Source organism: Undibacterium sp. GW821-FHT11H02 (assembly GCF_058808015.1).
Map to the genome: position 1 here is coordinate 115344 of NZ_JBXARG010000001.1, position 230686 is coordinate 346029.

Genomic DNA, 230686 nt, shown 5'->3' on the forward strand with positions numbered 1-230686 from the left:
CCTGAAGGTATTGAGGGACGTGTCCCCTATAAAGGCAGTGTGCTCGCGATTTTGTATCAAATGGTCGGTGGCGTTCGTTCCTCTATGGGTTATTGCGGATGTGCGTCGATACAAGATTTGCACGATAAAGCTGAATTTGTTGAAATTACTTCGGCTGGTATGCGTGAATCTCATGTTCACGACGTTCAAATCACGAAAGAAGCCCCTAACTATCGCGCCGATTAAATGTAGGTTTGTTCACGAAATTTAGAAGTGTTTCAACTACGGAGCCGATAAATGGTGACACCCTTAGAACGTGCTAGTCGTATGGATTTGTTTTTGGATGGCATGGGTAATACTCGTGTCGATCCAGATAAATATGAAGCGAAAGTCGCCAGATTTGAACGTTTGGGCGTGCGTTTGTTTGGGGTTGCGAACTGTATTGTCAGTTTCGGGAAGCTGTTGGAACGCTTCGATCGAGGTGAACAATCGATGGTGGGCATAGAAGCGAGTTTCTGCGAGCAGCTGGGCTTTTGCGAAGAAATCCGGGTTTATAACAATCTGAATTTCGAGGAAGAGTTTGCAAAGCACCCATTTGTGGCGGGTGAACCTCGTATTGTTTTTTGTGCCCAACACCCCTTATTTGATGAAAATAACAGCGTGATCGGTTGTATTTATTTAATCGATTATGCTGAACACGAATTCGATGACGAGTCGCGATTGTTGTTTGCAGATTTGGCAGTGATGGTGGAGCGCGAGTTGGTCATAGGCGCTTTGAAATTACAGCAATTGGATCTGATAAAACAAATTCGCAATTTGAAGCGCGACGCCTTACTCGATCCCGTGTTGGGAATGTGGAATCGCTCGGCAATCTCACGTTCTTTAGGAATTGAATTAGAACGTTGCTTAAAAGCCGAGAAACCGGTGTCTTTGCTTTTTATTAGCGTCAATCAATACCAAAATATTCGTGAACGGCTCGGTGTCAGTATCGGCGATTCCTTCCTGTTAAAAGTAGCAAGTCGGATTCGTTCTTGTATACGTCCATTTGATGCCTTGGGGCGATTTGAAGCTGATGTATTTTTGATTGTGTTGCCAGGCGCCTCAAATTTAGTTGCGTCGGCTGTAGCAGAGCGGATCCGGCTTTCAGTGATCACGCATCCTGAAGCCATTGATGATGAGGCTTTAGACATCAATATCAGCATAGGCATAGCATCAACCAGTGTGTTCCCTGATGTTGCGCCAGAAATTTTCATTAATTACGCCGAAAAAGCCCTACTTGCCGCACGGCGATTAGAACATAACACGATTATTCAGGCGGAGTCTGAATAAATCGATATTCCTCTTTGAATATTTAATAGAATCATGCACTCAAAAATCCTTATCCTCGACTTTGGTTCCCAAGTCACTCAATTAATCGCACGCCGTGTTCGTGATGCTGGTGTGTTCTCAGAAGTTTATCCTTATGATGTTAGCGATGAATTTATTCGCAACTACGGCGCAGCTGGAATTATTTTGTCAGGCGGGCCAAGTAGTGTGACGGAAGGTGATACACCACGTGCGCCGCTGGCTGTGTATGACGCTGGCGTGCCAGTTTTAGGGATTTGTTATGGCATGCAAACCATGGCGGAGCAACTTGGTGGCAAAGTCGAAAACGGAAAAGTAAGAGAATTTGGTTATGCAGAAGTTCGTGCGCGTAGTCATACCAAATTATTAGAAGGTATCAATGACTTCGTGACCCCTGAAGGTCACGGCATGCTCAAGGTTTGGATGAGCCACGGCGATAAAGTCAATGAAATGCCAGCAGGATTTAAATTAATGGCATCGACCGACAATTGCCCAATCGCCGCAATGGCGGATGAAGATCGTCGTTTTTATGCAGTGCAATTCCATCCAGAAGTGACGCACACGATTCAAGGTGAAGCAATCATTGGTCGCTTTGTGCATGATATCTGTGGCTGCAAATCTGACTGGAATATGCCAGATTACATCTCAGAAGCGGTTGCCTCGATTCGCGCTCAAGTGGGTGACGACGAAGTGATCCTCGGTTTGTCTGGCGGTGTGGATAGTAGCGTCGCAGCAGCATTAATTCATCGTGCGATCGGTGATAAATTAACTTGCGTATTTGTCGATCACGGCCTGTTGCGCCTCGATGAAGGCAAAATGGTCATGGAAATGTTTGCGGAAAATCTGGGTGTGAAGGTCATTCATGTAGATGCCACAGCGCAGTTCATGGGACATCTGGCTGGCGTGACTGATCCAGAAGCAAAACGCAAAATTATCGGTCGTGAATTTGTCGAAGTATTCCAAGTTGAATCTGGCAAGCTCAAAAATGCAAAATGGCTGGCGCAAGGAACCATTTATCCAGACGTGATTGAGAGTGCTGGCAAAGGCAAAAAAGGTTCACACACCATTAAGAGTCATCATAATGTTGGTGGTTTGCCAGATACGCTGAATCTGAAATTATTAGAACCATTACGTGAATTGTTTAAAGACGAAGTGCGTAAACTTGGCGTCGCTTTAGGTTTGCCACACAGCATGGTGTACCGTCATCCTTTCCCAGGTCCAGGTTTGGGCGTACGCATCTTGGGTGAAGTGAAGAAAGATTTCGCCGATTTGCTGCGCCGTGCGGATGCGATTTTTATCGAAGAGTTACGTAATACTTACGTTGATCCAAACGCCGAAAAACCACAAACTTGGTATGACGCGACTAGCCAAGCATTTGCAGTGTTCTTGCCCGTAAAATCCGTTGGCGTGATGGGCGATGGTCGTACTTATGAGTATGTGGTTGCTTTGCGGGCAGTTCAAACGCAAGACTTCATGACAGCGCATTGGGCACATTTGCCACATGAGTTGTTGGGTAAAGTGTCAAATCGCATCATTAATGAAGTGCGTGGGATTAATCGTGTGGTGTACGATATTTCTGGAAAGCCGCCAGCAACAATAGAATGGGAATAAATTTGTCGCACCGCCAAACCGCATAAGCGAGCGCATTGCGTCGTTGCGAAGCCTCGCAATATCGACATATTGCTACGTTTCGCGCCTAGCACTGCATCTCGCTTAATCGGTTTTTCGGCACACCAATTTCCCCAATAGGATCAATATCTTGAGCTACAGCATTAAAGAAATTTTTTACACTTTGCAGGGCGAAGGCACACATTCTGGGCGGCCTGCTGTGTTTTGTCGTTTTGCTGGTTGTAATTTGTGGACGGGGCGCGAGGAAGATCGTAGCTCCGCAGTTTGCCAGTTTTGCGATACGGATTTCGTTGGTGCCGATGGTGATGGCGGTGGTAAATTCAAGACACCTCAAGCTATTGCTGCGCGTATTAGTGCTTTGTGGCCAGACACGCATGAAGCAAGTAAGTTTGTAGTCTTCACAGGTGGCGAACCTTTGCTGCAATTAGATGAAGCTTTAATCGATGCGATGCATGATGTCGGTTTTGAAATTGCGATAGAAACCAATGGCACGATAGAAGTACCGAACGGTGTGGATTGGATTTGTGTAAGCCCAAAAATGGGTTCACAACTCGTGGTGCGTAAAGGCGACGAGTTGAAAGTTGTGATTCCGCAGCTGGGACAAGATTTGAAGTCTTACGAAGCGCTCGATTTTACCCATCATTATCTGCAAGCGATGGATGGCCCTTTATTGCAGGATAATCTGCACAAGGCAATCGATTATTGCAAAGCCAATCCGAAATGGAAGTTAAGTTTGCAGACGCATAAGTTACTGCAAATTCCTTAAATAGATTTTTATTAGTTGTCGACATTGCGTGATTTTCACACTCTGTCCGACCTTATGTACACAGGCAATACATGTTAACCATTACCAGAAAAGTTGAATTCGATACCGGACATCGGATTCCCGATCACAATAGCCAATGCCGCAATTTGCATGGGCATCGCTATACCTTGCTGATTACCTTGACTGGTGATGTCGTCGAAAAAGACGGTGAATCTGACAATGGCATGATCATGGACTTTGGCGATATCAAAGCGCTAGCCAACAAACATCTGGTCGATCTGTGGGATCACGCGTTTATCGTCTATGAAAAAGATACCGCCGTGCGTCAATTCTTAGAGAGTATGCCCGGGCATAAAACGGTAGTAATTGATCGAGTGCCTACGGTAGAAAACCTGGCGAAGATCGCGTTTGATATGCTGAAAGACGTCTATCACGATCGCTATGGTCGACATTTGTCTCTGACAAAAATCACTTTGTACGAAACGCCTAATTGCTGGGCGGAGATTGACGGTTAATTAATCATGTCGATTGAGTCTGACTCTGCGCTGAGCTCTACGAATCGAGATGAGTCTTTCATGCGCGAAGCCCTCGTGCAAGCCAAACTCGCATGGCAAGCGGGTGAAGTTCCGGTTGGTGCGGTAGTCGTCAAAGATGGTGCGATCATCGCCCGTGGCTTTAATCAACCGATAGCTACACACGATCCGACAGCCCATGCCGAAGTCATTGCCATGCGTGCGGCAGCTGAGGTGCTTGGCAATTATCGCCTTCCTGGTTGTGAACTCTATGTGACATTAGAACCCTGTGTCATGTGTTCCGGAGCGTTGATGCATGCTCGGTTTTCTCGCATAGTCTTTGGCGCACATGACTTCAAGACGGGCGCATGTGGCTCTATCGTCGATTTATTCAAAGAAGAAAAATTGAACCACCACGCTGAAGTGGTTTCTGGCGTATTGGCGGAGGAATGTGTGCAGCTACTCAAGGATTTCTTTGCTGAGCGTCGTCGTGCCGCGGTAGAATCGCGTATTCCATCAGACAACCTAGGCGAGTGATAGCCGATATCGATCGCTGATTACTGAATATGAGTCATTAGCGATGCACATTTCTTTTCCCAAAATACTACCTGAACATCCTTGCATTGCCATCGTTGCTCCCAGCGGTGCTGCTTTAGATGACACTAATCTTGAAGCAGGAATTCAGACACTCAGAAATGCTGGTTTTAAGGTCATCAACCACTACCAACATGCGGATCGTTTCGAGCGATTTGGTGCGACCGATCAAGAGCGTTTAATTCAACTGCATACGGCGATAAACGATCCCGAAATCGATATTGTGATGGGACTGCGAGGTAGCTATGGTTTGTCACGCATTTTGCCTAGCATCGATTTACAAAAAATTGCAGATAGCGGCAAATGGTTTGTCGGTTATAGCGACTTCAATGCTTTGCAGTTGGCGATGTTAGCCAAGACTGGCACAGCTAGTCTGTGTGGCCCTATGCTATGCAACGACTTCACCCGCGATGACTTGCGTCCTTTTACACAAGGTCAATTTCTGCAAGCACTACATAAAAGGAAAACGCATCTCGAATTTGAATCGGATCAAAGTGCGAACTTGGATCTTGAAGGCACTTTATGGGGCGGCAATTTAGCAATGGTTTGTCATTTACTCGGCACCGAATACTTCCCCGAAATCGAAGGCGGGATTTTATTTGTCGAAGATATTGCTGAACATCCATATCGCGTCGAGCGCATGCTGTTACAACTCCACATGGCTGGTGTCATAGCAAAGCAAAAGGCGATCATCTTGGGAAATTTTTCTGCATACCGTTTAGCGCCGCAAGACAACGGCTATGATTTTGCCGCGATGTTGAAGTTTTTACGCGGGACTTTCGCGACACCAATTATTACAGGGCTACCATTTGGTCACTGCGACGATAAAGCGAGTCTGATGCAAGGTTCAAATGCAAGGCTACAAGTGATGGATACGCATGTGATCCTGACCGCAGAATACTAATTCATACAAAAAAATACGGATACAATATGACAGATGCAGTGATCGTGGCGGCAGCGCGCACCGGATTAGCAAAGTCTTGGAAAGGTGCATTTAACATGACGCATGGGGCGAGTATGGCAGGGCCGGCACTCGCAGCAGTTATTCAGAGAGCCAATCTAGATGCCGCTGAAATCGAAGATGTGATGGTCGGTTGCGCATTTCCCGAAGGTGCGAATGGTCGTAATATTGCACGTCAGATCGCCCTGCGTGCCGGTTGTCCCGTCACCGTGCCTGGAATTACAATTAATCGTTATTGCTCATCAGGATTGCAATCCATCGCGCTAGCCGCGCAACGCGTGATGTCAGGCGAAGTCGATATCATCGCAGCAGGTGGTGTTGAGTCTATCTCTTGTGTACAAAACGAGATGAATAAGCACATGCTGAATGATCCGTGGCTGCAACAACATATTCCGCAGGTTTATATGCCTATGCTCGAAACTGCGGAGGTCGTTGCCAAGCGCTATCAGATTTCACGCGAACGCCAGGATGAATATGGCGTACGCAGTCAGCAACGCGCTAGCGCAGCCTTAGCAGCCGGTTTATTTAATGCTGAAATTATTCCTGTAACGACGACCATGCGCGTCACCGACAAAGAAACCGGCGAGCATCATTTGCGCGAAGTGACGATTGCAGCCGATGAAGGCATACGAGCTGGAACGACCTTAGAGGCGGTTGCGCAGATCAAAACGGCGTTGCCCAATGGCGTTATTACGGCAGGAAATGCCAGTCAATTTTCCGATGGTGCGGCGATGACCATCGTTATGAATGCCCAAGTCGCTGAACGTAAAGGCTTGCAGCCATTGGGCGTGTTTCGTGGCTTCGCTGTGGCGGGTTGTGAACCTGATGAAATGGGTATCGGCCCCGTATTTGCGATTCCTAAGTTACTCAAGCGCGCTGGTTTAAGCGTAGACGATATCGGCCTATGGGAACTCAATGAAGCGTTTGCGGTGCAAGTCTTGTATTGCGCCGACAAGCTCGGAATCCCGATGGAGCGCTTGAATGTGAATGGTGGTGCGATTGCCGTTGGTCATCCGTATGGTGTTTCGGGGGCACGCCTAACAGGACACGCACTTTTGGAAGGCAAACGCCGGGGCGTCAAGTTTGTGGTGATCACTATGTGCATCGGTGGTGGTCAGGGCGCTGCTGGTTTGTTTGAGGTTTTATAAACACGTTTTTAGGTTTACCAATTTATTTTGATGATTAAAAAGATGTCTGATTCGCCCCAAAATTCTAGTCTGATTTCGCAAATCGAAAATCCCTTCCTCGACTATCTCGGCATCGCTTCAGGCGAGATGAAAGAGGGCAAAGCTAATTTGTATTTAGATCTGCACCATCACCACATGAATAGCTGGCAGATTACCCATGGTGGGGTACTAATGACTTTGCTCGACGTGGTCATGGCAATGGCAGGACGCTCTTTGCATGACGATCAAAAGGGCGTTGTTACGGTAGAGATGAAAACCACTTTCTTGCAACCAGGTGGTGTAGTAGGCGGTCGACTTGAAGCGCGCAGCGTCGCCTTTCATCAATCGACTACTATGTGCTTTTGCGACGGTGAAATTTGGAGTGGTGACAAATTAGTCGCGAAAGCGATGGGGACGTATAAGTATTTGCGTAGCCTGAAATCCAAAGCTGGATTAGTGAAGATGGGCGGCAGTGATTAAGCTTGAAAGTATTTGGTAATTTCGTAGGGCGGGTGTAAGCCGCGCCGCACATAAATCGGTCTCGCTTACATTGCATTCTGGCGGCGCAGGTTGCACCCGCCCTATAAGTGATTAATTCCTCTCCTGAAAATGTAAAAGGCGAGAAAAACTGGAGAATATTTAAAATGTCTAATCACTTCCAACGCATCGTTTTAGCTTCGCGTCCCATTGGCGTGGTCACACCAGAAAATTTTCGTCTTGAGACTGTGCCAGTGCCAACTATCGCAGACGGTCAAGTCTTAATTCGCAATCATTTTCTTTCACTCGATCCTTATATGCGCGTACGCATGGACGATGCCAAGAATTATGCAGCACCACAAGCCTTAAATGAAACGATGATAGGCGGCACGGTAGGTGAAATTGTCGCTAGCAAAAATCCACAATTTCAAATTGGTGACAAAGTCATAGGCATGATGGGGTGGGCGGAAATGGGTGTCTCTGATGGAACGCTATTACGCAAACTCGATACGACACATATTCCACTATCCGCCTATCTTGGTGCAGTAGGTATGCCAGGCATGACAGCTTGGTATGGTCTGACCCAAATTATGCAAGCAAAAGAAGGCGAAACCATCGTCGTCTCGGCAGCCAGCGGTGCGGTAGGTAGTGTGGTTGGACAATTAGCCAAATTGCGCGGTTGTCGCGCGGTCGGTATCGCTGGAGGATTAGAAAAATGTACTTACGTGGTCAATGAGTTGGGCTTTGATGCTTGTATCGACTACAAAGCGGGAAACTTAGAAGAACAACTCGTAGCGGCAACGCCAAATGGCATCGATGCGATTTTTGAAAACGTCGGCGGCGCGAGTTTTGACGCTTGTTTGGCGCGTGTGAATCCGTTTGCGCGGATAGCGCTGTGCGGCATGATTGCAGGCTATGACGGTGGCGACATGGCAATACATAACGCGCGCATTTTGCTCAGTATGCGCGTGACTCTACGTGGCTTTATTATTTCTGAACATCTAGATTTATGGCCACAAGGCTTAAAGGAATTAGGCATGCTGGTCGCACAAGGCAAGTTGAAATTCAGAGAAAGTATTGCACCGAATTTAGCTGCGGCACCTGAGGCATTTATCGGTTTATTAAAAGGTAAAAATCTCGGAAAACAATTGGTGCGCTTGATTCCGTGAGCGTTTTATCACAGAGATAAGGAGTGAGAATTTACATGAGTCCCGAAATACAAATTAAGTTAGGTGAATGGTCAGAGTTACAGTCAGACGCACAAGCTGTGCGTACCGCGGTATTCGTTGAGGAACAAAAAATTCCCGCAGAACTGGAATGGGATGTGATGGACGCGCAGTGCTTGCATGCGGTTGCTTACGATGCACAAGGCAATGCGATAGGCACAGGCCGTTTATTGCCAGATGGGCATATCGGTCGCATGGCTGTGTTAAGTTCGGCGCGTAACTGCGGCGTGGGCGCAGAAATCTTGCGTCAATTGATGGCACAAGCAAAAATTCGCGGTATGTACGCGGTGCAATTGAATGCGCAAATTTCGGCGGAACCCTTTTATAAACGCGAAGGATTTAGTCGCGAAGGTGATCTATTTATGGAGGCCGGCATTCAGCACGTACACATGAACAAAACTCTCTAAGTATTTTTGGGGCGAAGCAATAGTTTGTTGCCGAATATTCCCTAACAAAAAAATAAGCCAATTCCAAAGCCAATTACTTTAGAATTGGCTTTTTTGCTAATGGACGCACTCGCGAGCCTTTCCTGATATGAGCCAACACAGCCAGTTCACTCTATTAAAAGAACGCCGCTTTGCGCCGTTTTTCTGGACGCAATTTTTTGGGGCATTTAACGACAATGTTTTCAAAACAGCTTTACTCACCGTCTTGACTTACGATGCTTTAACTTGGACGACGATGGATGTTGGCTTATTGAATAATTTGATTCCCGGTTTATTCATTTTGCCCTTCGTCTTGTTTTCAGCAACGTCCGGGCAGCTCGCTGACAAGTTTGAGAAAGGAAAAGTAGCGCGCTACGTAAAGTTACTTGAAATCGGCATCATGGTAATCGCCGCTTTTGGTTGGATGACGCATAACATTTGGGTACTGGTTGCTGCAGTTGCGGGGATGGGGATCCACTCCACTTTATTTGGCCCAGTAAAATACGCTTATCTGCCACAACATTTGCATGCGGATGAATTGGTCGGTGGAAATGGTGTGATTGAAATGGGAACCTTTGTCGGCATATTGTTAGGTGAAATTTTAGGCGCGATGTTGGTCGTACATAAGCCTTGGGGTGTCGAATTGGTCGCTGGTGGATGTATTTTGATTGCGGTATTAGGTTGGCTATTTAGCTTACGCATTCCTGCTTCACCAGCACCTGTACCTGAATTGAAGATCAATTGGAATGCCGCCACAGAAACAGTACGTAATCTCAGTTTTAGTAAAAAAAATCGTCCAGTTTTTCTGTCCTTGTTAGCGAACTCTTGGTTCTGGTTTTATGGCGCTATTTTGCTTGCACAATTTCCACTCTACGCTAAAGATTATTTGCATGGTAATCATGGTGTCTTCGTTTTGTTACTAACGATATTCTCGTTCGGGATTGGTGCTGGTTCTTTGTTATGCGAACGTTTGTCGGGACACAAAGTTGAAATTGGTTTGGTTCCTTTCGGCGCCATCGGCTTGTCGATCTTCGGATTTGATCTCTATTTGTCGAGTTTGATGTACACCAATACAGCAACAGTGACCGCAATGACTTTTATCGATCAAATCGGTAGTCACAAAATTCTATTTGATATTTTTATGATTGGTATTTTTGGCGGCTTGTATATCGTGCCTTTGTTCGCTCTGATCCAAACCCGTTGTGATCCTAAACATCTATCGCGCACGATTGCCGGTATGAATATCATGAATGCCTTGTTCATGGTCGTCGCGGCTTTGGCAGCGATGCTAATGTTGAAGCAGGGGTTTACCATTCCACAGATTTTTATGGCAACGGCGATTCTGAACGCCTTAGTGGCGCTCTATATCTTCAGCGTTGTTCCCGAATTCCTAATGCGTTTTGTAGCGTGGATATTGATACATACTGTACATCGCGTGAAAGGAATTAATATCGACAAAATTCCGGAGCAAGGTGCTGCGGTCTTGGTCTGTAATCACGTCAGCTATATGGATGCGATCGTCATCATGGCATATAGCCCACGACCCATTCGTTTCGTGATGGATCACGGCATATTCAAAATCCCTTTTTTGTCTTGGATTTTCCGCACTGCAAAGGCGATACCGATCGCATCGGCTAAAGATGATCCTTGGTTGATGGAGAAGTCTTTTGTCGATATTGCACAGGCACTGCATGAGGGCGATTTAGTTTGTATTTTCCCTGAAGGAAAATTGACTCGCGATGGTGAGATCAATGAGTTCAAAGGTGGGGTAATGAAAATTGTTGAACGTAGTCCAGTACCAGTGATCCCTATGGCATTACGTGGACTCTGGGGCAGCCTACTCTCGCGCGACAAAGGTAATCCATTTCATCGATCATTCCGTCGTGGTCCCTTTTCGCGTTTGGAATTGATTGTCGGTGAGCCACAAGACCCTGCGTCGGTGACACCACAAAATCTGCAGCAACAGGTGCAAATACTCAGAGGTGAATGGAAATAATTAAGTGAGCGCTACTTTGCTCGTGATGGTGAATTCTATTGTTAATCTTGCTTGAAAATGCGTATTAGTATTTTTATTTTGAAAATTTCTTGACTTCTTTTTCAAACAAAAATACAGTGGGTACGAAAATTTCTTTTGGCTGTAATTGAAGTAGATAAAGAAGTTTCGTTAATTATCAATTTGAGATTGATCGTTCAAATCACTTTTTTTTGGGGCAAGTATGAAGAAAATTTTCTTGAGTCTGTTGTTATTGAACTGTTTTTCTGGCTGTGCAAGTGTTGATAACAATGAAGTGGCAGAAGCGAAAGGCCCAGTTGAGCGTCGTTATACAACCGGCAGTATGATTCCTCAAAAGCGTGATGTACGTTCTACCACTGATGTGAAAACTGTTAACTCAGATGATTTGATCACGATGCCCAGAGCTGCTACCCCTAACGATCCTTTAGGGAAGAAATAACTAGACATTAAAACTGATTTCTAAATTTCCCCAACAAAAAAGTCTTCAAGATAATCATCCTGAAGACTTTTTTTATTGGAGTGCTTAATCTAACCGAGATTTTCTATTAGGCGCGCCGCAGGCGCATTTTTTTGGTCATTTTTGTTGCTCTTCGTTGCCAACAGCTCGCTATTGTCGCCTCATTCGCAGCCAAAACTACCTCGAAAAGTGCATCCCTGGTCATCTCCAATCCGAATCGAAATTCGCGGTTTAATTCTTAACTTCAGAGGCTTGTTCAGTGCTGCCACAGAGCCAAGCCGCCAGCGATGTGCCAAGCATTTTCATAGCCCAGACGACGCAGACATTGTACTGCTTGCGAGCTGCGGCCACCGGTACGACAGAAAAACAATATCGGCGTGGTTTTCGCTTCGTTTTGCTTTAACCAGCGTTCCACACCATTTGCCAGTCGAGTCAAGGGAACATGTATAACTTCACTTCCTTCTGGAACATCAAAGTGGCTCAACTGTTGTTCATACGGCTCCCGTACATCGACCAAAATAGTTCCTGGATGTGTCGTAATAAACTCCTGCAGATCGGCCGAAGGCACAGTAACTGATTCGAGGCAGCACTCGGTATCATGATCAAACATGGTCACTAAGCGTTTTTCAAAATCGTGAGCCGCACACAATAAAGTATTTGGGGCAATGAAGGATTTTAATTCTGACTTAATGGCAGCAATTTCTTGCTGACTTGGTGGTGTGGTGCTCTCCGTTTGATTCTTAGCGTCGAGTAAATCGCCGCAGAAAGCGAAGCTGGTTTTGGCTGCGGCATCTTGAGTGTCTCTTGTGCGTTCGCCGAATAAGAATACAGGTTTGTTTTGCGCGGTGGATAGATTGAGTTGCGCAAAAAATTTCTCACCCAAAGTGATTCCATTGATAATCAGAGCCGGTGATAACTGCAATGTTGATACGGTTTTATGCTTGGTGATAGATGCCTCTAAGTCGCCGGTATAAGCGTCTGCTAACAAAGTCGCCAATGCCTGATTGTGTTGGTTTTGTTGTGGGTGACTGCCTGTCCCAACAATGGCGGCTACCGTGTAAGTCTGGCAACGTACATATTTTGCAATACGCTCGATCAATTCAGGTAAAGCATCAATGACGACGCATTGCTTGCTGGCAGAGTCAGCAACTATCCAAGTGCATGCTGCGCCAAAACTCAACTGAATCACGCCTTCGGCTGGCAGAGGTTCAATATCGCCGGTAACCATGCAGGTTTTTCGCAACGCCTCGCCACAAACACGAATCCTGCGACATGCTTCTTCTATATATTCAGCCGTCACCGCTGGGCCAAATGACATACGCACCGCGCTCGCGGCCTGCCATTCGGGTAAAGCCATTGCTTGTAATACGAAGCTAGGTTGGGCTTTTGCGGCGCTGCAGGCGGAACCGGCGCTAACACGAACGTCGGCCGCATCAAATAGATCTAATAACTCTTTACTGGTTAAGCCAGGAACTGAGAAATTTAGAGTGGTTGGTAGACTTTGCTCTAACGGGGCATTCAAGATCAAACCTGGAAAGGCTTCTTTGACAGCGTCTAATAATTGCAGACGGAATTTTTCCAAAGTTGCGTGTTCACGGAAAGTATGTCCATCACTCAGAGCCTCAAGCACCGCACCTAGTGCTGCAATTCCCGAAACGTTTTCGGTACCGGAACGTAAACTACCTTCTTGCCCACCTCCGGCTAATAAAGCGGTGAATGGTGCATCTTTGTGTACGTACAATAAGCCTATACCTTTGGGCGCATAGAGCTTGTGGCCCGAGAACAAAGAATAATCTATGCGATGCTGATTTAGCTTGAGCGGCAATTTACCTAGAGCTTGTACACCATCAACCAACCAGTAGGCTGGATGGCCTTTGAGCAAGGCTTCTATGCCTTCTAAGTCGGTAATAATGCCTGTTTCATTGTTCGCCGCCATGGTGCAGACTAAACCTGCTGTGGCAAGATGAGCCTTCAGAAAGGCCAAATCATGACGACCAGCGTGATCGACTGGGATAGCGATAATATTGAAATTCAAGCCTAATACCTGATTCCAGTGCTGCAGGGATTCGGGGACGGCTTTATGTTCAGTCGCTCCATACAAGAGATCAGTACCAACTTTTTCACCTTTGGCTAACTTGTCGCGCAGTGCTAGCAGAGCCGAGAAGACAGCGGTTTGTATGCCCTCAGTTGCACCGCTGACAAATAAGAGTTTGCCATTTTCGCTGCCCAATAATTCACAAGCGGTTTTACGCGCGTGTTCCATAACGGCTTTTGCCTGAATCCCGCTACTATGTACGCTACTTGGATTGCCGTAATCATCCTCCATAACGGCACGAGCAGCCTCTAGCGCTAGTGGCATGACAGGTGTGGTGGCATTGGAGTCGAGGTAGATTACGCGGGAAGAAATAGACATGGTGGCCAATCGCTAAAATGAGTGCAAATTTGACCAACAAGCCATATACATTAAAGCATTGTATAGTCAGTAAGAAAGCAATTTTAGCAGAATGCGAGCTATACAAAATATGGAAATCGCTAGCTTCAGAGGGATTTCCTTTGCTTACGGATATTTGCGACGGAGGACACTCTGTATTTCATATTTCTTAACTAGGGTCTGTTGATCTACATTTTAGGCGAGCGAATGCGCGCAAATGAGCACAGGGCTAGGCGCAAGCTGCGACGTAGTGCAAGCACTATAAGCAGATTGCAACAACGCCGTGTGCTCATTTGAGCCATTCCCGAAGGGTTTCAATCAAAACGCACGATGGACAGCGTTGCATCTCTTGCTGGGGCGCCCAGCCGCAGCGGCGAGATGCGCCTTGCCATCCTGCGTTTTGATTGAAACGCTTGCCTAAAATGTAGGTCAACAGACCCTAGGCTGTTTTACTAAAAATTGACGTCGCAAGAAACGAATAAAGCCGCCGATCAGGGGCATTTTTTGCCATAGTTCTTCTGCAGGATCCCAATAATCTCTGTGGTCTATGATTTTGCCGGATTTGTCGTAACGTAGATGTGATCCGCCCATGACTTCGTAGGATTTGCCACCTAAATCAAAATGAAATGTCCAGCTTAAGAAGCATTGTTTGTCTTGCTCAATCACATCGATGAAAACGAAACGCGGATTCTGGGTGGTGGCGAACATGTGTTCAAATATCACCTTAATCGCCTTGCTACCAAGCACTTCATTAAAGGGATCTTTGAACCGTGCGTCAGGTGCATAATACTGGTCGATTTTGGTCAAGGAATCAGGCGTAAGAGTGGCGTACCACAACATCAGTTGGGCGCTTAAAGATGTCGTCATTTCTTTGGTTACTCCTGTCGTGTGATGAAAGAAAATAGGTTTTGTTGCTACTCATTGGCTAAACGACGCAATAAAATGAAACGCAAGCGGTAGGGTAAGCATTGCAGAAATTTCAAAAAATAAGTGAAGCGTTTTGGAAAATGGATTTCAAATTTACCGTGTAGCATGCCTAGTAGTATGGCGTCTGCAGCTTGGGTCGGTGTCTGGATTGCGGGCATAAAGAAAGCATTTTTTGCAGTTAAAGGCGTACTCACGAAGCCAGGATTGATCAAATACACGTTGATACCTTTAGGCTGTAAGTCGGCATACATTATTTCAGCCAAGTTAATCAATGCCGCCTTACTTGGTCCATAAACACTGGCATTGGGTAGACCAATATAGCCAGCGACACTAGCGATCACGGCGATTCCACCTTGTCGTCTTTGTAGCATATCAGGTAACACGCTTTGTAAGCCGTGGTAGATACTCAAGAGATTTGTATTTAAAGTAAGTTGGGCGTCGAGCGAATCTAGTTCCCAAGTTCGTTCTGGTTGATATCTTGCGGCACAAAAAATGATTAAATCAATGCGGTCTAATTCCTGAAGAACTTGTTGATGTATTTCTGTCCATGAACGCTTATCGCTCGCATCAAACGCCTTTATCAGTGCATTAGGGTGCGCGTTCGCGATACTAGTTAATTGCTCGATGCGGCGAGCCGACAAGACAACTTTGGCACCTTGATTCAGCAGGCGTTGGGCTAAAGCTGCACCGATACCACTAGATGCACCCACTAACCAAACGGTTTTCCCGCTCCAATTGTCTATTGGGTGATTAAGTGTGCCAAATAGCTCTGACGAAAACTTAGTAAGCCAATTCAACTTGGGCATTATGATCTCCGACGAAAGAATAGCGTCACTTCACCAACATCAATGCCGAATTTGCTCATGCGCGCACGATTTATCATCGTTTGCTCGTCAATCATATACATCCAGTCATCCATTTGCATAGCGTAGGTGGTGCCATCGACGGGCAACAATAATGTGTATTGCCACTTAAATGCATTGCCAGCGGTTTCACCGATGGCATCGCCTTGCACATCGCTGGCATTTCCTATCCAGCGCCCGTCCGTACTTTTTTTGAGTTTCCAGATACGTTGTTGCTTAGTGCCGTCATCGTAGACAAATTGCTCATCGAGTATCAGTTCGTCAGCAACGCGCTTACCTTCGATTACTACATGGAAGCGCTTAATTACCGCGCCATTGCGTTGCTGGAACATGCCCCAAGCGTCGGTGGTACCACTAAAGTATTTCTCTAAGTCGAATTGTGGTTTGACGTCTTTATAGTGATTGACATCTGTAATAGCACAGGCACTTAGTAAAAACGCGATAAACATCAACAGACATTTCTTAATCATGATGTGGACTTTCTAAGGAGTTGAAATGCAATGAGTTTGCAAAAACATGGAATCAATGCATAAGTGATGACCAGACTCAATTGCGGTTGGATATGCGGATTTAGGTTGGCTGATTGAAAACCGATTAAATGTAATAAAGGCAGACTTAAGCCCGCTAATGCCAAGCTCAATTTGCTGATCAGAGACCAGATGCCGTAGTAGCTACCTAAACTACTTTTGTCCGTCACACTTTCCGCTAACAAGACCGGAGGTAAAGCCAGATCTGCACCGAGGACTAAGCCAGAGACGATGCAGACGATAAGAAAAGCAGTGCTATCACCAGCACCTAAAAATGCAGCACCAATGAAACTACAAATTGCTAACAACATACTGACTTGCCAGGCAAATCGTGTGCTATGTTTTCGTGCAAACTGAATCCATAAAGGTAAGCCGCATGCGCCAGCAATGAAGTACCCACCAAGAAATAGCCCGGTTTTTTCTGGCGTGCGGATCTGGTCGTTGATGAAAAATAACAGCAGGGTCGCAGGTATCGCAACTGACAAAGAATTAAAAAAGTAAACCGTCACCAAGCGGCGAAACATTGGCGTGCTTACTATCTGTCGCCAATAAATTTTGGCATGTAGTTGGTGACGCGCCGGTTTAGGTGATGCGTTCATTAGCATCGCAATCGCAAACATTAAGATCAAACCAAAACCTAAGCTGTATTGCCAAAGATAGTCTAGTCTGAGATCTGCCGGTGTTTGTAAAATCCAGGCTGGTAAGATACTGGCCAAAATAACGCCGATTAGACCAAAACCTTCGCGCCACGCGGCTGCGCCTAATAAGAAAGAATTTTTCTCTTCCAAATTTGTTTCGGGTGTCAACTTTGCAAGCCCAGCACCCCAAGTCAGGTAGGCAATGTTCAACATACTATGTGCGGTGTAAGCAAGAATAAGCATCAATCCTAGCCACAACAGCAAACGAAATTCATGCTGGCGTATGTAATCAGGTGGTAGCCATAAACCAAAAAACGCCGCACACAATAAGAAGCCTGAAGCTAGCAGCCAATAAGGATTATCCGATCTGATTTTGTCGATCACTCTTCCTAAAAAGGGATCTTGCACGGTATCGATTAGACGTGCAAAAAAGAGCATAAGCCCCGTGCCAGCCAATGGCAAACCCAATTGCGTTGTATAGTAATTAGGAATTTGAACATAGACTGGCAGGGCGGCCATTGCTAGCGGCAGTCCCAATAAGCCATAGCATAGTAGGGCGGAGATCTTCACTTATCTTGTTCCATCACGCTGTCCCATCAATTTGGCTCTGAGTTGACTGTCTTTGCTGCGAGGGTCTAACCAGATTGAGAAGAAAGCGTTTGAAAATTTTTCGTCAGGGATTTCAGCCAAAAGTTTTGAATGGCTATAAAAACGACATCCGAATTGCGGTATGTGGACGCCAATTAACTGATCGCCGCTTTTCACATCGGTGAATGCTTTAGTCATATAGCTGCGCCACTGTTGCATTAGTTCTTGGTTGAAATTCTCACCATGAAGTCGTCTTATTTCCTCTATGCTGGTGTCGACAAAACGTTCCCGACTGATCGTCTTATGGTAGGTGATTTCTAGTGCGAAGCTTTGTTGTGGATTGAAGATAGTAGAGCTGCCAACTGCAGCTGGCTCTTGCCACAGCTTGGCCGAATAAATAGACAAACCCCACCAACTAAATTCTCCGCTACCGACGAGTTTAGCCTGCGGCATATCTTTGCGCCAAACATCGGCGTGCACAGGAACAGCTAAACCGAGAATCACCACAATAGCGATAGACTGAACTAACTTGATGAATAGTTTCATGGTTGTATTTGCCTGATCTACACTTCTTTTTGTAATAGAAACTGATAGACGTCGGTGCGTCCTTCATCAAATCCCGCTTCACAATAAGAGAAGTAAAGCTGCCAGATGCGCTGGAAGGCAGTGCCAAATCCCAATTGTTGGATACTCTCTTTGCGCTCTTCAAAATCCTTATTCCAGCGACGTAAGGTCTCTGCATAGTCTTTGCCGAAAGCAAATTGATCTAGGGTCTGTAAACCATACATTTCTGCCAGTCGCATGAAACGTGGCGGACTTGGGAGCATGCCGCCGGGGAAAATATATTGCTGAATAAAGTCCGTGCCAGCGCGGTAGCGTTCAAATCGAGACTCGTCAATAGTGATTGTTTGAACTAATGCTTTGGCTTTTGGCTTTAGGCGTGACTGCAGGCAGGAAAAATAAGCAGGCCAGTACTCTTCACCTACGGCTTCAAACATTTCTATGGACACGATGGCATCGTAAGTGCCGGTCAGATCGCGATAGTCACAAAGTTCGAGCTGGACTAAATTCTGCAGGTTCTTTTCTTGAATTCTTTGTTTGGCGATCTCTAGTTGCGCCGTGGAGATGGTAATACCGTGCACAAAGATGCCGCACATTGCTGCATGCTCTGCAAAACCGCCCCAGCCACATCCGACCTCAAGCACACGATCGCCCGCTTTGAGACCGAGTGCGTCGATGATGCGTTGATATTTGCGATATTGTGCTTCTTGCAGGCTGATCTGATAATCACCAAAAAACACCGCACTGGAATAAGTCCAGCTAGGATCTAGCCACAACTGATAAAACGGATTGCCAATGTCATAGTGGGCATGAATGTTCTTGCGACTACCTTTACGCGTATTGGGACGCATCAGGTGCTTTAATTTGTACCACAGACCCATTAGCTTTCCGCCGAAGATGGCTTTGTCCAAAGCTGCTTCGTTCTTAATTGCTAAACGAAGAAGAGCGGTCAAGTCGCTGGTGCTCAGCCATCCCGCTTCAAAGCTTTCGGCAAAACCTATGTCTCCGCCTTGCAGAATTTTTTTGCAGGCTTGCCAATCATGTAGGTGCAAACTGACCGCTTGTGCCAAATGCTGATCGCCATATTTATGCACGGCACCTGAGGGGGTAATTAAGTGCAAATTACCGTGTTTGATTTTTGCCAGCATGCGCATAAATAGCTGAGCACTAGCCGGTATCGAAGTGGACCTTCCTTGCTCATTTGAGCGTATTGTAGTTGCCATGTCGGGAATAGAACTCACTTTGTTTGCTCCTGTTCGCTAGAGGTACCGATGGTTAGTTGAGAAGTTGATGCAGGCGGCTGCCGATAAAACGGCACACGTTTTCGCCACAGAATGAAGGCTTGCCAATGGATGCGAAACAATACGCCCAAGCCTAAAAATGGTTGCTTAATTAGTGCAGACAATAAATTGGTATTGGTTAAAGCCAGCTTGCGACCAACAATGGCCGTATGAATCAAACTCGATTTGTATGCCGTACTGTCGGCATCATCGTGATAGTCGATTTTTACGGATAGTCTGTTGAGCGATTCTTTGAAGTTGAATTGATAATGACCCTTGCGCTCACAAAACGGTGAGACATGCATCATTTTTTTGCTAGTTAAGACGGTATCCGACTCAATTACCTGATGATTTCTTGCGTGCAAAAGATAAAAGTGATGCTCGCCGAAGGTATTGTTTACTTCGGCCAAGATGGCTTTTAGTGCTCGCTGTTCATCATAGCAATACCACAGGCTAATTGGATTGAAGGCATAGCCGAACACACGCGGGAAACTTTGTAGCTCAATTTCCGTGATGTCAAGAATGGATTCAGAACCCAATTTTTGCTGTACCCATGTAATCAGATTGCTGCCATCACGCGGACCATAATCTTTGAAATAAATTGAAAGTGGTCGCCATTTATTTAGGCCTAGCATGAAACTTGTGAAGGGTACTTTGGCGCTATATGCTTCATTCAAATTAATTCTGAGCATAAACACGGGATAGACAAAACGATGCCAGACTGGCCTCAGTCGCAGGTGCATTACATTCGCTTTGATCAAAAGTGATTTCATATTAAGGTACCGTGGACCAGGAAGGCGCTGCATCAAAGTCGCGTAATACCCGCAATGCTGATTTCAGACCATCTTCGTGGAAGCCATAACCGGTCCAAGCACCTGCAAACCAGGTGCGCTGTTGCCCCTGTATGGCGGGCAATTCATTTTGTGTATCAATTGCATGTTGATCAAATATGGGGTGATCGTACTCAAAACGAGCTAATTGTTTTTCTGCTGCCGGTGGTTGAGGTGGATTGAGCGTCACCATGACGGGTGTTTGTATTTGTAAATCCTGTAATTGATTGAGTAAATAGCTGACGCAAACTCCTTGTAAGTCTGGGGTACTTTGTGATCCGGTACTGAGGTAATTCCACGCAGACCAAACTTTTCGATTGCGAGGCATTAAATTTTGATCAGTATGCAGGTAGGCTGTATTGGCCTGATAGCGTACTTGTGAAAGTAGGCGGCGCTCTTCCGCACTAGCATCCATTAACATGTGCAAGGTATCCGGTGCATGTGTAGCAAAGATGACCGCATCGAAGCTTTCATCGCCTTGCATGCTATTGATGATTACAGATTGATCTTTGCGTTTTACAGAATGAACAGGACAATTGAGCCTCACATCTTTGAGTGTCGCCGCAATTTTTCTGACATAGTTTCGCGCTCCACCTGAGACAGTGCGCCATTGAGGGCGGTCATTCACTTGCAATAGTGAGTGATTTATACAAAAGCGTAAGAAAGTGCTGGCGGGGAATTGCAAAATATCCTTAGGCGAACTCGACCAAATCGCGGCCGCCATTGGGACCAAATATTGATCGCGGAATGCTTGCTTATACTGATGCGCGTCGAGCAATGCACCTAAGCTGATTTTGCTACGTTCACTCTCCAGCAGGTTGTTCTCTGCATCGCGGTTAAAGCGAAGTATGTCTTTGAGCATAAGTAAAAAGCTTAAAGACACGATGTTTTTTCTTTGTGCAAATACAGTGTCTAAATTTGTGCCTGCCCACTCAAGGCGACCATGATCTAATGAAACGCCAAATGACATGTCTGTGGCGTAACTAGCCACATCCAGTTCCTTGAACAGTGCGATCAGATTTGGATAGGTTTTATGATTAAAGACCAGAAACCCAGTATCGACAGCCTGTTGTTTACCTTCGAGCTCAATATCAACGGTATTGGTGTGTCCACCCAGATAACTATTAGCTTCAAATAGGCTTACTTGATATTTTTTCTGCAAAAAATAGGCGCTCGCCAAGCCGGAGATACCCGATCCAATCACTGCAATTTTTTTGACTTGTTGCGTCATACCGTCTACTTTCTGAGGCGCTGATTTTGCGTCTATGCTTAATAAATCAACTGAATTAATTGTCCTTGTCGACCTTCAGTGTTAATATTAATACCGATCCGACAAAAACGCTACTAATTAGTAGATATTAATACTTATGAGTATCTTTAGCAAATTAAATTTTAAAGATCAGGCCTTCCGCCTGAGAGAAGACGCCATTCTTGACGCGACAACAAACGTGCTCGCTAGCAAGGGTTTCGACTTAATGACCATGGATGATGTGGCTAATTTAATTGGCATTTCCAAACCTAGCTTGTATAAACACTTTAAATCTAAGGAAGATTTGGTGGGGGCGGCGATGATCAGATTATTGGAAGGCGCAACGACGCAATTGGAGTCCTTTCCTGCGGATTATTCTGCTAAGGAAAAGCTCTCGGCCTTGCTAGAATGGGCTTTGAGAGTGCGTTTGGATGGTGGTTTGCCATTTTTGCCTTCAACCAGTAATGCGGTACGCGAGATGCTAATGCGGAATCTAAAATACGTCGGTAAGGTGATTAAACTGAATTCGCAATTGGAAAAGTTGGTGATTACTGCTCAGAAGGAGGGGGCCTTAAGCAATAAATTAAGTTCCGATGTGATTTTATTTAGCTATTACGCTCGCAGTTGTGATCCCGCCGTGGAGTATTTGCTGCGGTTTAGCAAGATGGACAAAGACATGATTGTGGAAAACATGTTACGTGTGTGTTTTCAGGGATTGGAAGACTAGTATCGAGCTAGGAGCGAGTCACATCAAATGCGGCTAGCCAATGCGTGAGTTCGGTTTTGGTCTGTGGCTTGGCATAAAAAAATCCTTGCGCATAATCACAACCAAATGACATTAAGAGATCAGCTTGTTCTTGCGTCTCAACACCTTCAGCAATCACATCTATTTTTAAACTTTGACTCAATTGCACGATCATCTTCGCAATACTCGCATCGTTATTGCTCATTTGATTTACAAAAGCGCGATCAATTTTTAATTTATCCACTTTGAGTTTTTGCAAATGACTTAAGGAGGAAAAGCCGGTACCAAAATCATCAATTGATACACGCACGCCCATGGCTTTTAGCTTGGAAATGCTGGTAATCAAGGCTTCTGGATCAGTCATTGCCATAGACTCTGTGATCTCCAGCTCCAGGCAATGGGGAGAGATTTCTGAATCGCTGACTGCACGTTCTACGCTTTGTAAAAAGAGCGGATGCGAGAACTGCGCTTGCGACACGTTGACGGCAATACGAAAATCCTTATTGCCGTGTTCACATAGCTGTTTCCATTCGAAACATGCACTGCGTAACACCCATTCGCCGATATTAACAATTAAACCCGAATATTCCGCAATAGGGATAAATTGGTCGGGCGGGATAAAAGTGCCTTCCTCCGTTTTCCATCGCAAAAGCGCTTCGGCACCCACCGTTTTTCCTGTTTGCATGTTAACTTGCGGTTGATAGACGATGAAGAGACGGTCCTTTTCGAATGCCGCACGTAGTGCATGCATCATCCTTACCCGTTCACGAATTTCTACGCCAAGGTCACGTGTGAAATAGGTATAGCCAGAGCGGTTGTGAATTTTTGCGCGTTTTAAAGCAATATTTGCGTCTTTTAATGCATCAGGAGCGGCCAGTTCGTAATCGGATAGTTTAATTAATCCCAGACTCACCGAAATTTGCAATTTTTGTCTGTCTACGGTGAATGGCTTGGAGAATATGCTCAAAATCATTTCTGGAGAAATCATTTCTTCATGGCCAAGCATGCCAAAAATATCATTGCCGATTCGTGCGATTTGGCAAGCATCGCCAAAATGGTCGACCAAGCGTCGACCTACTGCGCACAATAAGAAATCACCAAATTGATGGCCGAGTGCATCATTTGTTTCGGAAAAATGATCGATATCGACTAAGACCAACACGCTGTCGTATTTTTTGTGCGATTGTAGGCTAGCGCCCAGAGACTGCAACAATTGCAAACGATTTGATAGCCCTGTCAGAGGATCAAAGAATGCCAGGTTATGCATGCGCGAACTTAATGCCACGTTTTCAAGACAGACAGATGCGTTGCTACAAAACATATCAAGCAATCGCACCTGACTTGTGTTGTTATGCACGCCCCAGTCGAAATACATGGCCATGCTGACGCCATCGTGATTGCTGAAATACAAGACGGTCGCATCAGTCTGATAGATATGATTGCGTTCAAATAGGGATTTTTGCACCAAGACTTGTTGATGGCGCTCGGCAACTTGTACAAAGGGATGGTTATTCCAATCCAGATATCGTCCTTTGCTGGCGATGACGTGAGCACCATTGCTTAGGTCTTCTCCCGATATCGACAGGTCGCTCAGATTGATGGCGCAAATAAAGGCATCTACATCATGCGTTACTAAATCCATCACTTGTTCTATGATGGTTTCTGCAAATTCTTGAATATCACTCAATGCCATTAATCTGGCACTGGCTTTAATGATCGCTTCTAAGCCAGATTTATTGGCAGAAATCATGCAGATCTGTTCATAAGAACGGATGGCGGAAGTCACAGCGGTAAATAACTTTGCCTGCGTTAATTCTGTTTTACTCTTGTAATCATTAATCTCGTAATCACGAATTGCTTCCATTTCTGGCGCGTATCCGGCTTGTCCTGTTCTTAAGATGATGCGTACATCTTTCATTAACAGTGTGTGACGTATGTAGCTGACTAATTGCAAACCTGCATCGTCATCGTCCATGACGACATCTAACAAGATGACTGCGATGTCTTTGCTGTGTAGGAGTATGCGACGCGCTTCCGTAGTCGAGTAGGCATGGAAGTAGCGGAGTGGACGATTTTGAATTTTGAGACCATGTAATGCGAACATGGTGGCAGAGTGTACATCCGGATCATCATCGATGATCAAGATATTCCAAGTCAGCAAATTACCCTCATCGCTGGCGTCATTTTCTATCGTGTCGTCTTCGATAAAGAAAAGCGCATCATCGTGATTGGTATTGTCGTTCATTGCTACTTTGCATGTTGGTTATTTTTAATGTGGTAGATGAGCTAAATTTCGTCTATTTCCTTAATCAATCTTATCCCTCAGTGCTAAGCACTGTTAATTGGGGAGACGATTGAATGAGGGAATGCTCAAAAAACGCTCATTTATCAGCGCGCATTTCAACACTCATTTTCATCACTCATTTGCATCACTTAATTGTAAAGTTTATTTCCTCACATAAACTAATTTGATGAAAATAAAGGCGCTTAAAGCGCCTTTATGTTGTTTAATGTCAGCTAGAGAATTTCGCTGGCATGATCGGCAAGTCGAGATCGTTCTCCTCTTGCTAAAGTCACATGTCCGCTATGTGACCAGCCTTTGAACCTGTCCACTACATAAGTTAAGCCGCTGGAGCCTTCAGTTAAATACGGCGTGTCGATTTGAGCGATGTTACCCAGGCAAATAATTTTGGTACCAGGCCCAGCTCGGGTGACTAAAGTTTTGACTTGTTTCGGCGTGAGATTTTGGGCTTCATCAATAATTAAGAACTTATTCACGAAGGTGCGCCCACGCATGAAGTTGAGTGATTTAATTTTTATTTTGGAACGGATTAAATCTTGGGTCGCCGCACGCCCCCAATCCCCCGCATCATTGTCGGATTTGTTCAGTACTTCAAGGTTGTCGTCAAAAGCCCCCATCCAAGGCGACATTTTTTCCTCTTCTGTACCAGGCAGGAACCCAATATCTTCACCGACCGGCACGGTGACACGGGTAACAATGATTTCATTGTAAGTCTTGGTCTCTAAGACTTGTGCCAAGCCTGCTGCCAAGGCTAACAAGGTCTTGCCAGTACCGGCCTGACCTAACAAAGTTACGAAATCACATTCAGGATCCATCAATAGATTCAGCGCGAAATTCTGTTCACGATTACGTGAAGTGACGCCCCATACACTGTGTTTGGAGTGTCCATAATCACGTAAGGTTTGCAGCACTGCAGTTTTGCCGTTGATCTGCCGGACTTGCCCGTAAAATGAAGCTTCGCCGTTATTCGGCTCCATATACACAAACTGATTCACTAATAAACTAGGAATCAGCGGGCCGGTAATGCGATAAAAAGTGGTGCTGATGCCATTCCGGTTCTCTTGCCAGGTTTCTATACCTTTGCCGTGTTTACTCCAGAAGTCATTGGGCAATTGCACGATACCTGTGTAAAGTAAATCGGAATCTTCCAGTACATGATCGTTAAAGTAATCTTCCGCAGGTAAGCCCAAAGCGCGGGCTTTGATACGCATATTAATGTCTTTTGACACTAGAACGATAGGGCGGCCCGGAAATTCAGCCTCCAATGCGCGTACGACACCGAGAATCTGATTATCGGCTTTACCTTGTGGCAGGCCTTGAGGCAGGGTGCCGCCTTGCAATTTGGTTTGGAAGAATAAACGACCTCTGGCATCTTTATTGCCAAGCTTGGACAGCTCTATGCCTTTTTCAATATCGTCGTTCTGAATGTCGCCTACTAAGGCATCTAAGGAACGTGAAATCTGACGCGCATTGCGGGCGACTTCTGACATGCCTTTCTTGTGATCATCCAGTTCTTCCAAGGTGATCATAGGAAGATATACATCATGCTCTTCGAAACGGAATAAGGATGTCGGATCATGCATTAAGACATTGGTATCTAAAACAAAGAGTTTGGTAATCCCTTTCTTGTCTGCGGCCTTGCTGACGGGTGATTTTGCAGGATTGTGCTTTGATTTGTCCGCGACCACTGCTTTTTGTACCGTCTTTTCTAGCGTTGCTGCAACGACTCTCGCCACTTCTTTAGCAGGAGATGGGTTTGGTCTTGCAGTCGGTACCGGTACAGTCTTAGCGACCACATTTGCTTTAGACTTATTATTCGTTGCCGTTTTTAATTCAGATTCAGTGGTTTTTTTATGAGTCCCCTGACTTGCCTTTGGATAATCTTTAGGAGAAAGCAGGGCCGCTGGTTTAGTCGGCAATTTGGGTAAAGGCATTCGAACCTCTTAATAAAGTTGAATTACGAAGTAAAAAAAGACGGAAGTAAAATAACAAAAATAAAAGCCGCTTAAGAAGACCGGCTAGTCTTCTGAAACGGCTTTCGTTTGATTTTGATTGATATTGACGTGGTTTCAATTAGGTTCGGCTACTCACAAAATCTAATACAGCTTGAGCGTGGTCGGCGACCTTCACTCCACGCCATTCTTTCACTAATTTGCCAGACTCGTCAATAACAAACGTGCTGCGTTCTATGCCACGTACTTGTTTACCGTACATGTTTTTCATTTTCATCACATTAAACATCAGACAGAGTGTTTCATCTGGATCGGAAATGAGTTCAAACGGTAATTCCAATTTACTTTTGAACCCTTCATGTGAACGCAAGCTATCGCGGCTAATACCAAAAATCACAGCATTGTTTGCCAGCAACTGAGCATGAATATCGCGGAAGGCAATACTTTCTGTGGTGCAGCCCGGCGTATTATCTTTCGGATAAAAATAAAGAATAATTTTTTTGCCCGCATGAGCGCTTAACTGAAACTCTGTGGCACCCGTCATCGCTGCGGAAAACTGCGGAACCTCACAACCCAAAGCACTGATGGCTTCATTGTTGATGTTATTGTGGATGCTGAGATTTTCTGACACAAGGTTCTCCTAGAAAATGATTTGTGGAGAAATCTATACGGCTAGTCGCTTATTTGGCATCTAGTGCGAGTAATTCTCCTGAGCGTCCGGGGAGCTCAGCCCATGTCAATGGATGAACCGGTAATTCTTGTTCACGGATATTGGCAAAAAATTGCCCCATCGAGATACATAGATAACCTTGTTCGCTCCAGCCATTGAGCAATTCGATTAATATGGGGGCAAGTTTTTGGCCTTCAAGCTCTGCATGCATAGTAAATACATGATTTTTCGGTTCAGCCGTCAAACCTAAAATAACCGAGGCAATGTTGGACTCGGTGACCACCGTGCCATTAATTTCTACGCCCAGTAATTCATCCAAGGTTGGTAGGGTGGTTGGCAATTGTACGCAGTCAAATACCTGATCGCCATGGCTGAGACGATATGGTCCGGCTGCGGGGTTCGCTAGTGAGCCGTCTTCCTTTAGCATCGCCCGCGTATCGGATGAATACTGCATACCAAATTGGTCCAATTGTGCAAACGCATGGGGATTCATTTGCCATCCTGCAGCGCCATAGGTCTTAGGTGGCGCACCAAAAATTTCATTGTAACGTTCGTAGGCAGCCAGCATTTGCTTCTGCGTCCATGCTTCTCCACGTCGACGTACATTATCTTGCCAGACTACGTGATCCCAGCAGTGAATGCCGCACTCAAAACCAGCACGCTTAGTTGCCCGCATTTCTTCCACACATTCTTTGCCTATATCTGGTGCAGGCAAAAATACGCCATACATCAAAGTCTTAGGGCCGTAATGTTCTAGTACCGAAGTCCGTGAGACTTTTTTAAAAAAACCAGGTCGAAATGCACGGCGCAAAGCCCATCCCGTGTGATCCTTACCTAAGGAAAACAAGAATGTGGCATTGGCTTGATGTTGCTTGAGGATGCGCACCAAGTTTGGCACTCCCTCGCGGGTGCCTCGGTAGGTGTCCACATCAATCTTTAATACGATAGTGGGCATCAGTGACTTTTTTGTTTAAAGCAATATTCAGATACGGAAAGTGTCAGGACTCGCACAAGGTGTCAGTCCTGACAAAGGCGGACTCTTAGTCCATCAAAGCACGTGCTTGAGCTACTTGACTACGGTAAGCATCAAAAATATGACGCATAGAATCAGCCATCGTGGTGGTTGGTGCCCAGCCTAATTCCTCACAAGTATTAGTGATTTTTGGTACGCGGTTTTGTACGTCTTGATAACCACCACCGTAATAGGCGGAAGACGTGGTTTCAGTCAATTGCACTTTTTTCGCGGACTCTGCGTACTCTGGATATTCAGCGGCCAGTTCCAACATCATGTGCGCTAATTCACGGATAGAGTGATTGTTGGTAGGGTTTCCGATATTGTAAATTTTGCCCGAAGCGACGCCATCTTTATTCGCGATAATGCGTACCAAGGCATCGATACCGTCATCAATATAAGTAAAAGCGCGTTTTTGCGCGCCACCATCAACCAGAGAAATATTTTCACCTCGGACAATGTGACCGAAAAATTGTGTTACTACGCGTGAAGAACCTTCTTTCGGGGTGTGGATAGAATCTAAACCTGCACCGATCCAGTTAAACGGACGGAAGAGGGTGAAGTTCAAACCTTCCATGCCATAACCCCAGATGACGCGATCCATCAATTGCTTGGCACAGGAATAAATCCAACGTGGTTTATTGATAGGGCCACAAATCAATTCAGAATTTTCCGGATCAAATTCATCATCGTGGCACATGCCATACACTTCAGATGTAGATGGGAACACCAGATGTTTGCCGTATTTCGCTGCAGAACGCACGATAGGCAAATTCGCTTCGAAGTCGAGTTCGAACACGCGCAAAGGTTGTTTTACATAAGTCGATGGTGTTGCAATCGCGACCAAAGGCAAGATCACATCGCACTTCTTGACATGGTATTCAACCCATTCTTTATTGATGGTGATATCGCCTTCAAAGAAATGCATACGTGGATGTTTGAGCAAATCACCCAGACGTTCTGTTTGCATATCCATACCATAAACTTCCCAATCCGTCGTTTCGAGAATACGTTTGGAAAGGTGATGACCGATAAAACCATTCACGCCAAGGATGAGGACTTTTTTCATAGTAGTTTCTCTGAGAAATTATTTATAGTAGATTCGGATATAGGATTCGGCTAGCGTCACTCTAGACAAACGACCTTACTCTGAGTTGCAAAAGACTTGAGCCTTAAGGAAACAGGTGCGTCAATGCCGCTTTGTCCAGCGTTCTACCTTCGTGTTGCAAGGCTAAAATCTCAATTGCCTTGCCGTCACCACAGACGCCAAAAACGACATTATCCACTACAGATAGTCCTTGCGGCAAATTTGCAGGGAGTTTTGTGGTGGAATGATTAATTAGACGTGCTTTTTCTATAATGAATCGCAGGCCATTGATCTCGGTAAACGCGCCAGGGTAGGGCGGTGCTACCGCTCGATGCAGGTTATAGACTTCTTGTGCGGATTTGGTCCAGTCTATGTGGCCATCTTCAGGTTTTCGTCCACCAAAGTAACTTCCCTTGCTTAAATCATTCGGTATGCGTGGGGCATTTCCCGCGATTAGTGCTGGCAAGGCATTCCACAAAGTTTGCTCAGCCGCAACGGTTAATTTGCCAAATACTTCAAACGCCGTATCGTCGGGTAAGATCGGAACCGCTGTTTGCCCTATGATGGCACCAGCATCTGGTTTGACCGTCATTTCATGCAGTGTTGCGCCGGTTTCGGTTTCTCCATGCAGCACTGCCCAATTTACCGGAACACGACCACGGTACTTCGGCAATAAAGAACCGTGCAAGTTGTAGGCTCCGCGTAATGCCAGCGTTAAAATATCGTTGGACAACATATTGCGATAATAAAAGCTGAAGATGAAATCTGGCTGTAACGCAGCGATTTGCGCAATCACTTCTGGCGTATTCGGATTGTCCGGCGTAATGCGTGCAATGCCATGTTCTTCACAAAGCACTGCGACCGATTCAAACCAAATGGTCTCGGTCGGACTGTCTTCATGACTGACGACCAGTTTGATATCGATACCGCGTGCCAGCAAGGTTTTGATGCTGCGCACGCCAACGCTGTGATAGGCAAATACGACTGCAGACGGCTGAGCCGTATTGGAGGGTTCGCTCATCTTAAACTTGATCCCCAGATTTTTCTTCCAAGATCGTTTGCACCACAAAGCGCGGGCGGCCTTGTACTTGCTGGTAAATACGTCCAACATATTCACCCAGCAAACCGATACCAAACAAGATCACGCCCATCATGAAGAAGGCAATCGCAAACAAAGTGAACAAGCCTTCCGCTTCAGCACCGAGGAAAAAGCGACGAATTAAGAGCAATACGACCAAGCCGCCCGACAATCCCGACAAAACCATACCCATCATAGAAAACAACTGCAAAGGCATGATGGAAAAGCCAGTCATCAAGTCAAAATTCAAACGAATCAGACTATAGAACGAATACTTGGATTCGCCCGCAGTGCGTTCCTCGTGCTCCACGACAATTTCAGTCGGTTTGCGCGCAAAGGTGTAGGCTAGAGCCGGTACAAAAGTATTCACTTCAGAACATTGATTGATCAAATTAATCACATTGCGGCCGTAAGCACGCAACATATTGCCTTGATCAGTAATCTTTATACGGGTGATTTTTTCGCGAATGCGATTCATCGCCTTAGACAAATAGGTACGCCACGCCGCATCTTGACGTTTGCGACGAATAGAGCCTACGTAGTCATAACCCTCGCGCATTTTGTCGACTAAGGCGCCAATTTCCTCAGGAGGATTTTGCAAATCGGCATCGAGCGTCACCACGATGTCGCCGCGCGTTGCCTGAAAACCCGCTAAGATCGCCATATGTTGCCCGTAATTACCGTTAAATAACACTACGCGTGTTACATCAGGACGCAAACGATATTGATCAGCTAAGATTTCAGCAGAACGGTCACGACTACCATCGTTCACAAACACGATCTCGTAGGTGACACCACGTTCTGCGAGCTTATCTAAAGCGGGATATAGCCGGGCATACAGCTTGGCGAGACCAGCTTCTTCGTTATATACGGGAATGACAACGGAAAGTTCAGGATGCATAATGTTTTTCTGCCAAGAAATTATTGTAGGCAGGATTTTACCGCAGACACCACACGTTCGACATCATTTTCGGTCATTGTTGGGAAAAGTGGCAAGGTCACAATTTGCTTACCAACGCGTTCCGCAATCGGGAACATGCCATCCGTAAAGCCACGTTCACGATAGAGCGTGAACAAGTGAATCGCGCGATAGTGATATCCAAGTCCTACACCCAGATCCAGCATCTTTTGCATAAATTCGGCGCGATTGACGTGTTCGGGCAAGACAATATGGAACATATGCCAGTTTGAATTCGTAAAATCAGCGACCGGTAATTCAGCACCAGTTAGAGTTTCAAACTCGATACCGAAGCTCGAGAAATAATGAAGCGCGAGAGCTTTACGTTTGGCATTAAATTCCTCCAAACGTTTCATTTGTCCCAAGCCGATCACGGCAGAAATATCCGTCATATTGTATTTACCACCTAAGACATCGACATCGATGCCATCGAGTCCCGTGCGCGAAACACCTTGCAAGCGATATTTTTCAGCCAGTTTTGCTTCTTCTTCGTTGCTCAGCACCAGACAGCCACCCTCAGCCGTCATCACGTTCTTATTCACTTGAAAACTGAAAGAGACGAAATCGCCAAAAGCGCCTATGCGTTGACCTTTCCAGGTTGAACCTATGGCTTGCGCGGCATCTTCGACCACGCGTAAATTATGCTTCTTAGCAATCGCATACAACTGATCCATATCGCAAGGAAGACCGCACATATGCACTGGAATAATGCCTTTGGTACGCGGGGTAATCGCGGCCTCAACTTTATTTAAATCGATATTGTGAGTTTTCGGATCAATATCCACGAATACTGGTGTTGCACCGACTTCAATGATCACATTGGCGGTTGCAACCCAAGAATTCGGCGTGGTAATCACCTCATCGCCAGCACCTATACCTGCGATGCGTAAAGCGATCTCCATTGTGCAAGTACCGGAATTAAAAGTGCGTACCGGACGCCCCCCAAAATAAGATGAGAGTTGCGCTTCCAAGGCTTTTACATTGGGGCCACTCGTCAGCCAGCCTGAGCGCAATACCTCTGCGACCGCACTGATCGTTTCTTCGTCTATCGTTGGCTTAGTAAAAGGAAGAAAAGCTTGGTTGTTGCTCATAGTGTTCTTTCGTAAAACAAATAGTGTTAATCAGTGCGGACCTGAATGACAGCTAGAATTAAGGAATTGCGACGATAATCCGCTTAGGATCTTCTCCGATCAGCTTCATAGGAATAGCTTCATCTTGCATGGCTTTGTAAACCGTGGGGTTTAAAAACGCGACGGCCTTTTCGCCTTTGGCATGCATCTCGCGCCATTTTTTGAAAAAATTAGCACGTTTCGGTATCCACAATTCTGGCTGAATTCCAACCCCAAATTGCATTTCGTCGGGATGCTCTACCAGAATCGTGGTGCGGCGCAAGTAAAAGGGCAGAGATTGTTCGTAGCGACCCACCGCGAAAATTGGTGTGTCAGCTTTCAATTCAGCTTGAATGGCAGGCAGATGATAAACACCAGCACTATACTTACCCCATTGATCATGACCAATAAAAACTACCTGACCACCGAGGTAACCGCCTATCGCCATGGCAAGTACAGCGATATCTTTATTACGTTTTGCAAACACAACACCAACTAAGCCACCCACCAAGGCAATCGCGGCCGCGGCGTACGCCCAAGGAATCATCGCTTCGTAAAATGGTAATTCGTAAGCGCTCTTAGCAATGTCCGCGATCTTGGGAGTGAACACCAATGAGACCACACCAATTAAAGTCAACAGAATTGCATTGATGCGCAAACTCATTACGGATATTTTTTCTAATTCACAAGCAATTAAAATCGCTAAGGCCGGGAAGATAGGCAAAATATACGAAGGCAGTTTTGAACCTGAAATGCTAAAGAAAAAGAAAATAAAGACCGCCCAGATCACCAACATTTTCTTGGCTTGAAATTGACTTGGTTCTTTACGTATGGTGGCAAGTAAGCTTTGCAATAACAATCCTAGCCAAGGCACGATGCCAATGATCAGCAAAGGGAAGAAGTAATACCAAGCGCCCCCGCGTTTATGTACGGTGCTGGTGAAGCGTTGGAAATGTTCATGGATAAAGAAGAACTGTGGATGTTCAGGATTGGCTTGCCAAACTAAAATAAACCACGGCACAGTAATCGCAAAAAAAAGCAGCAAGCCTTTGCCCATATGCAAGCGCAGCCACAAACCAAGATCGCGCGTCCAAATAGTGTACAAAACCAATACTGCACCCGGCAAGACAAAGCCTATTAATCCTTTAGACATGGTCGCTAAGGCCATGCCGGCCCAGCATAACAACATACCGTTTCTTCGCTCTTTATCGCTGGCACCATCACGTTGTGCCAATAACAAACCGCATAAAGCCAGAGTCATCATGCCAGACAAGCCCATATCCAACGTATTGATATGTCCCATCGCCGCCCAGTAGAAGCTGGAGCCCAAAATTAAAGCAGTACTGATCGCCACACGACGACCATAGATTTTGAATGCCGTATAAGTGGATGCCCAGATGCCGATCAATCCACATAGTCCCGTCCACAAACGAGCCTGCCAGTCGCCCAAACCAAATAGGCTGAAGGTCAGTGCGTTCATCCAATTTTGTAGTGGTGGCTTTTCGAAGTACTTAATGCCGTTTAAACGCAGCGTAATCCAGTCGCCCGTCGCCACCATTTCACGCGCCATTTCTGCATAACGGCCTTCGTCGGTAGGAACCAGAGTACGAGCTCCTAGCATATAAAACCATACGACTAAAAAACCGATCAGCACCGTCCATAATGTACGCGGTGAATCGTAAACCGACTTCAAATAGGATGGACTCATACTTTCTCCAAAATCAGAGCAAGTGCAACTTTTCGGCCCTCGGCCATCAAGATATTGTAGGTGCGGCAGGCTGCCTGGTTGTCCATGCACTCCACGCCTTTGTGTTTGGCACTAAGCGCAGTGATCAATTTAGGGTGAATGAATTTTTGTTTTTTGCCCGTGCCTAAGATGACAACATCCGGTTCGGTAGCCGCAATTTGCTCAAAATTTGCAGCTGTCAAGGCTTCGAAACTCGCTACATCCCAGGCTACTGGTATCACTTCAGGCAAAACGATGAGACTGTGATCGTAGCGAATCGCATTAAATTCGACGCCAGCGTCGTCGTAGGCGGTAACAGTTTGATATTGTTGGGTATTGGTCGCGTGGAGCTTCATGAGTATCGTCGAGTTATAGGTATTTGTTCGGGCGTATGCCGTGCTTGCAAAGGCTGCGGCATTGTAACGTTTTTCATGGGATTGCTCAAAGATACCTAACTCATCTTCACTCGGTTCGATAAGGTCTTGGTTTGACTCATCTCAATTGCCTTCCTCGAAAAATAAGAATCATGAAATGTTTGTTTGCCATGTCTAATTGAGAGTTAAAGATGCTATGAACGCGTTGTCGTCATCTGCCAATGTTGTAAGTGCACATTGTGGAAGCACTTTATTGTGCCGAGATTGACATGTTCTTCAAAAATTAAGTTTATGATGAATCTATCTCTCGTCCCAAAAAACATCTGTCTTAAAGGATAAAACATGAATGTCGCGGTACAGATGTTGCAACAGTTGCGAACGAATTATTTAAATGAATTGCCGACTCGCCTAAATGATATCGAACTCGCCATCATGGCAATGGAAAAAACTGGCTTCATAGCAGAAAATTTTAATTCACTGTTTCGGTTGGTGCACAGTTTAAAAGGTAGTGGCGGTACCTATGGTATCTATGAAATTACTAATATTTGCCATCCGCTCGAAGATAATTTAAGCGAAATTCTCGAACATCCTGGTAAGTTGACAAAAGCTTTTATCGATATTGCTTTAGCCTACATCGACTTAGTAAGAGATGTCGTGGATGACTATAGTTTTAATGATGAATGTCGAATCGATATAGATAGGCGACTACAAGAATTGCGTCATAAAGCTTTTCCGACCATGCGTTCGGCATTAATTGTTGAGCGTTCTAATGTGATTGTTGTTTTGCTGCGAGACTGTTTAAAAGATCATCATGTTCGAGCAGAAGTTGTAAATGATGGTTATGTTGCTCTGGGGCGTGCTTTAACCGAGTCCTTTGATTTTGTGATTAGCAGCATGGAGGTTCATCATCTTAATGGTGCATCAATCATTGCTGCACTTGCTTTAACCAAAGGGAGTCACGCCCACACAAAAACAATTCTGCTCACTAGCAACAAAGCGAGTGTCCCCACGGTCGTCAAGCCTGATTTCACTGTGGTGAAAGATGCGCAATTGCATCGTAACATCAGCAAAATATTACAAATAGATACCCGTGTTAGTGCCTATTAATGTGATAAGAAGCGGGCATTTCTCAGGATGTTTTTTTACCTTCATTAGCTCATTTATTTGGGGGGAGCAAAAATTCTCTTGGATGAGTCCTAAAACGCCGTGCTATTGCAGTTAATAATTTTATGCGTTGGGTAAAATCCACACCACGCGCTCGTAAGGCAACCGACAATGCGAGATAAAAACTGACACCAAGGTTGACAATGCCTATGCCTAAAAAACCGAGTGCCGTGGTGACCACCATTTGCCAAGGGAGTTGAAAATCCAAAGCAAACAGGGAATAGCCCCACATGGCGGATGAAAGGGTAGTGTGACGTACGTCTAGTGGTAAGCCTAGCAATGCCCCAATGCCAGCTGCACCACCCAGTAAAAATCCCAAGAAAAAATTGCCAGCTAAGACGCCTAGATTATTGCGTATGTATTCGCTGACGCGTTCCCAACGCGCTTTGCCGAATAATTTTTGCGCCCATTGCAGACGGTTTAGGCGCTCAGGAATCCTGCTGTAGCTGCAAAGATTGTCGTAGTAGCCTGCGATCAAGCCCGCTAAAAAAAGGCAAACGCCTGCTACACCAGCAAAAATTAGCGTTCCAGCACTAAACAGATCTATATCATGCAATAAGTGCTTGGCCTTTTCAGGCGTGACGAAATGGGTGCCACTAAAATGTTGAACTAAGTAGGCGATTAACAATGCAACGGGAATAGCGAGTCCAATATTGCCTGCAATGGCGGCTAATTGTGTACGCAGAGTGCGGGCGATTAGGGTGACTAGAGGCTCCAAGTCTCGCTGTCGTTCACGCGTATTGCCTTGTATTTCGCCTATGGCTGCGGCAATGGCATTGGCTGTCATTGCCGGCTGTTTAGTCGCGACTGAGAAATGGAGTAGATGTATCAATACAAAACCCAGACCATAGTTGAGGCAATTAGCTAGTACTTCGGCGAGTGGTGCCAAGCCACGAGCGCCGATATTGATTTTAATTGCCGCCACCAAGGCAACGGCAAGGCCGCCACCAGCCGCTGCTTTTAGCATGGCGAAATAATCACTGCGCGTTTCTGTAATATAGTGTTCGCCGCTTCGACCTGCGTTTTCTGTCACGCGCAAGGCAACTAGCTCCGCGTTTTGGCGCCAAAATTGACGAATATTGTTTTGGCGGCATTCGGCAATTGCCAGCTCACACCACAAATCGGCAATTTGTGTACTGATTTCGGCTTCATCTTGACTGATGTAAGCGGCCAGTAATGCGGTTAGTCTATCCAGCCTATCCAAATGCTGCTGCAAGCGGCGCAGGCGGAAGGTCAAATAGAAACTGGCGCCTTGATGCTGTGCGCGGCGCCGTACACGGTCTATGGTAGCGCTGGCCTGATCGATCAAAACGTCAAGGTGGCGAGCATCAATGTGTTGCATATCTGAGTTATTGCCAGCACTGATGTGATTTTCAATTTCTCTGCTGAGTTGCAGTGCTTCTTCACAAACGCCCAGAAATGGTGATGCGTGATTCTCCAGGCTGGGATCTAGTCTTAGCATTTCTGGTTCTAAGCCCGCTGCGGCTATCCTATGGGCGACCACGCGTAAGGCCTCCAAAATGTCGGCGAGCAGCGGTTTGCTGGTGCTGACTATGGGAATTTCTGTCCGTTCTTGAGCGAAATTCAGAAGCTTGAGTAAAGTTATCCAGTCTTGCAAATCACTGCTTGCGAGCCAGGCTGCATCACTGACTTTGAGCATTTCGCGCAAGGCGTCTTTCAACTGATTGCTGTCGTCGACTTCCGGTAAGAGTTTGTGGGAAAGCCGACGTAGTGTTTCGGCGAAAACACCGGTTGCAGGATAGATTCCAGAAGTTGCTAAGAGTAATACAGCATGACGTTGAGCTAGAAGTTGCAGAATATGCGCGCGCAGCCCCTTCGTTAGTTCAGGTTCAGCTTGCAATAAAGTTATTAATGCAGGCAGTTGAGAAGCTGAGGTGGTAGATCTTGGTCGAATCGCGTCAAACAAGTGAATTAAATTCGGTAATGGGTCGAAGTTGCCGTCCTGGGGCGCTTGCAGTTGCAATAATGATGCTCTCAGCATGTAAGTGTCCTGGTTTGTGTGTTTGATGCGTATCGATGTAGCTAGGTGCATACAGTTTAACAAAAATGCAAATATCTGTGATGCATCGCGGCAGACATTCCCAAATTTGATTCATGCCTCGAATCTTGCCTCATTTATCAAAGGCGTAGTCGCTAGTGGGTAATGGTGTTAAACAATAACGTGAAAATTCTTATTTCCTGTGGAGAATTGTCAAAAATCGTTCATTTAATTGTGCTCAGAGAGAAAGAAACAAGACTTAATTAAATATTTCGCCAAAACACATTGATAAAATAGGGCGCTTTGGGCAGAATGGTTCATTCGGCAGTGCAGCATTTTTTAATTCCCTTTTTGAAAGCAGTCTCGTGCGCCCCATCCAAAAATCCCAAAAACTTGCAGACGTTTGTTATGACATCCGCGGCCCAGTCTTAGAGAAGGCCAAGCAGATGGAAGAAGAAGGTCAGAAAATCATCAAGTTGAATATCGGCAATCTGGCCGTGTTTAACTTTGGTCCACCGGATGAAATCGTCCAGGATATGATTTTGAACATGCAAGGTGCCGCGGGCTATACCGACTCTAAAGGCATGTTTGCACCGCGCAAAGCCATCATGCACTACACCCAGGAAAAGAAAATCCACGGTGTGACCATGGACGATATTTATATCGGTAATGGTGCATCTGAGTTAATCGTGATGGGTATGAATGCTTTGCTCAATCCCGGTGATGAAGTTTTGGTTCCTGCACCCGATTACCCTTTGTGGACTGCTGCCGTCAGCCTCTCAGGTGGCAAGCCCGTACATTACATTTGCGATGAAAGCGCAGATTGGATGCCGGATATCGAGGATATCAAGCGCAAAATTACGCCGAGTACCAAAGCGATCGTGGTCATCAATCCTAATAATCCGACTGGCGCTTTGTATCCGGTTGAGATCCTGCAAAAGATTGTCGATATCGCACGCGAGAAACAATTAATCGTCTTTGCCGACGAAATCTACGATAAGACTTTATACGATGAAGCGGAACATACGTCTATCGCGTCCTTGGCCGATGATGTTTTATTCCTGACCTTAAACGGCATCTCCAAAAATTATCGTTCGTGTGGCTATCGCGCAGGCTGGATGGTGATTTCTGGCGAAAAACGTCATGCCAAAGATTACATCGAAGGCTTGAACATGTTGGCTTCAATGCGCTTGTGTTCAAATGCGCCCGGACAATTCGCGATTCAGACCGCATTAGGTGGCTATCAAAGTATTAAAGATTTAGTCGGTCCAGGTGGTCGACTTTTGAAACAGCGCGATCTCGCATACAAATTATTAACCGCTATACCCGGGGTTACTTGCGTCAAGCCAAAAGCGGCACTGTATATGTTCCCCAAACTTGATCCGGCTATTTATCCAATAGAAGATGATCAGGCCTTCATCCAAGATCTCTTGGTTGAGCAACGTGTTTTATTAGTGCAGGGCACGGGTTTTAACTGGATCGCACCGGATCACTTCCGCGTCGTTTTCCTTCCTAATACGGATGATCTGGCTGATGCCATTGGCCGTATCGCGCGCTTCCTTGAAGGCTATCGCCGCCGTCATGGCACGGGCGAATTTGCACCCAAGCACGCAAATGAATAATCTATAATCAATCTTTTTTAAAATTTATTTAAATATATATGAAACCCATCAAAGTAGGCCTATTAGGATTAGGCACAGTCGGCTCCGGCACCTTCAATGTTCTCAAGCGCAATCAAGAAGAGATTATGCGCCGTGCAGGTCGTGCGATTGAAATTACGATGGTGGCAGTACGTAATGTAGAGCGCGCCCAAGCAATCGTGAAAGGCGAAGTTGAAATCGTCACTGACGGCAATCTGGTGGTCAATCATCCTGACATCGACATCGTAGTCGAATTGATCGGTGGAAATGACATTGCAAAAGACTTGGTACTAAAAGCCATTGCCAATGGCAAGCATGTGGTGACGGCGAATAAAGCTTTAATTGCTAAACACGGCAATGAGGTTTTTAAAGCCGCAGAAGACAAAGGTGTGATGGTGGCATTTGAAGCCGCAGTAGCTGGCGGTATTCCTATCATCAAAGCTTTGCGCGAAGGTTTGACCGCCAATCGCATTCAATGGATAGCAGGCATCATCAACGGCACCACGAATTTCATCTTGTCCGAAATGCGCGACAAGGGCTTGGACTTTGCTACGGTTTTAAAACAAGCCCAAGCGCTTGGGTATGCAGAAGCAGATCCCACTTTTGATATAGAAGGAATTGATGCCGCTCATAAATTGACCATCATGGCATCAATCGCATTCGGCATTCCGACTCAATTCGACAAAGCCTACATAGAAGGCATCACGAAATTAGAAGCGACCGATATTGAATATGCAGAACAACTCGGTTATCGCATCAAGCTCTTGGGCATTACTAAGCGTAGCGATGCAGGCATAGAGTTGCGCGTGCATCCAACCTTGATTCCAGAAAAACGTTTGATCGCAAACGTCGAAGGCGCAATGAATGCAGTCTTGGTACAAGGCGATGCCGTTGGTGCTACTTTGTATTACGGGAAAGGTGCTGGCTCAGAACCAACAGCTTCTTCTGTGATCGCAGACGTCGTCGATATCACGCGCTTGGCGACAGCCGATCCTGAACATCGCGTTCCTTATCTGGCCTTCCAGCCAAATGCTTTGAGCGATTTGAAGGTATTGCCAATTTCTGAAGTGTTCACCAGCTACTACTTACGTATGCGTGTAGAAGACAAGCCTGGCGTATTAGCTGACGTAACAAAGATACTCGCTGAGTTTTCGATTTCTATCGATGCGATGTTACAAAAAGAGCCAGCAGAAGGAGAATCACGTACGGACATCATCATGCTGACGCATCAGACCCAAGAAAAAAATGTGGATGCAGCGATAGCAAGGATAGAAGCATTGGCATCAGTGACGGGCAAAGTTACCAAGTTGCGTTTAGAAGAGTTGAGCTAAGTTAGTCTGGCTAAATCTGAATCAGAAAAAAGGAGGGAGGCAATTCGCTTCCCTTTTTTGTTAGCGGTAATGTCTGGTGCGTACTCGACCAAGATGGGGTCGGTAAACGACCCGCGCAAAGGGAAGCGGGGCAGGCTTTCGCGTCTTCCATCTGGATGCACGATCTCTGCACCACCGCTTACCATCAACATGATCGAGAAGGGCAAGATCGCGGGCAGAAGCATACTAGGCATTGAATTTGAACTACTTGATTGGTTCAGTCCTGACTGAGTGGTAACAGCGGATTTAATCTAAAACATGAATAAAATATTCTAATCTACGCTCGCCTTGTATCCATGTAGGCAGGCCGCATTTTGCTACAGCGACATTAATTATTTGTTCAAAGCCTTCCGGTACATCGTGGTAGATTTCCATCCAGGTGATGAGTCCATTGTTGCAAATTGGCCGTCTTTGCAATTGAACTCGGTGCCGAATTTTGCCCATCAGCTCAGCGCGTAAAAGTTCAACACTATGCACAATCTGCGTTGCGTGACCGAGTTCACTTTTGTAATAGATGTAGCAATCCATATTGATGAGCTATTCCGTCACATCCAGATACGCATAAGGCAAAGCTAAAAACTCCAGTATCGGCCCATTACTAGCGCCCAAGTGCACTTTGCCTTGTTCTTGATCCGCCAGTTTAATTTCTACCAAGCAGGCGAAACCGTGACCAAAATTGCGTTCTGCATTGACGATGATGCCGCAAGGCTGACTTGGATCGTTATCGGAAAAAATTTCCATCGCCACATCGACGCTATCAGCATTGACTAAGGCAATTGCCATGCGGCGCTTGAGTTTCCCCAGATACTGACTGCGTGCGACGATTTCTTGGCCTGGGTAGCAGCCTTTTCTAAAGTTGACACCGCCTATCAATTCGAAATTAATCATTTGCGGTACAAATTTTTCTTTGCTTTGTTCAACAACTTGCGGCAAACCTGCATGAATGTTACCTAAACGCCAGATGCTGGCATCGACTTTTTGCAAACTTTCATCAATCTGCGCAATAATTTCCGCCAATTTTTCATGGGTGACTATCCATTGATAGCGCGCAGCATTAAAGGCATCGTGGATACGGATTAGAGTGCCCGCATCGCTATTAGCTTTGTCGTTGACCCCGATCGGTAGTTGAGCAAATTGCGTCAATAAAAATGCTTCTGCTGCCTTACCGCTAAGCCCGAGTAACGCAAATTGTTCAGAGATGTCTTCCAGCTTTAACTTCGAGCGCATAATAAACATCTGTAATCGTTTTTGTAATGCTGGTTGCAAACTAGCGGAACTTTGCAAGACGATACTGCTGTCCATTTTCCAGTATAGAAAACTAGCGAGCATGCGTCCTTTTGCGGTGCAGTAGGCGGCATAGCGTGATTGCGTATCGTTGAGATGCTCAACATCATTGCTCAGTTGATTATGCAGAAAACTAGCAGCATCATCACCATTGGCTCGCATCAGGTTTTGATCTTGTATCAGACAGATATAACCGTTTTCTAATTGCGCCATAGTGAGTTGGCTGGCATCCTGTGTCTTTGAGGTATTGAAAAATTGCGTTGTTGTGCTCATGTTGTGCTCATTTTTTCCAGTTTTTGTGCCAATGCAGAATGCTTCCATTTACAATGGCAGCGATTTTTCGTGATTATCGCAGTAAATGGGGATCAGTGTTCACATGGCTTCTTTGAAAAAATTCTTGGTTTTTTGTACTTTGTTGAGCTTAGTGCTCGCGGCACTTGGTGCTTGGGCTTTTGTACGCTGGATGGACACGCCCTTAGATAGCGATAAAAGCATAGAATTCACGATCAAGTCTGGTAGTAATGTACGCAGTGCTGCGCGTCAGTTAGTCGATGCCGGGGTGCCAATACAGCCTTATTTTTTTGAGGCATTGGCGCGCGTCACGGGTAAGGCAGCTAGCTTAAAGGCGGGTTCGTTTGAATTGACACCACAAGAGACACCACAACAATTACTAAGAAAAATCGTTGAAGGTAAATTCAGCTTTAGTAATCTGAGGATTATCGAAGGGTGGAGCTTCAGACAGATGCGCAATGCAATCGACGCACACGCCTCAATTCGTCACGATACGACTGGGCTATCTGATCAGGAATTACTAAAAAAAATCGGTAGTAAATATCAACATCCAGAGGGTCTATTTTTTCCTGATACGTATTTGTTTGCAAAAAATAGCAGCGACGTTCAAGTGTTTCAACAAGCACATCAAGCCATGCTGGCAAAATTAGACGAAGCCTGGAATAAGCGCGCACAGAATTTGCCGTATAAAGATCCTTATCAGGCTTTAATCATGGCATCGATCATAGAAAAAGAAACAGGGCAGGCTAGCGAGCGCGGCATGATCGCATCGGTTTTTGTAAACCGGTTACGCTCCGGCATGTTATTGCAAACCGATCCGACCGTCATCTACGGCATGGGCGATCAATTTCAAGGCAATATTCGCAAACGCGATTTGACCACGGATACCCCTTACAATACCTACACACGTGCGGGCTTGCCGCCAACACCGATAGCTCTGCCGGGATTCGATGCCTTGAAAGCAGCGCTCAACCCCGAGCCTAGCAATGCTTATTACTTTGTGGCGCGTGGAAATGGCACCAGTCACTTTTCGGAAAATTTAAACGATCACAATAAAGCGGTTAATAAGTATCAGCGTTAAGTATTTTTATACCTATAAGAACGAGAAAAAAGCATGACGAATAAAGAGCATCACTCCGGACTATTTATTAGTTTTGAAGGCATAGATGGTGCGGGTAAATCGACCCATATCAGTTTTGTGCAAGCAGCATTAGCACAGCGAGGCATCCAAGTTATTAGCACCAGAGAGCCTGGCGGCACGCCATTGGGTGAAGCCTTACGCGCTTTGCTGTTAAAAGAAAAAATGCATTTGGAAACCGAAGCCTTATTGATGTTTGCATCGCGTCGTGAACATATCGCTCAAGTGATACAGCCTGCACTCGATGCGGGTACTTGGGTCATTTCAGATCGTTTTACTGATGCGACTTTTGCCTATCAAGGCGGAGGACGTAAATTGGATTTGAATAAGTTGAACGCTTTAGAGCAATGGGTGCATCCGCATTTGCAACCTGATTTAACCTTACTATTTGACGTACCGATCGAGGTCGCGCGTACCCGCTTAGATGCTACGCGTACATTGGATAAATTTGAACAAGAAAAAAGTGATTTCTTTAATGACACGCGCAACGAGTATTTGCGCCGTGCGGCAGAGTTTCCTCAACGTTTTAAAGTGATAGATTCAACCCGTAGCATAGAAGCGATACAGCAGGAATTATTAGGAATTATTGATGCGATGTGCGCCCATGCGACGAGCTAACAAACTTCCATTGATAAGTATGGAAATTAAACTATGAACCAAGCTTTATTCGATTGGCAGCACGATACCTGGTCGCAAATTATGTCCATGCGCGGCCGTATGCCGCACGCCTTTTTGTTATATGGCGCCGAGGGCATAGGGAAAGCGCAATTTGCTGAACATCTAGCCAAGTCGCTATTGTGTGAATCACCTGCGAGCGACGGTCACGCTTGTGCTAGGTGTTTATCTTGTAATTGGTTTGATCAGTACAGCCATCCCGATTATCGTCGCGTACGTCCCGGTTTATTGGATGAAGAAGAGGCGGCTGAATCCGAAGCAGGCGAGGGGGCTGAAGAGCCTGAAAAAAAATCCGCGAAAGCCAGCAAAGCGCCTTCCAAAGAAATCGTGATTGATCAGGTTCGCGCATTATCCAATTTCATGAATATTTCTACCCACAGACAGGGAACGCGCGTGGTTGTGATGTATCCGGCGGAGGCATTGAACACACCGGCAGCAAATGCTTTGCTGAAATCCTTGGAAGAGCCTAATCCGAATACTGTGTTTATTTTGGTTTCGCATAAAGTGGATAGACTTTTGGCAACGATATTATCTCGTTGCCATAAATTGCCTTTGACGATGCCGACCACAACACAAGCTCTAACGTGGTTAAGTGCGCAAGCGGTGAAAGACCCAGAAACCTGGTTAGCTCTGCAGGGTGGCGCACCACTTTTGGCCTTGGAAATGGCGCAATCGGACGACACTAAAGATCTGGAAGAGTTTTTGCGAGGATTAAGCAAGCCCGATATCGAAGTGAGTTTGAAGCTCGCTGATAAAATGCAAAAAATGGATATGCCAAGAACGGTGTCATGGTTGCAGCGTTGGTTGTATGATATTTTTTCTTTTAAGCAAAGCGGTAAAATCCGGTATTATCCCAAGTATCAATCAGATATCAGTCGACTCGCGGCACGTAGTAGCAACGATATCTTGATGAAATTGATCAAAAGCAGTCAAGACAGACAGGCCATCGCCACTCATCCTTTGTCTGGAAAGTTATTTTTAGAGGATATGCTGTTAGAATATTCTTCGAGTTTCAGCTAAGTGACTACTGAGCGTTTGCAGTGTATTGCGCCACATCGTTTCTTGGCTAGAACCATTCAATTAAAGCTTGTTACTGGAATTTGTTATGGCTGATTTACCACAAGATCCTGGTGTTCCCCTGAACATGCCGTCGCCGTCACGGCCATCGGTGTTGTCCTTGGCAATCAAAGAAAAGTCCGCTTTGTTTTCGGCCTATATGCCTTTTTTAAAAAATGGCGGCATTTTTGTACCGACCAATAAAGCGTATAAATTGGGTGAAGAAATTTACGTGATTTTGACTTTATTGGATGACCCGAGTAAATATCCTATTGCTGGCAAAGTCGCTTGGGTGACGCCGGCTGGTGCAGGTAATAATAAATCGCAAGGTATAGGCGTGCATTTTCCGAATGATGAAAGCGGTGTCCGGGTCAAGCTGAGGGTAGAAGAAGTATTGGGTGCCAGCATCCGGTCATCACGAGCGACGCATACGCTTTAATCACAACTCAATTATCAGAAAATAACTGCGTCTGATTGCCACTGATTCTAGTTTGGCCAGCGCAGTATTTTTTTGTACATCTTTTTTGCGCGATTTTTTTCTACCTTATTCTCTCACTTTTCATTATGTCGTCTTCTTCCTTATTCCCCACACCCGTATCAAACGCTCCACAATTTTCACATCGCATTGCGCGTTTGGACGACCTGGCTGCGATAGTCGCGATTTACAATTCCACTGTGGCTTCACGTATGGTCACTGCCGATACCGAGGAAATTTCGGTTGAATCACGTCTGAATTGGTTTCACGAACATACGCCCGAGAGGCGTCCATTGTGGGTGGTTGAAGGTGCCAAAGGCGACATCATAGGCTGGTTATCATTTTCCAATTTTTATGGCCGTCCAGCTTATTCTGGTACCGCGGAATTATCGATCTATCTGCATGAATCAAGCCGGCGTCAAGGTTTAGGTCGCTATTTCTTAGAACAAGCCATTGCCTTCGCACCACAAATCAAAGTACATACACTTTTGGGTTTTATTTTTGGTCACAACCTAGCTAGTATGAATTTGTTTGCTTCGTTTAATTTTGAGATTTGGGCGAACATGCCTAAGGTTGCGAATTTGGATGGTATCGAACGGGATTTGATTATTTTTGGTAAAAGGGTTGCTTAGCGATGATAGTGTCAAAGTATTTGTGGCTTGGCAATCATGCTTGTTTTGACCTTAGTTTATTTCGTTGACCTCAGGCAAGTCGAACGCCTATACTTCTTTATGGCTGGTTCTCAATTAATTTTTATTCCTCATTGATTCTTTCATGACTTCCTTATGCTTCGCTTCATAATGGCTGTTGATGACTTCGAAGTGTTGGGCTCATTTTTCTGCAATGGGTTTATCCATGCCAAACAATCTGCTGTAGAAAGGCAGTTGGTTCTATGAGACAGCGACCCAATATCGATAATACTGCGCGGCGAGATTGTTTGAGAGTCTTGACGACTGCAATATTTAGCGGTGCTTTAGGCAATGGCATTAATTGCGCGATTCATCAGCCCGTATTTGCGCAAACCTCCCGCAAAGAAAATTTAGCCGTACTGTACCCGGAAATCGGTGAACCATTTCGCGCCATCTTTGCCAAGATTTTGGAAGGGATAGACGATAAGTTACAGACGCGTACCTATAAGCTGGCGGTACCCGTCGACACAGATTTAAGCGCGATGGTGGCTGAATTGCGGCGTTCCGATCTGAAGGTGGTGATTGCCCTTGGTCGTGCTGGTATGCGTCTGGCTAGTGCCTTGGAACGCGGCGTGGATGTGGTCGCGGGTGGCATTATCAGTCCGACTGAAAACGAAGCGCGTGAAGCGAACATATTGTGTTTAGCACCCGATCCTTCCTTATTGATGCAACGTTTAAAAGCTTTGCTGCCGGCGGTAAAACGCGTTAACGTCGCCTATTCTGCACGGCATAGCGCATGGTTAATGCGTTTTGCACAGGACGCCGCCAAACAGTCTGGTCTTGATTTGCGGATGCAAGAAGTCAGTGATTTACGAGGTGCACTTCGTTACTATCAGGATTTTTTTACCCAGGCGACTTCACAGGATGCGCTTTGGCTGCTGCAAGATCCTCTTGCGGTTGATGATTCGAGCGTGTTACCTCTGGTGCTTCAGGAGAGTTGGAATAAAAACCTGCCGCTGTTTTCCAGTAATGTGGCGCATGTTCGACGTGGCGCTTTATTTTCGCTCTATCCTGACAATCTCGAACTGGGTCGTAGCCTGGCACGGTCTGCCTTGGCCAGACTGAATAGCAGTGCACCGTTAGCACGTGGTGCCTTACCTTTGCGTGATGTGCATGCGGCACTTAATACGCGTACCGCCAGTCATTTAGGCCTAGATTTAACGCCTCAATTCCAGAGCGGTTTTCAACTGCTACTACCAGAACGATGAATTGGCTACACCTCAACTATTGGCTTGCGCGATTGCGCCATGCCACCTTTCGACGGCAGTTGATTATTGCGGTGGCTATTGGTGTATTTAGCGTAGGATCAGTTACCGCTTTGCTTTCATCTTGGCAGGGCAGTCTGCAGGTCCGTGAAACCTTGGTGCAGCAAGGCTTAAGTTTAGCCAATAGCGTGGCGCAGCAAAGTCAATTAGCCTTGTTAACAGAGAGTGCAGATAATGCCCGCGAGCCGATTCAACGTGCTATGTCATTTACGGATGTATTACAGGTTGAATTGCTGTATGCCGATGGCCGCAGTTTAATAAGTCAGGGGACGGTGGCAGAAATGAGTGCCGGCCAACCTAAGACAAAAATTGCGGGTTCTTATCTTGAAACAGAAACTAATCTGGCCTGGCGCTTTGTAGCACCTGTGTACACCAAACCAGCTGAGGCTTCGCCATTCGAGGCGGCTATCGCCACGCCTGAATTACTCGGTTATGTGCGCGTCACCCAGGGTAAAGCTGCTTTATCAAAATTAGTGAATAGATTAGCCTTCATTAATTTCGGTGTCGGCCTGATACTTTCCTGTCTGTTGTTATGGTTGTTACGTTTGCTGGCCCATAGACTCAGTCAACCGCTAGGCGAGCTGTCTAAGGTGATGACACAAGCCGGTCAAGGACAAATGGGCTTACGGGCGATACCGGATGGGCCTAGTGACATTGCCAGCATGGCGCAAGTATTTAATAGCATGATGCAGAGCCTCGAGCAACGCGAGCAAGAATTGCAAGAAACTAATGCCGAGTTGGCCAACCATGCTGCCACATTAGAAGAGAAAGTAGCGCAACGCACGGCCTCGCTCAGCAGCAGTAATGCGGAGTTGCAACAAGCACTGCATACGCTGCGCGAAGCGAAAAGACAATTGATTGAATCCGATAAGCTTGCTTCCTTAGGACGCTTGGTTGCCGGTGTCGCGCATGAATTAAATACGCCATTGGGTAACGCCTTGATGGCGGCATCAACGATGGAAGATATTATGCAAACAATTGCTCAGGCTATGGCTACCGGTGGTTTGCGCAAGTCTGAGTTCGAACGAGTTATCGCACAAAGTATAGAAGGCAGCGCAATGGTCACACAGAATGTGCAGCGTGCCGCAGAAATTATCAAGGGATTCAAACAGCTCGCGGTGGATCAAACCACGGAGATGCGTCGCGTCTTTGAACTTGATAGTGTTATTTCCGAAATTCTGTTTGCTTCGCAACCTATGTTTAAGCACAAGCCTTTTCAGATAGAAACGCGACTAGCGCCAGATTTGAAAATAGACAGTTACCCCGGTCCACTCGGACAGGTCATCAGTAATCTGATACAAAATGCGCTAGTGCATGGTTTTGCGGGACGCGATCAGGGTTGTTTGAGTATAGAAAGCCGACTTCATGATCAAGACTATGTACAGATCATTTGTAGCGATGACGGTGTTGGTATGAGCGAGGCCGTACGTTTGCGTATCTTTGAAGCCTTTTTTACCACGAAATTTGGACAGGGTGGTTCAGGCCTAGGTATGCAAATTGTTTACAACTTGGTGACTGGATTATTGGGCGGAGAAATCAATGTTGAGAGTGTGCCCGATAAAGGAACGCGTATCACGATTACCTTGCCCTGTGCCGCGCCGCATAATGTCTTGTCAGAATGAACGCAGCGGTATCGATGAATAAAATTTGCGTGTGTCGCGGAAGTAGGTAAAACCCACTGGTGATGAATTTCATTTACCGAAACCCAAGCACAACTTGTAGGCGAAAGCGTTTAACTCTATGATTCTTGTCAGCACTCTTGTAAGCGCTATTGTAAGCATTTGGGCTGCGTTTAGTTGGTTTGCTCACGTTTTGGTTTGTCCACATTCTCGATATCGTTCACACAACCCGCATTTAATTACTTGCAAGGTCTATTTATGAGTAAAGCAAACTTCAACAATGTGGACTTTAATGCGCTGCGCCTGAAAAAAAGTTTCATTGCGATGTTGGCGTTGCCTTTGCTACCTTGTCTGGCGCAAGCTCAGTCTGTCAGTCCTAATGCGCAATCAGGTGAAGATCTTGCTTTGGTTTTTGGAGATCGTGCCAGCATCAGTGTCGCCACGGGGAATTCTCAATTGCTGCGTCGCGCGCCTGCTGTGGCTACGGTCATTACGGCCGAAGATATCGCAGCCATGGGACTCACCGACTTGAACGAAGCACTGGAAACCGTGACTGGTATCCACGTTAACCGTATCGCACCGACCTATGCGACCAGCTATGCGATACGCGGCATTGGTGGCAATGGCGTGATTAATCCGCAAGTGCTGGTATTGCAAAACGGCATACCGATGACGGATGTCTACAATGGTGATAAGGGGAATAACTGGGTAAGCATGCCGCTCACCAACGTCTCGCGTATTGAAATTATCCGCGGACCAGGTTCTGCTTTGTATGGCGCAGATGCATTTGCTGGCGTGATCAATATCATCACCAAATCGGCCGCCGAAATACCGGGCACCACTCTGGGTGGACGTGTTGCTTCTTTTCGCACTGCTGATGCCTGGATACAGCACGGTGGTAAATTGTCTGATCTTACGGTTGCTGCGTATCTGCAAGTAGGGCGTACGGATGGTCAGCGCAGTATCATTGATCAAGATGCGCAGACCTTGAATGATAAACGCTTTGGTACCAAAGTCAGTCTTGCGCCAGGCCCAGTCAATACTGAATACAAAGCTTTAGACGCTCAATTAGATCTTTCGTCTAGCAATTGGCGTTGGCGTAGCAGCTACAAAATCCGTAACGATATTGGTTTTGGTCCTGGCGTTAATAGTGCACTTGATCCCACTCACCATAGTGATAGCAGCCGTTTTACCAGCGACTTAAGTTGGAACTCATCGCAGTTGATTAACGACTGGAACTTCGGTGCAGTGCTCAGTTTCTTGCGTCTCGCTGAGCAAACACCACAAGGGATCGCATTATTTCCGCCAGGTACTCGCATTGGCCCCAGTTATTTTCCTGACGGGATGATAGGCGGTCCGGGAAGATGGCAACGTACGGTGCGACTCTCTGGTTTTGCGGCCTATAACGGCTGGCTTGGTCATGCTATACGTATAGGTGCAGGTCATGATGATTTGAATTTATATCACACTACAACCTTTAAGAATTTTTTACTCAGTCCCACTGGTTTACCCATACCGACGGGAGCGGTACAAGACTACAATGCGATACAACCGCATATCTTGCCGCACCGCCGACGCATCAATTATGTATACCTACAAGATGAGTGGCAAATATTACCGGACTGGGTAATGACCGCTGGTGTCAGGCATGATCGCTATGATGATTTTGGCGGCACTACCAATCCGCGCCTAGCTTTGGTTTGGGATGCTAGTGTTGATGTGACAGCGAAATTTCTGACAGGCCGTGCATTCCGTGCGCCCTCTTTTAATGAGCAATACGGTATTAATCCTGTCAATAGTGGTAACCCTTCACTGCAACCAGAAACCATCAGCACCCATGAACTAGTCTTGAACTGGCAAGCTAATTATAAGTTAGGCGTCAACCTGAATTTATTCGACTACCGCATGGCCTCGATTATCCGTAGCGTGGCAAATCCCGCACCAGCGCCCGGTGCAAGTTACCGAAATGTGGGGCAAGTCAATGGACACGGTGCAGAACTTGAACTTAATTGGGAATTCAGTGACAAGCTGCGTGGCAGCTTTCAACATGCCTGGCAAAAAGCGCGAGATCCACAGAATGGCAGTGACCCCAGCCTTGCTCCTCGCCACCATACCTTTGCTAAACTGAGTTGGCAAATGGCACCGGGTATTCTACTTAGCCCACAAGTCAATCGCGTCGCAGGACGACTACGTTCTGCTGGCGACACACGCCCACCTGTTCCTGATTACACCACGCTTGATTTGGCACTGAGTAGCAAGTTTGGCGGCTGGGAATTGTCTCTCAATGCACGCAATCTGCTAAACGCCGATGTGCGTGAACCTAGTCTGGCACCGGGGCTGGCAATTCCTCATGATTTTCCTATGGCACCAAGGTCAATCGGCTTGCAGTTGATCCATAAATTGTGAGCGTAATTCTGTTTTATTTTGTAAAAACTGGCATAAATAAAGCAATTGGGTATTCGATTATTATCGAATACCCAATTATTGACTATGATTTCGAGTCTAAGTGCATAAACAGAGTAAAATTCGGCCTTATATGATTTTTTTGATCTTGGAAATGGCTGTACCTCTCGTCCAGATCTCTCTTTTTAGGAATCCCCACTATGCTGAGCTATCGCCATGGTTTTCACGCTGGCAATCATGCTGACGTTCTCAAACACTTTGTTTTAATCGAATTACTGAATTATCTCGGCCAGAAAGATACTGCTTACACTTACGTCGATACCCATTCCGGCGCCGGATTGTATTCTCTGGATACCGGCTATGCGATGAAAAATGCCGAGTATGAAACCGGTATCGCCCCTTTGTGGGATAGAGATGATGTTCCTGCTGCTTTACAGGTCTATCTGGACTTGGTCAAAGCCATGAATCCTAGCGGAAAGATGCGTTATTATCCAGGTTCGCCTTACTGCGCGAATGAAGTGATGCGCTCGCAAGACCGTTTGCGTTTGTTTGAATTGCATCCTAGCGAAATCAAAATCCTCAGCGAAAATTTCCGCAAATTAGAAGCCCACAAAGCCGAGCAGGGCGAGCGTCAAACGGTGCGCGGCAAACGGATTATGATTAACGCAGGTGACGGTTTCGAAGGTTTGAAAGCCATCCTGCCACCGCCATCGCGTCGTGGCTTAGTCTTGATTGATCCACCGTATGAAGTCAAAGACGATTATCGTCGCGTGAAGGTTTGTCTGGAAGACGCTTTAGTACGCTTTCCAACGGGTACTTATGCAGTCTGGTATCCGGTCTTATCACGTATAGAATCCAAACAATTGCCTGAGCGCCTAAAACGTATTCCGGCGAATGGTTGGTTGAATGTAACTTTGAGCATCAGTGGTCCGACACCTGACGGTTTTGGTTTGCATAGCAGCGGTATGTTCATCATCAATCCACCGTGGACGCTGGAAGCGACTTTGCGTGAAGTGATGCCTTACCTGGTGCGTGTCTTGGGTAAAGATGTCAGTGCGAAGTTTGAAATTGAATCGGGTGAAACTGAAACAGTTCGTATGAAAGGTCCGGTACGAGCAAATGTGGATCGCAGCATTCAAGGTCAGGGACGCTCTGCGATTGCAGGCGGTGCTCGCCCGCAAGTTGGTAGTTTACGGACAAAAGCGGCTCTTAGTACAAGCCGAGGCACAGGTTCTAATGCAGCTACGGGTGCCAAAGTAAACCGTGAAGTGAATCATGATAAAGGTCAGGGAAAACGTATCGCACGCCCTGCGAATCTATCGAAGACGCGTTCACGTTAATTCTGTACAAAACGGCGCTTGTCCTTAGTTACGCTAAGCCAGCGCCAAACTTGTTGATATTTCTCATGGAGAGCCTTATGCAAAAAATCTTTTTCGCATTCGTGTTGAGCCTGGCAGCAAGCACTCATATTGCGCATGCCGATACGCTGAAAATCGCGGTCATCGATCCCATGTCCGGGCCATTTGCGCCCATAGGTCACAATAGCTTTAATTCTTTTAGTTATCTCGCAGAGCGCGCGAATGCCGAAAAATGGGCGGGTGAACATAAGCTCGTGTTCGACGCTTTTGACAATAAAGCTGGCGTGCAAGAAAGCTTAAGCCTATTGCAAACAGTGATCGATAAGGGCTATCGTTATGTTGCTCAAGGCACGGGGTCGGCGGTTGGATTGGCTTTGATCGACGCCATCAATAAACATAATCAACGCAATCCGGGCAAAGAAATCATCTATCTGAACCACGGCTCTATAGATCCGGATATGACCAATAGCAAATGTAGCTTTTGGCATTTCCGTTTTGATGCAAATTCCGACATGAAAATGGAAGCGCTCAGCAGCTTTATGGCGGCGGACAAAAACATCAAAAAAGTCTATCTGATAGGCCAAAATTATTCGCACGGCCAACAAGTCGCGCGTGCCGCGAAGGCTTATTTAGCGCGTAAGCGACCTGATATACAAATCGTCGGTGACGACTTACATCCACTCGCGACGGTGAAAGATTTCGCGCCTTACATCAGTAAGATGAAAGCCTCAGGTGCCGACTCTGTTATCACTGGCAACTGGGGTACCGACCTGGCGCTATTGATTAAAGCGGCGAAAGAAGCAGGTTTGAGTGCTAATTTCTATACCTACTACGCCAGCTCGACAGGTGTGCCAACCGCAATGGGTTCTGCAGGTATCGATAAAGTAAAACTGATAGGCTACTGGCACCCAAATAATGCCTCAACCTTGGGGGCGCAATTGACTAAGGGTTTCAAAGAAAAATACAAAGATGATCTGTCTTCTGTCTCAACGTATTCCCTGATTGCCAGCCTGAGTAAAGCCGTCAAAAAAGCGGGCACGATAGATCCTGTCAAAGTTGCTTTTGCGCTAGAAGACATACAAATCGATTTCTTTGGCAATCCCGCCACCATGCGTAAGAGCGACCATCAAATTCAACAAACTTTGTATCTGTCTAATTGGGTCAAATTGAATGGTAAAGATGTTAAGTTCGATCAGGAAAATACCGGCATGGGTTGGCAAACTTTACAAAAAATCGATGCCTTTGTGGCTGCGCAACCGACCTCCTGCCAGATGAAGCGGCCTTGATGTTGTTTAGGATGTCGGTCCGAACAGCCCATCTTTTGTATGCCGCTGATTCTATATAGACGCAAATACCTTGTTTGCCCCTCGTTCAGTGAGACTAGGGGCACTGGCAGTAAGTTAAGACTGAAAAGCCTTCGAGGTCTAGACGCTGAGGTGTTGAAAAAAGCAAAAGGAGAGAACGCAAGGGAGTATCAAGCTTTTCTCCGCGCTCCTCAGCGCCACCGCGCCTCGGCGTTGAGGGCTTTGATTTTCTATCCTTAACTTAGTTGTTGAACTAGCCTGAAAGTTCGAATCTTTGGAATTTTTCCTCATCAACTTATTCAACGGCCTGAGTTACGGCCTCTTGCTCTTCATGCTTTCAGCGGGACTGACGCTGATTTTTAGCATGATGGGTGTTCTCAATTTTGCGCACGCCAGTTTTTATATGCTGGGTGCCTACCTAGGTTATACCTTCAGTGGCTTATGGGGATTTTGGAGCGGCTTACTGCTAGCGCCTGTGATCACCGGTTTGCTGGGTGTAGTCGTTGAGCGTTTTGCGCTCAGACGATTGCATGCACAAGGTCAACTCGCTGAGCTTCTTTTTACTTTTGGCCTTTCTTATTTGATTGTCGAATTAGTGCAATTAATTTGGGGGCGACTGACAGTTCCCTATGCGATTCCTGAAAGTCTGCAAGGCGCACTATTCTCCATCTCTAGCAGTACCTTTTCAGTTTATCGCGCATTTATGGCACTCGTCGCCTTGATAATGCTGGCTATCATTTACATGCTGATTACGCGTACCCGTATTGGTTTGGTGATACAAGCGGCGCTAACACAGCCGACCATGGTGGAAGCATTAGGCCACAACGTGCCGCGCATTTTTATGTGGGTGTTTGGCACTGGGTGTGCATTGGCTGGTTTGGCGGGGGCGGTGGGCGGTAACGCCTTTGTCACCGAGCCTGGTATGGCTGCCAGTGTAGGCAGTATTATTTTTGTGGTCGTGGTGTTGGGTGGCATGGGATCTTTAGTTGGCGCGTTTTGGGCCTCCTTATTGATCGCCTGTGTCCAGACCTTTGCGGTCACCTTGGATGTTTCATTACTCAAACTCATTCAGGGCTTTGGTGGTGATATTCAAACCGACCATTTTGCTTACACTCTATTGTCTTTAAATATCTCGCAGATTGCACCTATCCTACCTTTTTTGACCTTGATCTTAATGCTGTTGTGGCGACCACAAGGCTTGATGGGGGCGCGCCATGCCTAGTAATTCTCGGTTGCGTTTTCAGCCAGGCATTCGGTCATTCCTAGCTATGTTGGGTATCGCGTCGCTGACTGTCTTCATCTTATTTTTACCTGCTTTTTTTTCTTCCGGTAAGGCTTTAAGTTTCCTATCTCAAGTTTGCATTGCCTCTGTTTTTGCGCTGTCTTTTAATATGTTGTTAGGACAGACCGGCATGCTATCTTTTGGGCATGCGGTTTATTCTGGCTTGGGTGGATTTGTCGCGATTCATGCCATGAATAAAATCAGCGACGGCGGATTACATATGCCACTAAGTTTGATTCCACTCATAGGTGGTTTGGCGGGTGCATTATTCGGTAGCATTTTTGGATGGATTTCAAGTAAGAAATCAGGTATCACTTTCTCTATGATTAGTTTGGGTATAGGGGAATTAGTGTTTGCCAGTGCCTTGATGTTTCCTGGTTTTTTTGGTGGGGAAGGTGGTATTAGCGCGAATCGTGTTTCGGGTGAGCCTGTCTTTGGCATCACGTTCGGGCCGCAAATTGAAGTCAGTTATTTGATTATTTTGTGGACTATCATCGCAACGCTGGCCATGTACTTCATAAAGCACACACCTCTAGGCAAATTGGCGCAAGCCGTGCGAGATAATCCTGAACGCGTTGCTTTTATAGGCTTTGATCCACGTTGGATTCGCTTCTTAATCTTGGTCTTGTCGAGTTTTTTTGCCGGCATCGCCGGGGCTTTATCGGCTATTAATTTTGAGATTGCGAGCGCAGAAAATGTAAGCGCCGTGCGTTCTGGTACGGTACTCTTATTTACCTATATCGGTGGTATCAGTTTTTTCTTAGGGCCAGTTGCTGGTGCTGTGCTTGGCGTATTCATGTCGGTATACTTATCTGAATTGACACCCGCCTGGCAGCTCTATATGGGGATTTTGTTTATCTTGATTGTGATGAAAGCGCCGCAAGGTTTGACCGGCTTGGTAAGAGATTTTTTCAAGGCGTTTCAGCGTGCGCGTATGCAAGCTACATTGAGGCAATTTTCTTTGCGTTGTGGTGTAAACATTACCCTTGCTGGCCTGTTTGCTTTCGGGATGATTCTAATTATAGAGATGTTATATCGTCTGCGTTTTCAATCAGGCGATGAACAAATATTGCGCATGATAGGTGTGGAGTTGAATCCACATCATCTGCTTGCTTGGAATATTGCAGCGCTCATGATGGGTACGAGTATTGCTGCTAACGCAGTGCTAAAGGCGAAACAGCGAGGTCGCTTATGAGCGTGCTGAGTTTGCAGCAAGTACGGCTGGACATTGGCAGCGCTAAGATACTTCGTGGTGTCGATTTGGAATTGCGGGCAGGTGAGCGATTAGCTTTGATAGGTCCAAATGGCGCAGGGAAGTCTAGCTTATTCAATTTAATTTCAGGTCGAAATTCGAACAATGCAACAATTAGTGGCCAGATATTTTTGAATGATAAAAAAATTTCAGACTTGCCACCCCACCAGATAGCGCGACTAGGTTTGGCGCGCAGTTTTCAAGTTAGTAATGTATTTACCCACCTCAGCGTAATAGATAATCTCAGTTGCGCTGTCATGTGGCGACTGGGTTTTCGTTATACATTTTGGCGTCGATTTTCGCAGCAAAAGCAGATTCATGAGCAAGCCTTGCAATTATTGGATGCCATAGGATTAACGGCTCAAGGCGATCACATTGCTGGTGAACTAAGTTATGCAGAACAACGCACTTTAGAAATCGGTATGACAGTTGTCAGTGGTGCGCATTGCCTCTTATTGGATGAGCCCACCGCGGGCATGAGCCGCTCAGAAACAGAGAAAACCATAGCGCTGATTCGTCAGTTGAGCACAGGAAAAAGCCTGCTGATGGTTGAGCATGATATGCAAGTCGTATTTGAATTGGCCGACAGGATAGCTGTGATGGTACATGGTGAAATCATCGCTTGCGATACGCCAGAAAAAATCCGTCGTCACGCCAAAGTGCAAGAAGCGTATTTGGGTCATTTGGAGTGCACCGTATGAGTGCCTTGCTAAGCGTAAAAAATTTACATGCTTACTACGATAAGAGCCATATTTTGCATGGTCTGAACTTTGAAATTCGGCCTGGTGAAATTTTGGCGCTCTTAGGTAGAAATGGCGTTGGGCGTTCAACGACCTTGAAAGCGATTATGGGCATGGTCAGTGCCGAGGGTAATATTCGTTTTCGTGGACAAGAGATACTCGGCATGCCTAGTTTTAAAATTGCACAATTTGGCATAGGCTACGTACCGGAAAATCGCGATATTTTCGCTGAACTCAGCGTAGAGCAGAATCTGCGTTTAGGACAAAAGCCTGGAATCACAGATCAAGCACCTTGGGATTTAGATGAGATGTATGAGCTATTTCCCATCTTGAACGAGCGCAGGCATACCAAAGCAGGCGTATTGTCGGGCGGTGAGCAACAAATGTTGAGTCTGTCGCGCGGTTTGTTAGGTAATCCTGATTTATTATTGATCGATGAACCAACCGAAGGCTTAGCGCCTAAAGTCATAGAACTGTTACGCGACTTTTTTATTAAGATCAAACAACGAGGCATTGCTATTTTGTTGGTTGAACAAAAGCTCAATTTAGCCCTAGAAGTGGCGGATCGTTTTTTGATTATGGGACACGGGCAGGCGGTATTTGAAGGTGATCAACAGGCATTGCTGGCGAATGACTCGATACGACGAGAGTGGTTGGAAGTTTGAGAAAATAGTAAATTCGTTAAGCTATCGATGACATTAGAAACATAAAAATATAGAGACAAATATAGAGACAAAATATGAGCGCATCTATGCAAATTAATGGCGGCTTAGCCATCATCACGATTAATAATCCACCAGTGAACGGCCTTGGTCACGCGACCCGATCTGCCATCGCAGAATGTCTGAAAAATGCCGAAACCAATTCAGAAGTGAAGGCTATTTTACTCACTGGTAGCGGCAAAGCATTTTCGGGTGGTGCAGACATCAAAGAGTTCGGTACAGAAAAAACTTTTGCTCAACCTTCATTGCCGGTGTTGATTGAGCAAATGGATGCGTACACCAAACCCATCGTGGCTGTTATCAACGCTGTCTGTATGGGCGGCGGATTGGAGTTGGCCTTAGCTTGCCATTATCGTGTTGCGAGTAGTGGCGCGCAGATCGCTTTACCTGAAGTGAAGTTAGGGCTATTGCCCGGTGCAGGTGGCACCCAACGTTTGCCGCGCTTATTAGATATGGAGACTTGCGCCAGTATGATCACGACTGGGCAGATGATGTTGTCTGATACATTGGCCCAGCGCGGCATGTTTGATCTGTATGAGAGTGATCCACAAAAACTAATCACTAGCGCGGAGGTCTTTGCATATAGTATTGCAGAGGTGCGACCAATTCCACGCGTGCGTGACAAGTCTGCAAATGCGCCAGTCAACCCTGATTTTTTTTCGGTAAGCCGTAGCGCGCTAAAGAAAAAAATTCCTGCGCCATTTGGCTGTCTCGATGCATTGGAAGCCTGCCTCACACAATCCTTTGATGAAGGCATTAAGACCGAACGTGCGATTTTCCAGAAGCTATTGCAAAGCCCGGAGTCACTGGCCTTGCGTCATATTTTTATGGCCGAACGCGCAGCTGGAAAGATCGCTGGTGTGGATGCCAATACGCCTTTGCGTGATATTAAGACCGTGGCAGTGATCGGTGCCGGAACGATGGGGGCGGGTATTGCCATGAATTTCGCTAATGTTGGCATACCCGTGCAAATTCTGGATCTGCAAGCTGCTTCCTTAGAAAAAGGCTTGGCAAGAATTCGTAGCAATTATCAAAACGCAGTCACGAAAGGCAAGCTCACACAGGCGCAATGTGAGCAACGTTGTGCACTGATCGCCGGTGTCGATAATTATGCAGAGATAGCGCAGGCCGATCTGGTGATAGAGGCGGTGTTCGAAGAGATGCAAGTCAAACAAAGTGTGTTCGAACAACTTGATCAGGTCATGAAGCCGGGTGCGATTTTGGCGTCGAATACCTCGACTTTGGATTTAAATCAGATCGCGCGTTTCACCAAGCGTCCGCAAGACGTCATCGGCCTACATTTCTTTAGTCCCGCCAATGTGATGGAATTATTGGAGATCGTGCGCGGAGAACAAACGGCAGCGGATGTGTTGGCAACTTGTTCTGCATTAGCCAAGAAGATTAAAAAGACCGCCGTCGTTGCGGGCGTTTGTGATGGTTTCATCGGCAATCGCATGTTAGAGCAATACACCAAACAAGCGGCGTTTTTACTAGAAGAGGGCTGTACACCGCAGCAAGTCGATAAGGCCATAGAAGCCTTTGGCTTTGCGATGGGGCCGTTTCGCATGAACGATCTGGCAGGTAATGACATCAGTTGGGCGATACGCAAACGCCGCCTTACCGCAAATCCTAAGGCAATTTACTCCAAGCTTGGTGATTTGCTGTGTGAGCAAGGCCGGTTTGGGCAAAAGACTCAGGCGGGTTGGTATGACTATCAGCTTAACGACAGAACAGCGCATCCATCTGAATTAGTCAATCAAATCATCAAGCAACATGCACAAAGCTTGGGTGTGAAACAAAGACAGATCAGCGATGAAGAAATCGTTCAACGCTTAGTCTTGTCCTTGGCGAACGAAGGCAGAAAAATCCTACGCGACGGCATCGCGGCGCGCGCTTCGGATATTGATATCGTGTATTTAAAAGGCTATGGTTTCCCGATGCATCGTGGTGGACCTATGTTCTATGCCGATAGCTTAGGCTGGGATAAAGTCGACAGTCTTTTGCACGAGTTTCAACTTGGGCATAGAGGTGGTACCTGGACGATTTGAAGAGTTTGCGGTTCCTATCGCGACTTGTGGATGCTTGAAAAATGAAGAAAATTCTCTTGACGACGATAGGATTGCTAGGTTCGATCTGGTTTACTCCGGTAATTTTCGTGACTAGTATTTTTGCAACAATGAAAATTATTTGTAATCAAAATCAATGTGAGCGTGACATTTCTTCGGGAAGTTCATTTCCAAAGATGTTCTATGTTTTGGTCAGACTGCCTGCAGATAATAAAATTTAATCTGTTTTGTTGGCGGATTTAAATGAGTTTATCAATAAAAATCCAAACTCAAGTTTGCAGCTGCCATTCGACAAAGGAGTTACGAACGATGAATCGTGGGAGTACTCTGTTATAAATGAAAAATCTGGATATCAGCTTATTGAGGCTCACTCATCTGAAGGTGTTCGTATCGAAGTAAGTTATAGAGCGTCGGGTCAGTCGGTGCAGCCCTTAAGTTTGAAGGTGCTCAGTCAAGGAGTTTTGTTTTTTGCGATACTGATAGGCGGTGTTTTCACTTTTTTATTATTAGTGAAGGTAAGGCGAATGGGTAAAAAATTACGTAGTGTCGACATGGTAAAAAATACTAAAAACTAAAACAGCCATAGTTACCTTGTCGAAAATAGTGGGTTTCTTGACCTAAACTAAGGGAACTTGTATTAACCGTGAAGCAAGCCTTTCAGGTTCAACTCATCAGTTGGGGATCGATTAAAAAAATTATCTGTAAAGGTTTCAAGTCAACTTTCACGAGCTGACTCCAGTTATCTTTTCTACTCTGTATTGAACTGTCGCCGGCTTTTTTCAGTGACGTTGGATATCATATTTTGAGGGACACTAAAAGATGTATCGGTGTTTACCTTACGGTCAAATCAGCGATTATCTGTGCCGCAATTTGTTGGCTAGCACTCGTTAGATTAGTATCGATAAAGTCATTACCCTCATCGAGCCAGATCGACAGGCTGCTGGGAGGGCCAATATAAGAATACATTTTTGGGGTGGGTGCTTCTATCTGCGGCCCGTTCTTTGGTCGCACATCGACTTGAACTCGAATGACCATACTGATTTGCTCATCGCGTGTTGAATTAAGTTGCAATTCCTGCAAGACAACACTCACAATGGCTACTGACTGACTAGGATTGATAGTCCAATTTTTTTTTGCACGCTCAGTCACATTGGATTGTAGCTCGTCAAGCATGCCGTGTTTTTTTTGAACGCGTAACAAGCGTTCACGTAGTAATCTGGTTTTTTCAGTTGATAGCGCCCCTGTTAGCCCGATCACCGCACCAGTCGCCGTGCCTGTGACCCCACCCATAAGCGCACCGAGAGGAACACACAGTATAGCCAAAGGCCCGCAGGTGAGTCCCCACAGGCTTCCTGTCAATACTCCGGATTTGGCGCCAGTATTCAAATTGTTATTGAAGCTCTCGTTGTGAATATCGATAGTTTCGTTCGTTGGTAAGTGACTCCCCATTACGATTTCTATGACGTCACTTTTTCGGATTGTTGGCAGTGTTGGGGAGGCCGCACATCCGTTTAACAAAGATATCAGCGCGATTAGCTTGATCAGGTTCTTTTGCATGAATACTTTCGATGATAGCTATTGAAAAAGAACTCAAATTATCTGACTAAAACCAGGCTCACTTAGGGCCTCGACAATATGAGTTCTCTCGCCGAATTTCTTGTGTGAAAAAACATACGCTATTTACTCGAAGAATTATACCTCGTGAAGTAATGCTCACGATAACTATTAAAGCCATCAGTATGACTAGTAGAAATGTCTGAATGCAACCAAACTCGAAGAACGAAAGCCGGGTTCTACCATTTGCTAGAAATAAATGGGGTCAGGAAATAAATGGGGTCAGAACAAATTAAGACATAGGGATGAATGGGTTTAGATCAAATTAATATTATGTATTTGTCGGAAAAAAGTATTGTTCATTGATCGGCGATTATGAATCCAAACACATATAACCCATTTTTAGCAATCGCGGATGCTGAATGTTCAAACGATCCGGTCGTTCAGGAAAAGATTCTCGGGGAGGTGATTGATTTTCTCTCCAGGAATAATGAACCTCAATTGGCTGAATCTCAGTACGCGGCTGGCTACGCATGGTATTTGCGTCCCGCTGCGACAGAGCTCAGAAATAGGAATGTGAATTTCTATTTGGAGAGCACATTGCGTATTAATCCCGGTCACAAATTGGCGCTACTTTATCTCGGACATCATCTGTACGATCAAGGACAATTAGCTCAGGCACTTGAAATGTTTATGAAATTAGATACGCATGAATTTCTCAAAAGTGACCAGGCTTGGCGCGATGCCAAAGTAGCGGAACTGATACTTTGTTGCCAATTGCGGCTGGGGATTCGAGAAAATTTAGACCAGGCCGTTTCCCGTTTTTGTGATTCATTAAGTTACTGTGATCCAGAGATGAACCCAAGTCCGCTTGAACTGACGAAAACACTTTTGAAATGGAAGGCGCAGTAGTTTGAGACTGACGCCCTTAGCTTGTTTATATGATCTAGTTCACTATGGATAATGGCGAATTTTATTTGAACGCATTAAATGTTAAAGCCGTCACAAACCATGCGACAGACACCAGATGTGAAGAATGTGTCCCTGATGCGAGCATTCGAGTATATGGAAATTGATGGCAGCGTGGGCAAATCGCTCTAGGGACTGGTAAATAACAGCTGTCCTGCGAGAGATGAGTTGGATAGCCTGTAGTTTGGAAAGATGATTATGGAAGTATTGCGTTATTTTGCAGTGATTTTTGTTGTGGCAGCCAATATGGCACCCGCGGCGACAGGCAAAGCCTCATCAGTTCCACTCAGATATGTTTTTGAAGCTAGCAAAGAGGATGTGCTTAGTCTTGAAAATGGACTCACAAAGATTAAGATCGGAGATACTCTCCAGTTCGTTAAGTACATTTTAGGCAAGCCAAATGCAGAGAGTTCAGGATACAAGCCACAACTTTTCGGTCAAAACATATTCTTATTTACTAAGATTGATTATGATCTGAAACGGGTTGATCGTGAACTGAACAATATTCATGATCACAAGATTTCATTATTCTTTGATGAGCATAACCGCTTAGTTTCCATCGCTCGACTTCCTAAAGTTGAGGAAGGCAAAGTCAACGGGCATGGTGTCAGTTCCGACAAACGTACACGAGAAAAGCAGTAATGCAGCTTATGTGGTTAAGCTCTACCAGTTACACCTTTAATAAACCAATCCCATTAGGAGAATGAATTTAATTTAGATGTTGTAACTATTACGCATACGAATAGCAGTAAATACGCCCGAAAAAAACGTCAAAACCTCTACAAACCATATTGCACTAGCCACCCCAAATGCATCCGCCATCACACCAGAGAGCAAAGCGCCAAATGCATAACCCATATCACGCCAGAAGCGATATACGCCAACCGTTGATGCTCTCCACGTGGGATTAACTACGTCGCCAATCGCTGCCAAAAGTGTCGGATATACCATGGCTGTTCCAACACCCAATAAAATCGCCGCGCACATAAACCATGCAAATGTATCAAAGAGAACGATGAATGCAATTGCCATGGCTTGTACCCACATGCCCACGACGATCAGCCACTTGCGCCCGATACGGTCAGATAAGCTACCTGTAAATAACTGGCAGATACCCCAAACGCCGGGATAAATTGCAGCCAGGGTTCCTATTTGTGTAAAGCTCATACCGGCCGTGGCGAACACTAGCGGGAATAATCCCCACGCCATGCCATCGTTAAGGTTATTGACTAAGCCTGCCTGGGTGATTGCCGATAGATTGGGATTACGCCAAGTTGTCTGCCAAAAGATGTCTTTTTGCGAAGGCAATATTTGTGGTGTCTGGCTACTTAATGTCGCTTCTTGCGTTGCATGTCCTTTGGTTTCCTTCACCACTAGCACTGACAATAATAGACCTGCAACAACAAACACTACGCCCAAATAAAACGTTTGTGGTCGTAAGCCGTAGTTAGTGGCGATCCAGCCAGTCGCTAACGCAGCCAATCCCACTGCAAAGTAACCAGCAAATTCATTAATGCCCATCGCCGTACCGCGATTCTGCGATCCGGCCAGATCAATTTTCATGATCACCGTGGTTGACCAAGTGAGACCCTGACTAATACCCAAAAATAGGTTCGCCAGTAATATCCAATTCCAAGATGGTGCCCACATCAACAAAAATGGTACAGGTATCGCGATCACCCAGCCAGCAATGAGAATCACCTTGCGCCCATAGACATCCGAGAAGCGTCCAGCAAAATAATTGGTTAAGGCTTTGGATACGCCGAAAATGACGATAAAAGCCAGAATCGCGCTACGTGCTGCCAAATGAAATTCTTGCTCTGCAATGGCTGGCAAGATACTGCGTTCCATGCCGACCATTGCACCGACAAAGGCATTAACTAACACCAGCAAACTAAACTGTGCAAGATTGGCACGTAATCCAAGTTGGGGTGTTGAAATAGCTGCCGTGGTCATGGTGTTCCTTGAGCTTGCTGTATTTGGCATGTGCTTACGATGTCGCCTCAGATGCTATACCCAAATTACTGGCAATCAGACGTTCCATATCGACAGGTCTAGGCGGAATATTGGCAGTCACTGCATCGACAAATGCTTGCTGATCCAATTCCAGTAATTGATTCCAACGCTTTTCAAAACCGATGGTGGAAGTTGGTTTGCCGGAGATATCCGCACCGCAGCTACTTCCTGCCTGATGTCCCGGAAAAATCTCCAAGTCATCCGTGCGATTCAGTAATTGTGCATGCAAGCTAGTCCACAAGCGCGCTGCCATTTCCTGCTCACGTCCCGCCAGATCTGGACGACCAACCGATCCCACAAATAAAGTATCACCTGTGATCACGAACCACGGCGCTTCACTACGGCGATAGTCGGAAACTAAAAGGCAAATACTGTCTTCGGTATGTCCAGGTGTGTGCAGTACTTGAATACGCGTATTACCTGCCATGATGATTTGTTGATCTGTCAAAGCAAGGAAGGGAAAGGTGGTTTTTCCGAGATTGCTTTCATGTAGTGCATAATCAGCGCCACATAGCGCCGCAAGTTGTCGTCCACCCGATAAATGATCAGCGTGGATATGCGTATCAAAGACTGTTGTAATTGCCACATTCAATAGCTGTGCTTGCGCCAGATACCAAGCTTCGTCATCCGCAAGTACGTCTACCGCGACAGCTTTACCTTGTCCACCACAACCAAAAAAATAGGAAATGGACGCATCATCGTTGACTCTTTGTTTAAAGAACATAGCTCACTTTCAAAATCATATTCAAATAGGACTTACGCAAAATTGGCCCAGCTAGGCGTGCCGATGAAAACAGTGCTTGAGCACGGCGAGTCGGCTGCAACGACGCTGGGGCGGTTTTGCGTAAGTCCTATCAAAATCAGTGCTTAAAATACGAATACTTTGTCTGACCATTCTGTCCAGTCAGCTAACTCTTCCAAACTACCCCGATGCACACCGTGCGTCAGTTCTTCAGCTTTTAACCCGCGCGCATCTAGGCAAGAACCGCAGGCCGCGATGTTATTGGACTCAGCTTGTACAAGGACATGGAGCATCGCTTCAAGATTACCGTGATTCGCTGCCAGCTTTTGGCCGCTCTTTGCCGTGCTTGCTGCATCGCCCATCAGATATACCCGAACCACATTGCCATCGCGTTTGCTAAGTGCCCCCGCTAAACGAAGTGCGTTATAGCTTGCTTCGTTCCCATAAGGCGCACCATTAAGAATAAATAGGATGTTCATATTTGGCCTTTACCACAATTAAACTAACATTCCAACGATCATTGGAATATAATGTACTTGATATGACGAAATGGTGTCAAGCTGTATTTGCTCATGTATTTGCGCGGGTATTCGCGGGTATTTATTAAGCTCGTGGCGTTCAGATGGGCCGAGTGCTCTGAACAAGCGCGGAAATCCGATCAAATTTAAAGCGATTGCAAAACAAATCACCGCCACAAACGATAAAATGCAAGCACTCTCCACCGAAAAAAACAAATGACAAAAAACCGCCTTATCAAAGACGCTCTTTATGAGCAAGTTGCCCGTATTGGAAAAGCTGTCGCTAGTCCTAAGCGATTGGAATTATTAGAGCTGCTTTGTCAGTCGCCCAAAACGGTCGAAGCACTGGCACAAGACGCAAACATCAGTGTCAAGCTGGTGAGTGCGCATTTGAAAGAATTGAAAGCATCGCGTTTAGTCGAAAATGTTCGTCAAGGTAAATACATGATTTACCGCATCGCCAATGACGATGTCGCCAGATTTTGGGTCACTATCCGACTCTTGGCAGAAGACAGACTGTTCGAATTGCAAGACGCGGTAAAGCAACTCAGCTCGAATACGCATGAATGGGAAGAAAACAATCGACAAGAACTTTTGCGTAAAGCGAAGTCTGGCGACATTATTGTGATTGATGTCAGACCTGAATCCGAATACCTCGCAGGCCACATCCCTTTTGCGCGATCACTACCTTTAGCAGAACTCAAAGAACGATTGACAGAGCTTCCTAAGGATCGTCCCATCGTTGCTTACTGCCGTGGACCATTTTGTTTTATGTCGTCCGACGCAGTGAGCCTATTACGCGCTCAGGGGATACAAGCTGTCCAATTGCGTGACGGCGTTGCGGAGTGGAATAACTTAACCATATCTTAAATTCTTCGGATTGTTGACGTAGCTCATCTTGACGACTTGTTAATTCACATTCCCGTACTCAGTTACTTAACGAAGATGATTCGTGTACGTTTTTTTCTATTTCTCAAATTAGCACTAGTGCAGCTCAGCGGCAAAAAATCGCTTAGCGCCTAAGCACGATGATATAATGCGCGGTTAATTTAATTCCATGCAAAAGGTCTCAACGTGTTAGCAACAGCAAATATCACCATGCAGTTTGGCCCTAAGCCACTGTTTGAAAACATCTCAGTTAAGTTCGGCGAGGGTAATCGCTATGGTTTGATCGGCGCCAATGGCTGCGGTAAATCGACTTTCATGAAAATTTTGGGCGGTGATCTGGACCAATCTTCGGGTACTGTCATGCTCGATCAAAATGAGCGTTTGGGTAAATTGCGTCAGGATCAATTTGCGTTTGAAGACATGCGTGTACTCGATGTCGTCATGATGGGGCATACAGAAATGTGGGCAGCGATGGCGGAACGCGATGCGATTTACGCCAATCCTGAAGCGACTGACGACGATTACATGAAGGCCGCTGATTTGGAAGCCAAGTTTGCTGAATATGATGGCTACACTGCAGAAGCGCGAGCGGGTGAATTGTTACTGGGCGTAGGCATTCCTACCGATCAGCACCAAGGTTTAATGAGCTCAGTCGCACCGGGCTGGAAACTGCGTGTATTGTTGGCACAAGCTTTGTTCTCGAATCCAGATATTCTCTTGCTCGATGAACCAACCAATAACTTGGACATCAATACGATTCGCTGGTTAGAAGACGTGCTGAATCAACGTAATTCTACGATGATCATCATTTCCCATGATCGCCACTTTTTGAATCAAGTCTGTACTCACATGGCCGACATGGATTACGGTACTTTGAAGATTTATCCAGGCAATTACGATGAATACATGCTGGCATCTTCTCAGGCACGTGCTCAGCAATTAGCGAATAACGCTAAGGCGAAAGATAAAGTCTTAGAGTTACAAGATTTTGTGCGTCGCTTCTCAGCGAACAAATCGAAGGCGCGCCAGGCAACATCACGTGCTAAACAGATAGAAAAAATCAAGATCGAAGACGTTAAACCTTCTAGCCGTCAAAATCCGTTTATCCGTTTCGATGGCGAGAAAAAATTGCATCGTTTGGCAGTGGAAGTTAAGCACTTATCCAAAGCCTACGACCAGAAATTATTCGACAGTTTCGACATTATGGTGGAAGCGGGCGAAAAAATTGCGATCATTGGTGCCAACGGTGCGGGTAAGACGACTTTGTTGCGTTGCATAGGTGGTGCTGATCTGTGCGGCTTAAGCGCTGATCGCGGTGAAGTGAAATGGGCAGAAAATGCTAATCCTGGTTATATGCCACAAGATCCTGCAGAGAACTTTGCGTCAGACAAAAATCTGACCGACTGGATGGGCATGTACACGCAAGAGGGCGACGATGATCAGGCTGTGCGTTCTATACTGGGTCGTTTATTGTTCAGTGGTGATGACGTTAAGAAGTCGGTCAAAGTCTTATCCGGTGGTGAAAAAGGTCGCATGACTTACGGCAAATTAATGCTCGGTCGTCATAATGTTTTGTTGATGGATGAACCAACCAATCACATGGACATGGAATCGATTGAATCCTTGAACATCGCTTTGGAAAAATATGCTGGCACACTCATTTTCGTCTCACATGATCGTGAATTTGTCTCGTCTTTAGCTACACGCGTGTTAGAAGTTAAAGATGGCAAGATTATCGACTTCCGTGGTACCTATGAAGAGTATTTGACTAGTCAGGGTATTGAGTAAGATTACCCAGAAGTGACCATAAAAAAAGACCAGAAAATTCTCTGGTCTTTTTTTTATCGATCTAATTTTCTAAAAACTCAGGATCATCTAAAGAAAAACTAACATACATGCGCTCGTCAAATTCATCGCGCAATGCGATCGCTTTGTCTTTACCTTTCGCATGCAAGATAGCGGACACGTAGGCTTGGCGGAAAGCGTGAATATCGTACAAAGTGTTTGCCTTGGCGAGTTTTCTTTGCAGGAAGAATCCTCTAAAGCCGAGATTTTCTTTAATCAGGTCAGCCAGATAAGATTTCATCATATCGACCCGACTCTCTCTAGGGCCATCATTATCGTTCGCTTGTAATAAGGCATTCAAATCAGCTCGCCAAGCGGCAGTTTCTTCTTCGGATGCTTCAAAGATCGTTTGAGATTCTTCGATTGAACCCAGGGTATTGTCTGCCATATTAGTAATTGTGGCGGGCGCTGTTAGGTCCAAAGTATCATTGCCATCGATAACAGGCGACTCTTCCGCTTCGATTGACACCCTTTGAATAAAACCATTCTCTTGCAGTTCGTCTAAGCTTTGCGCCGTCAATCCTAATCCGCCCGTTTTCTTGACCAATTGCGCATCACTTTGCTTGCCATCGATCAGTACCAACAAAGAACGCATGCGTGAGGGCAGATGCCACTTTCTAGTGGCGATTTCTTCCCTGCCTTTATCGGTTTTGTCGTAAATAATAATTTGCATGAAGCATCTGCCTTTTTTCAATTCGGAATATTTTAGCGCGAAATGAGAATTTTTCCTGAGAGAATGATTTTTATTATTGCAGCGTCTTGTTACCGGCTTATTTCTATTGACTGAAAATTATCAAAATCAACACTAGCAGCTATCGTAATCTTGGATGGCCAAGTCTCTTAAAGCCAAGCTATCACTGCTTAATTTAATCGAATTTCGTCAGTCATCATAGGAAAATATCATAAAAGGAATATTTTTTTTAATTTTTCATATTCATCGCTAGATTTCGTCTTATACCTTTGCCTCAAGACCCATAGCTCTGATACCATCGGCGCTTCACTTCAATTTGAAATTTACTTCACTTCCATCTATGCGAATTCTTGTTTCTCTTAGTCTCTGGTTAGTCTTGTTGGCTACGTCGTCGTTGGCCTATGCCGATGCATTTGTCTGTACAAATCAACAAGGCAAAAAAATCTTCTCCAGCGAGCCCTGCGAGAAAAAAGGCATGAAAGCAGCGACGCTTGATTTTCCTGTGAAATCAGGTCAGGCAATCAATGCAGTTGTGATCGCACCGCAAGTCATGTCATCAGACAATGTGATTTTGCCGGGTGGTACCGTGGTGAAAAAGCGCGAACCGGGCGAATGGCCGCTGGAAAAACCAGTGGTGTACTTTTTGATGACGATGCTGGTCGCGATGGGTGCCTTGTTTTCTTTGATTTTCTTCCGCTTTTTCAAAGCCCATCATCGTAAGTTGAGTTTGGATCGGTGAATTGCTGTTTCTACCTACGAGCGAGAAATAAAGAATAAACAGCCCTCTATTCCAAGGACTCAAAATCGTGGCCCGGTATTACAGTGCAATAGTGCTGCATACCTGAAGTCACTATGAACAGAATTCAAAGCCTAGATCCGACCCAAATTCCTTTACCTCAAAACTTGGGAAGCAATACCACGGGCACAAAGCCAATAATGCATTTACGCTTTAGTGGCTATGATCCGCGCGCAGCCGGTGGGCGTCAGACGCTTAAACTTGAATTTCGTGGCGAACTCGCGCCATCAATACAGCAGATTGATTGTCGCTTCCGTTCAGAATTATTGACGGCGTCAAATACTGTGCAAGTTTTGTCGCGCACACCATCAGGTTTGTGGCCACCGCTGATTCTGAGTTTTTCAAGCAAACATAAAGAACATGGACAATATCCTTTGGAAGTCCAGCTGCATTACAAGGATGCGGCTGGTGAACCTCATCTTTGGATTTGCACCGCGACTTTATTGTTGCCTCGATCCGATGCAAGTTTGAGTGAAATTCATCAGGTATTTTTGGCCACACAAAAAAATGTACGGGTGTTGGCGGAGGATGGTGCGATCGCTAAACTCAGTGGTCTGCAGCAGGCGCAGGATTCACAGCATGGCAATCTGGACATCGCGATTTATGCCAAGGATGCCGCCATTGCGCAGCTCGATATGACTGGTGCCAGGTCTCATGAGAGTGGCATGAGTGGCAAGTTTGACATAGGACTTAGTAGTATCGCCTGGGATGAGGAATTACTCGAAGTCGCCGTGCCCAGCTTCCAGAATTTGACGGGTAAAGCGCGAGCTGCAGCGCTTCCTTTAGCTAAGGCGGTCAAACTTAAAAGCGCTAGTTTATTGGCTAGAGATCTGCCCCCAATTCGCTTGTTTGCTTTGGAGGCGTGGGTGTTAGGGCGTAAGCGCCTACGTAATCAGCTTGCTGATATTCTTCTGTGTCACCGCGATGCAGCGCTCACGAAACGCATCAGCGCTAAGCATGCTAGTCTGCGACGCAATGATGATGGTGAGCTGGAGATCATCGATACTTCGCGCTACGGTGTGATCGTCGATGGATCGATACTGGAAAAAAATCAGCCACGGCAACTACTTGCAGGTATGCAGATCGATTTTTGTGCCAGCTTCAAAGGCATAGTGCAATTGCGAGTGGTACAGATTTTCCCGCATGCGGTGTTGTTGCACCGAATCGTCGATGCCCATGTCACAGAACTCCTTTATTTAATATCACCTGAGTTAGCGCCAGAGGAGGGGGCTTGTAACGCGTCGCACCTCTTCTTATTCTTTCATCATCAGGGTCAGTTTTGGCATCGCGATTCAGAGTCCTTGCAAGACCGTCGCCTTGAACCAGGAGCTGACTTATCTGCCTGTCATGCGCGCCTGTACCGCTATCAATATAGGGCTGACGCCTATCCTGATTTGCCGTGATAAGTTGGAAATTGATATGCACGATTTGAGCTACTTTTCCCCTTCTTTTCAGCTCACTCAATAAACAGCTGAGTGCTATTCTTTTCCTTAGGACTTACGCAAAACAGACACTGGCGTTGTTGTGTTCGCCTCGCCGTGCTATTGCACTGTCTTCGGCTCCACGCCTAGCCAGCGCAATTTTGCGTAAGTCCTATTCCTTATTGTAATTGTCTCAGTGCAATTTCTTATATTGCGTTTTTTGTTTGTTCCCAAGTAGATGCTTGGGTGGGAGTTTGGTATGCGCAAGCTTTTTTCTTATCCGAAGATATCTTGTGCTCGTTGTGAGCATGAAAATAGACAAGATTCTGATTACTGCGCGCGGTGCGGCTTGATGTTGAGTAGCCCCAGGCATGATGCGGTACTGCGTCAACAACGTTGGCTGCCAGCCGATGATGAAGTCGCAATCTTCTTTGCCGTGCAATCTATCGACAAAATTGCAAAAGACAATTTACAAATTCCTGCCCGCGCCCGGGCCTTTATTTTGCAGAACCAACGCAGCGTCGAATTGTTTGCCGGCGATTACGATAGTGCAGGCCTGCGTGCCAAAACCAGACATTTTTCCGCAGATCTGCCCCTAGAAATTCTGATTACCCGCTCATTGCCTTTTGCCTTGCATTTTCATTTTGAAGACTTGCATACGGTGGAATTTTTACCGATGCAAGTGAGATGCTTGGTGCGTATCAAGATCGAGCAGGTCGCCCTGTTTGCTCAACATTTTATGAGCGCACCGGGCAGTATTACTACTTTGCAGTTACAAGAAATATTCGAAGCGACGGTGCGCCATGCTCTGCAAAATTGGCTCAGTACGAAATCATTGCGCGAGATTCAAGACCAAACTGAACTGGCAGCACAATTCGATACGCATTTGTTGACGAATCTGAATTCGCATCTGACGCTCTATGGCTTTGCCGCAACGCAAGCGAGTGTGCAAGAACTGCGTCATGAGAAATTATCTGGCGACCGGGAAAAACTCAGCGAACAAAGTATTAGCACCGGCCTGCAAATCGATGCGCAGCGTAGCCAATTGGATCATGCGAAAACTGCGGATACCTTGTACAGCGAACGTGAATGGCAAAAAATTACCAAACAAGAAGAACAAGTACGATTGCGCTACCGTCACGAAGAAATGCGCCAGCAATTTGCTAAAGACTTAGGCTGGCTATACCTGAAAGGCGAACACGACAAGGCGAATAAACGCCTGTCGCGCGCCAAGCTACAACAAGATGAAGCAGAGCGCTTACAAACGATACGTCTACGTGAAATTGAGCTGTATGGACAAATTGCTGACGCCCATAACCGCAAACAAGCCACCAATAAAAGCACCGCCGACACTATACGTGAGCTAGAACATAGGCTGAAAGAAAAATCAGAAACCCGTCAGAACGAAGCTGATCAATGGCTGCACATACGTAGCTTAGCGCGTATCAAAATGCGTTCTGAATCTGAGATTAGTCAACTTCATTGCAAACAGGCCGAACAGTTATTGCAGCAACAAATCGAACAACAAATTAAGCGAAATCAGCTTGAGCACGAGATTGCGCAAAGTCGTTTAATTGCCGATCGTGATGAACAAAAATATCAGATTCAACGACTAAAAGAAAAGCAAGCACGGCTGGAGCAGCATGAGCAGGAGCTGGAAGATGAACGTCAAAAAAATCGCCTAATCAACATCGGTATCGAAACCGAAGTACGAGCTCGTGAGTTCCAACGTATGCAAGCTTGGGAAGAAGAGCTGCATCAACAAAGGACACGTGATCTGCACAGAGAAGAGAGACTGAAAGACACCGATACCGCACTAAAAGTAGCGCAAGTTCAGACCGATATTGATAGCCTGCAAACTCATACAGAACACACTCGCTCGGAGACGCAGCACGCAAAATTATTGCGCACCTTGGAAGCCCATCAGCGCTTGATACTGCAAGAGCAACAGCAAGAACAGCAAAAAGCTGTCCAGGCTCAAGAGCTAGAAAAAAGTCGCCTGCAGATGAGTCAGGAAGAAGAGAATAATCGCTGGCAGCGCCAGCAGCAGCACCTGGCCGCAGAACAGCAACAGGAAATAGCCAAGGCCAAAATAGAAATCGAACGCTTGAATGCGATCGCCAATTTCAGTGAAACCGGCAAAATCGCTACCGCAGAAGTGCCGAATGCGACTGCTCTGGCCGAAGTCATGAAACTGCAAACTCAGGCTAGCATGAGCGCGGAACAGATTTTGGCGACGCAAGCGGGACAATCTATGCATGCGGCGCAGGCGATGAGTGCCTTATCGCAGATTCAACAGGGAATGAGCCTGGAGCAGGCGATGAGAATGCTACAAGAACGACTGCGGGAAGAGCGTGAGGAGAGAGAGGCTGATTTACAAAGGCGACATGAGATAGATTTAACGATGGCGCACAATTTGGGGCAACATCGGGTTCATTCACCATCCAGTGGCAGGAAGTAAAGATCTTGAAAGCCTTAACTCAGATAAATCGTTTGAGATGAATCATAGTGGGTGCAATAAATAATTTGTCTAGGGCGGGTGAAATCCGCGCTGCCAGGATTTTTAAAAAACGCCGTGATGGGAATTGATGCGCGAAGGCCTATTTAAACGATGAAAACCTTGCCAATAATTCGCAGTGCGGTTTGCACTGGCCTTCCGTTAAAGAAATAATTTTTCAGTCAGAATTTTTAATATCAGCAAGCAGGCAACCCGCTCAGCAAGACAAACCAGATCATGCAAAAACCATTACAAAGAATCAGAGAATTGCGTGATCTGCTCAACGAAGGTTTGTTGACCGAACAAGAATTCACGCTCAGAAAAAATGCCATCCTCGACAATGCTTTTGGACCTGATGGCAAGCTCAGCTCCTCTAATGAGCACCACGATACGGATGAAGGTACTGATCTGGGTTTTATCGCAGGTCAGGAGCTAGGCGCGCAGGCAAAACGGTTTAAGTTAGAGCGCTTGTTGGGTGAGGGCGGTATGGGACAAGTCTGGCAAGTCACTGACTTGGCAACGCAAGCTGCATTAGGGCATAGCGAAAAACTCGCTTTAAAGATTTTGCCGCCACAATTCACACAAAGCGCGCTACATACGCGCTTGCTGATTGAAGAAGCGTCCTTGGTGCGCAAATTGGCGCATGAAAATATCGTCAGAGTCTACGACTGGGCGCGCGATCCTGCGACCAATAGTTACTTCATTATGATGGAATATCTGGACGGACAAAATCTGGACACCTATCTCAGCAAGCATCAGCGCTGTGAATGGAAACAGGTTTTGAAAATCTTGTTGCCTGTCGCCCATGCTTTGCAATACGCCTGGGATAAACACAAACTAGTGCATCGTGATCTGAAACCGAGTAATTTATTATTGACACAACTAGGTGAAGTGAAACTGCTCGATTTTGGTATCTCAGCACGCCTGCGTAGTCAAACCGATGCCGGGCTCAGCACGGCAGGATTTGCCAGCACGCGTTCGCCTCATGCCGGTACCGCAGGTTACCGTGCACCGGAAGCAGGTAGTCAAACAGCGCAATACACGCCGGCTTTGGATGTGTATGCCATGTCCATCATGATATATCAGATGCTGGAAGGTGCTCTGCCTTTCGGTGACTATCGACACCATCAACAAACCGTAAACAAGCCAGCCGCATTAAGTGATGCACAGTGGCAGGTCTTACAAAGTGGTTTTGCCTTGTCAGCGGAACAAAGACCTGCCAGCGCCTTGAGCTTGCTACAAGCCTTGATGAGAAGCGCGCAGGTAACGGAGGCCTCGAGACAACAGCGTGAAGCTCCGGCAATGCCAGCACTGGATGCAGCAGCACAGCAACGTGCCAAACAAAGGCAGCAAAGAAAGGAATTAGAGCAACAAAGACGGCAACAGGCTTCACTTGCCTTGCATGCCTTAGTGGAAAAACAGCGCCGCTTACAAGAACAAGAAAGCGCTAGATTACATCAGGCGAAAATGGTCCAGGCAATAGAGCGAGACAGAGTCAAGAAGAATGAGATTAGTTGGGAAGAGGCACAACGTTACTTAACTTCAGTTACCCAAGAGCGCGGCGAGAATGTGAATAAATTTGTGTAGATCGTGAGCACTGGCAAATAAAAAAACCTCAATGCCGAGGCGCCGAGATACGCAGAGATACGCGGAGAAAACCAGTCAAATCCTCGCTTTTCTCTGCGCTCCTCGGCGCCTCTGCGTCCAGGCGTTGAGAGCTTTGTTTTTTAGACGCTAAATAGTCACCTCATACCTTCAAATTAAACGGCAAACTACGAGGCGCCGTTCCGGTCAATTTTGCAATCGCATTTGCAAATGCTGGCGCCAGTGGTGGCAAGCCTGGCTCACCCATGCCGGTTGGTGGATCAGCGCTTGGAACTACGTGCACGGTCATTTGCGGCATATCGTTCATTCTGGCTACCGCGTAATCGCCAAAATTACTTTGCTCTACCACACCATCCTTCAATGTGATCGCCGCATTTTGTAGGCACATGCCCAATCCCATTAAGGCTGCACCTTGCACTTGTGCTTCTATGGTTTTTGGATTGACCGCCAAATTGCAATGGACAGCTGCCGTGGCAGTATGCAATTTGGCCTGACCGTCCTGTATCGAAGCAGTCACAACATAGGCGACCACGGTTTCAAATGACTCATGCACGGCGACACCCCAAGCTTGACCTTTTGGCAGCCGGCGCTTGTTGTAGCCGGATTTTTCTACTGCTAATTTCAAAGCGGCTGTATGGCGTGGATGTTTGTCGCCGAATTGTTTGAGTCGATAGGCAACCGGGTCTTGTTTCGCGTTGCGGGCAATTTCATCGATCAAGGTTTCCATCACATAAGCGGTATGGGTAGAACCGACACTGCGCCACCATAAAACAGGCACGTTCACTTTTGGATGGTGTACGGACAGACGCATCGGTATTTGATAAGGATCGCGCATACCTTCGATGGCGGTGCCATCGATGCCATCTTTGATCAAGAACCCTTCAAACGGCGTACCTGCGACGATGGATTGACCCACGATCACATGATCCCAGGCTTGTACCTGACCTTGTTCGTCGTAAGCAATTTCCGCACGATGTACATGCATAGGACGATAGTAGCCGCCTTTAATGTCATCTTCGCGGCTCCAAATGGTGCGTATCGGCGCTTGTATCCCTGCACTGCGCGCTGCTTTGGCGACATTGCAGGATTCGACCACGTAATCACAACTGGGCACAGCACGACGGCCAAAACCACCACCTGCCATTTCCACGTGCAAATTAATATTTTGTGGTGGCACACCCAAGGCTTGTGCTGCAGCCATACTTTCCACTCCTGGCATTTGCGTACCTACCCAGAGTTCAGCCTTACTGCCATCCGCACTCAAATGTACGGTGCAGTTCAGCGGCTCCATTGCCGCATGCGCTAAGTAGGGGAAAGTAAATTCCGCTGTAATTTTTTTCGGTGAGGACGCAAGTTTGCTGAGGTCTGCTTTGAAATGCAGTTTCCCCGGAGTTTTAGCTAATTCTTGGTATTGCTTTAATTGCGCAGCACTATCCACTTTTTCAACACCGCTCGCGTCCCAGTCGAGTTTCAACGCATCGCGACCTTGCTTGGCTTGCCAGAAGCCATCGGCAATGACGGCAAGGCCTTCACCGCCGCGATCCACAGCGATCTTGAGAATCGCACGTACTCCTTTAACTTGTTTCGCAGCGCTATCGTCGTATGACTTAAGTTTTGCACCAAAGACAGGAGGATGAGCAATCACCGCAGTCAACATGCCAGGCAGTCGCACGTCGATACCGAAATTTTGTTTGCCACTTGATTTGTCAGCGGCGTCTAAGCGACCAACTTGTTTGCCTATAATTTTAAAAGCCTTAGGGTCTTTTAAATTGATTTTTTCGGGTACGGCTAATTTCATTGCCGCTTCTGCCAATTCGCCATAGCTCAAGGTCTTGCCATCAGCCCGTATCACCATGCTGCGATCAGTGCGCAACACATCGGGATTGAGCTTCCATTGTGCGGCTGCGGCGGCAACTAACATGGCGCGGGCGCGGGCGCCTAATTCACGATACTGCATATAGGAATGTTTAATCGAACCGGAACCTCCTGTCAGGTGCATACCAAACGCTGGATCGACATAGGCGGGATCAGCACTGCCATGCACGGCTTGGACCTTGCTCCAATCCGCATCTAATTCTTCCGCCAAGATCATAGGTAGGGCAGTGTGCACGCCTTGACCAAATTCTAAGCGATTAATCGTGACGGTGATCTTGCCGTCTTTGGCAATTTGAACAAAGGCTGCCGGTTGTTGAAACGGTTTTAATCCGGCCGCTGGTTTATCTGTTTGCGCGACTGCGGGGAACATACCTAAAGCGAAGCCGCTGGCGGCACTGATTTTTAAGAAATTACGACGGGAGAATGATGCTGCCTCATTGTTGGTATTGCTCTTTTGTATCATGGCCGCGATCCCTTTTGGGAGCTCGCTCAGATCACTCATCATGTTATTTTTTGAATAGAAGTGCATGGCTGTATCCTTGTAGATGAAAACTGTAGTGAACGCGAACTCGACTATGCCAGAGCAGCGGCGGCCGCTTTGATTGCACCGCGTATCCGTTGGTAGGTGCCACAGCGGCAGATGTTGCCTGACATTGCCGCATCAATATCGGCATCGCTGGGTTTTTTATTGGATTTCAATAAGGCCGTCGCACTCATAATTTGCCCACTTTGACAGTAACCACATTGCGCCACATCGTGGGCGATCCATGCCGCCTGTACCGCTTTGCCGACTTTATCGTTGGCGATGGCTTCTATCGTTGTGATCTTACGACCCGTGACCGTAGAAATCGGGGTTATGCAAGAACGAATCGCCTGACCATCGACGTGTACTGTACACGCACCGCATTGAGCCACACCGCAACCATACTTGGTACCGCTTAAACCTAAACCATCACGTAGCGCCCAAAGGACTGGTGTGTCAGGTGCCAGATCGAGCGTACTTTCTTTGGTGTTTACATTTAGTTTTAACATAGCAATGTCCTGATTGAAATACGGTGAAGGAGGGGCGCTTTTTTTGAAAACTTGAACTGATTAATAATAGTACGATAAATTAAGAAATCACGAAAAACTTCACTAATTTACTTTGTTGAAAAAAAGCCATGATGAGGCCTAGCTTTCTTCCTGGACGAATTTTGCAAAACGACTTAAATCAATATTGCCACCCGAGATGATGACACCAACGCGTTTGTCTTTGAGGTCAAGCGCGCCACTCATCGCTAATGCCGCAGCCAGACAGCCAGTTGGCTCGACCATGAGTTTCATCCTGCTGGCAAAGAACTTCATGGTGTCAACTAATTGAGTATCGCTGACGGTCAAAATGTCATCAACGTGCTGCTGGATCACGGGAAAAGTATGTTGTCCCAAATGCTGTGTTTGCGCACCGTCTGCGATCGTGTTGGGTGTGTCGATGTGCACAATTTTGCCACTATGCAGACTGCGTTGCCCATCATTTCCTGCTTCAGGCTCCACACCAATTACCTTGCAATGAGGATTTAATGCTTTGGCGGCAGTCGCGCAGCCGGAGAGCAAGCCGCCGCCGCCCAAGCATACCAATAAATAATCGAAAGGATTAGCAGCTGATCCTGCTTCTTCAATCAGCTCTTTGGCACAGGTCCCTTGACCCGCCATCACATGAGGATGATCGTAAGGAGGGATTAGAGTTAAGCCTTGCTGTTCGGCTAATTGCCGACCGATTGCTTCTCTGTCTTCGGTGTAACGATCATAGAGAACGACTTCGCCACCATAGCCGCGCGTGGCTGCGACTTTGATTGCTGGGGCATCTTTAGGCATCACAATCACGGCACGCATGCCAAATTGTTGTGCCGCTTTGGCGATTGCCTGTGCGTGATTGCCAGAAGAAAAAGTCACTACGCCACGAATTTTTTGTTCCGGCGTAAATTGCAATAGCGCATTGCAGGCACCACGAAATTTGAAGGCACCGCTAGACTGAAAATTTTCACATTTAAAAAACAGTTGAGCACCGGTTAATTGGTTCGCTGTAGTTGAAGTTAACACTGGCGTTTTTCGCACGAAAGCCGAAATACGTTGGTGCGCCAGTTCGATGTCGGCGTAAGAAAATGTTGAGCTGACTGTCATGAGCGTAAAGTCCTATTTCATTGCAAGAGTAGGCTTATTTTATGCGAGATAAAAAGCGATGACGCAAAAAAAATCACCTGTCATCGAATAAAGAGGGCAGGTGATGTTATTTACACTTGACTAGCAGATAATGAACTACCGACTTAGTCTAATGTCGTCTTGGATTGTGGGGCTGTCTATCATTTCTATCTCTGACGCCATCGCGATCATGATCAGATTGACCCCGTTTCCATTTGCCTCTGTGCATGGTCCATTGATTGCCGTTTTGTTCCCAGCGCGGCTGTTCATAGTCATAGCCACGTTGATTACGTAACCAATAGCCTTTGACCCAGGTATGACGACGTCCACGCGCTTCCCAATGTCCATCGGCCCAGGTGTAACCCTGTCTGGCTTGTGGGCGGTACTCAACACGCGGCTCGGGTGGTCCATAACGAATCACCACTCCCAGGTTTTGTGCTGAGACATTGCTGCTGTAACTACTTGCCAGCGCGCCGAAAGTCAGCGAGCAACAAGCGACAACTACGATTTTCTTCAACATGATATCTCCTCGAAAAGAACAGGATTAACGGCGTGTACCAACTACTTCAACGATAACGCGGCGATTCTTAGCACGTCCTTCACTGGTAGTATTGTCGGCAATGGCCTGACGTTCGCCCTGACCTTCGGTATACACACGTTCGCTGGCAATGCCACGGGTAACCAAGTAAGCCTTGACCGCTTCTGCACGGCGTATTGATAAAGCCTGGTTGTAAGTATCACTACCGATGGAATCAGTATGACCCACCGTGACCATCACTTCGGTATCCATGTTTTGTAATGAATTGAGCATTTGATCCAAAGCGATCTTGCCCTCAGGTTTTACGACGGATTTATCAAAATCAAATAAGGCTTCCGCAGAAAAATTAATCTTCTCTGAGACCGGTACAGGCTTGACGACAACAGGAGGTGGGGTTGGCATCGTTTCTGTGATGACGAGTGGTGTTGGCGCTACGGGGGTAGGTTCTGGTGGTGGAGCACGACGCATCACAGGCGCTGGGCGTCCCATTTTGTACACTAGATTGAGCGAATAGAAATCAACGTCGCCGCGATTTTGTACGCCATCATTAACCCGATAGCGTTCTACTTCACCCCGCAATGCCAAGGCTTCGCTGAGTTTATACTCCATGCCGAGACCGACTTTGCCGTTTGCCTTGCTTTCACTTGGATTAGGATTCGTTACCGCAAACAAGCGATTGCCAGTGAAGTGTGCTTTTGCTTCGGTGTAATGGACGCCAAAACGTGCGTAGACGGAAAAGCGGTCAGTGACAGGTAATTGTGCCAACAGGTCAAGATTCACACCTTGAAATCCCACTTCGCCATTTAGTTGACCCGGATTGCCAGTTGCAGTGAAACCAGATTTACCTAAATTAAAATAGCCACCTTCAATCGCGAAGTTTTCATTGAGTTGTTTGCCAAGATACAGTTTGTAGCCCAGATCTCGCTCGTCCTTCGTGAATAACACAGAATTGGCGCCGTTTTCCAAGAGGCTGCGAACCAAACGTTGTTCATCAATATTGGTGCGCGATTGCCCTATGCCTGCACCGATAAACCAGGCCGATTTTGCCCACTCGCTGGTGCGCCAGTCATTCTGTGCATGGGCCTGAGCATTGAATAAGAAAGCGCAGCTTATGAGTCCGAGCAGACTCAGTGTCTTAGTATGTTTCATGTAGTTCTCCAATTTAATTGAGTGTTTTTTGTTGAATTTTGATGGCTGAGGATTAACGTGAAATCACGTTATTTCTGAGCGTCACAGCACTCGCTGAAAGCACTCGACCGTTTTGTAAAGTGGCCATATCACCCATGGTGATTGCAGCAGAATTGGCCAAAATACTGCCTTTGAACACACTATTTGCGCCTAAAGTACTTGATGCTGTCGGAACCCAAAATATTTCACCGGCAGAAGCGCCAGCAGTCAGTGCAACAATCGAATTTGCCGTTGAATTTAAGGTGGAGCTGGTGCGGAAAATATACAAACCCGGACCATTCATAGTGAAAGTGCCCGTGATATTGATCGCACCTGCATAGCAGTAAATACCAGGAGGTAAAGTTAAACCGCCCAGATCAATTCCCGATGCAGAAGTCACATTACATGCGCGTGAATTCGCATCCGCGATGGCCACTTGCAGATCGGCCAGGGCATTAGCCAGAATTGCGCCTGATTTATAGTTGGTATAACCAGCGACCTGTACCGGATCTATCGTTTGAGAAGGTGAACCCACATCGCCCGTAACGAGTGTTAATCCACCCGCATTATTCGTAATGGAATTTCCCGCCAACACAGCAAAGCTATCAGCCACACCGAGGTTAATACCAGCAATCGGTGGCGCCGTTACTGAAAAATCCGTACTACCGCTGATCAATCCTTGCGTCGCAGTAATCGTAGTGATACCAGCAGTGAGCGCCGGTGCTAAGCCTTTTGGTGCGGTATTGCTAATGGTCGCAGTCACAGGATTAGAAGAACTCCAGACGACGTCATTACTGATATTGGCAGTGCTTAAATCGCTGTAGGTTGCGGTTGCAGTAAATTGTTTGTTATCACCAATAGCCGCACTTGCATTAATCGGGGTGACCGCAATTGAAACCAAGCCCAGAGACGCAGTCACGGTTAAATTTGCAGTGCCTGATTTACCGCTGAGAAGCGCAGTAATCACTGTAACACCAGGATTAATGCCATTCGCTACACCACTTGAGTTAACCGTGGCGAAGGTGACCAAGCTAGAACTCCAGTTAACCAGATTGGTGATGTTGGCCGTCGAATTGTCAGAGTAAGTTCCGGTAGCCGAGAAATTAATGCTACTGCCTTGAGCTACGCTAGCAGGTGAGGGAGCGACAGCAATTGAAACCAAGGTAGGAAGGATAGACACTGTGAGTGGACTACTATCAGTTTTTCCCTGGTAGTTTGCAATGATATTGGTCGTGCCTGCATTGAAACCAGTTGCGACACCCGTAGGCAGGATCGTTGCGATCGTGGTGTCACTGGAAGTCCAACTGACCAGATTGGTGATATTGGCGGTGCTACCATTGCTATAGAGCCCCGTCGCAATAAAGCTTTGCGTCGCGTTGGACATGATGCTAGCGGTATTGGGTGTGACATCAATAGAGGCTAAAGTGATAGGCAAAGAAACAGTCAGTGTAGCGCTACCCGATTTAGCATTAAGTGTCGCAGTCATGACACTGGAGCCGACGGCTAAGCCTGTGGCAACACCAGTAGGCAGTATCGTTGCTTTAGTCAGATCACTCGACGTCCAGACTACGGCGTTGCTAATATTGGCTGTGCTTCCATCTGTATAAGTGCCCGTCGCGACAAAGCTTTGCGTTCCTGCTACGAAGATATTGGCATTTGCAGGTGTCACGGCAATCGACACTAACTGTGCCGGTGCGACAGTTACGGTGGTGCTCACGGTCATGCCATTAAACACGGCTGTCATTACGCTGGTACCGGTAGTCATCGCTGTGACCATGCCTGAAGTAGCGTTTACAGTGGCGACCGCCGGCGTGCCGGACGTATATGCACTGGTATTACTCACATTAATCGAACTACCATCGCTGTAACTTGCCATGACAGTCAGGGCTTGTGTAGCGCCTATAGGTAAAGTTGGATTAATAGGTGAGATGGCAAGCTGAACTAGGACAGCAGGCGTCACCGTTAAGTTGGTTGTGGCACTTAAACCACCGGAGCTGGCTACGACAGGCGTAGTCCCCACTACGAGTGCGGTGGCAACGCCAGTCGCAGAGACACTGGCGATAGCCGTGTTCGATACAGAGAATGTACTAATGGCAGTGATGTCGTTGCTGCTGCCATCGGAATAAGTCCCTATGGCTCTAAAAATTTGCTGATTGCCTTTTGGAACACTAGGATTGAGCGGCGTGATTGCCATTGAGCTGAGCGTCGCTGGCAGTACGATCAGATTTGCGCTGGCAGTCTTGTCAGAGAATTTGGCGGTAATGACGGCGCTGCCTGCAACAAGTCCTTGAGCCGCACCGATTGTGGAAATTTTCGCGGTTGCAACAGCGCTCGAGGACCATGTACTTTCTGTGCTGACGACACGCGAGCTGCCATCGGCGTACGAAGCAGTTGCCACATATTGTTGCAGGCCGCCGATTTGTACCGAGCTAGTGAGAGGTGAGATGTTCAGTGCAACTAATGAGGCTGCCGGCAATCCTAATATCGGATCGCGTCCTTGATCACCGCCGCCGCTACCACCGCCACAGGCGGTACTGATGGCAGCCATTAGTAATATGGAAAGCCATGATGAAAACCATGCATATGGCTTGGATAAATACGATTGGATAGTCATTTTTTGTCCTCTTTGATTTTTTAACTTAGGTGGGTGAATTTAGAATTGCAGTAATAAACATAGGGCGTGATCAGGCTTAGCGCCTGATTAAAATTCGGCGATAAGTTGGATGGATTTGCTTCCCTTTTTTAAATCCAAACGCAGTTTTGCCTACGCACACCTAGAGCGTCTGTTCGTTAGCCGACATAAGGATTGACTGTGCTAAAAAACCACTGCACCGCAATACAAGTCGGGAATTCAAGATGTCGCGTCTATGTGTGCCAGCCCACATACGAATAGGCATAACTCAATTAAAGTGCGTTCAAAGCAGGAGAGTGTGTTACTTTGACAGCCTGGTTTGGTTTTATATTTTTTTCGCGATTGAGAGCGATAATGTCTATGCCAAATGACTTCTCAACTCACATTGCTTGAACACTTAATCAGCCGCTTTCATCGCTGAAGTTCACTTGATCCATCAATCCAATTTACCTACCTAGACTGGAAAGAGAAATAACTATGTCCAGTCCGAATGTGAGCAGCGCTCACAACTCGTCAGCCGCGTCTAACAATCGTAATTCAGTTGCAAGTACGCCTAGCGCTCATCAGCACAATCAAAACCACTTACTGGCCGCATTGCCACTCATAGAATTTGATCGGCTCTTACCCAACTTAGAGTTGGTCAACCTGCGCCTGGGTGAGGTATTGCATGAATCCGGAGGGAAATTGTTATATGCGTATTTCCCGACGACGGCGATTATTTCTATGCATTACCTGTTAGAAAATGGTGGCTCATCAGAAATCGCTGGGATAGGGAATGAGGGCGTACTCGGCGTCAATCTGCTCATGGGCGGGAACACGACACCCAGCAGGGCAGTGGTACAGACGGCAGGATTTGGCTATCGACTGAACGCGCAAATTCTTATGGATGAATTTCAACTGGCCGGTTCAGTAATGCGCCTGATGTTGCGCTACACCCAGGCTTTGATCACCCAAATGGCACAAACCGCGGTTTGCAATCGCCACCACAGCGTCGATCAGCAGTTATGTCGTTGGTTGTTGTTAACGCTGGATCGTTCTGCCGGTAATGAACTGACCATGACCCAAGAGTTAATTGCGGGGATGTTAGGTGTAAGGCGCGAAGGTGTCACGGAAGCCGCAGGAAAATTGCAACAACAGGGAATTATCAGTTATCGGCGCGGCCATATTACCGTTTTGAACAGGACTGGTCTGGAACGTCAGGTTTGTGAGTGCTATGCGGTGGTGCGCACAGAAGTAAAACGATTATTGTGCGATGTTCATCAGCGCTAATTCCAAATGCTATCTATGAGGTAAATGTATGACCGAAATACTCAAAACGGCAATAAGCACGAATTTCAAGAAGCGTAGCTTATTCGCTTTCGGTTTAGGTATGGCATTACTTGTGCTAACCGGCTTGATCGCCTGGAATACGATGCGATTGTCAACAGCGTCTATCGTCAGTATCGAACAAAGTCATGCGCTCAGTTTAGCATTTGATGGATTAAGTGATAGCTTGGACAAGATAGAGCAGCGTCAACTTCGCTTTTTCTTACACGCCGAATCAGCATCACTGACTTCAGATGATGCACAAAGAGGCGAAGATTGGAAGACTGATCGCGATTTACTCTTGGCAGAAATCGCCATGAAACGGGCCGATCTGTTTAGTCTGACTGAACATGACCTTGAGCAGCGTAGTAATGTCATGAAGATAGATGCCGTCGTCGCACAGCGGATGGAAGCTTTGACTGAAAGCGAGCAAGTCTTTGTTCAATCCGGTGGCGCAGCCGCAGAATTGAGTGCTAGTCACGGTATGAAATTGGTCGCTGATATACGCCAAGGCATTGCCGATGTGGAGCGTCAACTACAGAGAAAGATACAGCAACAGCAGAGCGATGAGTTGGCTCGTTTAAAGCAAATTGGGCTGCTCATCACTTTTCTCTTAGTGCTAATTGCGCTCATTTCGATTTGGCTGCAAGGAAACATACGTCAGCGCTTACGAGATGAGTTTACACAACATGAACAGCAACAGCCGCTTTTGAGTAAAGGTGCATTGCAGGACGCCATTTTTAATAGTCGCAATTTTTCTAGCATTGCGACCGATGTGCATGGTGTGATTCAAATTTTCAATGCAGGTGCGGAGCGCATGTTAGGTTACCAAGCCAGTGATGTCGTCGATCAGATTAGTCCAGCGGCGATCTCAGATCCACAAGAGGTCATAGAGCGGGCAGCAGCTTTGAGCGTAGAGATGAACGCTGCAATTGCCCCGGGCTTTGAGGCCTTAGTCTACAAGGCATCGCGCGGCATAGAAGATATTTATGACCTGACTTATGTGCGTAAAGATGGGAGTCGTTTTCCTGCCAATGTCTCAGTCACCGCCTTGCGCGATGCAGATCAGACTATTATCGGCTACCTCTTAATTGGAATTGATAATAGCGCTCGCAAACAAGTCGAGGCAACGCAGGCTATCACAGATCAACGCTTGCGTGATCTGCAGTTTTACACACGTTCTTTAATCGAATCTAACATCGATGCACTGATGACCACTGATCCCGTGGGATTGATCAGTGATGTGAATCAGCAGATGGAAAGATTGACCGGCAGAACACGTGAAGAATTAATAGGCACTCCTTGCAAAGACTATTTCACCGAACCTGAACGCGCACAGACTGCAATCACACGCGTTATGCAAGAAGGTAAAGTCACCGATTTTGAACTTACCGCCCACGATAAAGATGGCAAAGAGACGGTCGTTTCCTACAATGCTACAACCTTCTATGATCGCGAACGTAATTTGCAAGGCGTTGTGGCAGCCGCTCGTGACGTGACAGAACGCATAATTGCAGAACGCGCTTTACAGCACACGAATCTCGAATTAAACGTGGCGATTGCTACTGCTGAGAAAGCCAATTTGGCGAAGTCAGAATTTTTGTCCAGCATGAGCCATGAATTGCGTACGCCACTCAACGCGATTCTTGGTTTTGCTCAACTCATGGCATCCGAATCGCCACCACCTAATCTCTCCCAAAAACAATCAATAGATCAGATTTTGCAAGCGGGCTGGTATCTCTTAAAACTCATCAATGAAATCCTTGACTTGGCCCTCATTGAGTCGGGCAAAGTCAGCATTTCGCAAGAAGCGATGTCTTTAACCGATGTGCTGCAAGAGTGTCAGGCTATGATATCTCCGCAGGCTTTGAAGCGAAATATTGATGTGCATTTTCCTGATTTAGAAGATTTATTTTATGTGCATGCGGACAGAATGCGCGTCAAGCAGGTGATCATCAACCTCTTATCGAACGCGATTAAATACAACCGTGACAATGGCAGGGTTTTGATTGAATGCCGTCGTGCCAGTCAACACAAAATACGTGTGAATGTGACCGATACTGGAATGGGCTTAAGCGCAAAACAGTTACAACAATTATTCCAACCCTTTAATCGACTGGGGCAGGAGAGTAGCAGTGAAGAAGGAACCGGTATTGGCCTGGTGGTTACTAAACAATTGGTCGAACTCATGGGAGGCGAAATCGGTGTCGAAAGCCAAGTCGGGGTCGGCAGTGTTTTTTGGATAGAGTTCAATGCCTCTGTGGTGCCTAAACTAGACCAATTTGAAAGTGCCTTGTCTGAAAAAAATAGTGAGCTGACAATGCAAGACCAGACCGACATGGTGACCCGTACTTTGCTGTATGTAGAAGATAACCCCGCGAATTTGGCTCTGGTGGAACAATTGGTTGCACGTTGCAGTAACTTACGTTTGATCTCGGCGGTAGATGGCTATATGGGAATCAGAATGGCACGCGCTTATCAACCTGATGTCATCTTAATGGATATTAATTTGCCAGGTATTAGTGGCTTCGGCGCTTTAAAAGTCCTGCAAAACGATGTGTTGACGGCACATATTCCTATCGTCGCCTTATCTGCCAACGCCATGCCACGAGATATAGAGAATGGTATGCATGCGGGATTTTATCGTTACCTGACTAAGCCGATACGGGTTGATGAATTTATGAGCGCCTTACAACAGGCGCTTGAACATGCCAGTGTGATTTCTGAAACGCTAAGTGCTTCAACAACAAAAAGTCTTTAAGAAAATAGTAGTCATCGAGAGAAATTATGTTAACGCCCATCAAAGTACTTCAAGCAAAAATCCTGATTGTCGACGATCAGGTCGCCAATGTCAGTTTGCTGGAAAAAATTCTCGCCAATATCGGCTATCAACATGTGATCTCAACGCTCGATCCCACTGTCGTTTGTGAACTGCATCGTGAACATCATTTCGATTTAATTCTGCTCGATTTGCAAATGCCAGTGATGGACGGTTTTCAAGTCATGGCAGCACTCAAAGATGTAGAACCCGATTCTTATACCCCGGTCTTGGTGATTACCGCTCAGCCTTCTGAAAAATTGCGGGCTCTGCAAGCAGGTGCTAAGGACTTTGTCAGCAAGCCCTTTGAGTTAGTCGAGTTGCAAACGCGTATTGCAAACATGCTGGAAGTGCGACTACTCCACAAAAAATTAGCGGACTACAATCAGATATTAGAGAAGACTGTAGCGGAACGCACTCAACAATTAAAAGAAAGCGAAGCCCGTTTCCGGAGTTTTACTTCCTTATCCTCAGATTGGTACTGGGAACAAGATGCAGCAGGCAATTATGTCAGTGTATCGGGTCCGGTCTTCGATATGTTGGGCATGGCAGAGCCAAACCAGGGCGGCGCTTTAGCCTCGAACTTGGCGGAACAAAATCAAATCGAGTACGCGCAGTTGCGGGCAAAGATTGATGATAGAACACCATTCCTCAATTATGTTTATAGCCTGATGAAAGCGGACGGCAGTCGTCAGTATTTACAAGTCAGTGGCGAGCCTATTTTTGATGAAGGCGGCCGTTTCATGGGATATCGAGGTATAGGCATGGAGCTCAATGAGCGGCACCGTGCCGATACCGAACTGATACGATTGCGCAGTGCGTTCGACTGTATAGAACAAGCCATTCTTATTTTTGATAGGGATACGGCGCGCCTGATTGATGCCAATCAAAGCGCCTGTTCCTTATTTGATCTCGCCTATAGCGACCTAGACAATGTCGATTTAAGTTATCTCGGCTTTGTTGATCTGCAAAGCCGTCGTGAACAATTTTTCGGCATGAGTTCTGCACTCAGTCATTACCAGGAACATAGCCTGCTACGCAATAAAGAGGGTGATTTGTTCCCGGTCACTATCCGTTGGTATAGCTGTCCGATAAAAAATGAATGGAACGTCATGGCACTGATTACTATTAATGAATCGATCTCGGTTTTTGATGGTTTGGATTAATTCATGTGATCGGCCGTCGCCTTTTTTGAGGCGGCAAGTACACTTAAAAATTGACTAGGTTCGTTAGCGAACAGAAGTTCACTTTGTTTTTCTCTATAACGGTACAGCACCTCGCTTCTGTCCTTATCGTTAATCGGAGAATTACTATGAACAAAAAATTACACAAGATAGTCAGTCCACTGTTTGCTGTTCTATTGCTTGCTATCGCAGGCTGCAGCAGCATGAAAACCCCGGCAACAGCGGATGTGGCAGTGTCTAAAGCCGCCGTGGATAGTGCGGTGGGAGCAGGTGGCGCCGAATTCGCGCCAGTGGAAATGAATGCGGCACGCGAAAAAATGCGTCTGGCCAATGCAGCAATGGCCGCTAAAGATTATCCCTTAGCGATGGAGCTGGCGAACCAGGCGCAAGTCGATGCCAAACTAGCCCAGAGCAAAGCCAATTCAGCAAAAGCACAAGCTGCTGCCGATGCTTTGCAAGAAGATATCCGTGTCATGCGTGAAGAATTTAATCGTGCGAATGCCTTACGCAAATAGCGCGCACGAGCTCAAATCAATCTACGCAAATCCAAGCATTCACTCATTTATTAATCAAAGGAATTTCCATGAAATCATCTCTTCATCGTGCCATGACACCGATCGCCATCGCGATTAGTCTGCTCTTAGTCGCCTGCAGCACAGCGCCAAAAACAACTGCCTTATTGGATCAAACCCGTAGCGACTTTATGATGGCGCAAAACAATCCTGCCGTTGGTATTTATGCGCCTTTAGAAATGAAGCAAGCCGGCGAAGCCTTGGCGGTCGCCAATGAAGCTGCACTCAATAAAGACAGTGAACAAAGGATAGATTCTCTGGCCTATTTAGCGAAACAAAAAATCGCCACCACACAAGAAGTGGCCAAACAAAAATCCGCAGAAGCCGACGTGCAAAATAGCAATAAGCAGCGCGATCAGCTACGTCTGGACCAAAGAACCCAAGAGGCGAATCAAGCAAGAGTCGCGGCTGATCAGGCCAATCTCGTGGCCGAGCAAGCCAAATTAAGTGCAGACCAAGCAAAGCAGAGTGCAGAGAACGCGAAACAAGCGACGCAGGTGGCACAAAATGAAACCATGGAAGCACAACGATTGGCGCAAGAAGCACAAGCAAAAAACGCCAAATTAGAGGCTCAACTTGCTGAGTTAGCTGCCAAGAAAACCGAACGCGGTATCGTCATTACGTTTGGTGATGTGTTGTTTGATACGAACCAGGCGCGTTTATCGCCTGCCGGCATGCGTATTGCACAAAAGCTAGCAGACGTTCTGCAACAAAATCCAAAACGCATGGTATTGGCGGAAGGTTTCACTGATAGCACAGGATCCGATCAACACAATCAAGCTTTATCTGAGCGTCGTAGCGAAGCGGTGCGTAGCGCCTTGCAAGGCATGGGCATCAGTCGGGACCGTATCAATATTCGTGGCTATGGTGAAGCATTTCCCATTGCTGGCAACCAAAGTGCCGATGATCGCCGTTTAAACCGTCGTGTAGAAATCATTCTCTCGGACGATAGCGGCAAGATTGTCGCACGTTAAATCAAACCCACAGATGAAAGAACAAAATGGCAAACAAAAAATTTAATGACAGCTATCAAGCTGTCTCACAAGACTTCAACCAGCTCGTAAATGATGCACGCATGTTATTTGAAGAAGCAACAACACTTACCGGTGAAAAAGCAAACGAAGCAATCAAGCGCGGGATGGAACTTTTAGATATCGCAAGTAAAAAAGTCCATGAAGCACAAAACAGCGTAATTACTTCGGCAAAAGAAGCAAGTGACTGTACAGAAGTGTATGTCAAAGAAAACCCGTGGCGCTCCCTGGGCGCTGCGGCAGGAGTCGGTTTAGTTATAGGTCTGATTGTCGGTCGCCGTCGATAAAAAATTAAGCACAACGCAAAAACACCTTTCTATTTATAAAACTTTTTAGGACACATCATGACCGTTACTTCATCCCAAACAAATAAAATTAAACCTGCTGCCAGCAAATTGCTAGTCAGTTTGTTCGCCGTCGGTTTAGCCGTCAGCGCCTTATCGGCATGTAATAAATCGCCTGATAAAGCGGTACCCGCAGCTTCGGTCACCATAGGCACCGAGATCGATGACGCTGTGCTCACAACCAAAGTCAAGTCCGCAATGATGGCGGATGAATATGTTAAGAGTCTGGACATCAAAGTGGAAACATTTAAAGCCGATGTCATGCTTAGCGGATTCGTCGATACGCAAGCCCAAATGGACAGAAGCGTCGAAGTCGCAAAAGCCGTCCTCGGTGTAAAAAATGTCGAAAATAAACTGAGTATCAAGGTCGGTACGCAGACCGTGGGTAATAAGATTGATGACACGGTAATCACAGCTGGCGTCAAAACCGCCATGTTGGCCGACCCTATTATGAAAAGCCGCGAAGTCTCAGTCGTGACGGTCAAAGGCGAAGTGCAATTGAGCGGATTTGTCGACAGCGAAACGCAAATCACTCATGCCAGCGAAGTTGCCAAGCGAGTGGACGGTGTCGTCAACGTCGTTAATCACATGACAGTGAAGAAGTAAGTTAATAACGACGAATGGCAGAGCAATCGCATGACGGTAGTGTGAATTGAATGAATGTCGAAAACACGAGCCGAAGAGTTTCAAAGGGCGCAGAGAAAAAACAGCAACAAGTCTTTCTCTGCGCCCTCTGCGCCTCTGCGGCGAAGTTTTTTTATCGCGAAGTATGAGGTAAGTATTACGTAAGTACCGTAAGAAAAGCTCAGATCAATCCTTAATGCCGTTCAGTTAATCGAACAAGGTGCTTAGGTCTGCGTCAAAACCCCTCAACGCCGAGACGCAGAGGCGCGGAGATACGCAGAGGTACCCAGTAAAATCTTCGCTTTTCTCTGCGCTCCTCGGCGCCTCTGCGTCTCGGCGTTGAGGGGTTCTCATTTTCGACCAATGCCACAAAGTCCATTCGGATATAACTTAAAGCCAATACGCCAGACGCCGCGCCAGCCATTGCTTTAAGCGATCTAATACCGGACGATGGGCCCAGGCTTCTTTGCTAACTGGCGTAGAAGATTTGAGATCTTCAGTAAATGCATTTTCCATGTCCTGTCCAAATTCTGGGCTAAACACCATGACATTGATTTCACGATTATGAAGAAAACTTCGGGTATCAATATTGGTCGAGCCTACGGTCGACCATTGACTGTCTATGACGGCGGTTTTCGCATGTAATACCGCCACTTTCAATTGAAATAATTGCACACCTGAGTCCAGCATTTCTTCAAAATAAGACTTCGAAGCCTGTGACACCAGATCATTGTCGTTGACACCAGGCAGTATTAATTTTACTTCCACACCACGCTGCGCCGCTGCGTTTAGCGCAGTCAAAATCGCAGGGTCGGGGACAAAGTAAGCGCAGGTAATATGTATGCTGCGTTTGGCTTGAGACAGTGCGGACAAATAGGCTTGATAGATGTTTTGATTATCATCTGGTGCACTCGCAAGTACCCTTACCAAATGCTTGCCCGAATTGTTTAAGATAGGAAAATATGCAGCGTCTGGCAATTGTTCAAAGCTGAGTTCTTTCTCTTCCAGCCAGGTGTCCAAGAATACCCATTGTAAGGCAGCCACGGCCGGTCCAATGATTTGTAGATGGGTATCACGCCATCCTATTGAAGCATTATTGCTAGATTTTTTTGAGCGAAACAAAGAGCTATTCGCATAATTATTGCTAATGTTAATACCGCCAGCGAAAGCGATATTGCCATCGACGACCAGAAGCTTGCGGTGATCGCGTTGATTGGGGGACCAGGTACGTCCCTGGCTGATGGTATTCAATGGATTAACTGGATGAAACTCCAGCAACTCAATGCCCGCTTCGCGTAAGCGCTCGAAAAATGCATTAGGTGTGCCGACTGTACCTACACTATCGTAAATGATACGCACTTGGACACCGGCTTTTTGACGCTCAATTAATAGTTCGGCAAAGGCGATTCCCAGAGGATCGTGATCAAAAATATAGGTTTCTAAATGGATATGATGCTTCGCCGCTTGAATGGCTGCAATCATCGCTTCCATGGTTTGCGGACCGTCATGCAATAAGCTGATTTGATTGCCATCAATTAAAGGATTGCCCGTCACGGCTTGTTCCAGATTGGCAAGCATATTTAAATCTTGATAGGCTTTGCGCCAGCGCTTCTTAAGTAAGGCAGCGCTGGTTTTTTGCGTCAATTTGCCTTGAGCATCCGTGACAATAACAAGGGGTGTCAATTTGCCTGGCGTTGCAGGATCCTTAGCGACTATTTGCGGCACTTGTGCATCTGCGGTCATCGTCTGCGCGCTGATTTGCGACGAGTTAGCCGCAGAGTTAGAATCGTAGGGATCACCAGCTTTGGTGCCTGCGTCAGGCAGGGGCTTAATTGTCATTGGTGTCAAACTAGCGCACGAACAACATGCACTTAATAAGACGTATTTGCCTAGTTGGCATAGCCTGCTTTTCAAAACTGAGCGAATGCACGACCCTCCCAAAATCGGCACTCGTTGAGTGTTATCCTCATTGTCCATCATGTATATCCTAAATATGAGCCAAAGATTAGAACAGGCAGATATATATGACTGCACGACTATTCTATTTCAAAGCGCTATGCACTTTGCATTAAATGTACTTTGCTTGCTTTAGGGATAACACGTCGTCCCGCCAAGTGGGCAATAGAAAAATCCGATGCAGGTGCTTCAAATTTTAAAGTTTTTTTGTCTGCGTCGATCGCAGGCTTATTTCTATTCGGGGCTAATTTTAATAGACCGCGCAGAAAGTCGGCATCAATAATGACCACTTCACGTTGATTCACCGTGATCACACCAAGGCGGTGAAACACACATAAGACACGACTGACGGTTTCTATCGCCAGACCAAGATAATTAGCAATTTCGTTGCGCGACATACGCAGATTAAATCGTCGTGAGGAATAACCAAGTTGAGCATAACGTTCACCCATCATACAGAGAAAACGACCCACCTTGGCTTCCGCGCTCAAGGTTCGTTGTGCGCCTAAAATATATCGTTCTCGCGCCAACTCACGGCTCATGATGTGCAGTAATGCGTGCCCGAGTGACACATATTTTTCTGTCAGGGCTACTAAGGCTGCGTAGGGAATCAGGATGATGTCGCAATCCGATAAAGTGATGGTAGAGGATTGATGATGTTGTCTATGGATGCTATCAACGCCAATCAAGTCGCCTTTCATAGGAAAACTCAATACCAGTTCATTGCCATTATCATCGGTCATTGATGATTTAAGGAAGCCGCAATTGACTAGATATAGGTTATCCAAGACATCATTGGGAAAGTGTAAAATCTGACCCGCCTTATACCGGCGATGCTGAAACTGAGTGCTATCTTTATCAACATTTTGAGGCGCGGTTATTTTAAGTAACTCACAGACTTCCTGCATATTGGACCATAACTCATTCGACCCTTGATTTACCTGACCGAAGACGATGCGGGACGGAATATTAATCGATGACATCATGGCTGACTTTCTTGGTGAGTGAGTTAATTAATGCATGGAAGTAGTAGGAGACGTGAAATTCATAAATCTCACGGGAAAGCCTTTTGAGAGGATGCTGAATGTTGCATCCTCTAATTCAGATTCTTAGTTTCGGACTAATTGGCCATTATTAATCTTGACCTGATCGCCGACTTGCAAACCCGGGTTATTTGCAAAAGCCAAAGTTTGTGTTGCACCATTTTGCAACCGTACTATCACTTCGAAATGACTGGTTTTGCGGCTATTGCCTTCAATTGCGCGTCCAGCATAAGCACCGCCCACTGCACCGGCTATCTGTGCAGCAGTACGACCATTGCCATTCCCAACTTGACTACCAAGCAGTGCACCAACGACGCCGCCGCCTATCGTACCTAGGTAGCCACCTTCACCGCGTGTTTCTATCACATTGATCGCTTCTACCTGGCCACAGTTATAGCAAGCTACTTTTTTGATAGGCGTTCCATTGTTGGTTTGGTATGCGTTATTGCGATCGGCATTTCTATCGATCAAGCTCCCAGTCAGACGTTGACTGATAGTACGATCGCGCATGCTCAGGTAGGCGATGACTTCACTATTCGGCGTAATACGATCGCGACCACGGATAATGTAGTTTCCCTCATATTCGCCATTATTGTTTTCCGCTAATAACACTTTGCCACGTACACCAGCGATAGTCAGTTCCACTCTGGCACCTGAATTACCTAGTAGTCGAAAATTGAGAGAGTTGCCGGCGCTTAATTCGTCAGGCGCATCGAGTCTAAAGTTTTGAATCGCCAGATTATGGGCGCTGTCAACTTTTGGGTGATATCCGACACCGACTTGTAAGGACTCATTCAATACTTCGCTGGTGACTTGATTACCAAAACGTAAATTCGCCGTGACTTGGCTACGTGCAGCAATGCGATCTCTGGCACTAATGGTGTAAGTACCTTCATATTCGCCGGCATCGATTTCGATCAGATTCAAATTACGCGTCGCACCAGCAATACGCAAGCTGGCTTGTCCACCCGGCGTGCCATAAACACTGAAATTTAATTCCACACCGGGTGCAATTCGTCTAACTTCATCTACGTAAAAGGCTTGAATTTGCGGCTCGATTTTTCGATTAGCGTAATTGGGGACGGGATTTTGTGACGTCGCACTCGCATGGACCGAGCTTATGCTTAACAACAACACCGAAAAAGTCAAACTGCTGGACAAAATGCCTGGAGGGATGAATTTCATAATGATTCCTGTACTTAGAATTTAGATTCTCAACATTGAGAATCTTCTCAATGCGCTTATTAGCTCTTAGCTCAATGAGCAAGAACGATGAGTACAGGATAAGAGAAAAAAAACTATCCTACGGTGCGCTAACACACATTGTTTTATGTCAGTTAAGACAAGCGTGTGAAATCTGGGGCAAGGCATTGAAACGGACTAAGATTTCTTTGTATGATTTTTCCAGAAAAATTCACTGCATCTACCTACTTCAATCGTCTGCATTAAGTTTGGGTCTTGCGGTTTTACGTGCATGACCGCTTATCGGTGATCATCCCTGTGCTGTGTCGCTGGCCGACGCCTTGATCGATATAGATTTCGGATTTTCATTCTGTGCTTGGTACAGCAGTTCGCGATTACCTGCAACAGACAAACCGGCAATTCAGAATCGAGTGACTTGATACACATCAGAGCAATACTGAAGCTTTACCACGACAGCAAATATTGGCCTGGTCCACGTCTTAAATGGTAGAACTAATGTACGTGAACGTACTGATACTAAAGCGATTTTGGGCGAGACTAGTGCAGCACTCCCGCTGAAATAACTTAAGGATGACACCATGAACTATGAAAATCGTGACTTGTATGGCATGTACAAAAGAGATGCAGAATATGGACCTGGCCCGCGTTTAATGGGCGCCGACACCTTGATTGGTGACGCCGTCTACAATTTGCAAGATGAGCATTTAGGCGATATTAAAGAAATTATGTTGAATGTATCGAATGGCAGAATTGCTTACGCGGTAATGTCATTTGGTGGTGTATTTACGATAGGTCAAAAGCTATTTGCGGTCCCGTGGGAAGCACTGCACTTAGATACCACGAATAAACGCTTTACCATGAACATCATGAAGGAACGCTTTGAAAATGCGCCTGGCTTTAACTCAGATCATTGGCCTGACATGGCAGATCAAGAATGGACAGATAGTGTGAATAACTACTACCATCCAAAAGCGATCTAAATTCTCCCCAGAGGACACAAATTCAAATTTGATGTCTGATGTTTGCACCGCGACGATGTTTGTTGCGGTGTTTTTTATACCGCATACAAATCGAGTACAAAAAAAAGTGGTCGTAAAAAACGACCACTTTCAGTTGCGACAGTGAAATTAATGCTGACTATTTTTTGAATGCTTTACTGACCGTTTTTTGTATGTCTTTAATCGCCGCCTTAGTGTCACCGACAGCTTCCTGTGCTTTACCTATGGCCTGATTCTTTAAGCCCGCTACTTGCTGTTGCTTGCTGCCAGTAAGCTTACCGATGTTCTGTTGCACTTTGCCACCAATATTCTTAAGTGCGCCGTTTGCTTGATCTTTGTTCATGAGTTACTTTCTAGTAAATGACGTTGCTGTCAGCACCGTCGTCTTAATAACAATGGGATTTGTAGACTCGCACACCTTAAATGTTTGAGTTTAATCAGGTTTGAATTTGCGCCAATTTATTTCTGCGCACTTAAATTTGCGATTTGAAGTAGTGAAATGAATTGACGAAAGCGTCGCGGATTTTATCGATATCCGCCACCATCGCATGCCATGATTCTTCGCTGCTCTCTCGTAGTTTTGTCATTTTCTCTTTCGCCAAATCAGACTGTACTCTGACCTTTTCTATCTCTGCATGATAGCGTTCACGCGTGTTATCTTGGATATTCGCAGCGGAAAATTCAAGTTCAGTTAATTTGACATTGAGCTCATCGAGTTCATGTTTGATTTTTTCAATATAGACAGTTCTGGATTGCATATGTTTTCCTATCAATTTGCTTGTTACTGATGAATGTACTTTTCAGACAGCGTGGGACTTTAGCTCGTCATCTAGAATCGACGTCGACCACTAATGAATCCTATCAACAACATGATCACCGCAATGACCAGCAAGATGTGAATAAAACCGCCCAGGGTATAGGCACTAACAAAACCTAATAACCAAAGCACAATCAGAACGACACCTAGGGTATACAACATAAAATTTCCTTTTTTTTTAAAAAATAAGTTAAGAGCAAACACACTTTATTTCACCAAATTTATTGAAATTAAAATGTGGAAGCTTACAAAATTGCCAGCGTGAAAACCTAGTATTGAAAATTGGGACTAAGCTTAATTTCTATATGCATGACCATCGGCAACGCGTATTCTGTCGCCGTTGCGTAGATTGCCGATATCAGTTTGATGTACAACTTGATATCCGCCATCATCCATGCGGATACTGATACGGTAGTAATTGTCTTGGCGATTTTTTTCTACGTTATTACCGATCACGGCACCGCCTATGCCACCTGCAACTGTCGCAACGGTGCGTCCGGTGCCGCCACCAATCTGATTACCGACAATCGCGCCAATAATGCCGCCAACTACGGCGCCAGCACCGCTACTTGGTCGCTCATTACCGACCCACTGTATTGAGTCAACCGTACCGAGTGAACTGCGCTGTGCGTAAGTATTGTTATAGGGCGTTGAAGTTTGATAGGGGGCGTTACTAGCACAGCCACTTAGGGCTGCAATACAAACCAACAAAGTGGTGGGGATAATATTTTTCATGAGGGCTCCTTAGTAAGAGCTTCATCATAAAAAATCAAAAAGAAAGTCTCTGTTCGTTGACGCACGCTCAGGAGTTCTTTTTTTTGAGAATACAAGAATTCTTTTCCAAGCTTGCCAAGCCTATGTTCGACAACGAACAGAACTATTGTTTATGGCCACGTATAACAACACAGTCGATTCACTCTGACAGGCCAAACGGCACAAATGGCAGGCTTTTTTTGATTCACTTGTTCCGGCTCACTAATCCCTACTAACGAAAGTAACAAATGAAAAAAATCCTACTAGCTTCTTTGATTTGTGCGGTATCTATGAGTACGAGCGCTTTTGCTGCGGATCCTGATGCCGCGACTATCTTTAAAGACGCAAAAATAAAAGCCGAAGCGGACTACAAAATCGCGTCGGCAAAGTGTACCTCGCTGAAGGATAACGCTAAGGATGTCTGCACCGCAGAAGCTAAGGCTGCACGTATCCATACCGAAGAAAACGCGCAAGCCAATTTTCATAACAATTTGAATGCACGCACCAGTGCAATTAAGAAGATTGCCGATGCCGATTATGAAGTCGATAAAGCGAAATGCCTGGCGATGATAGGCAATGACAAAGATGTCTGTATCAAGAAAGCAAAATCGACCAAAGTAGCTGCCGTTGCTACCGCCAAAGCAGACAAGAAAGTGATTGAAGCACGCAGCGACGAAGCTGCAGATAAAAAGAATGCAGAATACAAAGTCGCCATTGAAAAATGCGATGCCTTAAGCGGCGTAGCGAAAGACACTTGTGTTACCAGCGCTAAAAAGAAGTTTGGTAAATGAAGCTCGTAGTAACAACAGCAGTAGCAGTATCAGTTAAGTATTAAATTGAGTCCTCGCCATATCGATGGCAAATCACTTTTATGTAGTTAAATCCCGCATCTCTTAGAAAGTATTTATGAAAATCTCACAAAAATTGTTGGCTATCCTGTTCGCTTGTTCTTTAGTTGGTTTAGCGGGTTGTGCTGCAACCAAGCAACAAGAAAGCACAGGCGAGTATATTGATGACTCTTGGATTACCACCAAAGTAAAAGCAGAGATATTGAACGAGCCCACCTTAAAATCAGCCGAAATCAATGTCGAAACCTTCAAAGGTGTTGTGCAGTTAAGCGGTTTCGTCAGTAACGCTTCAAGCATAGACAAAGCCGTCTCAGTGGCGCGCAATGTACGCGGTGTCAACTCGGTAAAAAATGATATGCGTGTAAAGTAAATTAGGGTGGTCAGTAAAAAAGCTAGCACGGCATTGGTTTGCCTTACTAGCTTTTTTCATTTTTTCGGTCAGCTTTTTTCGCAGCTTGCAAGCGCATATATTAGGTCAATAGGCAATACTACTTTTTAAGATATGTTCCCAATTCCCTTGCTCGTGTTAGCCGGATATCTGCAGCAAAATGTCGCTAATTGCTAGTCATTACAGTTTCTCGTTATGGGGAAGCCTGATGACTCTTTAGTACTCTCACAGAAGCGTCCATCGGTAAGGTATAAAGCGTCTTTCCATCTGGTGAAAATTGCGCTTGATACACAGGTGATTCATAGTAGATGCTGAGCAAATGCTGGAGATGCTGCGTGTCCCACAGCTTGACTGTTTGGTCGGCTGAGGCACTCACTAAGCGTTTTCCATCTGGATGGTAAGCGACGCTATAGACGGTTTCGTCATGCGCTTCAATCTGCTGTACCCGTCCATTTCTCTTGAGCTCGACCTGACTTAAACTGGCATCGCCAGAAGCAATCGCTAAGTAAGTTGATTGCGGATTAAAACTTAGCGCATGAATCTGAGCTTTGTGGTGCGTAAAACTATAAATCTCCTTTCCACTTTGCGCATCCCACACTTTGACACTACCGTCCTGGGCACCTGTCGCTAAAAATTTTTGATCTGCACTCATCGCCGTCGTGCTGATGTTTTTTTCGTGCTGCAACGTCAATATGATTTTCTTCTCAGCGATATTCCATACCTTGGCGGTACCCGCACTGGACGCTGCAAATACCTGCTTGCCATCGGCATATAATTGGACTGCCACGAGTTGATTGCCTTTCACTTCATCAAGCGTGCTGCTCAGTTGATAAGGCATGACAGGCGATACTTTATCCCAAATCTTGATAAGACCATCGTTACCCACGCTCGCAAGGCGACTCTGATCCTTGTTACTACTGACAGCATTCGCCGAGGACTGATGCCCATGCCATTCAGCAAGCATCTCAGAATTTTGGGTATTCCAGATTCTTAAACCGCCTTGCCAGGCTGCGGTATATGCATATGTACCATCGGAAGAGAAATGAATACCATACACACTGGCGGGATGTTTCCAGGCACTGGCGTAGCGTCCGACGCCTGATAGTTGGTCGCTATTCCAGCGCTTGATTTCTGGTGCGCCAGCACTCAAGAAATAGGTCCCACCTGGCGCATAAACAACCGACTGCACACCCTTGATGTGGGCGTGCAAAATTCCTGTTTCCGCACCCTTAATTACGTCCCAGGTTCGTATCGTCTGGTCAGTGGAGGCTGATACCAGAGTCTTGCTATCTGGGCTAAAAGCGATGCTATTTACCCACTTTGTATGACCCCGACCTTGATCGCCTAAAGTATGAAGGCGTTGACGTGACTGCATATTCCATATCCGTATTTTGCCGTCTTTGCCGCCGGCTGCTAATAATCGGCTGTCTGGACTGAACTGTATGCTTTGTACTGCCTTGTATTGATCGTTCTCTTCCGATGTAAGTAGCTCTGCATCTCCCCAAGACTTGGTATTCCAGAAAGCGATGGTTTTTTGTACCTCCCATGAACCCACCGCCAGATATTGCCCGTCCGGACTGTAGGCAATACTCAGCAAAGGCTTGGTGCCGTAGTCAAGTTTTTGTACTGGCGCTCCGGTCTGATGATCCCAAATCTCGACGATACCCCAAACGCCACGCTCTTTATTATGGTTCCAAGAAGCTGCTGCTAAGTCTTTACCGTCGGGGCTAAATGCGATCGCTGTGATGCCACGACCAGCACCTTGCAAGTGTTGTCGCTCTTTTCCTGTAGAGACTTCCCAAGTCTTTACCAAATGTTTGGAAAAACCCGCGCTCAATAAGGGTAGGGCGGGATGAAAAGCCAAGGATTGCGGCGTCAAATTTTTATCAAAAAACGACCATAGTTCCTTACCGCTACTGAGTTCGATTACCCTGACTTTTTTGTCCTTGTCCGCGGTGGCTAGCCATAATCCATTGGGACTTATACTCAAGACCTTGACGCTTCCCGTGGCAGCGCCGAACCCAGCCTGCGCTTGCATCACTTGCTGTTGAAGGTAGTCCCATTCCCATCCACGAAGTGCTTTTGGCGCTTGTTGTAACCAATGAGTCGCGTCAGCTGTTTCGTGCAGGCGAATCGCATGACTTGCCGCACCTATGTGTGCTTGATAGGACCGCGACTGCAACATTTGCTTGTCTTGCGCAATTCCTGAGTTGGTAAAAAAAGCGAGCCAAAACGCTAACAGTAATTGAGTAGTTTTCATGGTAGGTACGCAAGTGGAGGGAGTAGCTTGATTTTGCTAGTTATTCCTTGATTGCGTCAAGCTTAGTGTTTAGTGGAGCAGGCGCCAAAAACATGGTTTATGTGATTAGGACTCTGCTTGACATAACGCACTACTTTGGTGGAAATTCAATAATAAAATTCCTGCGGTCGACGTCTTAGTGTCTTTTGCCCCATATTTGCATTATTACGCAAATAGGTATATTATTCAATCTATGCAAAAGCAAACTCATTTATTTCATCTTCATTTTTGCCTAACGGAGCATTGATTATGCCGAAACTTCCTCTTAAATTGTTGGCAGTAGCGATCTTCCTGACAAGTTTGCCTAGTGTTGGAGTGGTCTGGGCTCAAAAGCCATCGACCATAAGCACCGCGCCTGTCAGGATGGCGAATGCCGATGCTTTCATTAGCGCTGACGGTGTGGTGGAAGCTGTGCGCAATACCGTCATTTCACCGCAAGTATCTGGCGCCATTGTGCAGCTTCCAGTTCAGGCTGGTGACACCATCAAGGCGGGGCAGTTGTTAGTGCGGCTCGACGCCCGCGCAGCGCAGCAGGATGTCACTGCCAGCAAAGCGCAGGTCGATGCTGCGCGAGCTAATTTGGCGGTAGCAGAAAAAGATTATGAACGTCAAAAACTTCTTTTTGAAAAAAACTACATCAGCCAAGCGCAGTTAGATCGCGCTCAGGCGCAATTTAAGTCCGCTGCAGCTCAAGCAAATGCACAGATCGCCCAGACTGGCGCGGTACAAACGCAGTCGGGTTTTTATGCTATCTCGGCGCCCTATAATGGCATCGTGTCGGACATGCCCTCAGCAATCGGTGATATGGCAATGCCGGGACGTCCCATTATGACGGTGTATGATCCAACTGCCTTGCGTGTCATCTTTACGGTGCCGCAGGCCAAAGTCGCGGCATTAAAACTGGCGCAAGGCTTGACCATAGAGATTCCTTCCTTAGCGCCCGAATTGCGCTTTATCACACCGAAGTCAGTTACGGTATTGCCGCTCTCCGATGCATCTACTCACACGGTTCAACTGCGCTTAGATTTGCCTGCGGGCGTCAAGGCGGTACAGCCCGGCATGTTTGCAAGAATTAATTTGAGTTTGGACACAAACACTTTAAATAGATCCAAGTCTGACAGCAAAGCAAATGATCATGGTCGGCTCTATGTGCCAGCTTCCGCCGTATTTCGCCGCTCTGAGTTGTATGCGGTGTACGTGGTCAATGCGCAGGGCAAAGCAGTCTTAAGGCAGGTTAAACCTGGGCCGATCTCAGGGAGCGAGCAAGAGATTCTAAGTGGCGTCAGCAAAGGTGAGATGGTTGCGGTTGATCCTTTGGCGGCAAGTTTGTCGACCACAAAATAAGGAGCGCAAATGTCCACGGATACACAAAAAATGGGCGTTTCGGGTCGAATCGCCAGATTCTTTCAATCGGCGCAATTGACGCCTTTAATCGCACTAGTAGCCTTTTTACTCGGCTTGTTCGCCGTCATGGTGACGCCTCGCGAAGAAGAGCCGCAGATCAATGTGACGATGGCAAATGTCCTGATTCCTTTCCCCGGCGCCTCGGTGAAAGAGGTTGAACAATCAGTGCTGATTCCAGCCGAACAAGTCTTGGGACAAATTGCCAATGTAGAACATGTGATGTCGGTGGCGCGTCCGGGTTTGGCGATTATCACAGTTCAATTTGAAGTCGGTGTGCCTCGCACGGAAGCTTTGGTCAGACTATATGACACGGTGCACAGTCACCGTGATTGGTTGCCGGCGAATTTAGGTGTACTAGAGCCTTTGATCAAACCCAAAGGAATTGATGATGTCCCTATCGTTTCTTTGACGCTGTGGAGCAAGAATCCAGAAACAGCTGCCGCTGCATTGGAGACCGTTGCCCATAGTATAGAAGCAGATCTGAAAAGGGTAAAAGGTAGCCGTGAAATCACGACCATAGGTGGGCCGGGCAGGGCAATTAATATCGCTTTAGACCCGACCAAATTAGCAGCTAACGGCCTGACCGTGATGGATTTGCAAGCAACATTGCAGGCCGCAAATCTCAGTCAGCCTGCGGGCGAATTGAGCGCAGGTAATCGCAACATCGCTATCGAGGCAGGCCCCTTTTTGAACGATGCGCGTAGTGTTGGTGAACTCGTTGTTGCAGTTAAAAACAAACGCCCGATTTTTTTACAAGAGGTAGCGACGATAGAAGATGCGGCGCTGCAAGCGAGCCAATATGTTTGGCATGGCACGGCAGGTAAAGCCGCAGCTGAATATCCTGCCGTCACTATCGCGGTAACCAAAAAGCCGGGGCAAAATGCGGTTGATGTCGCCGATGCTGTCATTGCGAGAGTTGAGTTATTGAAGAATGCTGTAATCCCGGCCGAGGTCGAGGTCAGTATCTCGCGCAACTACGGCCAGACTGCCGATGATAAGGCGAAGAAACTCATACAAAAACTTTTGTTTGCCACGATGTCGGTAGTGGCGCTGGTCTTCATCGCACTCGGACGGCGCGAAGCAGCGATAGTCGGTACCGCAGTGATCCTAACCTTAACCGTTACTTTATTCGCTTCATGGGCCTGGGGTTTTACGCTCAATCGCGTCTCGCTATTTGCGTTGATATTCTCTATCGGCATTTTGGTTGATGACGCGATCGTGGTGGTGGAAAATATCCATCGTCACCAAGCGCTATTTCCACATAAAAGCCTGGCGGAAATTATCCCTGGTGCGGTCGATGAAGTGGGCGGCCCGACAATACTCGCTACTTTTACTGTGATTGCTGCATTGCTGCCTATGGCTTTTGTTAGCGGTCTCATGGGGCCTTATATGAGTCCTATCCCCATCAATGCCAGCATGGGAATGTTGCTATCATTGGCGATTGCCTTTGTGGTGACGCCTTGGTTGGCGCGCATCTGGATGAAAGAAGGGCATCATGCGGGCGATGGCACGGCTGCTAAATTAGCGCCGTACTTTCAAGCCATCTTTAGGCCATTTTTAGATGATAAATCAGGCAGCAAAGACCGCAAAAAACTGGGTCTGGGTGTCGCCGCTTTGATCGCTTTATCTGTGGCATTGCCGGTACTCGGTTTAGTGCAATTAAAAATGCTGCCTTTCGATAATAAGTCAGAGTTTCAAGTGATCGTCGATATGCCTGCAGGAACACCGGTCGAGAAAACGGCGGCGGTCTTGCATGAACTTGGCAATTATTTGCAAGCCGTACCAGAGGTCACTGACTACCAAGCCTATGCGGGAACTGCTGCACCAATTAATTTTAATGGCCTGGTGCGTCAATACTATTTACGTGCTGGCGGTGAAGTAGGTGACATTCAGGTCAATCTGGTCGATAAACATCATCGCTCAGACAAGAGTCATACGATTGCAAGCCGTGTCCGTCCGCAATTGCAGGCCTTGGCAAAGAAAATCGATCCAGAAGCTAATGTCAAAGTCGTCGAAGTACCGCCTGGTCCGCCTGTGTTAGCGCCTATCGTGGCAGAGGTCTACGGACCCGGTGATTTGGAACGTCGTCAAGTTGCGAAACAAGTGCGCGCCGTGTTCGAAAAATCAGAAGGCATAGTTGACGTAGACGACAGCAGCATCATTTTTGCACCGCGTAAATTATTGATTATTGACCGACGCAAAGCCGCACAGCTGGGTATTTCCCAAGCCAGCATAGTGATGACTTTACGAACTGGTTTGGCCGGAGACGTAGCCACTTATTTACATGATGAGAGTAAATATCCGGTGTCCGCCAACTTAAGATTACCCGTGTCAGAACAAGGCAATCTCGATACTTTGCTGTCTCTCGGCGTCAAGAATGCGCAAGGTGGCATTGTGCCTATTCGTGAATTGGTGACCGTCACCGATACCTTACGTGAACAACCGCTGTATCACAAAGATGGCTTGCCCGTGAACTATGTCGTGGCTGACATGGCAGGCAAGGTCGATAGTCCTCTGTACGGCATGTTCGCGATGCGCAGCGACATCGCCAAAATCGTCACGCCGGGTGGTGGTAAATTAGACGAGTTTTTTATAAATGCACCACAAGATCCCTACCGTGGCTTTAGTTTGAAGTGGGACGGCGAATGGCAGGTGACTTATGAGACTTTCCGCGACATGGGTGCCGCCTATGCGGTGGGTTTGATCTTGATCTATCTATTAGTGGTTGCACAATTTGGGTCTTATCTGACGCCGCTAATTATCATGGCACCGATACCTCTGACTATCATAGGCGTGATGCCAGGACATGCCTTGCTTGGCGCGCAATATACGGCGACCAGCATGATAGGCATGATCGCTTTGGCTGGGATTATTGTGCGTAACTCTATATTGCTGGTGGACTTCATTCACGTACAAGTGGCGGCAGGAATGGCTTTTAAAGACGCGGTGGTCAGCTCAGCGATTACCCGCGCTCAGCCGATTGCTTTAACCGGCTTAGCGGCCATGATGGGTGCATTCTTTATTCTCGATGATCCTATCTTCAACGGATTAGCGATCTCTTTGATTTTCGGTATTTTTGTCTCCACCTTGTTGACACTGATAGTTATTCCCTTGTTGTACTTCATGGCCTATCGCAAAAAATATGATGCGATAGCTTGAAGTGTGTAGTTTTTTTTAGCTTTTTATTTTCAGGAGAAAGATCATGACTTCATGGCAAATGGTACGAGTTATAGCGGGTACTTTTATTTTATTGAGCTTGGCTTTAGGCGCTCCCGCTAGTCCTCTATTTATGAATCAATGGTGGCTGGCATTTACTGCTTTTGTGGGAGCAAATATCTTACAAAGTGGACTCACGAAATGGTGCTTAATGGAAATCATCATGCGTAAATTGGGTTTTAAGTCTGGCAATTGATATATTTTTCTAAGCACTTAGATACTTACCCAATCCGTCCTAGTTACGTTTTAAATGAGGTAACACCATGCAACTTGTTTGCCCTGCTTGCAATGCGACCAATCGTATTCCTGATGAACGCCTGTCAGATCAACCAGTTTGTGGAAAATGTGCGCATGCACTGATGGCCATTGAATCAGTCAAACTGACGGAACAGCAATTGCCCAAATTTCTTTCCAACACAGACTTACCTGTTTTGATCGATTTTTGGGCTGCATGGTGTGGGCCTTGTCAGGCGATGGCACCACAATTTGAACAAGCCGCAAAAATGGCGCCCGAGATTCGTTTCGTTAAAGTTGACAGCGATGCCGCCCCTTTAGCAAGCCAACGATTTGGTATCCGTAGCATACCTACTTTATTACTAATGAAAAACGGCATAGAGATTGCAAGACAAAGCGGGGTTATGCCAGCGGCGCAAATTCTGGCCTGGGCGCGCAATTATTTGCAATGACGACATGAGCCACCCCATAACACATCGCTCAACGACTTAATTGATTCTATTGGAGAAGACATGGCACATATTATTGTTCTCGGCGCGGGTACTGGTGGTATGCCAGCTGCTTATGAATTACGCGAAAAGCTCGACAAAACGCACACCATCACAGTAATCAATGCAGTCGATTACTTTCAATTTGTTCCTTCCAATCCTTGGGTTGCCATAGGTTGGAGGCAACGTGAAGCGATTACTTTTGAGATTCGTCCTTATCTGGAAAAGAAAGGTATCAATTTCATAGCTCAGGCGGTGATTAGCCTACAACCACAAGATAATTCTCTAACGTTAGCTGATGGTAGCATGCAGCAATATGATTATTTGGTAATCACTACAGGCCCTAAGCTGGCGTTCGATGAAGTCCCAGGCGCTGGGCCTGCGAACGGTTTCACACATTCTATCTGCTCAATTGATCACGCCGAACACGCGTATGAGGCTTACCAAAGATTCCTCAATGATCCAGGCCCAGCAATTATTGGCGCAATGCCGTCAGCCTCGTGTTTTGGTCCAGCTTATGAATTTGCATTCATCTTTAACACTGACCTGAAACGCCGCAAGTTACGCAATAAGGTACCCATCACTTATGTTACTAGTGAACCCTATGTAGGTCACTTAGGTTTAGGCGGTGTCGGTGACTCAAAGTCGATGCTCGAGAGTGAGTTTCGAAATCACGATATCAAATGGATTTGCAATGCAAAAACGACGCGGGTTGAAGATGGCAAGATGTACGTCAGTGAAATGGATGATCTCGGTAATTTGAAGAAAGAACATGAGTTACCCTTCAAATTCAGCATGATGTTACCGTCCTTCCGTGGTGTTGATCCTATCGCCGCGGTTGATGGATTGTGTAATCCGCGTGGATTCGTATTGGTAGATGATCATCAGCGCAGTAAGAAATTTGCCAATATTTTCTCTGCGGGGGTGTGTATTGCGATTCCGCCTGTCGAAGTCACACCGGTACCGACCGGCGCGCCGAAAACAGGCTATATGATAGAGACCATGGTGACGGCCATCGTACACAATATTGAATCTGAACTAAGCGGTAAACCCGCCACAGCCAAAGGCAGTTGGAACGCCATTTGTTTGGCTGACATGGGTGACACAGGTGCGGCCTTTGTCGCTTTACCCCAAATCCCACCACGCAATGTCAACTGGTTTAAAAAAGGAAAGTGGGTGCATTACGCCAAAATCGCTTTCGAAAAGTACTTTATCCGTAAAATGAAGACGGGAAACTCCGAGCCTATTTACGAAAAATATGTTCTGAAAATGCTGGGAATTGAGCGCCTGGATAAATGAGATTAGATGTTTTTTGTCAGCGACTTATGGCTTATCTGAATTGGTTGCGTCACCACATCGATTGTTAATCGTTCGTCTATCTCTAACTTGGTCAAGCCAAGTCCCCCAAAAAACCTGGCTGTCATCAAAATAACAGTCAGGTTCTTAACCGAAAATTTAATCATCTAGCTAAGGCAAAGTAGCGACATTCACATTAGGTGCAGTGCCTAAAGCAGGGCGCGTAAAGCTTTGTCCCAGAGGCACATAGTTGGCAAAAAAGCCGCCGTTGCGCATATAGAATTTGCCGTTTTCTAAACCACCAGCAAAATCCATGCGTTGTTTATTGGCGGCAGTCGCATCGCCATGAAATGACATCTGGGTGACTTCTGACCATGCACCCGCGGTATTGCGTGCCCACTGATTGCTTAACAATACTTTGCGTCCGAGATAGCCATTGGTGTCGATAAAATTCTCGAGGAAAGAATGTGATCCGGTTAAATAGGTTGAAATATTTGGACGTTTCCAACTTGCCATAAAGCGCCAAGCAGCTGTTTCTGGCGCGTAAAACCATGCAGAGTATATCGTGCTGCCAGCACCGTCAGGCGTTGCCTTTGTGATGAACTTGTAGGTATTGCCGGCTAGCCAGTTGTAGACCAAGTAAGCTTGACCGCCTGTACCTTCACCACCAAAAGTATTGTCCACCACATTCGGTCCTTTTCTGACCAAGGTGGTTTTTGCGCCATTGTCCGCGTCCCATACTGAAAATAGCATCCAGCGTTCAGTCGTTGATTTGACTTGCATTCCGAAATAGCCCTGACCAAAACCGTTTGCCATGAAATAGGAACCGATTTTGTCTTCACCCGCAGGGACGGTGAGTTCGTTGTAAAAATACTCGGTATTGGTTGGGGTTACATAACCAATATTCACAGAAGGGCCACGGCGCGACCAATAGTAATTGGCGGCATCATTGGCGTAATTCATGCCAGTGGTTGCTGCAGTACCTGCGATCTTGACTGCGGATACATCGCCAAAATAACTGCCATTTTTACTGACGCCTTGAATATCAACTTTGACGTAGCCGGCCGCAGCGATATTGACCGTGCCGACATCATAAGTTTTTGAAGAGGCGCCGCTCAAATTCACGTTGAAAGCTGTGCCGTTAATCGTCACTTTGACAGTGCTTGCGGTGGAACCTGCTAGTCGTGCAACCAAGCCCAGTTTTAATTGACCCGTCTGTGCCAGTCGAAAATACACACTGGTCACGGTCGATGCATTGGTCCAATTGGCTAGACCGCTATCGTTAATGATTTCCGATGCGGAGCTGCTGGCGCTGGTAATAAAGGCATTGCCGCCTAGATTGACGGTTGCGTTGTAGACAGTCGCAGTGGGTGGTGTCTCTGGACTACTACCTGTGACATTGTTAGCGCCAGTTTGACCACCGCACGCCGCTAGCAGGCCAAACAGGCTAGCAATTATCATCATGAAGCCTATCTTTTGTTTTACTCTCATGTCTCTCTCCCCTAGGTTTGAATTTACAAAGACAACATTAAATTGACTTTGCCAAGTGAGAAATAATTGTTGTTGAAGAAAAAAGTCCCTTTTCTGTGCAGGTTTGTCTTTTTGAACAATTATTTCAATGTTTGATTCTAGAGAGAGACAAATGTGGTTGCCAGCGACATATTTTTGCTGTGACGTGTACAAAAAATTGAGGAGCTTATAGCTTAAAGTCTGCAAAAATAGCGAATTTAAGACACTGAAAATAGCCGCGAATTTTGTTCGTGATCAGTCATCGTAGGCTAGTTTGAAAGCCGCCGATTCCCTTATAAATTTTGCGGATTTTTAGATAAAAAATACTGAAAACTTAATGCTAGTATCCTACAATCCGATTAAATATTTCTCCAGTATATTTAATCGATGATGAATTGCAGCGAGTGTCGTCAGGTAAATTGTAATCGGGTCCATTCGCTCCAGACAAAGAATCAAGTACAAGGAACTATAAAATGAATCGTCGAAATCTACTCAAAACCATAAGCTTGAGCTTGGGTGCTGGTATCGTCACTACCGATGTATTGGGTCGCGTGGGAGAGAATTCTTATAGTTATCGCATTGGAGAAAATACGACGCATCAGCCTTTGTCAAAACCTGTGACGGTTGTAACCTGCGGCGCAGGGAGTAGGGGTAATGTGTACGGCGATTACGCAACGCAATTTCCAGAACAACTTAAGGTAGTTGGCGTCGCAGAGCCGGTTGTTTTTCGTAATGAAAAGTATGCGAAGAAACATAGTATTGAAGCAGAAAATCGCTTCAATACCTGGGAAGACGTCTTCAAAAAGCCAAAGATGGCTGATGCAGTGATCATCTCAATGCCAGACAATCTCCATTACGAACCGTGCATGCAAGCGCTGCGTCTCGGTTACGATGTTCTACTGGAAAAACCAATCGCACCAACCGAAAGAGAATGTAGAAACATTCTTGCCCTAGCTAAGAAAACCGGACGCATCGTCGCGGTGTGCCACGTTTTAAGATATGCGCCTTATTTCGTTAAGATGAAAGAACTGATTGCCAAAGGCGCGATCGGTGAGGTGATCAGTATGCAGCACCTCGAACCTATCGAACACACACACATGGCTCACTCCTATGTGCGCGGGAACTGGCACAATTCTAAGCAAACCACACCTATTATTTTGGCGAAGTCCTGTCACGATCTCGACATCATGAAATGGGTCATCAATAAAAAAGCTGAAAAAATCGTCGCGATGGGTAACCTGAAATGGTTCCGTCGCGAAAACGCACCGCAAGGAAGCACGGCACGCTGTACTGACGGATGCCCAGTAGAACGCTCTTGCCCTTACTCCGCAATCAAAGAATACGTCGATGTCGTGGGTAGATCCCATGTTTTAGATATTCCGGACAATGTGCCAGATCGCAAGCTTGCTGCGCGTGAAAAACTCAAGACCAGTGATTATGGCCGCTGTGTTTATCGTATGGATAATGATCAGCCTGATCACTATGTATCGAGCATACAGTTCAGCGATAACGTCACGGCCAGTTTTTCTATGGAAGCCTTCACTGCCTACCATGGACGCCGCACGCGTGTCATGGGATCTATGGGCGACATGGTTGGCGACATGAATGAATTGATCGTCCATGATTTTAGGACTAAGAAAGAGACTAAATTTGTGCCAGACGCTGAAGATGTCGCTGGATACAAAAATAGTGGACATGGTGGCGGTGATTGGTTATTAGTCAAAGATTTCGTTCAAGCTGTTTCACAACAAAATCCGGCACTATTAACTTCGACGATTGATGAATCGATCGAAAGTCACATCATGGGATTTATGGCCGAGAGTAGTCGCAAGAATGGCAGGGTGATGGACGTGAAAGTATGATGCAAATATCCGCAAATTAAATTGCGTAATTGGACTTCGCAAGTAGGGCGTGCCGCGCGCCGCGTTGCTATCGACCGAAATAGATTTCGCTATTAGCTCTAAATGGTACGTGAAAAGTAAGCTTTAGTTAGAACTGGAACATTTCATTTGCAATGACAATTACTGCAGCACACAAAAAAATAGTTTTGTTTAGCGAGCAGAATCAGTGTTTAGTTAAGTCGCCGATGAAAGACGATTGAACTCAAAGCAAACTTGGAGCAAATATTGGCTTGTGTGACACAGTTGGCGTGACTAAAAATTAGGCTTTGCCGAATTTATTATATTTTTTGCGGATTTTTCCATAGTGCTTACCATTATTGCTTGTTACTATGCTTGCGACATCGTGACAAAAATGTGCTGTTGCAAAATCGGCGTTGAATGAACTGAAGCTGTTAAATTAAGTCTCATTTAAAATCAATTTTTCTCGGAATATTTTGGCGCGATGCAAAAAATAAAGCATTTCCAATACATCAAAAAAAGGAAAGCAGATGGAGACAAAGAATAGTTTCAACGCACGTTTGTTGTTTACTTCAAATTTGGCGATTTTTACGATAGGTCTGGGCTTTGCAGTTCGTGCTGCGATTGCCGATGATTTGCGGGTCAAGATTTTTAGCGTGATTGACGCCGCGCAATCTGCCACCATGGTGGGGCAAGCCTTGGGCATGACCTTTCTCGGTTTTGCCTTCACACTTTTAATCGGCAGCTCATTAGTCGATATCTTAGGTTCTAAGCGTATTTTAGTCTTCTCCGCTTTGAGTAACTTGCTCGGTAGTTTGTTGGTACTGTGGGCATCAGTGCGTCCCGTTGATTCAACGAGCTTTACCATAGTGCTGATAGGTTTAATGTTGACCGGTTTGGGATGGGGCGGTGTTGAAGGCGCGGTCAATCCTTTGGTGGTCAGTATCGATCCTGAAAACAAAATCAAACGCCTGAATATTTTGCATGCATGGTGGCCCGCCGGTATCGTTTTCGGCGGCTTGTTTAGCATTGCCGTTAAGACCTTAGGATTACCTTGGCAAACGAATTTGGTGGTGCTGTGTCTGCCTGCCGTCGCCATCATTATGCTGGTGCGTGGTCAAATCTTCCCTGTCACGGAACGTGTTGCGCAAGGGGTTTCCTACGCTGATATGTGCCGTGAATTATATCGTCGTCCTCAATTCTTAATTTTCTTGTGCTGCATGTGGCTGACGACCTCGAGTGAACTGGCGCCGGGTCAATGGGTCGATCTCACTCTCAGTCACACCGTAGGTATGAGCGGCATCTTCATTTTAATTTATGTCAGTACCTTGATGTTTGTGATGCGTCATTTTGCTGGACCTATTGCCCACCGTTTATCGAGCATAGGTTTATTGTGGGTCAGCAGCTTGCTGGCAGCGATAGGTTTGTTTGCGCTCAGTCGTGCGAATAGCCCGGTGACAGCCGTGTTGGCGGCGACGATTTGGGGCGCGGGTGTTTGCTTCATGTGGCCAACCATGCTGGCTGTGGTCTCTGAACGTTTTGTACGTGGCGGAGCGCTAGCGATGGGGCTTATGGGTTTTACAGGTGGTATGGCGATACAATTTTTATTGCCTGTGCTTGGTAAAATTTTTGATGATGCTAAAAATCTTGCAGCAGGCGGGGCGGACAAATTGGCGACCTTATCAGCCGAGCAATCAGTCCAAGTAATTCAAATTGCCTCCCGTGAATCCTTTCAAGCGATTGCGATGGTGCCGCTGCTTTTATTGCCTATATTTGCAGCGATCTGGTGGCATGATCGTCGTCAGAGCAGCAAATAATTGATCACAGGTAGAGATACGCAATGACTGCCAGGGACGTTAAAAACTTCTATACCAAGCATGGCATTTCTTCGCCGTATGCCATCTTTGATCTCTTATCGGATACGTTTTATTTTGCAAAAAATTGCGATGGACAATTTGTCTGCGCAAATAAACTCTTGCAAGAAAAATTTAATTTGGAGAGTGCAGAAGAGGTGATTGGCAAGACTGACTTCGATTTCCTAAGTCACGATGTAGCAAGCCGGATACGGGACGATGATCTGGCGGTCATGTCGGGGCAGTTGGTGGTGAAAGATAAGTTTGAAGTGGTGGTTGGCGTGAATGGAAAATTGTTTTGGTTGTTTACCACCAAAACTCCGATCAGAAATCGTAAGGGCGTTATTGTTGGCGTTGAAGGCTTTAGTCGTGACGCAGAGCGTTCGCAAAACATCATAGAGCCATTTCAAGTATTCAAGTCGAGTATCGAGTATATGCAGCGTGAGTACATGAATGACGTCAATATCGCTGATCTGGCGGAGCTGGCTTGTATGTCTTTGAGCACCTTTGAACGAAAATTCAAAAAACATTTTTCGCAAACGCCTATGCAGTACCTCAAACACTTACGCATACATCAGGCCTGCAAATTGTTGGCGACCGGCTATGGCATTAAAAAGGCTTTTTCTGAAACTGGATTTTGTGATCAAAGTTATTTTACTAAAGAGTTTCGCACCGTGATCGGCATGACGCCACGTCAATTTTCTTTAGTGGCAGAACAAGCTAAAGCCAGTTAAAGAATCTAAATCATAAAAATGTGGATCAACCTCAGTTGGAGACAAAAAATTGAAAAATTCGTTTTGTAAATGTGCTTACTTGGGAGTCGGTATGTTGTTGAGTTTAAGCCTGCTGGGTCCTAGCGCAGCGCAAGCCCGGCAATTAAGTAGTCCGGTAAGCAATCCTGCAGCAACGCAATCAAACCAATACCCGCAATTGAGTGTGCAATTGTGGTCAGTCAAAGATGATCTTAGTAAAGACTTTGAAGGTACTTTAAAAAAACTTGCAGCAATGGGTTTTCAAGGTGTCGAGTTTGCTGGCAACTTCGGCCCTTACAAAGATGACGCGCCAGCTTTGAAACGATTCTTGGACAAGACGGGTTTGAAAGCGTCGGGCGCCCATGTCGCCATAGCGCAGCTCAACCCGGACAACTTCGCCAAAGTTGTCAAGTTTTATCAAGATATAGGATGTAATAAATTAATTGTACCTAGCGACTCGCGTGCGGGAGATCCTGTTGGGGTGAAAATGCTGGCACAGGATTTAAGTTCACTCTCTCGACAATTAAAACCCTTCGGCATGCAAATTGGCTTTCACAATCATAGTGTAGAAATGAATGCTTTCGAAGGTAAGACCTATTGGGATGCAATCGCGCAAAACACGCCGCATGAAGTAATTTTGCAGCAGGACGTGGGATGGACTAGCTATGCAGGCAAAGATCCTGTGTTGTTGGTTAAGCGCTATCCGGGTCGTACTTTGACGACACACTACAAAAGCAAATTAGCGCTAAAACCCATCAACACTGACAGTGGCAAATCCTATACCACCATCATAGGTCAAGACAATATTGACTGGGATGCTTTGTATCAGGCGAATGTACAAGTGGGTGGAACAGAGTGGATCGTGGTTGAACAAGAAGAATATCCAAACGGATTAAGTCCTATGCAAAGCGTGGAGCAATCTCTGCGTGGCTTGCAAGCAGTCATCGCCGTCAGAAAAGCCGGCACGGGCAGGCCTCTCAATGCCTTAACACCAAGCGAACAAGCGAATGGCTGGAAACTTCTGTTCGACGGTAAAAGCACCCAAGGTTGGCACGCCTATGGCAAAGCCACGATAGGTAGCGCGTGGAAGATTTATCAGGGCGAATTGCAATTAGATGTCAGTAAAAAAGACGGCTGGCAAACCTCGGGCGGTGGCGACATAGTCACTGACGAGCAATTCGATAATTTTCATCTGCAATTGGAATGGAAGCTGCAAAAGAACGGCAATAGCGGCATTTTTTTATATGTAAATGAAGATGCGAAACAATACCCTTACGCCTGGAACACAGGATTGGAAATGCAAGTCTTAGACAATGATGGTCACGCCGACGGAAAAATTTTCAAACATCGTGCCGGCGACTTATATGACTTGATTGCTGCGACGCAAGCTGCAGCATTAGCGCCGGGCCTATGGAATCTGGTCGATATTGTGAGTGATCATGGTGAACTGAATTTTTACTTAAATGGGCGGCATGTCGTGAATACGCGGCTTTGGACGGATGCCTGGAAAGATTTAGTTAAGCAAAGTAAATTCGGCAATATGCCTGGTTTTGGTGAAACGAAGAAAGGGCGCATAGGTTTGCAGGATCACGGCGATGCAGTCAGTTTTAGAAACATCAAAATTCGCTCGCTTTAATCCTGTCACAAATAAAATTTAAACACAATTTTTAAGAAGAAAAATATGGACGACAATTTTTATGACGCAATCGTAATCGGCTCAGGCATAAGCGGTGGCTGGGCTGCTAAAGAATTGACTGAAAAAGGTTTAAGGGTTTTATTGCTAGAGCGTGGACGCGATATTGAACATGTCAAAGGTTATGTCAACGCCATGAAAGAGAACTGGGAATTTCCTCATCGCGGTGGTCGCACCCAAAAGATGATAGAAGATTATCCTGTTTTAAAACGAGACTATCCGCTCAACGAAACCGTACTTGATTTGTGGGCGAAGGACAGCGAAAGCCCTTACACCGAAGTAAAGCGATTCGACTGGTTCCGTGGCTATCACGTCGGCGGTCGTTCGTTGATGTGGGGGCGTCAAAGTTACCGTTTTAACCGCTGGGATTTTGAAGCGAATGCGAAGGAAGGTGTAGCTGTAGATTGGCCGATTCGTTATGAAGATATCGCGCCTTGGTATAGCTATGTAGAGAAATTCGCTGGTATTCAAGGCAGCAAAGATGGCTTGGATGTTTTACCTGACGGTCATTTTATGCCGGCAATGGAATTAAATTGTGCTGAAAAACACGTCAAGAAACGCCTGGAAGAAATCTATCAAGGTCAGCGTCATTTGATCATAGGTCGTTCCGCCAATATTACTGAACCGCTGCAAGACAGGGTGAACTGTCAGTACCGTAATAAATGTTGGCGTGGTTGTCCGTTTGGTGGCTATTTCAGTACGCAATCTTCGACCTTGCCCGCGGCGATGGCGACCAAGCGTCTGACTTTGCGTCCATTTTCTATAGTCACGCAAATTCTCTATGACAAAAACACCAAGCGCGCACGCGGCGTCGAAGTCCTGGATGCTGAGACCAATCAAACCTATGAATTTAAATCGAAAATTGTCTTTGTCTGCGCATCTTCATTTAACTCAACCTGGGTGTTGATGAATTCTGCCACTGATGTGTGGGAAGGCGGTTTGGGTAGTAGTAGTGGCGAGCTGGGACACAATGTCATGGATCACCATTTCAAATTAGGTGCGGGTGGTACGGTAGAAGGATTCAGCGATAAGTACGATTTCGGTCGACGTCCGACGGGTATCTATGTGCCACGCTTCCGCAATGTCTATAACGACAAACGTGATTATTTGCGTGGCTTTGGCTATCAAGGGGGAGCAGGACGCGGTCGTGGTGTGGAGATTGCCGAATTTACGATAGGTAAAGAGCTTAAAGAAGCGATGAGTGTTCCGTCTGAAAACTGGGGTTTTAACATGACTGCGTTTGGCGAAATGTTGCCAGATCATTCTAACAAGATCAGCCTGGATCGTACGAAGAAAGACAAGTGGGGTTTACCGGTATTGGCGATGGACGTTGAGCTGAAAGAGAATGAAAAACGTATGCGCATCGATATGGTAAATGACGCTAAAGAAATGCTGACGGCTGCGGGTTTAAAAAACGTCTATACCTATGACAGCGGTTATGCCGTCGGCGCAGGCATACACGAAATGGGCACCGCTCGCATGGGACGTGATCCTAAGTCTTCCGTTTTGAATGCGAATAACCAAGTTTGGGATGCACCCAATGTCTTTGTTACGGATGGTGCTTGCATGACCTCAAGTTCATGTGTTAATCCATCCTTGACTTATATGGCATTGACTGCGCGTGCCGCCGATTTTGCTGTGAATGAATTAAAACGCGGAAACTTATAACAAGCTAAGAGGAAAAAAATGAATCGAAGAGAACTCTTACAAATGGTCGCCAGCATGACAGGTATGGCAGTGATCGGTGGTGAAGCATTCGCCTTGCACGCAGAAACAGGTTTATCTGCTACCAATACGGCGACACATGATGGTTTAGTTTTTTCCGCGCGCGATATCAATTTGCTCGATGAAATTGCGGAAACGATTATCCCTAAGACGGATACGCCAGGAGCCAAAGCCGCCAAAGTCGGCAGCTTCATGGAAATCATGGTGCGTGATTGCTATACCTCGGCGCAGCAAGCGGCTTTTCTCGAAGGCTTAAAGCATTTTCCCGCCCTATGTTTGGCTCAGTATCAGAAAACTTTTTTCGGTATGAATGCCAAACAAAGGCATGCACTGTTAGTGAGCCTGGAAAAGGAAGCGAAAAGCTTTAATGCGGGACAATCTGAGCGCGACAAAGAACGGCGTCACGCCTTAGAGACCGAGAACAAAGATAATAATTTCGCGCTGCAAAAAGAATTTGAAAGCCTGCCTAAGCATTTTTATACCATGGTAAAACAATTGACCTTACTAGGTTTCTTTACCTCGGAAACCGGTGCAACAAAAACCTTGCGTTATGTGGCGGTACCTGGGCGTTATGACGGCAATGTACCTTATATCAAAGGGCAACGTGCTTGGGGATAATTCAGCAGGGCGGGTGAAACCCGCGCCGCCACCCAATTGAACATCTGAGCAGCGCGGGTTTCACCCGCCCTACAATTTACTTGATTGTCCTATTTGCTTTGAATAAAAAAAGGAACGCTATGTATGCACTAGATCGTCGCAGTATGCTAAAGCAACTCTCATTGGGCGCTATCGCAATGCTCGCACCAAACGCCATCAATCTGGCGATGGCACAAACTTCAGGATCTTTGAAAGGCAATATCCATCATTCTGTGTGTCGCTGGACTTTTTCTCACCTGAGCTTGCCCGAACTTTGTGGTTTGGTAAAAGGTATGGGTTTTTCTGCCGTGGACTTAATTGGCCCGAAGGAATGGCCGATCTTGAAGGCGCACGGCATAGATTCGTCTATGTGCAATGGTGCTGAAATTAATTTGAAGAATGGCTGGAATGATCCTCAATACCATCCCACCTTGATTAAAAATTACCTCGAGCATATAGAACTGGTCGCCAAAGCGGGCTATAAAAACCTGATCTGTTTCACCGGCAACCGGCGCGGCATGGACAATGAAATTGGCCTAAAGAATTGTGTCGATGGGCTCAAAAAAATCATGTCTCATGCGGAAAAGCACGGCGTGATCTTACATATGGAAATTCTCAATAGCCGGGTGGATCATATCGACTATATGGCCGACAGTAGTGATTGGGCTTTGGAGTTATGCAAACAGATAGATTCACCCAATATGAAGATGCTATTCGATATCTATCATGTACAAATCAATGAAGGCGATATCATCCGGCGCTTGCGTAAGTGCGCGCCGTATATCGGTCACTACCACACGGGCGGTGTACCGGGACGAGGTGAGATTACTGAGAATCAGGAGCTGAACTATCGCGCCATTATGAAGGCCATACATGCCACAGGTTTTCAAGGTTATGTCGCACAAGAATTTTCTCCCTCAGGTAACACGCCGGAAGAAAAAGCCAGTTCCTTGAAGCGCGCTATTTTATTGTGTGATGTGTAAACTCAAAGCCAACTCTAGCAATTAGTATGGACAACACTAAACAAAAAATCCGTATCGGCATGGTCGGTGGTGGGCAAGGGGCCTTCATCGGCAATGTACATAGAATCGCGATGCGTATCTGTGATGGCTATTCGCTGCAAGCAGCTTGTTTCTCTTCAGATCCTCAGCGTGCTAAGGCCAGCGCCGAAGAAATTGGGGTTCCCGCCGCGCGCAGTTATCCTGATTATTTGACAATGGCACAGGCTGAATCGGCGCGTCAGGATGGCATAACGGCAGTAGTCATCGTGACTCCCAATCACTTGCATTTTCCGATTGCAAAATGTTTTCTGGAGCTGGGCATACACGTCATTTGCGACAAACCCTTGACTATGACCAGCGCGGAAACCAGCGAACTGATTGCGATCAGCCAGCGCACAGGCAAGCATTTGTTCGTGACCTATAATTACACTGGCTATCCGATGATACGGGAAGCACGTGAGCGTGTACGACGCGGCGATCTGGGCGAAATCCGCATTATTCAAGTCGAGTACAGCCAGGATTGGTTAGCCACAGCAATCGAACAATCCGGCCAAAAGCAAGCAAGTTGGCGCACCGATCCCAAACAAGCCGGCGCAGCAGGCTGTCTCGGTGACATCGGTGTGCATGCCTTTAATCTGGCGCATTTTGTCACTGGAATGACACCAAGCAAAATTGCGGCAGACTTACATTCGTTTGTTCAGGGTAGAGTTTTGGATGACCATGCCCAAGTGTTTATGCGTTATGCCAATGGTGCGCGCGGTAGCTTATTGAGTAGTCAGGTGGCTGTTGGCAAAGAAAATCATTTGCGGCTACAAATTTTTGGCGATAAGGGCGCACTTGACTGGTGTCAGGAACAACCAAATCAACTGAGTTTTTCCAGTTTAGACGGTGCAAGCCAAATATTGAGTCGCGCACGGCATCAAATTAGCCAGGCCAGTCGCGATGTCAGCCTGATTCCAGCGGGGCATCCTGAGGGCTATTTAGAGGCATTTGCGGTTTTATATAAAGAATTTGCGCAATCGCTCACAACTTCTTCCAAGTTCAATGTTGAACATAATGCTATGCCTGCTTATCTAGATCTTTGCTTCATCGAAGCGTGTATCCGTTCATCTAGCCAAGATTCGGCGTGGACAGAATTGCGTTCTTAAGACGACAGCCGAACTACACAAAATTGAGAGTCACTTTATGAAAACCATCAAAGGCCCAGCGGTTTTTCTTGCGCAGTTTATTCGAGGCGAAGCACCATTTAATACGCTAGAAGGTTTGGCCAAATGGGCCGCAGATAAAGGATTTGTCGGCGTACAAATGCCTAGCAATATCAGCCATATTTTCGATCTAGAGCAAGCAGCTATGAGCCAAACGTATTGCGATGAAGTCGCTGGCAAACTCGCTGAACACGGTCTCGTGATCAGCGAATTATCGACGCATTTACAAGGGCAATGTCTTGCGGTACATCCTGCTTACGACAGCCTATTTGACAGTTTCGCGCCCAAGCAAGTGCATGGTAATTCAGCTGCCAGGACGCTGTGGGCGAGTGAACAACTGAAACTCGCGGCCCAAGCTTCACGTCGTTTAAATTTAAATGCCAGCGTCACATTTTCTGGCGCCTTAGCCTGGCCGTATATCTATCCATGGCCGCAACGTCCTAATGGCTTGGTCGAGCTGGCCTTTGCCGAATTGGCAAAACGCTGGCAGCCTGTACTGGACGTTTATGAGGAAAATGGCATTGATCTCTGCTATGAGATTCACCCCGGCGAAGATTTACATGATGGTCTGAGTTTCGAACGTTTTTTGGATGCGGTTGGTCAGCACCAGCGCTGCCACATGCTGTATGACCCTAGTCATTTCGTTTTGCAGCAACTCAATTACCTCGACTTCATCGACATCTACCACGAACGCATTCGTATGTTCCACGTCAAGGATGCCGAATTTAATCCCACGGGTAAATGCGGTGTCTACGGCGGCTACGCGCCTTGGCTTGAAAGGGCGGGGCGCTTTCGTAGCGTAGGTGATGGTCAGGTCGATTTCACGGCCATCTTTAGTAAATTGGCGCAATACGATTACAGCGGCTGGGCAGTGCTGGAGTGGGAATGCTGCCTGAAAGAGAGTGAGATCGGCGCGCGCGAAGGTGCCGAGTTTATCAAGCGCCATATTATTCCAACATCAGAGCGCGCTTTTGATGATTTTGCGGCGAGTGCAGTTGATACGCAGGCACTGCAGAAACTATTAGGGATAGGTGCTTAAATCGGTGCTTAATTAGGTGCTTTGTTTGGTACTCATTGAGCTGAGATTTTAGTCAGGAATTTGCGCAAATTCAGACTGCTAGTGCCTTGCTTGTGTGCTGATGCGGAGTGCAGAAAAGAGCCTACATGAAAAGCATATTAAGTACAGAAAACACAGGCGTATCTGTACTTAATACCGGCCAGCTTTAAGGGATTTATTTTACAAGAATAGCCATTTTACTTTTCCAAGTCAGACGAATTGCTTGTCCAACTGGAACTTTGTAACTACGCCATTCTTTGTAATCTTTGATTGCGGCCAACATGTCAATATTCCTTTTTTATTGCGGTGATTAAGAGTGATAGGCGTATCTTAATTTGGGCGAAGAATATTTTTTGTGATGGCCAGCACAAATGCCTTACTCAATCTTGATTTATTTGTGAAATAAGGTCAAAGACCGAGAAAAAGTCACACACTGGTTTTTTTAGAGTAAGTCGTCTACCCGCCTGAAACCAAATTTGAATTTAAGCCCTAGTTTTTTAAAGTCCGGACAAAATGGTCTATGATCATTTGCTTAATTTCAGGTGCGGTTTCACGACTAAATCCATGTCCGGTGGGATAGGATTTGTGGATGACTTCAAATTTGAAATTCTTCTGTTTTAGATAATCGACGATATCATTCGTCATAGACGTGCCAGGCCAAATTTGATCATTGCTGGCCGACACAAGCAAGATAGGGCCATTAATTTTTTCGAAGGCAAACATCGCCTGTTTGACCAGCTTTTCATTGGCTAAGGCTTTTTGAAAGCGCTCAATCTGAGTCGCATTTTCTAAATCTGGCAGGCTTAATGAAGGGATATCTTGTCCGCGATAAGTCCAAGCCGATTTTCCGCTAGTCATTCCTGACCAGGCGACTTTACTTGGTGTTGTGATGACAACTGACTTTATTCTTTGATCTAAAATCGCAAGCAGAAATCCAGCTTCCGAACCACGCGAGCCACTGACCACGCCAAGTCGGTTCGCATCAATCCGTGGTTCTGTTGCTGCGTAGTCGATAGCGTCGATGAAATATTCCATAGGAATTTGATCCAAACTCGCCGGCAGCGATGGATCCATTTTGAAATACACGACGCCAATTACCGCAATGCCATGTGAGGCCATCATGGCGCCATTGGCATCTGCATGCGCCCATGTCGGATCTGAACCGCCGAAGGCAATAACCGCCGGTACTTTTCCCTCCGTTTTCGGTAAATAGAGTTTGGCAACCAGATTTTTATAATTGACTTTCTTAATCTCGTAGTCGACATTTTGCGCCTGCGCATCAGTCGTGATAAGTGAGTACAGCACAGCGAGAAGGATAAATATTTTTTTCATGGACGCCTTGAGGTTTGATTGCTTAAGAAGTTTTGACCAGCATTTTACACTTACACTGTAAGTTTTGTGTGACATTATTTACCAGCGACTGAATCGAATAAAGAGATAGGGCACAAGTTCAGTTAAAAAAATGCACTCAGGCACGCCGTCTACATAGACGTGACACTTAAAGCGAACTAATTTGTGGTTTGTTTTAAGCGCTTGTCACTCAGAACGAGGGCGTGAGGTTTTGCTGGGCTTCTTCTTCAATTGCAGGTTCAAGATATTCTCAATGCTATCTAAAAGCAAATCGAGACCGAATTCGAAATAATGCTGTCCATCGTAGTTGCCATCGGCGACTTGCTGCACCAATGCGCGCGAATGGGGATACAAGTCTTGCGGCAACATAGGCAGAAACTGTGCTGCCGCTTGTGCATAATCGCCTTCGGCCGTAGGGTAAAGTAGCTTTTGTAGCGTAAAGCCGTATAAGTGTCCGTCAATGACATTGCGCACCTGATCAGCCATTTGGGGACTGAAGCCAGCATGACAAAAACAGCCTTGCGTCGCATCAAAATGTTTTAATTTTGAAACGCCGATGGATGGACGTGAAACGAGTAATAGACTGGCCCACGAATGCTTGATTAAGACTCTGTGCGAGGAGAGCGCGGCCTTACGGATTTCCCGTCGCCATGGTGCCTTGGTACTTGGCAGATACATTTCTCCCACCACGGTATCGACCATGGCATCGAGCAAGTCTTCTTTATTTTTGACGTGGTTGTACAAAGACATGGCCTCTACGCCCAAGGTTTCTGCCAACTTACGCATAGACAGGGCGTCAATACCAATTCGTCCAACTAGCTCAATCGCCGCTTGAATAACGGCATCGCGCGACAGGCGAATACGTTCAGATTCAACATTCTTCTTTACAAGCAAAATCAATCTCCTTGACATACTTACAGTGTAAGTAAGATAATTCTCTGGGTAGCATACCCGAACTATAAATCAATCCAACTACGATGCCCAAAAATCTTCAACAGTTAATCTTCACCACAGCGCTCATTGCTCTCGTTTTAATGCCTTTTCACGCCAGTGCACAAGTCAACATCAAACTAAGTTTAGTGCCCGATCAAGGATTGAGGGTGCAATATAGTTTGCCCCCTAATTGCCCGGTACTGCGCTTTGAAAAAGACGGGCCGGGAGCGGCTTTAATTCGCCGTGCCTGGAAGGGAGACGATAGCTGCCTTCAAATCGATGGTGACTTTTTACGATCAACTAATTCAAGTTGCAGCGTCGCAGAATTTACTGTGCCAGCTAGTGTCAACAAAGTGACAGGCTATCCGGCTGCTGCACCTATGGGCGATGCAATTTACCTACATACCAGCAACTACCAGGTTGATGATCGCTGTGGTGCAATCAGCTATGAGTTCGTAGCGCCCTACGTCGCTTACGAAGGACACTTGGTCAAGACGCAAGCGCGTACCACTATCGCTGGAGATTATACTTTTCCAGCGCTACTATCACCATCCGCGTTGACGGTAGAACAGGGCGTAATTAGCTACTTTGATCCATCTATTGCCAGCGCTAGTCAGGCGCGAATTAAAGACGTGTCTGAGAAAACCATAGACTATTTAAAGTCCGTTATGCCCAAGGCACAATTTATGATGCCCATCATCGCGACTGCGAATGTGAAGCATCCTGGCGATATGGGTTTTGATGGCGACGCTGGCAATGTTTTACGCTTGAGCCTATTTAACTGGCCCGAAGAATTAACCCCATATGCCAAAACTACGCTTACCAATTTTGTCGCACATGAATTTAGTCATCGTTTTCAAAAACGTGATGAAGTCGATATCTATCCCATCAGCCGAGTGATTCATGAAGGCGGTGGTGAATTCTTACGTTGGTTTACTTCGATACAAATGGGCTGGTTCAATCATCAAGAAGCCGCACAAGATCTGGATGATGCCCTAAGTCGTTGTTTGCTAGATACGGATGGTCGTTCCTGGCAGTCTTTATCCTCCCAATTTATAGGCACCAGACAATTAGCGTATCGCTGTGGTTTGGCTGCCTATGTATATGGCCTTGCAACACGACAAAATCACGCAAGCGCAATCGCAAATTTTGGCGATTTTTACGAACACATACAGCAAGGTGAGCGTCCTGATTTTTATGATGCAATCGAATGTGGGCAGGCGATTGACTGTCATCCGACATGGTTGTCTCAACTATTTTCTGGGCAAAAGAACGTACAAAGCGTGTGGCAAGATTTTTTTCAAAAATCCCAACTAACTAAACAAATCGCGCCCAATCAAACCCAAGTAAATTTGATGCTCAAGAAAGCATTTTCGCTGTTGATGAAAGATGATTGTGGCGAAAGCAGTGTTTTCGAAGCCAGCGATGGTTTAATTATTGATGACATTAAGACTTGCCGTACGCTCAAAAAAGGCATGAAAATTACCGGTGTCGAGGGCTACTCATTGTTTGGTAATCGTCAGGCGCTGCCGGCATTAACCGCCGCATGTAAGACAAAACACCGTGCCAATTTGCAGGTGGCAAATGCCGACCCGGTAGAGGTAGCGTGTCACTCAAGCTACGAAGCACCGCAACATTTTTATGCTGTTGATATCGAAAAACTGCTGCGAAAATTGAAATGAACTAGTAGCCACGCACCATGCAAATGGCCAAAAATACGAGTAACAAAATACCCACTAAATCCATGCGCAGGATAAACAATACGGCGCGAGGTACCTTGATGTTCTCAGAAATAATTCTGGACGCGGCTTTTCGTAGATAGACTTTGGTGTAGATGATCAGTAAACTTGCGGACACAAATACGCCCATTTTTAGCCAGAACGTCACCTGTTGTAGTCGAAAGAGATTTTCATTTTGTGTCGAGAAAATCATCATCAATCCAGAAATCAACATGAGCGCGGCAGCGGTGCCGGATACTTTATCGGCCAGATTGACTTGCTGTAGCTGAATCTTAGTGAGCGGCGATTGTGAGAGTCGGATATTCTTAAATAGACTCGCAGAAAAAAGAAACATCAATGCACAGATATGCATGAATTTGAGAGTCAGAAATAGCATAGGATTTTAAAGGTTTTGAAAATCAAATAGGGCATTTGTCACGCAATAAAACTTACAGCGTAAGTTTATCATGCCTATTTTTAGATTTATAGCTGCATGGCTAAAAAAGGAATGACGACGACATGAAAGCAAGCATCTACAAAAAATATGGCCCACCATCGGTACTGACTATCGAGGAGATTCCCGCGCCGAAGCCAGGCGTAAGGGAATTATTGGTGCGAGTCATGGCTACTTCCGTCAATCGAACCGACTGCGCCATGTTGAAAGGCAGTCCATTTATTATGCGTTTTTTCTTAGGCTTGTTTAAGCCGCGCAATCCTATACTGGGAACGGAATTTTCAGGTGAAGTGATGGAAGTCGGTAGTGAGATTCTATCCTTCAAAGCTGGTGAGCGCATCTTTGGTTTTAATGATCTTGGCTTGAGCGCTCATGCTGAATACTTAGTCATCAAAGAAACCGAGGCCATCGCCAGCATCCCGCAACGACTCTCTTTTACACAAGCAGCGGTTAGTTTGGAAGGCGCGCATTATGCCTACAACTACCTCAACAAAGTCAGCATAAAACCAGGAAGTAAGATACTGATTAATGGTGCCAGCGGTGCGATCGGCTCGGCCTTACTGCAATTTTGTGTGGCACTTGGCGCAGAAGTTGTGGTTGTCAGCGCAAGCACCCACAAGGATTGTTTGATGTCTTTAGGTGCGGCGAGACTGATCGATTACGCTACCGATGACTTTACCCAAGAAGTTACTCGATACGATTTTATCTTCGATGCCGTTGGAAAGAGTTCCTACTTTCAATGCCGTAAAATCCTGCAAAAAGAGGGTGTCTATGTTTCCTCTGAACTGGGTGCCTATGCCCAAAATCTCTACCTCCCTTTGATAAGCAAACTGAGCAGAAAATTAAACACACAACTGTTTAGTCGGCAAAGTGTCATCTTTCCTTTCCCTTGCCCACCGCGAGTAAGCCTTCCATTCATCCGAACACAAATAGAAGAAGGCCGGTTCACCCCTGTACTTGATAAATCATATAAGTTGCAAACTATCGCTGCTGCTTTTTCTTATGTTCTACAGGGATTTAAGAAGGGAAATGTGGCAATAGAAATGAACGCCTAGTTATTATTTTTACACACCGAACTCTAGCTGTTGCGTATCGCAGAAGGACACCAGAGCCGACTAGCTTGAGTAGTGGCCTAGTGTTGCCCCTTGCGACCAGTTGCTAATCCGCGAATAGTTGATTAAACCGCCTTGCCTGTGTGATACTTTGTGTATGGAAAGCATCACTCTTATCGATGATAACGATTTCAAGATAATCCAGCAGTCATAACAGAGCAGAAACATCTAGTGTCGTGCAAGGGCTTTGCCAATTAAATCAAAAGGAAATACGTGTGAGTCAAATTATTCGTCGTTTATGTTTACTCTTACAATTAATCCTGCTGGTGGCCTGTGGAGGTGGTGGGGTCGGTGCTCCTGGCGCTCAAAATGCAGGAACACAACTTCCAAATGGCGCTATTAGCCTGGCTTTAGTGAATGCAGATGGTAGTAGTGGAAATAGTTTTGAGGCGGGCAAAAATTTTGCAGCCAAAGTATTAGTTACGGGGACTGACGGTAAACCGGCTGCTAACGTGGTCGTGAGCTTTACTTTGCAAAATGCGCTGGCCGTACTTAATCCGGTCAGCGGTACAGCATTGACCGATGCTAAAGGTCAGGCACAAATTGCACTTACCGCCGGAAGTCAGGCTGGTGCAACCACCTTGGCGGTGCAGGCCAAGCCTGCCGGTGCGGCTGAGTCCGTGAAGGCGGAAGTACCATTTGCCGTGACAGCCGGTACCGGCGTGGTGTTAAGCGATGGTCAAATTCAGTTGGCTCTAAGCGATAATAATGGAATCAAGACGAATGTCTTATCTGGCACGAATACTTTAGTTGTGCGTGCATCAGTATTAAATAACAAAGGCTTGCCCGCGTCCAACGTGGTAGTTAGTTTTAGTATTGATACCGCGATTGCAAGCATACAGCCGGCCAGTGCCACTGCCTTGACCAATGCAGATGGAATAGCCATCGTTAATTTGACGATAGGAACTGGCTCTGGCGCCGGCACCTTGACGGCAACAGCAAACGTAACTGGCAACGCATCGATCAGCACAAAAGCCACATTTGCGGTCAGTCCAAATACGAATAACAATCCACCGGAAGGGAAAATTCAGCTCACTTTACTTGATTTGAACGGCGCTCCCTCCAATTCAATTTCTGCAGCAAATAGTTTAACTGCTCGTGCCAGCTTGGTGAATCAATTAGGTGTACCTGCTGCGAACGTAGTGGTGACTTATACCCTCGATTCCGGCATTGCCAGTTTGTTTCCCACATCAGGAACTGCGCTCACCGATGCGAATGGCGTGGCAACGATTAGTTTAAAACCGGGTGTAGGTAGTGGGGCGGGTTCTATCACTGCCGCCGCGACTATAGTTGGTTCTCAAGTTATCAGCGCTAAGGCCAATTTTCAGGTAGGGGCGCAGGCAGCTGCAACGCCAGCAGCAGTCAACTTTGTGGCGGCCACACCGTCGACCAACTCTATCGTGATTCAAGGCGCGGGGGGCAATGGTCGTACTGAAATTGCCTTATTGAAGTTTCAAGTAGTTGATAGCTCAAATATTGGCATCGCCAATACTAAGCTAAATTTCTCAGTGCAAAGCACAGAGGCAGTGAGCCTGGTCGCCACCTCGGGCATCACGGACGGCGCGGGTATGGTGACGGCTGTTGTGCACTCAGGCAGCAAACCAACGACATTACGGGTAGTCGGCACCGTGGATGGCATGCCAATTAGTGCCATATCTGATACCGTAACCGTGACCACCGGCCTGCCGACGCAAAGGAATTTTGGTATGTATATGGAAAACTATGTCGTCGAGGGCTTTGACTTTGGCGGCACTCGTAATGTCATTTCTGTCATGTTGGCAGACGCAAATGGCGGCGTGGTAGCGAATGGCACACCTGTCGTTTTTACCACGGATAGTGGTGCGATTATTGGTGATAATGGCAGCGCAGATAATGCCCGATGCCTGACGCAAAATGGTCAGTGCCAAGTAGTCTGGCGCAGCCAGGCGCCAGCTAAACCTGTCGTCACTGTAGTAGCAAGCACCACAGATGGCAGCGCCACTCTAAGTAGTTCGGTCAGTTTTATCAATAGTGCTTCAAGCGGCAATATTTCTGATGTGCCGTCCATCGTTAACTTCTCAGCCGCAAACTGCGTGCCACAAACTTTCGATTTGACCGTGACTGACAGGAACGGGTATACCATGCCACCAGGCACCATCTTAAGTTTGCAGGATCCCATAGGCGTGACCGGTTCTATATTTGAACCTAGTGTTCTGGCGCCCTTTGTGATCGCACCATTTTTACCGACCAGACAAGGCACCAGACACACCCTAACCCTGACGCCGACACCCAATTGCACTACAGGTACCGGCCACATCTTCCTGCAAATGAAGAGCCCACTCGGTGTCAGCAGCAATTATCGAATTAATGTGAATTACCAGTAAGTATCTTGGGGTATTGGAGATAGGTTTTGGGCGAACACAAGCTCTTGAGCTTGGTCGCTCAAGCTTATTTGCGTAGAGATACTCCCTGCATATTTCAATAGTGGAAGTAGGGTGTGCATCCTCAATTGCACTATCCACAAACCAATGCGAGTGGTTGTGTTGGTTCGGTTACGTAACATCTACTCTCTGCGACACGCTGGTCTCACGAAAGCCTTCTATTTTATTTAAGAACAGCAGGCTCTGCGCGATACGGTCGTTCGCCGCCATGTCTATTCCGAGGTGGCGCCTATACTTCTCTGGTTTCCAAGTTTTTTTAAGCCAATGTAAATCCTTGGTCATTGATGCCAACCAAAGCGATGGCTGCACTGGTGTCGGTAGGCGTAATCAATTTCGCGATTGCAACGCCTTTGGAATACATTTCCTCAGGTGAGTTGTAGTTGATTCCCTGTTCAATCGCACAATAAATACCGACTTTAACCTTATTATCTAATAGGTCTGCAACCCAGCCATAGTCCGTTTTTCCTTTAAAACTATGGGCTGAATTGAGGATTGTTTTGATCAAAGTGCCACGAGTTTGCGTACCGTCGACCAGCGACGTGGACCAGTAATTGAGTCCTTCAGCGTCGACTTCGGTTCTTCCCAAAACGTTTGAATAAATTATCTTGACGAAGTCGACATTGTCCATTGAGCTGGAATACCCGGTTAGTGCAGAAAATGTCGGGCTAATGGCCGCGGAATAAAATGACTTTCCTATTTCTTCGATTGATGTACCTTTGCGATTTTGGTCAATCCAATAACTCATACCATCGGCATCCGGTACACGATTAAAATAAGCAATATACAACTCAATAATTGTGTTAAGTGAAACGCTATCTATCGTTTTTGCATTTTCGCCGATTTTCAAATTAATCAGCATGTCGGAAAACTGCATGATCTCCATATTACTAAGTTGATCTGTTCCGTCGGTACTAAGTTTATCGCTCACCGTGAAAATCGCGCCTTGTTTAAGTATATTGTAATCCTTCCTTGTACCCGAATAGAAAGCGGTATCGGTACCTGCGCCGCCATTTAGCTGGTCATTGCCAGCATTGCCACGCAAGATATTATTCGCTGCATTTCCGAGCAGGCGATCGTCGCCCAAACCACCAATTGCATTTTCGATCGTGGTATTCGCACTTATCGCAAAACTGCCAGTACCGACTGATGACGCGCCTCCAGCCTGAAGATTGATGTTCACCGAAGATTCTGTGGCAGATGCGTTAATTGTGTCGATACCAGTATCGTCGGTCAAAATAAAGTCGATTGAATTAAACTCATTCGTCAGAATGTATTGTGAATCGAGTGATATAGCTGATCCCCAAGCTCGAATTGTCAAGCTGTTGTAGTTGGCGACAGATCCAGTGACCATATCGGTCAAAGTCAGAGTCCATGTTCCTGCGCTGGTTTCACCTAGAAAAGCGGTCGAACCTATCGTGAATGTATTTGGCCAAGCCGATTCTGGATTTTTCATATCGGGCGCGCCATCTACTAAGCCTCTGGTAAGAGGTTGATCGAATAGTGTAATCGTGGTGCCAGAGGGAGACGTAATAGTGGCTTTTAATTGGCTAGGGTTGTCAGCGGTGAGATTGAGATCAAATTCCATACGTTCGATTTTGATGTTACTACTTAAGGTCGCTGACACCATTAACCCAGACGAACTATCATCTGGTATCGCACTGGTGGCGTTAGCTGAAACACCTTCTGCGACTTTCCAATTCTCATAAGTGCCAGCAGCTTGTCCCCAAGACTCGGCAAGACGCGTAGCTGCAGAGACGTCAATTAATCCATAACCAAAGTCTCGCGAAAAATGCATGCCGCCGAAATTCCAATACCCCCCCTCAGTTTTCACCCAACTTGGATTATCCTCGTCGACCTTGCGCGCAGTCATTGCCAAGATGGTGGAAACGTCTCGAAAACCTAAACCGGGATTCGCTTGAAGTATCAGTGCTGCAGCACCACCGACCATAGGCCCCGAATACGAAGTACCTTGGTTCTGAAACGCGTAGTCACCCTCGGCGCCTGCTGTCGTGTTGTAACCCCCACTACCTTGTATGTCAGCGGACATAATGCCATATCCAATATTGATCGGCTGCTCTTGAGTTGCAACGCCTCCCGGCGCGCTCACAAGTAGGCTAGCTCCTGGTGTCGAGTATGGCGTTGGCTTCCCATTTTCATCGATCGCACCGACAGCAATAGTAAGTTTGTTGTTAGTGAAATTAGATAAACCAACATCCGCTTTATTGGCCCTCTCATTGCCCCCCGACACCTCAATAATCATACCTAGACCGTTACGTGCTTCATTTGCGGCTCTAATCAGGGCGGCGCCCCAGGCGATATCTTCCGCACTTCCAGAAACACCAAAATTCTCTGCAAATGCTGGATCCTTGCCCCAGGAATTAACACTGACACTGGCACCGGCGGCAAGGTTGGCAAGAAAAAGCTTGGCTGTGTCAACTCCATCAGCAACCGCTAAGCCAGGAATTATCTTGGCATCATAGGCGACTCCGATGCCTCCGATACCGTCGTTCGCCGCCATGCCTATGATGGAACCGACCACGGTGCCGTGTGCGCTATCAGCTTTTTCGAATCCCATCCCTACGGTGAGCCGCACGCCATCATACGTAAGATCAGTAAGCAGGTTAGTCGATAAGGCTGGATGGGTAAGATCCATGCCATCGTCATTGACCGAAATTAGGACTCCCTTACCTGTGAACTTTTCCCATGCAGACAATATATTAATATCGATTCTTGAATTACCACCGCGCTGCCCAGTGTTCGAAAGGTACCACTGTGTTACGAAGAGTGGGTCGTCATATGATTTTGGCATGATTTTCTCCTGAGTTAAAAGAAATCTAAATTCGGTCGGGTATTTACAGAGCCGCAAGAGCAAAAAGAATTGAGTGTTAACGGAAAAAACAGAGGAAGGTTTTTAACTACAAACGAGACGAAACTAGAAAAGAAAAAATCATACAAAGTGTGTGCAAAATAGTAGCCTACGCAGCGCAATTTACGCAATTCGCGCAGCAGAATCTAGAAACTATTTTTCGATCTGTGGTTGAAATAGGACTCTTAGGCAAAATGTTTTCGAAATAGCAGCGTTGGCGATCAAACGTGATCATTCATTTTAAATATTCTGTGTATCTTCGGTTTCAACTCGAAACTTGATTCAATGAGCGAATGGGCGAGGTGGAATCGACCTGCAGCGACTTCGAAATAGATTTGCGTCAAATCTATTTTTTTTGAGATGATGTCAGGCGTGGTGCACGGTTGGCCATTTAAAGTTACCAGAATTGGCATAGATGCTTGATTCAATTTGACATAATATAAATTATGCGAAAATATTTATGAAATCCTGCTTGGCGTTTAATTCAATGTTTAATTCAAACTCAATCGAAGCCCCCCCGAAATCTCCAGAAAAAGCAATTTGTAATGAGCCAGCAATTGTCAGTCTCGATCTCTCACTTTCAAAAATCACAGCCTTTTTCGCTTCAATACAACGACACGCGATTTGTACTTAGTCAGCACGGCAATAAAATCGGATGACTCTCACAGCTTGAGTTCACTGCCATCAATTAAATTGCATTTCTTGACTCACATTTGAATTGAAAAATGGAAAATATTTGTTTTCGTATTTATCTCACCACACGTAGATATTCAGAAAACCAAATAAAATTCCGAAAATTCATTTGAAATTCAATGATTTAGCGAATTAAATATGATTTTTTTAAGAAATATTTTTTAGCTACACTTATCTACACTTTGTTACACTTCAATGACAATTTGAAGCCCAAATAGAAATGAATGAATTGGGACACAGCGAGAGCGATGGGAAAAATCGACGGTCACAAGCCGAAGAATTAAACAAAAAGAAAATTCTACTTTAAGTTTAATACGATGCTGGAGCAATTTTAAACTCCACTGTTGTTGACTCCCCCGCTGCTCATAACTTTTCAATAATGGGAGACAGTAAATGGTAGTGAATCATAAGCAAATGTTGCGTCCAGCTTTAATGGCCTTATTAATTGCCAGTGCTTTTAACGCACAAGCTGGAAATCGTGAAGTCCTTGGAACTGCGCCAGGCAATTCGGCTGCTCACTTACAAGCAGGCCTGAACGCTTCGGAATTAAAAGCAGAGCGCAGCATGAAATACGACAACGGCCTAACGGTTGTACGTCACGTGCAAATGCACAAAGGTGTTCCAGTCTGGAACGAAGCAGTTATCGAACACGTCGAAAAAAATGGCAAACGTTCCTTACGCGGTGCCGTAATGCGCAACTTGCATCAAAATTTACCTAGTGTAAAACCGATTTTTTCAGCAGCAGATGCTTTAATTCAAGCTAAAACAAAAGCCCAAATTTTCGAAACAGAAAATGATCAGGCGACGCTGTACGTGAAAATGAACGAAAGTGGCAACCCACACCTCGTATATGTCGTGTCTTTCAATGCGACCAATACTGAAGAAGCGCGTCGTCCATTCTTTATGCTTGATGCCAATACTGGCGTCGTGGTGCAGCAATGGGAAGGCATCACTAATGCGAATGGCACAGGACCTGGCGGCAATACAAAAACAGGTCAATATGAGTACGGCGTCAATTATGGCAATCTCAATGTAACCCAAGTTGGTTCAACCTGTACTTTGGACAATACCAATGTCGCGACGTACAACATGAATTCGATGACAAAGACGCCAAGGACACCACACAGTTTCACCTGCCCAAGAAATACAGTCAAAGCGATCAATGGTGCGTTTGCTCCTATGAACGACGCTCACTATTTTGGCGGCGTGGTATTTAATATGTACCAAACTTGGCTAGGCGTACGCCCTATTAGTCAAAAATTATTAATGAAAGTGCATTACAAACGTGCTTATGAAAATGCGTTCTGGGATGGCACTGCAATGTATTTTGGTGATGGCGCAACAACATTCCACCCATTGGTCTCATTAGATGTAACTTCACACGAAGTGAGCCATGGTTTCACTGAGCAAAATTCTGGATTGGTATACTCCGGGATGTCCGGCGGTATGAATGAAGCTTTCTCAGATATGGCCGGTGAAGCTGCCGAATTCTTTATGAAGGGTTCAAATGACTTTAAAGTTGGTGCAGAGATCTACAAAGCGGCCGGCGCTTTGCGTTATATGAACAATCCGCCGCAAGATGGCCGCTCTATCGATAACGCTGCTAACTTCACGAGTACTTTGGACGTGCATTACTCCAGCGGCGTCTATAACAAAGCATTTTATTTGTTGGCCACAAAAACCGGCTGGAATGTACAGAAAGCATTCCAAGTGATGGCAGATGCGAATCGTTTGTATTGGACCGCCTCTAGTACATTTAATCAAGGCGCCTGCGGTGTTGAAACTGCGGCAGTGAATCGTGGTTATGTAAAAGCGGATGTGACAGCGGCGTTTTCAGCTGTAGGCGTCACGTGCACGCCATAAACAACTAGTTTTATACGCAGTACCATGTGTTAATAGCGCTTGGGGGTGACCCTAAGCGCTTTTTTTAGCTTCAAACAAGACACAAAATTATGTTTCAATAATAAATTAAGCTATCCCACAAACAATATCTCATATGCCAATTTGATCGGCCTATTTTAAATGGTAGTAAGCAGCATTCAAGAAAGCGGCAATATTGAGTTCGTCTTCCGGGAAAAAGCCCGAATTCAACTGAGAATTACAGACCTCGATCTGCGAAATTAATTTTTCTTGTGTCTTTACCTTACGATCAGGTCGGGTATAAAAATCTTTTTCATTCAAACCCGTGCGCTGTTGATGACAGGCGCTGCAGTTATTTTCTGTATGCAGCGCTTTACCAGCTAGCGTATCTGCTTTGGCAAAAAGTCGTTCTTGCGCGTCCGTTTGCAAACTAAACTGTAACAACAAAGCAGATACAGCGATGGTAAAAATCCATAAGGTTTTCATATGCGGACTCCTGCCCGGTATCTGATTGCAACGGGATTACATATTTTCCTTCTTAAGGCTTCAGATAAGCAAAACCTTCCCTTATCTGTAAGCGCGCAACTTCTGCCACGCCTGAAGGCACGATTGTGGTTTCGGCCAAGAGTTTTGATTTGTCGATGTTCCGACTCACCAGAGTATTGTTGCAGACACGGAACTCGACTTTGCGTGCGGCTAACTCTTGCACGGCAATTTCGTAAGGATTGCCATTTTTGTCGGCAGCACCCTCGAGTAAGAAATCAATGCCAGGGCCGTGGGTGACGAACACAATTTTTGCTTGTGGGCTTTGATCCAAATGATTTCGTGCATTGCGTAATGCCGCTGCCGCGTTAGCGCTATCGCTCACGTGATAGATGACTTTTTCCTCACGCTCAGCAGCAAATGCGGTCATGGCGAGCAGGCATAACAAGGTAGCGCTCAGCCATTTTGTAAAGTATTTCATGTTGACTCCTGGTTGATTAGTTAAAAATTATTTTGACGCGATACACCTTTTATCGGACTTCCGACTGTCACATAAAGCTCGCTTCATTTGCGCTCTAAGCTCTCTTTTTCCATCAGAATATAGGTGCCAAAAGCATTTAATCGATTGGCTGCTTTAAAGGCGGGCAGGTTTTCAAATCGCGACCAGTCGGTTTGTTGATAGGCTTCTTCAAATCCGATTAATTCTTGCACCGCATTTCCCATTTTTTCTCGCAAAAATTCTAAATAGGTTTTGGTTAATTGCATATCCTCGATGGTATTGGTGGAATATTTCCCATGACCAGGCACGACTACCGCGGGTTTGACATCGAGTAAGCGATCTAAGGTTTTGAGCCAGACCCGACTATCGGCATTACCAACAAAAGGAATGCGACCTGAAAAATAAATATCACCGGCGAAAAGGACTTTTTCATTTTCAACAAATAACAAAACATCTTCTGATGAATGTGCACCACTACTGTCTATGATTTGAAAATTCATACCTCCGAGTTTGAACGAATATGGCTTTTTGTCAGAAAAACTTAACCAGACATCGGCAGGCAAGACCTTAGTTTGGTCGTCGACCCAGGGAAATAGCTCAGCCTTTCGCTGTTCCAGTCTCTGCTGTGCCAACTCAGAAGTTAAATAGAGTTTACCGCCCTCATGCGCTATCAGCTCGGCGCCCACTTTCTTAAATGCTTGTAAGCCATAAATATGATCAGCATGATAGTGTCCGATGATGACTTTTTTTATTGGTTGCGATGTGATTTTTTTTATTGCTGCGATCATGGCGTCACCAAGCACCGGAGTCGCTAAAGCATCGTACACCACAACGCCAGCCTTGGTGATGACAAAACCAGCATTTGACATGTAGCCTTGATTGGCGGCACTGGCTACGCCCGATTCTCCCTGAAAATAATAGACATGCGGCGAGACCTTGATTGCTGTCAGTTGTCTCGCTGACGACATACCTTGCGCGCTCGCGCAGCTAGAAACTAGCCACAGACTCAGCATTGCACCAAGTAGGACGAATTTATTTTGCAATCTCATAATCAGGTTTTCTACGCTAAGTAGGGCGTGGTTTTACATTCAAGTTTCGCATTCAAATAATCAATCAAGCTATGCAGCGCTCTTGCTCGCCATTTCTATCCTTTGATCTAGATAGAAACCATAAAACCCTGATTGATTTAGGCCAATTAATGGTTCTGCCAAGACACGCAATTGATGGTCAATGAACACCACAGTTGGGAAAAAATTGACCTTTAATAGTTTGAGTAAATCACTAACAGCTATTAACCTTCCATCGCTGCCTATCAATGTTTTGACAAGGTCTGATTGCAGCTCCCGTATGACTAGTTTATTCTCACTTACGGTGCGCGCCAAAGGTGACAAATAATTTGTTCTGACTTCGTGACAAAAATGGCAGTCAGAACGTGAAAGTAGTAAAACAAGTGGAATCTTAAACTTATCAATATGCGCCAGTTCTTTACTTAAATCACTTAATTCCGCGACCTTTTTTTCCTGCATCATAGTCCGTGCACGATTTAATTGAGATCAATTGCATCTTGAATCGCCGCAATGCCCGCCTTGGCACACTCATCGTCCATATCCCCGCCCGGCGCGCCAGATACTCCAATGCCACCTATGATGCTGCCCGATTCTTGTATCACCAAGCCACCGCCTATCATCGCTACATTTGGCAATGCCCGGATACCGCTGCTGGCTTGATTATAAGCGGTGACTTTGGACAACTCCGTCGTAGAATTCTTAAAACTAACGGCTGTCCATGCTTTACGAGTGGCAGTATCGGGTGTGTGCATGCCAGCTAAATTATCGCGCAAAGTGACTAACACTATCCCGGCTCGATCTACTACCGTGACAGCGACCATCGCACCACGCCCTTGACATGCTTTCAATGCTGCATTGGCCGCGACTTGCGCCGCCTCCAAGCTTAAGCTGGTGATCTTTGTCGTTGCTTTGAGATCGCTGGCGGCGTAAGTCGATGTTGACAATGCCGTCAAACTCAAAGCCAAAGCAGCTGTGCCTAAAGTCATACCCGAGGCGATTGATGATGTAGGTATTTTCATTTGGACATCCCCGGATTGGCTTCCATGCCTATAATTTTTGGTTGATTTAATTGTCTGGTTTTAATGATCTTGTGTGACTTGAAATAGGTTTCCATCACATCCCAAATCGGCTCACCTGTGACACTTTCCGCCACCGGCGCCCAGCTCGCGACTTTATAGGTTTTATTGGCTTCTATCGCTTTGCCATTCAACATCATATTGTTGATACGTGCACCGGCTTTTGCATTCGGCGTGCACGAATATTGCAGGCCTCCGACACGCACCATATCGCCCCCTTGTTGGAAATAAGGATCGGGATTAAACAAGTTGTCGCAGACATCTTCTAATACTGTTTTAATCGTTTCACCTGTCATATTAGTCAGTGTGGTCGAAGGGTAAGTAATCGCGACCTGGTCCATCAAATGTTCACGGGTAATCATCTGTCCCGGTAAGATTGTGGTGCCCCAACGGAAGCCTGGCGAGAAGGCAATCTCAGCGCCCTTCACTTCCATCAAAGCATCAACGATGAGCTGATCCCACGAACCGTTGAAATTGCCACGACGATATAGCATGCCTTCGCTGACCGCGAGTTTTTCTTCTAACTTTTCTTTATAGGGGGCACGAACTTTAGTAATCAAAGCCTGCATGTCTTTGTCTGCCGGCAGCAAGTTGGAAAACACAGGTAACAAACGATATTTAAATCCCTGAACTTTGCCATGACGAACATCGAGATCTAACACACCTAAAAATTTGCCATTGGAACCAGCATTTGTCACCAGTGTCTGCCCTTTTGCATTGTGCACGACACTAGGCACGGGAATGCCATCATGCGTGTGGCCGCCCATAATTGCGTCGATGCCAGTAACGCGTGAGGCCATTTTTAAATCGACATCCATGCCATTATGCGACAGCACAATCACGGCCTGCGCGCCTTTTTGACGGGCTTCATCGACCATTTTTTGCATGTTTTCATCTTGTATGCCAAACGACCAGTCCGGCACCATATAACGAGGATTGGCTATCGGTGTATAAGGAAATGCCTGACCTATGATGGCGACTGGTACGCCATTCATCTCACGGATGACATAGGGCTCAAAAACCTGATCGCCAAAATCCGTGGTCTTAACATTTTGCGCAAGAAAGCTAATCTGTCCTTTAAAATCTTTATCGATAATTTCTTTCACACGTTCAGCGCCCAGCGTAAATTCCCAATGCGGGCTCATCAGATTCACGCCCAATAATTTACAGGCATCGACCATATCTTGACCCTTGGTCCACAGCGCGATCGCCGAACCTTGCCAGGTATCGCCACCATCTAATAACAAAGCATTCGGGCGACTGGCACGTACCTGTTTAATCAGTGTTGCCAAATGCGCGAAACCACCGACTTTGCCGTAAGTTTTGGCAGCGCGCTCAAAATCCAAATAAGTAAAAGCATGAGCCTGCGCTGTATGCGCTTTGATGCCGAATTGTTTCAATAAATGTTCGCCGACCAAGTGGGGCGCTTTGCCCAAGGCGCCCGCCACACCCAGATTTACATTAGGCTCGCGAAAATAAATAGGCATTAGTTGTGCATGACAATCCGTGAAATGCATCACGCTCACATTACCGAATTTTGGCAAGTCATAGATGCGCTCATTTGCACCGGGCTGCGCTGCCAAGACATCTTCACTACCAATCGCCATACCGCCAGCACTGGCAACCGCTAAAACCTGCAAAAATTCACGACGACTAATGCTCATGTTAATACCTTTTACTTTGCTAAATGCGATAAAACACCGGCTGAACCGGTTTACCAGCTCAGCTTATTTTTGTCTTTTTTTCAGCCTTTGTTAACTAACGGTACGCTTTAGTTGCTTATCTAGTTTATATAGCTCACGTACTTAATTTCTTATTGGTTGATCGGTGATTTTGGATCGAGCAGCAATGCCATAACATCCTTCATTTGTTGTTCGTTCAGAATACCGCTGGCACCGTAACGTGGCATGACAGAACAGGCATTGTAGGCATGGGAGCTAAACAGTTTTCCCCAAGTATATTTCACTATATCTTCGGTTGGGCCGCCACGAATTTTGCCGTATTCTGCGAGGCTAGGCCCAATGTTGCCGTAGGCGATTTCTGCTTTTGAAATTTGATGGCAGGCGTAGCAATTGCCGCCGTTGACGGTTTTATTGTCGTCAGAAAATTGCAAGCCGCGACCATTTTGTGCGATTTTTTCGCCCTCTTTCCAATCACCTAAATATTTACCGTCAGCAGGAAATTTAACTGCATCAAGTTCTGCTTTTTCTAATTTGGCACGCAACTCAGTTGGCATTTCTTTTTGAGCATATTCGGAACAATTTTTTTGCAAATCGGATTGATCCAGTCTATCTAACTTCGCAATACCTTTCTCGGCAAAGGACGCTTTGAATGCAGCTAAATCTTGTTCTGCATTAGGCATAGTCATAACAGTGGCGCAGGCACTGACCAAAATAGTGACGCTAGCTAGGGCAGTAATTTTGTATTTTGTTTTCATAATTATTCTCTCTGATTTTCGATTTAGGAAAATACGATTTTGTCGATTAGCGTTTTAAAGCTGGTGCATCCATGGTTCCATCTTTTGCCATCACACCTAAAAAGGTGATCAAGTCCACAGAGGTCAGAGAGCCGTATTTCAAATCAGGAAAACGTTGTTGGCGAAAACAATCATTTAGACGCCATTGCATGGTTCTTACCGCGCCTTGGCTCACACGGTAGGCGGGCCAGGTCGCGAAGGCTTTTTGTGCTTGTGCACTATTAAGTAGATTCGGCAAATCCTGTAGACGAATTCGTTTTTCATCTGAGGAATGACATGAAGCACAATTGAAATCGAATGGACCGCCACGATAGAAGAAGGCTTTTTGACCGCGCGCAAAAGCTTCTTTTTCTTTAGGATGATTTTGTGGCACATTGATTTTGCTACCACGAGATTCTGCAACCGCGTAGGAGGTTAATGCCTCTAAATCTGTCGCCCGATCTCCTTGTGAAGAAAACGGTTTTTTGATGACGTCTTCGCGTTTAAATCCTTGTAAGCTCACCATGCAATGCACCAGGCGTGATTCAAAATCCATAACAGTATCGACATCTTTAAAATAGCGCGGCATTTCGGCATATACGCCTTTTATTACGCCCGGTCCTTTACCAAAATCACATTGTTCTAAACTGCTGTTCTTGGGGCCACGTTTCGTCTTCCACAAAACTTCGCCCTGCCCTTCAACCAATTCAGCCGGATTACCGTCCGCCAGCATCGCCCGGTATTTAGCAATTTCATCTGAAGTGGATTGTGCAAGTACGACGCTTGACGTTAGCTGGCATACGGCCAAAAAACATAGATAAATGTAGGATTTTTTCATACTTGTCTCGTTTGTATTTTATGTTTAAGTGATGAACAAAGAAAAAACTAGCTTACATCGACTTCCATCAAAAAGATGAAATTGATTAGGCTAAAAAACTTAAGCGATTGTCGCTTCATCTGTACGTGAATCCCCCTTATTATCGACCCAGTTAAGCTGAACTTTTTCACCTTTTGCGCCGCCTTTAAATTTAAAAGCGAGATAGGGATTTTGAGAAACGGATTGTCCCCACAAACATTGCAGCACGACTTTACCACCTGAGGTCGCTTTCACTTCTTTAATAAAATGCGCGGGTACGAGATTGCCTTGTGAATCTTTGCGCATACCGCCTTCCATTGGGTGCGCCATTAGCACCTTAACTTCTGTCACGCCGTTATTATGATTCGCGCGAATTTTCATTGGATCTGCCATGCTGTTCTCCTTATTACTAGATTTTTTTTGCACAAACCTGTGCATGTTCATTGATTGACCTATGTCATCAGTGTGGCTGTCTCAGCTACACGTGAGCCCCACAACTTAGCCGCCGCAGCCACCTAGGGTCACTTTAGTTTCTTTTGTCGCACTGTATAGTTTTCCACCTGCTTTGACTACGACTAAAACATTGGTACTTTGCCCCATTTTTAGACGAGTCTGCACCATGCTCTCGGTATCGGCTGGAATCATAAATACGGCTGCCAGAGGATTAGGATTTTTTTCTACAAAGATGAAAATCTCTTCAGTATTGGGAATCGTACTGGTCACCGTCACAGGTACTACTGCACCGTTTTCTGCGATGTCAGGCGAAGTGATCGCTATGTCTTTACTATCGACTGCGGTACCACCGAGTGCTTTTAAGGCATCAGGCAAATTTTTTGCATCAAATCCGGAACGCACATCGGCTGCAATGGCTTGTTGAGTGTTGATCACGCCTGCAGCAAGCAAGATACCAAACGCGCTTGCTGACTTTAATAGGGAACGACGGCTTGTATTCATAATGTCTCCTTCATTTGTAGACGAAAATCGGAATTATTCTGAGAATTCCATGTTAATTAGATCAATAATAAATTGCATCTTTGTGGCTAAGCTTAAGCGAAAATGGACTCACTATAAACCTACTTTGCGCCAGCCGCCAGCCATGATGCAATAGCCTTTGCTTCTACGTCTTTCAGTTGTGCTTGCGGTGGCATAGGAATGCCGCCCCATACACCGGAACCACCTGTTTTGATTTTAGTTGTCAGGTAAATTTCAACATCGGCTTTGGCTTTATATTTGACCGCGATTTCATTAAAGCCCGGGCCGACGATCTTATTCTTCATTCCATGACAAGCGATGCAAGAATTCTTGGCGAGTAAGGCTTTAATATCGACTGTAGCTACTTCTATTGCTGGCTTATTGTCTTTGCTATCCTTGTTAGTTTGCGGTGTATTACCAGGCATCACAGGATTGTTTGCATTCGCACTTAGGTTTGATGACTTTGCACTGGCATTTATTTCACTGCCTGAAAGCGCTGCAGCTGCCGGCTTGGTGGTATCGGCACCGCGGACACCACCTATGCTGCGATTTTGTTCCAACAAATTTCCATGTGCATTGCGAGCAAAGTCTGGAAGACTGGAGCTGACTTCTTCCACTTTACAGTTTTTCATGCAGGCGATATTTTGTACATCCGGTTTCCCCTTGGTATCCCACAGTCCATCAAAACGTACCAGTCCATTGCGATTCGGTAGTTTTTCCTGAACTTGGCGAATATTCTCATCTGACAAAGTAAAATCAGAAGGAACGACTGCACTTAAGTTTAAGATGTAAGCCACTACCGCATAGACTTCATCTGGTTTTAGGGACTTAGGCGCGGTCCAAGGCATTGCACGATTAATGTAATCCCACATGGTCGATAGTTTGGCCAATTTCATCATCGTGGTTTTTTGCGCTACGCCACCTTTGGCATTAGCAGCTACAAAACCATTCTTAATATCCTCGGCGGTTGTACCACCGACCAAGGGAGGAAATACTTCATTTAATTCACCAAACGAACCATGGCAGCTCGCGCATTTAGCTTCCCAGATTTGTTCGCCTTGTGCTACTGAGCCCTTACCTTTTGGCAGTCCTTTGAAGTCGCCGCGAACATCGATGTCCCAGGCTCTTACTTCTGCTGGCGTGGCTTTACGGCCTATATTGCTCCATGGTTTTTCTTGCGATAAGACGGTCGATGCACTTATGACAAACAGAGCGGCGAACATGAATTTCATTATGCTAGTTTTTTGCATCAGGCCACCTGCACATTAGAAACTTCGCCATTGCTGGAGACTTTCCAGGATTGAATAGCGTTATTGTGATAAATCGATTTTGTACCGCGTACCGCCCGCAATTGATTTAGTTTGGGTTGCACATAACCGGTTTCATCTATCGCCCGACTTTGTAAGATGCTTGCTGAACCATCCCAAACCCAATCGATATTAAAGCGCGTCAGTGCTTTGCTAAGGATAGGCGTTTCTAGTCTGGCAGTGCGCCAATTGCGACCGCCATCGACGCTGACATCTACACGTTTTATTTTGCCACGGCCTGACCATGCCAGTCCCGTGATGTTGTAGAACCCCTTATCCAATAAGGTTTGACCGCCGGAAGGCGTCGTAATTACGCTTTTGCATTCCTGTATCGAGGTGTATTGACGGTGCATACCATCCGGCATCATATCGATGTAGTGTATGGTTTCATCCTTGGTATCGTAGCGCTCATCACCGACTTCAATACGACGTAAATATTTTACCCAACTGACCCCTTGCACGCCTGGCACAACTAAGCGTAAAGGGTAACCATTTTCAGGTCGCAGCATTTCACCATTCATTGCCCACGCGACCAGCACATCATCCATTGCTCTATCTATGCTGATCGTGCGCGTCATACTGGAACCATCCGCGCCTTCGGCCAAGACATATTTGCCCTTCTTTTTATCGTAACCACACATGTCTAATAAAGTCGATAGCAAGACGCCGGTAAACTCTGAGCAACTCAACATGCCATGCGTGTACTGCACTGTAGGCAAGGCCACATTTCCCCACTCCGCGCCAGTATTGGCACCGCATTCGATAAAGTGGATACGCGACACGCTAGGCAAGCGCATCAGGTCGTCCATCGTGAACACTCGTTCTTCTTTGACCAAGCCATTGATCATTAATCGATGTCCACTAGGGTCAATGTCATGCCAACCTTGGTGATGGCGCTCAAAGTGCAAACCGCTGGGAGTAATAATGCCGAATAAACCTTGCAAAGGCGTGAAGCTCACTGATGCCTGGGACACGCGCGTCAAGCCTGGGCTCTCACGACGTTGCAGATTTTTTTCCCATTGTGATGGCATACCGTAACCAGTTGATGCAACTGGTTGCCCCAAGCTAGTACTGTGTAAAGGCAATTTAAGAATGGCGTCGTCGTCAAAGTTACCTGCAACGGCAGCACCAGCAGACGCCACGCCTGCGCCCATTGCTAAAGCCTTTCCCATGAAGTTACGACGCGCCTTACGGGCCTCCTCCACACTTGCATCGTTAAGAAATCCTTCTGGTGCTTTTACGATGCGACCTATGATTTTTCTTAGCTCATTCGACACCAGATATCCCTCCCATAAACCGAATTCAATAAAGCGATTAATTCGCTACATGCGCATATAATCATACTTACACCCAAAAATCACAAGGGGTTTTGGTTCCGCATCGCAACAAATCTTCCCAATTTGTTGCTTGATGTTCATTTTTAGGGTGAAACTTTCCAAATAAGCAAATGGCGATATGGTATCCGAAGAGTAAAAAGCGGCATTTAATTAAAAGCCAACACAGGCAAAAAGAGAAATTTCTGAAAGTCTATTCCTACTGTTCGCCAGCCACCTCAAGCAAATTGCTTGATTTTAGTCGCCATATGGCGGCTTACTTACCCGGGTGAATTACCGTTATGGAGAAGGACGATTTTTTTAGGATGTACAAGCTGAACATGGATATGATGATCAAAATGGGCAGAAAACTGACCCGTGATCTTGCAGTCGATGCGATAAAAGGCAGAGACACCATATGGAAATTGATGAAAAAAGGAGCGCAAGAGAGTTTTTGGCGCTGCAAAATACCCTGCTTTAAGAACCATGCTCAACGGCAAATGCAGGTGACTTGAGCGTCGCCCAAAAATTTCAGAAAAGCACGGTCAATTCAATTTGGCAAAGCGGTAAATGTCAGCACTCTTCACCAAACAACTACTTTACATTCATCAGGCTCGCATCAAGTCCTAAGCGTTCAGAGATCTCGCCACAAACGGTTTGACACATACTTAGTGTTTTTTGATCATCAATACGGTAGAAGACCTGAGTCCCCTCTTTTCTCCGCGCTAAAATTTTACCCCGATAGAGCAGATTAATCTGGCGCGACACATTGGCCTGGGTAGAGTCAACCGCAATCACAATTTCTCCTACGGACTTTTCACCTTGACAGACAGAATTCAATATTTTCAGTCTTGTAGGCTCACACAATAAAGAAAAATAATTCGCAACTTCCTCGAATAATTCTTCTGTCTGTTCTTTACGTAAATTTTCGTTCACGGCTCAAAAATCACTTTATAGTTAATTAAGGATGGAGTTAATTATAAATTGAAGCTCGCTGTCTTCAATACATTTTTGTGCAGCCCACTTATTTATTATCAAAATTCTCTTCAAATCTTGTAGCAACAATCAAAACCATGAACCGCTACTCCTTTTAGCTGAATGAACTTTATGCGAAATTGAGGCTCGAAGCTTGCTAAACACGATCAGCCCTTGACGGTATAAAGGGTTAAAACCAATAAAAATTCAGGAGTTTTAATGAAAAAAATTTATTTCCCGCTATCTCTTGGCTTGATACTCAGTGCCAGCCTTAGCATGAGTGCCAGCGCTCAAGTGGCGGAAACGCCCAAAATGATTCAACAAGTCTCACCAGTCGTGATCTCATCGCCAGCTGCACGGGCTGCAGATGTGCAATCTATTGATGGCATAGTAGCTGCATTATATGACGTGATTTCGGGTGGTATTGGTCAAGCTCGCGACTGGAATCGTATGAGGTCCTTGTTTATTCCAGAAGCTCGCATCATGGCAATTGGCCCAAAGCGTGACAGCAAAGATCTAGCTTTGAGAATTCTAAGTGTCAGCGACTATATTGCTAACTCGGGCCCGATCTTGATTGAGACCGGTTTTAGGGAGAAAGAAATCAGTCGAAAAACTGAACAATGGGGTGAATTGGCGCAAGTCTTTACCACTTACGAAACGGTGATGGATAAAGACAAAGCTGTGAAACGCGGTATCAACAGTGTACAACTTATGCACGATGGCACACGCTGGTGGATTATTTCTTTATTGTTTGAAGCAGAACGCCCTAATCTGACTTTGCCAGATAACTATTTAAAGTAAAGCCAAGTTTAATCAACAGAAATAAAAAAAGAGCTGGTGTTTTTAGTCACCATCTCTTTTGTTTATCTTATCGTCGTGTCGTGATTAGGTAGCGCGAACTGCTAAAAAATACTTAACTTAACTCTTACAAGCACTGATCAAAATTCGACCAACTATGCAGCCGCAGAATCGCTAGTATCCGTTGCTTCCGTTGCAGTATCGGATCCGGACTCTAACTCCTCAGCCTCGCCTCCAGGACCACGCTCGGCACGGTTCTTTAGCTTTTCTTCCTTCTTGCGCTTCTTCGCCAATTCTTTTTGACGTTTTTCGTATCCGTAATTTGGTGTGGCCACAATATTCTTTCAGTTTTTTCAATACTGTACCACAGTGAGAGGCTGATGCTTTACTTTCGTTCGCAATCCTTTCGCCGAGAGCTAACTTACATCGCAGCATCATAAAAATCCAGTATGCACTCACAGTCCTAGAAATAAATTGCCCTCCCTAAAAAATCACCATCTAGCTTTGGATAAAATCACTAACCACTTACGAAATAATAAGACTTCCAAATGACCGGCTTGTATCCCTGTTGAGCACTCAATGACGGGATTTACGCGATAATGACGATTTCTAAAGTCTTTACAAACGAAAATTTCACGACGACCAAAACGCATCAAAAACGCGCTTGGCGAAAATTGCACTGTAAAACGTGTATCAAAAGATTGTTCTAAGTTGGTCATTTTGAAATCTCCATGAGTATGATGTCGATCTAGCCGGCTGTAACTTTTAATGAAATGCTGTATGCGCATCCAGTAGTTAGTAATGTAAATCAAAAATACTGTGCATGCAATCAGTATTTTTGATTTGTTTTACCGCCGTTGTTTCTAATCGAAACTCATGCTTGACTTATTTTAATGACTTAAAAATCTATCTGTCTTACTCGTTCTACTGGCAATGCTGCGCTCTGCATCATTCGTAATAGCGTTGATATGGACTTATCTCACTGGCTTAAAATCGAGATCATGGAAGTCGAAACTGAAATCGGTAGCAGGCGAAATCGCTTTCATGGTTAAGCCATTCGGTTTGCCTTCCGTATCCAAACTAAAATTAGCAAAGGCATCGGCGTTTAAACTTCTATCATGCCATTTGACGACAAATGTAGTTCCTTTGTAGAAGCGCATTTCTCCCGTCAGTGCTGGCGAACGTTTTGAGGCGAATAGCATCTTGCCTTTTTCCAATCGGATAGTAATTTCGCCAAACCAATTATCTTTGTAAGTACCAAGATAGTGGCTGTGATCAATTTTCAGATTTGCACTGGCCTTTTGCTGTGTGTCTATGGCTTTCCAGACTTCGGCAACTTCCTTATCATTTTCCGCATTGCGCTTGAGTAAGCGTTCATTGTATTCAGTGACGCGATCAACTGCCGGCATGCCCAGATAACTATCTTTGATGGTGTTTGTAATAGCATTGAATGCGACCCCAGCTTCTTGATTCGTCAGTACGATGATGCCAAGTTTTAATTCGGGAATTAGTGTCACTTGAGTCACCATACCGAGTAAGCCACCTGTATGCGTTACTTGTTTGTAGCCCTTGACATCACTCAGACCCCAACCTATGCCATATGCCGCAAAGTGGGTGTTGTAAGGACCGGTATTGGGGCCGGTTTGCAGAATCGTCTGTGGTGACCACATGTCATGTTGCACACGTTCGCTAAACAGGCGTTGTTTATTATCGGCACCGTAACTACCTCTATTCAATTGCATGCGCACCCATTTACTCATATCCACAATATTGCTATAGATACCGCCTGCAGCATTAATGACTTCATTCGGGCGAAATGGAACGACTTGCAAAACGCCGTCCACAGGTACGTGTGGATCCACCACATTGTCGTGATTTTTTAGACGTGTAATTGACGCAGCACTGTCTTGCATCGCGAGCGGTTTCATGATCTTCTGTTCAATAAATTCTTCCCAGCTCAAACCAGAAACACGCTTCACTACTTCGCCGGCAACGATATATAGATTATTGTCGTAATCGTACTTACTCCGAAAACTCGATACTTGCTTTAGATAACGCAGATTATGAATGACGTCTTTGAGCGTGAAATCGCTGCCATCCGGAAAGAACATCAAATCACCCGCACCTAATCCCAAGCCACTACGATGCGTCATCAAGTCCATGACGGTGAATTCTTCAGTGACGTAGGGATTGTAGAGTTTGAATTCAGGAATGATGTTAGTCACTCTATCGTTCCATTGGAGCTTCTTCTCATCGATCAAGATCGCCAGCGCTGCGGCAGTGAAGGCTTTTGAGTTAGACGCGATGCCAACTAAAGTATTGACATCCATCGGCAACTTCGTTTTGATAGAGCGCACGCCATAGCCTTTACTATGAACGATTTGATCGTCTTTAATCACCGCCACAGAAATGCCAGGCACATTAAAGGTTTTCATCGTCTTCTCAACTAAGGCATCAATCTGGGCTGCATTGATTACCGCCGTTGGCGTAGCGGAAGCTGAAGTCGCATTGACGCTTGTTGATGCTTGGGGCTGCGCAAACGCAATACCATTAAACATTACCGCACTTATAAATAATGCCATGATTTTTATTGCGGAATTTTTCATTTTTTATCCCTTATTTTCGTCAATTATTTGCATAGCTTAATTCGGTACATCAGAGTGCAGCAGGTACAAGATAGAAACCCAACACAACTAATCCTGAACCAAACCAATCGAGTTCAAACGCAGCACGCGGTCACAACGTTTTGCCAGCTCTGCGTCATGCGTCACGATCACAAATGCGGTACCTAAGGTACGTGACAATTCCAGCATCAACGCGAAAACCTGATCCGCGATACCACGATCAAGATTACCTGTAGGTTCATCAGCCAATACACAGGCTGGATTTGTGACCAAGGCTCGCGCCAGGGCGACCCTTTGCCTTTCGCCGCCAGATAGTTCGCCAGGCACATGCGTCAATCTATGCTCTAAGCCTACTTTTGCCAACATGGTTCGTGCTATCGCCTGCGCCTCTGACCGCTTCATACGACGAATTAATAAGGGCATTGCGACATTATCTAAAGCGGAAAATTCAGGCAGTAAATGATGGAATTGATAGACAAATCCTAGTGATTGATTACGCAAGTTACCGCGTAGCGCTTCGCTCATATTGGCGAAATCATTGCCGAGCAAATTCACCACGCCCTTGCTAGGGGTATCTAAACCGCCGAGTAGATGCAATAAGGTTGATTTGCCAGAACCTGATGCGCCCACAATGGCAACCCGCTCTCCCGCAGCAATAGAAAAATCAACACCCCGCAATACTTTGACAGCTTGTTCGCCCTGGCCAAAAGTCTTGGCTAAATTTTTGCACGACAAAACAGTTTGTATCTTACTCATAGCGCAATGCCTCCGCTGGTTTTACGCGGGCAGCACGCCAGCTTGGATAAATTGTCGCCAGAAAAGCGAGTACGACCGCGATGGCACCAATCGTCCAAACATCAGACCAATGCAAATCTGAAGGCAAACTGCTAATCACATAGACTTCTTTTGCTAAAAATTGTATGCCCAAAACACGTTCTATAAATGGCACTATCACGTCGATATTGAGTGCGACAATGATGCCCGACAAAACACCAAGTGCAGTGCCAAACAAACCAACTAAACCACCCTGCACCATAAAAATCTTCATAATAGACATCGGCGATGCGCCTAAAGTACGCAAAATAGCGATATCCGCTTGCTTTTCAGTGACCGTCATGACCAAAGTCGAGACTAAGTTAAACGCCGCCACTGCGATGATTAAAGTCAGAATAATGAACATCATGGTTTTTTCTGTTTTAACTGCAGCAAAATAATTACTATTTTGCTGAGACCAATCGCGTGTGATCAAATTGCCGCCTAATGTGCGACTCAATTCAAAGGCAACTTGGGGTGCTTGTAGCATATCTTTAATTTTCAAACGTACACCGCTTGGACCTTCTTGGCGAAAAAACTTTTGCGCATCAACGATATGGATGAACGCCATGCCAGAATCAAACTCATAATGGCCTGCCTCAAATACGGCAACAACCGTAAACGCCTTGAGGCGAGGTATGGTACCCGCTGGCGTTAATTGACCTTCTGGTGCAGCTAAAGTGACTTTGTCGCCAATACCAACATGCATGGCACGCGCCAAGTCCACGCCTAAAATAATGTTAAATGCACCTTCACGCAAATCCGTCAGCTTACCGGCTTTTACTTTGCTCGCGACGATAGAAACTTTCGGCTCCTCCTCCGGCAAAATACCTCGCAACATAGCACCACGCATGACACCATCATTCACAATCATGCTTTGCGCATCAACATAAGGCGCTGCACCAAGTACGGACGGATGTTTTTGAGCTTCGGCGGCAGTCGCTTTCCAATCAGGAATAACGCCACTGGCATCAAAGACTTCTATATGCGGCAACACCGACAGCATGCGATCCCGTACTTCTTTTTGAAATCCATTCATCACCGACAGTACGATAATCAAAGCAGCGACGCCAAGCGCAATGCCTGACATAGAAACTATGGAAATAAAAGAGATAAAACTATTGCGGCCACTACGACGTCCTGCACGGGTATAACGCAGGCCGACTAGCCATTCAAAAGAGAGATTTTTCACGAAACGGCAGATTCCATTCAAAAACATGTGGCGGGGAAATCCATATACGCATAGAACAAGTTACACAGATATCGAGGATTTTTCTAACAGGGCGCTAGTTTGCCATACAATGACGGTATGAGCTATTTAGAAATTATTTTACCTTTCAGCATCCCTCCACAATCGCTCGCCAAAGAGTTGATGAAGCAGATGCGAACCCCATCCTTGGCGACCTTGCTCGGGCATGCACGAACCACGGCTGTGCATGAGTTTGAAGAACTATCACGACAATTGCCGCATGAATATTGGCTGACTAGGGATTTTGACGCCCCAGATAAACAAGCAAGTGACCAACGTAGCACCAGCCCAGCTCTTACGCACTTTTCTATGCAGCAAGCTGGTGTTCTACCGAAAGAGGGATTTTGGTTCACTTTAAGCCCGGTACACATTCATGTCGCCCGCGATCACTTGGTAATGACTGATCCACTTCGCTTACATATCAGTGAGGCTGAATCGCGAGCCCTATTTGCTGCAGCTGAAAGTCTTTGTACTGAATTAGGACACACGTTGATCTACGGCGATCAGCAAACCTGGTTTCTGCGCGCGGATCAATGGCAGAATTTATCGACCGCGAGTTTAACCGCAGCCTGCGGGCACAATATGGATATCTGGATTGCCACAGGCGAGCACGAAGTGGCGTGGCGCAAGTTGCAAAATGAAATACAAATGCAATGGCATATACACCCCGTCAATCAAGAGCGCGAGGAGCAAGGACTCAACACAATTAATTCGGTTTGGTTGCATAGTGGCAGTTCTAGATTGCAAGTTCCTAGTTACGCGTTTGGTATTGACCAGTTTCAGCAGGCGCTAGCCACACCAACTCAATTCCCGGCGAAAGGCATAGTCTTAGTAGAACTAATGGAAGCTGCTTTGAACAATGATTGGGGGAGCTGGTTGGCCGCAATGAATCAACTCGAGGAGTCTTGTTTCTCGCCCCTACTTCAAGCTTTAGAGAACAAAAAAGTAGTCGCGATAAATCTGATTTTTAGCGATGCTCACCGCCTTAATGTGTTCGAATGCAAGGCCCCGCAAAGCTGGAAATTCTGGCGCAAAGCGTCGTTGCAAGCACTTGCTGACCTGGCGGGTACCACGTCGCAAACTGATCGCTAGGCGATACGTGCAATTACGATCGGCATCAACTTCAACATTACATCTTTTATGACACGCATTGCTACTCGCCCATATCCGTTCCGCCAAGCCGAAATGCTCAAACAAAGTGGTTTGCATCCCGTGTTGGCACGATTATTTGCTGCCCGTGGCATTCAAGCTGCGGAAGAATTGCGTACCGAATTACCCGCATTAATTCCCCCGACTCAATTGCTCAACAGCGAGAAAGCGGCAATCTTTCTTGCTGATGCAATTGCTGCTGGCAAAAAATTAGTGATCGTGGCGGATTATGATTGCGATGGCGCCACAGCCTGTGCAGTTGGCCTGCGCGGTTTGCGTATGCTAGGTGCAAATGTTGATTACATCGTGCCGAATCGTTTTGAATATGGCTATGGACTAACGCCTGAGATTGTCGAACTCACCGCTCGTGAAAAATCACCCGATATCATTGTGACGGTCGATAATGGCATTGCCAGTATTGAGGGCGTTGCGGCAGCCAACGCACGCGGAATCCAAGTTGTGGTAACCGACCATCATTTACCTGCCGATAGTTTGCCGCAAGCCAGTGTGATCGTAAACCCGAATCAACCCTTCTGCGATTTTCCCAGCAAGAATTTGGCGGGCGTCGGCGTTATGTTTTATGTCCTACTGGCCCTGCGTGCAGAATTGCGGCAACGCGCGGTATTTGATCAACAAAATCAACCTAAGCTCGACACCCTACTTGATTTGGTAGCGCTGGGTACCGTTGCCGACGTCGTTAAGTTAGATCCGAATAACCGGATTCTGGTGGCGCAAGGTTTAAAGCGTATGCGCGCAGGTCGCATGCATGCCGGAATTGCTGCACTCTTTCGCGTTGCGGGACGTGAGCCGCGTCTGGCCAGCCCTTTCGACCTCGGTTTCGCGGTAGGCCCGCGGTTAAATGCGGCAGGCCGTTTAGCGGATATGTCATTGGGCATAGAGTGTTTAACCACAGATGATGAAGGTCGTGCCTGGCAAATCGCCCAAGAACTCAATAGCATCAATGCCGACCGCAAAGACATAGAACGAGAAATGCAAGATGTCGCCCTGCTCCATCTGGATGATTTCCAGGCTCAAGACACGCACACCATCACTGTCTTTGACGAGTCTTGGCATCAGGGCGTGATTGGTATCGTTGCGTCACGCTTAAAAGATAAGTTTTTCCGCCCCACGATTACATTTGCACCGGGTGACGAAGGTCTTATTAAAGGATCGGGTCGTTCGATTCCCGGCTTTCATTTACGCGATGCACTCGATCTGGTATCGAAACACGCACCTAGTCTCATACAAAAATTCGGCGGTCATGCAATGGCGGCGGGTTTAACTATCCGAGCCGAAGATTTCGCCGCATTCCAGACCGCCTTTGAAGCTGTTGGTAAGGCTTGGTTACGCCAAGAACAGTTGGAGCGCATCATAGAAACCGATGGCGTCTTAGAAGAAGCTTATTACACGACGGATTTTATTGAACTACTCGATAGCCAAGTTTGGGGGCAAGGTTTTGCGCCACCAATCTTTTGCGATGAATTTAAATTAGTATCGCAACGCATTCTAAAAGAGCGCCACCTCAAAATGGTCTTAGAAAGAAATGGCATGCGCTATGACGCGATTTGGTTTGGTCACACCGACAGTTTTGGTGAGCGCATTAAAGTCGCGTTTCGGCTAGATGCTAATGAATACAATGGTGTAACAAAAGTCCAGTTACTAGTTGAACACGTAGAACAAGTCTAGGGCCTATTGACCTAGTCATCATCAGTGAGATGCAAGTCCGCATTATCGATGTCGTAGTCAAGAATTTCAGCGGGCTTGCACTCTAATATCAAACAAATTTTTGCCAGAGTGGCAAAGCGTATGCCACGTACTTTCTCAGTGCGCAACATAGACAACTGCGTCTCGGATAATCCAATTTGTTCTGCCAATTGCTTGGCGCGCATTTTTCTGCGAGCTAGCATGACATCTAAATTTACGCGAATAGGCATCTTGACTGTGCTTATACGAAGCTATCCACTTGGCTTTGCAGGTTTCTGGCGCGCTGTGCCACAAATTTAAGGATCAAACCTATCATACCTATCGTCACAGCTTCAATATCCCAATGTGTTTTCACAGAATGTGAGCCTTGATTAATCCAGCCTTCCAGCGTCGGAACTAAAAGAATGGCAGCCATCGCTGCATACATCAAGTAAGCACCTGTGGATTGTAAACATTCGAGCACTGCAGGATCAAAAGTTTTGCTGAGTTCAAACTTCCTTAAAAAATTGGCCGCCGTCCAAAGCGCGTACAAATAAGTCACCGGCACCAAAAGGCCTGTCCAAAAAAACGGCAACTTCAATGACATCATGAACGTATTGAGTAAATTAAAATTGCCGCCCAAAATATACGCAGGGAATAATTGCGCTCCTCTGTCAATTATTAAATTCAAAGCAAACACAAAAGTCATCACTTTGACAAAAATACTCAATTTGCTGGCATAGCCCATAGCCGCACTATTAGTTGAACTCACAACGATCTCCCAATAAGTTGAATGAAAAAAATATCGTTAAAACACATATTAATTTAAGTAAAACTTAAAGTAAATGGTTTTATCTAGTAATGAAATCTGAGTTAAAATTAACCGAGCTGTACCAATGATAAGACTCCCTGCTCTAATGCTTATCAAGGATTGCAAACACTTACGAGCCATCCCATTTTGACTGGAATTATGATGCGTAAATTCGCCCTTTTACTCTCGATACTTTTATTGCCGATTAGCATAGCCAGCGCCCAATCAAATATTAAATTGACGACGTCAAATGGCGTAGAGAATGAAGATTTAATGAATGTTTTACGGTTTCAGGGGATCAACTATACCAAGGTGAAATTTAGCGGCACTGACTTGTGGGGCAAAAATTTTAAAATTTTCCTGCGCGATTTCAGCCAAAACAAATTGGTGAAAACTTACGAAATTTTTGATTCTACTGAAGATGAATTCTTTAAAATTAAGGAGCAAGAATTCAGTTTCAATGTGCTGGTACAAAGGACGAATAATAATAGAGCGAAGTTTGATTTTCGCTTTTTAGGTTTTGGCGCTGTCAAAGAAATTGCACTCAATACCAATCAAAAAGACTTCATGCTCAAGAGTCTGCAAACTGACGACAGCGAAACAAGTATTGAGCTCAATAAGACGCAAACTATTTTAAGCTTCATGATGCCTTATCAAAGCAAGAACAAGCTGATTAAGTATGTTGATGTCAGTCAAGCCGGTATATCACCTAAAGAATTAGGTAAGAAATTTAAGATACCGCGTTATTTCCTTATTGATATTCGCTTTGATTAATCCCAGATTTCTTTCGGACTTACGCAAAACAGACGCTGGCGTCGTTGGATTCGCCTCGCCGTACATTTGTACTGTCTTCGGCTCTCCGTCTAGCCAGCGCCATTTTACGTAAGTCCTATTCTTATTAGGACTTGCAAATAAAAAAGCACCGAGATACAAAAATCGGTGCTTTTTTTGCGTTTAAACTTGATAGTCAACTATGCGCTATTTCGCATTCCAAATCGCTATCATATCGGCAGATCCCTGAGATCGAATACCATTATCTGACAAGATCGCTTCCGTCTCAGCCACCATCGCTTTGCGTGGCAATACCATCGTTTCACCATAGCGTTGGTCGTAATGAATGACGACTAAATCGTCTTTCAAATCACGCAATAAGCTAACCAGATGCTTTAAGCTTTTTACCGGAATACCATTGATAGAATAAATCACCGAGCCAAAGCGGTTGCTATAGCCAGTGACCAATTTATGCGGAAAAAATGGCGAGCTAACTACCACTAACTCTTCACGCTCTTTACTTGGCGCCGCACCACGCAAAGTGACCAAGGGACTAGCGTTATAAGCGTAGCCATTTAAAGCCGGTGCATTATTACTCAAAAAACTCAAATACTCGACCGTGGCACGAGAGAACACAATTGGCCCGTAAATAAAATACGATGGGTAGCCGCCTTGTAGATCAGAGATTAAATGGGGCCGTCCAGCATATACAGGGGCCTGAATTTTCATCGCTTTTCCGGCGCGAACTATGGTCAAAGGCACTTTACCCTGTTCGGCAATTTGCTGCACTTTGTACTTGAACATGACTCGCACATTGGGTTTCAATTTCACCATGCATTGATTATCAATCGGTGTGTCGCCAATATGCGTGACTACATCCCATTCTTTCAAGGCGTTTTCTGCGTTCGCTTGATAAGGCAAATGGATAATGCAACCTTCTACTGATTTATCCAGCTTCAAATAATCGCGTACCGTAGGATTTTCAAAAGTTTGCGTGACGTCCAACAAGATAGGTTTGCCATCGTATTTTTGATCGGCGACATCTTTCAAGAACAATTCGATTTCTTCGTTGGGGATGATATAGCCAATATTTTGTGCATTCATCAATCCAGAAAACGCCAGTCCTATCATTTTATCGGCCGCGATAACCGGACCGCCACTATTACCAGGATTGATTGCAGCATCGATTTGTATGCGAAGACCGCCAACACTACCGTCATAATCAACAAATTCAATACGAGAAACAATACCTTTGGTAATAGAAAGTGAATTACCACCTGTCGGATAACCATAAGCAAACACCGCGTCCGTAATTTCAGGTAACTTATTACTGCGCTGGACTGCTGCATGCGTATCAAAGAACTTCTCATCATCTAGCTTCAATACTGCCAAATCCATACCGCGTGAAATCGCAACCACTGTTGCTGAAACCTTATCTCCCTCTTGCCCAGTTTGCACCTGTACTTGACTTGCGTATTCGACTACATGTGCATTGGTCAAAATACGGCGACCTTCAATCACGACGCCAGAGCCCGTTACTTCTTGCGGCGATGCCTTGCCCCAAGGCTTAAATGGATCAGGCCCACGCAAAGTCGAAAACACTTTGACAACGGATTTTTCTAGATTATTGGTGGAATTTTGAGGAGCAGATTTTGATGTATTACTTGTAGCTTGAGCTTGCGCTATGGAACAAGAAAAACTCATAAAAGAAACCGAAACAGCAAATGATAAAAATTGAAGTACTCGAGAAAATCTTTGCATAATCTATTGAAGTTAGAAGAATTGAAGTATCCGGGAAATGGACTGCACCATTTCGGGAATGCATTATATAGGTGCCAACCTCGCACGACGGTGAATACTTATGACGCTCTGCAGCAAAGTGCCATCCTTGCTGCAACTCATCCACCATCGCATTATTTTTCGGCGGATTCCGAGCCTGGCGTTTTAGCGGGAGCACTACCAGGCACCGGTTCTAAACGACAAGCTCTGGCATGTGCAACACCTTTTAGATAAGAGCGACGCACGATACCCGCCATACCCGCCGCTGCGACTTCACGGGCGTGACTATCTGCTCCGGTCAAACGTCGTATCCAAGCGCGAAACGGTACAAAACCTTCAGTGAAACTTTTTAGTGCGTTCACCGTGGCGTTTCCCAACTCCCGTTCTACGACATTGCCGTCGGCGTCGAGTTTGATGGCATCCAGATCTGGTCCCAATACAAAATCCAATCCTTGAATTTCTGTCGTGAACCAAATACAGCCAGCATCCGCAGGAAATGCGTAGGGCGCTTTGCGGGCACTTAACAGGACAGCCGGAATCTCAGTGCGCATTAAATTGAAATCACTAAGCGGCGATGTGATCGCTGAACCTATACGCGAATCAAAACCTGCATCAGCCTCGGCCTTACTTTTTGCTAGCCGTTTGCCGTTCTCCGCATTTGGCGTATTGCTTTGTTCCGTTGTTGCTTTATCTACCGACGTTGGCGTGTGCATTTGCTTGTCGCCACTACTGGCGCAGGCACTTAAACCTACAATAAAAAACAAACATCCTAGCGCTTTCATTTTTAATTTCCAGCTATGTTGTGCCTCAATTAATTTTTTTATCTGTCTCATAATCTCACCTGTAATCATTTAAAACGATGTGGCTTTTTATCTGTGCATCACTTACCAGGGCAATTTTCATTTTACCAACATTAAAAAGATTGCAGTAATAAATCCATACTTTTATTAGTGTTAATGCGGATTTCAATAAAAATCCCGAATAAAATCAGGCAATCTCATAGCTCGCTCTACTTCAGCATAGATCTTTTGAGCGCTCCCGATTTGCTTTTTGTGCGCGCTTTTTCGCATTTAATTCCCTTCAATTGACACTTCGTCGGATACAGTTTTTTGTTCCCCAAAAAGAAACCTAGAGTGTCCCTATCGCTTAGCACTTCAAGGTTTTCAGATGTTAAGCGATCAATAAAACAGCATTATTCCTTGCTGCAAGTTGCCACTTTCGTAGTCCATCTTACTTATGAGAGAACATCATGAAACTTACTCGTTACCTCCTTGCCTTCGGCGCGTTGACAGTCGCTACTTCCGCTTTTGCCGCCAGTCCAGACATCAATGCAACGGTCACTGTCAAAGGCTCGCAAAAACTCCATTCTAGCTATATCAGCCCAGACGAATTTCTTGAGCTCGGTGGACGCTACCAACTAGACAACGGCAAAACTCTGACGATCACGCAGAGGCAAAACCGCTACTACGCTGAGATCTCTGGCCACAATGTGGTTCAAGTCATCCCTCGCAACAGCGCGCTTTTTGTAGCGGCCGACAATTCGGTCAAGCTCCAATTTCAAACCGTAAGCGATGGCAAATCCACGAAAGTAAACGCAACTTATATCGAAGCACTTAACTAATTTTTCAATCTATCAACAATGCATTCTTTACAAACTCGCCACTACCTTTACAGAACCTAAGTATTAACTCATTGCATTTCTGAAAAGGTAGTGGATACCCACTAAAAATCAAGTAAATGCGATAACGAGCAATCGCAGGCGCAGACATCAGGATTCAGGTAAAATCGCGCCCATGAATCCTGCCCCGAAAAATCTATTTGCCTCGCCGCGCTACCGTCCCGATGTTGGCGGAAAAAATGCCGCTCCGTTTCTCCCTATGTCACGTGCTGAAATGGACGCGCTGGGATGGGATAGTTGCGATGTCATCTTAATCACGGGCGATGCCTATATTGACCATCCTAGTTTCGGCATGGCGCTGGTGGGTCGTTTATTGGAACAACAAGGTTTTCGGGTGGGTATAATTAGTCAGCCCGATTGGCACTCTGCCGAAGATTTTCGTGCTTTAGGACGCCCCAATCTGTATTTCGGCATCACTGCTGGCAATATGGATTCCATGGTGAACCGCTACACAGCGGATCGCAAAATTCGCTCAGAAGATGCTTATACCCCAGACGGTGACCCAAATAAGCGCCCAGATCGTGCCGTGGTTGTTTATGCGCAAAGAGCACGTGAGGCTTTCCCGGAAGTGAACGTCGTAATTGGCAGTATCGAGGCCAGTTTGCGTCGTATTGCACATTACGACTATTGGTCGGATAAGGTAAAGCGCTCGGTGTTACCTGACTCGAAAGCCGATCTCCTATTATTCGGCAACGCAGAACGAGCAATTGTTGATCTCACGCATAGGCTCGCTGCCGGCGAGTCTATCAAGTCCATTCGTGATTTGCGTGGCACCGCATTTATGACACCATCAAATTGGTTACCAGATTCAGATTGGACTGAAATTCAATCTATCAAGATCGATACGCCAGGCAAAGTAGAAGCGCATACCAATCCTTACGAGATGATGCCGGAGAAAGATGCCAAGTGTTCAACTGGCACAATAGACACTAGCGCGGGTGGTAACACTATTGCTGTACAAAGCGCCGCCTCAGATGCTGTCAAGCAGCAAGCAATACGCATCATGAGTCGCGAAGAGCGCCAAGCTATGCTGCGTGACAAACATAATAAATCAGTGATTCGCTTGCCCTCTTTTGATGCCATCAAAGATGATCCAGTAATGTATGCGCATGCGTCCAGAGTATTTCATTTGGAAGCCAATCCCGGCAATGCAAAAGCACTTTCACAGGCGCATGGTGAACGTGATGTCTGGATCAATCCACCCCCATTGCCATTGGCAATGGATGAAATGGATGGCGTGTATGACCGTGCGTATGCACGTGCACCGCATCCAAGCTACGGCAAAGCACGCATCCCAGCCTGGGAAATGATACGTTTTTCCGTGAATATTATGCGCGGCTGTTTTGGTGGCTGTACTTTCTGTTCGATTACCGAACATGAGGGACGGATTATTCAAAGCCGATCAGAGCCCTCGATTCTGCGCGAGATAGAGGAGATTCGTGATAAAACTAAAGGATTTACGGGTACTATTTCTGATTTGGGCGGCCCCACCGCCAACATGTATAGACTCGCTTGCAAAGACAAAAAGATAGAAGAATCTTGCCGTCGCTTATCCTGCGTTTATCCCGGCATTTGCAGTAATTTAAATACCGATCACAGCAAGCTTATCTCCTTGTATCGCAAAGCACGTGCGATTCCTGGCGTAAAAAAAATCCTGATCAGTTCAGGCTTGCGTTATGACCTCGCTGTACGCTCACCAGAATATGTAAAAGAGCTGGTGACGCATCACGTTGGCGGCTTATTGAAGATTGCTCCGGAACACACGGAAACGAATACTTTATCGAAGATGATGAAGCCTGGCATAGGTGCTTACGATGAATTCAAAGCGATGTTCCATAAGTATTCGAAAGAAGCAGGCAAAGAGCAATACTTGATCCCCTACTTCATCGCTGCACACCCGGGCACTACCGATGAAGACATGGTCAATTTGGCGTTGTGGTTGAAGAAGAACGATTTCAAACTCGATCAAGTACAAACCTTTATGCCTACGCCTATGGCACTGGCGACAACCATGTACCACACACGCAAAAATCCGCTCAAGAAAATTACGGCTGATTCAGAAATAGTGGAGACCGCTCGTTCGGGCAAAATCCGTAAATTTCACAAAGCCTTATTACGCTATCACGCTCCTGAGAACTACGACGTTGTCAAAGAAGGTTTACTACGCATGGGGCGTGGGGATTTGATTGGTAGTAGCGAACGTCATCTGATCCCATCACGCGCACCGGTGGTGGCGAGCTTAGTAAGTGCGGGAACGGTTCCGATTAAACGTGGCGCGGCACCCAAGTTAAATACTTTCGGTAAAAATTCCGCCCATAGACTTGCCTCCAAGGTTGCGCCTAGCACATCAAAAACGGGCTTATCCTACAATCCGGCCAAACCAAAGAAAACGGTGAATAAAACAGGCGGTCGATAATTTCTTTCCCAATAGACTGAATTCATCTTGAATGCATGGTGAATTTACAATTAATGCGCCCTAGTCTGATAGTCAATCTATGATTTATTGGCATTCACGAGTGATTTACCTCAGGTAGGCCCTCACTCGGGTATAATTTAGGGTTTATTTATCTTATCTAAAGAAGCCCAAATGGAAGCCGAACGCCTCAATAGCATTGCCAACTTGCTCATCGACTTAACTAGTCGTGAAGCCGAACTTCGGAGGTATCTTTGACTTCGATATCAAGTCAGAGAAACTCGAACAAGTTAATGGCGAATTAGAAGATCCTAAAGTTTGGGAAGAACCTAAACGTGCGCAAGAACTTGGCAAAGAGAAAAAATCCTTAGAAGCCATCGTTCACACCCTGATTAAGATCGACGCCGATCTAAAAGACGCCAATGAAATTTTCGACATGGCGCGTGAAGAAGGCGATGAAGATACGCTGGAAGCGATCGAAGCCGATGCTGCACATCTGAAAGAATTAGTCGAAGGTATGGAATTCCGTCGGATGTTTAATAATCCTATGGACCCAAACAATTGCTTTATCGATATACAAGCTGGTGCTGGTGGAACTGAGGCGCAAGATTGGGCATCGATGCTGCTACGTCAATATTTGCGTTATTGCGAACGTAAAGGCTTTAAGGTCGATATTCTCGAACAATCCGATGGCGAGGTTGCCGGCATCAAAACGGCAACACTCAAGGTTGAAGGCGAATACGCTTATGGCTTCCTGCGCACAGAAACGGGCGTGCATCGTTTAGTGCGCAAGTCACCGTTTGATTCGGCGAATGGTCGTCATACTTCCTTTTCCAGCTTGTTTGTGTATCCGGAAGTCGATGAATCTTTTGAGATCGATATCAATCCGGCCGACGTGCGGGTCGATACTTATCGTGCATCTGGTGCGGGTGGTCAGCACATTAACAAAACCGATTCCGCAGTACGTTTAACCCATGCGCCATCGGGCATCGTAGTGCAATGTCAAAACGATCGTAGTCAACATCGCAACCGTGCTGAAGCATGGGAAATGTTGAAAGCGAAATTGTTTGAATTGGAATTGCGCAAGCGCATGAGTGAAAAGCAAAATCTGGAAGACACCAAGACCGATGTGGGTTGGGGTCATCAAATTCGCTCCTACGTACTGGATCAATCGCGGATTAAAGATTTGCGTACCAATTACGAGATGGGTAATACAAAGGCCGTATTGGATGGCGACTTGGACGGTTTTATTGCGGCGTCGCTCAAGCAAGGTGTATAAAAAATATTAAAACCCCTCAACACAGAGGTTCACAATTCATTTTCAATTTTAGAGAACAATCATGTCCGACCAACAAAATACAGCAGCAGAATTGCCACAAGACGAAAATTCGATCATCGCTGAGCGTCGTGCCAAACTCGATGCGATTCGGGCGAAAGGCGTTGCTTTCCCTAATGATTTCCGTCCACAACATAAGGCTGCTGATCTGCAAGCACAATACGGCGACATCAGTCGTGAAGACTTAGAAGTGCAAAACGTCGAAGTGGTCGTTGCTGGTCGTATGATGCTCAAACGTGAAGCTGGCAAAAAAGCAGCCTTCGCGACTTTGCAAGATGCATCTGGCTTGAAAGCGGATGGCCGCATTCAGTTATATGTTACGACAGACAAAACTGGCGAGGCAGAAATGGAAGCCTTCCGCCATTATGACTTGGGCGATATTCTCGGTATTGAAGGTGTATTGTTTAAAACTAAGACAGACGAGTTAACCGTCAAGGTGACGAAGTTGCGCTTATTGACGAAGTCACTGCGCCCACTGCCAGACAAATTCCACGGTTTATCCAATCAAGAAACTAAATATCGTCAACGCTATGTAGATTTGATCATGAGCGAAGAAACTCGTCGCACATTCAAAGCACGTACGGCGGCGATGAACTCTATCCGTAGCTTCATGAATAGTCATGATTTTATGGAAGTAGAAACACCGATGTTGCACGTGATCCCTGGTGGTGCAGCGGCGAAACCTTTCATCACGCACCACAATGCCTTAGACATGGAAATGTATCTGCGTATCGCGCCGGAATTGTATTTGAAGCGCTTAGTCGTCGGTGGCTTTGATCGTGTATTTGAAGTCAATCGTAACTTCCGTAACGAAGGTGTTTCACCACGTCACAATCCAGAATTCACGATGATGGAATTTTATGCGGCTTACGTGGACTACAAGTGGTTGATGGACTTTACTGAATCCGTTATTCGCAAAGCGGCGATCGATGCGCACGGCACAGCTGTGTTGACTTACCAAGGTAAAGAGTTAGATTTATCCAAACCTTTCCAACGCTTGACCATTGTTGGCGCAATCAATAAATACGCACCACATTACACAGCCGAGCAATTGGGCGACGCAGAATTTATCAAAGCAGAATTGAAAAAATTTGGCGTCAAACCGTTTGCTACTGCGGGTCTTGGCGCATTGCAGTTGGCTTTGTTCGAAGAAACTGCCGAGGCGCAGTTATGGGAGCCTACTTACATCATCGACTACCCTGCCGAGGTCTCTCCTTTGGCACGTGCTTCTGATACGGTTGCTGGCATTACAGAGCGTTTTGAGCTATTCATGACTGGCCGTGAAATCGCAAATGGCTTCTCAGAGTTAAACGATGCAGAAGATCAGGCAGCGCGATTCATGGCACAAGTTGCAGCGAAGGATGCTGGTGATGAAGAGGCGATGTATTACGACGCCGATTACATTCGTGCTTTAGAATACGGTTTGCCACCGACCGGTGGTTGCGGCATTGGGATTGATCGATTGATGATGTTGATTACGGATTCACCGAATATTCGTGATGTAATTTTGTTCCCGCATTTGCGTCGTGAGGAATAAGGGTTCTTTGATTAGAAATTGATGTTGTGAGCAAGGGGGAGACTTAAATGTTTTCTCCTTTTTTATTTCTGTCGTTGATTTGCGTTCGCAGGTCGGGGGTAGCCCGACAGCTACTTACTTTTCTTTGCTTCGACAAAGAAAAAGTAAGCAAACGAAAGGCGACCGTAGACTCGCCCTTCGGGTGCTTACGCTTCGCTTCAGCATAATTTGTGCATCACAAAAAATGGGAAAGTGTTGAAACTCGCTACGCTCAGACAACAACACTTTCTTATCCATTTTCTGTGACGCACAAATTACATCGTCTCAAACGGGGGGAAGTCAAAGTCAAAAACAGAGTCAAAAACAACACCAACACCAACACCAACACCAAAACAAGCAGTCTCGACGAACGCATATTTTTCTACAAGCTGTTGTAGGTCGTTGGTTTTGTATTTGAAGTGGTTTTTGACTTTGCTTTTGACCTCAATCCACTTCTGACACTGCCAATTGTGCAAGACAGAAAATGGATAAAGAAAGCTTCGTTGTTTGAGGTTAAGCAGGGGTTTCGATGTGCATGCACATCGCCTGCGTACGGTCTTCGCGTGCTAGCGAAGATGCGCCCTGCAAGGGAAGCGAGTTTCGAAGCTTTCCCATTTTTTGTCTTGCACAATTGGGAACCCGAAGGGCAGTGGCAGCGTGGTCGCCTTTTTTGGGTTACCTTTTTTGGCGAAGCAAAAAAGGTAACTGGCTGTCGGGCCACACCCGACCTACAGGCTCAAAAATCACTAAAAAAATAAACGCCAACCTAATACACAAATCACGCGTGGGCAGAAAAACCCTGCCCACTCTACGATATCATCAACAACCCACCACAATCATCCAATTTCCTGCGCCAAAGCCAAACCACTCAAAAACGCATTCTCCACGCGCCCACCACCCTCTAGTCCAGCAGCAAACCAATCTCCACAAACCCCAATTTTCGCTTTAGCATCCCACAAAAAGGACTCAGCTAAAGGCGAATCTGCCTGCGCATAGCGCCAACGATGTGTCACTGCATGAATCGCTTGTATTGGTGAACCCGTGGCCTCGTGAAACGCTTTAGATAACTTCTCTTTAGCACGCTCATGATCATCTTCCAAATGTTCAACACTCCAGGCGGGTGTCGCATGACAGACCCATCGTTCACCAGCACGATGATCAGGTTTCGAAGTATCACGTGCAATCCAACCCAAGCGCGAATTGCTAACCCATGCGCCGTCATAATCCAGATTTAATGGATGCTGAAAGCCTAACATCAAGACCCAGCATGGTTGCAAACGTACTTCAGCGACTTTCTTAGCGAAGCTAGCGTGGTCTTTCAATAATACCGAGGCTTGTTCTGGCGGAATCGCCATAATCACTGCATCAAAAGGACCGGCAGAAGCTGCGACCGGAATTTCATCTGTTTTAACGGACAAGATCCATTGATCACCATGCGCCTCTAAAGCAACGACTTGCTGCTCTAAGCGCACATCTAGACCATGCGCCAATTGTTTACCCAATGAACTCATGCCTGGCACGGGCACATAACGTTGCGCACTCTCCCCCGCAGCGCCGGTTTTGCCATGATCGAGACTAACCAACTTACTCTCCCATGGCACCACCCATTCTAATTTACGCCAATCAGCGACTTCTTTTTTGAATCGATCCGAGCTCGCGGTGAAATACTGCGCGCCGTGATCAAAGCCACCGAGTTCGGTTTGTCGTGTACTCATACGTCCGCTGACGCCGCGACTTTTTTCATACACAGTGACATGATGTCCCTGTGCCTGACACTGACGGGCTGCGGTTAATCCAGCTAAACCTGCACCGATGATGGCTACCTGCATACAAATCTCCTTATTTTTATCGACTTTCAATCAAACTTTCATCCAACACAAAAATCATATGACAAGTATTACACTTCAACATATACAAAAAACTCGGGCAAAAAAAAACCCACAATTCACATCATGGGTTTCGCACTATTTATGACTGTTCTTTTTCATCTTCGACTGGCCAATCGCGGATGTAAGCTTTCAACATCTTGTTTTCAAAGCTTTGCGCCTCTAACACGGCGCGTGCGACGTCATAGAAAGAAATCACGCCCATCAAGGTTTTCGCATTCATGACGGGTAAGTAACGGGAATGTTTTTCCAACATCATGCGACGGACTTCATTCACTTCCGTATCGGGTGTAACGGTCATGGGATGGTCATCCATATATTTGCGCACAGTCCCTTCGCCCAACGCACCACCATTCTTATGTACGGCGCGAATCACTTCCCGAAAAGTCAGCATACCGACCAAATCACCATACTCCATCACGATCAGGGAACCAATATCTTTTTCTTCCATGAAGCTCACAGCTTCTGTCATCGGTGTATCAGGAGTAATCGTAAAAAGAATATTTCCTTTTACCTGTAGAATTTCTGAAACCTTCATTTTATTCCTCCGATCTGATCTACCTAACCTACCCTAAAAGCTTACCTATCACCCAACTGTAGGAAATTTCCGCACAGTCTTTGCTTTCTTTCATCTAATGTATCGCAAGCACCCAGAAAAATCTAGTGATTAAGAACAAGTATTTTTGATTTATTGCCAGATCTCGCGGGATCTGTGGTTTGCTGAAAATGATTACTACGTCAAGTCTTTTCAAAAACATGCCAAGTGCGTAGGATATCGGCATCCATTTAGGGAGAATACCAGTTTATGAGCGGTCCAACATACCCAGGCTTTGACACTTTGTCATTGCACGCCGGCGCCGTAGCCGATCCAGCTACCGGTGCACGCGCCACCCCCATTTATTTCACATCGTCATTTGAATTCAAAGATTCTGATCACGCGGCGTCTTTATTCAATATGGAACGCGCTGGCCACGTTTATAGCCGGATTACCAATCCTACCAACGCCGTGCTTGAAGAGCGTATGGCCGCACTCGAAGGTGGTGTTGCTGGGATCGCGGTCGCGAGCGGGCAAGCAGCACTGCATCTTGGTTTATCGACGATTGCTGGTGCAGGCTCGCACATCGTCGCGTCACGCGCGCTCTATGGTGGTTCGCATAATTTATTGGCCTACACCATGAAACGTTTTGGGATAGAAACGACATTTGTCGATCCGCGTGATCTCGATGCTTGGCGCAATGCGATTCGCCCCAATACCAAAGTCTTTTTCGGCGAAACCTTGGGCAATCCTGGACTCGATGTATTCAATATCCCTGCCATCGCAGAAATCGCGCATGAACATCATTTGCCATTGATGTTGGATTCCACTTTTACCACGCCCTACTTGCTGCGTCCATTCGAGCATGGGGCGGATTTAGTCTGTCACTCTGCGACCAAATTTTTGTGTGGACACGGAACTGCCATCGGCGGTGTCTTAATTGACGGCGGTACTTTTGACTGGCAAGCAGCGTATGAAAAAACGGGACGTTTCACCGAACTTTGCGAACCCTATGAAGGATTTCACGGCATGGTATTTAGCGAAGAATCAACGGTCGGTGCATTCTCACTACGTGCCCGCCGTGAGGGTTTGCGCGATTTTGGTGCCTGCATGAGTCCACACAATGCCTTCGCTATTTTGCAAGGCATCGAGACACTGGGATTGCGTATGGATAGACACGTTGCGAATGCACGCAAGGTGGTGGAATTCTTATCTTCGCATCCTGCGGTGGATGGCATCGCCTTTCCTGAATTGGAATCGCATCCTGATTATAAACTCGCTAAAACTTTATTACCAATGGGTTGCGGCTCGGTCTTTAGTTTTAACATCAAAGGCGATCGTGCTGCGGGTCAACGCTTCGTCGAATCCTTGAAAGTCTTTTCACACCTCGCCAATGTCGGTGATGCCAAGTCCCTCGTGATTCACCCTGCTTCCACGACCCACTTCCGCGTGCCCGCCGAACAATTAGCGGCTTCAGGCATCGGTGAAGGAACAATCCGTCTTTCAGTTGGTTTAGAGAGTGTCGATGATTTGATCGAAGACTTAGCACGCGGTTTGAAGATGGCACAGAAAGGCAAATAGTATGTACCTGACGATACAGAATAAAGCAGTCTATGCGTACACCGGTGGCAAGGCCTTTTGTCCCAACCTACCGACGATTATCTTAGTTCATGGCGCACAAAACGACCATTCAGTCTGGGCCTTGCAGTCTCGCTATTTAGCGCATCATGGTTTTAGTGTGTTAGCGGTCGATCTGCCTGGTCATGGCCGTAGCGCTGGCCCAGCATTAAGCAGCGTAGAAAAAATGGCGAATTGGTTGTTAGAACTCATCGAACTGAGCGGCGTGCAACAAGCCAACTTGGCCGGTCATAGTATGGGTTCATTGATCGCACTTGAAGCAGCGAGCATGGCACCAGAACGGATACAAAAACTCGCCCTACTCGGCACCGCTTTCCCGATGAAAGTATCAGATGCTTTATTGTTTTCGGCACAGCACGACGAACAATCGGCCATTGATATGGTGAATATTTTTTCCCACAGCAGGATGGCACATAAACCGTCTTGTCCTGGACCAGGCTTCTCCGTAATGAATGGCAGCATGCGCTTGATGCAAAGAATTTCTGCCATCAATCCCGACCAAGTTTTCTTCAATGATTTCACCGCTTGCAATACCTATTTAAACGGTGAAGAAGCGGCAAAAAAAGTGCAATGTCCGACTCTGTTTTTGTTAGCTCGTCAGGATATGATGACCCCTGTCAAAGCCAGTGCTTTGCTTTCGAATGCGATCAACAACAAGCAAATTCAAATTATAGAAAATTGTGGGCATTCTATGATGAGTGAACAGGCTGATGCAGTGTTGGATGCTTTGTTTGGGTTTATGAAGAACTAGATCTTAATTCCATTCCCCCCAATTAAATTATCCTGTCGTTCCCGCGTAGGCGGGAACCCAGTGTCGTCGTTCGGTTCAAAGCAAAGTCGCTAGATTCCCGCCTTCGCGGGAATGACAAACAAGGCAATCCAACATCATCAAAGCTTGATTGCCGATCGTTGAATTCCAGCCAAACTATCCAATATTTTCGATACCGTCTCTTGCACCATATTTTCAATACGCGGATCAACGCTGCCAGCATTCAACACAGACGAAGTATTTTTCAACTGCTGAATAGCATCCAACTGTAATAGATGCAGTTTCAATGCCTCAACATTCAAACGCAATTCAAGATCAAGTTCTTTTAACTGCCTATGCAATTGTGCTTCAAGCGCTTGTTCCAAATGCACACGCGCCTGCGCTAATTGCCCATCATCTGCCAGCCACACCGCTTGTTCACCTTTCGCTTGCATACTCGCTTGCAAACGATCAGTCGCGATTTGTTCTTGCTGGGTTTGTAGTTGCGCGTTGATCTGCTCTCGGTTTGCTATCTCCATACTATTAAATTGCAGATCTACATCGGTGGTCGATGTAAACTTCACCAAAATCGCGACCATTTCGATCGCAAAAAACCAAGTCAACCACCAAATCAATTGAAAACGTCGATTGGCATCATTCCGAACTAAATCAGCGACTGCTGCGAAATCTGCAGCAAAGCCTGATTGTGCCGCGAGAGTAATTTTTTTCTCTTGTGATTCGCTAAGTGCAAGCTCTTTTTGCTTAGCTTCACCGATGTGAGTTTGCACTTGCTTTTGCTCACTCAGCAGCACTTTCTTTTCGGCGTTTTTCTGTTGTTTCCATTCCAGCAGCTTCGTCATCACAACAGCTTCAGCAGCTTGACATGGTGCTTTTGCCACATTCAATTTTTGATTCAAAGCATCGATCTTGGCATCTAATAGGACATCCGGTGCATTGATGTTTTTCTGCGCCAACAAAGGTCGCAGTTGGCGTTGCAAAGCCAGATCTGTCTTAGCAAAAGCTTGCCAACACACTTTGGCTCTTTGTCGATAGGCTGCCAAATCAGGAGGATCGCTAGCGAGTAACAAATCGACTTGTTTGATCGCACCGTCCACACGCGTAGCATCATTGCGTAAGGCTGGCAAACCAACAGCTAATTGCGCTGACTGCACATTATCAATCAAGCGTGTCCTCGCCATCTCTCCTACTTTGACATCAATCTCTGCGCGATTACTTTCCACAAAAAAGGGATACACCATGGTCGACGCTGATAACAAAGCTAACAAACCGCGCCAGCTTAAACCGAATAATTTCTTCCACCATTCAGCATCCGCACGAATGCTAATCAACATTTGGCGCTCTAAACACCATTGAAAGACCGCCCAGATAAGACCTGCAACTGCGGCGCCCCAATTAGAAATAGTGCTCATGGTCGCCAACATATGTCCCATGCCGTAGCCAGAGAAAATCGCAAAGAAAATCACTAGCGAACCGATGCCATAGTACTTATGTCGGCCTCGAATAAAACGATAAGCGCCCAGCTGATCGCGCTCCTCCAATACTTCTACTGGTACGGCAGCGGATAAGGCTAAAAAACTTAAGGCGGCACGTCGCCACTGCCTATGGTCAGATGCGATGGCAGAATTTGCTGGAGCATGCATGATGACCTCACATATTGCGGAATAAAACCATGAAGGGCTGGCTGACGGTTAAAGTCTCTGGTCGCGTTTTCAACTTGACTATGCCCTTACCTGTATCGTCGCGTGCAATCGAGGCAATTGCTTTGAGATTGACGATAGTGGAGCGATGAATTTGCTTAAAGATATTCGCGTCAAGCAATTCGAGCAATTCGCGTATGGGTTTGCGCAATAGTGATTCGCCCTCAGCAGTCATGACCACCGTGTATTTATTGTCGGCTTTAAAGTACGCGACGTCATCGACCATGATCAATTTGGTTTCACTTCCAGAACTGGCGGTAAGCCAAACTAGCGGTTCATTTTTTTGAGTGCCTTGAAATGCCGCAATATTTCGGCTGTTTCCTATATTCAGCTGTTGCAACAAACCTGCGACCGCGTTCAATTCTTTCACTGCTCGATTTTGCAGACGCTGCACTGTGGCAGACAGGCGATCGTAGGTGACTGGTTTTAACAAGTAATCAATAGCGCCCTTTTCGAATGCATCTATCGCATATTGATCATATGCGGTAACAAATACGATTTGCGTCTGCGGACTGTGCTCTTTCATCGCTTCGGCAATGTCTATCCCACTCAAACCGGGCATACGAATATCCAAGAACGCTACATCCGGCTGATTTTCGATAATAGCTTCGAGCGCACTGGCGCCGTCATCACAAGCAGCGACGATTTCCAAGCCTGGCCATGCTTTGTTTAGCTGCTCTAAAAGTGCTTCTCGCAACAAACTTTCATCTTCGGCGACGACACATTTAGGCATGATGTTCTCCCTGGATAAATGTGGTGGGAACATTAATTGTGGCGGCAACCCCGTTCGGGAAATTTGCCACGATACCAAAACTAGCAGTATTGCCATACGCTAGTCGCAAACGCTCACGAACATTACGCAAACCAATACCGGTACCCGCACCTTCCACGCTAAAGCCGCGCCCATCATCTGCCACAGTTAATGCCACATTATTTTCATGTGCCCGTGCCAAAATCCAAATGGTGCCACCACCCGTCTGCGGTTCTAAGCCGTGCTTGATAGCATTTTCCACCAGGGTTTGTAGCATCATGCTAGGGAATAAAACTGGCTTTAAATAGTCGGGGACTTCAATTTGCACTTGCAGACGCGATCCCATGCGAATTTTCATAATATCGAGATAGGCACGTGTTCTTTCCAATTCCACGCCTATAGTCGATGGCGAGTCTTCGGTTTTTGGTAAAGAGTGGCGAAGATAAGTAATTAAATTGCCCAACATTTGATCCGCACTCGCAGGATCAGAGCGCGTCAAAATTTGCGCACTAGCCAAAGTGTTATACAAAAAATGCGGCTCAACTTGCGCGTGTAGTAGATTCAATTTGGCGACCGTCAATTCTTTCTCTGTCACCGTTTGCTGTGTGGCGGCCTTTTCGTTTTTACGTACTTCAGCAACACGGCGCGAGATCGCTCGTCCCAGTGCTAATGCATTTTCTAAATTAACCCCGCTATCTAATAGAAACCAATCCGTCCAGCCGGCTCGAGTTGGCTCACAAATCATCATGACGCTGCAAGCATCAACGCCAGGCGATACGGTCGCATAAATTTGGTTATCACCACCGGTCAGCCATTGTGTGACTGGCCATTTACTCCAAAATTCATCTTGAAATGGCGCAATGCGCTTGATCTTAGCGCGCACTTGCAGGCTATCAGCCGCACTATCGACCCGCTCCGCACCAGGCAATTCGCGAATCGATGCCTCAATCAAAGCAAATGCTGCGTTCGCATCCAAAGGTAGCTCAATTTGACGACGATGACGATTTGCCAGTGTGGTTGAATTCACAGGTTGATCAATTAAACGTACTCGATGAATATGTGAAAAAGCAGTCATTGCGGCAAAAAAAGTGCCTACCATCAAAAAGATGGGGACGACATTCGGTGGACTACTTCTAAACATGCCTTCGAAAACGACTAGCACAATTAACAAACCCAGCCCACCCCAAGCTATGCTGGTTCGCAGTACTAAAATTAAGCTACTCCACATTTTATTCTCCTGAAAATTCTATTAGTTCAACAAATCTATTCAATCCGATTGATACGAATGATTCCACACCTGCCATAACACCTGCGATGAGTGAAGAATAAAAGACTTATATTGAACACACTCGTATTATCCGATGAAAGACAAAAAATAGAGATAAAGCCGATAATTTACGGTGTGGACATGCCTGATTGATTTGACTTTAAGAACCGTCGGGTTAAACTGCCACTCAGAATATTATCCAAATACCCACATAACTATCATCAACATGAAACCATATCGCCGTCATTTTTTGCAACAAACGGCTTTCGCTAGCTTAACTATTTCTACTTGTTTAGCCACTGAACTAGCAAAAGCGAAAAATGGAAATGCAATGCGTTTAATTTTGCTTGGCACGGCTGGAGGCCCCACGCCTAAGAAAAATCGCGCCGCACCAGCACAAGTAATTTTAATCAACGAAGAAGCCTACATTATTGATTGCGGCAATGGCGTAGCTCAACAATTGGTTAAAGCGGGCATTAAATTATCAGCAATACGCCATGTATTTTTGACGCACCACCACTCCGATCACAATGCAGATTATGGCAACTTAATGCTATTGGCCTGGGCTGCTGATTTAAACCATCGCATAGACACTTATGGCCCACCACCTCTAAAACGAATGACTCAGCAATTTTTGACATTAAACGAATACGATATTCAAACTCGCATACGTGATGAAGGACGTCGTCCGCTCAAACAATTGATTTACACACATGAGTTTCAACATGATGGCGTCGTCATGCAAGACGAACATGTAAAGGTAAGCGTCGCTCGCGTAGTCCATCCCCCCGTAACACCGGCATTTGCCTACCGATTTGAACATCAAGGCAAAGTTATCGTAATTTCAGGTGATACCAGTTACTCGGAGAATCTAGTGCGATTAGCGCGAGGCGCTGACGTGTTAGTGCACGAAATCATGCATACGTCATCTTTAGACCGACTACTTGCGACGGAACCCAATGCGACGCGCTTAAAAGAACATTTACTAGCCAGCCATAGCACCGCACAACAAGTGGGACGAGTCGCAACTGAAGCAAAAGTCAAAAAACTCGTCTTATCGCATTTTGTTCCAGGCGGATATCCTTATTTGGAGGATAGCGTCTGGCTGGATGCTGTACGTCCCTATTTTGACGGAGAAATTATCGTCGGAAGTGATTTGATGGAGGTACCGATTTAGTGGCTCACTGATTCGCCTGCGGCAGAGCGATCGTTCTCAATTGAAAACGTCCATCTGAATTAAACAGCCAGGTTTCAACCATATCGAGCTTGCCTTGTTTTAAGAGTAGCGCTGGCGGTTGCGGAAATGGCTGAGCGTTGACCAAACTCGACAAAGCGGTCGTTTCAGTTTCTCTGTCCTTGTTGCTGCGCACTATGGCTTTACTCACTAAATTTCCTTGAGAATTAAGCGTAAATCTCAGTACTATCACCGAGCGTAACAGAGCCTGTGGATTGCCAGCATAAATTTTCGGTGCATTCACGCGGGACAGATGATTGGCCAATTCCAGCTGATAGGCAAGCAAAGTTTTGGCATTAGATTTCACTATCGTCTGCGGTTCAGGCTTGCTTGGAATTTTCTCAGGTATTTTAAGTTTCTCGACTGATGGATCAACTTTTGGTGCATCCGTCTTGGGTGCACCGCAAGCAGTCAATAATAAGCTAAAAATCAACAGGAGTCGGCGCAGTTTAGAGTTCATCACGATCCGCAAATTTACTTGCGTTCTCCTATTTTTTTCTGCATTAGTTCTTGCAGCAAAGCCGCAATATCACGCCGTTCAGATTCCACCGCAAAATCATAAGCGGTCCAGCCCAGCATATTTTTTAAAGAAATATCCGCACCTTCTGTAATCAGATATTGAACCACATTCATTTCACCTCGACGCGCTGCCAGCATCAATGGTGTGGTCTTATTCGGAGTTTCTGCGTCTATATACGCATAACGCTCTATCAACATCTTAACGATCTCAAGGTTTCCAACAACGGCAGCATAATGCAATGCTGTCCAGCCCTCTTGATTGACTTGTGCACCAGCGTCAATGAGCCGCTGCACTGTCTCTTTTTGTTCAAGATAAGCCGCTAACATCATCGCGGTATCACCATTCTTTGCACGTTGATCCAGTTGAATTTTTGGGTGTCTTAACAAGTAGTCGAAGACCCGCTGCGAGTTTTCTCGAACACTGATCATCAATAAAGTTTCACCGCGATCCGCCTCTGCCAAGTTGATATCGCCTTGTTGATCCGCATATTTTTTGATGGTGCTAACATCATCAAATCGGGTGGCATAAATGATTTTTTCTGCAGTCAAAAATGATGAAGGTGACTGCGCCCACAATGATGGCACGAAGAATAACAATGTTATCCAAACAGTAATTCGGCTGAGTGGGCTAAAGTAGCGCATGGATTTTCATATTCCTTAATTAACTCGTGCGAACTTAAAAAGATCAAAGAAGTTTTGCGTGGTTTGTTCTTGCACCTGCTTTAGTGGCAACTCCTTCAAGTCGGCCAAAAATTCACCCACATGCTTCACAAATCCAGGCTCATTCATTTTGCCGCGATGTGGAGCGGGTGCCAGATAAGGTGAGTCAGTTTCAATCAAGATACGCTCGATCGGCAGTGCTTTCGCCACCGCTTGCAAATCTTTTGCGCTCTTGAACGTCAAAATTCCCGAGAAAGAAATATAAAAACCCATCTCCACCGCAGCCTGCGCAACTTCCAATGACTCAGTAAAGCAATGCATGACACCTGCTACGCCGCCCTGATCGGTGCCCGCTCCCTCTTCCCGCATAATCCGTATCGTATCTTCTGAGGCTGCACGCGTGTGTATGATCAGGGGTTTGCGACTCAAACGCGATGCCCGGATATGCTGACGAAAACGCTCGCGTTGCCATTCCAAATCGCCCTTCAAACGAAAATAATCCAAGCCTGTTTCACCAATCGCAATGATCTTAGGATGTTGCGACAACTCGACCAAACGCTCGGCGCTAGGATCTTCGGTATTTTCATAATCAGGATGCACGCCTACCGAAGCGTAAATGTGCGGATACTGTTCCGCCAAAGCCAAGACTTGAGGAAAATCCGGCAAATCGACCGAAACGCACAAAGCATGTGTCACACCATTGTCCTCCATACGCTGCAATAGCTCAGGCATGCGCGCGGCCAATTCGGGAAAATTAATGTGGCAGTGAGAATCGATATACATGGTGAATTTTCCGGCAGAAATTGAACGCAATTAACTGAATGCGCTCAATAGTGTAAAGATTGCTAAGCGAATCACTTAAGAATGTTGAATAAGATTGAGTACAGCTTGCGCCGAAATACCCGCGGTGTCACGCAGCAAATCGTGATGCATGTCGGTAAAACGCTGCTTTAAACGCTTTTGCAAAGCCACGTCATTAAGTTGCTGCCATAAAGCGTCGGCCATATTCTGAGGCGTTGCAGCAGATTGTAAAAATTCTGGCACCAAAAAATCTTCCGCCATGATATTCGGCAAGCCTATCCAAGGCTGATAACCCATATGTTTTAGCACATGCCAAGATGCTGCCATCATTTTGTAGGCAATCACCATCGGTTTTTTAAATAGCGCTACTTCCAACGAGGCGGTTCCCGATGCGACCAAAACGACATCGGCAGCAGCAATCGCTGTGTGTGATTTGCCTTCCATGAGCAAAATTGGCACTTCATCTAATTGTGCTGCCAATACCAATTCCGAATAGTAAGCGCGTTGTTTCGCACCGACCATGGGTACCAAGAATTGCAAATGGGGGTCGCGTTGCAATAGTAATTTGGCTGTCGCAATGAACGCGATTGTATTATATTTAATCTCCGACATACGACTGCCAGGCAGGATAGTTACCACCCGCGCATCCATCTCCAGACCAAGCTCTTCACGCGCTGCTTCTACGTTGGGCTCCATAGGAATCACTTGCGCTAATGGGTGACCTACATAGGTCGCTGGAATGCCTGCTTTGCGATAGATTTCTTCCTCAAAGGGAAAGATCACCAACATGTGCGAAACCGCTTCAGCGATCTTCTTGATCCTGCCACCACGCCACGCCCAGATGGATGGACTAATGTAATGCATAGTCGGGATACCCGCACGCTTAAGCTGAACTTCCAGATCCAAATTAAAATCAGGCGCGTCAACGCCGATAAACACATTCGGCTTTTCATCCAACAATTGCGCCATCAATTGCTTACGGATACCCGAGATCTCACGATAGTGCATTAATACTTCAAACAATCCACGAACCGAGAGTTTCTCCATAGGAAAATCACTCTGAAATCCATACTCAGCCATGTGCTTACCGCCTATGCCGTGCATCAGAGACTCAGGCAATCGCGGACGCAAGCCCGATAACAAACGTGCAGCTAACATATCGCCAGAGGTTTCTCCGGCGACCATAGAGATGATGGGTCGAGTCACGGTGATTAACGCACTATGCCGCGGGTTGAGGTATCAAGGAACTGACGGAAGGAAGATATGTGCTCGGCGATATCTGCTGTTTGCGCTGCAATTTCCTTATCCAACTCGGCTTTCGCTTCATCCAAAGTCAAACCTGATTTGTACAAAGTCTTATAAGCCTGGCGTATCGCAGAAATTTGTTCACGACTGAATCCTCGACGCTTCAAGCCTTCAATATTGATGCCATGCGCAGCGGCAGGATTACCATTCAAGATAACAAACGGTGGCACATCTTGCGTCAAACTGGTACTCATACCAACCATCGCGTGCGCACCAATTTTGCAGAATTGATGGACGTTGGAGAAGCCGCCCAAAATTACCCAATCGCCAATATGGACATGACCCGCCAGGGCCGCATTATTTGCAAAAATCGTACGATTACCGACATGGCAATCATGGGCAATATGGACATAGGCCATAATCCAGTTATCGCTACCGACCCGCGTCACACCACCATCTTGCACAGTACCCAAATTAAAGGTGCAAAATTCCCGCACCACATTACGATCTCCAATTTCCAATAGAGTTGGCTCGCCTGCATATTTCTTGTCCTGCGGCGCAGCGCCTATCGATGAAAATTGAAAGAACTGATTATCTTTACCGATAGTTGTATGGCCTTCAATCACCACATGTGGTCCTATCTTGGTACCCGCATCAATACGCACATTGGGGCCAATAATTGAATAGGCACCTACTTCTACGCTGGAGTCGAGTTGTGCTTTTGGATCAACGATTGCGGTGGAATGAATAGCCATGTTTATGCTCCTGTGGAACCTGTCGCTGCAGCCACCTTGAGTTCATCGTTGGTCGTACGCAAAGTGCACATTAATTCAGCTTCTACGGCCAATTGACCGTCAACTGTTGCAACTGCTTTGTATTTCCAGATACCACGTGCAACACGTAAAATCTCTACATCCATTTTCAATTGATCGCCAGGACCAACCGGACGTTTGAAACGTACATTATCAATACCAACAAAATACACAATCGTATTCTCATCCGGCTTTTGACCCATGGTCAAGAAGGACAAGATGGCGGCGGTTTGCGCCATCGCTTCAACCATCAACACGCCAGGCATCACGGGTTTGTTTGGGAAGTGTCCGTTGAAAAACTCCTCATTGGCGGTGACGTTCTTGATTGCCGTGATCGTTTTACCACTTTCCCATGTCAACACGCGATCAACCAACAACATCGGATAGCGATGTGGCAGATACTGTTTAATCTGATTGATGTCCAAAGTTTTGTCGATATTTTCCATACTATTCTTCTGAGTTAGGGGTATTTGAATCTTGTATTAATGATGCTAAAGCCTGTGCTTTGACAGTCTTCTCCAATTGTTTCAGTTTGTCTCGCATGCTGTCGAGATTGCGTACGATTACGGCAGTTCTTTCCCAATCGGCATTCTTCGCCAATGGATAGAACCCCGTGTATTGGCCAGGCTCGTGAATCGAGCGAGAGACCATACTGCCCGACGAAATATGAACATTATCAACAATCGTCAAATGACCTAAGACCATAGCGGCACCGCCAAAAGTGCAGTTTTTGCCGATCTTGGCACTGCCCGCTACACCAACGCATCCTGCCATCGCCGTGTTTTCACCGATATGACAGTTATGACCGATTTGAATTTGATTGTCGAGCTTGACGCCATTTTCGATAATGGTATCTGCCAGAGCGCCACGGTCTATGCTGGTATTCGCACCGATCTCGACATCATCTCCGATCACCACGCGACCCGTTTGTGGAATCTTAATCCACTTGCCTTTTTCATTCGCAAAACCAAAACCATCCGCGCCAATCACCGCACCAGAATGGATAATGCAACGCTGACCGATAATGCAATCGTTATAGATACTGACATTCGCATTAATTTGACTACAATCACCTATCGCGACGCCACGACCGACTGAAACGCCAGCAGCAATGACAACATGTTCACCAATAACTGCGCCGGCTTCAATTGAGGCATGAGCAGCAATACTTGCGGTCGCAGCGACTTGCGCTTGCGGACTCACCCACGCTGAAGGATGAATACCTTGCACGGCAGCGATAGTATTCAAATCAAAAAAATACTGCGCAGCCTTGGCGAAATACACGTAAGGATTAGCCGTGATTATGCGCGCGCCTTGATAGGCGTTAGCCATCTGCTGATGATCTTGTTCTGACAAAATCAAAGCGATCGCTTGAGTCTTTTCCGCTTGCGATCTGAATTTGGAATTAGAAAGGAAGGTGATATGACGATCGCTCGCATCACTTAATGGGGCAATGCCGACGACCTGAATATCAGGATTACCAATTAACTGACCACCGAAGCGATCGACTAACTCCCCTAGTCGAATGCTTTTATTTGTCATTTTTATTTGGAAAGTGCTTTCAGTACTTTATCTGTAATGTCGATGCGTGGATTGATGTAAGCAGCGTCTTGTACTACCAGATCAATCTTTTCAGCTTCCGCAATTTGTTTTACGACTTTTAAAGCACGCTCCGCTAAGGCGTTTAACTCTTCTTGCTTACGCTGGCCTAAGTCTTCGTTAAAGATACGCTGCTTACGATTAAATTCCTGATCGAGGTCGGTTAACTCACGCTGGCGTTTAATGCGATCTGAATCGGACAAACCTGGCGCGTCTTTTTCGAATCGACGTACCAATCCACGCCAACGTTCATTTATTTCATCCAACTCTTTTTTTCGGCGGGAAAACTCTTGCTCAATCTTCGAAGTTGCAACTTTAGCCGGCAAAGATTCATTCAAAACACGCTGGCCATCGAAGAATGCAACGCGAAAATCCTGTGCCTGCACCTGAGCCATCGCCACCAGAGAAACCACCGCGAATAATCCTCGGCGTAAGAATTTGGACGGATAAGATATTTGATTCAAAATATTCTCCACATTACAAACTTCGAAATTGCGAACTACACATAAGACAAACTCGAACCAGAAAGGCAATGCAAGTCGCACCCAATTAGAAACCCGTTCCCATCGTAAACTGGAAGCCTTGACGCCTATCTTCAGGTTTAGCATTTAATGCCTTACCAAAGCTCAATTTTAATGGTCCCATAGGAGAAATCCAACTAATACCCATACCGACGGAAGTTCTCAAATCCTGCGCGCGGATTTTTTGACCTTCATCAAAAACGTTACCAACGTCGAAGAAGGTGAACCAACGCAAAGATTTATCCGCACCCGGGAATGGAATTTGCAATTCCACATTACCAACCAAACGTGTTGCACCACCCAAAGTATCGCCGCGCGGATCCTTAGTACCTAGAGATCCAGGCTCGTAGCCACGGACGGAACCAATACCACCAGCATAGAAATTCTTAAATACAGGATACGGTTTTCCAGCTAAGCCATGACCGTAATTGATCTCACCATTCATCGCCAAAATCACTGAACGATAAATTGGTTTGAAATATTCATGTTTATAAATCGCACGATAGTACTTAAATTCGCCAAATGCAGAAACCTCAAAATTAATCCTTTGATAGCGACCAATCGATGGCGTTAAAACGTTATCGCGACTGTCACGTTGCCATGCCGCGGATAAAGGAATCGAATTATTCGTTGCGGAACCTACACCCCATAAAGGATTAGTCGTATCCTTAATCACATCCTTGCCACCAAAGTCGGCTACATATTTTAAATAGCGGTACGGACTGTCGGTGTAAGTATCAATCTTAGAGCGCTCCAGACCGATACCAAAAAATACGGTATCAAGTTCTGAGAATGGCACGCCATAACGCAGATTACCGCCCGATGACTGAATACGGTAGTAACCATACGAGCCAATTGGGGGCAATGAAGTACGGACATAAGCATCAATACTACGGCTAATACCATCATCGGTCGCATACGGATCGACGTGAGTTAAGGCGATGGTGCGATTATATTTACTGGTATTAATATCAAGACCAATGGTATCGCCACTACCGAAAGCATTCACTTGCTGAATCGAGCCAGTAATCGTCACTTTTTCCGCACTGGAATAACCCGCGCCCAACATGATATTACCTGTAGGTTTCTCAGTGACTGTCAAATTCACATCAACCTGATCGGTACTGGTAGGCACTTCTGGAGTGTCGATAGTAACTTCTTTGAAGAAGCCTAAATATTCAACACGGTCGCGTGAAATCTTAATTTTTTCACCGTCATACCATGAACTTTCAAATTGGCGGAACTCACGACGAATGACTTCGTCGCGTGTCCGCGTATTGCCGGCCAAATTGATACGACGTACATAAACACGTTTTCCTGGATCAACGAACACGGTAAATGCGACTTCTTTTTTCTCTTTATCAATCAAAGGATTAGGATTGACGTTAGCGAAGGCATAACCAAAGTTACCCATACGATCGGTAATCCGTTTCGTACTATCCGTCAAACGTGCAGCATTATAGGTATCGCCTTTTTTCAGCAACAGTAAAGAGGCCAGCTCCTCTTCGCGACCAAAGGTCTCGCCTTCAATCTTAACGTCAGAGACAGTGTATTTGTCACCCTCATCGATATTAATTGTGATGTAAATTTGTTTTTTATCAGGCGTGATAGAAATCTGTGTGGAGGAAATTTGCATTTCCAGATATCCGCGATTTTGATAAAAGGAACGTATCGTCTCGATGTCACCTGAAAGTTTTTGCTTAGAATATTGATCTGCTTTTGAATACCAGCTAAACCATGTTGGTGTACTTAACGCCAACAATTCTTTCAATTCACCGTCAGAAAACGCCTTATTACCGATTATATTGATTTGCGCGATCTTAGCGACATCGCCTTCATCCACCGCAAAAGTGACATTGACACGATTACGTTCAATTGGGGTAATGGTAGTCGTGATTTGAGCTCCGTACAAACCACGTGACAAGTATTGCTTTTTCAATTCTTGTTCAGCTCGATCCACCGTCGCTTTATCAAAAATACGAGTTTCGCCTACACCAATATCTTTTAAAGCTTTGACCAACTGGTCTTTTTCAAATTCTTTGGTGCCTGTGAAATCCACAGTAGAAATAGTAGGACGTTCATCTAATAAGACAATCAGAACACCATCTTCCACTTCAATCTGTACGTCTTTAAAAAAGCCAGTGGCAAACAAGGCTTTAATCGTCGCAACACTTTTTGCATCATTAAAGACTTCACCAACGCGCACTGGCAGGTAACTGAAGACCGTACCGGCTTCAGTTCTTTGCAGACCTTCAACGCGGATGTCTTTAACAGTAAATGGTTCGATCGCGGCCGCTTGACCGGAACACAGAGCTAATGCAGCAAGTGCAAGGAGATGACGAGGGAAAGCTGGCAAAGTAAATTTCTCAAATTGTAATTTCATTGGGGTTTTTTCAGTCTCAATATTTCTACCTGGTTGCTACTCATTTGCATAAAACTCAAGCCTGTGAACTTGAATTTAGATTTGCGCTTGAATCAAACTGAGTATTATGACATTAGTCGGACAATATCATTAAAAAAAGCAACAACCATCAAACACAACAATACAGCTAGCCCTCCTCGCTGCGCCATTTCTGCATATTTATCTGGAATTGGCTTCCCAGTTAAAACTTCCAGCGAATAATACAACAAATGCCCCCCGTCTAGCACAGGTATAGGCAGCAAATTCATGACACCAAGGCTAATACTGATTAACGCAATGAAACTAATATAGCTAATCAGCCCAATTCTGGCAGTTTGCCCCGCATAGTCAGCGATTGTCAGTGGGCCAGTAATATTTTTCCAGGAGACATCGCCCAGTAACATATTTCCTATCATTTTCAATGTCATTACACTAGTTTGCCAAGTTTTGGATGCTCCTTTGGCAATCGCATCGAGGCCACCATAAGTGATGGTAGTCATTTGCACATCGCTACTTGGACGTACTTGAATACGCCCGATGATCTTGCCGTTCTCTTGCTTGGAATCGGGTGTAATTTGGACTTCGAATTCTTGCTTTGCACCACTTACCAGCATTGTTAAAGTTTTGCCCGGTGATGCACTAATTACTTCAACTAACTCAAGGCCATCGAGTATCTTTCTGTCGTCAATTTCAAGTATCTGATCACCGGCTTGCAAGCCCGCCTTTGCTGCAGGGCCATTTGGCGTCACTTCCTGTATCGTGGCCGCACCTCTGAACAGACCAATGCCCATTTTACTCAGAAAGTCCGCTTCCAGATCACTTGCACTCAATTGACTAGTTGGTAGTTTAATTTCTAATTGATCCATGCTCGTTGCCCGATCACGATTCGGGCGCTCAAAAGCAATTATCACATCCTGCTTATTTAGCCCTTTTTGCATTAATTTCCAACGCATATCGGACCATGACTGCACAGTCTCACCATCAATGCGCAGAATATGATCGCCGTGGCGTAGACCGGATTGATAGGCTATAGAACTTTGTGAGGCAATACGAATCTTAGCGATGGGATCTGCAATGCCCACCATAAATAAGGCAGAAAACAAAACGATCGCCAACAAGAAATTCGCAACTGGCCCAGCTGCCACGATGGCGATACGCTGCCAAACCGACTTACCAGAAAAATCTTCACGCAAATCATCTTCCGTCATCTCCGACTTAGGTAGCTCACGTGAATCCAACATCTTCACATAACCACCAAGGGGAATCGCTGAAATCGTCCACTCAGTCGGGCTATTTCCAAATTTTTTAATGAAGAGCGGTTTTCCCATTCCGACGGAAAAACGCAGGACTCTAACTCCACACCAACGGGCAAGCAAAAAATGGCCCAGTTCGTGAAAAATAATTAAGCTACCAAGGGCAAAAACAAATGCCAGTGCGGTCTGTAACTTCTCCATAGCTTAGTGCCTCAATTGAGAAATGTAACTATGCGCCACCTGCCGCGCTTCAAAGTCGATCTCGAATATCGCCTCTAGTGTATCGACCGCTTGCACTGGAATTTTTTCTAAGGCATGTGCGATAACTGTTTCTATTTGCATAAAACCGAGCGCAGAATTCAAGAACGCATCGACCGCAACTTCGTTGACGGCGTTCAATACCACGGGCGCAGAAGCACCGGCGCGCAAAGCCTCATAAGCCAATCGCAAACACGGAAAACGTTGCAAATCTGGCTGATAAAAATTCAGTTGCAAAAATTTACTCAAATCTAAAGCTTCCACGCCCGACGCAATACGTTCTGGATAAGCCAAACCATAAGCAATCGGGGTGCGCATATCAGGATTCCCTAATTGCGCTAGCAAAGAGCCATCCTCATACGACACCATGGAGTGAACCAGACTTTGTGGATGAATTAATACCTCGATTTTGTCAGCTGTAGCACCAAATAACCAATGTGCCTCAATAACTTCCAAGCCCTTGTTCATCATACTAGCTGAATCAACAGAGATCTTGCGTCCCATAACCCAATTCGGATGCGCAATAGCTTGTTCTGGCGTGACACTATGCAATGAGGCAACGTCCCGATTTAAAAATGGGCCACCCGATGCCGTCAGTATTATTTTAGAGATCCCACTACCTGCAAGATCTCGCTGAAATCCGACCGGCAAACACTGAAAAATTGCATTGTGTTCACTGTCTATTGGCAACAAGATAGCACCACTTTGTCGCACGGCATCGATAAATAATTGCCCCGACATCACCAGTGCTTCTTTGTTTGCCAGTAAGATACGTTTACCAGCCCGCGCTGCGGCTAAAGAAGCTGGTAATCCGGCCGCCCCAACTATCGCGGCCATCACTACGTCACACTCAGACGCACTGGCTACTTCACACAACGACTGCGCGCCATATAAGACACTGGTGTTGGGCGAGACCTGACTCAGCCTATGTTCCAGTTGTTGGGCTAAGTCTGCGGTTGCGACCACGGCGTAAGTCGGCTGAAATACAGCGCATTGCTGCGCAAGCTTTTCGATTTGCGTGTGCGCTGTTAAGGCAAAAACCTGATAGCGCTCAGGATGACGGGCAATCACGTCTAAAGTGGAAACGCCGATAGAACCTGTCGCGCCTAGAATGCAAATTTGTTGTTTAAGCATAAATCTCGCTTTATCAAGCTGTCATTGTGGCTAAGTGTTTCAGTTGCTGTGCAAAATTGCACGATCACCTAGACTACTTATAGGTTCCAAACTGACACTAATAAAGCCGCCAATGGTAAAACAGGAATTAAAGCATCAATCCGATCTAAAACCCCCCCGTGTCCTGGCAATAGGTGACTGCTGTCTTTAAACCCTATACGACGCTTGAGTAAAGATTCAAACAAATCGCCGATCACGCTTGCTACTGAAATCAGGCACATACTGATTATCATGACTAAGCCGCCCTGGCTAACATAAATTTTGTGCGGTAAGCTGTCATGCAGCACTGGAACTAAAACGCAAAGCACGGCGAACAGAATCACAACCATCGCTCCACCAATGGCGCCCTCCCATGACTTGCCCGGAGAGATGCTTGGTGCCAATTTACGCTTCCCAATTGCCTTGCCAATAAAGTAAGCACCACTATCGGCGATCCAAACCAGTACTAAGGTCGACAACAGCAATTTACTTGATTTGCCAAACAAGAAATTCATCGCAATAAAGCAACCAAAGATAGCGACCGCATAAACGCCGCTAATCAAACCACTGGCAAAACTGGTAATTGAGGGCAAGCCAAATTTCAGACTAGGGATTAGGCCAAACACCCAGAAAAGTACGCATACAGTGAATAAAGTAGGCAAGGAAAAGGTAGTCGTCTGCAAAGACAAATACGCGAAAGCCAAAGCCCACACAACAGAAATCGGAATGGCTCCCGGCTTATTGAAAAGGCGCTGACTCTCCCACATCGCCGCCGCTAAAAATAGCGCTGCTGCCGCGGTAAAAGCCATAGGAGAGCCCGACATCAAAATCGGGATCAAAATACTTAGCAAGACAAGAGCCGTGATAACGCGTGTTTTTAGCATAATGGCGAATATTACTCGTTAGGTAGACATTAAGAGGACAAATAAGTTAATTTTGAGCCGCCAACAAATCCCGTCAGGATTGACGAACTAGCTTGCGGACTCTGCAGCGACCTGCGCACTTGTGCGCCCGAAACGACGCTCTCTGGTTTGATAAGAATGTATCGCCTCGTCTAATGCCTTGGCATTAAAATCAGGCCAAAAAGTATCCGTAAAATATAGTTCAGTGTAAGCCAACTGCCACAATAAGAAGTTGGAAATACGCGTTTCACCGCCAGTACGTATGAACAAATCTGGCTCCGGCGCATAGGCCATAGACAAATGTGACTCCAGCATTTCTTCGGTGATTGCAGTTACAGCTTCTCCTTCAGACGTCAACTTATTAAGCGCCTGAACAATATCCCAGCGACCACCATAATTAGCGCAAATCGTTACGGTTAGTCGTGTATTTGCCGCGGTCAATTCTTGTGCCTGTTGTATCGCCACTTGCAATGGCAAATCGAAGCGAGACAAATCACCGACAATTTTTAAGCGAATATTATTGTCATGCATCTTCTTAACTTCTTTTTCCAAAGCAGTCACAAAAAGACGCATCAACAAAGACACTTCGTCGGCAGGACGCCGCCAGTTTTCAGAACTAAAAGCAAATAAAGTCAGAAACTTTATTTCACGTTTTATGCAGGCTTCAACGATGCCACGCACCGCATCAACACCTTTAACATGCCCCGCGACACGTGGTAGAAATCGCTTAGTAGCCCAACGCCCATTGCCATCCATGATAATGGCAATGTGCTTCGGCATCAGTCCCGCATCAGGAACTGTTTTCGTTGAGCTTGAATGATTCATGAAACTCCAGAATTGGACAAAAAGAAAAAAGAAACCCGATGCTTAAACGGTCAACACTTCTTTTTCTTTTTCAGCCAAAAGCTTGTCGACTTCTGCAACAAACTTATCTGTCAACTTCTGGATATCATCTTGCGCACGGCGCTCATCATCTTCAGAAATATCCTTGTCTTTCAACAGCTTTTTCAACGACTCATTCGCATCGCGACGAATATTACGCACCGCGATTTTGGCATCTTCACCTTCCGTCTTAACCAATTTCACCATTTCTTTACGACGCTCTTCGGTCAAAGGTGGTGTCGGCACACGAATCAAATCACCTTGTGAGGCTGGATTCAAACCCAGATCGGATTCACGAATCGCTTTTTCGATCACGTTTAACATTTTCTTTTCCCATGGTTGCACACCGATAGTACGAGAATCGATCAAAGTGATGTTCGCGACTTGCGAAATATTTGTCGGCGAACCGTAATAATCTACCATCACGTGATCCAGAATACCTGGATGAGCACGACCGGTACGAACCTTAGACAAATCTGCCTTTAAGGTCTCAATCGATTTTTGCATGCGCTGATCTGCGCTACTTTTAACACTGGCAACTGTCATGATTTACTCCTGAACTAAATGAGAACGAGAGCACTCGCTCTCATTGATCTCGAAACAAATGAAGTTTGGTGAATCAACCAAGTTCACCTTGCAATCCGAAACGGCGCATTATACGTGGACTAAGGTACCTTCGTCTCCACCCATAATCAGATTTTTCAAAGCACCTGGCTTCACAATAGAAAATACTTTAATCGGCAACTTCTGATCACGACATAAAGCGAAAGCCGTCGCATCCATCACTTGCAAATGACGTGAGATCGCTTCATCAAATGAGATGGTGGTGTAACGAGTGGCGGTTGGATCTTTTTTGGGATCTGCCGTATAGACGCCATCTACTTTCGTCGCTTTCAAGACCAATTCAGCACCGATCTCTGAACCGCGCAAGGCGGCTGCCGTATCCGTCGTAAAGAAAGGATTGCCCGTACCTGCAGCAAAAATAACAACCTTACCTTCTTCCAAATATTGCAAAGCTTTTGGACGCACATAAGGCTCAACAACCTGTTCAATTGCGATTGCAGACATTACGCGGGCTGTAATACCAACCTGGCGCATCGCATCACCTAAAGCAAGGGAATTCATCACAGTCGCCAACATACCCATGTAATCGGCGGTTGCTCGGTCCATGCCTTGCGCACCAGGCGCTACCCCACGGAAAATATTACCGCCGCCAATCACGATGGCTAATTCAACGCCCATACGCGAAACTTCAGCGACATCAGCCACCATACGCTCAATGGTGGCGCGATTGATGCCGTAGGCATCATCACCCATTAAAGCCTCACCAGAGAGTTTTAAAAGCACACGCTTATAAGCTGGTTTAGTCACGATCTGGGCTCCTTTAAAGTTGGGAAGAGATTATTGCAAAAATTCTGTGAGGTCAACGCTGCACTCAGAGCACAACGATCAATCCACCTCTTAAAAAATACTTGCGATAATCGCTTACATTAGCGCGATTTCTTATTTTACTGCCGACACGACAACTACTGCTCTTAAAAAAACGGGCCTTGCGGCCCGTTTTCTTTTAAAGCTTGCTTACGCTTGTTTAGCAGCAGCAACTTGCGCCGCCACTTCTGCAGCGAAGTCATCTTGCTTCTTCTCAATGCCTTCACCAACCACGAACATTGTGAAAGCCTTCACAGATGCGCCAACAGATTGCAACATTTGCTCTACTGTTTGCTTGTCATTTTTCACGAAAGGTTGATTCAACAAAGAAACTTCTTTCAAGAATTTCTGCACTGCACCGTCAACCATCTTAGTCACGATATCCGCTGGCTTGCCAGATTCAGCCGCTTTTTGAGATGCCACAGAGCGCTCTTTTTCGATCAATTCTGCTGGAACTTGTTCAGTAGACAAAGACACTGGCTTCATCGCAGCGATATGCATCGCAACGTCTTTACCAACTTGGTGATCAGCAGCATCGAACTCGACAACCACGCCAATGCGTGTGCCATGCAAGTAAGAAGCAACTTTTGCTGTTGTTTCAAAACGCTCGAAACGACGGATAGACATGTTTTCACCGATCTTACCAATCAAACCAGCGCGCACGCTTTCAACCGTGCCACCTTCCAATGGCAAAGCAGCCAAAGCAGCCAAATCCGCTGGATTTGCTTCAGCGATCAATTTTGCTACTTTATTTGAGAAAGCGATGAAATCATCATTCTTAGTCACGAAGTCTGTTTCACAGTTAACTTCAACCAAAGAAGCGATGCCGTCAGCTACAAAAGAAGCAACTACGCCTTCCGCAGTAATACGAGAAGCTGCTTTAGAAGCTTTGCTACCCAATTTAACGCGCAAAATCTCTTCCGCACGCTCCATATCACCTTCAGCTTCCGTCAATGCTTTTTTGCATTCCATCATTGGAGCATCAGTCTTTGCACGTAATTCGCCCACCATCGCTGCTGTAATTGCTGCCATGTTTTTCTCCTAATTCATTGCACCACAAAGATGCACATTTCAATATAAATTCGATTTAAAAAAAGGGGCAAACACGCGTTGGCCCCTTTTTTACTTTTCAATCGCCGCGCTTATAGAAAAGCACTGGCGCGAAATTAAGCCTGTTCTACCTCAACAAACTCGTCGTTTGGCTTAACCGCTTCAAGCACTTCATTCACTGCATTGGCACGGCCTTCCAAAATTGCATCTGCTACGCCACGAGCGTACAAAGCAATCGCTTTAGAAGAGTCATCATTGCCAGGAATGATGTAAGTAACGCCAGCTGGAGAATGGTTAGTATCAACTACGCCAATTACTGGAATACCCAATTTAGCAGCTTCAGTGATCGCGCCTTTGTGATAACCAACGTCAACCACGAAAATTGCATCAGGAACGCCGCCCATATCTTTGATGCCGCCGATAGATTTTTGCAACTTAATCATTTCGCGCTCAAACATCAACGCTTCTTTTTTAGACAACTTCTCTACAGAACCATCTTGCACAGATGCCTCCATATCTTTCAAACGCTTGATGGAAGTTTTAACTGTTTTAAAGTTAGTCAACATACCACCCAACCAACGTTGATCAACGAAAGGCATACCAGCACGGTTTGCCTCAGCAGCGATCAATTCGCGCGCTTGACGCTTAGTACCAACCATCAAAACCGTACCACGGTTAGAAGATAATTGGCGGATGAATTTCATTGCTTCTTGATACATCGCCAATGTTTTTTCCAAATTCATAATATGGATTTTATTGCGATGACCAAAGATGTACGGTGCCATTTTTGGATTCCAAAAACGGGTCTGGTGACCGAAGTGAACACCAGCTTCTAACATTTCACGCATTGTTACAGACATAATAACTCCAGGGTTAGGTCTTGAATCGAGTCAGTGATTCCTCTGCTTATTGAACTACAAGAGAAACACCCTTTTCGACCAGATTCGATCTTTAAGAAACAAACATATTTAATACTGCTTTTGATTAGCATGCAATTTATTCAAGCTAACCATCTATTCTAACCTGAAACCATCACTTTGATCAAGCAAGGAGACGAACTCAAGCAACTTCCGGACTTTGCTCCCGCCTTGATTATGCAAAATATCAAAAATAAATTCGTAAAAAATAGCCTTATTTCTATAGCGAAGACAGCGCGCTTGTTACTCCTCGTCTATAATTCACGATTAACTCCCCTAACTTCCCCATATACTTTCTGATTGCTGAGAACGCATGTCAACTATTTCTATTAAAACTGCTGAAGATATCGCTGGCATGCGCATTGCCGGTCGCTTAGGATCTGAAGTGCTTGATTACATCACGCCATTTGTCAAAGCTGGCGTCACTACTGGCGAACTCGATCGCTTGTGTCATGAATACATGACCAATGTGCAAGGATCAATTCCCGCACCACTGAATTATTGCCCACCTGGCTATACACCCTATCCAAAAGCGATTTGCACTTCGGTCAACGATGTCATTTGTCACGGCATTCCTGGTGACAAAGTATTGAAAAATGGCGACGTGGTCAATCTGGATATTACAGTCATTAAAGACGGCTATCATGGCGACAATAGCCGCATGTTTTTCATCGGCGAACCATCGATTTTGGCAAAACGTTTGAGCGAAGTTACTTACGAATGCATGTGGCTAGGCATACAACAAGTTAAGCCAGGCAATCATTTAGGTGATATTGGCCATGCCATTCAACAACATGCGGAAAAAGCAGGCTACAGCGTGGTACGCGAATTTTGCGGCCATGGTATTGGGAAAGTTTTCCATGAAGAACCACAAATTCTGCATTACGGTCGCCCTGGTACTTTAGATGAGTTAAAACCAGGCATGATCTTTACTATTGAGCCTATGATCAATGCAGGTCGTCGTGAAATTCGTGAGATGAACGATGGATGGACTATTAAGACCAAAGATCGTAGCCTGTCAGCACAGTGGGAACATATGATTTTGGTGACGGAAACTGGCTATGAAGTTTTAACCTTATCCGCTGGCTCGCCACCACCACCTGCATTCATTACCAAACAAGTCACTGCACAAGCCACAGCCTGATGAAAACAGCCATCGCGAATGCCATGGCTTTCAAAGCAAAGCTTAAGGCCGAACAGCAGATCATCATTCAATCCTTCAAGGATAAACCGAAGGCTGAAATTCTACTCAAAGATTTGTGTCGCTGCGTCGATGCCAACCTAAGTGAAATTTGGAAGAGCTTTAATTTTCCAAAAGAACTCGCTTTAGTGGCCGTCGGCGGCTATGGTCGTGGGGAACTATTCCCCTACTCCGATGTTGATGTCCTAATTCTTCTAGCAGATCATCCGGACAAAGCGCTACGAGAAAAACTCGAGAGCCTGGTGCAAATATTCTGGGACATCGGTCTGGATATCGGCCATAGCATACGCACGATAGACGAATGCATGACCGAAGCAGCGGCTGACATCACTGTCAAAACAGCATTGCTCGAAGCGCGATTGCTGGCTGGCAGCCGGAATAGTTTTCGTGAGCTGAAAACTCGCTACGATGAAGCGATGAATCCTCAACAGTTCTTCCAAGCCAAGCTTTTGGAATTACATCAACGCCACATCAAGTACGAAGACACACCTTACAGCCTGGAACCGAACTGCAAAGAAAGTCCTGGTGGACTGCGTGATTTGCAAGTGATTCTATGGGTTGCCAAAGCTGCCAAGCTCGGTGACTCTTGGGCAGAGCTCGCAGCACGCGGCTTGATCACGGCGACCGAAGCTCATCAACTCAAACGCAATGAGCGTGCATTCAAAGACATACGTGTACGCCTACACATACAAGCCGGTCGGCGTGAAGACCGATTGGTGTTTGATCTGCAAAACGCGATCGCCGCGACCTTTGGATTCGAGACTACCGAATCACGTCGCGCTAGCGAATATCTGATGCAGCGCTATTATTGGGCAGCAAAAGCAGTCACCCAACTTAATACTATCCTATTACAAAATATTGAAGCTGTATTATTTCCACTTCCCCATCAAGCACAAGCAATCAATCCGCGCTTTAATGAGGTAAATGGACTCATCGATATTGCAGAAGAAAACGTATTTGAACAAACACCTTCAGCGATGCTGGAAGTGTTTTTATTGTTGTCACAGAACGCAAATCTGAAAGGCATGACGGCCAAAACTTTGCGCGCTTTATGGCATGCCCGCAATCTGATTGATGCAGAATTTCGTCACGATATTTTCAATCGGGGCACTTTCCTACAAATTTTGCAGTCACCACGTGGCATTACGCATGTCCTGCGCAGCATGAATCAAACTAGCATTTTGGGGCGTTACCTGCCCAACTTCCGACGCATCGTCGGGCAAATGCAGCATGATTTATTTCATGCCTACACGGTTGATCAACATATCTTAATGGTAGTGCGCAACCTGCGCCGCTTCACCATGACTGAGCATGCACACGAATACCCATTCTGCAGCCAGTTGATGGCCAATTTCAATCAACCTTGGGTGCTTTACATTGCCGCTTTGTTTCATGATATTGCAAAAGGACGCAACGGCGATCATTCCGTACTTGGCATGGCAGATGCCCGTAAATTTTGCTTTGATCACGGCATTTCCAAAGACAATACTGAATTGGTGATTTTCTTAGTACAGCAGCATTTAACGATGTCTCAGGTAGCGCAAAAGCAAGATTTATCCGATCCAGATGTGATTCAGGCATTTGCCGATTTGGTGAAAGATGAACGTCATCTGACCGCCCTATATTTACTCACAGTTTGTGATATTCGCGGCACCAGCCCTAAAGTATGGAATGCTTGGAAAGGTAAGTTACTAGAAGACTTATACAAAATCACATTACGCGTACTTGGTGGCGAGACACCTTCAACCGACCGTGAATTAAAGAATCGCCAAGAAGAAGCTCTCAAAGCATTACGTTTAGTCGGCATAGAAAATAACGCACATACCAAGTTGTGGGATGAGCTCGACATCGTCTATTTTCTACGCCATGACGCCTCCGACATTGCATGGCAGACTCGTGTGCTGCACGACAAAATTAGTAGCTCTGTACCCATAGTGAAATGCCGCGTGGCACCGATCGGTGAAGGCTTACAAGTCACCGTTTATTTACGCGATCAAGCTGACCTATTTGCAAGGATCTGCAATTATTTTGATAGTAAAAATTTTGCGATTCTGGATGCAAAAATCCACACAACAAAAAGTGGTTATGCGCTCGATACTTTTCTAGTCACCGAACCGGCATTTGCCAGCAATTATCGCGACATCATTAATTTGATCGAACATGAGTTAGCAGAAGTCCTGGCGAAGCAAGTTCCATTGAGCACACCGAATCAAGGCCGTTTATCACGTTTGTCGCGCAATTTTCCTTTGGTGCCAACGGTAGAATTACGCCCCGATGATAAAGGCCAATACTTCCTGTTATCGATCTCCGCGAACGATAGGAACGGTTTGTTATACTCAGTCGCAGGCGTACTAGCCAAATATAAAATCAATCTACACACGGCCAAAGTAATGACGCTGGGCGAACGAGTAGAAGATGTATTTTTGGTCGATGGCGCAGCTCTACATAACCCTAAAAATCAAATTCAATTTGAATCTGAATTACTAGATGCACTGCGCATTTAAATGAACAACCAGAATCAATAAAAAGAAATATCAGCTATGACAGAACAATTAAGACTCTCAAAACGCATGTCCGAATTAGGACTGTGTTCACGCCGCGAAGCAGATGAATGGATCGCTAAGGGTTGGGTACGCGTAGACGGCAAAGTAGTGTCCGAATTGGGCAGCAAAGTCTTTCCTGATCAAAAAGTCACAGTAGAACGTCAAGCCGCAGCCGAGCAATCGAAGCGCGTAACGATACTTATCAACAAACCAGTCGGCTATGTCAGCGGGCAAGCGGAAGATGGTTATGAACCTGCGATTGCTTTAGTCAAAGCGGAAAATCGCTGGAGTGAGTGCAAAGTCGAAAACGAATTTCACCCGACGCAATTGCGCAGCCTGGTACCGGCAGGTCGTTTGGATATTGATTCAGTGGGCTTGTTGGTACTGACACAAGATGGCCGCGTCGCCAAGACCTTGATTGGTGAGAATACCGACGTGGAGAAAGAATATTTGGTGCGCGTCGAATACACCAAGCCAGGTAAATTACCCGCCGGCGATTTGCGTTTACTCAATCACGGCTTAAGTTTAGATGGGAAAAAACTGATTCCTGCAAAAGTACGCTGGATGAATGAAGACCAACTACAGTTCATCCTCAAAGAAGGCAAGAAACGCCAGATTCGCCGCATGTGTGAAATGGTGGGATTGCGGGTAGTTGGATTGAAACGTGTGCGTATTGGCAAAGTGCGTCTTGGGCATTTGCCTGAGGGACAATGGCGGTATTTGCGGGATGATGAGCCGTTTTGATTTTTGGTTTGTTGAGAGCTTTATGAAGGAGCTGGCTTTGTTTGCCGCTCCTTTTTTTCTGGAGACCATTAATTCCTAATGGTTCAAAGTTCACACACTTTTTTGATCTTCACTCTAGCTCGTCGTTTACAGGTCGGGTGTGGCCCGACAGCCAAGCACCTTTTTTTCTTCGCCAAAAAAGGTGCTCCAAAAAAGGCGACCGTAGACTCGCCCCTGCGGGGTGCTTACGCTACGCTCCAGCATAATTTGTGCGTCACAAAAAATGGGAAAGTGTTGAAACTCGCTTCGCTCAGACAACAACACTTTCTTATCCATTTTCTGTGAAGCACAAATTACATCGTCTCAAACGGGGTAGATCAAAAGCAAAGTCAAAACATACGGTCGCCAACTGATAATTGAAAAAGTGCATGGCCGTTCAGGCTGATTGTTTTGTTGTTGGTGTTGCTTTTGAATTTGTTTTTGAACTTCATCCACTTCTGACACTGCCAATTGTGCGGGGCAGAAAATGGATAAAGAAAGCCTTGTTGTTTGAGCGTAGCGAGTTTCAAGGCTTTCCCATTTTTTGTCCTGCACAATTGGGAAGCCGAAGGCCAGTAGCAGCGTGGTCGCCTTCTTTTGCTTACTTTTCTTGGCGAAGCTCTCCATGTCAGGATAGATGTCGCGTCCACATAAATGGAATCCACCGGAGAGCGGAATTGAGAATATGATGAAACAAGTACGTTACACAGCAGAACAAAAAGAATGGGCTATCGAACAAATGATGGTCCCAATTAACCGAGCGGTGGTTGAACTAGCCAAGGCAACGGGAATCACGACGACGACACTGCGAGTTTGGCAGAAAGAAGCGAGAGTAGAAGGAAGAATTGTGCCCGGAGACAGCAAATCAAGCGACCAATGGAATAGTGCAGACAAGTTCAAGATTGTGCTGGAAGCAGCCAGTTTAAGTGAAACTGAATTGTCTGCATATTGCAGAAGAAGAGGCCTGTATGTGGAGCAAATCAGAGAATGGCGCCTGGTTTGTGAGCAAGCCAATGAGTCATTAGTACAAACACGGCCTAGCGCTAGCCAAACAAGACGGATTAACGAGCTAGAACGTGCGCTACTCAAACAAGGAAATCGATTGGCAGAATCGGAGGCCTTACTGGATTTAAGAAAAAAAGCCGAGGCGATCTGGGGAAAGGCAAAGGAAGAATGATAGCCACCTCAGATCGCCTCAATGCCCTGCAACTGATAGACCAAGCAGTCACGGCTGGCGCAGTCAACACCTCGCCTGCGAATTGCTAGGACTCAGTGAGCGCACAGTACAACGCTGGCGACACACGCCCAAAGACAAACGAACTGACACGATCCACCCAAGTCCGGCAAATAAGCTCTGTGAGGAAGAGCGTACGATTTTGTTAGCAACAATCAACCTACCTGAATATGCCAGCCTAACGCCACACCAAATCGTGCCCAAATTGGCAGATCAAGGCATTTATCTGGCATCGGAATCGAGCATTTATCGAATCATGAAAGCAGTGGGGCAAGGACAACGACGAGGGCGTAGTAAGCCCCCACAGAAACGTCCGCTGACGACACATCAAGCGAGTGGTCCGAATCAAGTATGGTGCTGGGACATTACCTGGCTACCGACGACAGTGAAAGGAAAATTCTTTTACTGGTACATGATGAAAGACATCTACAGCCGCAAGCTAGTGGTCAATGAAGTGCATGAAAATGAATCATCAGAACATGCAAGCCACCTGCTATGGCGAGGTTGTCTGCGTGAACAGATCGCGGGAAAACCATTGGTACTTCACTCAGACAATGGAACAGCGATGCGAGGCGCCAACATGCTATCGGCCATGTACGATTTGGGCGTGGTGCCCTCATTTAGTCGTCCCCGAGTAAGCAATGACAACGCCTATGCAGAAGCCTTATTTAAAACGGCAAAATACTGTCCACAATGGCCAGAAAGGCCGTTTGATACACTGGAAGCAGCCCGCCTCTGGGTCACGCAATTTGTTGATTGGTATAACGAACAGCATTGCCATAGCGCCTTGAAATACCTGACGCCAGGACAACGCCATCGTGGCGAATCGAGTGCCTTGTTAGCACAACGGACGATGGTATATCAACTCGCACGGCAAAGGCATCCTTTACGCTGGTCAGAAGGAACGAGAAACTGGAAGTTAAATGACAGCGTCTACCTCAATCCAGAAAAAGCAAAAGCGCAAGAAAAGGATTATATGAAAGCAGCATGATTTGAAATTTAAGCGACAAGTACCTTGACACATACCGGAAGCAAGAAAAGTGAGTGGCTGTCGGACCACACCCGACCTACAGACAATAATTCAACCGTAAAATTAATACGAATCAAAAAACTTCAATCATCCTCACCAGGATCCAACTCAGGAAACAAAACCTCAGTAAACCCAAACTGCGTCAAATCCTTAATCCGCATAGGATACAAAACTCCATTCAAATGATCCGTCTCGTGCTGCACCACCCGCGCATGAAAACCATCCACATCACGACTGATCTTTTGACCATATTGATCAAAACCCTCGTAACGCAATTGACTCCAACGTGGCACTAAACCTCTCATGCCCGGCACTGACAAACATCCCTCCCAAGCATCATCCATCTCATCCGATAAAGGCGTCAACACAGGATTGATCAGCACGGTTTCAGGCACGTTCGGCGCGTCGGGATAACGTAAATTTTTCTTGAAACCGAAAATCACTAATTGCAGATTGATGCCAATTTGCGGCGCAGCCAGGCCAGCACCATTGGCATGCTGCATAGTCTCAAACATATCCGCAATCAACTGATGCAAAGCGGGTGTATCAAATTCATGGATGGCATCTGATACTTTGAGTAAGCGCGGGTCACCCATTTTTAAAATTGGATAAATCATGGCTACCTATCTCCCGTTGGTATCAATAACAATTACTTAGAATCCATCAATTCATGCAAATATTTGGCAAATGCTTCGCCCACATCGGGATGCTTTAAGCCGAGTGCAACACTGGCTTTGAGGTAACCTAATTTAGAGCCGCAGTCATACCGTTTCGCGTCGCAGCGATAGGCAAACACGGGTTCATCTTTGAGCATTGCCGCGATTCCATCGGTCAATTGAATTTCACCACCAGAACCCTTGCCCAAATTTTCCAAATAATTGAAAATTTTCCCTGACAATACATAACGACCCGCTACCGCTAACGTCGATGGTGCCTCTTCTGGTTTTGGTTTTTCGACGATGCCATGCATGCGTTCTAAATTCGCTTTATAGGGTGAACCGCTAACGATACCGTATTGATTGGTAAACTCACGCAAGACATCTTGCACCGCGACGATGCTGCCACCCTCTTGCGCATACAAATCTGCCATCTGCGCAGTGACACCTTTTTGTCCGGGACGTACATCCATTAGATCGTCGGCCAACAAGACTGCGAATGGTTCGTCGCCAACTACTGGACGAGCGCACAGTACAGCATGCCCTAAACCCAAAGCAGCTGGCTGACGGATATAAATACAATTAATATTACTCGGAATGACGCTGCGTACGATGTCTAACAAAGCATGTTTACCAGCCGCTTCTAGTTCACTTTCTAATTCATAGGCTGTATCAAAGTGATCTTCAATTGCACGCTTATTGCGCCCTGTGATGAACACCATTTCGGTGATCCCTGCTTCTACCGCTTCTTCCACTGCATATTGAATCAAGGGTTTATCAACGACAGACAGCATTTCTTTAGGTTGTGCTTTTGTCGCAGGTAAAAAACGACTGCCAAAACCAGCTACAGGGAAAACGGCTTTTTTAATTTTCTGCATGGATATCTCTCACCAATTTTTTTACTTGTTATATTTTTTCTTAACTTGCCGTGTTGCTTTGTTGGGCTATACTTTGTTCGGCGCCAACCGACTATTCACTGCTATTTATTGCAAAGCGCGAGTAATTCTTCTTCCGTCAAAACTGCGACACCCAGCTCCCGAGCTTTTAATAATTTACTGCCAGCATCTTCACCAGCAACGACATAACTGGTTTTCTTGGAAACGGAACCAGCCACCTTGCCGCCATTTTTTTCGATCAAAGCACCCGCCTGTTCGCGGCTCAAGGTCGGTAAAGTGCCGGTCAAGACTAAAGTTTTGCCAGCAAACACGGCCGTACTTAAATCCAATTTTTCTATCACGGGCCAATGAATTCCAGAAGCAATCAACTGATGCACCAACTCGACATTAAAAGGATCAGCAAAAAAACGAATAATCGATTGTGCGACAACAGGCCCTACATCGTTCACTTGCAGCAATTGCTCTTCGCTCGCTGCCATCAATGTTTCCATATCGGCGAAGCTCAATGCTAAATCTTTTGCAGTCGACTCACCAACGTGGCGAATTCCCAGCGCATATATAAATCGAGGTAAGGTGGTTGACTTAGAATTTTCAAGAGCGTCCAGCACGTTCTGCGCCGATTTCTCTGCCATACGATCGAGCTCAGCTAATGCCATCAGACCCAATTTATAAAAATCTGCCGCAGTTGTCACCACATTCTTATCGACCAATTGCTCAATCAATTGTTCGCCCAAGCCTTCGATATTTAAAGCTTTACGTGATGCAAAATGGAACAAACCACCTTTACGCTGCGCAGCACATTTAATCCAACCACCAGAGCAACGGGCAATCGCTTCGTCTTCTAATTTCACAATATCAGAGCCGCAAATCGGGCATTGCTTTGGCAATACAAACACACTGGTTTGTTCTGGGCGTTTTTCAAAAACAGGTGCAACGACTTCAGGGATCACATCACCAGCACGCCTTACGATAACGGTATCACCAACACGCACATCTTTGCGTTGAATTTCTTCTTCATTGTGCAATGTTGCATTGGTCACCGTCACACCACCGACGAACACTGGCGCTAAACGCGCAACCGGGGTAATCGCACCAGTTCGACCAACCTGCACTTCAATGTCGAGTACTGTCGTTAATGCTTCTTCCGCTGGAAATTTATGTGCAATCGCAAAGCGCGGTGCGCGAGACACAAATCCTAAAGTTGCTTGTTGATCGAAACGATTAACTTTGTAAACAACGCCATCAATTTCGTACGGTAATTGCGCGCGCTTTTCTTGTATGTTGCGATAAAAATCCAGTAGCCCTGGCGCACCTTTAACCAAAGCTTTTTCTTCACAGGTAGGAACACCCATGCTCTGATACCAGGCGAGCAAATCGCGATGGGAAGTGGGCAAATCAGCGCCTTCTAACAAGCCAATTCCGTAAGCAAAGAAACGCAAATTTCGCTGTGCCGTGATTGTCGAATCGAGTTGACGCAAGCTACCCGCCGCGGCATTCCGAGGATTAGCAAACTCCTTCGCGCCCAGATCACGCTGACGTTGATTCAGCTTATCAAAATCAGATTTGAACATCAAAACTTCACCGCGCACATCCAAAATTGCAGGTGGATTTTCACTGCGCAATCGTAATGGCACACTACGAATTGTGCGGATATTTTCAGTTACATCCTCACCTGTATAGCCATCACCACGAGTCGCCGCTTGTGTGAATATGCCATTCACATAGCGCAAATTAATCGCCAAGCCATCAAATTTTAAATCTATCGCATATTCAATATCTTGACCACTGAGTTCCAATCCCTCGCGCGCACGACGGTCGAACGCAATCACATCTTCGTCCTCAAATCCATTATTCAAAGACAGCATCGCTACCGCATGTTGAACTTGTGAGAATTCCGGCAATACCGCACCGCCCACTCTCAGCGTGGGGCTGTCGGTCGTTTTTAATTCTGGATGTTGCGCCTCTAAGGATTGCAATTGCTGAAAAAGCTTGTCGTATTCAGCGTCGGGTATCGTGGGGGCATCGAGTGTGTAATAGTTATAGCCATGTTGCGTTAACTCACGACGTAAGCGCTGTGCTAATTCAGGCAATGACTCTTCTACCTGCCCGGTTTGCTGTGCGACATTGCCGGCAAATAAATCATTTTGCATGATAAAACGCTCTACTCAATTAACTAAACAGGCGCTTGGCACGACGTGAGCCGGCAGGAATTTCAGCCACCGCCATCGCATTGCAAAACTCGCGCACCTGGTCGGCAATTTCAGCTAAAGCCTGATCAGAAATTGGATTATTTCCATCATCAACTACCGTGCCACCTAGACGCGATGCTAAGGAGCGCGCGCATTTTGCCATGACGCCAAAACCTTCTAAATCTGGCGCCACACAAGGTACATCCAGCAACAAAGTTAATTTTGAGGTGACGGTCTCACTGGCACTGACATTGGTGGATAAGGTGAACAAATTGCCGACATCACCATCTGGCATGACCAAGCGGCCATCAGGGCGCACATCAAAGCCTTGTTTCTCCAAAGCGCCGAGTAAAGTGGCGATATCCCAAGGCGCACCGTTGGATAAGACGTTGACGCTCAGTTGTGCGTCGTGCTCAGCTACGAATTGATGCAATTCGCGCGCATTTGACATCACTCGATTCATATCAGGTACATCGGAATGGGCATTGAGGCGATCAGCGATCTCGCGCAATTTACTAACGAATTCAGAATATTCCAATTCATTTAGCGGCCCACTACGACTGACCATTTGCACGCCAGCAAACAGCGCAGTATAAACGCCACCATGCGCAATTTCATCGCGTTTTCCATCGTGCGTTAAACCAATAAAATGGACAGGCTTACGCCCTACATATTTCAATTCACCAATTTCTTTAAGCAACTTCTCGCCACGAATCGGCGCTTCGAATTCAAGCGGAATAACGCAGTCGATCAAATCATCGACAGACAATTCTTTGCCATACACGGTGGCATCAAAGTCGGGCTTGGTGTTATGAACCTGATCAGCGTTAAAAGTGTTCGAACCTGGGTCTTGGCTTATGTCACTGATATCACTCAAATCGTCTTGATTGAATTGCGGTTCTTGGCGAATCAAATCCGTATCATCACGCGCACTCATCAAGACATCATCATGTCCGCCAGAAAACGCCCGATCAACACTTTTTCGTGCGCGATATTCTTGCCATTTGCTATAAACGTAAACCACGACGACAAATGCCACACCTGCCGCGATCAAACTTAATTGAAAATCCGTCATACTGCCTAACCCTCACCAACTAAACTTGCCGCCGATTCCATATCGACCGCAACGATTCGAGAAACCCCCTGCTCTTGCATGGTGACGCCGATTAATTGTTGCGCCATTTCCATTGCAATCTTATTGTGGGAGATAAATAAAAATTGTGTATTGCTAGACATACGTTTCACCATATTACAGAAACGTTCTGTGTTTGAGTCATCCAGCGGTGCATCGACCTCATCGAGTAAGCAGAATGGCGCCGGATTTAATTGGAACATCGAGAACACTAAAGCCGTCGCTGTCAATGCTTTTTCACCACCCGACAACAGATGAATCGTCGCGTTCTTTTTACCTGGCGGTTGCGCCATGACCTGCACACCAGAATCAAGAATTTCGTCGCCCGTCATAATCAATTTTGCCTGACCGCCACCAAACAAAATCGGGAATAATTCAGCAAAATGATGATTCACGCGATTGAAGGTATCTTGCAATAAATCCCGTGTCTCAATATCAATTTTTTGAATTGCATCTTGCAAAGTTGTGATCGCTTCGGTCAAATCAGCGTACTGCGCATCGAGGAAAGTTTTACGTTCAGTTGCCTGCGCTAATTCATCCAAGGCCGCTAAGTTCACTGCACCAAGCGCTGCAATCGCATTGCTTAAACGCGTGACCTCGCCTTGCAAATATGACGGCTTCAGATCATCGTGTAATTTATCTTCTAGCGCGGCTTCATCAACTTCAAAATTACGCAATTGTTCTTCAAATTGTTCTTGATTCAAACGGGCTGCTTGTTCTTTCAATTGCAATTCAACGATGCGATCACGTTGCGGTTGCAAGCTGCGCTCAACTTGCATTTTCGATTCTTCTGCATGACGCAGTTTTTGCGTTAATTGATCGAGCTCATGACGTGCGTCTGCCAAGACACGTTCTTGATCGCTACGTTTTTCTAATAAGGTTTGCAAACCAGCATGGGCGGTCTGCTCATCCATACTTTCTAATTCAAGCTGGCCTTGCTGCATATTCGCAAATAATTGCGAAGATTGTTCTAAGGCAGTGGCGATATTGCGTTTGAGTTCTTCCATTTTGACGCGATGCGTTTTTTCGGCAAAACTCGCCTCTTGTGCTGCCAATTCCAGATCACGCAAACGGGAACGGGCGTCGTTCAAATGCTGTTCTTTTTCGAGGAAGGCTGTCTGCCCATCTTCATGTGTTTCCTGCATTTCAGCCAGGGCGATATCGAGCTCTTCAAACTTCGCTTCCGACTCTGTGCGTGCGGTTTGTTGTTCTTGCTCTTGCTCTGCGATTTCAGCCAAATCTGCATGAATCTGTGTACTACGTTGATTGAAGCGCTCCTGCACTTCAGCCAATTTCATGTATTCGATTTGCAGACCGTGAACCGCTTGCGTTAAACCAGCAACACGTACGCGTAACTCTTGCAAAGCTTGAGTCGCCTGACTCAATAAAGCTTCGGCACGCACCGCACGGGTTTTTCCCTCATCAGCCAACAGATGCTGAGCACGTGCTTGTTTAGTGATGTTTTCAATTTCTTGCTGACGCGCGAGCACACCATCTTGTTCAGAATCTGCAGCGTAAAAACGCACGCTATTCGCACTGATTAAATGACCTTCTTTAGTAATGAAACTCGCGCCTGCTGGCAACTTCGCACGCTCGACAAATGCCGTCGGCGCATCCGGCGCGATGTATACATTGTGCAGCCAATCTTGCATGACGCTACGGACACCAGCATCATTGAGTTGCAATAAACTCAGTAGTGGCTTGAGCCCTTCTACCATTACCACGGGTGCGATGACTTGCGGCGCATATAGGGCTAATTTCGCTGGTGGCGCGTCATTAAAAAAAGCTTTCGCCCATTCCAAATTCGACATTTCCAAAGCGGAAGTACGCTCACGCAATATGGATTCCAATGCGGTTTGCCAGCCGTTTTCTATCTGCACTTTTTGCCATAATTTCGGCAATTTCTCTAATTCATGTTTCGCCAGCCATGGCTGAACTTTGCCCTGGCTTTCGACTTTTTCCTGTAAGGATTTCAAAGCCGCCAAACGCGCATCGAGTTGCGCTGATTGCGTTGTATCTTTGTTGACTTGCTCTTGTGCGGAACGGCGGTCTTCTTCCAACTGTGGCAAACGCTCTTGCGCTTCTTCCAGTTGCATCGTCGTTTCTTCTAACATCTGCTTTTTTTCTTCTAGTTGCAGAGCCAGGTTTTGTAAATGCGACGAGTCCGGAATGACCAAGCCTTGCTTCTCTTGATTCAGACGTTCACGGCGTACCGCTAAGGTATTCAGAATATTCGAGGCATTACGTTGATGCGCAGATTCGAGCTCGATCTGCTGTTGCATCTGCATGATTTTGGCGCGTGACTCGGTCGATTTGAGTTGCGCATCACGCCAGACTTGTTCGAGTGCCGGAATTTTTTCGTTTTGTTGCGCTACCGTCTCTTGCGCTTGTTCACTACGCATCGCCAATTCTTCGACATGCATTTCTGCATCGGACAAATCATCTTGGAATTGTTGGCCTTGACGCTGCCATTGATCGCGCTGGGCTGACAGAGAATTTAATTGCGATTGCAAACGTGCGCGTGATTCTATGACGAATTTAATCTGCGCTTCTAAACTACCGATTTCTGCATTAGTCTGGTACAAATTGCCCTGCGCCTGATGCATCTTGTCACCGACTGCATAGTGCGCCTGACGCATTTGATCGAGTTCTAATTCGACATGGCGTAACTTGGCCGTTTGTTCTTCCAGATCCAGCTGGCATTTTTCGATTTCAGCAAAATACTTTTTCTGCTCGGTTGCCGCTTCGCGCTTGCGTAGCATCCACAATAGCTTTTGCTTTTCTTCCTGATCTGCTTGTAAAGAGTGATATTTATTGGCGACGACAGCCTGCGCTTCAAGTTTTTCTAAATTATTGTTTAACTCACGCAAAATATCTTCGACACGTACCAAATTTTCGTGGGTGTCGTGAATGCGATTTTCGGTTTCGCGGCGACGCTCTTTATAACGTGACACACCCGCGGCTTCCTCCAAGAATACGCGCAGTTCTTCTGGACGTGACTCAATAATGCGAGAAATCATGCCCTGACCGATAATCGCGTAAGCGCGCGGCCCCAGACCAGTGCCTAAGAAAATATCTTGAATATCACGGCGGCGCACCGGCTGACCGTTGATGTAATAAGTTGAAGTACCATCGCGCGTCAGGGTACGTTTAACGGCGATCTCGGCGTATTGACTCCACTGCCCTGCCGCTTTACCTAAACTGTTATCAAAAATCAATTCAACCGAAGAGCGCCCAGCAGGCTTACGATGCGTAGAGCCATTAAAAATAACGTCTTGCATGGATTCGCCACGCAATTCAGAAGCTTTTGATTCGCCCAAAACCCAGCGCACGGCATCGATAATATTCGATTTGCCGCAGCCGTTCGGACCAACTACACCGACTAATTGGCCAGGAACATGAAAGTGAGTGGGATCTACGAAGGATTTAAATCCAGCTAATTTAATAGAAGTTAAGCGCACGTTATTTTTATTTATCGATTTTTAGACCAAGATGCACACAATCAACCCGCTTACATCACGCTAACAATACGCCTTGCATTTTTGCAAAAGTTTCATATTAGGTGATAATTAATTCAACATTCAACTTACCATTCCAACAAGTAAGACCGCACATCATAACATTCTGCAGGCCTAGTTTTACAGATTTTGACAGACTGACGACGCTAAAAAACGCAGACCTTGACAGTTTATTTAAAGATTAGGCTGAACTTCCCCGAACTTGCTTCCTTAGCCTAGTACAAGCACGGCTATAATAGGAGTTTATTGGCGTCACTGTTTTTTTGGTTTTCACTCGCAAAAAAACGCATAAGCTTGCTATTGAAGACGCAATTGCCATATTCTTAAGTTTTAATTTTAGATCTTACCTTTCTCCGTATTTTTAAGCGAATTTCTCCGTGAATCCCAATTTAGAAAAACTACAAGCTTATCCGTTTGAAAAATTGAAACGCCTGTTTGCTAGCATTACCCCCAATCCCGATTACAGCGCTATCAGTCTGGGACTTGGCGAACCTAAGCATGCCACGCCACAATTAATTAAAGATGCATTGATTGCCAACTTAAATGGCTTGGCCAATTATCCATCGACCAATGGCGTGGAAGGATTACGCGTGGCAATCAGCAATTGGCTGGCGCAACGCTATGGCATTCCTGCTTTGGACGCAGCAACACAGATTTTGCCCGTAAATGGCTCACGTGAAGCCCTATTTTCATTGGCTCAAGCAGTAATTGATCCAAGCAAGAATAGCCACGGCGCACCTATCGTGATGTGCCCAAACCCGTTCTACCAAATTTATGAAGGTGCCGCCTATTTAGCTGGCGCTGAGCCCTATTTTGCGAATGCCAATCCAGCAAAAAATTTCGCCCCCGATTTTAGTCAGATTCCAGAAGCCATCTGGCAGCGCACGCAATTATTATACGTATGCTCCCCCGGCAATCCAACGGGCGCAGTACTAACGCTCAATGACTGGGAAGAATTATTTCATTTATCGGATCGCTATAATTTTGTCATCGCAGCGGACGAATGCTATTCCGAGATTTATTTTGGTGACACTGCGCCACTAGGCAGCCTAGCAGCAGCGCGCGCTTTAGGTCGCAATGACTATCCACGTTTGATCACATTATCGAGTCTCTCCAAACGTTCCAACGTTCCTGGCATGCGCTCAGGCTTTGTGGCTGGCGATGCCAACATTATCAAACAATTTTTGCTATATCGCACTTATCACGGCGGCGCGATGTCGCCTAGTATCCAAGCTGCTTCAATCGCTGCGTGGAATGACGAACAACACGTCGTTGAGAACCGTGCTTTATACGTGAAGAAATTTTCACAGGTCACCCCTGTTCTCCAAGAAGTGCTTGATGTAGATTTACCTGACGCTGCTTTTTACCTTTGGGCGGGCGTGGACAAGCACATTCAAATCTCTGATACAGAGTTCGCGCAAGGTCTTTACCGAGACTATAATGTGACAGTTTTGCCTGGCAGCTTTTTAGCGCGCGAGGCGCATGGCATCAATCCTGGTAGCAACCGAATTCGGATGGCCTTAGTGGCCGAGGTCGAGGAGTGCATGGAAGCTGCACAGAGAATCGCTACTTACACCCGCCAACTCATACTAGCCCACCAGGCTTAGACAAGATTTAGATTTCGGTTTTCAATTTTTGTTATCTTTCACTTTACTCAAATAACGTCATGACACAGCAATTACAAAACATCATCGATCAGGCATGGGAAGACCGCGCTAGTTTTTCACCGAAAAATGCACCTGCAGAGCTACGTGAAGCCGTCGCGCATGTCCTCGAGCAACTTGACTCTGGCAACTTACGCGTCGCGCAAAAAATTGAAGGCGCATGGCATGTCAATCAATGGGTAAAGAAAGCGGTGTTACTGTCTTTCCGCCTGGAAGACAATATCGTGATGCCATCTGGTGAGCACATGCAATTTTTTGACAAAGTGCCGACTAAGTTTGCTAATTACACTGCAGAAGATTTCGCTAAAGGTGGCTTCCGCGTCGTACCACCAGCGGTCGCACGTCGTGGTAGTTTCATCGGCAAGAACGTCGTGTTGATGCCGTCTTATGTCAACATTGGAGCCTATGTCGATGAAGGTGCGATGGTTGACACCTGGGCGACAGTCGGCTCCTGCGCACAAATCGGTAAGAACGTTCATTTATCTGGCGGCGTCGGCATTGGTGGCGTATTGGAACCTATGCAAGCAAATCCCACCATCATTGAAGATAATTGCTTTATCGGCGCACGTTCAGAAGTCGTCGAAGGTGTAATCGTAGAAGAAAATTCTGTGATTTCTATGGGCGTGTATATCGGCCAATCCACTAAGATTTATGATCGTGCAACTGGTGAAGTCACCTATGGCCGTATCCCCGCAGGTTCTGTTGTCGTCTCTGGCAATTTACCTTCAGCTTGTGGCAAATACAGTTTGTATTGCGCTGTCATCGTGAAGCGAGTTGATGCGCAAACGCGATCCAAAACTAGCATTAATGAATTACTGCGCGGCGCATAAGCAGGTATTTTGCCAATTTAACCGTCATAAAGCAAAGTCATAATATCGAACAATAAGGTTTAAACCTTCTATCTTCACAGAGGAATTATCATGGCAATGGATCGTTTGTTTCAATTGATGAAGGAAAAGAACGCATCGGACATGTTTTTCGCGATGAATTCGCCGATACATTTAAAAATCAATGGCAATCTCCTCCCCATCAATCAACAAAAGATGGACGAAGATAATATTATGACTTTGCTGGCAGAGGTCCTTTCTGCCGAACAGATCGCGCAGTACAAGCGGGATAATGAACTCAATGTAGGTATCGGTATGGCGGGTGTTGGTCGTTTCCGCTTATCGGCCTTTAGACAACGCGGCTCTACTTCCGCAGTGTTTCGTTTTGTTCCAGGAAATATTCCCGCCTTCGCGAGCTTGCACTTGCCGCCTGTGCTTTCTGAACTAGTCATGGAAAAGCGTGGTTTAATTTTAGTGGTGGGTGCGACCGGCTCAGGTAAGTCAACCTCAATTGCCTCCATGCTTGATTATCGCAATGAGACAAAGACTGGGCACATCCTGACTATCGAAGACCCTATTGAATATCTGTTCCGAAGTAAGAAATCGATTGTCAATCAACGCGAAGTAGGCACCGATGCTGACAGTTTAAAGACCGCTTTGCGTAATTCCTTACGCCAAGCACCAGATGTAATTTTGATCGGTGAAATTCGTGACTTGGAAACCATGATGGCAGCGATTGCCTACGCCCAGTCGGGTCACTTGGTGGTGGCAACTCTGCATGCAAATAATAGTTATCAGGCATTGAATCGCATTATCAGTTTCTTTCCAATCGAGAATCGCAGTGCCTTACTTTTGGACTTAGCCTCTGCGATCAAGGCTATCATTTCGCAGCGACTAATCAAGGCCATTGATGGTGGTCGCTGTCCTGCCGTTGAGATCATGCTCAATACTCGGTATGTAGCGGAATTGATTGAACAGGGTAATATTTTCCAGATCAAGGAAGCGATTGAAAAGAGTTTGGCGCCAGGATCCCAGACTTTTGAACGCGCATTGCTGCAATTAATTAAAGACGGTTTGATTACACAAGAAGAAGGATTGGCCAACGCGGACTCTGCGAATAACTTATTATGGTTACTCAACAATGACACAGCTTTAGCCCAGAAAGCACAGGCCGAGCCAGAGCCAGAACACCACACCGAAGCCACGTTTACTGAATTTAATTTGAATATGTAATTATGAGTGCATCAAGCCGCATCACCTTATTTGGCATCCCTAACTGTGACACAGTCAAGAAAGCTCGTACTTGGCTAGAGCAGGAGGCAATTCCCTTTTCTTTTCACAATTTTAAAAAAGACGGTTTGAGCCAGACACAAGTAGAAATCTGGTTACAAAAAATCGATCTTAATACCCTAATCAATCGCAAAGGCACGAGCTGGCGTGCACTAACAGAAGAACAAAAGTCTCAGGCTGACAATGAAGCCGAAGCGATTGCTTTACTGTTAGCCAATCCTTCGCTGATCAAACGCCCGGTCTTACAAATTGATGCCAATGAACACCAACATGTGGGTGTAGGCTTCAATGATCAACAGTACCAAATTATTTTTAAAGAAACCAAGTTTTCATGAGTAAAACTCTCACCCTCACTGAGCAACTAATTGCATTAGATTCTGTTACACCAGAAGATAAAGGCTGCCAAAACACATTAATTAAATTATTAACTCCCTTAGGTTTTACGTGCGAAACCATACAATCTGGGGAAGTCACCAATTTGTGGGCTCGTCGCGGTAACACACAGCCACTCGTCGTGTTCGCGGGTCACACCGATGTGGTTCCGACCGGACCAGCCACTCAATGGCAATCCGAACCATTTGCGCCCACACATAGAGATGGTAAATTGTTTGGCCGTGGCGCAGCGGATATGAAGACGTCAATTGCCGCATTCGTGATTGCCACCGAAGAATTCGTCACCGCCCATCCTGATCATCCTGGCTCCATCGGCTTTTTAATCACCAGCGATGAGGAAGGCCCAGCTACAGATGGCACCGTGGTAGTTTGCAATAAACTCAAAGAACGCGGCGAGCAACTTGATTATTGCATCGTGGGTGAACCGACTTCCAGCGAGGTTCTTGGTGATACCATTAAAAATGGTCGACGCGGCACCATGTCTGGCAAACTAACCGTTAAAGGAATACAAGGTCATATCGCTTATCCACATCTCGCAAAAAATCCTATCCATTTAGCTGCGCCTGCAATGGCAGAATTGGTGAATGAAGTATGGGATCAAGGCAATGACTACTACCTGCCAACCTCATGGCAGATGTCGAATATTCACGGCGGCACGGGAGCTTCGAATGTTATACCGGGGGAAATAGTAATTGATTTTAACTTCCGTTTTTCCACAGCCAGCACGGCTGAAGGTTTGCAACAACGTGTGCATGCCATTCTCGACAAGCATCAACTCAATTACGACTTAAAGTGGACCGTAGGTGGCCATCCTTTCTTAACACCAAAAGGAAATTTGAGTGATGCCCTGGCCCAAGCAATCTTGGATGAAACTGGGGTGACCACAGAATTATCGACCACGGGCGGCACTTCAGACGGCCGCTTCATCGCAAAAATTTGCCCACAGGTTGTCGAATTTGGACCACCGAATGGCAGCATTCATAAAATTGATGAGCACATCGAAGTGCGTTACATCGATCCACTCAAAAACATCTATCGCCGTGCGCTGGAAAATCTTTTACTAAACTAGAATTATTATGACGAGCTCAAACACTCTCCCTTTTCAAACGCTACGCGATCTGTTGCGTTATGCAGTGACCCGCTTTAACACGGCACAATTGTTTTTCGGCCATGGCAGCGCCGATGCCTTAGACGAGGCTGCCTATCTGTTGCTACACACCTTGAAATTGCCGCTCGATAAAATCGAACCGTTTTTAGATGCACGCCTGTTACCACATGAAATCGATGCGGCAATTGCCGTGATTGAGCGTCGCGCTACCGATAGAATTCCGGCGTCTTACATTACCAATGAAGCCTGGTTAGGCACTTATAATTTCTATGTCGATGAACGCGTGATCGTGCCGCGTTCATTTATCGCAGAATTGATCCCTGAGCGATTCACACCGTGGGTGCAAGATCCAGAAGAAGTCACCGACATTTTAGAACTTTGCACGGGTTCAGGTTGTTTGCCTATCATGCTGGCAGATGCATTTGAAAATGCCCACGTAGACACGGTCGATATTTCTAAGGACGCATTAGAAGTTGCCGCAAAAAATGTAGCGACCTATGAATTAGAAGATCGCATCACGCTGATTGAGTCAGACTTGTATAGCAATGTACCGGACAAACTCTACGACATGATCATCACCAATCCGCCGTATGTAAATTCCAGCTCCATGAGCAAGCTACCAAAAGAATACTTGCACGAGCCACAAATTGCTCTGGCAGGTGGGGATGACGGCATGGATTTGGTGCGCAAGATTGTGGCTGGTGCGGCGTCACGCCTCAAGCCAAATGGTATTTTGATGGTAGAAATAGGTAATGAACGTGTATTCGCCGAAGAAGCGTTTGCAGATCTCGGTTTGACCTGGCTATCAACGAGTGCTGGCGACGACATGGTGTTTCTGCTCACTGCCGAACAACTACAAGAAGGCAACTAAGTAGCAAACCTTTTTACATCGATCGCCTTATCGCTCAAAACGCTCAAATAAGCGTTTTGAGCATTTTTATTTTTGTAGTTCGCTACACCATTTTTTGTTAGTCAATAATGATACGTCTTCAACAGGTCATCCTCGCCCGCGGCACTAAACCCCTTTTCGACAGCGTCGATGTCACACTCAACCCTGGCGATAAAATCGGCTTGATCGGTTCTAACGGCGCGGGCAAATCCAGTCTCTTCGCCATGCTGCGTGGTGAACTCCATCCAGACCAGGGTAGCATAGAATTCCCTGCCAAATGGCAATTGGCACACGTCGCACAAGAGACGCCTCCCTTAGAACGTAGCGCGATTGATTATGCGATTGACGGCGATGTCACGCTGCGTAAGCTGGAAGCACAATTGGCAGAACTCGAAGCACAGCCAGAATCCCATGATAATGGCATTGCGATTGGCGAAGTCTATGGTGCCTTGTCAGATGCAGACGCCTATACCGTGCGTTCACGTGGCGAACAATTATTGCTGGGCTTAGGTTTCACGCTAGAACAGATGGAACAATCCGTCGCGAGTTTCTCTGGTGGCTGGCGTATGCGTTTGAATCTGGCCCAAGCTTTGATGTGCAAATCGGATTTATTGCTACTCGATGAACCGACTAACCATTTGGATTTGGATGCCATTATCTGGCTGGAAGATTGGCTCAAACGTTATGCAGGCACGCTGATCATCATTTCGCATGACAGAGATTTCTTAGATGGCGTGGTGAATGTCGTCGTACATATTGATGAGCGCAAACTCAAACGTTACTCCGGTAACTATTCTGCATTTGAACGCCAACGTGCGGCACAGTTAATCCTCGCGCAAAGCTCAATTGAAAAACAAAGCCGTAAGCGCGCTCACTTACAATCCTTCATTGATCGCTTTGCCGCAAAAGCTTCTAAAGCCAAACAAGCGCAGAGCCGAATTAAAGCTTTGGAAAAAATGGAAGAGTTGGCGCCTTTACGTGCTGCTGCTGAGTTCTCATTTGAATTCCGCGAACCACTGAGTGCGCCCAATCCTATGCTGGTCATGGATGATGTCGACTGCGGTTATCGCATAGAATCTCAAACCGACCATAGCTTCACTGAAAAGAAAATCGTTGGTGATGTGAAGTTCTCTCTGCAAATTGGTCAGCGCATAGGCTTATTAGGAATTAACGGTGCAGGTAAATCAACCCTGATCAAAACTATCATGGGAGAATTGCCACCACTAACTGGTACGATCACCACCGGCAAAGGTTTATCGGTAGGCTATTTCGCTCAACATCAAGTAGAAATGCTACGCCATGATGAATCGCCGCTCTGGCATTTGGCACACATCGCCCCCGATGTCCGCGAACAAGAATTGCGTAATTTCCTAGGTGGATTTAACTTCCCCGGCAGCATGGTCACTAGCCCGATTGCACCGTTCTCTGGTGGTGAGAAAGCACGTCTGGCGCTCGCTATGATCGTATGGCAACGCCCTAACCTCTTGCTGCTCGATGAGCCAACCAATCACTTAGATTTAGAAACACGCGAAGCCTTAACTGAAGCCTTAGCGCAATTCGAAGGCACGCTAGTAGTCGTATCACATGACCGTCACTTGTTACGCGCCACGACCGATCAATTCATCATCGTTGCCGATGGCAAGCTTTTGCCTTTCGATGGCGATCTCGACGATTACAAAGACTGGCTTTATAAAACCAAATTAGAACAAGCCGCCGCTGCAGCGAATGCCGCCGCATTGCCGGTAAAATCCAAAGAAAAAGCCGCTGCCTTACCTCAGGCACAACCTGTACCAAGTGCACCAGTCGATGAAAAAGAACGTAAGCGCCGCGATGCTGAAGAGCGTCAACGTATCGCTGCTTTGCGCAAACCGATCGAAACTAGAATCAAACGTCTGGAAGAGCAAATGGCTAAATTGAATCTGAAGAAGGACGATTTCAGCAAACAACTCGAAGACAGTGGCATTTACGACGAGACCAATAAAGAAAAATTAAAAAATCTACTATTGGATCAAGCTTATGTCGTCAAAGAACTTGAGCAATTAGAAGCAGATTGGCTAGAACAACAGGAGTTTTTGGAAGCGGCTAATTAGTCTTACTAGAAGTTCAAAGGAGACGAAATTTCAGATTCAACAAAATGAGGGTTTGTGTCCCTCATTTTGTTTTTTGGTGCACAAGATGGCGTAATCCTTGCAAGGCTAGCTTTTCAGCATTACCATACAGCATCATTATTCATAGATATTGAGAGCAACATGCGTGCACCTTGCTTGCTACTGTCTCAACTATTCTTAGCGTTATCGCTTTCGACGCCAAGTAAGCCTCTTCAAGCGCAAACACTACAGATTTATACACAGTCTTGGCCACCTTATAGCTATGAATATCAAGGTAATCTCACTGGCTATTCCACCGAATTACTGAAAGCAGTCTTGCATGAAGCAGCAATTGAGGCGAACTACACCACTTTAAGCTGGAGTCGTGCCTATCAACACGCTAGTACCGAAGCGAACAGCTTACTCTACACGACTACAAGAACACCCGAACGTGAAAATTTATTCGAGTGGATAGGGCCGATTGGTGTCAGAAAACTGTGGTTATTCAAGCTAAAAGATCGCAAGGATATACAAATCTTAAGTACTGATGACCTAAAAAAATACAGGGTCAGTATAGTACGTGATACCTCCAGTTTGAAACTAGTGATGGAACGAGGCCTTTTTCCTCGCAATAAGATCGATGAGGCACCGACAACGGCATCGAACGTCAAGAAACTCTTTTTTAAGCGCGTTGACCTCATCCTCGCCACCACTGGCGGCGCAAATTATGAGCTTAGTCAGTTGCCCTATCCCAAGGATGCAATGGAACCCGTGTTTGTCCTGAATGATGAATTTCTATTTTATTTTGCGATTAACAAAAAGACCGATACAGCGACTATCGAAAAAGTCCGTCACGCCTTTGAACAAGTCAAGGCCTCAGGTCTCATCGAGACGCTAAAGAAAAAGTATATGGTCGACTGATCCCCTCTATTCAGGGCTATAGACACGCACAAAACTAGTAAATTTTGGTAATCCACTGGCGGTCCAATCCCGAAAACGATAAGTGACCAAAGTACCTACCTGAGGCGGATTTCTACGCTGTTCATCATCGAAACCTGTACCTAGTTTGAAGCGTTTCCCCTCAGGAGTTTCTAATAACAAAGCGCCCATCATACCGTGATACTTTCCCTGTCCGACCTGTATCGCGATTACTTTAGCCTCTGCATCATGCTGCGGCTTTAACTTGTAAACAAACTCACTACGTCCTGCTTGAAATACGGCATTTGATAGATGCAAAACCAGTCCCTCTGCTTTTTGTAAGGTCAATTGCTTTAACTTTGCATCGATGTGCTCCACCGACTTAACTGGCTCTTGCGGAATTACACGCAACCAAGAGATCTGCAATTTTTCCACCGCATTTTGCAAGTCTTGCAAACGCTGACGAAAATCACCCGGCGCTAAAGGAAATTCAAACAAGCAGTAGCAAATTTGTCGCCACTCTTCATCATTGGGGTGTTGACGCCGCACCGCGCTGGACAGGCGTTCAAATTGCGTGCGCCCCATCCATAATTCCCCATCCATAGGATGAGATGGAAAATTCTCCGTGAACCAAGCAGGTGCGCTAATCATGCGACCACTGCGAAAATACAATTGTTTGCCGTCCCAATAGGCTCGCACACCATCCAATTTCTCACTCATTAAATAGTCAGTGATACTAGGTCTTAACTGACGCGAGTCCGATAATGTTTGGGGTAGGACTAAGGCTAAGTTGGATGAACTAACTCGATCTAATGGAGATAATTCAGCAGACGTTTCAAACGCATTGAGCCGCCTACTACTGGCCTTTGCAGTAAAAATATTCAGAGGCAATAGAGCGCTAAATAAAATCTGGCGACGTACTTTTTGTTGGCTACTCAGTTCCTTGGTAAGCTCATTTCTATACCCTTTCATATCAACACCTTTATGCATTTACAGAAATTTAAGTATAAAAACATTTAGATAAAAATACACTATAAATTTACCAATGTATCAAAAAAACAAAACCACCGTTCACGAATGTGACCGGTGGTTTTATTGTTTACTCCTACTACTAAATTTATTTTGTTTAATTCGTCAAACTTGGGTGAGCAAAATTTAGAACGAGAACAAGCAAGTTTTAGACCTATTTCTGCGCTTTTACCACTTGTAAAGCACTCGCGATCAAGCCGCTCATATCACTCATGTTCGCTGGTACGATGATGGAATTATTGGTCTTCGCTAAATTCGCAAACGCAGCGACATATTGTTCAGCGACTTTCAAATTCACCGCATCCGCGCCACCAGGTTCACGAATCGCTGCCGCTGTTTGGCGTATCGCTTCAGCACTCGCTTCAGCGATTGCTAATATCGCGCCAGCCTGACCTTGTGCACGGTTGATAGACGCTTGCATTTCACCTTCAGACTTCGCAATCGACGCTTCACGTTCACCAGTCGCGATATTGATTTGCTCTTGCTTACGGCCTTCGGAAGCCGCAATCAAAGCACGCTTTTCACGTTCCGCAGTTATCTGTGCCTGCATCGCATGCAGAATTTCTTTTGGTGGCGTCAAATCTTTAATCTCATAACGCAAGACTTTCACACCCCAATTCGCCGCCGATTCATCAATTGCATTCACAATTGTCGTATTGATGTGATCGCGCTCTTCGAAGGTTTTATCCAATTCCATCTTACCGATCACTGAACGCAAGGTAGTTTGCGCCAACTGCGTGATCGCTGCAATATAATTAGACGAACCGTAAGAAGCACGCATCGCATCGGTGATTTGAAAATACAAAATACCGTCCACCTGCAATTGCGTATTATCTTTAGTGATACACACCTGTGGCGGTACGTCGAGCGGAATTTCTTTTAATACATGCTTGTAGGCGACGCGATCAACAAATGGTACGACAATATTTAAACCGGGGCCTAAGGTCGCGTGATACTTACCGAGACGCTCAACCACCCATGCATCTTGCTGTGGTACGACCTTGATCGTCTTCATGATAAAGACCAAGGCCAAGACAAATAACACCATCACGACAAAGCTAGAATTTTCCATTTTATTTCCTTTATTATTTTGTTTAGAGCATTATCAACACAAACCTACCACTTACTATCAACAGGGACGCACAATTAAACGGCTGCCTTCAACTGCTTCAATCACAAACAAACCCGAACTTCCATTCGCATGACGTAGCTCAACATCCCACATCGCACCCCGATATTTGGTTCTCGCTACGAAGATGCCATTCCCTTGGTCTTGCCACTCATCGACTTTTAATTGTTGACCAATATCGATATTCACATTTGGATCACTTGCTGTATTGCTTCTTTCCTTCCAACCATATTTGCTGTTATGTAGCGCTAAAGTGGCAGCACTACCGATCACAGCAGCAATCAACATCTGCATTTGCACTGAGCCAATAAACAATGACGCAAGTGCCGCACTGACTAAACCGAGTGCAAACATCAACAAATAAAACGTGCCTGTAAACAACTCACAAATGACCACCACACCCGCCAACACTAACCACCAAGTCCATGCTTCCATTTATTATTCTCCTTATAAAGAATTACAACAGTCTGCCCGATAACTAATAAATTGTCATCGGTATTTCACAAACAAAAAAACCCTCGACATCGACGATGTGGAGGGTTTTTTTGCGGATAATTTGAGGGATTACTAATTCTGTGTTTTTTCTTGTTTTGATAAGCTCAATGTAGCCAACAATTATGACAAGAAGATGAAATAAGCATTAAAAAAAACGCGAAGAGTCTTTCGAGTCTTCGCGTTCAATTTTGACTTAGATTCTATCGCTCAATTATTTTACGACAGTCGCCAACTGCTTCCAAGTATCGATCACAGAATCAGGATTGAGTGAAATCGACTCAATACCTTCTTGCATCAACCATTCTGCGAAATCAGGATGATCCGATGGTCCTTGACCGCAAATGCCGACGTACTTACCTGCCTTGAGACAAGCAGAAATCGCCCGTGACAGCATCGCTTTGACTGCAGGGTCACGCTCATCAAAATCCGCTGCTAACAGTTCCATACCAGAGTCGCGATCCAGACCCAAAGTTAATTGCGTTAAATCATTGGAACCGATAGAGAAGCCATCAAAGAACTCTAAGAATTCATCAGCCAAAATCGCATTCGAAGGCACTTCGCACATCATGATTAAACGCAAGCCATTTTCGCCACGTTTCAAGCCATTTTTGGCTAGTAAATTCACAACTTTTTCTGCCTGACCTAGGGTTCGTACGAAAGGCACCATGATTTCTACGTTAGTCAAACCCATGTCATTACGCACACGCTTCATTGCCGTACATTCCATCTCGAAAGACTCAGCGAAATCACTCGCCAAATAACGTGCCGCGCCGCGGAAACCTAACATTGGATTTTCTTCGTCCGGCTCATAGCGTGTGCCACCTATCAGTTTTTTGTACTCGTTCGATTTAAAATCAGACAAGCGTACGATGACTTTCTTAGGCCAGAAAGCAGCGGCAATCGTTGCGACACCTTCCGCTAATTTATCAACGTAAAAGGCTTTTGGTGATGCATGACCACGTGCTACTGATTCCACTGCTTTTTTCAAATCAGGATCAATGTTCGGATATTCCAAAATCGCTTTTGGATGCACACCAATATTGTTATTGATGATGAACTCCAAGCGCGCCAAGCCCACGCCTTCGTTTGGTACGGATTGGAAATCAAATGCCAATTGCGGATTACCCACGTTCAGCATAATTTTCAAAGGCAGCTTTGGCAATTCTCCGCGGACTTCCTCTGTTACTTCGGTTTCGATCAAACCGTCGTAAATCTTGCCTTCGTCACCTTCTGCACAAGAGACGGTCACCAAAGTGCCATCTTTTAACAAGTCGGTCGCGTCGCCACAACCAACCACCGCTGGCACACCGAGTTCACGCGCGATGATCGCCGCGTGGCACGTACGTCCACCTCGATTGGTGACGATGGCTGCAGCGCGTTTCATCACGGGTTCCCAGTTAGGGTCAGTCATATCTGCGACCAAGACATCACCAGGTTGCACGCGTTCCATTTCAGATGGATCGTGAATCACGCGTACGCGACCTGCGCCTATTTTTTGACCAATAGCACGACCTGAGACCAACACTGCACCTGTGCCTTTGAGCTTGAAACGTTGTTGCGCGTCGGTTGCTTTTTGCTGTGACTTCACTGTTTCTGGACGTGCTTGCAAAATGTAGAGTTTGCCATCGCGACCGTCTTTACCCCATTCGATGTCCATAGGACGACCATAGTGTTTCTCGATGATCACAGCATACTTTGCCAGTTCAACGACTTCGGTATCGTTCAGAGAATAGCGATTACGCAATTCGATAGGCACATCGACCGTCTTCACAGAACGCCCAGCTTTGGCTTCGCCAGTAAATTCCATCTTGATCAATTTGGAACCGATATTGCGACGGATCACTGGCAATTTGCCTAATTCCAGCATCGGTTTGTGCACGTAGAATTCATCCGGATTCACAGCACCTTGGACTACCGTTTCACCTAGGCCGTAGCTGGAAGTAATAAACACCACGTCTTTAAAACCAGACTCAGTATCAATTGTGAACATCACGCCAGCCGCCCCCAAATCCGAGCGCACCATGCGTTGTACACCAGCAGACAAAGCGACTTCCGCATGCGTGAAGCCTTTGTGTACACGATACGAGATCGCACGATCATTATATAAAGAGGCGAATACATGTTTCATCGCCTCCAATACATTGTCGATACCAACGACATTGAGGAAGGTTTCTTGCTGACCGGCGAAAGACGCATCAGGTAAATCTTCAGCAGTTGCAGAAGAACGTACTGCGAACGACATCTCTGCGGTCGAATCGGCGACGAGTTTGTTATAAAACTCTTCGATTTCTTTTTGCAAACGTGGTTGGAATGGCGTATCGATGATCCATTGACGAATTTCTGCGCCAGCTTTGGCCAATTCTTTGACGTCTTCGATATCAAGTTGTGCCAAGCGATCAGCGATGCGCTGTGCCAAAGGCAAACCACCATTTTCGCTATAGGAAAGAAAATCACGGAATGCTTGTGCGGTGGTGGCAAAACCACCGGGAACACGCACGCCTGCAGAAGCAAGCTGACTAATCATTTCGCCAAGTGAAGCATTTTTACCACCGACGGAATCAACATCGGTCATCCGTAAGTTTTCGAACGAGGCAACGTAAGTTACCCCTGTATTTGCTGCGTTAGACATAACAACCTCTTTTTTGATGATAAGAAATCTTTCGCACTGCATTGCTACGCAACAAGGGTTTGCGTATTGATTCGTTGTATGTGGGCTTATTTATTATTCTGTTGCCAGCATCAACGTTATATTGATCAGCATTTTACCTTGTGCGCTGCAAAAATCACATTTAGCAGAAAATTTTTATGGTCTTTCTAATTCGATATATTTAGTTTGTCAAATTTCTCCTACATTACTTATTTAACGATTCAATTGCTGTACAATTTTCACTCTTCATTTGACCTACATTTGACAACTATTCTCTATGCCAGATCATCCTTCGCCAGTACTTCCCGTCGCCAACCGTACGGTTTTTTTTGTCTCTGACGGAACTGGTATTACAGCGGAGGCATTTGGGCATTCCGTCATTACGCAATTCGACCTCAAATTTAAGCAAGTTCGCTTACCATTTATCGATGATATTGAAAAAGCAGAAGATGCGGTTAGGCGTATCAATGAGGCCTTTGAGCTCACTGGCAATCGACCAATAGTGTTCTCCACTTTGGTAAAACCAGACTTAGCCAATGTGATTTTTAAATCCAAAGGCTTACATATGGATTTGATTCAAACTTTCGTCGCGCCTTTGGAAGAAGAATTAGGGATTAAGTCGACGCACACAGTCGGTCGCAGTCACAATATCGCGGATACTGAAGAATACAAAAATCGGATTGAAGCAATTAATTTCTCATTAGCTCACGATGACGGGCAATCAAATAAAAATCTCTCACTGGCCGATGTGATTTTGGTCGGCGTCTCCCGCTCGGGCAAGACACCAACCACGCTTTATTTAGCGATGCAATATGGTATTAAAGCGGCCAACTACCCACTAATTCCGGATGATTTTGAACGTGGTAAGTTACCTTCAGCCTTACCTGAATTCAAGGGGAAAATATTCGGTCTCAGCATTGCGCCGGAACGCCTATCCGAAATTCGCAATGAACGTCGCCCAGGCAGTAAATACGCCTCTTTAGAGAACTGCCGCTATGAAGTGAATGAAGCGGAAGCGATGATGAAACGGGAAGGTATTCGTTGGTTATCTTCAACTGCAAAATCGATTGAAGAAATCGCCACCACGATTTTGCAGGAAGTGAAGCCAGATTCTCGTCTCTAGTTCAAACGAAATACTTCTTCAAAATGAACTAAAACAAAGAATCGGCACAGTCTTCGATAAAGAAGTTATATTGAAAATGTCGGTGCAAGCCTTTGCGTAAGATTACAAAGAAAAGCCCAAATCTGCTACACCAATCAAAGCAATCGCAGCCTGTGTATCAGTTGCAGTAATGGCCTCCGCAATTTTGACCGCTTTTATATAGGTCTCCTGTGGAGTGTTATAGCTAATTCCTTGATCAAGCGAAAAATATTTACCGACAGCAAATTTATTATCCAACAAATCCGCAACATATCCATATTCTGCCTTGCCCTTAAAGCTATGCGCAGAATTCAGAATGGTATCGATCAGAGTACCACGAGTCTCGGCGCCTAGTGTACCAGCAGGTAATGCAAGCGCTTTTGTCCAGTAATTCAGTCCTTCCTGATCGATTTCGGTACGACCAAGAACGTTCTTGTAAATGATACGAACAAACGCCTCATCTCCCATTTCGGCCGAGTATCCAGTAAGTGCGCTGAAAGTAGGGCTAATGGCAGCTGAGTAAAAGGACTCACCAATTTTTTCGATGCTCGTGCCGTTTTTATATTGGGTCATCCAATAATTCATACCTCCCGAATCAGGAACCCGATTAAAATAGGCAATATACAATTCAATTATTTTTTGCACCGCTGTGGCAGAAATTGACTTTGCTATCTCTGCCGCTGCGGTATCGATTGTCAAATCTGCGAATTCAATCGTTTCTACGGAAATCAGTTTATCGATATTATGAGCTTTGTTCTCATCGACGATCGACAATACTGTCTTACCATCCTGATCAATCGATTTGGTCAACTTTGATTGAAGTCTGGAAGTCGACAATTTAGCAAAATCAATCCCATTACCACCATCGATTACATTAGGCTCGTCGTTCAAAACGAAACTATCGTTATAAGCACTTCCAATGACATTCTCAATCTTGGCATCGAATGCAATCGAGAGGTTATCTTTCGCAGATGAATCAAAGCGAGTCAATCCAATCGAAGAACTCGCCCCAGGTGTTAAATCTATCTTTGCCCCCACACTCGCGCGAGAAACATTGATGGTATCAATACCGCCATCATCGACTATTATTTTCAATACGCGACCATCGAGATCAGAATAGTCGTAAGTATCGTTTTGAGTATGATAAGCAACGCTACCATACAAGTAGCGCAAAGCAAGCATATCGAATTTGCCGAAGTAATCACGTTCTTGTTTTTGTGGGCCAGAAATGTACGACATGATCGAAACCAAAGTCGTATCTTCACTTGAGGCCAAATAATTTCCTTTTTGTTTGGACGAACCTGAGTAACCGTTATAGTCACCCGGATGCTTCAATCCAAGTGCATGTCCAATTTCATGCAGTAATGTTGAGTAATTTTGTTCGCCAGGCACAAAATCTGTCAAACCACCAATGTCGTAACCGTTCAAATAAACACTAGCAAAAACTGGAATTTGCACTTGCGTCTCACCCAAGCTATCTTTCTGGTAGCTATTACCAAAACGAAGAACACCGGTTTCCCCTTTTGACTCATCTTTCTCGACAAAAGTGATACCCACCTGCTGAGAGATGTTACTCAAGATCTCACGAGTTGCTATCCTTTGTTGCTCGGTAAATTGCGAATAACCTTTAGGATCACTAGGATTTGGTTTATCGAAACCGAGGAAAGTAAAACTATAAGTCAAAGTCACTGCTTCACCTGGCTTACTCCAACGCTTAGTTAGATCGTATAGCATTACATCGATACGATAATCACCCGTATAAGGGAATTCAATTACGGTCTTCGGCTGAAAAGGGATAGTGGAGTTTGCCATGAGAGTGATACCTAAATTATGCTAAAAACGAAATCAATACGAACGTACAAGGTCAAAGTAAGCTACAAGTTAATGAGCTTTTTAAAAATATAATTAACACATCATACGTAAAGAAAATGCAAAATCAACAATGCACTAGCATTCTAATGTCGCATGTTCTTTTTGGATACAGTTTTTACATAAAAACCAACATTAATCTTCGAGGTAAAGCTCAACATTTCCAATAGGAAACGAGTTCAAATCTAAACATTGTGCTTGGGTGCAGATTTTTTGAAAAATAAAAATCTATATCCAATCACTTTGTTTTACTCAGACCTTGTCGAAGTTGCTCAAAGAAGCAAATCGCGGCACTCGCAGCAACGTTTAATGATTCGATTTCCGGTCTTTGGGGTATGGTGACCGTGTCATGAGCCAAATTCATTAGCTTTTCAGAAACCCCCTTCCCCTCGTGACCAAAGAGCCAAGCTAATGGTTGGTTTAAATTCGCTTGGTAAATCGTGGTAGTCGTATGAGAACTCGTAGCGAACACGGGAATTTGACTTTGCTGAATTAAGGTCGAAAGATCAACGGACTCAAAAATTTCAAGTAAAAAATGTGCTCCCATTCCGGCGCGCAGAACTTTAGGTGACCACGCCGATGCCGATCCCTCGCTACAATAAACTTGTTTAATTCCTGCTGCGGCAGCACTACGCAAAATCGAACCGAAGTTTCCGGGATCTTGTAAGCCATCGAGTAACACTGCATTTATTGATAAACCATTACCCATGACGGAGCTCGGTGTTGGAACGATGAACACTAATCCCACGCCATTTTCTACTTGGCTAAGGGCTTGGAATAAACCCTCAGATAAGACAATCACTTGTCCGTTTCGTTTTTCACATTCATCAATAATTTGAATAACTTCTCGATTCTGCAAACTTGATTCTGAGACCGCACATAAGTCAGCAACACCACGATGCTGGAGATAGGCCTGACATAAGTGCGTACCGTCCAATAAAGTTCGTCCACTTTTGCGACGCGCATGAGCATTACAAGCCAGATTTTTAATTTCTTTATAGAGCGCGTTGTCTCGCGAAGTAATTTGCTTCATGTTTATTCTTTCAGGAGCGCTTTCACCGGCCCGTATGATTTACGATGGATAGGTGAAACGCCAAATTCTTTCAGGCGTGCAAGATGCAAAGCAGTCGGATAGCCTTTGTGTTGATCTAGAGCATACTCTGGATATTGCATATGTAGCTGAGCCAATAAATGATCGCGCGCGGTCTTTGCTAATATCGATGCAGCGGAAATTGCAGGAACCTTATCGTCACCTTTAACAATGGCTTCAGATCTTACCGCCATGACGGGGCATCGATTGCCATCGATCAAAGCTAAAGTAGGTGTAATCTTTAAGGCCTCGACCGCGCGTCGCATCGCCAGCATGGTCGCTTGTAAGATATTTAAGGTATCAATTTCTTGCTCTGAACATTCCGCAATTGCCCACGCTAATGCCTTCTCTTTAATTTCTATTGCTAAGGCATCGCGTTGGAGTTCACTCAGTTTCTTGGAGTCGCGCAAGCCGGCAATCGGACGTGCCGGATCGAGTATCACCGCAGCAGCGGTCACTGGCCCAGCCAAAGGGCCTCTTCCAGCTTCATCGACGCCACAAATAATTTCACCATCGTAATCAAATAAAGAAAACAAAGAGAGATTCTCTTGCTTTTCATCAGCCTTTTCTTTTGTTTTCTTAGTCATGCAAGAAGGCTTTCAGTTTCTCTAAATCCAAAAAATAATGACAGATCTGTTTTGCTTCTGCGCCTTCTTTTTGTCCATACAACACTGGCACCAATTCATCAAATCGCTTCAACAGATTTTCATCTGCATCCACATCCAAGATTACAATCGGCATTTCGACATCGCCCAAATACTGTTGTAGTTGCAGCAGCATGTCATCACACAAATGACAGTAGCTGCGGGAATAAAGTGTGAACGATGGCATGGAGTCAACTCAAACAAACCGCAAAATGATAAAGCCAGATTATATCGCCTTCAGTCGTGTTTCTAGTTGATTTGCATAGAAAGCAAAAGCCGCACTGCAAAATTACAGTACGGCTTTGCTTACTACGATTAATTTTTACCTAAAAAACGGCAGATGTAGGCTAGCTTACAATTTCATAATTTATTGGCCTGCAGGTCGAATCACCAAGAATTGCGATGCATCACCTCTGCGCACCAAAAGCACAACGGATTTCTTGGTATCAAGCTTCGCGACCATCGCTTCAAATTGTTTAGCGTCTTTTATCTCGACATTATTCATCATCAAAATAATATCTCCCGGACGCAAGCCACTCACCGAAGAAAGTCCATCAACGTTCTCAATAACGACGCCGTTTCCACCTGGCATTTGACGCTTCTGTGCATCAGGTAAATCCGATACGGAGAGCCCCAAATAATTATCGGCTTTTTCGCGCTTTGCTTTCTTTTCTGTTTTTTGAGTTGGTTTATCCGCTTCAGCTTCACCTATCGTGACGATAATGTCTTTTGCTGCACCTTTACGCCAGACAGTCACTGTCGCCTTGCTACCTGGTTTAGTAGCACCCACGACGCGCGGTAAATCGCTACGCTTTTCTATCGTAATAGAATTAAACTTCAAAATTACATCGCCTTCCTGGATACCTGCTTTATCCGCTGGCCCGCCAGGTTCAACCTTCGCCACGGGTGCCCCCTGTAACTTACTCAGGCCTAGTGTTTCCGCTGCTTCCTTGCTTAACTCGCCCATCTCTACACCAATCCGACCACGAGAAACAACGCCTGACGTTTTCAATTGCTCGACCACACGCATAGCTTCATCAATTGGAATCGCAAATGAGATACCCATATAGCCACCTGAGCGGCTGTAAATTTGAGAATTAATGCCGATCACTTCACCGCGCATATTGATCAAAGGGCCGCCAGAATTTCCCGGATTGACTGCAACGTCAGTTTGAATCAATGGCAGATAATCTCCCGTGTCGCGCGCCTTGGATGAAATGATTCCTGAGGTAACCGTATTATCCAAATTAAATGGTGAACCGATCGCGATGACCCATTCACCCGCCTTGATTTTGTCCGAATCACCAATCGCGATTTTAGGTAGTTTGCTGCCTTCGATCTTCAACACCGCCACATCTGTGCGACGATCACTACCTATCACTTTCGCTTTAAATTCGCGTTTGTCCGTCAATTTCACATAGACTTCAGATGCGTCCTCTACGACGTGGGTATTGGTCAAAATATAGCCATCCTGACTGACAATAAATCCGGAGCCAACCCCACGTGGCACTTCTTGCTCTTGTTGACGAGGTGCTTGGCGGCGGTTTCTTGGTGCTTGTTGTGGTACTGGCATACCGAAGAATCGACGGAAGAATTCCTCTGCCTGGTCATCACCACCGAATGGATCACCTTGTACCTGTGTGATTTTTTGTGTTGTTCGAATATTGACAACAGCAGGGCTTGTCTTCTCAACTAGTTGAGTAAAGTCAGGTAATCCGGTTACCAACAAAGGTGCAGAAACTGTATTCGGATTGCTAGGAATGGAGGAACTGGCTGGATTTTGTGCTGTGGCCTGTGCATTCGCATGAGTCGTGGGGCTAAAAAAGCTAACACCTGCAAAAACAGTAGCGGAAATTAAAACAGAAGAAATTAAAATAGAAATATGTTTTTCAACAGGAAAAAATCGCACTTTTTTCATATTCTCACCATTAGTCTAAAACCGAGGCAAAAACTAACTAATAGTAAATTTACCTCTTAAATTGAACGGAATTCATTACTTGTTTAATTGCGGCATTTGGTACTTCGCCCACGACGGTTAACCAATTATCACCGGAACGTTTCCCCATAATTGTCATCGCACCTTGCTGCAAACTTCCTTCGGTGCGATTACCAGTATTGGGTTCAACGAACACCGAAATAGTGGATAAACCATCAGAAAACATCATTTGTACCACCTGATGCGATTTAGGCTGACCTTGATCCGCACCTGCTACATTGGCTGAAATAGGAATTAATCGCTTAGTTTCAAGGGTTTTTTTGAAACCACTCGGTAAATTTTTTACTATCCAGCCAGAATTTACATTGGCCTGCACGGTCATATTTTCTGTTTTCCACTGAGCGACATTGGCAAAACTAGGTTTTAAGCGATTTTTATCAACATCACCCAAAGAAATTTGAGTAAAGGCAATTTGTTCTATGACCTCATTGCGCGGATTTAAGGTTTGTACGCCTAATAGCAGTCCGGCGTTTTTTTCCACGCAAAGGCGAAAACCGTAACGTAACGCATCTTTAGGCTGCAGATTCAACACCTGGCACTCGACACCAGCGACACGGCTCATTTGTGCTTTTTTTATGTAATAAGACTCGGGCAACAAATTGACATTCTCACTCAGCAGAGCAGGAAACTCTTCCTGACTTAAATTCTTCTCGACCTGTATTAGTTTGCTGTCTGGAAGATAGCAGGAAACTTCTCCGTTTCGACGAATATATTCCCTTGGTTTTGCATCGAGAATCTCCAATTTTTCAACTTCAATATCACCATCAAATCCATGCGTGATTCTTGAAGTGCGAATTTGATTTCCTTGTTGATAGACAAATGTGCCGGAATAGCTGGTTTTCTTTGCCGCGGCTTGCGTGGTCTGCAATAGCTTTAGAAGATCACGTTCTTCACTGCTTTGCGCACTTGCAGTGCAAGACAAGAAAAACAGAACTTGTACGACGATCAAAGAAATGTGTCGAAACTGCATACGATTACTTTTCAGATTCAGAAGAAGTCACGACATTAGCGCGTTTAATATAGCGCGCCCCATTATCAAAAGACGGTGACACTTTTTGATGCGCTAACAAATAGCTATCCAAGATCGGATCACGCAGCATCTCCACTTGATTTTCTAACTTTGGCGCGAATTCAACTTCCTTTTTATCGCTGTTATTCGCCTGTCCTGAGGAACTTGCATTAGAAGCCAATTTCACCCCCGGTACTGCGGCGAAGCCATCAGACTGCTCCACTTTTGCCATCTGAGCCTCAGGTGTGGCTTGTGGGCGCAATAGAGGAAGAATCTGTGGCGCCATGATAAAGGCCACCATGATCGCCGCAGCCATACTACTAATTGCAAAGTAAGGTGATTTAGACAGACTTTCCTTCACCTTCTCAGTTGAAAGCGTGTTTAATTTCGGAGCCAGTATCACTGGTTCTGCATCCAGCAAAGCTGAAAACTTCTTAGAAAAATCAGCACTTAAAGGCAAAGCCAAATCCTCGGATCTCAACACATCACCGACTTGATGATATTGATCCCAAATAGCCTGCATTTGCTTACCTTCATCACTTTTCAAACGGATCAACACAGCATCTAACTGTGCATCTGTCAGCTCGCCATCTAGCATGCTAGAAATGAGTTCATCATGATTCGTCTTATTCATCGTTTCTTCCCGGTTCTACTCAACTATTTCTATAACATCTATCATTTCATCACAATTCAAATCAAATGCTTCACCAACGTTGATCAATTGCGGTCCCAATTAAGGGTCTTAACTTTTCTGCGATCGCTTCTCGTGCACGGAATATACGACTGCGAACAGTACCAATTGGGCATAGCATGACTTCAGCAATCTCGTCATAGCTCAAGCCTTCAATTTCACGCAAAGTGATCGCATTTCTTAACTCTTCTGGCAAAGACAACATGACTGTGTTCACCGTTGCTGCAATTTGTTTACTCGCCAATAAAGACTCTGGCGTATTAATATCTCTTAGTCCATCCGCATCATTAAAAGTTTCCGCCTCATTCACGTCAGCATCTGTTGATGTCGGTGCACGGCGTCCCTGGGTCACTAAATAGTTTTTTGCGGTATTAATTCCAATTCTATAAAGCCAGGTGTAAAACGCCGAGTCCCCACGAAAATTAGCCAATGCACGATACGCTTTAATAAAAGCTTCCTGCACCACATCTTCAGCTTCTGCATGATCATGGACGAGCCTAGACACGAGCCTAAATAATTTCCTTTGATATTTGGAAACCAGAAGCTCAAATGCCTTTTTATCACCACGCTGAACGCGCTCAACTAAAAGTTGATCGATCTCGCGCTCTGTCGTCACGCAAACATTCCCATTTTCTTATTTAATTTTGACTGCTTTATTAATGATTAATATTAATGAATTTACTGATAGCTGCTTTAAGACAAATGCCTCTTTCAAAAGTTCCCTTCAGACAAATCATTTTGCGCTGAAGTAGGCGTCCTCGCTTGTGCCAGCCAATGAAAAGCCACATTGAGATGTCGAAAGCCAGCATCGCTTACACTATCACGCAAAATCAATAAACGTAGTACTTTCCCTGATTCATTTTGCAAAGTGAGAAGCATTAACGACGACCATAGTATCGAGGGTGACTTCAACTTTACCAAGTCTGATTCTATTGCTCGCCCAGAAGCATCAAGCCAGCGTAGCAAAATATCGCCGTCACGACTCACATTTAAGCTCATAGTAATCGTTTGGCGCAATGTGTACAGTAAGGTGCGAAGCACAACGCAAAACAATAGTAAAGAAACTGCTGACGCC

Annotated in this window: 201 protein-coding genes and 1 pseudogene (2 of these 202 only partly in view); 92 read left to right on the forward strand and 110 right to left on the reverse strand. The window is 45.9% G+C overall.

The window, feature by feature from the left end:
- From guaB to AC1RR2_RS00550, 13 genes are all read left to right on the forward strand, one after another.
- On the forward strand, positions 1 to 225 hold the 3' portion of the coding sequence (gene guaB, locus AC1RR2_RS00490) for an IMP dehydrogenase (RefSeq protein ID WP_493220337.1). 1236 nt of this gene lie to the left of the window's left edge; only the last 225 of its 1461 coding nucleotides appear in the window; its start codon lies beyond the left edge, outside the window; its stop codon occupies positions 223 to 225.
- A gap of 51 nt (positions 226 to 276) precedes the next feature.
- Complete coding sequence (locus tag AC1RR2_RS00495; protein WP_493220338.1) at positions 277 to 1308, forward strand: GGDEF domain-containing protein; 1032 nt, start codon at positions 277 to 279, stop codon at positions 1306 to 1308.
- 33 nt (positions 1309 to 1341) lie between these two features.
- The gene (gene guaA, locus AC1RR2_RS00500; protein ID WP_493220339.1) at positions 1342 to 2934 is read left to right on the forward strand and encodes a glutamine-hydrolyzing GMP synthase; all 1593 of its coding nucleotides are present in this window, start codon (positions 1342 to 1344) and stop codon (positions 2932 to 2934) included.
- Between the two features lie 148 nt (positions 2935 to 3082).
- Complete coding sequence (queE, locus tag AC1RR2_RS00505; protein ID WP_493220340.1) at positions 3083 to 3718, forward strand: 7-carboxy-7-deazaguanine synthase; 636 nt, start codon at positions 3083 to 3085, stop codon at positions 3716 to 3718.
- 71 nt (positions 3719 to 3789) lie between these two features.
- Complete coding sequence (gene queD, locus AC1RR2_RS00510; protein WP_189344196.1) at positions 3790 to 4233, forward strand: 6-carboxytetrahydropterin synthase QueD; 444 nt, start codon at positions 3790 to 3792, stop codon at positions 4231 to 4233.
- A gap of 6 nt (positions 4234 to 4239) precedes the next feature.
- Complete coding sequence (gene tadA, locus AC1RR2_RS00515; RefSeq protein WP_493220341.1) at positions 4240 to 4767, forward strand: tRNA adenosine(34) deaminase TadA; 528 nt, start codon at positions 4240 to 4242, stop codon at positions 4765 to 4767.
- A 43-nt stretch (positions 4768 to 4810) separates the two neighbouring features.
- Positions 4811 to 5728: an LD-carboxypeptidase gene (locus AC1RR2_RS00520; protein ID WP_493220342.1), complete on the forward strand. Its 918-nt coding sequence runs from the start codon at positions 4811 to 4813 to the stop codon at positions 5726 to 5728.
- A gap of 26 nt (positions 5729 to 5754) precedes the next feature.
- Positions 5755 to 6933, forward strand: coding sequence for an acetyl-CoA C-acyltransferase (locus tag AC1RR2_RS00525; protein ID WP_493220343.1), 1179 nt, complete (start codon positions 5755 to 5757; stop codon positions 6931 to 6933).
- A 42-nt stretch (positions 6934 to 6975) separates the two neighbouring features.
- Complete coding sequence (locus AC1RR2_RS00530; protein WP_493220344.1) at positions 6976 to 7431, forward strand: PaaI family thioesterase; 456 nt, start codon at positions 6976 to 6978, stop codon at positions 7429 to 7431.
- 164 nt (positions 7432 to 7595) lie between these two features.
- Positions 7596 to 8597, forward strand: coding sequence for an NADP-dependent oxidoreductase (locus AC1RR2_RS00535; RefSeq protein WP_493220345.1), 1002 nt, complete (start codon positions 7596 to 7598; stop codon positions 8595 to 8597).
- Between the two features lie 35 nt (positions 8598 to 8632).
- Complete coding sequence (locus tag AC1RR2_RS00540; protein WP_493220346.1) at positions 8633 to 9061, forward strand: GNAT family N-acetyltransferase; 429 nt, start codon at positions 8633 to 8635, stop codon at positions 9059 to 9061.
- A gap of 127 nt (positions 9062 to 9188) precedes the next feature.
- Entirely contained in the window at positions 9189 to 11075 is a 1887-nt protein-coding gene (locus tag AC1RR2_RS00545) for an MFS transporter (protein WP_493220347.1), read from the forward strand.
- A 220-nt stretch (positions 11076 to 11295) separates the two neighbouring features.
- Positions 11296 to 11532, forward strand: a complete 237-nt coding sequence (locus AC1RR2_RS00550) for a hypothetical protein (RefSeq protein ID WP_493220348.1) — start codon at positions 11296 to 11298, stop codon at positions 11530 to 11532.
- A gap of 274 nt (positions 11533 to 11806) precedes the next feature.
- Here AC1RR2_RS00550 and AC1RR2_RS00555 read toward each other — a convergent pair whose 3' ends face one another.
- The 9 genes from AC1RR2_RS00555 to AC1RR2_RS00595 all read right to left on the reverse strand — a co-directional run bounded on the left by AC1RR2_RS00555 (position 11807) and on the right by AC1RR2_RS00595 (position 21426).
- Positions 11807 to 13963 carry an aminotransferase class V-fold PLP-dependent enzyme gene (locus tag AC1RR2_RS00555; protein WP_493220349.1) on the reverse strand — a complete coding sequence of 719 codons (2157 nt, stop codon included), beginning with the start codon at positions 13961 to 13963 and terminating at the stop codon, positions 11807 to 11809.
- Positions 13964 to 14410: 447 nt separating this feature from the next.
- Positions 14411 to 14848, reverse strand: a complete 438-nt coding sequence (locus AC1RR2_RS00560) for a nuclear transport factor 2 family protein (protein ID WP_493220350.1) — start codon at positions 14846 to 14848, stop codon at positions 14411 to 14413.
- Positions 14849 to 14895: 47 nt separating this feature from the next.
- The gene (locus AC1RR2_RS00565) at positions 14896 to 15714 is read right to left on the reverse strand and encodes an SDR family NAD(P)-dependent oxidoreductase (RefSeq protein ID WP_493220351.1); all 819 of its coding nucleotides are present in this window, start codon (positions 15712 to 15714) and stop codon (positions 14896 to 14898) included.
- Positions 15714 to 16241, reverse strand: a complete 528-nt coding sequence (locus AC1RR2_RS00570) for a DUF3833 domain-containing protein (protein ID WP_493220352.1) — start codon at positions 16239 to 16241, stop codon at positions 15714 to 15716. The genes AC1RR2_RS00565 and AC1RR2_RS00570 overlap by 1 nt, the downstream gene beginning before the upstream one ends.
- Entirely contained in the window at positions 16238 to 17506 is a 1269-nt protein-coding gene (locus tag AC1RR2_RS00575; protein ID WP_493220353.1) for an MFS transporter, read from the reverse strand. Before AC1RR2_RS00575 ends, AC1RR2_RS00570 begins: the two co-directional genes overlap by 4 nt.
- On the reverse strand, positions 17507 to 18070 hold the full coding sequence (locus AC1RR2_RS00580; RefSeq protein ID WP_493220354.1) for a chalcone isomerase family protein: 564 nt from the start codon (positions 18068 to 18070) through the stop codon (positions 17507 to 17509).
- 17 nt (positions 18071 to 18087) lie between these two features.
- The gene (locus AC1RR2_RS00585; RefSeq protein ID WP_493220686.1) at positions 18088 to 19308 is read right to left on the reverse strand and encodes a class I SAM-dependent methyltransferase; all 1221 of its coding nucleotides are present in this window, start codon (positions 19306 to 19308) and stop codon (positions 18088 to 18090) included.
- A 14-nt stretch (positions 19309 to 19322) separates the two neighbouring features.
- Positions 19323 to 20138 carry a DUF1365 domain-containing protein gene (locus AC1RR2_RS00590; RefSeq protein WP_493220355.1) on the reverse strand — a complete coding sequence of 272 codons (816 nt, stop codon included), beginning with the start codon at positions 20136 to 20138 and terminating at the stop codon, positions 19323 to 19325.
- Between the two features lies 1 nt (position 20139).
- Positions 20140 to 21426, reverse strand: coding sequence for an NAD(P)/FAD-dependent oxidoreductase (locus AC1RR2_RS00595; RefSeq protein WP_493220356.1), 1287 nt, complete (start codon positions 21424 to 21426; stop codon positions 20140 to 20142).
- A gap of 136 nt (positions 21427 to 21562) precedes the next feature.
- On the opposite strand from AC1RR2_RS00595, the gene AC1RR2_RS00600 reads away from it, so the two are divergent.
- Positions 21563 to 22171 (forward strand): TetR/AcrR family transcriptional regulator, encoded by a 609-nt coding sequence (locus tag AC1RR2_RS00600; protein WP_493220357.1) that lies wholly within the window; start codon positions 21563 to 21565, stop codon positions 22169 to 22171.
- 7 nt (positions 22172 to 22178) lie between these two features.
- On the opposite strand, the gene AC1RR2_RS00605 is transcribed toward AC1RR2_RS00600, so the two are convergent.
- From AC1RR2_RS00605 to AC1RR2_RS00650, 10 genes are all read right to left on the reverse strand, one after another.
- On the reverse strand, positions 22179 to 24434 hold the full coding sequence (locus AC1RR2_RS00605; RefSeq protein ID WP_493220358.1) for a putative bifunctional diguanylate cyclase/phosphodiesterase: 2256 nt from the start codon (positions 24432 to 24434) through the stop codon (positions 22179 to 22181).
- A 272-nt stretch (positions 24435 to 24706) separates the two neighbouring features.
- Complete coding sequence (locus tag AC1RR2_RS00610; protein WP_493220359.1) at positions 24707 to 26425, reverse strand: PhoH family protein; 1719 nt, start codon at positions 26423 to 26425, stop codon at positions 24707 to 24709.
- 139 nt (positions 26426 to 26564) lie between these two features.
- Positions 26565 to 27044 (reverse strand): peroxiredoxin, encoded by a 480-nt coding sequence (locus AC1RR2_RS00615; RefSeq protein WP_493220687.1) that lies wholly within the window; start codon positions 27042 to 27044, stop codon positions 26565 to 26567.
- A gap of 79 nt (positions 27045 to 27123) precedes the next feature.
- Positions 27124 to 28068: a polysaccharide deacetylase family protein gene (locus AC1RR2_RS00620; RefSeq protein ID WP_493220360.1), complete on the reverse strand. Its 945-nt coding sequence runs from the start codon at positions 28066 to 28068 to the stop codon at positions 27124 to 27126.
- 85 nt (positions 28069 to 28153) lie between these two features.
- The gene (locus AC1RR2_RS00625) at positions 28154 to 29194 is read right to left on the reverse strand and encodes a bifunctional UDP-4-keto-pentose/UDP-xylose synthase (RefSeq protein ID WP_493220361.1); all 1041 of its coding nucleotides are present in this window, start codon (positions 29192 to 29194) and stop codon (positions 28154 to 28156) included.
- A gap of 103 nt (positions 29195 to 29297) precedes the next feature.
- Entirely contained in the window at positions 29298 to 30233 is a 936-nt protein-coding gene (locus tag AC1RR2_RS00630; RefSeq protein WP_493220362.1) for a formyltransferase, read from the reverse strand.
- A gap of 1 nt (position 30234) precedes the next feature.
- A complete protein-coding gene (locus AC1RR2_RS00635) occupies positions 30235 to 31191 on the reverse strand; it encodes a glycosyltransferase (RefSeq protein WP_493220363.1) in 957 nt (318 codons plus the stop codon).
- Between the two features lie 20 nt (positions 31192 to 31211).
- Positions 31212 to 32339, reverse strand: coding sequence for a DegT/DnrJ/EryC1/StrS family aminotransferase (locus AC1RR2_RS00640; RefSeq protein ID WP_493220364.1), 1128 nt, complete (start codon positions 32337 to 32339; stop codon positions 31212 to 31214).
- A gap of 58 nt (positions 32340 to 32397) precedes the next feature.
- Positions 32398 to 34065, reverse strand: coding sequence for a glycosyltransferase family 39 protein (locus tag AC1RR2_RS00645; protein WP_493220365.1), 1668 nt, complete (start codon positions 34063 to 34065; stop codon positions 32398 to 32400).
- Positions 34062 to 34439 (reverse strand): Mth938-like domain-containing protein, encoded by a 378-nt coding sequence (locus AC1RR2_RS00650; RefSeq protein ID WP_493220366.1) that lies wholly within the window; start codon positions 34437 to 34439, stop codon positions 34062 to 34064. Before AC1RR2_RS00650 ends, AC1RR2_RS00645 begins: the two co-directional genes overlap by 4 nt.
- A 360-nt stretch (positions 34440 to 34799) precedes the next feature.
- On the opposite strand from AC1RR2_RS00650, the gene AC1RR2_RS00655 reads away from it, so the two are divergent.
- A complete protein-coding gene (locus AC1RR2_RS00655; protein ID WP_493220367.1) occupies positions 34800 to 35564 on the forward strand; it encodes an Hpt domain-containing protein in 765 nt (254 codons plus the stop codon).
- 49 nt (positions 35565 to 35613) lie between these two features.
- On the opposite strand, the gene AC1RR2_RS00660 is transcribed toward AC1RR2_RS00655, so the two are convergent.
- A complete protein-coding gene (locus AC1RR2_RS00660; RefSeq protein WP_493220368.1) occupies positions 35614 to 37623 on the reverse strand; it encodes a site-specific recombinase in 2010 nt (669 codons plus the stop codon).
- A 362-nt stretch (positions 37624 to 37985) separates the two neighbouring features.
- Between AC1RR2_RS00660 and AC1RR2_RS00665 the strand changes: the two genes are divergently transcribed.
- Both AC1RR2_RS00665 and AC1RR2_RS00670 read left to right on the forward strand, forming a co-directional pair.
- Positions 37986 to 39242, forward strand: coding sequence for a pyridoxal phosphate-dependent aminotransferase (locus AC1RR2_RS00665; RefSeq protein ID WP_493220369.1), 1257 nt, complete (start codon positions 37986 to 37988; stop codon positions 39240 to 39242).
- A 38-nt stretch (positions 39243 to 39280) separates the two neighbouring features.
- Positions 39281 to 40591 (forward strand): homoserine dehydrogenase, encoded by a 1311-nt coding sequence (locus AC1RR2_RS00670; protein WP_493220370.1) that lies wholly within the window; start codon positions 39281 to 39283, stop codon positions 40589 to 40591.
- Here AC1RR2_RS00670 and AC1RR2_RS00675 read toward each other — a convergent pair.
- The 3 genes from AC1RR2_RS00675 to ygfZ are packed head-to-tail and all read right to left on the reverse strand — an operon-like array spanning position 40588 to position 42187.
- Positions 40588 to 40824 (reverse strand): hypothetical protein, encoded by a 237-nt coding sequence (locus AC1RR2_RS00675; RefSeq protein WP_493220371.1) that lies wholly within the window; start codon positions 40822 to 40824, stop codon positions 40588 to 40590. The two genes, AC1RR2_RS00670 and AC1RR2_RS00675, sit on opposite strands and share 4 nt — an antisense overlap.
- Positions 40825 to 40876: 52 nt before the next feature.
- The gene (locus tag AC1RR2_RS00680) at positions 40877 to 41158 is read right to left on the reverse strand and encodes a DUF4936 family protein (protein WP_493220372.1); all 282 of its coding nucleotides are present in this window, start codon (positions 41156 to 41158) and stop codon (positions 40877 to 40879) included.
- A gap of 9 nt (positions 41159 to 41167) precedes the next feature.
- Positions 41168 to 42187, reverse strand: a complete 1020-nt coding sequence (gene ygfZ / locus AC1RR2_RS00685) for a CAF17-like 4Fe-4S cluster assembly/insertion protein YgfZ (protein ID WP_493220373.1) — start codon at positions 42185 to 42187, stop codon at positions 41168 to 41170.
- A 103-nt stretch (positions 42188 to 42290) separates the two neighbouring features.
- Between ygfZ and mltG the strand changes: the two genes are divergently transcribed.
- The 15 genes and pseudogenes from mltG (at position 42291) to AC1RR2_RS00760 (ending at position 60231) form a co-directional block, all read left to right on the forward strand.
- Complete coding sequence (mltG, locus tag AC1RR2_RS00690) at positions 42291 to 43286, forward strand: endolytic transglycosylase MltG (protein WP_493220374.1); 996 nt, start codon at positions 42291 to 42293, stop codon at positions 43284 to 43286.
- A gap of 33 nt (positions 43287 to 43319) precedes the next feature.
- Entirely contained in the window at positions 43320 to 43961 is a 642-nt protein-coding gene (gene tmk, locus AC1RR2_RS00695; RefSeq protein WP_493220375.1) for a dTMP kinase, read from the forward strand.
- A 33-nt stretch (positions 43962 to 43994) separates the two neighbouring features.
- Positions 43995 to 45038, forward strand: coding sequence for a DNA polymerase III subunit delta' (gene holB / locus AC1RR2_RS00700; RefSeq protein ID WP_493220376.1), 1044 nt, complete (start codon positions 43995 to 43997; stop codon positions 45036 to 45038).
- Positions 45039 to 45123: 85 nt separating this feature from the next.
- Positions 45124 to 45513 (forward strand): PilZ domain-containing protein, encoded by a 390-nt coding sequence (locus AC1RR2_RS00705; RefSeq protein ID WP_493220377.1) that lies wholly within the window; start codon positions 45124 to 45126, stop codon positions 45511 to 45513.
- Between the two features lie 125 nt (positions 45514 to 45638).
- Entirely contained in the window at positions 45639 to 46181 is a 543-nt protein-coding gene (locus AC1RR2_RS00710; RefSeq protein WP_493220378.1) for a GNAT family N-acetyltransferase, read from the forward strand.
- A 314-nt stretch (positions 46182 to 46495) separates the two neighbouring features.
- A complete protein-coding gene (locus AC1RR2_RS00715; protein WP_493220379.1) occupies positions 46496 to 47446 on the forward strand; it encodes an ABC transporter substrate binding protein in 951 nt (316 codons plus the stop codon).
- Positions 47443 to 49125 carry a sensor histidine kinase gene (locus AC1RR2_RS00720; protein WP_493220380.1) on the forward strand — a complete coding sequence of 561 codons (1683 nt, stop codon included), beginning with the start codon at positions 47443 to 47445 and terminating at the stop codon, positions 49123 to 49125. Before AC1RR2_RS00715 ends, AC1RR2_RS00720 begins: the two co-directional genes overlap by 4 nt.
- Before the next feature lie 255 nt (positions 49126 to 49380).
- Complete coding sequence (locus tag AC1RR2_RS00725) at positions 49381 to 51528, forward strand: TonB-dependent receptor plug domain-containing protein (protein ID WP_493220381.1); 2148 nt, start codon at positions 49381 to 49383, stop codon at positions 51526 to 51528.
- 197 nt (positions 51529 to 51725) lie between these two features.
- Positions 51726 to 52607: pseudogene (locus AC1RR2_RS00730) on the forward strand (23S rRNA (adenine(2030)-N(6))-methyltransferase RlmJ); the annotation flags it as partial.
- A 335-nt stretch (positions 52608 to 52942) separates the two neighbouring features.
- Positions 52943 to 54169 (forward strand): branched-chain amino acid ABC transporter substrate-binding protein, encoded by a 1227-nt coding sequence (locus tag AC1RR2_RS00735; protein ID WP_493220382.1) that lies wholly within the window; start codon positions 52943 to 52945, stop codon positions 54167 to 54169.
- A gap of 349 nt (positions 54170 to 54518) precedes the next feature.
- A complete protein-coding gene (locus AC1RR2_RS00740) occupies positions 54519 to 55409 on the forward strand; it encodes a branched-chain amino acid ABC transporter permease (protein WP_493220688.1) in 891 nt (296 codons plus the stop codon).
- Between the two features lie 46 nt (positions 55410 to 55455).
- Entirely contained in the window at positions 55456 to 56664 is a 1209-nt protein-coding gene (locus AC1RR2_RS00745; RefSeq protein WP_493220383.1) for a branched-chain amino acid ABC transporter permease, read from the forward strand.
- The gene (locus AC1RR2_RS00750; RefSeq protein WP_493220384.1) at positions 56661 to 57422 is read left to right on the forward strand and encodes an ABC transporter ATP-binding protein; all 762 of its coding nucleotides are present in this window, start codon (positions 56661 to 56663) and stop codon (positions 57420 to 57422) included. Before AC1RR2_RS00745 ends, AC1RR2_RS00750 begins: the two co-directional genes overlap by 4 nt.
- 5 nt (positions 57423 to 57427) lie before the next feature.
- A complete protein-coding gene (locus AC1RR2_RS00755; RefSeq protein ID WP_493220689.1) occupies positions 57428 to 58126 on the forward strand; it encodes an ABC transporter ATP-binding protein in 699 nt (232 codons plus the stop codon).
- 74 nt (positions 58127 to 58200) lie between these two features.
- Entirely contained in the window at positions 58201 to 60231 is a 2031-nt protein-coding gene (locus AC1RR2_RS00760) for a 3-hydroxyacyl-CoA dehydrogenase NAD-binding domain-containing protein (RefSeq protein WP_493220385.1), read from the forward strand.
- A gap of 849 nt (positions 60232 to 61080) precedes the next feature.
- Here the strand turns inward: AC1RR2_RS00760 and AC1RR2_RS00765 are convergent.
- Positions 61081 to 61806 (reverse strand): hypothetical protein, encoded by a 726-nt coding sequence (locus tag AC1RR2_RS00765; protein WP_493220386.1) that lies wholly within the window; start codon positions 61804 to 61806, stop codon positions 61081 to 61083.
- A gap of 372 nt (positions 61807 to 62178) precedes the next feature.
- On the opposite strand from AC1RR2_RS00765, the gene AC1RR2_RS00770 reads away from it, so the two are divergent.
- Together AC1RR2_RS00770 and AC1RR2_RS00775 are read left to right on the forward strand one after the other, a co-directional pair.
- Positions 62179 to 62715, forward strand: a complete 537-nt coding sequence (locus AC1RR2_RS00770; protein ID WP_493220387.1) for a hypothetical protein — start codon at positions 62179 to 62181, stop codon at positions 62713 to 62715.
- Positions 62716 to 62970: 255 nt separating this feature from the next.
- On the forward strand, positions 62971 to 63414 hold the full coding sequence (locus AC1RR2_RS00775; protein ID WP_493220388.1) for a hypothetical protein: 444 nt from the start codon (positions 62971 to 62973) through the stop codon (positions 63412 to 63414).
- Between the two features lie 72 nt (positions 63415 to 63486).
- Here the strand turns inward: AC1RR2_RS00775 and AC1RR2_RS00780 are convergent, their stop codons facing one another.
- The 3 genes from AC1RR2_RS00780 to AC1RR2_RS00790 all read right to left on the reverse strand — a co-directional run bounded on the left by AC1RR2_RS00780 (position 63487) and on the right by AC1RR2_RS00790 (position 66009).
- Positions 63487 to 64728, reverse strand: coding sequence for an MFS transporter (locus AC1RR2_RS00780; protein ID WP_493220389.1), 1242 nt, complete (start codon positions 64726 to 64728; stop codon positions 63487 to 63489).
- A gap of 34 nt (positions 64729 to 64762) precedes the next feature.
- The gene (locus tag AC1RR2_RS00785; RefSeq protein ID WP_493220390.1) at positions 64763 to 65512 is read right to left on the reverse strand and encodes an MBL fold metallo-hydrolase; all 750 of its coding nucleotides are present in this window, start codon (positions 65510 to 65512) and stop codon (positions 64763 to 64765) included.
- Between the two features lie 143 nt (positions 65513 to 65655).
- Positions 65656 to 66009 (reverse strand): DsrE/DsrF/TusD sulfur relay family protein, encoded by a 354-nt coding sequence (locus tag AC1RR2_RS00790; protein ID WP_493220391.1) that lies wholly within the window; start codon positions 66007 to 66009, stop codon positions 65656 to 65658.
- Between the two features lie 255 nt (positions 66010 to 66264).
- Here AC1RR2_RS00790 and AC1RR2_RS00795 point away from each other — a divergent pair, with 255 nt between their 5' ends.
- Positions 66265 to 66918: an ArsR/SmtB family transcription factor gene (locus AC1RR2_RS00795; RefSeq protein WP_493220392.1), complete on the forward strand. Its 654-nt coding sequence runs from the start codon at positions 66265 to 66267 to the stop codon at positions 66916 to 66918.
- Positions 66919 to 67122: 204 nt separating this feature from the next.
- Positions 67123 to 68724: an ABC-F family ATPase gene (locus AC1RR2_RS00800; protein WP_493220393.1), complete on the forward strand. Its 1602-nt coding sequence runs from the start codon at positions 67123 to 67125 to the stop codon at positions 68722 to 68724.
- Positions 68725 to 68785: 61 nt separating this feature from the next.
- On the opposite strand, the gene AC1RR2_RS00805 is transcribed toward AC1RR2_RS00800, so the two are convergent.
- The gene (locus AC1RR2_RS00805) at positions 68786 to 69454 is read right to left on the reverse strand and encodes a hypothetical protein (protein WP_493220394.1); all 669 of its coding nucleotides are present in this window, start codon (positions 69452 to 69454) and stop codon (positions 68786 to 68788) included.
- Between the two features lie 358 nt (positions 69455 to 69812).
- Here AC1RR2_RS00805 and AC1RR2_RS00810 point away from each other — a divergent pair, with 358 nt between their 5' ends.
- From AC1RR2_RS00810 to AC1RR2_RS00825, 4 genes are all read left to right on the forward strand, one after another.
- On the forward strand, positions 69813 to 70211 hold the full coding sequence (locus AC1RR2_RS00810) for a hypothetical protein (RefSeq protein ID WP_493220395.1): 399 nt from the start codon (positions 69813 to 69815) through the stop codon (positions 70209 to 70211).
- 113 nt (positions 70212 to 70324) lie between these two features.
- Positions 70325 to 71671 carry an FHA domain-containing protein gene (locus AC1RR2_RS00815; RefSeq protein ID WP_493220396.1) on the forward strand — a complete coding sequence of 449 codons (1347 nt, stop codon included), beginning with the start codon at positions 70325 to 70327 and terminating at the stop codon, positions 71669 to 71671.
- A 370-nt stretch (positions 71672 to 72041) separates the two neighbouring features.
- The gene (locus AC1RR2_RS00820) at positions 72042 to 74150 is read left to right on the forward strand and encodes a hypothetical protein (RefSeq protein ID WP_493220397.1); all 2109 of its coding nucleotides are present in this window, start codon (positions 72042 to 72044) and stop codon (positions 74148 to 74150) included.
- A gap of 273 nt (positions 74151 to 74423) precedes the next feature.
- Positions 74424 to 75773: a serine/threonine-protein kinase gene (locus tag AC1RR2_RS00825; RefSeq protein ID WP_493220398.1), complete on the forward strand. Its 1350-nt coding sequence runs from the start codon at positions 74424 to 74426 to the stop codon at positions 75771 to 75773.
- A 160-nt stretch (positions 75774 to 75933) separates the two neighbouring features.
- Here AC1RR2_RS00825 and AC1RR2_RS00830 read toward each other — a convergent pair whose 3' ends face one another.
- The 6 genes from AC1RR2_RS00830 to AC1RR2_RS00855 form a co-directional block, all read right to left on the reverse strand.
- Positions 75934 to 78195, reverse strand: coding sequence for a xanthine dehydrogenase family protein molybdopterin-binding subunit (locus tag AC1RR2_RS00830; protein ID WP_493220399.1), 2262 nt, complete (start codon positions 78193 to 78195; stop codon positions 75934 to 75936).
- A 44-nt stretch (positions 78196 to 78239) separates the two neighbouring features.
- Complete coding sequence (locus tag AC1RR2_RS00835) at positions 78240 to 78698, reverse strand: (2Fe-2S)-binding protein (RefSeq protein ID WP_493220400.1); 459 nt, start codon at positions 78696 to 78698, stop codon at positions 78240 to 78242.
- 138 nt (positions 78699 to 78836) lie between these two features.
- Positions 78837 to 79823 carry a threo-3-hydroxy-L-aspartate ammonia-lyase gene (locus tag AC1RR2_RS00840; RefSeq protein WP_493220401.1) on the reverse strand — a complete coding sequence of 329 codons (987 nt, stop codon included), beginning with the start codon at positions 79821 to 79823 and terminating at the stop codon, positions 78837 to 78839.
- Between the two features lie 148 nt (positions 79824 to 79971).
- Positions 79972 to 80361 carry a YXWGXW repeat-containing protein gene (locus tag AC1RR2_RS00845; RefSeq protein ID WP_493220402.1) on the reverse strand — a complete coding sequence of 130 codons (390 nt, stop codon included), beginning with the start codon at positions 80359 to 80361 and terminating at the stop codon, positions 79972 to 79974.
- A gap of 24 nt (positions 80362 to 80385) precedes the next feature.
- On the reverse strand, positions 80386 to 81528 hold the full coding sequence (locus AC1RR2_RS00850) for an OmpA family protein (RefSeq protein WP_493220403.1): 1143 nt from the start codon (positions 81526 to 81528) through the stop codon (positions 80386 to 80388).
- 52 nt (positions 81529 to 81580) lie between these two features.
- Positions 81581 to 84160: an Ig-like domain-containing protein gene (locus AC1RR2_RS00855; RefSeq protein WP_493220404.1), complete on the reverse strand. Its 2580-nt coding sequence runs from the start codon at positions 84158 to 84160 to the stop codon at positions 81581 to 81583.
- A gap of 495 nt (positions 84161 to 84655) precedes the next feature.
- On the opposite strand from AC1RR2_RS00855, the gene AC1RR2_RS00860 reads away from it, so the two are divergent.
- From AC1RR2_RS00860 to AC1RR2_RS00890, 7 genes are all read left to right on the forward strand, one after another.
- Complete coding sequence (locus tag AC1RR2_RS00860) at positions 84656 to 85447, forward strand: Crp/Fnr family transcriptional regulator (RefSeq protein ID WP_493220405.1); 792 nt, start codon at positions 84656 to 84658, stop codon at positions 85445 to 85447.
- A 28-nt stretch (positions 85448 to 85475) separates the two neighbouring features.
- A complete protein-coding gene (locus tag AC1RR2_RS00865) occupies positions 85476 to 88244 on the forward strand; it encodes a PAS domain S-box protein (protein WP_493220406.1) in 2769 nt (922 codons plus the stop codon).
- A 26-nt stretch (positions 88245 to 88270) separates the two neighbouring features.
- Positions 88271 to 89467, forward strand: coding sequence for a response regulator (locus AC1RR2_RS00870; RefSeq protein ID WP_493220407.1), 1197 nt, complete (start codon positions 88271 to 88273; stop codon positions 89465 to 89467).
- Positions 89468 to 89613: 146 nt separating this feature from the next.
- Positions 89614 to 90000, forward strand: a complete 387-nt coding sequence (locus tag AC1RR2_RS00875) for a DUF4398 domain-containing protein (RefSeq protein WP_493220408.1) — start codon at positions 89614 to 89616, stop codon at positions 89998 to 90000.
- Positions 90001 to 90068: 68 nt separating this feature from the next.
- Positions 90069 to 91031, forward strand: a complete 963-nt coding sequence (locus tag AC1RR2_RS00880; protein WP_493220409.1) for an OmpA family protein — start codon at positions 90069 to 90071, stop codon at positions 91029 to 91031.
- 26 nt (positions 91032 to 91057) lie between these two features.
- The gene (locus AC1RR2_RS00885; protein ID WP_493220410.1) at positions 91058 to 91375 is read left to right on the forward strand and encodes an ElaB/YgaM/YqjD family protein; all 318 of its coding nucleotides are present in this window, start codon (positions 91058 to 91060) and stop codon (positions 91373 to 91375) included.
- Between the two features lie 57 nt (positions 91376 to 91432).
- A complete protein-coding gene (locus AC1RR2_RS00890; RefSeq protein ID WP_493220411.1) occupies positions 91433 to 92038 on the forward strand; it encodes a BON domain-containing protein in 606 nt (201 codons plus the stop codon).
- A 408-nt stretch (positions 92039 to 92446) separates the two neighbouring features.
- Here AC1RR2_RS00890 and cls read toward each other — a convergent pair whose 3' ends face one another.
- The 3 genes from cls to AC1RR2_RS00905 all read right to left on the reverse strand — a co-directional run bounded on the left by cls (position 92447) and on the right by AC1RR2_RS00905 (position 96240).
- Positions 92447 to 93895 (reverse strand): cardiolipin synthase, encoded by a 1449-nt coding sequence (gene cls, locus AC1RR2_RS00895; protein WP_493220412.1) that lies wholly within the window; start codon positions 93893 to 93895, stop codon positions 92447 to 92449.
- Positions 93896 to 94110: 215 nt separating this feature from the next.
- On the reverse strand, positions 94111 to 94998 hold the full coding sequence (locus AC1RR2_RS00900) for a Crp/Fnr family transcriptional regulator (RefSeq protein WP_493220413.1): 888 nt from the start codon (positions 94996 to 94998) through the stop codon (positions 94111 to 94113).
- Between the two features lie 123 nt (positions 94999 to 95121).
- Positions 95122 to 96240: a glycine zipper 2TM domain-containing protein gene (locus tag AC1RR2_RS00905; RefSeq protein WP_493220414.1), complete on the reverse strand. Its 1119-nt coding sequence runs from the start codon at positions 96238 to 96240 to the stop codon at positions 95122 to 95124.
- Between the two features lie 596 nt (positions 96241 to 96836).
- On the opposite strand from AC1RR2_RS00905, the gene AC1RR2_RS00910 reads away from it, so the two are divergent.
- Entirely contained in the window at positions 96837 to 97238 is a 402-nt protein-coding gene (locus tag AC1RR2_RS00910) for a PRC-barrel domain-containing protein (protein WP_493220415.1), read from the forward strand.
- A gap of 157 nt (positions 97239 to 97395) precedes the next feature.
- On the opposite strand, the gene AC1RR2_RS00915 is transcribed toward AC1RR2_RS00910, so the two are convergent.
- From AC1RR2_RS00915 to AC1RR2_RS00930, 4 genes are all read right to left on the reverse strand, one after another.
- Positions 97396 to 97599: a CsbD family protein gene (locus AC1RR2_RS00915; protein WP_493220416.1), complete on the reverse strand. Its 204-nt coding sequence runs from the start codon at positions 97597 to 97599 to the stop codon at positions 97396 to 97398.
- Between the two features lie 130 nt (positions 97600 to 97729).
- Positions 97730 to 98014, reverse strand: a complete 285-nt coding sequence (locus AC1RR2_RS00920) for a sll1863 family stress response protein (protein ID WP_493220417.1) — start codon at positions 98012 to 98014, stop codon at positions 97730 to 97732.
- 71 nt (positions 98015 to 98085) lie between these two features.
- The gene (locus AC1RR2_RS00925) at positions 98086 to 98235 is read right to left on the reverse strand and encodes a lmo0937 family membrane protein (RefSeq protein ID WP_493220418.1); all 150 of its coding nucleotides are present in this window, start codon (positions 98233 to 98235) and stop codon (positions 98086 to 98088) included.
- Positions 98236 to 98367: 132 nt separating this feature from the next.
- The gene (locus AC1RR2_RS00930) at positions 98368 to 98808 is read right to left on the reverse strand and encodes an outer membrane lipoprotein (protein ID WP_493220419.1); all 441 of its coding nucleotides are present in this window, start codon (positions 98806 to 98808) and stop codon (positions 98368 to 98370) included.
- 266 nt (positions 98809 to 99074) lie between these two features.
- Here AC1RR2_RS00930 and AC1RR2_RS00935 point away from each other — a divergent pair, with 266 nt between their 5' ends.
- Positions 99075 to 99617 (forward strand): hypothetical protein, encoded by a 543-nt coding sequence (locus AC1RR2_RS00935; RefSeq protein ID WP_493220420.1) that lies wholly within the window; start codon positions 99075 to 99077, stop codon positions 99615 to 99617.
- A 115-nt stretch (positions 99618 to 99732) separates the two neighbouring features.
- Positions 99733 to 100044 (forward strand): BON domain-containing protein, encoded by a 312-nt coding sequence (locus AC1RR2_RS00940; RefSeq protein WP_493220421.1) that lies wholly within the window; start codon positions 99733 to 99735, stop codon positions 100042 to 100044.
- Between the two features lie 211 nt (positions 100045 to 100255).
- Here the strand turns inward: AC1RR2_RS00940 and AC1RR2_RS00945 are convergent, their stop codons facing one another.
- Positions 100256 to 102322: a WD40 repeat domain-containing protein gene (locus tag AC1RR2_RS00945; protein ID WP_493220422.1), complete on the reverse strand. Its 2067-nt coding sequence runs from the start codon at positions 102320 to 102322 to the stop codon at positions 100256 to 100258.
- A 288-nt stretch (positions 102323 to 102610) separates the two neighbouring features.
- Between AC1RR2_RS00945 and AC1RR2_RS00950 the strand changes: the two genes are divergently transcribed.
- From AC1RR2_RS00950 to AC1RR2_RS00970, 5 genes are all read left to right on the forward strand, one after another.
- A complete protein-coding gene (locus AC1RR2_RS00950) occupies positions 102611 to 103705 on the forward strand; it encodes an efflux RND transporter periplasmic adaptor subunit (protein WP_493220423.1) in 1095 nt (364 codons plus the stop codon).
- 9 nt (positions 103706 to 103714) lie between these two features.
- Positions 103715 to 106924, forward strand: a complete 3210-nt coding sequence (locus AC1RR2_RS00955) for an efflux RND transporter permease subunit (RefSeq protein WP_493220424.1) — start codon at positions 103715 to 103717, stop codon at positions 106922 to 106924.
- A gap of 43 nt (positions 106925 to 106967) precedes the next feature.
- Positions 106968 to 107177: a YgaP family membrane protein gene (locus tag AC1RR2_RS00960; protein ID WP_493220425.1), complete on the forward strand. Its 210-nt coding sequence runs from the start codon at positions 106968 to 106970 to the stop codon at positions 107175 to 107177.
- A gap of 67 nt (positions 107178 to 107244) precedes the next feature.
- Positions 107245 to 107667, forward strand: a complete 423-nt coding sequence (gene trxC / locus AC1RR2_RS00965; protein ID WP_493220426.1) for a thioredoxin TrxC — start codon at positions 107245 to 107247, stop codon at positions 107665 to 107667.
- A 60-nt stretch (positions 107668 to 107727) separates the two neighbouring features.
- On the forward strand, positions 107728 to 109002 hold the full coding sequence (locus AC1RR2_RS00970) for an NAD(P)/FAD-dependent oxidoreductase (protein ID WP_493220427.1): 1275 nt from the start codon (positions 107728 to 107730) through the stop codon (positions 109000 to 109002).
- A gap of 168 nt (positions 109003 to 109170) precedes the next feature.
- Here AC1RR2_RS00970 and AC1RR2_RS00975 read toward each other — a convergent pair whose 3' ends face one another.
- Positions 109171 to 110490, reverse strand: a complete 1320-nt coding sequence (locus AC1RR2_RS00975; protein WP_493220428.1) for a DUF3472 domain-containing protein — start codon at positions 110488 to 110490, stop codon at positions 109171 to 109173.
- A 491-nt stretch (positions 110491 to 110981) separates the two neighbouring features.
- On the opposite strand from AC1RR2_RS00975, the gene AC1RR2_RS00980 reads away from it, so the two are divergent.
- The 9 genes from AC1RR2_RS00980 to AC1RR2_RS01020 all read left to right on the forward strand — a co-directional run bounded on the left by AC1RR2_RS00980 (position 110982) and on the right by AC1RR2_RS01020 (position 122271).
- On the forward strand, positions 110982 to 112370 hold the full coding sequence (locus AC1RR2_RS00980) for a Gfo/Idh/MocA family protein (protein WP_493220429.1): 1389 nt from the start codon (positions 110982 to 110984) through the stop codon (positions 112368 to 112370).
- A gap of 527 nt (positions 112371 to 112897) precedes the next feature.
- Positions 112898 to 114184 (forward strand): MFS transporter, encoded by a 1287-nt coding sequence (locus tag AC1RR2_RS00985; RefSeq protein ID WP_493220430.1) that lies wholly within the window; start codon positions 112898 to 112900, stop codon positions 114182 to 114184.
- Between the two features lie 23 nt (positions 114185 to 114207).
- A complete protein-coding gene (locus AC1RR2_RS00990) occupies positions 114208 to 114954 on the forward strand; it encodes an AraC family transcriptional regulator (RefSeq protein WP_493220431.1) in 747 nt (248 codons plus the stop codon).
- 91 nt (positions 114955 to 115045) lie between these two features.
- Complete coding sequence (locus AC1RR2_RS00995; protein WP_493220432.1) at positions 115046 to 116608, forward strand: 3-keto-alpha-glucoside-1,2-lyase-like domain-containing protein; 1563 nt, start codon at positions 115046 to 115048, stop codon at positions 116606 to 116608.
- A 45-nt stretch (positions 116609 to 116653) separates the two neighbouring features.
- Positions 116654 to 118333, forward strand: a complete 1680-nt coding sequence (locus AC1RR2_RS01000; protein ID WP_493220433.1) for a GMC oxidoreductase — start codon at positions 116654 to 116656, stop codon at positions 118331 to 118333.
- Between the two features lie 18 nt (positions 118334 to 118351).
- Positions 118352 to 119008: a gluconate 2-dehydrogenase subunit 3 family protein gene (locus tag AC1RR2_RS01005; RefSeq protein ID WP_493220434.1), complete on the forward strand. Its 657-nt coding sequence runs from the start codon at positions 118352 to 118354 to the stop codon at positions 119006 to 119008.
- Positions 119009 to 119127: 119 nt separating this feature from the next.
- On the forward strand, positions 119128 to 120009 hold the full coding sequence (locus AC1RR2_RS01010; RefSeq protein ID WP_493220435.1) for a hydroxypyruvate isomerase family protein: 882 nt from the start codon (positions 119128 to 119130) through the stop codon (positions 120007 to 120009).
- Positions 120010 to 120035: 26 nt separating this feature from the next.
- Positions 120036 to 121175 (forward strand): Gfo/Idh/MocA family protein, encoded by a 1140-nt coding sequence (locus AC1RR2_RS01015; RefSeq protein ID WP_493220436.1) that lies wholly within the window; start codon positions 120036 to 120038, stop codon positions 121173 to 121175.
- A 37-nt stretch (positions 121176 to 121212) separates the two neighbouring features.
- A complete protein-coding gene (locus AC1RR2_RS01020) occupies positions 121213 to 122271 on the forward strand; it encodes a sugar phosphate isomerase/epimerase family protein (protein ID WP_493220437.1) in 1059 nt (352 codons plus the stop codon).
- A 507-nt stretch (positions 122272 to 122778) separates the two neighbouring features.
- Here AC1RR2_RS01020 and AC1RR2_RS01025 read toward each other — a convergent pair.
- Both AC1RR2_RS01025 and AC1RR2_RS01030 read right to left on the reverse strand, forming a co-directional pair.
- On the reverse strand, positions 122779 to 123621 hold the full coding sequence (locus AC1RR2_RS01025) for an alpha/beta hydrolase family protein (RefSeq protein ID WP_493220438.1): 843 nt from the start codon (positions 123619 to 123621) through the stop codon (positions 122779 to 122781).
- A gap of 204 nt (positions 123622 to 123825) precedes the next feature.
- Positions 123826 to 124533, reverse strand: coding sequence for a TetR/AcrR family transcriptional regulator C-terminal domain-containing protein (locus AC1RR2_RS01030; protein WP_493220439.1), 708 nt, complete (start codon positions 124531 to 124533; stop codon positions 123826 to 123828).
- A gap of 83 nt (positions 124534 to 124616) precedes the next feature.
- On the opposite strand from AC1RR2_RS01030, the gene AC1RR2_RS01035 reads away from it, so the two are divergent.
- On the forward strand, positions 124617 to 126254 hold the full coding sequence (locus tag AC1RR2_RS01035; RefSeq protein ID WP_493220440.1) for a hypothetical protein: 1638 nt from the start codon (positions 124617 to 124619) through the stop codon (positions 126252 to 126254).
- A 1-nt stretch (position 126255) separates the two neighbouring features.
- Here the strand turns inward: AC1RR2_RS01035 and AC1RR2_RS01040 are convergent, their stop codons facing one another.
- Positions 126256 to 126687 carry a DUF2214 family protein gene (locus AC1RR2_RS01040; RefSeq protein ID WP_493220441.1) on the reverse strand — a complete coding sequence of 144 codons (432 nt, stop codon included), beginning with the start codon at positions 126685 to 126687 and terminating at the stop codon, positions 126256 to 126258.
- A 122-nt stretch (positions 126688 to 126809) separates the two neighbouring features.
- Between AC1RR2_RS01040 and AC1RR2_RS01045 the strand changes: the two genes are divergently transcribed.
- On the forward strand, positions 126810 to 127799 hold the full coding sequence (locus AC1RR2_RS01045; protein ID WP_493220442.1) for an NAD(P)-dependent alcohol dehydrogenase: 990 nt from the start codon (positions 126810 to 126812) through the stop codon (positions 127797 to 127799).
- 272 nt (positions 127800 to 128071) lie between these two features.
- Positions 128072 to 130219 carry a hypothetical protein gene (locus tag AC1RR2_RS01050; RefSeq protein WP_493220443.1) on the forward strand — a complete coding sequence of 716 codons (2148 nt, stop codon included), beginning with the start codon at positions 128072 to 128074 and terminating at the stop codon, positions 130217 to 130219.
- 313 nt (positions 130220 to 130532) lie between these two features.
- Here AC1RR2_RS01050 and AC1RR2_RS01055 read toward each other — a convergent pair whose 3' ends face one another.
- Complete coding sequence (locus AC1RR2_RS01055) at positions 130533 to 133085, reverse strand: S8 family serine peptidase (RefSeq protein WP_493220444.1); 2553 nt, start codon at positions 133083 to 133085, stop codon at positions 130533 to 130535.
- 1143 nt (positions 133086 to 134228) lie between these two features.
- On the opposite strand from AC1RR2_RS01055, the gene AC1RR2_RS01060 reads away from it, so the two are divergent.
- Positions 134229 to 135698, forward strand: coding sequence for a M4 family metallopeptidase (locus tag AC1RR2_RS01060; protein WP_493220445.1), 1470 nt, complete (start codon positions 134229 to 134231; stop codon positions 135696 to 135698).
- Positions 135699 to 135848: 150 nt separating this feature from the next.
- Here the strand turns inward: AC1RR2_RS01060 and AC1RR2_RS01065 are convergent, their stop codons facing one another.
- From AC1RR2_RS01065 to AC1RR2_RS01125, 13 genes are all read right to left on the reverse strand, one after another.
- Positions 135849 to 136181, reverse strand: a complete 333-nt coding sequence (locus AC1RR2_RS01065) for a hypothetical protein (protein WP_493220446.1) — start codon at positions 136179 to 136181, stop codon at positions 135849 to 135851.
- A gap of 52 nt (positions 136182 to 136233) precedes the next feature.
- Positions 136234 to 136659: a DsrE family protein gene (locus tag AC1RR2_RS01070; RefSeq protein ID WP_493220447.1), complete on the reverse strand. Its 426-nt coding sequence runs from the start codon at positions 136657 to 136659 to the stop codon at positions 136234 to 136236.
- Positions 136660 to 136742: 83 nt separating this feature from the next.
- Positions 136743 to 137726, reverse strand: coding sequence for an MBL fold metallo-hydrolase (locus AC1RR2_RS01075; protein WP_493220448.1), 984 nt, complete (start codon positions 137724 to 137726; stop codon positions 136743 to 136745).
- 69 nt (positions 137727 to 137795) lie between these two features.
- A complete protein-coding gene (locus AC1RR2_RS01080; protein WP_493220449.1) occupies positions 137796 to 138206 on the reverse strand; it encodes a hypothetical protein in 411 nt (136 codons plus the stop codon).
- Positions 138207 to 138220: 14 nt separating this feature from the next.
- Positions 138221 to 138763: a GlcG/HbpS family heme-binding protein gene (locus AC1RR2_RS01085; RefSeq protein WP_493220450.1), complete on the reverse strand. Its 543-nt coding sequence runs from the start codon at positions 138761 to 138763 to the stop codon at positions 138221 to 138223.
- Positions 138760 to 140484 carry a thiosulfohydrolase SoxB gene (soxB, locus tag AC1RR2_RS01090; protein ID WP_493220451.1) on the reverse strand — a complete coding sequence of 575 codons (1725 nt, stop codon included), beginning with the start codon at positions 140482 to 140484 and terminating at the stop codon, positions 138760 to 138762. Before soxB ends, AC1RR2_RS01085 begins: the two co-directional genes overlap by 4 nt.
- A gap of 149 nt (positions 140485 to 140633) precedes the next feature.
- Positions 140634 to 141257: a sulfur oxidation c-type cytochrome SoxX gene (gene soxX, locus AC1RR2_RS01095; protein ID WP_493220452.1), complete on the reverse strand. Its 624-nt coding sequence runs from the start codon at positions 141255 to 141257 to the stop codon at positions 140634 to 140636.
- Positions 141258 to 141303: 46 nt separating this feature from the next.
- A complete protein-coding gene (gene soxA, locus AC1RR2_RS01100; protein ID WP_493220453.1) occupies positions 141304 to 142113 on the reverse strand; it encodes a sulfur oxidation c-type cytochrome SoxA in 810 nt (269 codons plus the stop codon).
- A gap of 99 nt (positions 142114 to 142212) precedes the next feature.
- The gene (gene soxZ, locus AC1RR2_RS01105; RefSeq protein WP_493220454.1) at positions 142213 to 142524 is read right to left on the reverse strand and encodes a thiosulfate oxidation carrier complex protein SoxZ; all 312 of its coding nucleotides are present in this window, start codon (positions 142522 to 142524) and stop codon (positions 142213 to 142215) included.
- A 105-nt stretch (positions 142525 to 142629) separates the two neighbouring features.
- Positions 142630 to 143085 carry a thiosulfate oxidation carrier protein SoxY gene (gene soxY / locus AC1RR2_RS01110; protein WP_493220455.1) on the reverse strand — a complete coding sequence of 152 codons (456 nt, stop codon included), beginning with the start codon at positions 143083 to 143085 and terminating at the stop codon, positions 142630 to 142632.
- Between the two features lie 119 nt (positions 143086 to 143204).
- Complete coding sequence (locus AC1RR2_RS01115) at positions 143205 to 144335, reverse strand: c-type cytochrome (protein WP_493220456.1); 1131 nt, start codon at positions 144333 to 144335, stop codon at positions 143205 to 143207.
- Between the two features lie 17 nt (positions 144336 to 144352).
- Entirely contained in the window at positions 144353 to 145687 is a 1335-nt protein-coding gene (gene soxC / locus AC1RR2_RS01120; protein WP_493220457.1) for a sulfite dehydrogenase, read from the reverse strand.
- Between the two features lie 630 nt (positions 145688 to 146317).
- Positions 146318 to 146659: an ArsR/SmtB family transcription factor gene (locus AC1RR2_RS01125; RefSeq protein WP_493220458.1), complete on the reverse strand. Its 342-nt coding sequence runs from the start codon at positions 146657 to 146659 to the stop codon at positions 146318 to 146320.
- A gap of 258 nt (positions 146660 to 146917) precedes the next feature.
- Between AC1RR2_RS01125 and AC1RR2_RS01130 the strand changes: the two genes are divergently transcribed.
- Positions 146918 to 147499 (forward strand): hypothetical protein, encoded by a 582-nt coding sequence (locus AC1RR2_RS01130; protein ID WP_493220459.1) that lies wholly within the window; start codon positions 146918 to 146920, stop codon positions 147497 to 147499.
- Positions 147500 to 147651: 152 nt separating this feature from the next.
- Here AC1RR2_RS01130 and AC1RR2_RS01135 read toward each other — a convergent pair whose 3' ends face one another.
- The 5 genes from AC1RR2_RS01135 to AC1RR2_RS01155 form a co-directional block, all read right to left on the reverse strand.
- Positions 147652 to 147831, reverse strand: coding sequence for a hypothetical protein (locus AC1RR2_RS01135; RefSeq protein ID WP_493220460.1), 180 nt, complete (start codon positions 147829 to 147831; stop codon positions 147652 to 147654).
- A gap of 156 nt (positions 147832 to 147987) precedes the next feature.
- The gene (locus AC1RR2_RS01140; protein WP_493220461.1) at positions 147988 to 148215 is read right to left on the reverse strand and encodes a hypothetical protein; all 228 of its coding nucleotides are present in this window, start codon (positions 148213 to 148215) and stop codon (positions 147988 to 147990) included.
- A gap of 255 nt (positions 148216 to 148470) precedes the next feature.
- Positions 148471 to 150102 (reverse strand): serine hydrolase, encoded by a 1632-nt coding sequence (locus AC1RR2_RS01145; protein WP_493220462.1) that lies wholly within the window; start codon positions 150100 to 150102, stop codon positions 148471 to 148473.
- Positions 150103 to 150189: 87 nt separating this feature from the next.
- Positions 150190 to 150876, reverse strand: coding sequence for a lipoprotein-releasing ABC transporter ATP-binding protein LolD (gene lolD, locus AC1RR2_RS01150; RefSeq protein ID WP_493220463.1), 687 nt, complete (start codon positions 150874 to 150876; stop codon positions 150190 to 150192).
- Entirely contained in the window at positions 150869 to 152125 is a 1257-nt protein-coding gene (locus AC1RR2_RS01155; RefSeq protein ID WP_493220464.1) for a lipoprotein-releasing ABC transporter permease subunit, read from the reverse strand. Before AC1RR2_RS01155 ends, lolD begins: the two co-directional genes overlap by 8 nt.
- 117 nt (positions 152126 to 152242) lie before the next feature.
- On the opposite strand from AC1RR2_RS01155, the gene AC1RR2_RS01160 reads away from it, so the two are divergent.
- Both AC1RR2_RS01160 and recJ read left to right on the forward strand, forming a co-directional pair.
- Positions 152243 to 153274: a hypothetical protein gene (locus tag AC1RR2_RS01160; protein WP_493220465.1), complete on the forward strand. Its 1032-nt coding sequence runs from the start codon at positions 152243 to 152245 to the stop codon at positions 153272 to 153274.
- A gap of 48 nt (positions 153275 to 153322) precedes the next feature.
- Complete coding sequence (gene recJ, locus AC1RR2_RS01165; RefSeq protein ID WP_493220466.1) at positions 153323 to 155017, forward strand: single-stranded-DNA-specific exonuclease RecJ; 1695 nt, start codon at positions 153323 to 153325, stop codon at positions 155015 to 155017.
- An 11-nt stretch (positions 155018 to 155028) separates the two neighbouring features.
- Here the strand turns inward: recJ and AC1RR2_RS01170 are convergent, their stop codons facing one another.
- Positions 155029 to 155265, reverse strand: coding sequence for a helix-turn-helix domain-containing protein (locus AC1RR2_RS01170; RefSeq protein ID WP_493220467.1), 237 nt, complete (start codon positions 155263 to 155265; stop codon positions 155029 to 155031).
- Positions 155266 to 155276: 11 nt separating this feature from the next.
- A complete protein-coding gene (locus AC1RR2_RS01175) occupies positions 155277 to 155786 on the reverse strand; it encodes a hypothetical protein (RefSeq protein WP_493220468.1) in 510 nt (169 codons plus the stop codon).
- 201 nt (positions 155787 to 155987) lie between these two features.
- On the opposite strand from AC1RR2_RS01175, the gene AC1RR2_RS01180 reads away from it, so the two are divergent.
- Positions 155988 to 156599, forward strand: coding sequence for a hypothetical protein (locus AC1RR2_RS01180; RefSeq protein WP_493220469.1), 612 nt, complete (start codon positions 155988 to 155990; stop codon positions 156597 to 156599).
- A 204-nt stretch (positions 156600 to 156803) separates the two neighbouring features.
- Here AC1RR2_RS01180 and AC1RR2_RS01185 read toward each other — a convergent pair whose 3' ends face one another.
- Positions 156804 to 158300, reverse strand: a complete 1497-nt coding sequence (locus AC1RR2_RS01185) for a S1C family serine protease (RefSeq protein ID WP_493220470.1) — start codon at positions 158298 to 158300, stop codon at positions 156804 to 156806.
- Between the two features lie 209 nt (positions 158301 to 158509).
- Positions 158510 to 159208 (reverse strand): hypothetical protein, encoded by a 699-nt coding sequence (locus AC1RR2_RS01190; protein WP_493220471.1) that lies wholly within the window; start codon positions 159206 to 159208, stop codon positions 158510 to 158512.
- 416 nt (positions 159209 to 159624) lie between these two features.
- Between AC1RR2_RS01190 and AC1RR2_RS01195 the strand changes: the two genes are divergently transcribed.
- From AC1RR2_RS01195 to lysS, 4 genes are all read left to right on the forward strand, one after another.
- Entirely contained in the window at positions 159625 to 159996 is a 372-nt protein-coding gene (locus AC1RR2_RS01195) for a hypothetical protein (protein WP_493220472.1), read from the forward strand.
- Positions 159997 to 160252: 256 nt separating this feature from the next.
- A complete protein-coding gene (locus tag AC1RR2_RS01200; protein WP_493220690.1) occupies positions 160253 to 162469 on the forward strand; it encodes a YgiQ family radical SAM protein in 2217 nt (738 codons plus the stop codon).
- A gap of 171 nt (positions 162470 to 162640) precedes the next feature.
- Positions 162641 to 163745 (forward strand): peptide chain release factor 2 gene (gene prfB, locus AC1RR2_RS01205; RefSeq protein WP_493220473.1). Its coding sequence is split into 2 segments (ribosomal slippage): positions 162641 to 162721 and positions 162723 to 163745, totalling 1104 coding nucleotides; the frame shifts between segments, so codons are not numbered across the junction.
- 61 nt (positions 163746 to 163806) lie between these two features.
- A complete protein-coding gene (gene lysS, locus AC1RR2_RS01210; protein WP_493220474.1) occupies positions 163807 to 165339 on the forward strand; it encodes a lysine--tRNA ligase in 1533 nt (510 codons plus the stop codon).
- A gap of 854 nt (positions 165340 to 166193) precedes the next feature.
- Here the strand turns inward: lysS and AC1RR2_RS01215 are convergent.
- Together AC1RR2_RS01215 and AC1RR2_RS01220 are read right to left on the reverse strand one after the other, a co-directional pair.
- Positions 166194 to 167186 carry an NAD(P)/FAD-dependent oxidoreductase gene (locus tag AC1RR2_RS01215; protein ID WP_493220475.1) on the reverse strand — a complete coding sequence of 331 codons (993 nt, stop codon included), beginning with the start codon at positions 167184 to 167186 and terminating at the stop codon, positions 166194 to 166196.
- A 139-nt stretch (positions 167187 to 167325) separates the two neighbouring features.
- Complete coding sequence (locus AC1RR2_RS01220) at positions 167326 to 167781, reverse strand: CBS domain-containing protein (protein ID WP_493220476.1); 456 nt, start codon at positions 167779 to 167781, stop codon at positions 167326 to 167328.
- Between the two features lie 267 nt (positions 167782 to 168048).
- Between AC1RR2_RS01220 and AC1RR2_RS01225 the strand changes: the two genes are divergently transcribed.
- Together AC1RR2_RS01225 and AC1RR2_RS01230 are read left to right on the forward strand one after the other, a co-directional pair.
- Positions 168049 to 169359 (forward strand): O-acetylhomoserine aminocarboxypropyltransferase, encoded by a 1311-nt coding sequence (locus AC1RR2_RS01225; RefSeq protein ID WP_493220477.1) that lies wholly within the window; start codon positions 168049 to 168051, stop codon positions 169357 to 169359.
- 1 nt (position 169360) lies between these two features.
- The gene (locus tag AC1RR2_RS01230; protein WP_493220478.1) at positions 169361 to 170167 is read left to right on the forward strand and encodes an alpha/beta fold hydrolase; all 807 of its coding nucleotides are present in this window, start codon (positions 169361 to 169363) and stop codon (positions 170165 to 170167) included.
- Between the two features lie 137 nt (positions 170168 to 170304).
- Here the strand turns inward: AC1RR2_RS01230 and AC1RR2_RS01235 are convergent, their stop codons facing one another.
- From AC1RR2_RS01235 to AC1RR2_RS01245, 3 genes are read right to left on the reverse strand one after another with little or no spacing between them, the layout of a single operon-like run.
- Positions 170305 to 171825 carry a DUF4407 domain-containing protein gene (locus AC1RR2_RS01235; RefSeq protein ID WP_493220479.1) on the reverse strand — a complete coding sequence of 507 codons (1521 nt, stop codon included), beginning with the start codon at positions 171823 to 171825 and terminating at the stop codon, positions 170305 to 170307.
- A 7-nt stretch (positions 171826 to 171832) separates the two neighbouring features.
- Positions 171833 to 172615 (reverse strand): LytR/AlgR family response regulator transcription factor, encoded by a 783-nt coding sequence (locus tag AC1RR2_RS01240; protein WP_493220480.1) that lies wholly within the window; start codon positions 172613 to 172615, stop codon positions 171833 to 171835.
- Complete coding sequence (locus AC1RR2_RS01245; RefSeq protein ID WP_493220481.1) at positions 172608 to 173861, reverse strand: sensor histidine kinase; 1254 nt, start codon at positions 173859 to 173861, stop codon at positions 172608 to 172610. The genes AC1RR2_RS01240 and AC1RR2_RS01245 overlap by 8 nt, the downstream gene beginning before the upstream one ends.
- Before the next feature lie 265 nt (positions 173862 to 174126).
- Here AC1RR2_RS01245 and AC1RR2_RS01250 point away from each other — a divergent pair, with 265 nt between their 5' ends.
- Positions 174127 to 175077, forward strand: a complete 951-nt coding sequence (locus tag AC1RR2_RS01250; RefSeq protein WP_493220482.1) for an MBL fold metallo-hydrolase — start codon at positions 174127 to 174129, stop codon at positions 175075 to 175077.
- Between the two features lie 4 nt (positions 175078 to 175081).
- Here the strand turns inward: AC1RR2_RS01250 and AC1RR2_RS01255 are convergent, their stop codons facing one another.
- From AC1RR2_RS01255 to rpsB, 17 genes are all read right to left on the reverse strand, one after another.
- On the reverse strand, positions 175082 to 175594 hold the full coding sequence (locus AC1RR2_RS01255; protein WP_493220483.1) for an energy transducer TonB family protein: 513 nt from the start codon (positions 175592 to 175594) through the stop codon (positions 175082 to 175084).
- A 14-nt stretch (positions 175595 to 175608) separates the two neighbouring features.
- Entirely contained in the window at positions 175609 to 176295 is a 687-nt protein-coding gene (locus AC1RR2_RS01260; RefSeq protein ID WP_493220484.1) for an ankyrin repeat domain-containing protein, read from the reverse strand.
- Between the two features lie 15 nt (positions 176296 to 176310).
- Positions 176311 to 177096, reverse strand: a complete 786-nt coding sequence (locus AC1RR2_RS01265; RefSeq protein ID WP_493220485.1) for a TatD family hydrolase — start codon at positions 177094 to 177096, stop codon at positions 176311 to 176313.
- Between the two features lie 75 nt (positions 177097 to 177171).
- A complete protein-coding gene (lpxB, locus tag AC1RR2_RS01270) occupies positions 177172 to 178320 on the reverse strand; it encodes a lipid-A-disaccharide synthase (RefSeq protein WP_493220486.1) in 1149 nt (382 codons plus the stop codon).
- 5 nt (positions 178321 to 178325) lie between these two features.
- Positions 178326 to 179114, reverse strand: coding sequence for an acyl-ACP--UDP-N-acetylglucosamine O-acyltransferase (lpxA, locus tag AC1RR2_RS01275; protein ID WP_493220487.1), 789 nt, complete (start codon positions 179112 to 179114; stop codon positions 178326 to 178328).
- A gap of 2 nt (positions 179115 to 179116) precedes the next feature.
- Positions 179117 to 179617, reverse strand: a complete 501-nt coding sequence (gene fabZ / locus AC1RR2_RS01280) for a 3-hydroxyacyl-ACP dehydratase FabZ (protein WP_493220488.1) — start codon at positions 179615 to 179617, stop codon at positions 179117 to 179119.
- A 1-nt stretch (position 179618) separates the two neighbouring features.
- Entirely contained in the window at positions 179619 to 180713 is a 1095-nt protein-coding gene (lpxD, locus tag AC1RR2_RS01285; RefSeq protein ID WP_493220489.1) for a UDP-3-O-(3-hydroxymyristoyl)glucosamine N-acyltransferase, read from the reverse strand.
- Positions 180714 to 180715: 2 nt separating this feature from the next.
- Positions 180716 to 181234 carry an OmpH/Skp family outer membrane protein gene (locus AC1RR2_RS01290; protein WP_493220490.1) on the reverse strand — a complete coding sequence of 173 codons (519 nt, stop codon included), beginning with the start codon at positions 181232 to 181234 and terminating at the stop codon, positions 180716 to 180718.
- An 85-nt stretch (positions 181235 to 181319) separates the two neighbouring features.
- Positions 181320 to 183674, reverse strand: a complete 2355-nt coding sequence (gene bamA / locus AC1RR2_RS01295; protein WP_493220491.1) for an outer membrane protein assembly factor BamA — start codon at positions 183672 to 183674, stop codon at positions 181320 to 181322.
- Between the two features lie 104 nt (positions 183675 to 183778).
- On the reverse strand, positions 183779 to 185146 hold the full coding sequence (gene rseP / locus AC1RR2_RS01300; RefSeq protein WP_493220492.1) for an RIP metalloprotease RseP: 1368 nt from the start codon (positions 185144 to 185146) through the stop codon (positions 183779 to 183781).
- Positions 185147 to 185149: 3 nt separating this feature from the next.
- Positions 185150 to 186337, reverse strand: coding sequence for a 1-deoxy-D-xylulose-5-phosphate reductoisomerase (ispC, locus tag AC1RR2_RS01305; protein ID WP_493220493.1), 1188 nt, complete (start codon positions 186335 to 186337; stop codon positions 185150 to 185152).
- 77 nt (positions 186338 to 186414) lie between these two features.
- A complete protein-coding gene (locus AC1RR2_RS01310; protein ID WP_493220494.1) occupies positions 186415 to 187239 on the reverse strand; it encodes a phosphatidate cytidylyltransferase in 825 nt (274 codons plus the stop codon).
- An 87-nt stretch (positions 187240 to 187326) separates the two neighbouring features.
- Positions 187327 to 188082 carry a polyprenyl diphosphate synthase gene (gene uppS, locus AC1RR2_RS01315; RefSeq protein WP_493220495.1) on the reverse strand — a complete coding sequence of 252 codons (756 nt, stop codon included), beginning with the start codon at positions 188080 to 188082 and terminating at the stop codon, positions 187327 to 187329.
- Positions 188083 to 188124: 42 nt separating this feature from the next.
- A complete protein-coding gene (gene frr / locus AC1RR2_RS01320) occupies positions 188125 to 188685 on the reverse strand; it encodes a ribosome recycling factor (protein ID WP_186942319.1) in 561 nt (186 codons plus the stop codon).
- Between the two features lie 108 nt (positions 188686 to 188793).
- Positions 188794 to 189510, reverse strand: a complete 717-nt coding sequence (pyrH, locus tag AC1RR2_RS01325; protein WP_422995054.1) for a UMP kinase — start codon at positions 189508 to 189510, stop codon at positions 188794 to 188796.
- Between the two features lie 207 nt (positions 189511 to 189717).
- A complete protein-coding gene (tsf, locus tag AC1RR2_RS01330) occupies positions 189718 to 190599 on the reverse strand; it encodes a translation elongation factor Ts (protein WP_493220496.1) in 882 nt (293 codons plus the stop codon).
- A gap of 134 nt (positions 190600 to 190733) precedes the next feature.
- Positions 190734 to 191477 (reverse strand): 30S ribosomal protein S2, encoded by a 744-nt coding sequence (gene rpsB, locus AC1RR2_RS01335; RefSeq protein WP_493220497.1) that lies wholly within the window; start codon positions 191475 to 191477, stop codon positions 190734 to 190736.
- A 370-nt stretch (positions 191478 to 191847) separates the two neighbouring features.
- Between rpsB and map the strand changes: the two genes are divergently transcribed.
- The 3 genes from map to AC1RR2_RS01350 are packed head-to-tail and all read left to right on the forward strand — an operon-like array spanning position 191848 to position 196022.
- Positions 191848 to 192678 (forward strand): type I methionyl aminopeptidase, encoded by an 831-nt coding sequence (gene map / locus AC1RR2_RS01340; protein ID WP_493220498.1) that lies wholly within the window; start codon positions 191848 to 191850, stop codon positions 192676 to 192678.
- Positions 192678 to 195239, forward strand: a complete 2562-nt coding sequence (locus tag AC1RR2_RS01345; protein ID WP_493220499.1) for a [protein-PII] uridylyltransferase — start codon at positions 192678 to 192680, stop codon at positions 195237 to 195239. Before map ends, AC1RR2_RS01345 begins: the two co-directional genes overlap by 1 nt.
- A gap of 36 nt (positions 195240 to 195275) precedes the next feature.
- Entirely contained in the window at positions 195276 to 196022 is a 747-nt protein-coding gene (locus AC1RR2_RS01350; protein WP_186942314.1) for a pseudouridine synthase, read from the forward strand.
- Between the two features lie 342 nt (positions 196023 to 196364).
- On the opposite strand, the gene AC1RR2_RS01355 is transcribed toward AC1RR2_RS01350, so the two are convergent.
- Positions 196365 to 196667 (reverse strand): hypothetical protein, encoded by a 303-nt coding sequence (locus AC1RR2_RS01355; protein ID WP_493220500.1) that lies wholly within the window; start codon positions 196665 to 196667, stop codon positions 196365 to 196367.
- A gap of 61 nt (positions 196668 to 196728) precedes the next feature.
- On the opposite strand from AC1RR2_RS01355, the gene AC1RR2_RS01360 reads away from it, so the two are divergent.
- Positions 196729 to 198265 (forward strand): IS3 family transposase gene (locus AC1RR2_RS01360; RefSeq protein WP_493220501.1). Its coding sequence is split into 2 segments (ribosomal slippage): positions 196729 to 197196 and positions 197198 to 198265, totalling 1536 coding nucleotides; the frame shifts between segments, so codons are not numbered across the junction.
- Positions 198266 to 198387: 122 nt separating this feature from the next.
- Here AC1RR2_RS01360 and def read toward each other — a convergent pair.
- From def to smc, 5 genes are all read right to left on the reverse strand, one after another.
- A complete protein-coding gene (gene def, locus AC1RR2_RS01365) occupies positions 198388 to 198921 on the reverse strand; it encodes a peptide deformylase (RefSeq protein ID WP_493220502.1) in 534 nt (177 codons plus the stop codon).
- 32 nt (positions 198922 to 198953) lie between these two features.
- Entirely contained in the window at positions 198954 to 199838 is an 885-nt protein-coding gene (gene galU / locus AC1RR2_RS01370; protein WP_493220503.1) for a UTP--glucose-1-phosphate uridylyltransferase GalU, read from the reverse strand.
- 101 nt (positions 199839 to 199939) lie between these two features.
- The gene (gene ligA / locus AC1RR2_RS01375) at positions 199940 to 202006 is read right to left on the reverse strand and encodes an NAD-dependent DNA ligase LigA (RefSeq protein WP_493220504.1); all 2067 of its coding nucleotides are present in this window, start codon (positions 202004 to 202006) and stop codon (positions 199940 to 199942) included.
- A 19-nt stretch (positions 202007 to 202025) separates the two neighbouring features.
- On the reverse strand, positions 202026 to 203120 hold the full coding sequence (locus tag AC1RR2_RS01380) for a cell division protein ZipA C-terminal FtsZ-binding domain-containing protein (RefSeq protein ID WP_493220505.1): 1095 nt from the start codon (positions 203118 to 203120) through the stop codon (positions 202026 to 202028).
- A 5-nt stretch (positions 203121 to 203125) separates the two neighbouring features.
- Positions 203126 to 206638: a chromosome segregation protein SMC gene (gene smc, locus AC1RR2_RS01385; protein WP_493220506.1), complete on the reverse strand. Its 3513-nt coding sequence runs from the start codon at positions 206636 to 206638 to the stop codon at positions 203126 to 203128.
- 434 nt (positions 206639 to 207072) lie between these two features.
- On the opposite strand from smc, the gene dapC reads away from it, so the two are divergent.
- From dapC to AC1RR2_RS01425, 8 genes are all read left to right on the forward strand, one after another.
- Positions 207073 to 208302, forward strand: coding sequence for a succinyldiaminopimelate transaminase (dapC, locus tag AC1RR2_RS01390; protein WP_493220507.1), 1230 nt, complete (start codon positions 207073 to 207075; stop codon positions 208300 to 208302).
- A 59-nt stretch (positions 208303 to 208361) separates the two neighbouring features.
- On the forward strand, positions 208362 to 209189 hold the full coding sequence (gene dapD / locus AC1RR2_RS01395; protein WP_493220508.1) for a 2,3,4,5-tetrahydropyridine-2,6-dicarboxylate N-succinyltransferase: 828 nt from the start codon (positions 208362 to 208364) through the stop codon (positions 209187 to 209189).
- 90 nt (positions 209190 to 209279) lie between these two features.
- Complete coding sequence (locus AC1RR2_RS01400; RefSeq protein WP_493220509.1) at positions 209280 to 210419, forward strand: PilT/PilU family type 4a pilus ATPase; 1140 nt, start codon at positions 209280 to 209282, stop codon at positions 210417 to 210419.
- A 2-nt stretch (positions 210420 to 210421) separates the two neighbouring features.
- Positions 210422 to 210811 carry an arsenate reductase gene (locus AC1RR2_RS01405; RefSeq protein ID WP_493220510.1) on the forward strand — a complete coding sequence of 130 codons (390 nt, stop codon included), beginning with the start codon at positions 210422 to 210424 and terminating at the stop codon, positions 210809 to 210811.
- Positions 210808 to 211938 carry a succinyl-diaminopimelate desuccinylase gene (dapE, locus tag AC1RR2_RS01410; protein WP_493220511.1) on the forward strand — a complete coding sequence of 377 codons (1131 nt, stop codon included), beginning with the start codon at positions 210808 to 210810 and terminating at the stop codon, positions 211936 to 211938. The genes AC1RR2_RS01405 and dapE overlap by 4 nt, the downstream gene beginning before the upstream one ends.
- A 7-nt stretch (positions 211939 to 211945) precedes the next feature.
- Complete coding sequence (gene prmB / locus AC1RR2_RS01415; RefSeq protein ID WP_493220512.1) at positions 211946 to 212848, forward strand: 50S ribosomal protein L3 N(5)-glutamine methyltransferase; 903 nt, start codon at positions 211946 to 211948, stop codon at positions 212846 to 212848.
- Positions 212849 to 212955: 107 nt separating this feature from the next.
- The gene (locus AC1RR2_RS01420; protein WP_493220513.1) at positions 212956 to 214956 is read left to right on the forward strand and encodes an ATP-binding cassette domain-containing protein; all 2001 of its coding nucleotides are present in this window, start codon (positions 212956 to 212958) and stop codon (positions 214954 to 214956) included.
- A 159-nt stretch (positions 214957 to 215115) separates the two neighbouring features.
- On the forward strand, positions 215116 to 215874 hold the full coding sequence (locus tag AC1RR2_RS01425) for a substrate-binding periplasmic protein (protein ID WP_493220514.1): 759 nt from the start codon (positions 215116 to 215118) through the stop codon (positions 215872 to 215874).
- A 6-nt stretch (positions 215875 to 215880) separates the two neighbouring features.
- On the opposite strand, the gene AC1RR2_RS01430 is transcribed toward AC1RR2_RS01425, so the two are convergent.
- The 4 genes from AC1RR2_RS01430 to ppsA form a co-directional block, all read right to left on the reverse strand.
- The gene (locus tag AC1RR2_RS01430) at positions 215881 to 216843 is read right to left on the reverse strand and encodes a DNA ligase (protein ID WP_493220515.1); all 963 of its coding nucleotides are present in this window, start codon (positions 216841 to 216843) and stop codon (positions 215881 to 215883) included.
- 211 nt (positions 216844 to 217054) lie between these two features.
- A complete protein-coding gene (locus AC1RR2_RS01435; protein ID WP_493220516.1) occupies positions 217055 to 217972 on the reverse strand; it encodes an SPFH domain-containing protein in 918 nt (305 codons plus the stop codon).
- A gap of 57 nt (positions 217973 to 218029) precedes the next feature.
- A complete protein-coding gene (locus AC1RR2_RS01440) occupies positions 218030 to 218464 on the reverse strand; it encodes an NfeD family protein (RefSeq protein WP_493220517.1) in 435 nt (144 codons plus the stop codon).
- Between the two features lie 271 nt (positions 218465 to 218735).
- A complete protein-coding gene (ppsA, locus tag AC1RR2_RS01445) occupies positions 218736 to 221153 on the reverse strand; it encodes a phosphoenolpyruvate synthase (RefSeq protein ID WP_493220518.1) in 2418 nt (805 codons plus the stop codon).
- Between the two features lie 295 nt (positions 221154 to 221448).
- On the opposite strand from ppsA, the gene ppsR reads away from it, so the two are divergent.
- Positions 221449 to 222294 (forward strand): posphoenolpyruvate synthetase regulatory kinase/phosphorylase PpsR, encoded by an 846-nt coding sequence (ppsR, locus tag AC1RR2_RS01450; protein ID WP_493220519.1) that lies wholly within the window; start codon positions 221449 to 221451, stop codon positions 222292 to 222294.
- A 102-nt stretch (positions 222295 to 222396) separates the two neighbouring features.
- Here the strand turns inward: ppsR and AC1RR2_RS01455 are convergent, their stop codons facing one another.
- The 9 genes from AC1RR2_RS01455 to AC1RR2_RS01495 all read right to left on the reverse strand — a co-directional run.
- Positions 222397 to 224124 carry a DUF4214 domain-containing protein gene (locus AC1RR2_RS01455; RefSeq protein WP_493220520.1) on the reverse strand — a complete coding sequence of 576 codons (1728 nt, stop codon included), beginning with the start codon at positions 224122 to 224124 and terminating at the stop codon, positions 222397 to 222399.
- A gap of 295 nt (positions 224125 to 224419) precedes the next feature.
- Complete coding sequence (locus AC1RR2_RS01460) at positions 224420 to 225214, reverse strand: TrmH family RNA methyltransferase (RefSeq protein ID WP_493220521.1); 795 nt, start codon at positions 225212 to 225214, stop codon at positions 224420 to 224422.
- Positions 225215 to 225216: 2 nt separating this feature from the next.
- Positions 225217 to 225858, reverse strand: a complete 642-nt coding sequence (rnhB, locus tag AC1RR2_RS01465) for a ribonuclease HII (protein ID WP_493220522.1) — start codon at positions 225856 to 225858, stop codon at positions 225217 to 225219.
- Positions 225851 to 226102, reverse strand: coding sequence for a glutaredoxin family protein (locus tag AC1RR2_RS01470; RefSeq protein WP_493220523.1), 252 nt, complete (start codon positions 226100 to 226102; stop codon positions 225851 to 225853). Before AC1RR2_RS01470 ends, rnhB begins: the two co-directional genes overlap by 8 nt.
- A gap of 180 nt (positions 226103 to 226282) precedes the next feature.
- Positions 226283 to 227833: a DegQ family serine endoprotease gene (locus tag AC1RR2_RS01475; RefSeq protein ID WP_493220524.1), complete on the reverse strand. Its 1551-nt coding sequence runs from the start codon at positions 227831 to 227833 to the stop codon at positions 226283 to 226285.
- 49 nt (positions 227834 to 227882) lie between these two features.
- The gene (locus AC1RR2_RS01480) at positions 227883 to 228881 is read right to left on the reverse strand and encodes a MucB/RseB C-terminal domain-containing protein (RefSeq protein ID WP_493220525.1); all 999 of its coding nucleotides are present in this window, start codon (positions 228879 to 228881) and stop codon (positions 227883 to 227885) included.
- A gap of 4 nt (positions 228882 to 228885) precedes the next feature.
- Positions 228886 to 229554, reverse strand: a complete 669-nt coding sequence (locus AC1RR2_RS01485; protein ID WP_493220526.1) for a sigma-E factor negative regulatory protein — start codon at positions 229552 to 229554, stop codon at positions 228886 to 228888.
- Between the two features lie 70 nt (positions 229555 to 229624).
- Positions 229625 to 230227 (reverse strand): RNA polymerase sigma factor RpoE, encoded by a 603-nt coding sequence (rpoE, locus tag AC1RR2_RS01490; RefSeq protein WP_493220527.1) that lies wholly within the window; start codon positions 230225 to 230227, stop codon positions 229625 to 229627.
- 95 nt (positions 230228 to 230322) lie between these two features.
- Positions 230323 to 230686, reverse strand: the 3' portion of a protein-coding gene (locus tag AC1RR2_RS01495) for a protein YgfX (protein ID WP_493220528.1). Its footprint extends 143 nt past the window's final position; only the last 364 of its 507 coding nucleotides appear in the window; its start codon lies beyond the right edge, outside the window — the gene reads right to left on this strand; it ends in the stop codon at positions 230323 to 230325.

Coding starts and splice junctions, on each gene's coding strand:
- AC1RR2_RS00610 (WP_493220359.1), bottom strand. CDS start 26,425: ATGCCTTTACCCAAATTGCCGACTAAACCAGCGGCCCTGCTTTCTCCT.
- AC1RR2_RS00775 (WP_493220388.1), top strand. CDS start 62,971: ATGGAAGTATTGCGTTATTTTGCAGTGATTTTTGTTGTGGCAGCCAAT.
- AC1RR2_RS01485 (WP_493220526.1), bottom strand. CDS start 229,554: ATGAATAAGACGAATCATGATGAACTCATTTCTAGCATGCTAGATGGC.
- AC1RR2_RS00605 (WP_493220358.1), bottom strand. CDS start 24,434: ATGAACGACAATACCAATCACGATGATGCGCTTTTCTTTATCGAAGAC.
- AC1RR2_RS00975 (WP_493220428.1), bottom strand. CDS start 110,490: ATGAGAGTAAAACAAAAGATAGGCTTCATGATGATAATTGCTAGCCTG.
- AC1RR2_RS01200 (WP_493220690.1), top strand. CDS start 160,253: ATGTCACGTGCTGAAATGGACGCGCTGGGATGGGATAGTTGCGATGTC.
- AC1RR2_RS01475 (WP_493220524.1), bottom strand. CDS start 227,833: ATGAAAAAAGTGCGATTTTTTCCTGTTGAAAAACATATTTCTATTTTA.
- lolD (WP_493220463.1), bottom strand. CDS start 150,876: ATGAGTAAGATACAAACTGTTTTGTCGTGCAAAAATTTAGCCAAGACT.
- prmB (WP_493220512.1), top strand. CDS start 211,946: ATGACGAGCTCAAACACTCTCCCTTTTCAAACGCTACGCGATCTGTTG.
- ligA (WP_493220504.1), bottom strand. CDS start 202,006: ATGCAAAATGATTTATTTGCCGGCAATGTCGCACAGCAAACCGGGCAG.
- AC1RR2_RS00810 (WP_493220395.1), top strand. CDS start 69,813: ATGCGAATTCTTGTTTCTCTTAGTCTCTGGTTAGTCTTGTTGGCTACG.
- AC1RR2_RS00880 (WP_493220409.1), top strand. CDS start 90,069: ATGAAATCATCTCTTCATCGTGCCATGACACCGATCGCCATCGCGATT.
- ygfZ (WP_493220373.1), bottom strand. CDS start 42,187: ATGAGCACAACAACGCAATTTTTCAATACCTCAAAGACACAGGATGCC.
- AC1RR2_RS00995 (WP_493220432.1), top strand. CDS start 115,046: ATGTTGTTGAGTTTAAGCCTGCTGGGTCCTAGCGCAGCGCAAGCCCGG.
- AC1RR2_RS00600 (WP_493220357.1), top strand. CDS start 21,563: ATGAGTATCTTTAGCAAATTAAATTTTAAAGATCAGGCCTTCCGCCTG.
- lpxA (WP_493220487.1), bottom strand. CDS start 179,114: ATGGCTATTCATTCCACCGCAATCGTTGATCCAAAAGCACAACTCGAC.
- AC1RR2_RS00535 (WP_493220345.1), top strand. CDS start 7,596: ATGTCTAATCACTTCCAACGCATCGTTTTAGCTTCGCGTCCCATTGGC.
- AC1RR2_RS00585 (WP_493220686.1), bottom strand. CDS start 19,308: ATGGCAACTACAATACGCTCAAATGAGCAAGGAAGGTCCACTTCGATA.
- AC1RR2_RS00595 (WP_493220356.1), bottom strand. CDS start 21,426: ATGACGCAACAAGTCAAAAAAATTGCAGTGATTGGATCGGGTATCTCC.
- AC1RR2_RS00645 (WP_493220365.1), bottom strand. CDS start 34,065: ATGAGTCCATCCTATTTGAAGTCGGTTTACGATTCACCGCGTACATTA.
- AC1RR2_RS00955 (WP_493220424.1), top strand. CDS start 103,715: ATGTCCACGGATACACAAAAAATGGGCGTTTCGGGTCGAATCGCCAGA.
- AC1RR2_RS00930 (WP_493220419.1), bottom strand. CDS start 98,808: ATGAAAAATATTATCCCCACCACTTTGTTGGTTTGTATTGCAGCCCTA.
- AC1RR2_RS00945 (WP_493220422.1), bottom strand. CDS start 102,322: ATGAAAACTACTCAATTACTGTTAGCGTTTTGGCTCGCTTTTTTTACC.
- AC1RR2_RS00910 (WP_493220415.1), top strand. CDS start 96,837: ATGAACTATGAAAATCGTGACTTGTATGGCATGTACAAAAGAGATGCA.
- AC1RR2_RS00815 (WP_493220396.1), top strand. CDS start 70,325: ATGAACAGAATTCAAAGCCTAGATCCGACCCAAATTCCTTTACCTCAA.
- rseP (WP_493220492.1), bottom strand. CDS start 185,146: ATGGAGAAGTTACAGACCGCACTGGCATTTGTTTTTGCCCTTGGTAGC.
- AC1RR2_RS00720 (WP_493220380.1), top strand. CDS start 47,443: ATGAATTGGCTACACCTCAACTATTGGCTTGCGCGATTGCGCCATGCC.
- AC1RR2_RS00765 (WP_493220386.1), bottom strand. CDS start 61,806: ATGCAAAAGAACCTGATCAAGCTAATCGCGCTGATATCTTTGTTAAAC.
- AC1RR2_RS01115 (WP_493220456.1), bottom strand. CDS start 144,335: ATGAAATTCATGTTCGCCGCTCTGTTTGTCATAAGTGCATCGACCGTC.
- AC1RR2_RS00920 (WP_493220417.1), bottom strand. CDS start 98,014: ATGCAATCCAGAACTGTCTATATTGAAAAAATCAAACATGAACTCGAT.
- AC1RR2_RS00705 (WP_493220377.1), top strand. CDS start 45,124: ATGGCTGATTTACCACAAGATCCTGGTGTTCCCCTGAACATGCCGTCG.
- AC1RR2_RS01255 (WP_493220483.1), bottom strand. CDS start 175,594: ATGAACTCTAAACTGCGCCGACTCCTGTTGATTTTTAGCTTATTATTG.
- AC1RR2_RS00940 (WP_493220421.1), top strand. CDS start 99,733: ATGAAAATCTCACAAAAATTGTTGGCTATCCTGTTCGCTTGTTCTTTA.
- lysS (WP_493220474.1), top strand. CDS start 163,807: ATGTCCGACCAACAAAATACAGCAGCAGAATTGCCACAAGACGAAAAT.
- uppS (WP_493220495.1), bottom strand. CDS start 188,082: ATGAATCATTCAAGCTCAACGAAAACAGTTCCTGATGCGGGACTGATG.
- AC1RR2_RS00835 (WP_493220400.1), bottom strand. CDS start 78,698: ATGTTAAAACTAAATGTAAACACCAAAGAAAGTACGCTCGATCTGGCA.
- AC1RR2_RS01440 (WP_493220517.1), bottom strand. CDS start 218,464: ATGGAAGCATGGACTTGGTGGTTAGTGTTGGCGGGTGTGGTGGTCATT.
- AC1RR2_RS00785 (WP_493220390.1), bottom strand. CDS start 65,512: ATGTTCTTTAAACAAAGAGTCAACGATGATGCGTCCATTTCCTATTTT.
- AC1RR2_RS01225 (WP_493220477.1), top strand. CDS start 168,049: ATGAGCGGTCCAACATACCCAGGCTTTGACACTTTGTCATTGCACGCC.
- AC1RR2_RS01220 (WP_493220476.1), bottom strand. CDS start 167,781: ATGAAGGTTTCAGAAATTCTACAGGTAAAAGGAAATATTCTTTTTACG.
- frr (WP_186942319.1), bottom strand. CDS start 188,685: ATGACAGTTGCCAGTGTTAAAAGTAGCGCAGATCAGCGCATGCAAAAA.
- AC1RR2_RS01085 (WP_493220450.1), bottom strand. CDS start 138,763: ATGAAAATACCTACATCATCAATCGCCTCGGGTATGACTTTAGGCACA.
- AC1RR2_RS01430 (WP_493220515.1), bottom strand. CDS start 216,843: ATGAAAGGGTATAGAAATGAGCTTACCAAGGAACTGAGTAGCCAACAA.
- AC1RR2_RS00845 (WP_493220402.1), bottom strand. CDS start 80,361: ATGTTGAAGAAAATCGTAGTTGTCGCTTGTTGCTCGCTGACTTTCGGC.
- AC1RR2_RS00640 (WP_493220364.1), bottom strand. CDS start 32,339: ATGAGCAACAACCAAGCTTTTCTTCCTTTTACTAAGCCAACGATAGAC.
- AC1RR2_RS01075 (WP_493220448.1), bottom strand. CDS start 137,726: ATGAGATTGCAAAATAAATTCGTCCTACTTGGTGCAATGCTGAGTCTG.
- rnhB (WP_493220522.1), bottom strand. CDS start 225,858: ATGACTAAGAAAACAAAAGAAAAGGCTGATGAAAAGCAAGAGAATCTC.
- AC1RR2_RS00495 (WP_493220338.1), top strand. CDS start 277: ATGGTGACACCCTTAGAACGTGCTAGTCGTATGGATTTGTTTTTGGAT.
- tadA (WP_493220341.1), top strand. CDS start 4,240: ATGTCGATTGAGTCTGACTCTGCGCTGAGCTCTACGAATCGAGATGAG.
- AC1RR2_RS00935 (WP_493220420.1), top strand. CDS start 99,075: ATGAAAAAAATCCTACTAGCTTCTTTGATTTGTGCGGTATCTATGAGT.
- AC1RR2_RS00850 (WP_493220403.1), bottom strand. CDS start 81,528: ATGAAACATACTAAGACACTGAGTCTGCTCGGACTCATAAGCTGCGCT.
- queD (WP_189344196.1), top strand. CDS start 3,790: ATGTTAACCATTACCAGAAAAGTTGAATTCGATACCGGACATCGGATT.
- lpxD (WP_493220489.1), bottom strand. CDS start 180,713: ATGACAAATAAAAGCATTCGACTAGGGGAGTTAGTCGATCGCTTCGGT.
- AC1RR2_RS01245 (WP_493220481.1), bottom strand. CDS start 173,861: ATGTGGAGTAGCTTAATTTTAGTACTGCGAACCAGCATAGCTTGGGGT.
- AC1RR2_RS01130 (WP_493220459.1), top strand. CDS start 146,918: ATGAAAAAAATTTATTTCCCGCTATCTCTTGGCTTGATACTCAGTGCC.
- AC1RR2_RS01080 (WP_493220449.1), bottom strand. CDS start 138,206: ATGATGCAGGAAAAAAAGGTCGCGGAATTAAGTGATTTAAGTAAAGAA.
- AC1RR2_RS01435 (WP_493220516.1), bottom strand. CDS start 217,972: ATGGAAAATTCTAGCTTTGTCGTGATGGTGTTATTTGTCTTGGCCTTG.
- soxZ (WP_493220454.1), bottom strand. CDS start 142,524: ATGGCAGATCCAATGAAAATTCGCGCGAATCATAATAACGGCGTGACA.
- AC1RR2_RS01160 (WP_493220465.1), top strand. CDS start 152,243: ATGAGCTATTTAGAAATTATTTTACCTTTCAGCATCCCTCCACAATCG.
- AC1RR2_RS01250 (WP_493220482.1), top strand. CDS start 174,127: ATGAAACCATATCGCCGTCATTTTTTGCAACAAACGGCTTTCGCTAGC.
- AC1RR2_RS01265 (WP_493220485.1), bottom strand. CDS start 177,096: ATGTATATCGATTCTCACTGCCACATTAATTTTCCCGAATTGGCCGCG.
- AC1RR2_RS00760 (WP_493220385.1), top strand. CDS start 58,201: ATGAGCGCATCTATGCAAATTAATGGCGGCTTAGCCATCATCACGATT.
- AC1RR2_RS00735 (WP_493220382.1), top strand. CDS start 52,943: ATGCAAAAAATCTTTTTCGCATTCGTGTTGAGCCTGGCAGCAAGCACT.
- AC1RR2_RS01195 (WP_493220472.1), top strand. CDS start 159,625: ATGAAACTTACTCGTTACCTCCTTGCCTTCGGCGCGTTGACAGTCGCT.
- AC1RR2_RS01145 (WP_493220462.1), bottom strand. CDS start 150,102: ATGAAAAATTCCGCAATAAAAATCATGGCATTATTTATAAGTGCGGTA.
- AC1RR2_RS00655 (WP_493220367.1), top strand. CDS start 34,800: ATGAATGTCGCGGTACAGATGTTGCAACAGTTGCGAACGAATTATTTA.
- ppsR (WP_493220519.1), top strand. CDS start 221,449: ATGCCAGATCATCCTTCGCCAGTACTTCCCGTCGCCAACCGTACGGTT.
- AC1RR2_RS01070 (WP_493220447.1), bottom strand. CDS start 136,659: ATGAAATACTTTACAAAATGGCTGAGCGCTACCTTGTTATGCCTGCTC.
- guaA (WP_493220339.1), top strand. CDS start 1,342: ATGCACTCAAAAATCCTTATCCTCGACTTTGGTTCCCAAGTCACTCAA.
- AC1RR2_RS01015 (WP_493220436.1), top strand. CDS start 120,036: ATGGACAACACTAAACAAAAAATCCGTATCGGCATGGTCGGTGGTGGG.
- AC1RR2_RS01345 (WP_493220499.1), top strand. CDS start 192,678: ATGAAAACAGCCATCGCGAATGCCATGGCTTTCAAAGCAAAGCTTAAG.
- AC1RR2_RS00630 (WP_493220362.1), bottom strand. CDS start 30,233: ATGAGCGAACCCTCCAATACGGCTCAGCCGTCTGCAGTCGTATTTGCC.
- rpsB (WP_493220497.1), bottom strand. CDS start 191,477: ATGTCTGTAACAATGCGTGAAATGTTAGAAGCTGGTGTTCACTTCGGT.
- AC1RR2_RS01420 (WP_493220513.1), top strand. CDS start 212,956: ATGATACGTCTTCAACAGGTCATCCTCGCCCGCGGCACTAAACCCCTT.
- AC1RR2_RS00660 (WP_493220368.1), bottom strand. CDS start 37,623: ATGCTGAGAGCATCATTATTGCAACTGCAAGCGCCCCAGGACGGCAAC.
- trxC (WP_493220426.1), top strand. CDS start 107,245: ATGCAACTTGTTTGCCCTGCTTGCAATGCGACCAATCGTATTCCTGAT.
- galU (WP_493220503.1), bottom strand. CDS start 199,838: ATGCAGAAAATTAAAAAAGCCGTTTTCCCTGTAGCTGGTTTTGGCAGT.
- AC1RR2_RS00745 (WP_493220383.1), top strand. CDS start 55,456: ATGTTGGGTATCGCGTCGCTGACTGTCTTCATCTTATTTTTACCTGCT.
- AC1RR2_RS01215 (WP_493220475.1), bottom strand. CDS start 167,186: ATGCAGGTAGCCATCATCGGTGCAGGTTTAGCTGGATTAACCGCAGCC.
- AC1RR2_RS00875 (WP_493220408.1), top strand. CDS start 89,614: ATGAACAAAAAATTACACAAGATAGTCAGTCCACTGTTTGCTGTTCTA.
- AC1RR2_RS00525 (WP_493220343.1), top strand. CDS start 5,755: ATGACAGATGCAGTGATCGTGGCGGCAGCGCGCACCGGATTAGCAAAG.
- AC1RR2_RS00860 (WP_493220405.1), top strand. CDS start 84,656: ATGTCCAGTCCGAATGTGAGCAGCGCTCACAACTCGTCAGCCGCGTCT.
- AC1RR2_RS01045 (WP_493220442.1), top strand. CDS start 126,810: ATGAAAGCAAGCATCTACAAAAAATATGGCCCACCATCGGTACTGACT.
- AC1RR2_RS01455 (WP_493220520.1), bottom strand. CDS start 224,124: ATGGCAAACTCCACTATCCCTTTTCAGCCGAAGACCGTAATTGAATTC.
- AC1RR2_RS00905 (WP_493220414.1), bottom strand. CDS start 96,240: ATGAAATTCATCCCTCCAGGCATTTTGTCCAGCAGTTTGACTTTTTCG.
- AC1RR2_RS00890 (WP_493220411.1), top strand. CDS start 91,433: ATGACCGTTACTTCATCCCAAACAAATAAAATTAAACCTGCTGCCAGC.
- AC1RR2_RS01010 (WP_493220435.1), top strand. CDS start 119,128: ATGTATGCACTAGATCGTCGCAGTATGCTAAAGCAACTCTCATTGGGC.
- AC1RR2_RS00565 (WP_493220351.1), bottom strand. CDS start 15,714: ATGCCCAAGTTGAATTGGCTTACTAAGTTTTCGTCAGAGCTATTTGGC.
- AC1RR2_RS01240 (WP_493220480.1), bottom strand. CDS start 172,615: ATGCCTAAATGTGTCGTCGCCGAAGATGAAAGTTTGTTGCGAGAAGCA.
- AC1RR2_RS00530 (WP_493220344.1), top strand. CDS start 6,976: ATGTCTGATTCGCCCCAAAATTCTAGTCTGATTTCGCAAATCGAAAAT.
- AC1RR2_RS01260 (WP_493220484.1), bottom strand. CDS start 176,295: ATGCGCTACTTTAGCCCACTCAGCCGAATTACTGTTTGGATAACATTG.
- AC1RR2_RS00545 (WP_493220347.1), top strand. CDS start 9,189: ATGAGCCAACACAGCCAGTTCACTCTATTAAAAGAACGCCGCTTTGCG.
- AC1RR2_RS00540 (WP_493220346.1), top strand. CDS start 8,633: ATGAGTCCCGAAATACAAATTAAGTTAGGTGAATGGTCAGAGTTACAG.
- AC1RR2_RS01405 (WP_493220510.1), top strand. CDS start 210,422: ATGAGTGCATCAAGCCGCATCACCTTATTTGGCATCCCTAACTGTGAC.
- holB (WP_493220376.1), top strand. CDS start 43,995: ATGAACCAAGCTTTATTCGATTGGCAGCACGATACCTGGTCGCAAATT.
- soxA (WP_493220453.1), bottom strand. CDS start 142,113: ATGAAAAAATCCTACATTTATCTATGTTTTTTGGCCGTATGCCAGCTA.
- AC1RR2_RS01480 (WP_493220525.1), bottom strand. CDS start 228,881: ATGCAGTTTCGACACATTTCTTTGATCGTCGTACAAGTTCTGTTTTTC.
- ppsA (WP_493220518.1), bottom strand. CDS start 221,153: ATGTCTAACGCAGCAAATACAGGGGTAACTTACGTTGCCTCGTTCGAA.
- AC1RR2_RS00795 (WP_493220392.1), top strand. CDS start 66,265: ATGACAAAAAACCGCCTTATCAAAGACGCTCTTTATGAGCAAGTTGCC.
- AC1RR2_RS00570 (WP_493220352.1), bottom strand. CDS start 16,241: ATGATTAAGAAATGTCTGTTGATGTTTATCGCGTTTTTACTAAGTGCC.
- AC1RR2_RS00925 (WP_493220418.1), bottom strand. CDS start 98,235: ATGTTGTATACCCTAGGTGTCGTTCTGATTGTGCTTTGGTTATTAGGT.
- AC1RR2_RS00680 (WP_493220372.1), bottom strand. CDS start 41,158: ATGGATTGCTACATCTATTACAAAAGTGAACTCGGTCACGCAACGCAG.
- soxB (WP_493220451.1), bottom strand. CDS start 140,484: ATGAGCATTAGTCGTCGTGAATTTTTGCAGGTTTTAGCGGTTGCCAGT.
- AC1RR2_RS01025 (WP_493220438.1), bottom strand. CDS start 123,621: ATGAAAAAAATATTTATCCTTCTCGCTGTGCTGTACTCACTTATCACG.
- AC1RR2_RS00820 (WP_493220397.1), top strand. CDS start 72,042: ATGTTGAGTAGCCCCAGGCATGATGCGGTACTGCGTCAACAACGTTGG.
- dapE (WP_493220511.1), top strand. CDS start 210,808: ATGAGTAAAACTCTCACCCTCACTGAGCAACTAATTGCATTAGATTCT.
- AC1RR2_RS00725 (WP_493220381.1), top strand. CDS start 49,381: ATGAGTAAAGCAAACTTCAACAATGTGGACTTTAATGCGCTGCGCCTG.
- AC1RR2_RS01470 (WP_493220523.1), bottom strand. CDS start 226,102: ATGCCATCGTTCACACTTTATTCCCGCAGCTACTGTCATTTGTGTGAT.
- AC1RR2_RS00675 (WP_493220371.1), bottom strand. CDS start 40,824: ATGCCTAGTATGCTTCTGCCCGCGATCTTGCCCTTCTCGATCATGTTG.
- AC1RR2_RS00790 (WP_493220391.1), bottom strand. CDS start 66,009: ATGAACATCCTATTTATTCTTAATGGTGCGCCTTATGGGAACGAAGCA.
- cls (WP_493220412.1), bottom strand. CDS start 93,895: ATGACAATTAAGCCCCTGCCTGACGCAGGCACCAAAGCTGGTGATCCC.
- AC1RR2_RS01380 (WP_493220505.1), bottom strand. CDS start 203,120: ATGACGGATTTTCAATTAAGTTTGATCGCGGCAGGTGTGGCATTTGTC.
- AC1RR2_RS01230 (WP_493220478.1), top strand. CDS start 169,361: ATGTACCTGACGATACAGAATAAAGCAGTCTATGCGTACACCGGTGGC.
- bamA (WP_493220491.1), bottom strand. CDS start 183,674: ATGAAATTACAATTTGAGAAATTTACTTTGCCAGCTTTCCCTCGTCAT.
- AC1RR2_RS01005 (WP_493220434.1), top strand. CDS start 118,352: ATGAATCGAAGAGAACTCTTACAAATGGTCGCCAGCATGACAGGTATG.
- fabZ (WP_493220488.1), bottom strand. CDS start 179,617: ATGGAAAATATCGACAAAACTTTGGACATCAATCAGATTAAACAGTAT.
- recJ (WP_493220466.1), top strand. CDS start 153,323: ATGACACGCATTGCTACTCGCCCATATCCGTTCCGCCAAGCCGAAATG.
- AC1RR2_RS00865 (WP_493220406.1), top strand. CDS start 85,476: ATGACCGAAATACTCAAAACGGCAATAAGCACGAATTTCAAGAAGCGT.
- tsf (WP_493220496.1), bottom strand. CDS start 190,599: ATGGCAGCAATTACAGCAGCGATGGTGGGCGAATTACGTGCAAAGACT.
- AC1RR2_RS00620 (WP_493220360.1), bottom strand. CDS start 28,068: ATGCCCACTATCGTATTAAAGATTGATGTGGACACCTACCGAGGCACC.
- AC1RR2_RS00650 (WP_493220366.1), bottom strand. CDS start 34,439: ATGAAGCTCCACGCGACCAATACCCAACAATATCAAACTGTTACCGCC.
- AC1RR2_RS00635 (WP_493220363.1), bottom strand. CDS start 31,191: ATGCATCCTGAACTTTCCGTTGTCATTCCCGTATATAACGAAGAAGCT.
- AC1RR2_RS00970 (WP_493220427.1), top strand. CDS start 107,728: ATGGCACATATTATTGTTCTCGGCGCGGGTACTGGTGGTATGCCAGCT.
- AC1RR2_RS00885 (WP_493220410.1), top strand. CDS start 91,058: ATGGCAAACAAAAAATTTAATGACAGCTATCAAGCTGTCTCACAAGAC.
- AC1RR2_RS00825 (WP_493220398.1), top strand. CDS start 74,424: ATGCAAAAACCATTACAAAGAATCAGAGAATTGCGTGATCTGCTCAAC.
- mltG (WP_493220374.1), top strand. CDS start 42,291: ATGGCTTCTTTGAAAAAATTCTTGGTTTTTTGTACTTTGTTGAGCTTA.
- AC1RR2_RS00855 (WP_493220404.1), bottom strand. CDS start 84,160: ATGACTATCCAATCGTATTTATCCAAGCCATATGCATGGTTTTCATCA.
- AC1RR2_RS01400 (WP_493220509.1), top strand. CDS start 209,280: ATGGCAATGGATCGTTTGTTTCAATTGATGAAGGAAAAGAACGCATCG.
- AC1RR2_RS00985 (WP_493220430.1), top strand. CDS start 112,898: ATGGAGACAAAGAATAGTTTCAACGCACGTTTGTTGTTTACTTCAAAT.
- AC1RR2_RS01065 (WP_493220446.1), bottom strand. CDS start 136,181: ATGAAAACCTTATGGATTTTTACCATCGCTGTATCTGCTTTGTTGTTA.
- tmk (WP_493220375.1), top strand. CDS start 43,320: ATGACGAATAAAGAGCATCACTCCGGACTATTTATTAGTTTTGAAGGC.
- AC1RR2_RS01170 (WP_493220467.1), bottom strand. CDS start 155,265: ATGCCTATTCGCGTAAATTTAGATGTCATGCTAGCTCGCAGAAAAATG.
- AC1RR2_RS00740 (WP_493220688.1), top strand. CDS start 54,519: ATGCTTTCAGCGGGACTGACGCTGATTTTTAGCATGATGGGTGTTCTC.
- AC1RR2_RS00915 (WP_493220416.1), bottom strand. CDS start 97,599: ATGAACAAAGATCAAGCAAACGGCGCACTTAAGAATATTGGTGGCAAA.
- AC1RR2_RS00780 (WP_493220389.1), bottom strand. CDS start 64,728: ATGACCACGGCAGCTATTTCAACACCCCAACTTGGATTACGTGCCAAT.
- AC1RR2_RS01185 (WP_493220470.1), bottom strand. CDS start 158,300: ATGAGTTTTTCTTGTTCCATAGCGCAAGCTCAAGCTACAAGTAATACA.
- AC1RR2_RS01000 (WP_493220433.1), top strand. CDS start 116,654: ATGGACGACAATTTTTATGACGCAATCGTAATCGGCTCAGGCATAAGC.
- AC1RR2_RS00550 (WP_493220348.1), top strand. CDS start 11,296: ATGAAGAAAATTTTCTTGAGTCTGTTGTTATTGAACTGTTTTTCTGGC.
- AC1RR2_RS00960 (WP_493220425.1), top strand. CDS start 106,968: ATGACTTCATGGCAAATGGTACGAGTTATAGCGGGTACTTTTATTTTA.
- AC1RR2_RS01055 (WP_493220444.1), bottom strand. CDS start 133,085: ATGCCAAAATCATATGACGACCCACTCTTCGTAACACAGTGGTACCTT.
- AC1RR2_RS00805 (WP_493220394.1), bottom strand. CDS start 69,454: ATGCAAATTATTATTTACGACAAAACCGATAAAGGCAGGGAAGAAATC.
- AC1RR2_RS00625 (WP_493220361.1), bottom strand. CDS start 29,194: ATGAAAAAAGTCCTCATCCTTGGCGTGAATGGTTTTATCGGTCATCAC.
- AC1RR2_RS00580 (WP_493220354.1), bottom strand. CDS start 18,070: ATGAAACTATTCATCAAGTTAGTTCAGTCTATCGCTATTGTGGTGATT.
- AC1RR2_RS01060 (WP_493220445.1), top strand. CDS start 134,229: ATGGTAGTGAATCATAAGCAAATGTTGCGTCCAGCTTTAATGGCCTTA.
- AC1RR2_RS00770 (WP_493220387.1), top strand. CDS start 62,179: ATGAATCCAAACACATATAACCCATTTTTAGCAATCGCGGATGCTGAA.
- AC1RR2_RS00670 (WP_493220370.1), top strand. CDS start 39,281: ATGAAACCCATCAAAGTAGGCCTATTAGGATTAGGCACAGTCGGCTCC.
- dapD (WP_493220508.1), top strand. CDS start 208,362: ATGACACAGCAATTACAAAACATCATCGATCAGGCATGGGAAGACCGC.
- AC1RR2_RS01035 (WP_493220440.1), top strand. CDS start 124,617: ATGCCCAAAAATCTTCAACAGTTAATCTTCACCACAGCGCTCATTGCT.
- AC1RR2_RS01180 (WP_493220469.1), top strand. CDS start 155,988: ATGCGTAAATTCGCCCTTTTACTCTCGATACTTTTATTGCCGATTAGC.
- AC1RR2_RS01460 (WP_493220521.1), bottom strand. CDS start 225,214: ATGAAGCAAATTACTTCGCGAGACAACGCGCTCTATAAAGAAATTAAA.
- AC1RR2_RS00710 (WP_493220378.1), top strand. CDS start 45,639: ATGTCGTCTTCTTCCTTATTCCCCACACCCGTATCAAACGCTCCACAA.
- AC1RR2_RS00840 (WP_493220401.1), bottom strand. CDS start 79,823: ATGACAGTCAGCTCAACATTTTCTTACGCCGACATCGAACTGGCGCAC.
- AC1RR2_RS00830 (WP_493220399.1), bottom strand. CDS start 78,195: ATGCACTTCTATTCAAAAAATAACATGATGAGTGATCTGAGCGAGCTC.
- AC1RR2_RS00520 (WP_493220342.1), top strand. CDS start 4,811: ATGCACATTTCTTTTCCCAAAATACTACCTGAACATCCTTGCATTGCC.
- AC1RR2_RS01040 (WP_493220441.1), bottom strand. CDS start 126,687: ATGCTATTTCTGACTCTCAAATTCATGCATATCTGTGCATTGATGTTT.
- map (WP_493220498.1), top strand. CDS start 191,848: ATGTCAACTATTTCTATTAAAACTGCTGAAGATATCGCTGGCATGCGC.
- AC1RR2_RS00950 (WP_493220423.1), top strand. CDS start 102,611: ATGCCGAAACTTCCTCTTAAATTGTTGGCAGTAGCGATCTTCCTGACA.
- AC1RR2_RS00990 (WP_493220431.1), top strand. CDS start 114,208: ATGACTGCCAGGGACGTTAAAAACTTCTATACCAAGCATGGCATTTCT.
- AC1RR2_RS01190 (WP_493220471.1), bottom strand. CDS start 159,208: ATGAGACAGATAAAAAAATTAATTGAGGCACAACATAGCTGGAAATTA.
- AC1RR2_RS00590 (WP_493220355.1), bottom strand. CDS start 20,138: ATGAAATCACTTTTGATCAAAGCGAATGTAATGCACCTGCGACTGAGG.
- AC1RR2_RS00870 (WP_493220407.1), top strand. CDS start 88,271: ATGTTAACGCCCATCAAAGTACTTCAAGCAAAAATCCTGATTGTCGAC.
- AC1RR2_RS00900 (WP_493220413.1), bottom strand. CDS start 94,998: ATGATGTCATCGATTAATATTCCGTCCCGCATCGTCTTCGGTCAGGTA.
- AC1RR2_RS00555 (WP_493220349.1), bottom strand. CDS start 13,963: ATGTCTATTTCTTCCCGCGTAATCTACCTCGACTCCAATGCCACCACA.
- AC1RR2_RS00750 (WP_493220384.1), top strand. CDS start 56,661: ATGAGCGTGCTGAGTTTGCAGCAAGTACGGCTGGACATTGGCAGCGCT.
- AC1RR2_RS01310 (WP_493220494.1), bottom strand. CDS start 187,239: ATGCTAAAAACACGCGTTATCACGGCTCTTGTCTTGCTAAGTATTTTG.
- AC1RR2_RS01235 (WP_493220479.1), bottom strand. CDS start 171,825: ATGCATGCTCCAGCAAATTCTGCCATCGCATCTGACCATAGGCAGTGG.
- AC1RR2_RS01350 (WP_186942314.1), top strand. CDS start 195,276: ATGACAGAACAATTAAGACTCTCAAAACGCATGTCCGAATTAGGACTG.
- def (WP_493220502.1), bottom strand. CDS start 198,921: ATGATTTATCCAATTTTAAAAATGGGTGACCCGCGCTTACTCAAAGTA.
- AC1RR2_RS01425 (WP_493220514.1), top strand. CDS start 215,116: ATGCGTGCACCTTGCTTGCTACTGTCTCAACTATTCTTAGCGTTATCG.
- AC1RR2_RS01020 (WP_493220437.1), top strand. CDS start 121,213: ATGAAAACCATCAAAGGCCCAGCGGTTTTTCTTGCGCAGTTTATTCGA.
- AC1RR2_RS00560 (WP_493220350.1), bottom strand. CDS start 14,848: ATGACGACATCTTTAAGCGCCCAACTGATGTTGTGGTACGCCACTCTT.
- ispC (WP_493220493.1), bottom strand. CDS start 186,337: ATGCTTAAACAACAAATTTGCATTCTAGGCGCGACAGGTTCTATCGGC.
- AC1RR2_RS01355 (WP_493220500.1), bottom strand. CDS start 196,667: ATGGAGAGCTTCGCCAAGAAAAGTAAGCAAAAGAAGGCGACCACGCTG.
- AC1RR2_RS01140 (WP_493220461.1), bottom strand. CDS start 148,215: ATGACCAACTTAGAACAATCTTTTGATACACGTTTTACAGTGCAATTT.
- AC1RR2_RS00980 (WP_493220429.1), top strand. CDS start 110,982: ATGAATCGTCGAAATCTACTCAAAACCATAAGCTTGAGCTTGGGTGCT.
- soxX (WP_493220452.1), bottom strand. CDS start 141,257: ATGAAAACAAAATACAAAATTACTGCCCTAGCTAGCGTCACTATTTTG.
- soxY (WP_493220455.1), bottom strand. CDS start 143,085: ATGAATACAAGCCGTCGTTCCCTATTAAAGTCAGCAAGCGCGTTTGGT.